This window comes from Nitratireductor sp. XY-223 (assembly GCF_004959855.1).
Taxonomy (GTDB): Bacteria; Pseudomonadota; Alphaproteobacteria; order Rhizobiales; family Rhizobiaceae; genus Hoeflea_A.
This window is the reverse complement of record NZ_SPNT01000002.1, coordinates 452,575-683,260: the sequence shown is the minus strand read 5'-3', so window position 1 is coordinate 683,260 and position 230,686 is coordinate 452,575. Positions and strand designations below refer to the sequence as shown.

209 protein-coding genes, 1 tRNA gene, 1 pseudogene and 1 riboswitch (3 of these 212 only partly in view) are annotated in these 230,686 nt (G+C 63.3%); of the genes and pseudogenes, 93 read left to right on the top strand and 118 right to left on the bottom strand.

The genetic code is table 11. From position 1 onward, the window contains the following. On the top strand, positions 1-9 hold the final stretch of the coding sequence (locus E4M07_RS09770; RefSeq protein WP_136658115.1) for an MFS transporter. It extends 1,248 nt beyond the left edge of the window; 9 of the gene's 1,257 nt are visible here — the last part of the coding sequence; the start codon falls outside the window, past its left edge; its stop codon occupies positions 7-9. Here E4M07_RS09770 and E4M07_RS09765 read toward each other — a convergent pair. From E4M07_RS09765 to hemC, 6 genes are all read right to left on the bottom strand, one after another. Next, positions 1-762, bottom strand: partial view of a glutamine amidotransferase gene (locus tag E4M07_RS09765; RefSeq protein ID WP_136658114.1) — the 5' portion only. The gene continues 6 nt to the left of window position 1, outside the view; only the first 762 of its 768 coding nucleotides appear in the window; its start codon is at positions 760-762; the stop codon falls past the left edge of the window. The genes E4M07_RS09770 and E4M07_RS09765 overlap by 15 nt on opposite strands. Then, entirely contained in the window at positions 762-1,229 is a 468-nt protein-coding gene (locus E4M07_RS09760) for a TerB family tellurite resistance protein (RefSeq protein WP_136658113.1), read from the bottom strand. The genes E4M07_RS09765 and E4M07_RS09760 overlap by 1 nt, the downstream gene beginning before the upstream one ends. A gap of 122 nt (positions 1,230-1,351) precedes the next feature. Beyond that, positions 1,352-3,253 carry a heme biosynthesis protein HemY gene (locus tag E4M07_RS09755; RefSeq protein ID WP_136658112.1) on the bottom strand — a complete coding sequence of 634 codons (1,902 nt, stop codon included), beginning with the start codon at positions 3,251-3,253 and terminating at the stop codon, positions 1,352-1,354. Continuing rightward, positions 3,250-4,797, bottom strand: a complete 1,548-nt coding sequence (locus tag E4M07_RS09750; RefSeq protein ID WP_136658111.1) for a mitofilin family membrane protein — start codon at positions 4,795-4,797, stop codon at positions 3,250-3,252. Before E4M07_RS09750 ends, E4M07_RS09755 begins: the two co-directional genes overlap by 4 nt. A 108-nt stretch (positions 4,798-4,905) precedes the next feature. After that, complete coding sequence (locus tag E4M07_RS09745; protein ID WP_136658110.1) at positions 4,906-5,658, bottom strand: uroporphyrinogen-III synthase; 753 nt, start codon at positions 5,656-5,658, stop codon at positions 4,906-4,908. Positions 5,659-5,661: 3 nt separating this feature from the next. Then, entirely contained in the window at positions 5,662-6,591 is a 930-nt protein-coding gene (gene hemC / locus E4M07_RS09740) for a hydroxymethylbilane synthase (RefSeq protein WP_136658109.1), read from the bottom strand. 71 nt (positions 6,592-6,662) lie between these two features. On the opposite strand from hemC, the gene tsaD reads away from it, so the two are divergent. Genes tsaD through E4M07_RS09710 form a run of 6 tightly spaced genes read left to right on the top strand, consistent with a single transcriptional unit; the run spans position 6,663 to position 10,629 of the window. Beyond that, positions 6,663-7,760 carry a tRNA (adenosine(37)-N6)-threonylcarbamoyltransferase complex transferase subunit TsaD gene (tsaD, locus tag E4M07_RS09735; RefSeq protein ID WP_136658108.1) on the top strand — a complete coding sequence of 366 codons (1,098 nt, stop codon included), beginning with the start codon at positions 6,663-6,665 and terminating at the stop codon, positions 7,758-7,760. After that, the gene (locus E4M07_RS09730; RefSeq protein ID WP_136658107.1) at positions 7,757-8,752 is read left to right on the top strand and encodes an NAD(P)H-dependent glycerol-3-phosphate dehydrogenase; all 996 of its coding nucleotides are present in this window, start codon (positions 7,757-7,759) and stop codon (positions 8,750-8,752) included. Before tsaD ends, E4M07_RS09730 begins: the two co-directional genes overlap by 4 nt. Before the next feature lie 26 nt (positions 8,753-8,778). Continuing rightward, on the top strand, positions 8,779-9,072 hold the full coding sequence (locus E4M07_RS09725) for a YciI-like protein (protein WP_136658106.1): 294 nt from the start codon (positions 8,779-8,781) through the stop codon (positions 9,070-9,072). A 3-nt stretch (positions 9,073-9,075) separates the two neighbouring features. After that, positions 9,076-9,504: an EVE domain-containing protein gene (locus tag E4M07_RS09720; protein ID WP_136658105.1), complete on the top strand. Its 429-nt coding sequence runs from the start codon at positions 9,076-9,078 to the stop codon at positions 9,502-9,504. 27 nt (positions 9,505-9,531) lie between these two features. Continuing rightward, positions 9,532-10,188 (top strand): methyltransferase, encoded by a 657-nt coding sequence (locus tag E4M07_RS09715; RefSeq protein ID WP_136658104.1) that lies wholly within the window; start codon positions 9,532-9,534, stop codon positions 10,186-10,188. A 33-nt stretch (positions 10,189-10,221) separates the two neighbouring features. Then, positions 10,222-10,629 (top strand): DUF1761 domain-containing protein, encoded by a 408-nt coding sequence (locus tag E4M07_RS09710; RefSeq protein ID WP_136658103.1) that lies wholly within the window; start codon positions 10,222-10,224, stop codon positions 10,627-10,629. Here E4M07_RS09710 and E4M07_RS09705 read toward each other — a convergent pair. Then, complete coding sequence (locus tag E4M07_RS09705; protein ID WP_246660400.1) at positions 10,626-11,177, bottom strand: L,D-transpeptidase family protein; 552 nt, start codon at positions 11,175-11,177, stop codon at positions 10,626-10,628. The genes E4M07_RS09710 and E4M07_RS09705 overlap by 4 nt on opposite strands. A 113-nt stretch (positions 11,178-11,290) precedes the next feature. Between E4M07_RS09705 and E4M07_RS09700 the strand changes: the two genes are divergently transcribed. Together E4M07_RS09700 and E4M07_RS09695 are read left to right on the top strand one after the other, a co-directional pair. Beyond that, positions 11,291-11,974 (top strand): response regulator transcription factor, encoded by a 684-nt coding sequence (locus E4M07_RS09700; protein ID WP_136658102.1) that lies wholly within the window; start codon positions 11,291-11,293, stop codon positions 11,972-11,974. Positions 11,975-11,997: 23 nt separating this feature from the next. Further along, positions 11,998-12,468: a cyclic nucleotide-binding domain-containing protein gene (locus E4M07_RS09695; protein WP_136658101.1), complete on the top strand. Its 471-nt coding sequence runs from the start codon at positions 11,998-12,000 to the stop codon at positions 12,466-12,468. 21 nt (positions 12,469-12,489) lie between these two features. Here the strand turns inward: E4M07_RS09695 and E4M07_RS09690 are convergent, their stop codons facing one another. The 8 genes from E4M07_RS09690 to tesB all read right to left on the bottom strand — a co-directional run bounded on the left by E4M07_RS09690 (position 12,490) and on the right by tesB (position 21,365). Continuing rightward, the gene (locus E4M07_RS09690) at positions 12,490-13,302 is read right to left on the bottom strand and encodes an exodeoxyribonuclease III (RefSeq protein ID WP_136658100.1); all 813 of its coding nucleotides are present in this window, start codon (positions 13,300-13,302) and stop codon (positions 12,490-12,492) included. Between the two features lie 135 nt (positions 13,303-13,437). Next, positions 13,438-14,103 carry an outer membrane lipoprotein carrier protein LolA gene (locus E4M07_RS09685; protein ID WP_136658099.1) on the bottom strand — a complete coding sequence of 222 codons (666 nt, stop codon included), beginning with the start codon at positions 14,101-14,103 and terminating at the stop codon, positions 13,438-13,440. Positions 14,104-14,211: 108 nt separating this feature from the next. After that, entirely contained in the window at positions 14,212-16,812 is a 2,601-nt protein-coding gene (locus E4M07_RS09680) for a DNA translocase FtsK (protein ID WP_136658098.1), read from the bottom strand. 169 nt (positions 16,813-16,981) lie between these two features. Next, the gene (locus tag E4M07_RS09675) at positions 16,982-18,205 is read right to left on the bottom strand and encodes an ammonium transporter (RefSeq protein ID WP_136658097.1); all 1,224 of its coding nucleotides are present in this window, start codon (positions 18,203-18,205) and stop codon (positions 16,982-16,984) included. 282 nt (positions 18,206-18,487) lie between these two features. Beyond that, the gene (locus tag E4M07_RS09670; protein ID WP_206057209.1) at positions 18,488-19,840 is read right to left on the bottom strand and encodes an ammonium transporter; all 1,353 of its coding nucleotides are present in this window, start codon (positions 19,838-19,840) and stop codon (positions 18,488-18,490) included. 21 nt (positions 19,841-19,861) lie between these two features. After that, on the bottom strand, positions 19,862-20,200 hold the full coding sequence (locus E4M07_RS09665) for a P-II family nitrogen regulator (RefSeq protein WP_136658096.1): 339 nt from the start codon (positions 20,198-20,200) through the stop codon (positions 19,862-19,864). After that, positions 20,197-20,340 (bottom strand): hypothetical protein, encoded by a 144-nt coding sequence (locus E4M07_RS29055; protein ID WP_169054150.1) that lies wholly within the window; start codon positions 20,338-20,340, stop codon positions 20,197-20,199. The genes E4M07_RS09665 and E4M07_RS29055 overlap by 4 nt, the downstream gene beginning before the upstream one ends. A gap of 152 nt (positions 20,341-20,492) precedes the next feature. Continuing rightward, positions 20,493-21,365, bottom strand: coding sequence for an acyl-CoA thioesterase II (gene tesB / locus E4M07_RS09660; RefSeq protein WP_136658095.1), 873 nt, complete (start codon positions 21,363-21,365; stop codon positions 20,493-20,495). Between the two features lie 137 nt (positions 21,366-21,502). Here tesB and E4M07_RS09655 point away from each other — a divergent pair, with 137 nt between their 5' ends. The 6 genes from E4M07_RS09655 to E4M07_RS09630 all read left to right on the top strand — a co-directional run bounded on the left by E4M07_RS09655 (position 21,503) and on the right by E4M07_RS09630 (position 27,841). Continuing rightward, the gene (locus E4M07_RS09655; protein WP_136658094.1) at positions 21,503-22,729 is read left to right on the top strand and encodes a ubiquinone biosynthesis hydroxylase; all 1,227 of its coding nucleotides are present in this window, start codon (positions 21,503-21,505) and stop codon (positions 22,727-22,729) included. 47 nt (positions 22,730-22,776) lie between these two features. After that, a complete protein-coding gene (locus E4M07_RS29845) occupies positions 22,777-24,000 on the top strand; it encodes an FAD-dependent oxidoreductase (protein WP_136658093.1) in 1,224 nt (407 codons plus the stop codon). Positions 24,001-24,165: 165 nt separating this feature from the next. Beyond that, on the top strand, positions 24,166-24,810 hold the full coding sequence (locus tag E4M07_RS09645; RefSeq protein WP_136658092.1) for a TetR/AcrR family transcriptional regulator: 645 nt from the start codon (positions 24,166-24,168) through the stop codon (positions 24,808-24,810). A gap of 1 nt (position 24,811) precedes the next feature. Continuing rightward, the gene (locus tag E4M07_RS09640; protein WP_136658091.1) at positions 24,812-25,762 is read left to right on the top strand and encodes an HlyD family efflux transporter periplasmic adaptor subunit; all 951 of its coding nucleotides are present in this window, start codon (positions 24,812-24,814) and stop codon (positions 25,760-25,762) included. After that, positions 25,759-26,709: an ABC transporter ATP-binding protein gene (locus E4M07_RS09635; RefSeq protein WP_136658090.1), complete on the top strand. Its 951-nt coding sequence runs from the start codon at positions 25,759-25,761 to the stop codon at positions 26,707-26,709. The genes E4M07_RS09640 and E4M07_RS09635 overlap by 4 nt, the downstream gene beginning before the upstream one ends. 1 nt (position 26,710) lies before the next feature. Next, a complete protein-coding gene (locus E4M07_RS09630; protein ID WP_136658089.1) occupies positions 26,711-27,841 on the top strand; it encodes an ABC transporter permease in 1,131 nt (376 codons plus the stop codon). Positions 27,842-27,845: 4 nt separating this feature from the next. Here E4M07_RS09630 and E4M07_RS09625 read toward each other — a convergent pair whose 3' ends face one another. Then, on the bottom strand, positions 27,846-28,172 hold the full coding sequence (locus tag E4M07_RS09625; RefSeq protein ID WP_136658088.1) for a metalloregulator ArsR/SmtB family transcription factor: 327 nt from the start codon (positions 28,170-28,172) through the stop codon (positions 27,846-27,848). Positions 28,173-28,265: 93 nt separating this feature from the next. On the opposite strand from E4M07_RS09625, the gene E4M07_RS09620 reads away from it, so the two are divergent. From E4M07_RS09620 to E4M07_RS09610, 3 genes are all read left to right on the top strand, one after another. Next, entirely contained in the window at positions 28,266-28,961 is a 696-nt protein-coding gene (locus E4M07_RS09620; protein ID WP_136658087.1) for a glutathione S-transferase family protein, read from the top strand. A 120-nt stretch (positions 28,962-29,081) separates the two neighbouring features. Further along, positions 29,082-29,549: a MarR family transcriptional regulator gene (locus E4M07_RS09615; RefSeq protein ID WP_136658086.1), complete on the top strand. Its 468-nt coding sequence runs from the start codon at positions 29,082-29,084 to the stop codon at positions 29,547-29,549. 97 nt (positions 29,550-29,646) lie between these two features. Next, positions 29,647-30,072, top strand: coding sequence for an organic hydroperoxide resistance protein (locus E4M07_RS09610; protein WP_136658085.1), 426 nt, complete (start codon positions 29,647-29,649; stop codon positions 30,070-30,072). A gap of 27 nt (positions 30,073-30,099) precedes the next feature. On the opposite strand, the gene E4M07_RS09605 is transcribed toward E4M07_RS09610, so the two are convergent. The 5 genes from E4M07_RS09605 to E4M07_RS09585 form a co-directional block, all read right to left on the bottom strand. After that, entirely contained in the window at positions 30,100-30,669 is a 570-nt protein-coding gene (locus tag E4M07_RS09605; RefSeq protein ID WP_136658084.1) for a TetR family transcriptional regulator, read from the bottom strand. A 4-nt stretch (positions 30,670-30,673) separates the two neighbouring features. Beyond that, the gene (locus tag E4M07_RS09600; RefSeq protein WP_136658083.1) at positions 30,674-30,898 is read right to left on the bottom strand and encodes a Trm112 family protein; all 225 of its coding nucleotides are present in this window, start codon (positions 30,896-30,898) and stop codon (positions 30,674-30,676) included. A 24-nt stretch (positions 30,899-30,922) separates the two neighbouring features. Then, positions 30,923-31,603 carry an LON peptidase substrate-binding domain-containing protein gene (locus E4M07_RS09595; protein ID WP_136658485.1) on the bottom strand — a complete coding sequence of 227 codons (681 nt, stop codon included), beginning with the start codon at positions 31,601-31,603 and terminating at the stop codon, positions 30,923-30,925. A gap of 94 nt (positions 31,604-31,697) precedes the next feature. Next, positions 31,698-32,681 carry a thioredoxin gene (gene trxA, locus E4M07_RS09590; RefSeq protein WP_136658082.1) on the bottom strand — a complete coding sequence of 328 codons (984 nt, stop codon included), beginning with the start codon at positions 32,679-32,681 and terminating at the stop codon, positions 31,698-31,700. A gap of 93 nt (positions 32,682-32,774) precedes the next feature. Next, on the bottom strand, positions 32,775-33,302 hold the full coding sequence (locus E4M07_RS09585; RefSeq protein WP_136658081.1) for a prolyl-tRNA synthetase associated domain-containing protein: 528 nt from the start codon (positions 33,300-33,302) through the stop codon (positions 32,775-32,777). Between the two features lie 200 nt (positions 33,303-33,502). On the opposite strand from E4M07_RS09585, the gene E4M07_RS09580 reads away from it, so the two are divergent. From E4M07_RS09580 to E4M07_RS09570, 3 genes are all read left to right on the top strand, one after another. Further along, positions 33,503-33,577: transfer RNA gene (locus E4M07_RS09580), tRNA-Gly, on the top strand. Between the two features lie 307 nt (positions 33,578-33,884). Then, positions 33,885-35,159, top strand: coding sequence for a hypothetical protein (locus E4M07_RS09575; protein ID WP_136658080.1), 1,275 nt, complete (start codon positions 33,885-33,887; stop codon positions 35,157-35,159). Between the two features lie 522 nt (positions 35,160-35,681). Beyond that, the gene (locus E4M07_RS09570) at positions 35,682-36,149 is read left to right on the top strand and encodes a hypothetical protein (protein ID WP_136658079.1); all 468 of its coding nucleotides are present in this window, start codon (positions 35,682-35,684) and stop codon (positions 36,147-36,149) included. Positions 36,150-36,548: 399 nt separating this feature from the next. Here the strand turns inward: E4M07_RS09570 and E4M07_RS09565 are convergent, their stop codons facing one another. Together E4M07_RS09565 and E4M07_RS09560 are read right to left on the bottom strand one after the other, a co-directional pair. Further along, complete coding sequence (locus E4M07_RS09565; RefSeq protein ID WP_136658078.1) at positions 36,549-37,418, bottom strand: methyltransferase domain-containing protein; 870 nt, start codon at positions 37,416-37,418, stop codon at positions 36,549-36,551. Positions 37,419-37,467: 49 nt separating this feature from the next. Then, complete coding sequence (locus E4M07_RS09560) at positions 37,468-37,920, bottom strand: cysteine rich repeat-containing protein (protein ID WP_136658077.1); 453 nt, start codon at positions 37,918-37,920, stop codon at positions 37,468-37,470. 207 nt (positions 37,921-38,127) lie between these two features. Between E4M07_RS09560 and E4M07_RS09555 the strand changes: the two genes are divergently transcribed. After that, the gene (locus tag E4M07_RS09555) at positions 38,128-38,289 is read left to right on the top strand and encodes a DUF3096 domain-containing protein (protein WP_136658076.1); all 162 of its coding nucleotides are present in this window, start codon (positions 38,128-38,130) and stop codon (positions 38,287-38,289) included. 9 nt (positions 38,290-38,298) lie between these two features. Here the strand turns inward: E4M07_RS09555 and E4M07_RS09550 are convergent, their stop codons facing one another. Genes E4M07_RS09550 through E4M07_RS09530 form a run of 5 tightly spaced genes read right to left on the bottom strand, consistent with a single transcriptional unit; the run spans position 38,299 to position 43,875 of the window. Beyond that, positions 38,299-39,828, bottom strand: a complete 1,530-nt coding sequence (locus tag E4M07_RS09550) for a sulfatase-like hydrolase/transferase (protein ID WP_136658075.1) — start codon at positions 39,826-39,828, stop codon at positions 38,299-38,301. Positions 39,829-39,848: 20 nt separating this feature from the next. Further along, entirely contained in the window at positions 39,849-40,679 is an 831-nt protein-coding gene (locus E4M07_RS09545) for a universal stress protein (protein ID WP_136658074.1), read from the bottom strand. A gap of 9 nt (positions 40,680-40,688) precedes the next feature. After that, the gene (locus tag E4M07_RS09540) at positions 40,689-42,296 is read right to left on the bottom strand and encodes a tripartite tricarboxylate transporter permease (RefSeq protein WP_136658073.1); all 1,608 of its coding nucleotides are present in this window, start codon (positions 42,294-42,296) and stop codon (positions 40,689-40,691) included. Then, positions 42,296-42,862, bottom strand: a complete 567-nt coding sequence (locus E4M07_RS09535; protein ID WP_136658072.1) for a hypothetical protein — start codon at positions 42,860-42,862, stop codon at positions 42,296-42,298. The genes E4M07_RS09540 and E4M07_RS09535 overlap by 1 nt, the downstream gene beginning before the upstream one ends. Before the next feature lie 59 nt (positions 42,863-42,921). Continuing rightward, positions 42,922-43,875 (bottom strand): tripartite tricarboxylate transporter substrate-binding protein, encoded by a 954-nt coding sequence (locus E4M07_RS09530; RefSeq protein ID WP_136658071.1) that lies wholly within the window; start codon positions 43,873-43,875, stop codon positions 42,922-42,924. Positions 43,876-43,986: 111 nt separating this feature from the next. Between E4M07_RS09530 and E4M07_RS09525 the strand changes: the two genes are divergently transcribed. The 3 genes from E4M07_RS09525 to E4M07_RS09515 are packed head-to-tail and all read left to right on the top strand — an operon-like array spanning position 43,987 to position 46,747. Continuing rightward, a complete protein-coding gene (locus tag E4M07_RS09525; RefSeq protein WP_136658070.1) occupies positions 43,987-44,463 on the top strand; it encodes a MarR family winged helix-turn-helix transcriptional regulator in 477 nt (158 codons plus the stop codon). Continuing rightward, complete coding sequence (locus E4M07_RS09520; protein WP_206057208.1) at positions 44,463-45,902, top strand: sulfatase-like hydrolase/transferase; 1,440 nt, start codon at positions 44,463-44,465, stop codon at positions 45,900-45,902. The genes E4M07_RS09525 and E4M07_RS09520 overlap by 1 nt, the downstream gene beginning before the upstream one ends. Beyond that, positions 45,899-46,747: an MBL fold metallo-hydrolase gene (locus E4M07_RS09515; RefSeq protein ID WP_136658068.1), complete on the top strand. Its 849-nt coding sequence runs from the start codon at positions 45,899-45,901 to the stop codon at positions 46,745-46,747. The genes E4M07_RS09520 and E4M07_RS09515 overlap by 4 nt, the downstream gene beginning before the upstream one ends. A gap of 341 nt (positions 46,748-47,088) precedes the next feature. Here the strand turns inward: E4M07_RS09515 and E4M07_RS09510 are convergent, their stop codons facing one another. Continuing rightward, a complete protein-coding gene (locus E4M07_RS09510) occupies positions 47,089-48,207 on the bottom strand; it encodes a hypothetical protein (protein WP_136658067.1) in 1,119 nt (372 codons plus the stop codon). A 154-nt stretch (positions 48,208-48,361) separates the two neighbouring features. Next, on the bottom strand, positions 48,362-50,659 hold the full coding sequence (locus E4M07_RS09505) for a methyl-accepting chemotaxis protein (RefSeq protein WP_136658066.1): 2,298 nt from the start codon (positions 50,657-50,659) through the stop codon (positions 48,362-48,364). Positions 50,660-50,905: 246 nt separating this feature from the next. Here E4M07_RS09505 and E4M07_RS09500 point away from each other — a divergent pair, with 246 nt between their 5' ends. Together E4M07_RS09500 and E4M07_RS09495 are read left to right on the top strand one after the other, a co-directional pair. Beyond that, entirely contained in the window at positions 50,906-51,589 is a 684-nt protein-coding gene (locus E4M07_RS09500; RefSeq protein WP_136658065.1) for a DUF2270 domain-containing protein, read from the top strand. A gap of 278 nt (positions 51,590-51,867) precedes the next feature. After that, positions 51,868-54,759, top strand: coding sequence for a tetratricopeptide repeat protein (locus E4M07_RS09495; protein WP_136658064.1), 2,892 nt, complete (start codon positions 51,868-51,870; stop codon positions 54,757-54,759). A gap of 330 nt (positions 54,760-55,089) precedes the next feature. On the opposite strand, the gene E4M07_RS09490 is transcribed toward E4M07_RS09495, so the two are convergent. The 3 genes from E4M07_RS09490 to E4M07_RS09480 form a co-directional block, all read right to left on the bottom strand. Beyond that, the gene (locus tag E4M07_RS09490; protein WP_136658063.1) at positions 55,090-58,887 is read right to left on the bottom strand and encodes a hypothetical protein; all 3,798 of its coding nucleotides are present in this window, start codon (positions 58,885-58,887) and stop codon (positions 55,090-55,092) included. Between the two features lie 2 nt (positions 58,888-58,889). Beyond that, the gene (locus tag E4M07_RS09485; protein ID WP_136658062.1) at positions 58,890-59,723 is read right to left on the bottom strand and encodes a hypothetical protein; all 834 of its coding nucleotides are present in this window, start codon (positions 59,721-59,723) and stop codon (positions 58,890-58,892) included. A gap of 90 nt (positions 59,724-59,813) precedes the next feature. Continuing rightward, positions 59,814-61,472 carry a S8/S53 family peptidase gene (locus E4M07_RS09480; RefSeq protein ID WP_169054149.1) on the bottom strand — a complete coding sequence of 553 codons (1,659 nt, stop codon included), beginning with the start codon at positions 61,470-61,472 and terminating at the stop codon, positions 59,814-59,816. Positions 61,473-61,717: 245 nt separating this feature from the next. Between E4M07_RS09480 and E4M07_RS09475 the strand changes: the two genes are divergently transcribed. Continuing rightward, positions 61,718-62,410 carry a Crp/Fnr family transcriptional regulator gene (locus E4M07_RS09475; RefSeq protein ID WP_169054148.1) on the top strand — a complete coding sequence of 231 codons (693 nt, stop codon included), beginning with the start codon at positions 61,718-61,720 and terminating at the stop codon, positions 62,408-62,410. Positions 62,411-62,802: 392 nt separating this feature from the next. Here the strand turns inward: E4M07_RS09475 and E4M07_RS09470 are convergent, their stop codons facing one another. Genes E4M07_RS09470 through E4M07_RS09455 form a run of 4 tightly spaced genes read right to left on the bottom strand, consistent with a single transcriptional unit; the run spans position 62,803 to position 65,703 of the window. Further along, positions 62,803-63,627 (bottom strand): SDR family NAD(P)-dependent oxidoreductase, encoded by an 825-nt coding sequence (locus tag E4M07_RS09470; RefSeq protein WP_136658059.1) that lies wholly within the window; start codon positions 63,625-63,627, stop codon positions 62,803-62,805. Positions 63,628-63,645: 18 nt separating this feature from the next. After that, positions 63,646-64,065, bottom strand: coding sequence for a MaoC family dehydratase (locus E4M07_RS09465; protein WP_136658058.1), 420 nt, complete (start codon positions 64,063-64,065; stop codon positions 63,646-63,648). Positions 64,066-64,069: 4 nt separating this feature from the next. Then, positions 64,070-64,510: a MaoC family dehydratase N-terminal domain-containing protein gene (locus E4M07_RS09460; protein WP_136658484.1), complete on the bottom strand. Its 441-nt coding sequence runs from the start codon at positions 64,508-64,510 to the stop codon at positions 64,070-64,072. 8 nt (positions 64,511-64,518) lie between these two features. Next, on the bottom strand, positions 64,519-65,703 hold the full coding sequence (locus tag E4M07_RS09455; RefSeq protein ID WP_136658057.1) for a lipid-transfer protein: 1,185 nt from the start codon (positions 65,701-65,703) through the stop codon (positions 64,519-64,521). Between the two features lie 207 nt (positions 65,704-65,910). Between E4M07_RS09455 and E4M07_RS09450 the strand changes: the two genes are divergently transcribed. The 3 genes from E4M07_RS09450 to E4M07_RS09440 all read left to right on the top strand — a co-directional run bounded on the left by E4M07_RS09450 (position 65,911) and on the right by E4M07_RS09440 (position 69,999). Next, complete coding sequence (locus E4M07_RS09450) at positions 65,911-66,525, top strand: TetR/AcrR family transcriptional regulator (RefSeq protein WP_169054147.1); 615 nt, start codon at positions 65,911-65,913, stop codon at positions 66,523-66,525. Between the two features lie 146 nt (positions 66,526-66,671). Next, positions 66,672-68,882, top strand: coding sequence for a hypothetical protein (locus E4M07_RS09445; protein ID WP_136658055.1), 2,211 nt, complete (start codon positions 66,672-66,674; stop codon positions 68,880-68,882). A 172-nt stretch (positions 68,883-69,054) separates the two neighbouring features. Next, positions 69,055-69,999, top strand: a complete 945-nt coding sequence (locus E4M07_RS09440) for an NAD(P)/FAD-dependent oxidoreductase (protein WP_136658054.1) — start codon at positions 69,055-69,057, stop codon at positions 69,997-69,999. 28 nt (positions 70,000-70,027) lie between these two features. Here E4M07_RS09440 and E4M07_RS09435 read toward each other — a convergent pair whose 3' ends face one another. The 3 genes from E4M07_RS09435 to E4M07_RS09425 all read right to left on the bottom strand — a co-directional run bounded on the left by E4M07_RS09435 (position 70,028) and on the right by E4M07_RS09425 (position 72,956). Then, positions 70,028-71,344, bottom strand: a complete 1,317-nt coding sequence (locus E4M07_RS09435) for a TRAP transporter large permease (RefSeq protein WP_136658053.1) — start codon at positions 71,342-71,344, stop codon at positions 70,028-70,030. Next, on the bottom strand, positions 71,337-71,843 hold the full coding sequence (locus E4M07_RS09430; RefSeq protein WP_136658052.1) for a TRAP transporter small permease subunit: 507 nt from the start codon (positions 71,841-71,843) through the stop codon (positions 71,337-71,339). The genes E4M07_RS09435 and E4M07_RS09430 overlap by 8 nt, the downstream gene beginning before the upstream one ends. Positions 71,844-71,939: 96 nt before the next feature. Then, positions 71,940-72,956 carry a TRAP transporter substrate-binding protein gene (locus E4M07_RS09425; protein ID WP_246660399.1) on the bottom strand — a complete coding sequence of 339 codons (1,017 nt, stop codon included), beginning with the start codon at positions 72,954-72,956 and terminating at the stop codon, positions 71,940-71,942. A 462-nt stretch (positions 72,957-73,418) separates the two neighbouring features. On the opposite strand from E4M07_RS09425, the gene E4M07_RS09420 reads away from it, so the two are divergent. Further along, the gene (locus E4M07_RS09420) at positions 73,419-75,659 is read left to right on the top strand and encodes an MMPL family transporter (protein ID WP_136658051.1); all 2,241 of its coding nucleotides are present in this window, start codon (positions 73,419-73,421) and stop codon (positions 75,657-75,659) included. Then, entirely contained in the window at positions 75,656-76,153 is a 498-nt protein-coding gene (locus E4M07_RS09415; protein WP_136658050.1) for a hypothetical protein, read from the top strand. The genes E4M07_RS09420 and E4M07_RS09415 overlap by 4 nt, the downstream gene beginning before the upstream one ends. 339 nt (positions 76,154-76,492) lie before the next feature. Here E4M07_RS09415 and E4M07_RS09410 read toward each other — a convergent pair whose 3' ends face one another. Then, positions 76,493-77,407 carry a LysR family transcriptional regulator gene (locus E4M07_RS09410; RefSeq protein WP_136658049.1) on the bottom strand — a complete coding sequence of 305 codons (915 nt, stop codon included), beginning with the start codon at positions 77,405-77,407 and terminating at the stop codon, positions 76,493-76,495. A gap of 114 nt (positions 77,408-77,521) precedes the next feature. Between E4M07_RS09410 and E4M07_RS09405 the strand changes: the two genes are divergently transcribed. The 4 genes from E4M07_RS09405 (at position 77,522) to E4M07_RS09390 (ending at position 81,053) form a co-directional block, all read left to right on the top strand. Further along, entirely contained in the window at positions 77,522-78,703 is a 1,182-nt protein-coding gene (locus E4M07_RS09405; protein ID WP_136658048.1) for a cytochrome P450, read from the top strand. Positions 78,704-78,705: 2 nt separating this feature from the next. After that, on the top strand, positions 78,706-79,026 hold the full coding sequence (locus E4M07_RS09400) for a 2Fe-2S iron-sulfur cluster-binding protein (protein ID WP_136658047.1): 321 nt from the start codon (positions 78,706-78,708) through the stop codon (positions 79,024-79,026). A 211-nt stretch (positions 79,027-79,237) separates the two neighbouring features. Beyond that, on the top strand, positions 79,238-80,662 hold the full coding sequence (locus tag E4M07_RS09395) for a pyridoxal-dependent decarboxylase (RefSeq protein ID WP_136658046.1): 1,425 nt from the start codon (positions 79,238-79,240) through the stop codon (positions 80,660-80,662). 1 nt (position 80,663) lies between these two features. Beyond that, complete coding sequence (locus E4M07_RS09390) at positions 80,664-81,053, top strand: YbaN family protein (protein ID WP_136658045.1); 390 nt, start codon at positions 80,664-80,666, stop codon at positions 81,051-81,053. Between the two features lie 255 nt (positions 81,054-81,308). Here the strand turns inward: E4M07_RS09390 and E4M07_RS09385 are convergent, their stop codons facing one another. Genes E4M07_RS09385 through E4M07_RS09375 form a run of 3 tightly spaced genes read right to left on the bottom strand, consistent with a single transcriptional unit; the run spans position 81,309 to position 87,002 of the window. Beyond that, positions 81,309-84,662: an error-prone DNA polymerase gene (locus E4M07_RS09385; protein WP_136658044.1), complete on the bottom strand. Its 3,354-nt coding sequence runs from the start codon at positions 84,660-84,662 to the stop codon at positions 81,309-81,311. Continuing rightward, positions 84,659-86,176 (bottom strand): DNA polymerase Y family protein, encoded by a 1,518-nt coding sequence (locus E4M07_RS09380; RefSeq protein ID WP_246660398.1) that lies wholly within the window; start codon positions 86,174-86,176, stop codon positions 84,659-84,661. Before E4M07_RS09380 ends, E4M07_RS09385 begins: the two co-directional genes overlap by 4 nt. Next, a complete protein-coding gene (locus tag E4M07_RS09375) occupies positions 86,160-87,002 on the bottom strand; it encodes a hypothetical protein (protein WP_136658042.1) in 843 nt (280 codons plus the stop codon). The genes E4M07_RS09380 and E4M07_RS09375 overlap by 17 nt, the downstream gene beginning before the upstream one ends. A gap of 239 nt (positions 87,003-87,241) precedes the next feature. Between E4M07_RS09375 and E4M07_RS09370 the strand changes: the two genes are divergently transcribed. From E4M07_RS09370 to E4M07_RS09360, 3 genes are all read left to right on the top strand, one after another. After that, complete coding sequence (locus E4M07_RS09370; RefSeq protein WP_136658041.1) at positions 87,242-88,789, top strand: AbgT family transporter; 1,548 nt, start codon at positions 87,242-87,244, stop codon at positions 88,787-88,789. 335 nt (positions 88,790-89,124) lie between these two features. After that, positions 89,125-90,024, top strand: a complete 900-nt coding sequence (locus tag E4M07_RS09365; RefSeq protein WP_136658040.1) for a hypothetical protein — start codon at positions 89,125-89,127, stop codon at positions 90,022-90,024. Between the two features lie 26 nt (positions 90,025-90,050). Beyond that, positions 90,051-91,481 carry a DUF2272 domain-containing protein gene (locus tag E4M07_RS09360; protein WP_136658039.1) on the top strand — a complete coding sequence of 477 codons (1,431 nt, stop codon included), beginning with the start codon at positions 90,051-90,053 and terminating at the stop codon, positions 91,479-91,481. A gap of 40 nt (positions 91,482-91,521) precedes the next feature. On the opposite strand, the gene E4M07_RS09355 is transcribed toward E4M07_RS09360, so the two are convergent. Beyond that, complete coding sequence (locus tag E4M07_RS09355) at positions 91,522-91,935, bottom strand: hypothetical protein (protein ID WP_136658038.1); 414 nt, start codon at positions 91,933-91,935, stop codon at positions 91,522-91,524. Positions 91,936-92,136: 201 nt separating this feature from the next. Then, positions 92,137-92,844, bottom strand: coding sequence for a DUF1013 domain-containing protein (locus tag E4M07_RS09350; RefSeq protein ID WP_136658037.1), 708 nt, complete (start codon positions 92,842-92,844; stop codon positions 92,137-92,139). A 246-nt stretch (positions 92,845-93,090) separates the two neighbouring features. Between E4M07_RS09350 and acs the strand changes: the two genes are divergently transcribed. Beyond that, positions 93,091-95,040: an acetate--CoA ligase gene (gene acs / locus E4M07_RS09345; protein ID WP_136658036.1), complete on the top strand. Its 1,950-nt coding sequence runs from the start codon at positions 93,091-93,093 to the stop codon at positions 95,038-95,040. 34 nt (positions 95,041-95,074) lie between these two features. Here the strand turns inward: acs and E4M07_RS09340 are convergent, their stop codons facing one another. From E4M07_RS09340 to E4M07_RS09315, 6 genes are all read right to left on the bottom strand, one after another. Continuing rightward, entirely contained in the window at positions 95,075-96,376 is a 1,302-nt protein-coding gene (locus tag E4M07_RS09340) for a cyclopropane-fatty-acyl-phospholipid synthase family protein (protein ID WP_136658035.1), read from the bottom strand. Positions 96,377-96,491: 115 nt separating this feature from the next. After that, entirely contained in the window at positions 96,492-97,793 is a 1,302-nt protein-coding gene (locus E4M07_RS09335) for a cyclopropane-fatty-acyl-phospholipid synthase family protein (RefSeq protein ID WP_136658034.1), read from the bottom strand. A gap of 145 nt (positions 97,794-97,938) precedes the next feature. Continuing rightward, positions 97,939-99,357 carry a pilus assembly protein gene (locus E4M07_RS09330; protein ID WP_136658033.1) on the bottom strand — a complete coding sequence of 473 codons (1,419 nt, stop codon included), beginning with the start codon at positions 99,355-99,357 and terminating at the stop codon, positions 97,939-97,941. 330 nt (positions 99,358-99,687) lie between these two features. Next, complete coding sequence (locus E4M07_RS09325; protein ID WP_169054146.1) at positions 99,688-101,220, bottom strand: pilus assembly protein; 1,533 nt, start codon at positions 101,218-101,220, stop codon at positions 99,688-99,690. A 534-nt stretch (positions 101,221-101,754) separates the two neighbouring features. Beyond that, positions 101,755-103,407, bottom strand: coding sequence for a pilus assembly protein (locus E4M07_RS09320; RefSeq protein WP_136658031.1), 1,653 nt, complete (start codon positions 103,405-103,407; stop codon positions 101,755-101,757). 439 nt (positions 103,408-103,846) lie between these two features. After that, a complete protein-coding gene (locus E4M07_RS09315; RefSeq protein WP_348640519.1) occupies positions 103,847-104,044 on the bottom strand; it encodes a DUF1674 domain-containing protein in 198 nt (65 codons plus the stop codon). A 141-nt stretch (positions 104,045-104,185) separates the two neighbouring features. Between E4M07_RS09315 and htpX the strand changes: the two genes are divergently transcribed. The 3 genes from htpX to E4M07_RS09300 all read left to right on the top strand — a co-directional run bounded on the left by htpX (position 104,186) and on the right by E4M07_RS09300 (position 108,304). Beyond that, a complete protein-coding gene (gene htpX, locus E4M07_RS09310) occupies positions 104,186-105,145 on the top strand; it encodes a zinc metalloprotease HtpX (protein ID WP_136658029.1) in 960 nt (319 codons plus the stop codon). Then, on the top strand, positions 105,142-106,500 hold the full coding sequence (locus E4M07_RS09305; protein ID WP_246660397.1) for a transcription antitermination factor NusB: 1,359 nt from the start codon (positions 105,142-105,144) through the stop codon (positions 106,498-106,500). The genes htpX and E4M07_RS09305 overlap by 4 nt, the downstream gene beginning before the upstream one ends. Before the next feature lie 106 nt (positions 106,501-106,606). Further along, complete coding sequence (locus E4M07_RS09300) at positions 106,607-108,304, top strand: heparinase II/III family protein (RefSeq protein WP_136658482.1); 1,698 nt, start codon at positions 106,607-106,609, stop codon at positions 108,302-108,304. A 41-nt stretch (positions 108,305-108,345) separates the two neighbouring features. On the opposite strand, the gene E4M07_RS09295 is transcribed toward E4M07_RS09300, so the two are convergent. Further along, complete coding sequence (locus tag E4M07_RS09295) at positions 108,346-109,356, bottom strand: NAD(P)-dependent alcohol dehydrogenase (RefSeq protein WP_206057207.1); 1,011 nt, start codon at positions 109,354-109,356, stop codon at positions 108,346-108,348. 101 nt (positions 109,357-109,457) lie between these two features. Between E4M07_RS09295 and E4M07_RS09290 the strand changes: the two genes are divergently transcribed. Both E4M07_RS09290 and purH read left to right on the top strand, forming a co-directional pair. Then, entirely contained in the window at positions 109,458-110,492 is a 1,035-nt protein-coding gene (locus tag E4M07_RS09290; RefSeq protein WP_136658027.1) for an AraC family transcriptional regulator, read from the top strand. A gap of 133 nt (positions 110,493-110,625) precedes the next feature. Further along, positions 110,626-112,242, top strand: coding sequence for a bifunctional phosphoribosylaminoimidazolecarboxamide formyltransferase/IMP cyclohydrolase (gene purH / locus E4M07_RS09285; protein WP_136658026.1), 1,617 nt, complete (start codon positions 110,626-110,628; stop codon positions 112,240-112,242). A gap of 15 nt (positions 112,243-112,257) precedes the next feature. Here the strand turns inward: purH and E4M07_RS09280 are convergent, their stop codons facing one another. From E4M07_RS09280 to E4M07_RS09270, 3 genes are all read right to left on the bottom strand, one after another. Continuing rightward, positions 112,258-112,464 (bottom strand): dodecin, encoded by a 207-nt coding sequence (locus tag E4M07_RS09280; protein WP_136658025.1) that lies wholly within the window; start codon positions 112,462-112,464, stop codon positions 112,258-112,260. Between the two features lie 76 nt (positions 112,465-112,540). After that, positions 112,541-113,908 (bottom strand): MFS transporter, encoded by a 1,368-nt coding sequence (locus E4M07_RS09275; RefSeq protein WP_136658024.1) that lies wholly within the window; start codon positions 113,906-113,908, stop codon positions 112,541-112,543. A 28-nt stretch (positions 113,909-113,936) separates the two neighbouring features. Next, the gene (locus tag E4M07_RS09270; protein WP_136658023.1) at positions 113,937-118,736 is read right to left on the bottom strand and encodes an NAD-glutamate dehydrogenase; all 4,800 of its coding nucleotides are present in this window, start codon (positions 118,734-118,736) and stop codon (positions 113,937-113,939) included. A gap of 121 nt (positions 118,737-118,857) precedes the next feature. Here E4M07_RS09270 and E4M07_RS09265 point away from each other — a divergent pair, with 121 nt between their 5' ends. Beyond that, positions 118,858-119,433, top strand: coding sequence for a peroxidase-related enzyme (locus tag E4M07_RS09265; RefSeq protein ID WP_136658022.1), 576 nt, complete (start codon positions 118,858-118,860; stop codon positions 119,431-119,433). Positions 119,434-119,450: 17 nt separating this feature from the next. Here E4M07_RS09265 and E4M07_RS09260 read toward each other — a convergent pair whose 3' ends face one another. The 8 genes from E4M07_RS09260 to E4M07_RS09225 form a co-directional block, all read right to left on the bottom strand. Continuing rightward, positions 119,451-120,077, bottom strand: a complete 627-nt coding sequence (locus E4M07_RS09260) for a TPM domain-containing protein (protein ID WP_136658021.1) — start codon at positions 120,075-120,077, stop codon at positions 119,451-119,453. Beyond that, positions 120,077-120,892: a TPM domain-containing protein gene (locus E4M07_RS09255; RefSeq protein ID WP_136658020.1), complete on the bottom strand. Its 816-nt coding sequence runs from the start codon at positions 120,890-120,892 to the stop codon at positions 120,077-120,079. Before E4M07_RS09255 ends, E4M07_RS09260 begins: the two co-directional genes overlap by 1 nt. Positions 120,893-120,902: 10 nt before the next feature. Beyond that, positions 120,903-121,520: a LemA family protein gene (locus E4M07_RS09250; protein ID WP_136658019.1), complete on the bottom strand. Its 618-nt coding sequence runs from the start codon at positions 121,518-121,520 to the stop codon at positions 120,903-120,905. A gap of 77 nt (positions 121,521-121,597) precedes the next feature. After that, complete coding sequence (locus E4M07_RS09245) at positions 121,598-122,881, bottom strand: aminotransferase class III-fold pyridoxal phosphate-dependent enzyme (RefSeq protein ID WP_136658018.1); 1,284 nt, start codon at positions 122,879-122,881, stop codon at positions 121,598-121,600. A gap of 13 nt (positions 122,882-122,894) precedes the next feature. Further along, positions 122,895-123,998: an enolase C-terminal domain-like protein gene (locus E4M07_RS09240; RefSeq protein ID WP_136658017.1), complete on the bottom strand. Its 1,104-nt coding sequence runs from the start codon at positions 123,996-123,998 to the stop codon at positions 122,895-122,897. Then, complete coding sequence (locus E4M07_RS09235; RefSeq protein ID WP_136658016.1) at positions 123,995-125,113, bottom strand: mandelate racemase/muconate lactonizing enzyme family protein; 1,119 nt, start codon at positions 125,111-125,113, stop codon at positions 123,995-123,997. Before E4M07_RS09235 ends, E4M07_RS09240 begins: the two co-directional genes overlap by 4 nt. A 7-nt stretch (positions 125,114-125,120) precedes the next feature. Continuing rightward, the gene (locus E4M07_RS09230; RefSeq protein WP_246660396.1) at positions 125,121-126,221 is read right to left on the bottom strand and encodes an alcohol dehydrogenase family protein; all 1,101 of its coding nucleotides are present in this window, start codon (positions 126,219-126,221) and stop codon (positions 125,121-125,123) included. Continuing rightward, positions 126,218-128,695 carry an FAD-dependent oxidoreductase gene (locus tag E4M07_RS09225; protein ID WP_246660395.1) on the bottom strand — a complete coding sequence of 826 codons (2,478 nt, stop codon included), beginning with the start codon at positions 128,693-128,695 and terminating at the stop codon, positions 126,218-126,220. The genes E4M07_RS09230 and E4M07_RS09225 overlap by 4 nt, the downstream gene beginning before the upstream one ends. A 77-nt stretch (positions 128,696-128,772) precedes the next feature. Between E4M07_RS09225 and E4M07_RS09220 the strand changes: the two genes are divergently transcribed. The 7 genes from E4M07_RS09220 to E4M07_RS09190 all read left to right on the top strand — a co-directional run bounded on the left by E4M07_RS09220 (position 128,773) and on the right by E4M07_RS09190 (position 134,501). After that, complete coding sequence (locus tag E4M07_RS09220) at positions 128,773-129,669, top strand: MurR/RpiR family transcriptional regulator (protein WP_136658015.1); 897 nt, start codon at positions 128,773-128,775, stop codon at positions 129,667-129,669. A gap of 10 nt (positions 129,670-129,679) precedes the next feature. Further along, positions 129,680-130,771, top strand: a complete 1,092-nt coding sequence (locus E4M07_RS09215) for an aromatic ring-hydroxylating dioxygenase subunit alpha (RefSeq protein ID WP_136658014.1) — start codon at positions 129,680-129,682, stop codon at positions 130,769-130,771. Further along, positions 130,764-132,221, top strand: a complete 1,458-nt coding sequence (locus E4M07_RS09210; protein ID WP_136658013.1) for an aldehyde dehydrogenase family protein — start codon at positions 130,764-130,766, stop codon at positions 132,219-132,221. Before E4M07_RS09215 ends, E4M07_RS09210 begins: the two co-directional genes overlap by 8 nt. A 3-nt stretch (positions 132,222-132,224) precedes the next feature. After that, positions 132,225-132,605 (top strand): carboxymuconolactone decarboxylase family protein, encoded by a 381-nt coding sequence (locus E4M07_RS09205; protein ID WP_136658012.1) that lies wholly within the window; start codon positions 132,225-132,227, stop codon positions 132,603-132,605. A gap of 85 nt (positions 132,606-132,690) precedes the next feature. After that, complete coding sequence (locus tag E4M07_RS09200) at positions 132,691-132,942, top strand: hypothetical protein (RefSeq protein WP_136658011.1); 252 nt, start codon at positions 132,691-132,693, stop codon at positions 132,940-132,942. A gap of 8 nt (positions 132,943-132,950) precedes the next feature. After that, positions 132,951-133,859, top strand: a complete 909-nt coding sequence (gene pdxY / locus E4M07_RS09195; protein WP_136658010.1) for a pyridoxal kinase PdxY — start codon at positions 132,951-132,953, stop codon at positions 133,857-133,859. Then, positions 133,860-134,501, top strand: a complete 642-nt coding sequence (locus E4M07_RS09190) for a carbonic anhydrase (RefSeq protein WP_136658009.1) — start codon at positions 133,860-133,862, stop codon at positions 134,499-134,501. It begins immediately after the preceding gene. A 14-nt stretch (positions 134,502-134,515) separates the two neighbouring features. Here the strand turns inward: E4M07_RS09190 and E4M07_RS09185 are convergent, their stop codons facing one another. Further along, positions 134,516-135,529 (bottom strand): aldo/keto reductase, encoded by a 1,014-nt coding sequence (locus E4M07_RS09185; RefSeq protein ID WP_206057206.1) that lies wholly within the window; start codon positions 135,527-135,529, stop codon positions 134,516-134,518. 100 nt (positions 135,530-135,629) lie between these two features. On the opposite strand from E4M07_RS09185, the gene E4M07_RS09180 reads away from it, so the two are divergent. Further along, the gene (locus E4M07_RS09180; protein ID WP_136658008.1) at positions 135,630-136,532 is read left to right on the top strand and encodes a LysR family transcriptional regulator; all 903 of its coding nucleotides are present in this window, start codon (positions 135,630-135,632) and stop codon (positions 136,530-136,532) included. 306 nt (positions 136,533-136,838) lie between these two features. Here the strand turns inward: E4M07_RS09180 and E4M07_RS09175 are convergent, their stop codons facing one another. From E4M07_RS09175 to E4M07_RS09145, 7 genes are all read right to left on the bottom strand, one after another. Beyond that, positions 136,839-137,663: a lytic murein transglycosylase gene (locus E4M07_RS09175; protein ID WP_136658007.1), complete on the bottom strand. Its 825-nt coding sequence runs from the start codon at positions 137,661-137,663 to the stop codon at positions 136,839-136,841. 562 nt (positions 137,664-138,225) lie between these two features. Then, entirely contained in the window at positions 138,226-139,260 is a 1,035-nt protein-coding gene (locus E4M07_RS09170) for an aspartate-semialdehyde dehydrogenase (protein ID WP_136658006.1), read from the bottom strand. A gap of 310 nt (positions 139,261-139,570) precedes the next feature. Beyond that, positions 139,571-140,404, bottom strand: a complete 834-nt coding sequence (locus tag E4M07_RS09165) for a phosphatase PAP2 family protein (RefSeq protein ID WP_136658005.1) — start codon at positions 140,402-140,404, stop codon at positions 139,571-139,573. Positions 140,405-140,450: 46 nt separating this feature from the next. Next, entirely contained in the window at positions 140,451-141,563 is a 1,113-nt protein-coding gene (leuB, locus tag E4M07_RS09160) for a 3-isopropylmalate dehydrogenase (protein WP_136658004.1), read from the bottom strand. Positions 141,564-141,609: 46 nt separating this feature from the next. Continuing rightward, positions 141,610-141,990, bottom strand: a complete 381-nt coding sequence (locus tag E4M07_RS09155; RefSeq protein WP_136658003.1) for a RidA family protein — start codon at positions 141,988-141,990, stop codon at positions 141,610-141,612. 33 nt (positions 141,991-142,023) lie between these two features. Further along, on the bottom strand, positions 142,024-142,629 hold the full coding sequence (leuD, locus tag E4M07_RS09150) for a 3-isopropylmalate dehydratase small subunit (RefSeq protein ID WP_136658002.1): 606 nt from the start codon (positions 142,627-142,629) through the stop codon (positions 142,024-142,026). 140 nt (positions 142,630-142,769) lie between these two features. Then, positions 142,770-143,000 carry a hypothetical protein gene (locus tag E4M07_RS09145; RefSeq protein ID WP_136658001.1) on the bottom strand — a complete coding sequence of 77 codons (231 nt, stop codon included), beginning with the start codon at positions 142,998-143,000 and terminating at the stop codon, positions 142,770-142,772. 209 nt (positions 143,001-143,209) lie between these two features. Here E4M07_RS09145 and E4M07_RS09140 point away from each other — a divergent pair, with 209 nt between their 5' ends. Further along, the gene (locus E4M07_RS09140) at positions 143,210-144,133 is read left to right on the top strand and encodes a CoA ester lyase (RefSeq protein WP_136658000.1); all 924 of its coding nucleotides are present in this window, start codon (positions 143,210-143,212) and stop codon (positions 144,131-144,133) included. After that, a complete protein-coding gene (locus E4M07_RS09135) occupies positions 144,130-144,336 on the top strand; it encodes a DUF1737 domain-containing protein (protein WP_136657999.1) in 207 nt (68 codons plus the stop codon). The genes E4M07_RS09140 and E4M07_RS09135 overlap by 4 nt, the downstream gene beginning before the upstream one ends. Positions 144,337-144,350: 14 nt before the next feature. Here the strand turns inward: E4M07_RS09135 and E4M07_RS09130 are convergent, their stop codons facing one another. The 9 genes from E4M07_RS09130 to E4M07_RS09090 form a co-directional block, all read right to left on the bottom strand. Further along, on the bottom strand, positions 144,351-144,674 hold the full coding sequence (locus E4M07_RS09130; RefSeq protein WP_136657998.1) for a hypothetical protein: 324 nt from the start codon (positions 144,672-144,674) through the stop codon (positions 144,351-144,353). A 167-nt stretch (positions 144,675-144,841) separates the two neighbouring features. Next, positions 144,842-145,045, bottom strand: a riboswitch (cobalamin riboswitch). A gap of 48 nt (positions 145,046-145,093) precedes the next feature. Next, the gene (locus tag E4M07_RS09125) at positions 145,094-146,014 is read right to left on the bottom strand and encodes a hypothetical protein (RefSeq protein ID WP_136657997.1); all 921 of its coding nucleotides are present in this window, start codon (positions 146,012-146,014) and stop codon (positions 145,094-145,096) included. Further along, entirely contained in the window at positions 146,011-146,757 is a 747-nt protein-coding gene (locus E4M07_RS09120) for a TSUP family transporter (protein WP_136657996.1), read from the bottom strand. The genes E4M07_RS09125 and E4M07_RS09120 overlap by 4 nt, the downstream gene beginning before the upstream one ends. A 73-nt stretch (positions 146,758-146,830) precedes the next feature. Further along, positions 146,831-147,319, bottom strand: a complete 489-nt coding sequence (locus tag E4M07_RS09115) for a RidA family protein (RefSeq protein ID WP_136657995.1) — start codon at positions 147,317-147,319, stop codon at positions 146,831-146,833. Positions 147,320-147,373: 54 nt separating this feature from the next. Next, positions 147,374-148,084: a YafY family protein gene (locus E4M07_RS09110; RefSeq protein WP_136657994.1), complete on the bottom strand. Its 711-nt coding sequence runs from the start codon at positions 148,082-148,084 to the stop codon at positions 147,374-147,376. A gap of 115 nt (positions 148,085-148,199) precedes the next feature. Continuing rightward, positions 148,200-148,574 carry a VOC family protein gene (locus E4M07_RS09105; protein WP_136657993.1) on the bottom strand — a complete coding sequence of 125 codons (375 nt, stop codon included), beginning with the start codon at positions 148,572-148,574 and terminating at the stop codon, positions 148,200-148,202. Between the two features lie 74 nt (positions 148,575-148,648). Beyond that, positions 148,649-149,434, bottom strand: a complete 786-nt coding sequence (locus E4M07_RS09100) for an SDR family NAD(P)-dependent oxidoreductase (RefSeq protein WP_136658477.1) — start codon at positions 149,432-149,434, stop codon at positions 148,649-148,651. A gap of 138 nt (positions 149,435-149,572) precedes the next feature. Continuing rightward, entirely contained in the window at positions 149,573-151,483 is a 1,911-nt protein-coding gene (locus E4M07_RS09095) for a propionyl-CoA synthetase (protein ID WP_136657992.1), read from the bottom strand. A 237-nt stretch (positions 151,484-151,720) separates the two neighbouring features. Beyond that, complete coding sequence (locus E4M07_RS09090) at positions 151,721-152,395, bottom strand: YggS family pyridoxal phosphate-dependent enzyme (RefSeq protein WP_136657991.1); 675 nt, start codon at positions 152,393-152,395, stop codon at positions 151,721-151,723. 193 nt (positions 152,396-152,588) lie between these two features. On the opposite strand from E4M07_RS09090, the gene leuS reads away from it, so the two are divergent. Genes leuS through holA form a run of 3 tightly spaced genes read left to right on the top strand, consistent with a single transcriptional unit; the run spans position 152,589 to position 156,782 of the window. Beyond that, positions 152,589-155,207 carry a leucine--tRNA ligase gene (leuS, locus tag E4M07_RS09085; protein WP_136657990.1) on the top strand — a complete coding sequence of 873 codons (2,619 nt, stop codon included), beginning with the start codon at positions 152,589-152,591 and terminating at the stop codon, positions 155,205-155,207. 13 nt (positions 155,208-155,220) lie between these two features. Beyond that, positions 155,221-155,718: an LPS assembly lipoprotein LptE gene (gene lptE / locus E4M07_RS09080; protein ID WP_136657989.1), complete on the top strand. Its 498-nt coding sequence runs from the start codon at positions 155,221-155,223 to the stop codon at positions 155,716-155,718. Between the two features lie 20 nt (positions 155,719-155,738). Next, positions 155,739-156,782, top strand: a complete 1,044-nt coding sequence (gene holA, locus E4M07_RS09075) for a DNA polymerase III subunit delta (protein WP_136657988.1) — start codon at positions 155,739-155,741, stop codon at positions 156,780-156,782. A 39-nt stretch (positions 156,783-156,821) separates the two neighbouring features. On the opposite strand, the gene E4M07_RS09070 is transcribed toward holA, so the two are convergent. The 5 genes from E4M07_RS09070 to mnmE all read right to left on the bottom strand — a co-directional run bounded on the left by E4M07_RS09070 (position 156,822) and on the right by mnmE (position 162,632). Beyond that, complete coding sequence (locus E4M07_RS09070; RefSeq protein ID WP_136657987.1) at positions 156,822-157,706, bottom strand: ParB/RepB/Spo0J family partition protein; 885 nt, start codon at positions 157,704-157,706, stop codon at positions 156,822-156,824. Positions 157,707-157,744: 38 nt separating this feature from the next. Next, on the bottom strand, positions 157,745-158,539 hold the full coding sequence (locus E4M07_RS09065) for a ParA family protein (RefSeq protein ID WP_136657986.1): 795 nt from the start codon (positions 158,537-158,539) through the stop codon (positions 157,745-157,747). A 53-nt stretch (positions 158,540-158,592) separates the two neighbouring features. Next, positions 158,593-159,228, bottom strand: coding sequence for a 16S rRNA (guanine(527)-N(7))-methyltransferase RsmG (gene rsmG, locus E4M07_RS09060; RefSeq protein ID WP_136657985.1), 636 nt, complete (start codon positions 159,226-159,228; stop codon positions 158,593-158,595). Positions 159,229-159,263: 35 nt separating this feature from the next. After that, entirely contained in the window at positions 159,264-161,159 is a 1,896-nt protein-coding gene (mnmG, locus tag E4M07_RS09055; RefSeq protein ID WP_136657984.1) for a tRNA uridine-5-carboxymethylaminomethyl(34) synthesis enzyme MnmG, read from the bottom strand. Between the two features lie 138 nt (positions 161,160-161,297). Continuing rightward, on the bottom strand, positions 161,298-162,632 hold the full coding sequence (gene mnmE, locus E4M07_RS09050; protein WP_136657983.1) for a tRNA uridine-5-carboxymethylaminomethyl(34) synthesis GTPase MnmE: 1,335 nt from the start codon (positions 162,630-162,632) through the stop codon (positions 161,298-161,300). Between the two features lie 24 nt (positions 162,633-162,656). On the opposite strand from mnmE, the gene E4M07_RS09045 reads away from it, so the two are divergent. Further along, complete coding sequence (locus tag E4M07_RS09045; RefSeq protein WP_136657982.1) at positions 162,657-164,681, top strand: thioredoxin domain-containing protein; 2,025 nt, start codon at positions 162,657-162,659, stop codon at positions 164,679-164,681. On the opposite strand, the gene rho is transcribed toward E4M07_RS09045, so the two are convergent. From rho to hemE, 3 genes are all read right to left on the bottom strand, one after another. Then, entirely contained in the window at positions 164,678-165,943 is a 1,266-nt protein-coding gene (gene rho, locus E4M07_RS09040) for a transcription termination factor Rho (protein WP_136657981.1), read from the bottom strand. The two genes, E4M07_RS09045 and rho, sit on opposite strands and share 4 nt — an antisense overlap. Positions 165,944-166,123: 180 nt before the next feature. Next, positions 166,124-166,660 (bottom strand): protoporphyrinogen oxidase HemJ, encoded by a 537-nt coding sequence (hemJ, locus tag E4M07_RS09035; protein ID WP_136657980.1) that lies wholly within the window; start codon positions 166,658-166,660, stop codon positions 166,124-166,126. Between the two features lie 36 nt (positions 166,661-166,696). Next, the gene (gene hemE, locus E4M07_RS09030) at positions 166,697-167,722 is read right to left on the bottom strand and encodes a uroporphyrinogen decarboxylase (RefSeq protein WP_136657979.1); all 1,026 of its coding nucleotides are present in this window, start codon (positions 167,720-167,722) and stop codon (positions 166,697-166,699) included. A 405-nt stretch (positions 167,723-168,127) separates the two neighbouring features. Here hemE and E4M07_RS09025 point away from each other — a divergent pair, with 405 nt between their 5' ends. From E4M07_RS09025 to dnaQ, 5 genes are read left to right on the top strand one after another with little or no spacing between them, the layout of a single operon-like run. After that, positions 168,128-168,949, top strand: coding sequence for a pyruvate, water dikinase regulatory protein (locus E4M07_RS09025; protein ID WP_136657978.1), 822 nt, complete (start codon positions 168,128-168,130; stop codon positions 168,947-168,949). A 33-nt stretch (positions 168,950-168,982) separates the two neighbouring features. Then, entirely contained in the window at positions 168,983-169,582 is a 600-nt protein-coding gene (locus tag E4M07_RS09020; protein ID WP_136657977.1) for a Maf-like protein, read from the top strand. Next, entirely contained in the window at positions 169,575-170,420 is an 846-nt protein-coding gene (locus tag E4M07_RS09015; protein ID WP_136657976.1) for a shikimate dehydrogenase, read from the top strand. Before E4M07_RS09020 ends, E4M07_RS09015 begins: the two co-directional genes overlap by 8 nt. Then, on the top strand, positions 170,417-171,016 hold the full coding sequence (coaE, locus tag E4M07_RS09010) for a dephospho-CoA kinase (protein ID WP_136657975.1): 600 nt from the start codon (positions 170,417-170,419) through the stop codon (positions 171,014-171,016). Before E4M07_RS09015 ends, coaE begins: the two co-directional genes overlap by 4 nt. Then, a complete protein-coding gene (gene dnaQ / locus E4M07_RS09005) occupies positions 171,009-171,707 on the top strand; it encodes a DNA polymerase III subunit epsilon (RefSeq protein ID WP_136657974.1) in 699 nt (232 codons plus the stop codon). The genes coaE and dnaQ overlap by 8 nt, the downstream gene beginning before the upstream one ends. Before the next feature lie 29 nt (positions 171,708-171,736). On the opposite strand, the gene secB is transcribed toward dnaQ, so the two are convergent. Together secB and E4M07_RS08995 are read right to left on the bottom strand one after the other, a co-directional pair. Further along, a complete protein-coding gene (gene secB / locus E4M07_RS09000; protein ID WP_136657973.1) occupies positions 171,737-172,243 on the bottom strand; it encodes a protein-export chaperone SecB in 507 nt (168 codons plus the stop codon). A gap of 152 nt (positions 172,244-172,395) precedes the next feature. Beyond that, positions 172,396-172,884, bottom strand: a complete 489-nt coding sequence (locus E4M07_RS08995) for an FxsA family protein (RefSeq protein ID WP_136657972.1) — start codon at positions 172,882-172,884, stop codon at positions 172,396-172,398. Between the two features lie 278 nt (positions 172,885-173,162). Between E4M07_RS08995 and E4M07_RS08990 the strand changes: the two genes are divergently transcribed. From E4M07_RS08990 to E4M07_RS08975, 4 genes are read left to right on the top strand one after another with little or no spacing between them, the layout of a single operon-like run. Beyond that, positions 173,163-173,867, top strand: a complete 705-nt coding sequence (locus tag E4M07_RS08990; RefSeq protein WP_136657971.1) for a Tim44/TimA family putative adaptor protein — start codon at positions 173,163-173,165, stop codon at positions 173,865-173,867. Positions 173,868-173,879: 12 nt separating this feature from the next. Continuing rightward, positions 173,880-174,983 (top strand): murein transglycosylase A, encoded by a 1,104-nt coding sequence (locus E4M07_RS08985; RefSeq protein WP_136657970.1) that lies wholly within the window; start codon positions 173,880-173,882, stop codon positions 174,981-174,983. After that, entirely contained in the window at positions 174,980-175,543 is a 564-nt protein-coding gene (locus tag E4M07_RS08980; protein ID WP_136657969.1) for a Smr/MutS family protein, read from the top strand. Before E4M07_RS08985 ends, E4M07_RS08980 begins: the two co-directional genes overlap by 4 nt. Next, a complete protein-coding gene (locus tag E4M07_RS08975) occupies positions 175,540-175,911 on the top strand; it encodes a helix-turn-helix transcriptional regulator (protein ID WP_136657968.1) in 372 nt (123 codons plus the stop codon). Before E4M07_RS08980 ends, E4M07_RS08975 begins: the two co-directional genes overlap by 4 nt. A gap of 31 nt (positions 175,912-175,942) precedes the next feature. Here E4M07_RS08975 and E4M07_RS08970 read toward each other — a convergent pair whose 3' ends face one another. From E4M07_RS08970 to hslV, 3 genes are all read right to left on the bottom strand, one after another. Beyond that, the gene (locus E4M07_RS08970; protein ID WP_136657967.1) at positions 175,943-176,917 is read right to left on the bottom strand and encodes a DUF1402 family protein; all 975 of its coding nucleotides are present in this window, start codon (positions 176,915-176,917) and stop codon (positions 175,943-175,945) included. A gap of 133 nt (positions 176,918-177,050) precedes the next feature. Then, positions 177,051-178,358: an ATP-dependent protease ATPase subunit HslU gene (gene hslU / locus E4M07_RS08965; RefSeq protein WP_136657966.1), complete on the bottom strand. Its 1,308-nt coding sequence runs from the start codon at positions 178,356-178,358 to the stop codon at positions 177,051-177,053. An 81-nt stretch (positions 178,359-178,439) separates the two neighbouring features. Beyond that, positions 178,440-179,018: an ATP-dependent protease subunit HslV gene (gene hslV / locus E4M07_RS08960; protein WP_136657965.1), complete on the bottom strand. Its 579-nt coding sequence runs from the start codon at positions 179,016-179,018 to the stop codon at positions 178,440-178,442. A 166-nt stretch (positions 179,019-179,184) separates the two neighbouring features. Here hslV and hisB point away from each other — a divergent pair, with 166 nt between their 5' ends. The 8 genes from hisB to E4M07_RS08920 all read left to right on the top strand — a co-directional run bounded on the left by hisB (position 179,185) and on the right by E4M07_RS08920 (position 185,158). Further along, the gene (gene hisB / locus E4M07_RS08955) at positions 179,185-179,793 is read left to right on the top strand and encodes an imidazoleglycerol-phosphate dehydratase HisB (protein ID WP_136657964.1); all 609 of its coding nucleotides are present in this window, start codon (positions 179,185-179,187) and stop codon (positions 179,791-179,793) included. A gap of 12 nt (positions 179,794-179,805) precedes the next feature. Continuing rightward, positions 179,806-180,291, top strand: a complete 486-nt coding sequence (locus tag E4M07_RS08950; RefSeq protein WP_136657963.1) for a DUF2628 domain-containing protein — start codon at positions 179,806-179,808, stop codon at positions 180,289-180,291. 6 nt (positions 180,292-180,297) lie between these two features. Next, positions 180,298-180,948: an imidazole glycerol phosphate synthase subunit HisH gene (gene hisH / locus E4M07_RS08945; protein WP_136657962.1), complete on the top strand. Its 651-nt coding sequence runs from the start codon at positions 180,298-180,300 to the stop codon at positions 180,946-180,948. Then, complete coding sequence (hisA, locus tag E4M07_RS08940) at positions 180,945-181,688, top strand: 1-(5-phosphoribosyl)-5-[(5-phosphoribosylamino)methylideneamino]imidazole-4-carboxamide isomerase (protein ID WP_136657961.1); 744 nt, start codon at positions 180,945-180,947, stop codon at positions 181,686-181,688. Before hisH ends, hisA begins: the two co-directional genes overlap by 4 nt. After that, positions 181,685-182,461 carry an imidazole glycerol phosphate synthase subunit HisF gene (gene hisF / locus E4M07_RS08935; RefSeq protein ID WP_136657960.1) on the top strand — a complete coding sequence of 259 codons (777 nt, stop codon included), beginning with the start codon at positions 181,685-181,687 and terminating at the stop codon, positions 182,459-182,461. The genes hisA and hisF overlap by 4 nt, the downstream gene beginning before the upstream one ends. A 27-nt stretch (positions 182,462-182,488) precedes the next feature. Beyond that, a complete protein-coding gene (locus E4M07_RS08930; RefSeq protein ID WP_136657959.1) occupies positions 182,489-182,812 on the top strand; it encodes a phosphoribosyl-ATP diphosphatase in 324 nt (107 codons plus the stop codon). Then, the gene (gene coaA, locus E4M07_RS08925) at positions 182,809-183,801 is read left to right on the top strand and encodes a type I pantothenate kinase (RefSeq protein WP_136657958.1); all 993 of its coding nucleotides are present in this window, start codon (positions 182,809-182,811) and stop codon (positions 183,799-183,801) included. Before E4M07_RS08930 ends, coaA begins: the two co-directional genes overlap by 4 nt. Positions 183,802-183,940: 139 nt before the next feature. After that, positions 183,941-185,158 carry a glycosyltransferase gene (locus E4M07_RS08920; RefSeq protein ID WP_136657957.1) on the top strand — a complete coding sequence of 406 codons (1,218 nt, stop codon included), beginning with the start codon at positions 183,941-183,943 and terminating at the stop codon, positions 185,156-185,158. A gap of 9 nt (positions 185,159-185,167) precedes the next feature. Here E4M07_RS08920 and E4M07_RS08915 read toward each other — a convergent pair whose 3' ends face one another. Then, positions 185,168-186,286 (bottom strand): polysaccharide pyruvyl transferase family protein, encoded by a 1,119-nt coding sequence (locus tag E4M07_RS08915; protein ID WP_136657956.1) that lies wholly within the window; start codon positions 186,284-186,286, stop codon positions 185,168-185,170. Positions 186,287-186,462: 176 nt separating this feature from the next. On the opposite strand from E4M07_RS08915, the gene E4M07_RS08910 reads away from it, so the two are divergent. Next, entirely contained in the window at positions 186,463-187,386 is a 924-nt protein-coding gene (locus tag E4M07_RS08910; RefSeq protein WP_136657955.1) for a lysylphosphatidylglycerol synthase domain-containing protein, read from the top strand. Positions 187,387-187,388: 2 nt separating this feature from the next. On the opposite strand, the gene E4M07_RS08905 is transcribed toward E4M07_RS08910, so the two are convergent. From E4M07_RS08905 to E4M07_RS08865, 9 genes are all read right to left on the bottom strand, one after another. Continuing rightward, positions 187,389-189,125 carry a hypothetical protein gene (locus E4M07_RS08905; protein WP_136657954.1) on the bottom strand — a complete coding sequence of 579 codons (1,737 nt, stop codon included), beginning with the start codon at positions 189,123-189,125 and terminating at the stop codon, positions 187,389-187,391. 18 nt (positions 189,126-189,143) lie between these two features. Next, positions 189,144-190,163 (bottom strand): glycosyltransferase family 2 protein, encoded by a 1,020-nt coding sequence (locus tag E4M07_RS08900; RefSeq protein WP_136657953.1) that lies wholly within the window; start codon positions 190,161-190,163, stop codon positions 189,144-189,146. 109 nt (positions 190,164-190,272) lie between these two features. Continuing rightward, positions 190,273-191,388 (bottom strand): phosphatase PAP2 family protein, encoded by a 1,116-nt coding sequence (locus E4M07_RS08895; RefSeq protein WP_136657952.1) that lies wholly within the window; start codon positions 191,386-191,388, stop codon positions 190,273-190,275. 122 nt (positions 191,389-191,510) lie between these two features. After that, positions 191,511-193,028 carry a hypothetical protein gene (locus E4M07_RS08890; protein ID WP_136657951.1) on the bottom strand — a complete coding sequence of 506 codons (1,518 nt, stop codon included), beginning with the start codon at positions 193,026-193,028 and terminating at the stop codon, positions 191,511-191,513. Positions 193,029-193,035: 7 nt separating this feature from the next. Beyond that, positions 193,036-193,440, bottom strand: a complete 405-nt coding sequence (locus E4M07_RS08885) for a GtrA family protein (protein WP_169054145.1) — start codon at positions 193,438-193,440, stop codon at positions 193,036-193,038. 19 nt (positions 193,441-193,459) lie between these two features. Continuing rightward, a complete protein-coding gene (locus E4M07_RS08880; RefSeq protein WP_169054144.1) occupies positions 193,460-194,419 on the bottom strand; it encodes a glycosyltransferase family 2 protein in 960 nt (319 codons plus the stop codon). Positions 194,420-194,569: 150 nt separating this feature from the next. Further along, the gene (locus E4M07_RS08875) at positions 194,570-195,190 is read right to left on the bottom strand and encodes an alpha-ketoglutarate-dependent dioxygenase AlkB (protein ID WP_136657948.1); all 621 of its coding nucleotides are present in this window, start codon (positions 195,188-195,190) and stop codon (positions 194,570-194,572) included. After that, positions 195,187-195,621, bottom strand: a complete 435-nt coding sequence (arfB, locus tag E4M07_RS08870) for an alternative ribosome rescue aminoacyl-tRNA hydrolase ArfB (RefSeq protein WP_136657947.1) — start codon at positions 195,619-195,621, stop codon at positions 195,187-195,189. Before arfB ends, E4M07_RS08875 begins: the two co-directional genes overlap by 4 nt. 104 nt (positions 195,622-195,725) lie before the next feature. Continuing rightward, entirely contained in the window at positions 195,726-197,348 is a 1,623-nt protein-coding gene (locus E4M07_RS08865; RefSeq protein WP_136657946.1) for a phosphoenolpyruvate carboxykinase, read from the bottom strand. A 332-nt stretch (positions 197,349-197,680) separates the two neighbouring features. On the opposite strand from E4M07_RS08865, the gene E4M07_RS08860 reads away from it, so the two are divergent. From E4M07_RS08860 to trxA (E4M07_RS08805), 12 genes are all read left to right on the top strand, one after another. Next, entirely contained in the window at positions 197,681-198,388 is a 708-nt protein-coding gene (locus tag E4M07_RS08860; RefSeq protein ID WP_136657945.1) for a response regulator transcription factor, read from the top strand. Between the two features lie 20 nt (positions 198,389-198,408). Then, a complete protein-coding gene (locus E4M07_RS08855) occupies positions 198,409-200,214 on the top strand; it encodes a stimulus-sensing domain-containing protein (protein ID WP_136657944.1) in 1,806 nt (601 codons plus the stop codon). A 7-nt stretch (positions 200,215-200,221) separates the two neighbouring features. Further along, on the top strand, positions 200,222-200,692 hold the full coding sequence (locus E4M07_RS08850) for an HPr kinase/phosphatase C-terminal domain-containing protein (RefSeq protein WP_169054143.1): 471 nt from the start codon (positions 200,222-200,224) through the stop codon (positions 200,690-200,692). Positions 200,693-200,844: 152 nt separating this feature from the next. Beyond that, entirely contained in the window at positions 200,845-201,246 is a 402-nt protein-coding gene (locus tag E4M07_RS08845; protein WP_136657942.1) for a PTS sugar transporter subunit IIA, read from the top strand. A gap of 3 nt (positions 201,247-201,249) precedes the next feature. Then, positions 201,250-201,540 carry an HPr family phosphocarrier protein gene (locus tag E4M07_RS08840; protein WP_136657941.1) on the top strand — a complete coding sequence of 97 codons (291 nt, stop codon included), beginning with the start codon at positions 201,250-201,252 and terminating at the stop codon, positions 201,538-201,540. A gap of 141 nt (positions 201,541-201,681) precedes the next feature. After that, a complete protein-coding gene (ahcY, locus tag E4M07_RS08835; RefSeq protein ID WP_136657940.1) occupies positions 201,682-203,082 on the top strand; it encodes an adenosylhomocysteinase in 1,401 nt (466 codons plus the stop codon). A 255-nt stretch (positions 203,083-203,337) separates the two neighbouring features. Further along, positions 203,338-205,827 (top strand): PAS domain-containing sensor histidine kinase, encoded by a 2,490-nt coding sequence (locus E4M07_RS08830; RefSeq protein ID WP_136657939.1) that lies wholly within the window; start codon positions 203,338-203,340, stop codon positions 205,825-205,827. Between the two features lie 16 nt (positions 205,828-205,843). Further along, on the top strand, positions 205,844-207,355 hold the full coding sequence (tsaE, locus tag E4M07_RS08825; RefSeq protein WP_246660394.1) for a tRNA (adenosine(37)-N6)-threonylcarbamoyltransferase complex ATPase subunit type 1 TsaE: 1,512 nt from the start codon (positions 205,844-205,846) through the stop codon (positions 207,353-207,355). 33 nt (positions 207,356-207,388) lie between these two features. Beyond that, the gene (locus E4M07_RS08820) at positions 207,389-208,138 is read left to right on the top strand and encodes a nucleotidyltransferase family protein (protein ID WP_206057229.1); all 750 of its coding nucleotides are present in this window, start codon (positions 207,389-207,391) and stop codon (positions 208,136-208,138) included. Continuing rightward, positions 208,135-211,299, top strand: coding sequence for a double-strand break repair protein AddB (gene addB / locus E4M07_RS08815; protein WP_136657937.1), 3,165 nt, complete (start codon positions 208,135-208,137; stop codon positions 211,297-211,299). The genes E4M07_RS08820 and addB overlap by 4 nt, the downstream gene beginning before the upstream one ends. Further along, positions 211,299-214,868, top strand: coding sequence for a double-strand break repair helicase AddA (gene addA / locus E4M07_RS08810; protein ID WP_136657936.1), 3,570 nt, complete (start codon positions 211,299-211,301; stop codon positions 214,866-214,868). The genes addB and addA overlap by 1 nt, the downstream gene beginning before the upstream one ends. A 144-nt stretch (positions 214,869-215,012) precedes the next feature. Next, positions 215,013-215,333 carry a thioredoxin gene (trxA, locus tag E4M07_RS08805; protein ID WP_136657935.1) on the top strand — a complete coding sequence of 107 codons (321 nt, stop codon included), beginning with the start codon at positions 215,013-215,015 and terminating at the stop codon, positions 215,331-215,333. Between the two features lie 73 nt (positions 215,334-215,406). On the opposite strand, the gene E4M07_RS08800 is transcribed toward trxA (E4M07_RS08805), so the two are convergent. The 9 genes from E4M07_RS08800 to gyrB form a co-directional block, all read right to left on the bottom strand. Further along, complete coding sequence (locus E4M07_RS08800) at positions 215,407-216,756, bottom strand: folylpolyglutamate synthase/dihydrofolate synthase family protein (RefSeq protein ID WP_136657934.1); 1,350 nt, start codon at positions 216,754-216,756, stop codon at positions 215,407-215,409. Then, positions 216,719-217,729, bottom strand: a complete 1,011-nt coding sequence (gene accD / locus E4M07_RS08795; RefSeq protein WP_136657933.1) for an acetyl-CoA carboxylase, carboxyltransferase subunit beta — start codon at positions 217,727-217,729, stop codon at positions 216,719-216,721. Before accD ends, E4M07_RS08800 begins: the two co-directional genes overlap by 38 nt. A gap of 49 nt (positions 217,730-217,778) precedes the next feature. Further along, positions 217,779-218,618 carry a tryptophan synthase subunit alpha gene (gene trpA / locus E4M07_RS08790; RefSeq protein WP_136657932.1) on the bottom strand — a complete coding sequence of 280 codons (840 nt, stop codon included), beginning with the start codon at positions 218,616-218,618 and terminating at the stop codon, positions 217,779-217,781. Positions 218,619-218,620: 2 nt separating this feature from the next. Then, entirely contained in the window at positions 218,621-219,841 is a 1,221-nt protein-coding gene (trpB, locus tag E4M07_RS08785) for a tryptophan synthase subunit beta (protein ID WP_136657931.1), read from the bottom strand. 10 nt (positions 219,842-219,851) lie between these two features. After that, positions 219,852-220,511, bottom strand: coding sequence for a phosphoribosylanthranilate isomerase (locus E4M07_RS08780; RefSeq protein WP_136657930.1), 660 nt, complete (start codon positions 220,509-220,511; stop codon positions 219,852-219,854). Between the two features lie 130 nt (positions 220,512-220,641). Beyond that, positions 220,642-221,400 carry a M48 family metallopeptidase gene (locus tag E4M07_RS08775; RefSeq protein WP_136657929.1) on the bottom strand — a complete coding sequence of 253 codons (759 nt, stop codon included), beginning with the start codon at positions 221,398-221,400 and terminating at the stop codon, positions 220,642-220,644. An 84-nt stretch (positions 221,401-221,484) separates the two neighbouring features. Then, positions 221,485-221,907: a DUF2852 domain-containing protein gene (locus E4M07_RS08770; protein ID WP_136657928.1), complete on the bottom strand. Its 423-nt coding sequence runs from the start codon at positions 221,905-221,907 to the stop codon at positions 221,485-221,487. A gap of 214 nt (positions 221,908-222,121) precedes the next feature. After that, positions 222,122-223,420, bottom strand: coding sequence for a polyhydroxyalkanoate depolymerase (gene phaZ / locus E4M07_RS08765; protein ID WP_136657927.1), 1,299 nt, complete (start codon positions 223,418-223,420; stop codon positions 222,122-222,124). Between the two features lie 215 nt (positions 223,421-223,635). Continuing rightward, positions 223,636-226,071 carry a DNA topoisomerase (ATP-hydrolyzing) subunit B gene (gene gyrB / locus E4M07_RS08760; RefSeq protein WP_136657926.1) on the bottom strand — a complete coding sequence of 812 codons (2,436 nt, stop codon included), beginning with the start codon at positions 226,069-226,071 and terminating at the stop codon, positions 223,636-223,638. 218 nt (positions 226,072-226,289) lie between these two features. On the opposite strand from gyrB, the gene E4M07_RS08755 reads away from it, so the two are divergent. Both E4M07_RS08755 and E4M07_RS29485 read left to right on the top strand, forming a co-directional pair. Next, positions 226,290-227,669 carry a cytochrome P450 gene (locus E4M07_RS08755; RefSeq protein ID WP_136657925.1) on the top strand — a complete coding sequence of 460 codons (1,380 nt, stop codon included), beginning with the start codon at positions 226,290-226,292 and terminating at the stop codon, positions 227,667-227,669. 26 nt (positions 227,670-227,695) lie between these two features. Beyond that, positions 227,696-227,800 (top strand): annotated as a pseudogene (locus E4M07_RS29485) (3-oxoacyl-ACP reductase); the annotation flags it as partial. A gap of 15 nt (positions 227,801-227,815) precedes the next feature. On the opposite strand, the gene E4M07_RS08745 reads toward E4M07_RS29485, so the two are convergent. The 5 genes from E4M07_RS08745 to E4M07_RS08725 all read right to left on the bottom strand — a co-directional run. After that, positions 227,816-227,995, bottom strand: coding sequence for a hypothetical protein (locus E4M07_RS08745; RefSeq protein ID WP_136657924.1), 180 nt, complete (start codon positions 227,993-227,995; stop codon positions 227,816-227,818). Positions 227,996-228,166: 171 nt separating this feature from the next. Further along, entirely contained in the window at positions 228,167-228,934 is a 768-nt protein-coding gene (locus E4M07_RS08740) for a sulfite exporter TauE/SafE family protein (RefSeq protein WP_136657923.1), read from the bottom strand. A 1-nt stretch (position 228,935) separates the two neighbouring features. Beyond that, the gene (locus E4M07_RS08735) at positions 228,936-229,913 is read right to left on the bottom strand and encodes a complex I NDUFA9 subunit family protein (protein ID WP_136657922.1); all 978 of its coding nucleotides are present in this window, start codon (positions 229,911-229,913) and stop codon (positions 228,936-228,938) included. A gap of 115 nt (positions 229,914-230,028) precedes the next feature. Continuing rightward, positions 230,029-230,583 carry a GNAT family N-acetyltransferase gene (locus tag E4M07_RS08730; protein ID WP_169054142.1) on the bottom strand — a complete coding sequence of 185 codons (555 nt, stop codon included), beginning with the start codon at positions 230,581-230,583 and terminating at the stop codon, positions 230,029-230,031. Beyond that, on the bottom strand, positions 230,573-230,686 hold the 3' portion of the coding sequence (locus E4M07_RS08725; protein WP_136657920.1) for a DUF1330 domain-containing protein. 180 nt of this gene lie beyond the right edge of the window; 114 of the gene's 294 nt are visible here — the last part of the coding sequence; the start codon falls outside the window, past its right edge — the gene reads right to left on this strand; the stop codon is at positions 230,573-230,575. The genes E4M07_RS08730 and E4M07_RS08725 overlap by 11 nt, the downstream gene beginning before the upstream one ends.

Here is a 230,686-nt window from a genome sequence, read left to right as displayed (position 1 = left end):
ACCGCTTAGTGCCGCGACTTCGGGCCGGCTCGTCTCGCCCGGAATCTCCCGTCCGAAGACCAGCTCAAGGAAACCGGCCAGCCAGTATCGCAGCCTCGTGTCGTGGACGAGGCGCCCCTGCAGGTGATCGCGTCCCGTCTGCGCGCCGGGCAGCACGAAACGGTGGGCGCCGCGCACCACCCATCTCTGCATCATCACCTGTGTCAGCTCGGCGTGGAACTGGATGCCCCAGGCGTTTTCGCCGTAGCGGAACGCCTGGTTCTCGTAATGATCGGCTGTCGCCAGCCGTTCGGCGCCTTGCGGCAGGCTGAAGCCCTCGCGATGAAAATGGTAGACCACGTCCGGCCACGCCATCAGCGCTGAACCGGCCGGTGTCGGCCGCAGCGGATACCAGCCGATTTCCGTCAATCCGTCCGGATGACCCCCGACAGTACCGCCGAGATGGCGCACCAGCATCTGGGCACCGAGGCAAATGCCCAGATAGGGCTTGTTCTCGGCCAGCGGAACCGCATGCCAGTCGATCTCGTTGCGCACGAAATCGTCCTCGTCATTGGCGCTCATGGGTCCGCCGAACACCACCGCACCGGCATGTTCGGCCAGGGTTTCCGGCAAGGGCTCGCCAAGCGCATGACGGCGGATGTCCAGCTCGAACCCGGCCATTTGCAGCATCTGTCCGACCCGGCCGGGGCTCGATCCCTCCTGATGCAGGACAATGAGTATGCGGTTCGGGCCTTTTTCCTTGGTTCCCGGGTCGTACAGCATCAGGCGTCGTCCCCGGAGCCGAGACGTGCGGCGACCCGTTGGCGCATCAGGACGCGGTCGCGGTCCGAAACGCCCAGCAATTCGGCGACACGCCACACCACATTGTCCTCGAGCTCGTGGCGCACGCCGTCCGCATAGACGAGCTCCCACAACAGTTCGATGAAATCGACCCGCTGCTCGGCATCGAGCGAACGCTTCAGGACGCTGGTGAAGGCATAGAAATCGACCGACTCGTCCTCGGCCTGCTTGCCTGCGTCGACCAGTTTCTGCAGCTCGTCCTTGTGCACGCCGTATTGCTGCTCGAGGAGCTGCCGCAGCTTCTCCCGCTCGACCGGTTCGGAAACGCCGTCGGCATCGATGACATGGAAGAACAGCGCCGCCGCGGCGACGCGCGGGTCGTCGCGCGCCAGCTCGGGCCGGTCCTCGCCGCCGAGTGACTGAATGAATTTCTGCAGCTGGTCAAACATGCCTTGGTCCTGCTTACGCGGCTAATGTAGATAGCGGCCGCCGCCTTGCAAGCAAATACCATTGCTGCGGTTCGCATGCAAAATGTCCGCTGCAATCGGGTTTTCGCATTTGTGCGGCTTGATCAGAACAGGCGGAAACGGGATTTCGGCTCCTCTTCCGCGGCATCCTCCTTGACACCGGGATCGTCCGGCGGCTTGGCGAGGAATGCCGCCTCGCGGGCCTTGTCCTTGTCCATGCCGACGGCATCCGTGACGATATGGGTTTCGCCCTTGCTTGCCGCCTTTTCGACGGCCGCTTCCTTTTTGACGCTTTCGATTTCCTCGCCCCTGCCGTTTGTCTCGGCGGCGGGCTGCGGCGCCGGTTCCGGCTCGTCCTTAGGCGCTTCCGGTTCGGAAGGCTCGTCCGCAATGTCCGGCGATTTAGCCTCCGTCGTCTCGATCACCTCCGCGTCGATGATTTCAGGTTCGGCTTTCTTCGGCTCTTCCTGAGTATCGGCTGCCGGTTCCTGGGCGGGCGGTTCCGGCGTCTCCGACACCTCGCGGACTTGCGTCCCGCCAACGTCCTTCGCCGGCTCCTCTTGTGACGCCGGCGCCGGTTCGACATCGATGACCGGCTCCGCCACGGCCGGCTCGTCCGGCTGTTCCTTCACGTGTACGGCGACGGGCGGCAGCGACTTCAGCGCCTGCTCCGCATCGTTACGCGACGCATCGCCATCCTCCACCGGGCCGGCGATCTGCTCGACCGGCACCTTCCACTCGAATGCGTCCAGCCTTCCGGTGACCGGCGAGACCGGCGCCCAATGTTCGGCGACGAAGCCGTCCGCGGTCCACGCCGCATCGCGCGGCGCCCGGACTGCCTGGGCGAGCCAGTGGCGCACCCGTCCCTGGTCGCCGGTATCGGCTTCCTCGATATCGGCGAGCAGCAGGAAGATGCCCTCGCTGGCGCGCACCCGCACCGCGGCTTCCGCCTTTTCCCGCGCCAGTTTGAATTCCTGCGCGTCGAGCGCCGCCCGCGCCACCGCATAGAGCGACTCGACGTGATTGCGCTTGAGGCTTTCCAGCTTCTGCGCCCGTTTCAGGCGGTCATGCGTGGAATCGCCCGGCCGCGCCCGGATATAGGTCTCCGCGACATCGGGGTGCGGATCGTTCCGCCAGATCTTCTCAAGGATACGCGAGCCCTTGCGCAGGCTGTTTTCCCGGTAGAGCGCCTGTGCGGCGATGAGGGCCGCGGGCACCAGGTCGGGCGCCAGCCGGTTGGCTTCAACGCCGTCGGTCCGCGCGCCGGCGACATCGCCCTGTTCGAGCTTGTCCATCGCCCTGGCGGTCAGCAGCACCGCCTTTTTCCGGTCGGCGCCGGCCTTGTCGAGGACACGGGCGACCCTCTGTTTCTCCAGAAGCCGGATGGCATCGTCCCAGGCGCCCTCCGCGGAACGGAATCCCAGCGCCGCCTCCGCAGCCCAGGGCAGGTGCGGCGCCTTCTCCGCCGCTTCTTCGGCGTAGTGGCGGGCCGCCTCGTTCGCGCCCAGCCGGCGTGCCTCGAGATAGAGGCCGCGCAGACCGTACTCACGGGTTTCCGGGTCCTCGACCATCGCCTCGAATTTGGTGCGCGCCGCGTCGTTCTTGCCTTCGATCAGCGCCGTCTGCGCGTCGAGGACATGGATGAGCGGTTCCTGGTCGGAACTCAGCAGCCCCATCGTCCGCTGGGTCATCTTGCGGGCCGTCGCCGCGTCGCCGGCGCCGGCGGCGATCAGCCCCGTCGAAAGCGCCTGGTAGCCGCGGTCGCGCTTGCGGGCGCGGAAGTAGCGCGAAACCAGGTGCGGCGACGCGATGATGCTGCGCAGCAGCCACCAGCCGATCATGATGACCGCTACCAGGACGACGATCGCCGTCACCGCGACCATCAGGGACATCTCGATGCGCTGGCCCTGCCAGGTGATGACCAGGTCGCCGGGACGGTCGGCGAGCCACGCGAAGCCGAAGCCGAGCACCAGGACAATGGCGATGTAGATGAACAGGCGGATCATTCGGATTGGCCCCCGGACTGTGTCGCATCGGTGGAATCAGAGGCCGGCGCCGCCGATTCGGTCGGCAGCGCCGCATTCACCGTGCCGGATACAATTTTTTCGACGAGGATGCGCGCCTCGAGGTCTTTCTCATAAGCCGCCGATGCCTGCTGTGATGCCTCCGGCAGCGTCTTCCACTCATCGACCGCTCCCTGCAGGTCGCCGTTGTTGAGCTTGGTTTCCATACGCGCGACGATGGCCTCGACGCTGTCTCCGGTGACATCGCCGACCGGGCGCACGCTGACGATCGACGTGGCGCTGTGCATCAGCCGGTCGACCCAGCCGCTGTCCGAATCGGCCCCCGAGGCGGTGTTGATGATCGTGTTGGCGACCGACGGAAATTCATTCTGCAGCGTTGCGCGCGAGGGGATGCCGCGCGCCGCGAAGGTGCGCAGCTGTTCGATCGCCGGGCTGTCGCCGTCGACGCTGGCAAAAGCCTCGAGCTCGGCCATGAACGAACCGCCTCGGTCGATCGCCGCCTTCAAGTTGGCGGCCGCCAGCGCCCGCGCCACCTTGATGTCCTCGCGTGGCGCGGAGAGCGATTTCTCGATCGATGCCAACCGCGTGTCGAGCGCCTGCATTGCTTCGTTCTGCTTTGCTTCGTCCGAACTGATCCTGCCGGTCAGGCCGGTCAGCGACTGCTGCAGGGTCTGCAGGCCGGTCTGCTGCTGCGACTGAGCGCTTTCGATCGACGCCAACTTCTGCGCGACCTCGGACTGGGCTCCGTCCTGGCCGCCGAGCGATTCGATTTTCGAGGCGAGCGACGAGACCTGCGTCTCCAGCGCCTTCACCGCCGAGCCGTCGCCGCCGCCGGAACCGGACTCCAGCGCGCTGATCCGGTCTTCGATGTCCTTGCCGAGCGACCCGGTGCCGTCCGCGGCCTGTTTTTCCAGCGCCGCGACGGAGGATTTGAGGGCCTCGATCTCACCGGAAAGGCCACTGCCCGACGATCCGCCTCCGCCAGGCGCAGGCAGGATGCCGCCCCATTGCAGACCTGCATAGAGCGCTATGGCAACCACACCGCCTGCAAGGCCGGCGGCAACGGTGCGAAATCCGCCGCCCGCCGATGCCTTCGCCTCTTCCTTGCGTTGTCCGGCGGCTGCTCCGGCCGGCTTGGCCCCCGCGGTCGGCTTCTTGGCCGGTTCCTTCGATGCGTCTGCCTTCTTTGCCGCCTTGGCGGGTTCGGCCTTGGCCGCCTTGCCGGCTGACGCCGTGGCGCCCGACATGGCCTTCGCCGCCCTTTCGGCCTGGGCGGTTACCTTTTCGGCCCTGCCGAATTCGGGGGTCGGCTCGTCCGTCGTCTTTTCGCCTGCGGTCTTGGCGGTCTTCGCGCCGGTCTTCGGTACGGCCCCGGACTTCTTCGCCGCCGCTGACTTGCTTGCGGCCGAAGTTTTCTTGTCGTCGGTCGCCGCGGCATCCTCCTTTTTGACGGCCTCGGGCTCAAGATCGATGGTGACCGGTTTGCGGGTGCTGCGCGAATGACGTGGCTTGCTGCCCTGTGCCATGAAAAAGCCTCTCAGGAAGTCTGACTGTGCGGTTGATGGGACGACGGGCTGTCGCTTCAGAACTTAGTTGCGGTGCATAATGGATGGAAGGGACGCACCGGCGATTTTTTACAACTGAATGTCGCAATCATCGAACAGAGCCATCAGATGCGCCTCGTCCGGCACCGCAGCGACAGCGGCCCTTTCCTCAAATTCAACGGGTATTTCCTCGGCAACATTTTTGCTGAGGCAGAAAAAAGTGCAATTATTCAATACATTAAGATTTAAGGTGGTGTTCAGTACATGAAAGAAACGTCCTGCCGCGACCGCGGAGTAGAACAAAACCACGCGCGGCGGATCGTCCTGGAAAAGCGCCTCAATAAAGTCAGTTGAATAACTTATTTGCACGATTTCATAGGTCTCGACCGTTCTCAACGGTACGCTTTCGCGATCGAGCACGGATTCGAACTGCCCGTGGCGCAGCTTGCCGGCCACGTAGACGAGCGGCGCCCGCTCGGTCACAGACAAGGCCCCGTTTCCGATATCGGACAGGATCTTTTCGGCGAGTTGCGCGCCGTCGCCGTCGCCGGTCCGCACATCCTTGAATCCGGCCTGCGCCGCCATGGCGCCCGTGCGTTCACCCACCGCGTAGACCGGATGGCCGAGACTGTCCTCGTCGATGCCGAGTGACTGCCATGCCCGCACGGCATTGGCGCTGGTCACCGCATAGGCAGCGGACCGTGCGGCCGAGAGGTCGGATTTGCCCGGTGTCAGTTCGACGGTACGGGTCAGCGGCATCAGCATCGGTTCGAGGCCGCGGGCGCGCAGCACGTCCGCCGTATTCGAAGCGCCCGGCTCCGGCCTGGTGACGAGCACGCGCATGGATCAGGACCAGCTTTCGAAAAAGTCCGGCCCGGCATCGGCGCGCACCGCTTCACCGGCATCCCGGCCGAGGTCGGCCGCTTCGGCCGGCGTGCCATTTCGGGAGACCGAAAAACTCGCTGTCCCGTCCGGCGACAGGATCATCCCGGAAAAGGCCAGCGTATCGCCGGTGACCGTCGCCAGCCCGGCGATCGGTGTGCGGCATGACCCGTCCAGCGCCGCAAGGAACGCCCGCTCGCAGTGAAGTGCCGTTCGTGTCGCATCGTCATTGACCGGTGCGAGCAGCCGGTCGGTTTCGGTATCGTCCGTGCGGCTTTCAACGCAGATCGCACCCTGTCCGAGCGCCGGCAAAAAATCGTCCACTGCCATGACGTCGGTCGCATTGTCTTGCAGTCCGAGCCGCTTGAGGCCGGCCATCGCCAGCAGCGTACCGTCGACGATGCCTTCCTCGAGTTTACGCATGCGCGTTTGCACGTTGCCGCGAAACGGCACGACGTTGAGATCGGGCCGCGCCCGGCGCACCAGCGCCTGCCGCCGCAGCGACGACGTGCCCACCGTGGCGCCCTGCGGCAGATCGGCGATCCTGCGCGCTTCGCGGCCGATAAAGGCGTCGCGAACGTCTTCGCGCGGCAGGAAGGCCGAAAGATAAAGGCCCTTCGGAAGCACGGTCGGCATGTCCTTGGAGGAATGCACGGCGATATCGATGCGCCCGTCCGAAAGCTGCGCCTCGATTTCCTCGGTAAAGAGGCCCTTGCCGCCGATTTCGGCAAGCGGCCGGTCGGTGATACGGTCGCCCTTCGTCGAGATCACCGCGATCTCGAAGGCCTCGGGCGGCAACCCGTGCGCTTTGATCAGGCGGTCGCGCGTTTCTTCAGCCTGCGCCAGCGCCAGCGGGCTTCCGCGCGTGCCGATACGGAAAGGTTTTGTTTGCATCCGACGGGTTCCGTTATTACCAGAGGCACAGGTAAACAGGATTTTCGCGTTCCGCAATCACCGATAGGGCCATGGACACTGCAACCTGTATTCTCGGTATCGAGACAAGCTGCGACGAAACCGCCGCGGCCGTGGTGCGCCGCCATGGCGACGGCAGCGGCGAAATCCTGTCGGACATCGTCTTCAGCCAGCTCGACGAACACGCGGCCTATGGCGGCGTGGTTCCGGAAATCGCGGCCCGTGCCCATGTCGAGCGGCTCGACGGCCTTGTCGAAAAGGCGCTGGGCGACGCCGGCGTCGAACTCGGCGACCTTGACGCCATTGCCGCAACCGCCGGCCCCGGGCTGATCGGCGGCCTGATCGTCGGACTGATGACCGCAAAGGCGCTCGCCGCGGCGGGTGCGAAACCGCTTTACGCCATCAACCATCTGGAGGGTCATGCCCTGACCGCACGGCTGACGGACGGGTTGGAGTTTCCATACCTGCTTTTGCTCGTTTCCGGCGGCCACACCCAGATGATCCTCGTGCGCGGCGTCGGCGACTACCAGCGCTGGGGAACGACCATCGACGACGCGCTCGGCGAGGCCTTCGACAAGACGGCGAAACTGCTCGGCCTTCCCTATCCGGGCGGACCGGAAGTGGAACGAGCGGCGGCGCGGGGCGATGCGACCCGGTTTGACCTTCCGACACCGCTGCGCGGCGAGAAGCGCCTGGATTTTTCCTTTTCCGGGCTGAAAACGGCCGTGCGCCAGGCCGCGCAGGAAATCGCGCCGTTGAGCGATAAGGACATCGCCGATATCTGCGCGTCCTTCCAGGGTGCCATCACCGCCACATTGCGGGAACGCGTCGGGCGCAGCCTCGACCGCTTCGCCGGCATCTACGGCGGCGAACGCGCCGACCCGCCGCTTGTCGTCGCCGGCGGCGTCGCCGCCAACAGCGCCATCCGTGCCTGCCTGAAGGATCTGTGCGGCGAACGCGGTTTCCGTTTCGTCGCACCGCCGTTGCAGCTGTGCACCGACAACGGTGCGATGATCGCCTGGGCCGGTGCCGAACGCATGGCGCGGGGGATCGGCGGCGACCGGCTGGATGTCGCGCCGCGTTCGCGCTGGCCGCTCGATGAGAACGCGGTTGCCCGGGTCGGCCACGGCAAGCGGGGGGCCAAGGCATGAGCGACAATATCAAAACCGCCGTCCTCGGCGCCGGCGCATTCGGAACGGCGCTCGCCACGGTCGTCGCCCGGCGCGGCGAGCCGGTTGTCCTTTTCGGCCGCGATCGCGATCGCATGCTGGAGGCGCAGAGCCGGCGGATCAACGCGCCGTCGCTTCCCGGCGTGACACTGCCCGACGGCCTTGTCGCCACCGCCGACGAGGCGCGGCTGAAGACGGCCGATGTCATTCTCATGGCCGTGCCGGCGCAGGCACTGCGGACCGCCGCCAGGACCTATCGCGACAGCATCCCGGAAAGGGCGCATCTCATCATCTGCGCCAAGGGGATCGAGCGCGAGAGCGGCGCCTTCCTTGCCGACGTTCTTGGCGAGGAAACACCGGAAAACCCGGTCGCGGTCCTGTCCGGACCGGGTTTTGCCGCCGATATCGCCAATGCGCTGCCGACGGCCATGACCCTTGCCAGTGCCCGCAAGGCAACCGCCGAGGCCCTGGTGCGGCGGTTGTCCGGCAATATGTTCCGGCTCTATGCCTCCGACGATCTATTCGGCGTGCAGACCGGCGGCGCGCTGAAGAACGTCCTGGCGATTGCCTGCGGCATCGTCGAGGGCAGGGGGCTTGGCGACTCGGCCCGTGCGGCGCTGATCGCCCGCGGCCTTGCGGAACTCATGCGGTTCTCGGCGGCCCATGGCGGCCGTGCCCGCACCGTCTCCGGTCTTTCCGGCCTTGGCGACCTGGTGCTCACGGCGACAAGTCACCAGTCGCGCAACCTGCGCTTCGGTATCGCGCTCGGCAAGGGCCGCCGGGCCGATGAACTGATGGCGCCGGGCGCGCCGCTCTCGGAAGGCGCCTACACGGCCACGGTGGCTGCCGGGATCAGCAGCGAAAGACAGATCGACATGCCGATAACACAGGAGGTCGCCGCCATTTTGCGCGGCGAGATCGGCATCGATGAAGCGGTCGGGAACCTGATGACCCGGCCGTTGAAATCGGAATGAGGACCAGACGCGACAAAGGACCGCCCATGCTTTTTGCACTCATCTGCACAGACAAACCGGACAGCCTCGATCTCAGGATGGAGATCCGGCCCGACCATGTCAGCTATCTGAACGCTTTGAACGAAAGCGGCGTTTTGAAACTCGCCGGCCCCTTTCTCGACGAAAACGAAAAACCCAATGGAAGCCTTGTGGTCGTCGAGGCCGATACGCGGGAAGAGGCGCACAGGATCGCCGCGGACGACCCCTATTCCAAGGCGGGCCTGTTTGCGGCTGTCGACATCCGGCCCTACAACTGGGTCTTCAACAAACCTGGAGCATGAAGCATGGCGTATTGGCTGTTTAAATCGGAGCCCGATAGCTGGTCGTGGGAACAGCAGAAGGCCAAGGGCGAGGCCGGCGAGGAGTGGGACGGAATCCGCAACTACCAGGCCCGCAACAACATGCGTGCCATGAAACTCGGCGACAAGGGCTTCTTCTACCATTCCAACGAGGGAAAGGCCGTCGTCGGCATCGTCGAGGTCTGCAAGGAGATCCACCCCGATTCGACCACCGACGACGAGCGCTGGGAATGCGTCGACGTCAAGGCGGTCTGCGACATGCCGAACCCGGTGACCCTGCAGGATGCTAAGGCCAATCCGGCGCTTTCCAAGATGGTGCTCGTGGTCAACACGCGGCTGTCCGTGCAGCCGGTGGCCGAGGACGAATATCTTGAAATCTGCCGCATGGGGGGCCTCGACAAGCCGCCCCGCTGACCCGGCCGCGTACCGCCGTTCCGATCGATGAAATCCGAAGCACAGGTCTTCATTGCGCAGAACACCAGCCTGACAGTGCCGCCGCACGTGCCTGAACTGAAGCTGCGGCTGGCGACGGAGGCCCATGAGCTCTGGCAAAAGACCGAGGAAGACCTGGAGGCGATCGGCCTGCCGCCGCCCTACTGGGCCTTCGCCTGGGCCGGCGGCCAGGGCCTTGCGCGCCACGTGCTCGACCATCCGCGGCTCGTTGCCGGCAAGTCCGTGCTCGATTTCGCCTGCGGCTCCGGCCTCGTGGCGATCGCGGCCCGCCTGGCCGGCGCCGGCGCGGTGATGGCCTGCGATATCGATCCCTGGTCGGCCATGGCGACCGCCATGAACGCCGCGCACAATGGCGTTCAGATCGCCGCCAGGAGCGACGACATCATCGGCACCGACGACGGCTGGCAGGTGGTGCTCGCCGGCGACGTCTTCTACGACCGCGACCTGGCGGAGGCGGTGACACCCTGGTTTGAAATGCTTGCCCGGCGCGGCGCCGATGTGCTGATCGGCGACCCGGGCCGTGCCTACTGTCCCCGCGACCGGCTGGAGGAACTGGCCGTATACGCGGTTCCGGTCACCCGTGCGCTCGAGGATTCGGAAGTGAAGCGGACAACCGTCTGGCGGTTCGCGCCAGAAAATGACTAGACTGCGCGGACTGATTGTACGGGAGGAGCACAGATGGATTTCGGGGGAATAAGTTACATTGGCGTGCTGGTCGCAACCGTCGCCGCTTTCGTCATCGGCGCTGTCTACTACGGCGCGCTCGGCAAACCCTGGATGAAGGCGGCGCGGATAGATCCGGAAGACGCGAAAATGTCGCCGATGCTGTTCGTCAACTCGGTGATTTGCGAACTGATCATGGCGTTCATTCTCGCCGGCCTGATCGGCCACCTGGGCACCGGCCAGATCACCCCTTACAACGGTCTTGTCTCCGGTTTCTTCGTCTGGCTGGGATTTATCGCGACGACCCTTGCCGTCAATCACCGCTACCAGGATTTCGGCTGGGACCTCACCCTGATCGACGGCCTGCACTGGCTGCTCGTGCTTCTGGCCATGGGCGCCATCATCGGCTGGTTCGGGCCCTAGAGCACCTCGACGACTGTTCTGCGGCTCAGCCTCGGCAGCAGCCACAGCATGGCGCGCCGGTCGACGGCGATACAGCCCTCGGTGGTTCGCCCGGCATGCAGATGCAGGAAGATGGCGCTGCCCCGGTGGCGCCTGCGCTCGCTGATGTTCCAGTCAAGAACCAGGCAGATGTCGTAGAGGCCGTCGCTTCGCATCATCTTTTCATGGGAGCGTGCGAAGGGCAGCCGCACGGGGCGGTTGTAGGCGCCATGCCCCGGGTCGTCGCACCAGCCGTCGTCGGAGCGAATCGCCGTCATGGTGAGGCGCGTCTGCGGCAGCCTCAGCCTGTCGGACCGGTAGAAACCGCCGAGCACCCGCATGCGCGCGCGCGGCGTGGCCCCGTCGCCTTCCCGCTTGAGGAGCCTGCGGCCGGAACGGCCCAGGAATGCTGGAAAAACAACGTTTCCCGCGCTGACCAGCGCCGCGTTTTCGGAACGCGGATGCCGCCTGACAATTACTGACTTCAGTGCTCGGATTTTGACGCAATCCTTATTTACCCTGTTAATCACGAAATGATCTTTGGGATCACAGCTGAGTGTGCTTTGCGTGTACAACACTTTTACATTTAGGCGAACAGGACTATTTAAGGCGCGATGAGCACATTCTCACTTGGAGGGATTGCATGACAGCCAGAACCATCCTTCTCGTCGATGATGACGATGATCTTCGGGAAACCCTCGTCGAGCAGCTCTCGCTCTACGAAGAGTTCTCGATTCTCGAGGAATCGTCCGCGACAAAAGGCATTCAGGCTGCCCGGGGCAACCATATCGACCTTTTGATCATGGATGTGGGTCTGCCGGACATGGATGGCCGCGAGGCCGTGAAACTGCTCCGCAAAGGCGGGTTCAAGGCGCCGATCATCATGCTGACCGGCCACGACACCGATTCCGACACCATTTTGGGGCTGGAGGCGGGCGCCAACGACTACGTGACCAAGCCGTTCCGCTTCGCAGTGCTGCTCGCCCGCGTGCGCGCCCAGCTGCGCCAGCACGAGCAGAGCGAGGACGCAACCTTCACGGTGGGTCCCTACACCTTCAAGCCCAGCCAGAAGCTCCTGGTCGACGAGAAGGGCAGCAAGATCAGGCTGACGGAAAAGGAATCGGCCATCATCCGCTACCTTTACCGCGCCGACGAGAAGGTGGTCACCCGCGACGTGCTGCTCGAGGAGGTCTGGGGCTACAATTCGGGCGTCACGACGCACACGCTCGAAACCCACGTATACCGGCTTCGCCAGAAGATCGAACGCGACCCGTCCAACGCCGAAATCCTGGTCACGGAAAGCGGCGGCTACAAGATCATTCCCTAGAGCAAGTTGAGGCCACCCGCGCCATGGCACTGACCGACGATATAACGCTTTTGTCGAAAGTCCCGCTGTTCAGCGGCTTCAGCGATGAAATGCTGCGCCTGATCGCCTTCGGCGCCGAGCGGAAATCCGTCGCACGGAACCGGCCCCTCTTCCATGAGGGATCGTCCGCCGATTGCGCCTTCGTCATCCTGTCGGGCCGGTTCAAGCTGCTGCAGCGCAACCGCAAGGGCAAGCCGGAGCAGATCGGCGAGGCGGATGCCGGCGATCTCCTCGGCGAACTCGCCATTGTGTCGACGGCCAATCGCAAGATGACGGTCGTGGCGCTCGAGGACAGCGAGGTCATGCGGATTCATCGGCCCATGTTCCGACGCATGATGGAGGAATATCCCGAAATCGCCTCGCTGCTTCAGGAACGCATCAGGCGCAACCTGTCCGCCATGCTCAATGACATCGACCAGCTTGCCTGGCGGTTCGAGGAGGCGGTGGACAAATAGCCGGACCGCCGGCGGCGGGATTCAGAACCTGAAATGGGCAAATACCGGCACGTGGTCCGACGGCCGCTCCCAGCCGCGGGCTTCACGCAGCACGGTGACGTCGCGCAGCGCCGGCGACAGGTCGGCGGATGACCAGATGTGGTCCAGCCTGCGGCCCTTGTCCGCCAGGTCCCAGTCACGGGCGCGGTAGCTCCACCAGGTGAAGAGCTTCTCTTCGGGCGGGACATGCTGGCGCACAAGATCCACCCACGCGCCTCTTTCCTGGACCTCGTTCAGGCCCTCGGTCTCGACCGGCGTGTGGCTGACCACCCTTAAAAGCTGCTTGTGCGACCAGACATCGGTCTCCAGCGGGGCGATATTGAGATCGCCCACCAGGATCGATGATACGCCGTCTTTCCTCTCGGCCTCCGCATGCAGGGCCTTCATTTCATCGAGGAACCCGAGCTTGTGGGCGAATTTCGGATTGACCGCCGGATCGGGCTCGTCGCCGCCGGCCGGAACATAGAAATTGTGGAGCCGGATCGACCGGCCGCCCGAATTCACCACGGCGGAGATGTGGCGCGTATCGCCCTTTTCGCAGAAATCCTTCCGCTGCACGTCCGAAAGCGGCAGTTTGGAGATAATGGCGACGCCGTGATAGCCCTTCTGCCCGTGGATCTCGATGTGGCCGTAGCCGCGCTTGCGCAATTCGGAGCCCGGAAACGATCCGTTCGGGCATTTGGTCTCCTGAAGGCACAGGACGTCCGGCCGGTAGGCCTCCAGGAGATCCAGCACCAGCGGCAGGCGCAGGCGCACCGAGTTGATATTCCACGTCGCAACAGTGAATTCCGTCACCGGCACCCCCGGGATGATTTCGAATGGATCCCGGGACAATAATGCGTCGGCGCGCAATGTCAGCCGACAATCGCGGTGCCGGCTGTAAACACCACAACTATTTGCCGGGACGGGCCGACAGAACGACCTGGAAAACTACCGGTCGTTGCCGCGGTTGCGATGCACCTGGTAATAGGGAATTTCGAAAACGTTATCGGCGAACCGCACATCCGTGCGGACGTTGAAGATCATCACCGTGGTGCCCTTGCCCTGCGCATCGGTAATCGTCCACTGCCGCAGTTCATAGGTCTTGGAATCGAACATCATGGTGATGGTCGAATCGCCGAAGATGGATTTGTTGCCAAGCACAATGGTTGTCAGGTCCGGCTCGACGGTAACGGACTTGACGGTGCTGCCGCCCAGGTTGATGCGCTCGGCAAGGAGCAGCTTCAACGGCGTCTTGCCGAGGGGATAGATATCCCAGGTCTGCAGTTTCCGGTTGCCGATCACGACGGACTTGCCGTCGGCGATCACCCGCACCGGAGACGGGTCCTCGTAGTTGAACCGCAGTTTGCCCGGCCGCTCGATGAAGAACTTGCCGCCGATCTGCTGGCCGCTCGGCCCGAACTGGACAAATTCACCGGTCATGGTTTTGACGGATGAAAAATGATCGGCGATCTTCTGCGCGGTCGGGTCGATCGCATGCGCCTGCGGAGCGCCGAAGCTGACAAGGACGCTGGCAGCCGCTGCGGCGCAGATGCCGCGCAGCACGGAGCGCCTCGTTTTCCGTCCGGTTCCAGCCGGCATTTTCGTCTGGTTCATTTGCATCTCCTGATGACCAGAAACCTATTGTCTGTAACTGCGGCACGAGTGTGGTAAAGCAACCAGAACGGACAAATAAACCGGGCTCTTACCGTTACTTGACAGATACTAAAGCACGTCTTCTTCGGTCGGAACGAGGATTTCCCGCTTGCCGGCATGGTTGGCCGGGCCGATGACCCCCTCTTCCTCCATGCGTTCGATCAGCGAAGCGGCACGATTATAACCGATTCCCAGCCGCCGCTGAATATAGGAGGTCGATGCCTTGCCGTCGCGCAGCACCACGGCGACGGCCTGGTCGTACGGATCGGCCGAATCCGAGAGGTTGCCGGATCCGCCGCCGCCTTCGTCGCCGTCTTCATCATCATCCTCGGTGATGGCGTCGAGATATTCCGGCACACCCTGGGCCTTGAGGAAGGCGACGATCTCCTCGACTTCATTGTCGGCGACGAACGGGCCGTGCACGCGCTGGATACGGCCGCCGCCGGCCATGTAGAGCATGTCGCCCATGCCGAGCAGCTGCTCGGCGCCTTGTTCGCCGAGGATGGTGCGTGAATCGATCTTCGACGTGACCTGGAACGAGATGCGCGTCGGGAAATTCGCCTTGATCGTGCCGGTAATGACATCGACCGACGGGCGCTGTGTGGCCATGATCACGTGGATGCCGGCGGCACGGGCCATCTGCGCGAGTCGCTGGACCGCGCCCTCGATGTCCTTGCCGGCGACCATCATGAGGTCGGCCATCTCGTCGATGATGACGATGATATAGGGCATCGGGCTGAGATCGAATTCCTCGGTCTCGTAGACCGCTTCGCCGGTTTCGCGATCGAATCCGGTCTGCACCGTCCGGGTGATCGCCTCGCCCTTCTTGCGCGCCTGTTCGACGCGGTTGTTGAAGCCGTCGATATTGCGCACGCCGATTTTCGACATCTTCTTGTAGCGGTCTTCCATCTCGCGCACGGTCCATTTGAGCGCGACCACCGCCTTTTTGGGATCCGTCACCACCGGTGTCAGCAGATGCGGAATGCCGTCATAGACCGACAGTTCCAGCATCTTCGGATCGATCATGATCAGCCGGCATTTTTCCGGTGGCAGTCGGTAGACGACCGACAGGATCATCGTGTTGATGGCAACCGACTTACCCGAGCCGGTGGTGCCCGCCACCAGGAGGTGAGGCATCTTCGCGAGGTCCGCGATGACCGATTCGCCGCCGATCGTCTTGCCGAGCGACAGCGCCAGCTTGGCCTTGCTCGATTCGAAATCGCGGCTCGACAGCAGTTCTTTGAGATAGACCGTTTCGCGGCCCTGGTTCGGCAGCTCGATGCCGATGGCATTGCGGCCCGGAACGACGGCGACGCGCGCGGCGATGGCACTCATAGAGCGCGCGATATCGTCGGCAAGGCCGATGACACGGGACGATTTGATGCCCGGAGCCGGCTCGAGCTCGTAGAGCGTGACCACAGGGCCCGGCCGTACCTGGATGATCTCGCCGCGCACGCCGAAATCCTCCAGCACCCCTTCGAGCATGCGGGCGTTCTGCTCCAGTGCCTCCGGCGACAGGCTCGGATCCTTGGCGACGTTCTTCGCGTCGGACAGAAGGTGCAGCGGCGGCAGTTCGAAACCGCTGTTCTTGATCATCGACGTCTGCGCCTCGCGCTGCGCCCGGTTGCCCGGCGCCGGGCGCTTGGCCCGCGGCACCACGCGCTGCTGCATGGCCGCTTCCTCCGCGGTGTGCGCCGGTGCTGCTTGCGGCGCCCAGTCGTCGGCCGGATCGCGCGCCGGATCGTCGTCGATGTCGAAGGGCGGAACGTCATCCTCGAGATCGCGGCGGGCGCTGCCGGCCGGCGCATTGCCGGCGCTGTCGAATTGCGGCTCCACGCGCTCGCCGTTCAGCCCTGCGAATTCGTCCTCGTTGAAATCGTAGGGCTGGTGCGGCTGCGACGACCAGTGCTCCGTCCCCTTGCCCGCGAGGCGGCGGTAATGCGCCCGGATCGTCAGGATCATGTGGGTCAGCGCGCCAAGGATCAGGGCGCCGGCGAAACTGCGCTCGGTTTCCTCGTCCTCGTCATCCTCCTCGACCGTGACGGCCCTACGCACCCTTGCCTTGCCCGCCTTGGTCGGCGCATTGGCATCCGGTGTCGCAATCAGCAGCGCACCGAACAGCATGAGCCAGGTCGCCGGGATCGCCAGCGCGAGGCCGAGTACCGCCGCCAGGATGCCGGACGGATAGTCGCCGGTGAGCATAGCCGGCATTCTCAGGATCATGTCGCCGAATACGCCGCCAATTCCGGTCGGCAGCGGCCAGCGGTCGGGCGCCGGCACACAGGAAAAGACCGATGCGAAAAGCACAGCGCCGCCGAACCAGGCAGCAAGGCGCGTGAATACGCGATCGACCGGGCGGTTGCGGATCAGGAACAGACCCCAGGCGATCATCGGCAGCAGGGCGACAATGCCGGAAAGCCCGAAAAACTGCATGGTAAGGTCCGCAAAGGCCGACCCCGCGAAGCCGAGCACATTGACCGGCTGCTTGCCGGTCGCATAGCTGAAGCTTGGGTCGTGCACGTTCCAGGTCGCCAGCGCGGCGACCGCCAGGAACAGGCCGGCAAGCACCGAGAGGCCCAAAAGCAGCTTGAGCGGCCTTCGCAAAAACCCCGGTACATTCACATTGGGAAGGAACTGGCCGCCAAACGCCAAAGGACCACTCGACTGCATTGCAACGCTCCAACTCGCATACGCATACGGCGGAAGAATCCGCTGAACTCACGGCGATTGTACGGGAAGCGGAGTTAATGGCGCATTAACCATGCGCGGCAATCGAAAAAAGGCGTGAAACTGCCGAACCGCCGCCAACGGGCGGCGGCTCGGCTTGTCCCGTCGTCCGTCAGCGGATCTCCGCTTCCGGATTGGCACCGATCTTGTGGATCGAAAGGTCCGCGCCGCGCATTTCCTCTTCCTCGGCGAGGCGCAGGCCCACGGTCCGGTCCAGCAGGCCGTAGACGATGAAGCCGCCGACCAACGCGTAGATGGCACCGGCGACCGATCCGACGATCTGCGCCAGGAACGAGACGCCGCCGAGCCCGCCGAGCGCCTCGAGGCCGAATATGCCGCAGGCAATGCCGCCCCAAAGGCCGCACAGCCCGTGCAGCGGCCACACGCCGAGCACATCGTCGATGCGCAGCTTTTCCTGGCACCAGGTAAATCCCTTGACGAACAGGAAGCCGGCCGCGCCACCGACAATCAGCGCGCCGATCGGGTGGAACACGTCGGAACCCGCGCAGACAGCGACGAGACCGGCCAGCGCGCCGTTGTGCACGAAGCCAGGGTCGTTGCGGCCGGCAATGAGCGCCATGACGATGCCGCCGACCATGGCCATCAGCGAGTTGATGGCGACAAGGCCGGTGGCGCCGCCGACCGACTGGGCGCTCATCACGTTGAAGCCGAACCAGCCGATGCAAAGCAGCCAGGAGCCGAGCGCCAGCCACGGAATGGAGGAGGGCGGGAAGGGATGCGATCCGCCGGATTTGGTGTAGCGGCCGAGCCGCGCGCCGAGCACGATGACCGCCGGCAGGGCGATCCAGCCGCCGACGGCGTGAACGACGATCGATCCGGCGAAATCGTGGAACGGTGCTCCGAAGGCGTTCTCGAACAGCCCTTGGATCCCGTAATTACCGTTCCAGACCATGCCCTCGAAGAAGGGATAGACCAGCGCGACGATGGCCACGGTCGCGAAGCACTGCGGCTGGAACTTCATACGCTCGGCGATACCGCCGGAGATGATCGCCGGGATCGCCGCCGCGAACGTGGTCAGGAAGAAGAATTTGACCAGGGTGAAGCCCTGCGGCAGGAAAATCTCGCCGCCCTCGGCGCCCGAAAGAACCGTGGCGTTGACGAAGAAGGTCACGCCGTAGGAGATGGCGAAACCGACAAAGAAGTAGGAAATGGTCGAGAGCGCGAAATCGGCCAGGATTTTGACCAGCGCATTCACCTGGCTCTTGTGCCGGACCGTGCCGACCTCGAGAAAGGCGAACCCCCCATGCATGGCGAACACCAGGATCGCGCCCAGAAGCACGAAAAAGACGTCGCCACCGATTTGTGACTGATCCATTGAAATTGACTCCGTCTAGAGTTGAATGACCGTTGATCCAACCCTAGAGGAGTCAATTTTCGTGCCAGTCCGGGCAATTCTGCCAATTTCATGGGCAGGGCCGGTCAAATCGCGTGCATTTGCCTAATATTGAAACAGGGCGGGCGGCAAATGATTAAATATTAGGCAAATCGGCCGACAGGCTACAAACTGTGCGCAGACGCCGATACGCGCGGCAACAAAAAAGGGGCCCGCGAACGGGCCCCAATTCAGCGGATGGGGATCCGCATCGTCCGCGGACGATCAGATCTTGGTGAACTCCGGATAGGCCTCGATGCCGATCTCGGCCTTGTCGAGCCCGATGAGTTCCTCGTCATCGCTGACCCTGAGGCCCATGATGGCGTTGAGAATCACCCAGACCACGCTGGACGTGACCACCATGAATACGCCGACGATGATGATCGAGGCGACCTGCCCGTAGATCGTCGCTTCGGCGTTGGTGAAGATCACCGCGAAGGTGCCCCAGATCCCAGCGAGCAGATGCACGGGGATGGCGCCGACGACATCGTCGATCTTCAGCTTGTCGAGCATCGGCACGGCAAACACGACGATCACGCCGCCGACGGCGCCGATCAGCGTCGCAGCGCCAAGCGTCGGCGTCAGCGGCTCGGCGGTGACCGACACCAGGCCGGCCAGCGCGCCGTTGAGGATCATCGTGATATCGACCTTCTTGTAGATCAGCTGCGTGAGCAGCAGCGCCGCAACCGCCCCGCCGGCGGCGCCGGCATTGGTGTTGGCGAAGATGCGCGACACGTCTGCGACGTCGCCGACCGAACCCATGGCGAGCTGCGAGCCGCCGTTGAAGCCGAACCAGCCGAGCCACAGGATGAACGTGCCGAGCGTTGCCAGCGGCATGTTCGAGCCGGGGATCGGGTGGACCTCGCCATTGGAGCCGTATTTGCCCTTGCGCGCGCCGAGGATGATGGCGCCGGTGAGCGCCGCCCAGCCGCCGACGGAATGCACGACCGTCGAGCCGGCGAAGTCAAGGAAACCGAGTTCGGTGTCGAGGAAGCCGCCGCCCCACTTCCAGGAGGCCTGGATCGGATACAGGATGCCGGTGAGGATGACGGTGAAGACCAGGAACGGCCACAGCTTCATGCGCTCGGCGAGCGTTCCCGACACGATCGACGCGGTCGTTGCGCAGAACATCAGCTGGAAGAAGAAGTCCGATCCGACGGAGGCGTAGGACAGATCGCCCACGGCGTCGGCGGCAACGCCCACCGGTTCCATGACCGCGACCCCGAAGGCGCCGAGGATGCCGGTGATCGACCAGTTGTCGGCCGGGTACATCAGGTTGTAGCCGATCAGGTAGTACATGATCGCCGCGATCGAAAACAGCGAGATGTTCTTGGTCAGCTGCATCGACGTGTTCTTGGAACGCACCAGGCCGGCTTCCAGCATGGCGAAACCGGCCGCCATCCACATGACGAGGAAGCCGGAAACGACGAAGAGCAGCGAATTGAGGATGAAGACCGTGTGGGTGGACACGGCGACCGGTCCTTCCGCGGCCGCCGTTTCCTGCGCCACGGCCGGCAGCGTCATGGCGCCGGCGATTGCCAGGGCCGCGCCCGGCTTCAGTAGTGAAGAGAATTTCATTGCAAATGACTCCTTAGATACTCAAAGCGCGTCGCCGCCGGATTCGCCCGTACGAATGCGCATGACCTGCTCCAGATCGCAGACAAAGATTTTTCCGTCGCCGATCTGGCCGGTCTTGGCGGCGTTGGCGATGGCCTCGATGGCGCGGTCGGCCACATCCGCCGCGACGGCGATTTCGAGTTTGAGTTTCGGCAGAAACGCCACGGCATATTCCGTACCGCGGTAGATTTCCGTGTGCCCCTTCTGGCGGCCGTATCCCTTGACCTCGGTAACGGTCAGCCCTTGGATACCGACCTCGGTCAGGGCTTCGCGCACCTCGTCCAGTTTGAACGGCTTGATGATTGCCATTATGAATTTCATCCGGGTTCCATCCTTTTCTCGGCGGCGGCGGGCGGCTGAAAACGCTGCTGCCCGTCACCGGTTCCGGCTTGTCTGCCGCGCGGCTTCTGCACGAGGCGGTAGCCGGTTCGGCCGAGCACCGACCATTGATCAACGGTCATTCGCTCTGACCGCTGCGATTCAAGGATCGTGCCAGTTTGATGGATTGCCTGATAAGTAATTGACTTAATTATAAATATTCAAACACCCCACGACCCGGACTTGTCCGGAGAAATGCGGAATGCTTAAAATCTATGCAGTTATTCTGCGCTGCCTAATCGTTGGGCTTTCTGCGCTGGCGGATGAGGCCTTCCTGGGCAACCGAGGCGATCAGCACGCCGTCGCGGGTATAAAGGCCGCCCCTGTTGAGGCCCCGCGCGCCGCTGGCGTTGGGGCTGTCCTGGGCATAAAGGAGCCAGTCGTCCAGCGGGCAGCTGCGATGGAACCACATGGAATGGTCGAGGCTGGCTGCCTGGATCTTGCCGCTGAACACGGAAATGCCGTGCGCGAAGAGCGATGTGTCGAGCAACGTCATGTCGGAAAGATAGGCCAGCACCGCCGCCTGGATGCGCCGGTCGTCCGGCACCGTGCCGTTGGCCCGCACCCAGATGTTCTGAACCGGCTCCAGCTTTTCGCGCGAGATGTAATGGGTCAGCGACACCGGCCGCATTTCGATCGGCCGCTCGCGTTCCCAGTAGCGCCGCACGTTTTCGGGGGCGTTCTGCAGGAACTTTTCCCTCAGGTCAGCCTCGCCGATCAGCGATTCCGGGCTGGCAACGTCTGGCATGTCGATCTGGTGATCGTAGCCCGGTTCTTCGCGCTGGAACGATGCGGAAAGCGAGAAGATCGCCTTGCCGTGCTGGATCGCGACCACCCGCCGGGTGTTGAAACTCGAGCCGTCGCGGATGCGGTCCACCTCGTAGATGATCGGAACCGCGGGATCGCCCGGCCGCAGGAAATAGCAGTGCAGGGAGTGCACGAAACGGTCGTCCTCCACCGTTCGCTGTGCCGCCACCAGCGCCTGCGCGATGACCTGGCCGCCGAAGACGCGCTGCCAGCCGGCCTTGGGGCTGTTGCCGCGGAAGAGATCGAGCTCGAGGCGCTCGAGGTCCAGAATGGCCAGAAGGCTTTCCATGGCACGCGACATTTTGAAACTCCGATTGGTCTTTTTGTCGGCTCATCGGACCTGTATGATCCGCTGCGGCCGGTGCTGCCCCGTCTTACAGGGATGGTCCGGCAGACCGCAAGAGCGAAGCAGGAACGGGTCGTGCAAAGGATCGGATCGTGACAGACGAACCACTCGATATTGTCGTCGCCGGTGGCGGCTATGTGGGTATTGCCGCTGCCGTTGCCGTGAAATCGGCGGCGCTGCATCTGAAGGTACGCGTCATCGATGCCGCGCCGCCTGACGTGTGGCGCAAGGACCAGCGCGCCTCGGCGATCGCGGCCGGAGCCGGCCGCATGCTGACCACGATGGGCGTCTGGTCGCAGATATTGCAAGAAGCGCAGCCGATCACCGACATGATCGTCACCGATTCGCGCACGAGCGATCCGGTGCGCCCGGTCTTCCTGACCTTTGACGGCGAGGTGGCGCCGGGCGAGCCCTTCGCCCACATGGTTCCGAATCCAGTTCTCGTCGGCGCCCTGCGCGAAAAGGCGGAAGAGCTGGACATTGTGATCGAGCAGGGTGTCACCGTCGAAGGGTTCGAGACCGGCGACGCCGCCACACGGGTGACGCTCGGCGACGGCCGTGTCCTGACGGCGCGCCTGCTGATCGCCGCCGACGGCGTGCGCTCGCGCCTGCGCGATATGGCCGGCATCAGGACGGTGCACTGGTCCTACGGCCAGTCCGGCATCGTCACCACCGTCAGGCACGAGCGGCCGCACAATGGCCGCGCCGAGGAGCATTTCCTGCCCGCCGGGCCCTTCGCCATCCTGCCGTTGCCCGACAACCGGTCGTCGCTGGTTTGGACCGAACGCACCGAGGACGCCGAGCGCCTCGTCAAGGAAGACGATCTGGTATTCGAGGCGGAACTCGAGCGCCGCTTCGGCCACAAGCTCGGCACGCTGGAGCTGGCCGGCGACCGCCGCGCCTTTCCGCTGGGGTTGACACTCGCCCGCGAATTTGTCCGCCCGCGCATCGCTCTGGCCGGCGACGCGGCGCACGGCATTCACCCGATCGCCGGCCAGGGGCTCAATCTCGGCTTTCGCGATGTTGCGGCGCTTGCCGAGACGGTCGTCGAGGCCGACCGGCTGGGGCTCGATATCGGCTCGCTCTCCGTGCTTGAGCGCTACCAGGTCTGGCGCCGCTTCGACACGTTCCAGATGGGCGTCACCTGCGACGTGCTGAACCGGCTTTTCTCCAACGACATCACGCCGGTCCGCGCAATGCGCGACTTCGGCCTCGGCCTGGTCGACCGCATGCCGACGCTCAAGGGCTTCTTCATCCGCCAAGCATCCGGCCTGCCCGGCCGGCAGGGCCCGCGCCTTCTGCGCGGCGAGGCGATCTGATCGCACACCGACGCGCACGGGACAAAGGAAAGAGCGGCGGGTAATCCATGGACAGGCGGGCCGTACTCTCTCTTCTTGGCGCCGGCATTGCCGCAGGCTTCGTGCCATGGACCCGCGCCGGTGCCGGCGAGCGGCAACTGCGCGGCTACATGCGCACCAACTGGAGCCGCGATCCGTATTCCCTCGGGTCCTATTCATACGTCGCAAAGGGCGGGCGACAAAGGGATCGCCGCCGCATGGAGGAGCCGGTGAATGACCGCATCTTCTTTGCCGGCGAAGCCGTCCACCCGGATTACAACAGCACCGTGCACGCGGCCTACGAATCGGGCCGCCGGACAGCCGGTTTCGTTCTGGATCGAAATTTGCGGCGTGTCGCGGTCGTCGGCGCCGGCATGAGTGGCCTTGCCGCCGCGCACCGCCTTGCCGCCGCCGGCGTCGATGCAACGGTGTTCGAGGCACGCGACCGTATCGGCGGACGCGTGTGGACCGACCGGCGCCTCGGCATGCCGCTGGATCTCGGCGCAAGCTGGATCCACGGAACGACCGACAACCCGCTGACCGGGCTTGCCGACACGCTCGACCTGAAGCGGGTCGAGACCCATGACGACGGGATCATCCGCGGCCATGGCGGCAGGGCCATCAGCGAATGGAACGCGCCGGGCTGGCTCGAGGAGGTCGTGGAGGTGCAGCACGAAGCCGGCGCCGACAAGGACCAGATCAACGTCTCCGCCTATCTGCTCCAGGACGATTATGATGGCGCCGAGGTCATCTTCCCGGATGGCTATCTGGCTATCTTCAAGGCTCTGGACGGAAACTATGGGCTGACGCTGAATACACCCGTTTCGGAGATCAGGCAGGCGGCATCGGGCGTCTCGATTGTCGCGGGCGGCGGCGATCAGATGGATTTTGACGCCGTGATCGTGACGCTGCCGCTCGGCGTTTTGAAAAGAAACTCGGTCCGCTTCGAACCGTCGCTGCCGCCGCGGAAGCGCCGGGCCATCGAGCGGCTCGGCATGGGCACGCTCGACAAGGTGTACCTGCTTTTTGACGAACCGTTCTGGGACACCGACGTTACCTGGATCGCGACGCCCGAAAACGGCCTGCCGCAGGGCCAGTTCAACAGTTGGTTCAATTTCCACATATACACCCGTCAGCCGCTCATTATGGCCTTCAATGGCGGCCCGCCGGCGCTCGATCTCGCTGGCCTGCCCGACGAGGAGGTGGTCGAGCGCGGCCTTCGCACCCTGCGGGGCGCCTATCCGGACCAATAGACCGGCAAAAACGCTCCTTGGTCGTGAATTCACGCGGGCTTTGGATCCCTTCGGAACAGCACCACAACAGCAAGCCGCTGAATACGCTTGCTTTTCTACACACTTGACTCGCGATGCGAATAACCCATATTAGTAAATGACCAGTCATTTACTAAGGACAAGCCCATGGAAGCCGCCGACACGAAGCCGAAATGGCGCCGGCGCGCCGAGGACAGGCCCGACGAGGTGCTCGACGCGGCGTTGAAAATGTTCGCCCGGAACGGATTCGCGGCAACGAAGGTCGAGGACATCGCAAAAGAGGCCGGCCTGTCAAAGGGCGCCATCTACCGCTATTTTCCGAGCAAGGAAGACATCTTCGAATCCCTGGTGAACCGCGCGATCGCACCGGTCGCCGAACGCTCCGAGGAACTTGCCAGGACCTCCCACGAGAATCCGGTGGTGCTGTTGAGGGCGGTCCTGTCCGTGATCGGCGTCAAGCTGTCGGATCCGGACACGCTGGCGCTGCCGCGCATCGTCCTGCAGGAAGCCGGACGGTTTCCGGAACTCGCCGAGACCTACCGGCGGCAGGTTATCGACAAGGGCATCGGCGCCCTCGAATTGATCATCCAGAAGGGCATCGCGGCCGGCCAGTTCCGCCCGGTCGACGTGCACCTCGCCATCCGCAACGTCATGGGGCCGCTGCTCGCGCATCTGATCCTCAGCCAGATTTTCAGGATCGACGAGGACACGCATATCGCGCCGCAGGACTTCATCGAAAGCCATTTCGACATCCTCATGAACGGCCTGCTCAAAGAGCGGGCGGGAGACTGAAATGAACACTATCTACGCCTGGATCATCGCCCTTTACACCGCCGTCTGGCCCGGCGCGGCCGACCCGCCGGACAACCGGTACTTCGGCTATGTCGAGGGCGAATATGTCTATGTCGCGCCGAAGGAAAGCGGCATCCTGGAAACGCTCGACGTCAGCCGCGGCGACACGGTGGAAGCCGGCCAGCTGCTGTATTCGCTCGATGTCGATCAGCACCTGATCGCGCTCGGCCAGGCCGAGGCGAACCTGATGAGCGCCCGCGCCAAGCTGATCGATGAGAGCACCGGCAAGCGACCGGCGGAAATCGCCGTTATCGAGGAACAATTGCGCAATGCGGAGGCGAGCCTCGACCTCGCCCAGGCGGATTACCGCCGCTACAAGGAACTTTCGGTCAACGATTTCATCTCGCCGAGCCAGCTCGACCAGGCAGCCGCCACGCTCGACCAGGCCGCCGCGAATGTGGGCGAGCAGCGCGCCAATCTCGAGGTCGCGCGCCTGCCGGCGCGCAGCGCGCAGCTCGACGAGGCGCGCCAGTCGGTCAAGTCCTCCGAGCTCGCCGTCGACAATGCCCGCATCAAGCTTGAGGACCGCGCACCGGTCGCGCCCGCGGGCGGCTATGTGCAGCAGACCTACTACCTGCCCGGCGAATACGTCCAGGCGGGCATGCCGGTGGTCTCGATCCTGCCGCCGGGCGAGATCAAGTTCCGCTTCTATGTGGGCGAGCCGGACCGGGCGGGCCTTTCCGTCGGCACGAGGGTGCTGATCGGCTGCGACAATTGCGATGCGCCGATCGCCGCGCGGATCACCTATATCTCCTCTTCGGCGGAGTACACGCCGCCGGTCATCTACAGTCTCGAGGAGCGGTCCAAGCTCGTCTTCATGGCCGAAGCGCTTGCCGACGAACCCACGACCCTGCTGCCCGGCCAGCCCATCGACGTGACGGTGGCGAAATGAGCGGCAACGGCACAGCGCCGGTCATCGACGTTACCGGTCTTGTCAAGAAATTCGGCGACAAGACCGTCGTCGACCATTTCGACATATCGGTCCCGAAAGGCGCGATATACGGCTTCCTCGGGCCGAACGGCAGCGGCAAGACGACGACGATCCGCATGCTGTGCGGTCTCCTGACGCCCGACGCCGGCTCGGGTACCTGCCTCGGCTACGACATCTTGCGACAATCCGACAACATCAAGGAGCATGTCGGCTACATGACGCAGAGATTCTCGCTCTACGAGGATCTGACGATCCGCGAGAACCTCGACTTCATGGCCCGCATGTACCGCGTGAAGGACCGCAAGCGGAAGGTGGACGCGGCGCTCGAGGACCTCGGCCTCGCCAACCGCTCGCACCAGCAGGCCGGCGAACTCTCCGGCGGCTGGAAACAGCGCCTGGCGCTCGCCGCCTGCCTTCTGCACAACCCGGACCTGCTGCTGCTCGACGAGCCGACCGCCGGCGTCGATCCCAAGGCGCGGCGCGACTTCTGGGACGAGATCCGCCGCCTCGCCGACGCCGGCGTCACGGTGCTCGTCTCGACCCATTACATGGACGAAGCGATCCAGTGCGACAACATCGCCTATATCGCCTACGGCAAGAAGCTGATCGACGGGCCGGCACGCGAGATCCCCGAGATGGTGGGCCTTGCCACCTGGCGGGTCGAGGGCCCCGACCTTGCCGAACTGTCCGCCGCGCTGGACGGCAAGGAAGGCATCGAGCAGGTGGCGCGCTTCGGCTCGGCGCTGCATGTCTCCGGCATGGATGCGGGCAAGCTCGAAGCGGCGGTCAAGCCGTTCCTGAAAGACAAGCGCTACACGTGGAAGCACCAGCCGGCCGGTCTCGAAGAGGTGTTCATCCACCTCATGAGCGGCTCAACGGATAATTTCGGCGGACAGGAGGCCGCCTGAGATGGCCCTGTCGACCAGCCGTTTCCTGGCGATCCTGATGAAGGAATTCATCCAGATGCGGCGCGACCGCATGACCTTCGCCATGATGATCGTCATCCCGATCGTCCAGCTGATGCTGTTCGGCTTTGCCATCAATTCCGACCCGCGCCACCTGCCGACCCTGGTCGAGGTGCACGACACCGGCCCGTTCACCCGCGGGTTCCTCGCCGCCATGCAGACCTCTACCTATTTCGACATCCGCGGCACCGTCGCCAGCAGCCAGGAGGTCGACCGGGCGCTGAAAACGGGCGAGGCGGCCTTCGTCGTCACAATCCCCGAGAATTTCGAGCGCGATATCGTGCGCGGCGACAAGCCGGCGCTCCTGGTCGCGGCCGACGCATCGGACCCGGCGACCTCCGGCTCGGCGTCGGCGGCGCTTTCGGTGCTTGCCGCAAACACCATCGACACGCTGGCCATCGGGCCGCTGTCCTATCTCGCCGGCTCGCAAGAGGCCTTCTCGGTGATTGCCCACCAGCGCTACAACCCGGCCGCCAGGACCAGCTACAACATTGTCCCGGGGCTGCTGGCGATCATCATCTCCATGACCATGGTGATGATCACGGCCATCGCCATTGTCCGCGAGAGCGAGCGCGGCACCATGGAAACGCTGTTATCGACCCCGGCGCGGGCGCCGGAAGTCATGCTCGGCAAGATCATCCCCTACGTGCTGATCGGCTACGTCCAGACCTGCGTCTTCTTCATCCTGGCCTTCTGGGTGTTCTCCGTTCCCTTTGCCGGACCGGTGGCGCCGTTCCTGCTCGGCCTCAACATCTTCATAATCGTTAACCTGGCGCTCGGCTTCCTGTTCTCCACCATCGCCAGGAACCAGATGCAGGCGATGCAGATGTCGTTCTTCTACCTGCTTCCGTCCATCCTGCTGTCGGGCTTCATGTTTCCCTTCGCCGCCATGCCCGGATGGGCGCAGGTCCTCGGCACGCTTTTGCCCAGCACCCACTTCATGCGCGTCATCAGAAAGATTATGCTCAAGGGCGCGGACCTTTCCGACATCGTGCCGGACCTGCGCGCCCTCCTGATTATCCTCGTCGCCGTTTCCGTGCTGGCCATGCTGCGCTACAAGCGCACGCTCGACTGACGTCTCAGCAGCACTCACCGAGATCGCAACAGGCAACGACAAGCGGGTGCCTGCCGCAGCAGTCGGTGAGAAGGAAGGACACCAGGGCACCGAGCGCCTCGTAGTTGGCGCGGTATACGATCTTCCGCGACTGCCGCTCGGACGTTACGATACCCGCCTGTTCGAGCGCCGCGAGATGGAACGAGGCGCGCGAGGAAATGGCGCCCACCGTCTTTCCGATGTCGCCCGCCGATGCACCCTCCGTGCCGCATTCGACGAGATAGCGCACGATGCGCAGCCGGGTTTCCTGGGAGAGTGCCGCGAACATTTTGAGGGCCGCAGTTTCGATCATATTTCAATATCTCTTGAATTGTTGAAACATTGAGAGTATATCGCCACTAAGCGCGGGCGATCAAGTCCGCCGGCCAAACGATGAGGACCGAAGATGAAGATTGTCAGTTTCAAGATCTGCCCGTTCGTGCAGAGGGTCACGGCGCTGCTTGCGGCAAAGAACATCGAGTACGAGCTCGAATATATCAGCCTCAGCGACAAGCCGCAGTGGTTTCTCGACATATCGCCGAACGGTCAGGTTCCGGTGCTGATCACCGACGACGGCACGGCACTGTTCGAATCCGACGCCATCGTCGAATATCTGGAAGAAGCCTATCCGGCGCTGCAGCCGGATATATCGCTGGAGGAAAAGGCGACCAACCGGGCCTGGAGCTATCTCGCCGCCAAGAACTATCTCGTCCAGTGCGGCGCGCAGCGCAGTCCCGACGCGGATACGCTCAGCCAGCGCTCCGGCAAGCTGGCGGTTGCCTTCGACCGGGTTGAGAAAAAGCTCGGCGACACGCCCTTCTTTGGCGGCGATGCGATCGGCATGGTGGACATCGCCTGGCTCGTGCTGCTCCACCGGGCCGACATTATCGAGCGGCGCTCCGGCTACGATTTCCTGGCTGGCCGTCCGAAGCTCAAGAACTGGCAGAAACGGATCCTGGAAACGGACATCGCAAAACGCTCGGTCGCGGCCGATTTCGAGGACGCTTTTTCCGCATTCTACCTGTCGGACGAAACCTTTCTCGGGCGCGGCGGCGAGGTTGCCGACAAGCGCTTCGCCGGCGCCACGGATTCCTGCTGCTGAACGCTGACCAACGGTGAATATGAGCGGGTGCACGGTCTTCGGGCACCCGGCATCCGCCAACTTTCATCGTGCGACGGTGTAACACTTGATATTATATCGCGCGCGATATAAATACGTCGCATGCAAACGGACCCTGCAAAGACGAATTCGGCAATCGGCGACAAGATGAAGCTCAGCGCCCAGCTTTGCTTCGCCGTCTATTCGACGATGCACGGGGTCAGCAAGGTGTATCGCGGGCTGCTGAAGGATCTCGGCCTGACCTATCCGCAATACCTGGTCATGCTGGTGCTCTGGGAGCACGACCGTATCAACGTTTCCGAGATCTGCAACGCGCTCGGCCTTGAGACCACCACGCTGACGCCGCTGCTCAAGCGCATGGAAAAGCGCGGCCTCATCCGCCGGCAGCGCTCGGCCGAGGACGAGCGCCAGGTGATTGTCAGCCTGACGGACGAGGGCCTAGCCATGCGTGAAAAGGCGCGGGACATCCCGGACTGCATGGCCGCGGCAACGGGCCAGTCGGAAACGGAAATCGCCGAACTGCGGCAACAGCTCAACGGAATTCGGGCGAGCCTTAACAGGCTCGGCTGATGCGGCTTGCGGGTATGTCCGCAGGTCATGTGTTCAACCCAAAATATCGTGCACGATATTAATATGCACGATACTGATTGAAACCAAGGAGAATGCCATGTCCATCGAAAAAGTCCTTTATCGCGCATCGGCAACGGCCACCGGCGGCCGCGACGGCCGCGGGCGGTCCGATGACGGCCGGCTTGATCTCACCCTGGCGACACCCGGGGAACTCGGCGGCGCCGGCGGTGACGGCACCAATCCCGAACAGCTCTTCGCGGTCGGCTACAGCGCCTGCTTCCTCGGCGCCATGAAATTCGTTGCCGCCCGCGACAAGCTGCCGATTCCGGACGACGCCGGCGTGACCGGCACCGTTGGCATTGGACCGATCCCGACCGGTTTCGGCATCGAGGTCGATCTGAAAATCAGCCTGCCGGGAATGGACCGGGCGGATGCCGAGAATCTCATCGAGCGCGCCCACATCGTCTGCCCCTATTCCAACGCCACCCGGGGCAACATCGATGTCCGCCTGTCGCTCGTATAGCGGCGGCGACCGTCCGGCAGGCGGCCACTACGCCTGAATGAGTCGCTGCTCGGCGCGGCGGAAGCTCTCGGCCAGCACCGTCGCGTCGCCCAGCGCATGGGCCAGCGAAATGCCGCCCTGCCATTCGACGACGATCTCCCGCGCCTTGGCGAGCGCGACGGAGGGGCGCGAACCCGTGCGCTGCAGCTCGCGCCCGATGAAGCCGGTCAGCAGTTCGAAGGATTCGGCCGCCCGCGACGAGGCTTTCGGCGCTTCGGACCGGAAGTCGCGCACCGCAAGGGCGATCGGGCAGCCATGGGCGACGCGGCTCTTGCTCGACTGGGACAGCCGGCGCAAGAGGCTCAGCACCCGGCGCCGCGGATCGGCTTCCGCCTCGGCGACCTCATCGAGCATTGCCTGCGTCTCCGCGACGAAGATATCGGCAACGCCCCCGGCGATGTCCTGCTTGGTGCGGAAATAATAGTAGACATTGCCGAGCGGCACTCCGGCATCCTTGGCGATGTCGGCAAGGCTGGTGCTTCCGTAGCCGTAGCGCCAGAACCGGTTGGCCGCGGCCGCCAGCAATTGCTGCCGTTTCTGTTCGCCGCGCCTGGCCAAGGCTTCAGCGTCCCGCCTTGGAAGCCGCCTTCTCGTCGTCGTCGAGCGGCCGCGCTTCCGACGGAAGCATGATCGGAATGCCGTCGCGGATCGGATAGGCAAGCCCGGCGGACCGGGAGACAAGTTCGTTCTTGTCCTCGTCCAGCTCCAGCCGGCCCTTGGTCAGCGGGCACACGAGCAGTTCGAGCAGCTTCCGGTCGATCGTGGCGGATGGGCGGATATCGGGCATGGCAGGATCACCGGCAATACGAATCTATTGCAGCACCGTATCATAGTCGTCGCTGTCGCGCGCCAGCGCGATCTCGGTGATCGCGATCAGCGTCTCGGCGCGCGTCTTCAGGTCCGGCGCCTCCAGCAGCGCCTGTTTCTCCGCCGGACCGTAGGGCGCCATCATCGACATGGTGTTGACGAGCGTCGCGTTGCTCGCCTGGCCGACGCTTTCCCAGTCGGCCTCGAGCTGGTTGGCCTCGAGATAGGCGCGGAAACTCTCCAAGAGCGCCTCCCGGTTGACGCTGTCCTCGCCGTTGTCGGCGGAAAGGTCGTTGAGGAACGGCGCGATGCGGCACTGGCGGTAGCCCTTCTTGATCGGCAGTTCCTCGAGTAGCCGGAAACGGCAGATACCGACCAGCGAGATGATGTAGCGCCCGTCGCCGGTTTCCGACAGCGACGTGATGCGGCCCAGCGTTCCGACCGAGCACAGCGGCGGATTGTCGCCGCTTTCCACATTGCCGGCGAGATCGAAGCGCGGCTGGATGATGGCGACGATGCGCTTCGCCGCCGCCATGACGTCGTCGATCATCGCAAGATAGCGCGGCTCGAAAATGTTGAGCGGCATCTGCCCGCAGGGCAGAAGAAGGGCGCCGGACAGTGGAAACAGGGCAACGTTCGCCGGAACATCCTTTTCGGTCCGGTAATGTACATTTCCTGCTTGCAACGTCACTGACCTTGGTTTTCGCCCGATACTCTAGAGGAATTGGGGCTGGTCGCGCAATTCTCAAGGCCTGTCGTGCCGATATCCGACCGCTAATTTAAGAGAACATTAACGACGAAAGCTTGCGCCGCGCGGCGACGGTAGCCGGATCGGTCGGCCCCCAGGCCTCGAAGAATGTCAGCAACTGCTTGCGCGCGCCGTCGTCCTGCCATTCCCGGTCGGCCTTCATGATCTGCAGGAGGTGCTCGGCCGCCTCCTCGCGCGCACCCTGGACATTGAGGATCTTCGCCATGTCGAAGCGCGCCTCGTGATCGTCCGGATCGGCGGCAAGCCGCGCTCGGAGCTGCTCCGGATCGCCGAGGCTGGCGACCTCTTCCTGAAGCTGGAAGCGGGCCAGGATGCTGGCCACTTCCGGCACCTTCTTCTGTTCTTCGTCGAGGCCATCGATCAGCTCCTTGGCGCGGTCCTCCTGGCCGGCGGCGATCATGCATTCGGCCATGCCGGCCATCGCCTTGGCATTGTCCGGCTGTTCCTGCAGGATCGAGCCGAAGATCTGTGCCGCCAGGTTGACGTCGCCGCCGTCGAGCGCGGCGCGGCCCTCGGCGAGGATCGCCTCGATATCGGGCGCGCCGTTTTCCTTCACCAGCTTTTCGATAAACTGCTTGATCTGGCTTTCCGGCACCGCGCCCATGAAGGCGTCGACCGGCTTACCGTCGGCAAACGCGACCACGGCGGGAATCGACTGGATGCCCATCTGCCCGGGGATCGCGGGGTGTTCGTCGATGTTCAGCTTGACCAGCTTGACGCGGCCGCCCTGCTCGTTGACCACCTTCTCGATGATCGGGCCGAGCTGCTTGCACGGCCCGCACCAGGGCGCCCAGAAATCGACCAGCACCGGCTGGTTGCGCGATTCGTTGATGACGTCGGCGGTGAACGCCGCCGTGGACGTGTCCTTGATCAGCGGTCCGCCCGCCTGCCCGGCCGGCTGGCCGGCATCCGATGGCTGGCCGTCGCCGAAGCTCACGGTTCCGCCCATCTGGTTCCCAAAGGAGCCGCCATAGGGATTGTCGCCGTCCTGCATCAGATCTCTCCGGTGTCTTTTCGGCCCTGCGGCCGCTTCGTCTTTGCTGCCCCCTGAAAATCGGCCAGGGGGCGTCTCATTTCAAGATGCGCGTCAGTCGCGCGCGCTCAGCGCCACTATTAGCGGCTTATGGCCTGTCGCTTCAAGGAAACGTATGAGATCGTCGCGGCCGACGGACGTCGTCGCATCGTTGCGCAGCGGGTGCGCGTTGATGATCTCGTGCTCCAGCAGCGCCGCGTCCAGCACCATCTGGACACGGCCTTGCGTGTCGTTGATCACCCCGAAGGCCGTCACCGCGCCGGGGATGACGCCGAGCAGTTCCATCAGCCTGTCGGGCTTGCCGAAGGAGACGCGGCTCCTGGCGCCGATCAGCGTGTGGATCGCCTTCAGGTCGATCTCGGCATCCTCCTCGACCGTGACCAGGAAGAAATTGTCCTTCTTGTCTTTAAGGAACAGGTTCTTCGTGTGGCCACCGGGGATCTCGTCGCGCAGCGACTGCGATTCGGTGACCGTGAAGACCGCCGGGTGGGTCTTCGTCTTGTGCGTGATGCCCATTTTATCGAGCGCCGCGAACAGCTCCTCGTCGGTTTTCGGCGGCGCCGCCGCGGTACCCTCGCTCATCGTTGTTTCCTGCTTTGAAAAGGCTTTTCGTCGCGGCATGTGATAGGGCGCGCGGCCCGAAATCGCAATCGAAAACCGGGCGGCCGCATCGATTCATTTTCCTGTTGCATTTGTCGCCGGCTTGCGCCATATAGCGCCGGACGCGGGGCGTGCCCCGCTTCGATACCCCGGCCGGATCGTTGCATGACCGGCAAAGCCGAGCGGGCGTAGCTCAGGGGTAGAGCACAACCTTGCCAAGGTTGGGGTCGTGAGTTCGAATCTCATCGCCCGCTCCAGTTTTCTCGTAAAATTTTGAGACTTGTGGAGATTGTTGGCGCCGCATGCACATCGCCTGTGCGGCGAAATAGTCACCATGTAGGCACGGCAGTGGAATTTTTGTGCCTGCGGAGCTTTCCTTTTAGGTGCCGGGCATCATCAAATACCGGGATCGCGATGTGACACGGCTCCATAGCCGGATGAAGGGCAATTCTGATTATCAATTTCACGCGTTGCGTCGAAAGCACGATTTGGGTGACTTCTTTAGCCCGAGAGACCATCGGCAACGCGCTTTGATGTCGACGTACCGCATGGCATATACGGACCATGCATCTGTTTGGTTCGCTTGCCATTCTCTATGCGGGCTTCACTTCGAGCTACTGGGCCCATAGCTTCCTGGCGCGCAGTCTGAATCTCGACCATTTCGGCGACGTGATGGTCGGGATGGGCGTGGCCGCGATCCTGGCCAGCCTGTTGCTGGCGGGAGGGCAGGCGGCCGCCCGCAAGTTTTTGCCGGTCTATCTGCGCGACCGGGAATTTGCACTGATGAACGGCTTTCTGGCCTTCTATTGCGGTGTCAGCCTTTTGGCCGCCGGCCTCACAGCCGGTCTGGTCTTTGCCATCACGGAATTGGCTTTTCCCGACCATCGGACACAAGCCCTGTTCGTCGTCACCATGGCGCCGATGATTGCTGTTTCAACCCTGCTGGGTGCCGGCCTGCAATCGATCGACCGCCCGATCGGTGCGATTTTTCCCTACCAGATCGTTCGTCCGCTGCTGCTGCTGGTGGGCGTCCTGCTGTGGATCGAACTGGCCCCTTTCGAGGGGACACGCAACGCGTTCATGGTCTACGCTCCGGCTTTCGCACTATTGTTGGTGATACAGTTCGCCTGGTACCTGAACGCTCTGCCATTCGCCTGGCGGCGGCAGCAACCGTTGCTGGACTGGGCCTCGTGGAGGGCGGCTGGCCTGCCGCTTCTCCTCAGCGGACTGCTCAACAGCATTCTGATCCGGATCGACATCCTGGCGCTGCATCTGTTCGACGACCAGCCCAAGGCCGTCGGCACGTTCACGCTTCTGGTGCTGGCTGCTTCACTCATCTGGGTGAACTACAACGCCGTCAGCAACATCATCGGTCAGCGCATCTCGCCCCTGGAGGGTGATCGCGCCGCACTGGAGCGCCTGTTGCGGCGCTCCGGTCTCGTCCTCCTGGTCTTCAATGCGGCGACGGCCGCGATCCTGATCATCTTTGCACGGCCCATCCTGGCGACGATCCATCCGGAACTCGAGGTCTACTGGCTCTGGTTCGCCTTTCTGTGCGTCGGGGCGACCATCAATGCCACGCTTGAACTGGCTTCTCCCTTCGTGCGGTTCGGCGGCCTGCATGCGCAGGCGGCCCGGTTGGCCACGCCGCTCCTCGGTATCAACGCCGCGGTCACCACCCTGGCGGTGATTCTGGCCGGGCTGGAAGGCGCCCTTGTTTCCCTGGTGGCGATGCGGTTCGCGCGCGGCCTGATCAATGCGCGCCTGCTGGTCAGGGATCTCGGTTTGCGCCCCTGGCAGGTTTCCGGATCGGCCGGGACGGCGCCGGAACGAGGCTAGTACCAAATAGCGGAAATGGATCGAGCGAACAGCATCTCGCCCGCGGTCCTTGTCAGAAGAAACTGTGGCCGAAACCGAATGCGCCGTCGAAAACGACAGTTCTGTATGAGTGCGAAGTAGCCCGCTGATTTTCACTCTACCCAACAGTCGATGCGCGCTGGTTCACAGATATCAACACCTTTGGGTGGTTGCAAATAGCCAATCAAGCCAAAAGTGTGCTCATCACAACGCAAGCGACGCAATTGTACAAACGCGTTTGATTGCAATACCCTCCAAACTCAACCTACGATCGGCTAAATGTACCAGGGCAGAGAGTCCATATTTGCGATCATCGGGCGCAACTGTCAGTAGGTCGCTCTTGGGAGGTGGATGCTTTAGGGGCGAATAGGCTCGTCGAGCTCAACGCGAACGACCACGCACTTGCAGATCCTTTCTGCCACTGTGCGTGCTACGTCAGCCCCTGCGAGGGCATGTACTGAATTCTACGCTTACTGCTGCATTGATGTATTTGAGGGGTGAGGTATGGCAGATATCATTGACGTATTGCTGGCGAAATACGACCAAGAAAAATCACAAGCGCGGAAACACGAGTTACTTCGTTCCACCAGCACCAACTACATTATCGCCATTTCAGCCGGCATGCTGGCCTTCGCGTCAAAATCAGATCCCATGGTCCAGACCGTGATCGGATTATTCCTGGTCATACTCGGAGTATTTGGGGCGCTTTTATCGCAAAAGCACTATGAGCGTTTCCACTACCACACTCGATTTGCAAAAGCGTATGACGAAAAACTTGCCGAATGGAATGGCTTTAGCAATATCGATGATTATGCGAAAAGGAGGGAGGACCAAAAGAAAAGGTTTCCGTTCCTCCATGATCAGCCGTTGAACTGGCTATGGACCGCAATCCACCTGTTTGTCTCAGTGATTGGCATCTTGCTGTTGCTCTTTGCAGTAGTGCAGTCCTGTCGAGGCGGATTGCTGGAATGATGGACAACAGGAACACCAAGAAACAAGGCGAGGAAACAAAACGACCTCTGAGGCGCGTTATCTGTCCTTGGTGTCCCCGCAAGTGATCACATGGCCCTTGCTGATCAGCCAGTCCTTGAGAATTCTGCAGATTGCCTCAGGCCAATTGCCCAAATGCAGGATGCCACATCGACCCTAATCCAGATTATGATGACTTGAGCCTTCGCAAAGTGTTGCGCTCGATCCATGTCCGCCCCGATGAGAGCAGTTCTTGCAACCGACGTTTTGCTCGGTAAAGTGCGTTAAATCCAATTGACAACCTTGCCAAGATTCGGGTCGTGATCGCTGCTCCGGTTTTCAATAATTTAGCGATGGTATCGGACCACAGCGTGAGTCTGGTCGCTTGTCGCGTCGATTCCGCTAACTGTATGCAAGACACCAGCCGGGCGCGCGAAGCCAGCACTGTTCGGCGGGCACGTCGCCGGTTCTGTACAATCTCTTCACCTGCCTGCAATCTCCGCCGTCAAAGGCGGCGGCCAGCGCCTTTTCCGATTCCGTGTCCCGCATGCCCTCGCAGGGAAAGATCGCGACCGGCGATATCCACCGGGCGCCGAGCTCGGCCCCGTCCCGCTCGATCAGGAACACGGCGCCGCGCAGATGCATGTTGCCCCAGTCGGCATCGGTAAACCCCTTGTCCGTGGTCAGCGGCAGGACCAGCCGCCCGCCGTCTTTCAGCCCGTCCAGCCATGAATCCGCCGGACGCGTGGCGCCGGCATTCACATAAACGACGTCGGCGGGTACGAAGGGCACGACGCTGCCGTCTCCCTGCACGATCGAGACATTGGCATAACCGCTCAGATTGGCTTTCGCCCGTTCGGCAAGTTCGGCGTCGAACTCGATCGCTGTCACCCTACCGGAACGACCGACGAGTTGCGCCATGATCGCCGAGTAGTAACCGACGCCGGCACCGATATGCACAATGTGCTCGCCTTCGCGCGGACTGGCGCGGGAAAGCAGGTATGCATGTAAAGACGGCTGGCCGTTGTTGATGTGGCGTTCCGGCAGGATCCCGACCAGGTCGTCCGTGTAGAGGTAAACGGCATCGTCGTCTGGTGTCGGAACATAACCGCGTCCGAACCGGAAAATCTGCCATGGACCGGAGCCCAGAAACGCTTCCCGGCTTATCTCGGCAAAGGCATCTTCAATACGTGTGTCGGTCACACCGAAAGCGGCGGAGACCTGCTTCGCGTAGGCACGCCGCACAATCCTGAGGTCTTCTTCCGAGGTCATCTTCTGCCGTCCTAGCAAATATCGGGGATGTCGTTTCGACCCGGCACAACTACTGCAAGTGATCGAGAACCGTTTTGGCCTCGGTCCGGCAGGCACCGCTCAGACGGTTGGTCCACCCGTAAAGGCACGCCAGGATCCGGTCCTGACCCGGCTTCACGTCGGCACAATGCGACTTGATGTCCGGGGCACAGGTCTTTCTGAGGGCTTCCTCGTAGGCCGTGTCGTTCTTGCTGCGAACCTCGTGCGGAATCATGCGCTCGAACATGCGGCTGGTCGTCACCTTCGACAGCTCGGGTTGGCACATGGGAGACACCTTGTTGCTGTGGGCGTAAAGACAGGCTGAAATCCTGCCGCGCCCTTCGCGAACGCCCTTGCAGTTGGAGTCGATGTCAGCCTTGCAGGCCTCCATGAGCCCGGCCGCCGGAACGGTGTGCGTCGTGCCCACAATCATGAGAATCATTGAAGCAACGGCAAGCAATGCGATTCTGGAGAAGCTGATCATCGGTATCCACCATCCGGATGCGGAATTCTCACAAACTCAAAAACGACATTATTTTCGCGACAGCCTGCTGACAATCTCCGATGTTCCGGGGGAACCCAAATTCCTGCGCTGTTCCCAAGATAAGTCGACTCAGCTACCATCCGCGCACAATTTCTGCGCGCATAGGGACTTTCATCCGCCCACGCATCGAACCGAGGAGGCACTTCGATGGAAATCAACGTCGTCACCATCCAGCCGCTGATCGCACTGATCGCCGGCATTCTCATCCTGATCATGCCGCGGCTGCTGAACTACGTGATCGCGCTTTACCTTATCCTGTTCGGCATTCTCGGCCTGTGGCCGAACCTTTTTTCCGGCGGCGCGGGTTAGCCTTACACGCTACGCCGATCCGACCGGCTCGCGGTTGGGACCGATATCGTCGGGGCGTTCATCGAGATAGGAAACGAGCCGCTTGCGCGTTTCGCGCGCCGCGGGATCGTCGAAGATATTGTTCATCTCGCCCGGATCGTTGACGAGGTCGTACATCTCGCCGGCGCCGGACCGCAGGTCCATGGTCAGCTTGTGGGTCTTCGTGCGCACGGTGCGCAATGACAGCGCGACGCCGACCCGCGCCGGCAGCAGCTCCCACTCGTTGAGCGCGAAATCGCGCGGCGCGTCCCTGCCTTCCATGAGCGCCCGCAGGCTCTCGCCGTGCTGCGCAAGAAGCGGCTTGGCGCCCGACAGGTCGAACAGGGTCGGCGCGATGTCGAGGGTCGACACCGGCTCGTCGACGACCGCGCCCGCCGCGACACCCGGCCCGCGCACGATCATCGGGACCCGCAGCAGCCCCTCGTAGTGCATCGGGCCCTTGAGCACGAGGCCGTGGTCGCCGAGCCAGTCGCCATGGTCCGAGATGTAGATGACATAGGTGTTGTCATCGAGCCCGGCGTCGGTGAGCGCATTCATCAGCCGGCCGACATTGTCGTCGATGAAGGAGAGCTGGCCGAACGTGTTGGCGATGATCTCGCGCAGCTGTTCGTCGCTCTGTTCCTGGATGCGGCTGTAGGCCTTGCGCATCTTGACGTTCTCGACATCGCCCACCGGCTCGTTCTCCACCGCCGCTTCGTGCCACCAGGGGCGGTTCTCGAAATCGCGGGTGCGGTGCTCGGGCAGGGCAATCTCGGCGGGATCGTGCAGCCGCGACCAGGGCTCCGGGCAGTCGAACGGGTGGTGCGGGTCGGGAAAACTGACCCAGGCGCAGAAGGGCCGGTCCTTCCCGCGGCCGGATTTCAGCCACTCGATCGCCCGGTCCGCCGTCCAGGGCGTGTTGTGGAAGGCGAGCGGTAGCTGCGAGTGCCAGGTCTGCGCCGCGCCTTTCGTGTCGCCGCCGTTCTTCCAGTAGAGCTCCTGCAATTCATCGCCGCGCCCGCCGCGGTGGAAGAAACGCTCGAAATGCTGGCCGCGCGGCGGCTTTTCCGGCGCGAACCAGTTGTGGCCGACGAGCATCAGCTCGACATGCTCGAAACCCATATAGGGGCCGCACCAGTCGTCGCCGAAATCCTCGGAAGACAGAACGCTCTCGGGCGAGCCGGTCTTGTGGCGCGCGTGATAGGTGGCGAAATGCGCCTTGCCGAAAAACGCGGTCTGGTAGCCGTTTGCCGCCAGCGCCCCGGCGAAGCCCTTCTCACCGGTCGCCGGATCGAGGTCGATACCATTGTCGTGCACGCCGTGGGTGCGGCAGAGCTGCCCGGTCAGGATCGACGCCCGCGCCGGCTGGCACACCGCGCAGGACGTGATGCAGGCCGAGAACCGCGTGCCCTCGGCGCAAAGGCGGTCGAGGTTGGGTGTCTTGACGCCGCGGCCCTCGACGCCGATGCAGTCGCCGCGCTGCTGGTCCGCCGATATGATGAGGAAATTCGGTCTGGTCATCTTGGTCGCACCCGGGTTGCCTAGTGGGAAATGAGGATCGGCAGTTTCGCGTTTTCCAGGACGAACCGCGTGACGCCGCCGAGAAGCTCCTCGCGGAACATGCTGTGCTCATAGGCGCCCATCACCAGAAGGCCGGCGCCCTCTTCGTCGCAGAAATCGAGGATCGCCTGCCCGACGCTTTTCTTGCCGAGCGGCGGTTCGGCCATCTCGACGTCGATGCCGTGACGGGCGAGCGCCGTGGCAACGTCGATGCCTTCCAGCGCCCGGCCGCGTTCGCCATCGTCGATGCTCAGCACGGTCACCTTCTGCTTGGTTTCGAGAATCTGCATCGCGTCGTTCATGGCGCGGGTGGCGGTGCGGTGACCGTCCCAGGCGAGCACCGCGTGCTCGTGGATCCGCTCCGGCCGGTAGTCGCGCGGCACGACGAGCACCGGGCGGCCGCTGCGCATGGCGATCCGGTCGGGATGCAGTTCCAGGCGCCTGCTGCCCTGCAGAACGTCGCGGCGGCCGACAATGGTGAGATCGTACATGCGCGCGTAATCGGCGACGGTGGCATCGGATTCGCCGCCGCTTTCGATCCAGTGCAGCCTGTCTTCCGGCACTCGCCCCGCGATGGCCGCGGTGAACCGTTCGCCGATACCCGCATGGGCATCGGCCTCGAGCTCGTCCAGCGTCTGTCGCACGGTATCGGGAACCCAGGTGTAGCGACCCAGCCGCGAGGTGGCGCTGGCATGGGCGAAGAGACCGGTGACATGCGCCCCGTATTTGTCGTGCGCGAGCACCGCGGAATGCACCGCCGCATCGGAGGATTCGGAACCGTTATAGGCAACGAGAATGTTCTTGATGGCCATCGTTCCCCCTCAGGTCGAGGCCCGCGCGGCGCGGGCCCGGTTGTTGCGCGCCGTCAGCAGGATCACGCCGACCGACAGCGCCATGAAGACGGCCGCGATCGGATGGGTGAACAGGAACCAGGGGTCGCCGCCGGTCGAGGCGAACGCCTGCCGGGCGCTTTCTTCCAGCTTGCCGCCGAGGATGAAGGCGATGACGAAGGGCAGCGGCGAGATGGCGACAACGCGCATGGCATAGCCGAGCAGGCCGAACCCGAGAGTGAACCAGATCGCGTCCATGCGGGTTTCCTGCACATAGATGGCCGTCAGTGTCAGCAAAAGCACAGTCGGCAGCAGCACCTGTTTGGGAATGCGCGTCATGACGCCCATGGAACGCATGAAGACGCCGCCGATCGTCCAGTTGAGGACATTGGCAACGACCATGGCGGTGAAAAGACCGAAGGCGATGACGAGCTCGGTATTGACGGCGTCCGCCGTGAACCGGAACACGGAGGGGCCGGGGTTGAAGCCGCCGATGCTGTCGGCGGCGAGGATGAGGAAGACGGCGGCGGCGTTGCCGGGGATGCCGAGCGACAGGACCGGGATGAGATTGGCGCCGGAGACCGACGAATTGGCGGCTTCCGTTGCCGCGATGCCTTCCGGCGCGCCCTTGCCGAATTCGGGTTCCTCGGGCGATTTGGTGCGCTGGTAGCGCGCCTTGCCCACCGTATAGCCGATGGTGGCGGCGAGCGTCGAGCCGATGCCGGGCAGTGCGCCGATGGCGGTGCCGATCACCGCGGAACGCCCGATATGGGGCATGAGCCGGCGGATCTCCGCCATGTGCAGGCGCTGGTCGCCGCTGTCCTTGACGGTGCCGACAAGGGCGCCGCTTTCTCGCTTCTCGCGCCACAGGTCGGTCAGTTCCTTGAACACCGCGCCGACGATCAGCACGCCGAGGATGGCGGTCGCCAGCGGAAAGCCCTGCGCCAGCACCTTGCTGTCGAGCGACAGGCGCGGATAGAAGTCCTCGCCCGTTGCCACATAGGCAAAGAGCAGGCCGAGGCCGGTCGATATCAGGCCCTTGGCGGGCGAGCCGCCGATCACGGCGGCGATGAAGGAGAGCGACAGGATAAGAAGCGCGGTCTTTTCCGGCAGGTCCAGGTAACCCTCGACGAGCAGCGCCAGGAACGGCGCGCAGATGAAGAGGACCATGTCGGAAAAGGTGTCGCCGCTGACCGACGACAGATGGGCGACCCGCAGGGCCTTTTTCGCCTGGCCCTTTCGGGTCATCGGGTATCCGTCCAGCGTCGTCATGTAGGCATCGGGCGTGCCCGGCGTGTTGAACAGGATTGCCGGCACCGCGCCGCCGATGGTCGCGCCTTTCATGACGCCGATCAGGAACCCCATCACCGGCAGGAGTGCGTCCGGTGTGTAGCCGAAAATGGAAATCAGGATCGGCAGCGCGATCGCCATGGCGATCGGTCCGGCAAGGCCCGGCGTCGCACCGACGGCAATGCCCAGAAGGAAGCCGGCAAAAATCATCACGATGGTGACCGGCACCGGCACGCCGAAAATCGAAAACAGCTCCGGCCCGAGGAAGACGGCGAGAACGCCTGCCCAGATATAGTCGAGCGTGCCCATTACACGTCACCGTTCGGCGGCAGCAGAAGATCGTCGAAGGGCAGATCGTAGACCGCGATCATCGCCAGCACGGCGATGACGCCGATCAGCACAGCACGCGGCGTGACGCGGCCCTCGACAAGGCTGATCAGCCCGCCGATCATCAAGGTGCCGCCGAAAAAGAACCCGGTGAACTTCCACGGCGCGCTGTCGCGCAAAAGCCGGTACTCGAGCGGCGTCTCGCGCGTCAGATTGACCAGCGCCACCAGGGCCGGCCCGCCATAGCGCATGACGAGGAAACTCGCCGCCAGAAGCACGAACACCACCGCCATGAAGCCGAGATTGACCGGATCGATTTCCGGCTGGTCCGCCGCCTTGCGCTCGAAGACGATCAGGATGAGGCCGCCGATCAGCAGGAAGATGCCCGCCACCGTCGGCGCCAGTGCGTCGCCGATGGTTACCTGGCGCCGCACCTTCTCGATCAGCCCGGTATCGGTGTCGAGCGGGATCCAGACGAAGATCAGCAGCAGAGCAAAGACGGCAAAGAAGATGCCCAGGACGAGGTTGGATCGGGATTCATTCGACATGGTCTCTTCTCCCGGGCGAGGCGGACGGGCCTGCCCTTTGGCAGGCCCGCGGGAGGACGCTATTCGGATGCCGCGTCCAGCAGCTTTCCGGCGCTCTCGTAGCCGTTCTGCATCAGCACCGTGAGATCATCGCCGGTGACGACCGTCGCACCGCCGAAATTGTTCTTGATAAGGCCGCCGGCCTTGGTGTTTTCGTCGGAAACGACATCGGCGATGGCCTTGGCAAGCGCGTCGCGGGCCTCGGCCGGCATCTCCGCTGGGCCGACAAAGACGAACTGTCCGTCGGAATCGAATTCAACGCCGAGATCGGCGAAGGTCGGCGCCTGCGGCGTCTGCACGAGAGGTGTCGAAAGCGCCGAGGCAAGATTGACCAGGTCGCCGGCCGCAACGCCCTTCGCCTGGATGCCCGCCATGAAACCGAGATCGAGGTCGCCGGCATTGACGCCGTCCATGACGGCCTTTCCGCCCTTGACGGAAACGATGTTGAATTCGACGCCCTGCGCCTTGCCGAGCAGATAGGCAAGATCCGCCAGCCGCGGGCTCATGGCGCCGAAACGCAGCTCCTCGCCGCCCTTGGCGGCCGCCACCACGTCGTCGAACGATTTCCAGCCCTTCGAGGTCAGGGCGACCACGCCCATCTGGAACCCGGCAGTTGTCGAAAGACCGGTGAAGTCGGCGGGCGTCATGCCGGATTTCGGCGCCGCCGCCATGTTGTATCCGAAGGTTTCGGTCACGGCCATGCCGATGACGGTCCCGTCATTGGGCATGTCCTTCAACGCGGCCGCCATGTTCATGCCGCCCTTGCCGGTGACCTGCTCGGGGATGAATTTCCATCCGAGGCGGTTTTCGAGTTCCTCGGCGATCAGCCGGGCCTGGGTATCGGCGCCGCCGCCGGCGCGGAAGGCGATCAGCAGCTTGATCGGCCCGGGCGGCGTCCACTCGGCCGCCAAGGCGCCGGTCGCCGTCGCGGCGGCGACGAGCGTTGCGATCCCTAGTCGAATTAGTCTTTTCATTTGCTCCTCCCATTCAACTGTGCAAAGGCTCTCACAATTTAGTTGATAGGTCAACTAAAAAGTTGACAAGTCAACCAATAGGCCTATGATCGACGCAGAAAAGAGGACCGCATGAGCACCGCGATATACCCACCGGAATTCGGCGAACAAACACCGCTACAGGACGTTCTGACCTGGCGCATCCACCAGGTGCATTCGAGACTCAACGTGCATGCGGCAAAGTTCCTCGAGAAGACGTCGGGAATCGCGCTCGCCCATTGGCGGGTCATGTTGTCGATCGGCGCGGAGGGCGACACGACACACTCGGAAATCCGCCGCAAGATCGCCATGGACAAGGGGCAGCTGAGCCGCTGCCTCAGGGGCATGATCGCGGAAGGCCTGGTTATGGCAACCGGTGACGAGACCGACCAGCGCCAGCAGCGCCTGTCGCTGACGAAAAAGGGCAAACGGATCTTCAAGAAGACGCTGCCCGAGATGCGCAAGCGGCAGTCCTACCTGGTCGGCAGTCTCTCCAAGACCGAGAGCAAGGCCATCTTCTCCGCCCTCGACAAGCTGGAGATGGCGGCGCAGAACCACGAGTTCCTGTGATGCAGGCGCCCAATTGCCTCATCCTGATGTCGGACGAGCACCAGGCCCGCGCCATGGGCTGCGCCGGGCATCCGTTGGTCCGCACGCCGCATCTCGACGCGCTGGCGGCAAGGGGCACGCGCTTTGCAGATGCCTACACGCCGAGTTCCATCTGCGTTCCGGCCCGCGCCAGCTTCGCCACCGGCCGCTACGTGCACCAGACGCGCATGTGGGACAACGCCACGCCCTATGACGGCTCGATTCCCGGATGGGGCCATGCCTTGCAGGACAAGGGCGTTCCGGTGGAGTCCATCGGCAAGCTTCACTACCGCTCGCAGGAGGATCCGGCCGGTTTCGACGTCGAACACATTCCGATGATGGTGGCAGGCGGCGTCGGTATGGTCTGGGCCTCGATCCGCAAGGAGGACGAACGCATCAGCGCCTCCGGCCGCATGCTCGGCGACTATATCGGCCCCGGCGACAGCAAGTACACCGACTACGATGCCGCCGTGACAAGGCGCACGGTCGAATGGCTGGAGGACCGCGCCGAAGCGGCCGACAGGCACCCCTGGTGCCTTTATGTCGGCCTGGTCGCGCCGCATTTTCCGCTCGTCGTACCGCAGGCATTCTATGATCTTTATCCGCTCGATCGTTTGCCGGATGCGAAACTGCATCCGCGCGACGGCCATCCGCGCCACCCCTGGGTGGAAAAGCAGAACGGCCTGAACGATTCCGAGGCAAAGTTCGAGGACGAGGAAGAGCGCCTGCGCGCGATAGCCGCCTATTACGGGCTTTGCACCTGGCTCGACCACAATGTCGGCGAGATCCTCGGCGCCCTGGACGCAACGGGTCAGGCGGAAAACACGGTGGTCGTCTACACCTCCGACCACGGCGACAATGTCGGGGCGCGGGGCCTTTGGGGCAAGTCAAACCTCTATCTTGAGAGCGTTGCCGTGCCGATGATCATGGCCGGCCCCGGCGTTCCGGCCGGAATTTGCCGCACGCCTGTCAGCCTTGTCGATCTCTCGGCGACGATACCCGCCCTGTTCGGCGCCGAAATCGACGGGGCCGGCGGCATCCGGCCGCTCGACGCAATCGCCCGCGAACGGGATGATCCGGAGCGCATCGTTTTCAGCGAGTACCATGCCGCCGGCGCCGTTTCCGGCGCCTTCATGCTGAAAAAGGGGCGCTGGAAATATCATTACTACGTCGGCTTTTCCCCCGAACTGTTCGATCTGGAAACGGACCCTGAAGAAACACGCGATCTTGCGGCAGATCCGGCCTTCCGCGACATCGTCGCAATGATGGATGCCGAACTCCGCAGGATCTGCGACCCCGAGGCAACCGACGCCCGGGCCTTTGCCGACCAGGCCGCCCTGATCGAGCGCATGGGCGGGCGCGAGGCCGCCCTCGGCCTCGGCGCGCCGGGCGCGACACCACCACCGGAGACGACGCCATGAAACTGACAATCCTCGGATCCGGCTCGCCCGAGGCCTATGCCCGCCGGGCCTCGAGCGGCTATCTGCTGGAGATCGGCGACGACCGCATCCTCTTCGACTGCGGCGGCGGTGTGTTCGACAACCTGGTCCGGTCCGGCCGGCTGCCTTCGCACATCACGCACCTTTTCTTCTCGCATCTGCATACCGACCACATGATGGACTATGCCCGGCTCGTGCACGCCGCATGGGACGAGGGCGCCCCGCCGCTGAAGGTCTGGGGCCCGTCTCCGATCGCCAGGATCACCGAAGGCTATTTCGGACGCGACGGTGTCCTGTCGGCGGATCTCTACGCGCGCACCGAGCTGAAACCCAGCCAGGAGGTCTGGCTGTCACGCGGCGGCACCCTGCCGCGCCCGTGGCCGGCGCCCGAAGTTGTTGAAATCAGCCCGGGCTTCTCCTTCGAGGGGAACGGCTGGACGCTCAATTCCTGCGAGGTGCCGCATGCCCAGCCGGCCTTCGACTGCATGGCCTTTTCAGTTGAAAGCGGCGGCAAGAAGTTCGTTTATTCGGGCGATGCGGCGATCTGCGACGACCTCGAACATCTCAGCGCCGGCGCCGACCTGCTGCTGCACTGGTGCTACCGCCTGAGCGGCGAGGAGGTCCACCCGGCGCTGTCCGGAATGAGCCCGACCCCGGCGGACATTGCGAAAATGGCGGCCCGCGCCGATGCCGTGCGCCTGCTGATCAGCCACTTCCGCATCCACATGGACACCGAGGCGGGTCACGAGGGCGCCCGGGCGGATCTGCGCACGCATTTCAGCGGGCCATCCGAGATCGTCGAGGACCTGAACGAATATTCGATCTGATCGGGCACGGTGCCGTCCGCCGGTCGGCCGGCGCGGACCCTAGAGCGTGTCTGGTTTAGTTTGAAGCATTTGATGGCGGAATATCGGTCCAGTCGGCTAGGCGCGTCGCACAGCGCGATGTGGGGCATCGGGCAAGCGGCGCAACAACGCCGATGGACCGATTTTCCCCACCCCGGAAAGGGAGGTGGATATCGAAAACCAACTTCTGAATGGGCCGGGCGATTTTGGCCCCTGGCGTCGTTGGCTCGCGCTTGCGGTGGGGTGGCACCACGGCGCGCAATCCGCCTAGCCAGCGACCAAAATCGCCACGGTCAAATGATTCAAACTAAGCCAGACACGCTCTAGGACAGCCGATTGGTCAATCTGCCAATCAATGCCGCCAGTTCCGGCTGGCGCCGGGTTCCGGTTTTCATGAAAGCGGACTTCACCTGCCTGCGGATCGTGTGCACCGAGACCCGCCGCACGGCGGCGATTTGCGCCGGCGCCACACCGCGGGCGATATCGAGGCAGACCTCCGCCTCGCTTCGCGTCATTCCGAACACGTTCTGCAGAACGTCGGCTTCGATATACGCCTCCTCGTCCGGGTCGACGATGATCATCAAAAGCCTGGCCCGCCGCAGGATGTCGTTCATGGCGCCGTAGACCGGAAAGATCCGAGCCACCAGCGGCCGGCTGTCCTGGCGCATCAGCGTTATGGCCTGAGACTCGGAAAGCGGCACCTGCGACGTCCAAAGGGCGCGCAGGGCACGGTTGCATTCCGCCTTGAAGCGGTCCCGCGCACCCGGATGCTTTGGGACAAGGCGGCCGTCCATCGTCTCGAACGCGTCCCTGACATGACGTTCGCCGGCGGCGTTTGCACGGACCGTTCTTCCCCAGTTGTCGATCAGGAGGGCACCGCAGGACATTTGATCGACAATGTCTCCGGCACCGGCATCCCGCGCCTCCGAGATGCGCTTTCCGATATAGGCCGCGTTCCGCATCGCCGGGATGATCTTCCGGAACTGGGCGACATCCTTTTCGCCGAACGGTCCCTGGGCAATGGTCCTTCCGCAATCGAAACTGATGATCCCGTCGTCGCTGTTGATGATTGTCGCGAGCGAGCCGCAAAACCCGTTCTTCAGCGTCCAGTCATTGTAGACCTCCAGCCGGTTCAGCTCCTCGCGGCTGAACAGCAGCCACTCTGTGACCGCATCCTTGTTCAGCCTTTTGCGCATGATCCGCTGCGGCCACGGATTCCGGTTCACCCAGTTGTGTGAAAAGAACTCCTCCATCATCGCCTTCATGCGGGGCGAGCTGTAATAGCTGCCGCCTTCCGGCGCATGATTGATGATGATTGCGCCCTCGGCGTGCAGGATCTCACTGGCCGATTGCAGAACGCGGGACCACTCGTCCGGCTGCGCCGCCGCGTCCCAGAACCCGGCGACGATATCCGGCAGTTCGGTATCGTTGATCCATTTCATCGTGATCTGGCCCGACTACACGTGGAACCGGCCGGCAGCAAAATGCCGCCGACCGAGCCTACATGAGTGTCGAGAACGTCACAACTTTATCGATAATCCCCAAGGGGCCTCCCCGGTCCGCAACCGGAGGAACCGCTCGCAAAGGCCGGCGTCTTCAGCCGGCCAGCCGGTGATCCTCGACGTCGGTCTCGTGATCCGGAACCGGACCGGTCGCAGCGGCGTCCCCGGCGAGCCGGAACTCGGCCACCGCTTCAGACAGACCGCCGGCGTCGTCGGCGAGCTTGTGGATCACCGCATTGGTCTCCTCGACCATGGCGGCGTTCTGCTGCGTCATGCGGTCCATCTGCGTAACGGCCGAATTGACCTCCTGGATGCCCGTCAGCTGCTCCTTTGCCGCCGACGCGATCGTCGTTATGCGCCCGTTGATGTCGGCGACATGATGAGAGATCTGACCGAGCGCTTCGCCCGTCGCCTTGACGAGGCTGACACCGTTGCTGACTTCGGCGCCGGACTTGGTGATCAGCTCCTTGATCTCGGTCGCCGCGCCCGCCGCCCGCTGGGCAAGCTCCCGCACTTCCAGGGCAACGACGGCAAAGCCCTTGCCGGCGTCGCCGGCCCGCGCCGCCTCGACGCCTGCATTGAGGGCCAGGAGATTGGTCTGGAAGGCGATCTCGTCGATCACGTTGATGATGTTGGAAATTTCCCGCGACGCTTTCTCGATGCCCTCCATCGCCGAAACGGCGTCGGCGACAACGCCGCTCGACCGGTCGGCATCGTCCTTCGCCGCGTTAGCCATCTGCTCCGCCTCGGCCGCGCGCTCCGACGTCTCGCGAACTGTCGAGGTGATTTCCTCAAGTGCCGCGGATGTCTCTTCCAGCGATGCCGCCTGTTGCTCGGTGCGCCGCGAAAGATCGTCCGCCGATGCGCGCATTTCCCTGGCATTGCCGTCGATCGACCCGGAATTGCCCTGGATACGGTTGAGGGTCGAATTGAGCTTTTCGACCGTCGCGTTGAAATCGACACGCAGCCGGTCGAGGCTGTCCATGAACGGCTCGTCCAGCCGCACCGACAGATCGCCCTCCGAGAGGCGCGTCAGGCCGCCGGCCAGCGCCTCGACGGCGGCCTGCATCCGGCCGGTCTCCTCGGCCTTAGCCGCCGACCGTTCCGCGGCCTCGCGCTCCGAGGTTTCGCGTGTCTCTTCGGCTTCGTGTTCGAGCCGTTCCTTCTCGATGGTCGCTTCCTTGAAGACAGCGACCGAACGCACCATGTCGCCGATCTCGTCCCTGCGCTCCGTGTCCCCGATGTCGAAATCCGTCCGGCCTTCGCTGAGCTGGCGCATGTTACTGACCAGCGCATTGATCGGGCGGGTCAGGTTGCGCGAGAACAGGAGCGCGCCGCCGAGCGCCACCGCCAGAAGCACCAGCGAAACGACGATGACAATCTGCCGCATGGAAGCGACCGCCTGCCCGGCTTCGCGGCTGTCGACCAGCGCCGCAACGACCCAGCCGGAATCGAGGAAATCGACCCGTGCAAAGGCGACCGTCGCGTTCATGTCGCGATAGTTGTCGGTCTGCCCGGTCAGGATTTCCCGCGCCTCCAGCGCACGGAACTGCCCTGGATCAAGCTGCGCCTGCGCGACATCGTTGGTCTCAGTCAGCGGCGAGTCGGTGAGCAGAAATCCGTCGGACCGGAGGAGCACGGTTTCGCCCGTCTCGCCCAGTCCCGTCCTGTTGGACATGATGGCTTCGATCTTGCCGGTCGGCAGCGCAACGATGAAGGCGCCCTTGACTTCGTTGGCGACGATCACCGGTTTGGCGACGAAAGCGGTCAGCGGCCGGCTGCCCGTCGCATAGGGGCGATAGTCGAGGAAGGTCACGCCCTCGGCATCGCCCATGGCCAGCGCCTTTTCGAAGATCTGCGCCAGGGCGGTGTCCTTCCACGCTTCGTCATTGATGTTGATGTTGAAATCGGTGTTTTTCAGCAGCGTGTAGACGACGCGCCCGTCGGCATTGATGAGGAAGATATCCTCGAAATCGTTTTCCTGCGAAATCTTCTCGAAGACCGGACCGAACTTGCCCTCATGGTTCAGATAGACGCGCGCGCCGCTCGGCGTGCTTTGGTCCATCTTCTCCTGGAAGCTGAGATCCTGGTCGGTGACCAGCGACAGGAATTCGTCCTCCCTGCCCTCCTTCACCATCGTCAAGGCGATGCCGAACAGGTTCAGTGCCGCGGCAACATTCGGTGTGACCGCGATTTCCTCGATATCCTTCTTCGTCGCCTCGAGATAGGTCTCGATCTGGTTACGCCGTCCGTCGGCGATCGCCGACAGTTTCTCATCGTACTCGCGTGTAAGGGCATTGGAACTGATCATCAGACCGCCAATGCTGGAGGCGGCGATCGAGACAACGGTCAAAACGGCGGCTGCCAGGGGCAGTTTCCTAGAGATGAGCATGAAAACGCGTCCGAAAATGAAACAAAGAAAAATGCCGGAGGGGCGATCCGGTCGGAGGCATCATGCGTGTTCGCGTTGAAGGCGCGAATGACCAGGCAGGGTCAAATTATGGCGCAAATGCAAAGGATCGATTAACAACGCAAGATTGTCGTGCGACCGGGCCTGTGCACCCGGCGGGCGTCTTCCGTTCGCATCGAATTGATCAACAATTGCGCGCTTTTAGTGCAGATTGCGCTATGATGGGGCATGGCCGACGACGTTGACCGCAAGATGTGGCCGAAACAGGACATCGATCCCGGCGTCCTGGGAGCGCTCGCACATTTATACCGTGGTGAGGTCTATCGCAGCACCCATTGGCGCAACCGGCTCGACAATACGACAAATTGGGCGGTGGTAACGACCGGGATCGCCCTTTCGGCCACGTTCAGCAATGTCAACGCCTCGCCCCTGCCGTTGATCCTTGTCGGGTTCCTGGTCACCTTCTTCCTGGCGTTCGAGGCGCGGCGCTACCGCTACTACAATCTGTTCCGGGCGCGGGCGCGCCTGCTGGAATCCGATTTTTATGCCCCCATCCTGAACGGCGAGAAGGTCCGGCTTGACAGCGACTGGGGCGCGATGCTTGCCGACGATTACCGCACGCCCCACTATCATATCAGTTTCATCCGCGCCGCCGGGCGGCGACTGCGCAACAATTATTCCTGGATACTGGCGATCCAGGCCGTCGCCTATTACGGAAAGCTCGCCATCCACCCGGTTCCGCTGTCCAGCGTTTCCGATTTCATCGAGCGCGCCGCGATCGGACCCATTCCCGGGCAATATGTGATCGCCGCGGGAGTCCTTTTCCACGGGAGCTGGTTCGTATTCGCCTTTGTCACGCTGCGGCTCGACCAGCTGTACCGCCGCCGGCGCCAGTCGCCAATGGAACATTAGCCGGCTATACGAAAACCGCCGTCCACCGGTCCGGACAGACACGCATGCGGCAAATTGTGCGTCGGCCGTGGCGATCCGTAAGCAACTGTCACAACTTATAAAAATCTGTTATAGTTGCCGCCTAGGGTCAATAATTGCAAGATTATGATATTGAGCGGAGAGCAGTCTCCGTTTCGCGCGAATTCCGGAATCCCCGACTACCGCACGCGTATTTTCGGGAAGCATCCGAGATTGTGCTTGTGTGAAATGCCGGGGCGGGGGCGTAGGCATTGCATTTGATGGCGTATCCAGAACGCAGCGTCGTCACGGTTTTGGTCGTAGACGCTGTCAGCTCAACGAGCCGCATCGCCTCAGTCGATCCCGATGATGCACAACTCATGGTAGACGATGTGCTGTCGCACATCCGCCAATGCGTCGAACGCGCCGGTGGCCTCCTCGTGAGTTTTGCCGGGGACGGCGGCGTTGCCGTTTTTGGCTGGCCCGACTCCCTGGAAGACCACGCCGACCGCGCCTGCGAGGCCGCCTGGAATATCCAGAATTTCACCGGCAAGGACACACCGATACTCGATCCGGAGAAAAACGAGGTCCTGTTCCGGGTCGGTATCCATTCCGGCCTGGTCGGATTGCGCCATCTGGAACTGGAGCGCGGCTCGCAGATCGATCTCGTCGGTGGCACCGTTCATTTGGCGGCGCGCCTGGAAAAGAGCGCACAGCCCGGCGAGATACTGCTCAGCGCGGAAACACTTGAACTTTGCCGGCTTGATTTCGAATGTCATCCGCGGCCCGATCTGCCGATCCTCGAGGAAATCAATTCAAGTGTTTTTATGCTCAATGCGCCACCCGAACGGCGCAACGCGAACGAGGCACTGCAGAAATACGACTTTCCGATTGTCGGGCGCGACATGGAAAGGGCCATATTGCGGAAATCGATTGCCCGCCGGACCCCCGAGAAAGCGGCCCTGGCCCTCATTGGCGAACCCGGCATCGGCAAGAGCCGCCTTGCCGCAGCCGCCATCGACGAAGCCCTGGCCGGGGACGCGATCGACCATTTGCTGGTCTACCGGGGCGACATACAAAAGCGGACGACGCCGTTCGCAGTCTTTCGGAGCCTGATCCTGGACGCGCTGAAACTGGACGAGCAGGCAGCACAGCCGCAGATCGAAGCTGCGTTTTATGAAGCCGGCTTTGAAACCGGCAGCGCCGGCGCGCTCGACGCGATTCTCATGACCGGCGGACACGGAAAATCGGCGCGGGCCGGTCAGCAGCTTTCCTTGAAACAGACCGCGCAGGGACTTGTCGAGATATTCGGGCGGCTGGCGCTGAAGGACCGTACATTGCTGCTTCTGGAAGATCTGCACCTCGTCGATCCTGAAAGCCAGCTGTGCCTTGAACTGCTGTGCAACAACAACGACGGCCGGCGGCTGTTCGTCCTTTTGACCGGACGTCCGGAGGCGGCTTTCGATGCACAGCAGATTGCCGACACCGTGTTGCGTCTTGAACCGATGTCGCGGGACAAGATGCGGCTGCTTGCCGAGCGCCTGTGGACAAAGAACATTCCCGATCAATTGAACATCGAAAAGGCACTGGACCAGGCCGACGGGATCCCGTTCGTTCTCGAGCAGCTGGTTTGTTCGCTGGATACCGATGAGGCCGAATCACTGCAGTCGATGCCGCAGGGCGTACAGTCCATGATCCACGCCCGGCTCAACCGGCTGCCGCGCGCCGCCAAGCACTGCGCCCAGTCGCTCAGTATTCTGGGCGAAGAGGTGGAGCTTGAATTCGCCCGCAAGGTGCTCGGCATCGGCACCGAAGAGCTGATGACGATACTCGCCCAGCTCAATCACCTTGCCATTACCCGGGTGATACCCGGCCGGTCCGTGCGCTTCTTCCACGCCATCATCGCCGAAGCCTGCCAGAACACGGTTCCGCGCGAGCGGCGCCGGGACATTCACCGGACCGCCATAGACGTGATCTCCGCGACCTATGCCGATCTCGGCGGCCAGTATGAACGGCTGGCTTTTCACGCCGAGGCCGCCGGCGACGACCTTCTGGCACTGGACTATCTTTCGAAGGCCGCTGAGCGAGCCATGAGAAACTACGCCGGCAAATCGCTCCAGCTTCTGTTCGACCGGGCACTCGAATGCATCGATCGAATCGGCGAGCCCGCCGAAGAGGCTTTCGTCGATCTGACGATCATGGTCTGCACGACCATGCTGCAGCTCGGCGAATTCTCCAAGATGCACAGCCATCTGCCGAGGGTCCACGCCCTGGCGGAGAAGCAGAACCGGACCAGCCAGATCTGTGCGGCCAAATGCAACCTCGGCATGGTCGACTGGTTCGAAGGGCGCTACCAGCACGGCGTCGCAATCGTCGGGGAAGCGCTCGAGATGGCGCGTTCGATGGACTCTCTGCCCCACATTTTCGCCGCCCAGCACCTGCTTTCGGTCCTCAACCACGCAATGGGGAACCTGGATACGGCGCTTCGCCTTTCGCGCGACCTGTGCGACCAGCTCTCCGGGGATCTTCAGACCAAGCGGCTCGGAGCGGCGGGCATTCCGGGTGCTATTTCACGCGCCTTTCTGGGCTGGTTCCTCACCGACAAGGGCGACTACGAGGAGAGCCTGAAATACGCCCAGTTGGCACTTGATATCTCGCGTTCGTGCGACGACCCGTACACCGAGGTCATCGCGCTTAACGCACTTGGCCGGAACCTGATCATGATGGGCCGGGCCGATGAGGCGGTCACCTGTCTGGAAACAACGACGGCGTTGATCGAGGCGCATGGCTACGACGCCCCCAAACCGCATATCACCGGTCTCCTCGCGACCGCACTGGCGCGCAGCGGCCGCGCCGACGAGGCGATCGAACTCGTCGATGACTGTTTCGGCCAGGCGCTGCATCTGCGGACCGGAAGGCTAGAAATCTACTATCTTTATGCCGGCTACGCCGAGGCGCTCTTCCGGTCCGGCGCAGTCGAGAGATGCCTTCCCGCCATCGACCAGGCGATCGAGATCGGACGCAGCATCAGCAATCCCGGCCTGATAGCCCAGGGCCTCGCCATCAGGGCCGAGCTCGGCATGGCGATCAAGGCCGACAGCCCGCTGATCCAGCAGGATGTCGAGGAGCACCGGAGCCTGTGCGCGAAGCACGGGTTCAAGGCGCTGGTCTAGACCGTTTCATGGCTAGATTGAATCATTTGACCGTGGCGATTTTGGTCTCTGACTAGGCGGGTTGCGCGCCGTGGTGCCATTCCACCACAAGCGCGAGCCAACGCAGTCAGGGGCCAAAATCGCCCGGCACATTCTACATTTGTTTTCAACATCATCTTCCTTTTCCAGGGTGGCGGCAAATCGGCCCATCGGCGTTGTTGCGCCGCTTGCCCGATGCCCCACATCGCGCTGCGCGACGCGCCTAGCCGACTGGACCGATTTTCCGCCATCAAATGCTTCAAGCTAACCATGAAACGGTCTAGTTCAGGCCAGAACCCTTCCGGCGCGGTCCTATTGCGGCAACAACCGGTTGAAGCGGCTCGACAGGCCGACCGCCGCCTTGGCGATTTCCTGCATCTCGCCGGCCTCTCCCGCGACTTTCCGAAGCCCGTCCAGCCGTCCGGCCGCAAGCAGGCAGCGCTCGAGTATGTAAAGCGCAATCGCATCGCGGCCCCAGCAGTGACGCGCATTGACCCGCCCGTCGACGCCCGTGCCTGTGTTCGCGACGGAACCGAACAGGAGATAGCGGTCGAGCTCGCGGACGGGATGGTCCTGGATGAACGGGTAGAGCGAGAACCGGTAGGGATCGTCGAAGACCGATCCGTCAAGATTGGCGGCGGGAATCAGCGCGGCGACCCATTCGCCGGCATCCACACGCGCACCGCTCTCCAATTGGGTTTCCTCGACGCAGCGACGCATGAGCAGCTTGAAATTGGGCTTCAGCCGCTCCGCCTCGTAGATGAGCTGCGTCGCCAGCGAATATCCGCACTTGTCGGCGCTGTCCGGCTCGAGACCCTGCTTCCTGATCAGCGCGAATAGGCTCGGAAGGCTGATCCTGAATGTCAGCAAGGTGTCCATGATATTGCCGAAGGTCGAGGGTATGGCCGCCATCGTCGACGCGATGAGCTCAAACAGGATCGCCGCCACGTCCGCGTGATACTGCGCCCGCGTGTATCCCTTGTTTTCGCGCAATATTTTGTCCTCGATGGCGATGAAGGCGTCGAGCAGCGTATGCGTCTTGGCGGGCCTGACGGACCAGGCGTCGCTGATCAGCCGGTTGAGATGGTTGAGCAGCTCGGCGCCCGCCTGCTCCGACAGGTTCATCAGTGTCTTGTAGGACAGGACGTTTCCGAAGACGTCGCCGAGCGTCAGGATCGACCAGATCTGCATGGTGGCCTGGCCCGGATTTTGCGGCATCTTGCCCTTCGAGACGCTCAGCCAGTCCGGATGCAGGTGGCCGACATGCTGCCGCGCGAACGGCAGCGAAATACCGAGCTCGGTGATCCAGGCCGGGCCCGGCGTTCCGAAAAGCTCCGACATGACCGCGTAGGACACGTCGCTCGCCAGGTCACGGACCAGGTCGATCCGGTGACTGTCGCCTGTGCGTGCCAATGCCGTCTCGATGTGAGTGGACACGATATCGCCGAGGCGGCCGCGAACGCCGTATTGCGCATGCTCGGTCCTGTGGGCCGCATCGAGCGTCTTCCAGGCATCCATGAGGATCGAATAGAGCAGCGTCCGTCGGTCTTTGCTGGCCGGCGGAAACTGCGCCGTTCCAATCAGCATGTCGTCGCCCCGCAGGACGCGGCGGCCGGCCAGGCTGTAATGGTCAACCGAAAACCGCTCGTTGCCCTCTTTGTCGGCCAGCCGCAGCACGTCGCCGACATCGCGGTGCCTGCCCACGAAACAGACCGGGCTTTCCAGGCCCTCTGGCTCGTGCAGGCTGGCGCCGTCATTATAGGGAGACGTGTCGGGAATATCCGGCAGCTTGGCCCGGATCAGCGACACATTCTTGTTTTTCAGGAAGTGGCCGACAAATCCGCGGATGCGCGTCTCGGTGAACAGTCCCGGCGTTTCCGGATCGCTCATACTGTGGCCCTGGGAAAGCAGGCTGGATGCATCGACGGCGAACCGGTCGTGCCCGGCCATGGCCGCCAGCGCTTCATCGCTGGGCGCGAAGAAATAGTCGCCGCCGCGGGTGATCACGAAGGGCGGGATCCGGGTGATCGGCGCCGCCGCGTCGGACTCGTGGAAGCGGTCTTCGAGATCGCCGGAATTGGCGCCGGCGATCGGACAGCGCCCGAGGCCCGCCTGCCCGAGGAATTCGCCGCTGTTCATCCAGTCGGCCTGAATGACCTCGAACTGGAGATCGATACGGGCGTTGGCCGCAATAAACAGAAGTCCGCGCTTTTTGCCGTCTCCGCGCGAACCGTCCGGCAGAAGCGGTCCGCCATAGCCGATGCCGCGTCTGAGGATCCGGTGGCGGCGCACATCGTTGCGCCCGCTGATATCGCGCGGATTGGTGCGGCGGACATGCGAGCCGAGCGGGCATCTGGCCCCGTCCGGATCGTCCCGGACGAAGAGAAAATCGTTGATCTTGCGATCGCTCTCCGGCCCGATCGAGCGCGGGCTGTCGGGAGACAGGACAAGCGGCGTGCCGTTCGGCCAGCGTCCCATGAACTGCGCCGCCAGCTTCTGCTGGGCACGTGAATCGTCCGGTCGCTGCTTTTCGAGAAAGTCCCGGAACCCGCCGACATCCTGTTCGAGCTTTCTGAAGACCACGAAGGTCGCCCCGTCGCGCAACAGTTTGTTAGCCGGCTGCTGGGCGCAATTTCCGTCCTCATCCGGGTATCCGAGAAAGATCTCTCCGGGTGCGACCGGCGTCCATGTCCCGTTGCGGCCCGGGGTCGCGCCGCCGGGCATCGGCTTGCCCAGCTTCATGTCGACGAAGGGCTGGCTGATGCCGTCCCTGAATCCGAAATGCTCTTTGCGGTATCCCTCGGTCACGGCTTTTCCGTTCTCGACCGAATAGGGATCCTGGCCGAGTTCGATATGCACGATCTCCATGCCGAGAAAACGGAAGAGGCCGCCCAGCATGGTACGCAGCGCCTTTCCGCGATCGCCGTTGTGCCGGTTGAAATCGTCTATGTCCTGACGCAGATTTTCCCAGCTTTCCTCCGGGCCCATGTCCCATTTTCCGCCGCCAATGACATCGCCGACCTGGAATCCGCCGGTGAAATAGCCGTGAACCGTGCCAAGACCCAGCTCGCCGTCCCAGTTTTCGGGCGCGCTCGGACCGGTGTCGCCGAGGCGTTTTGCACGCGCCGCCATGCCCTGCTTGAACACGTCCGGGAACGAGCGAAGCGTGTTCGCATCGACATCCAATTTTTCCAGACCGGGAAACGTGAAAGCGATGTTGACCGGCACCGGATCGTAGCTCTGTTTCTGACCGTCCTTGCCCGATCCGCCCGACACGGCATCCGCCTGGGCACGCTCGTTGCGCACCGGCGACTCTTTGCCGGCCTCTTTCGCCGATTCGCGCGCCAGCTTCGCCTGCCGCAGCAGCTCATAGGCGCAAAGGGCGACAAGCCGATGCGAGACAACGTTGACTCCCGCTTCGCCGGCTTCGCCTCCGAAGGCGCTCAGGTCGAAAATCCGGGCGACGAACCTGCGGATCTGGGGATTTCCAGCCTTCAGCAGGATCGCGAGTGCCAGTATCAGGGCAACGAGGTCTTGCTCGTTTCCGAGGCCGCGGCCGAATTTCTTTTGCGCCAGTTCGATGGCGCCGTATATGCCATTGCCCTTTTTCAGGGCCGCTTCCAGCGCCTTGACCAGTTTCAGGACCTTGGGGCCGGGGGATTTACGGGGATCGATCTGAAGGAAACCGTCCAGCTGTTCCTTGAGGGCGCTGTGATCGCCCGTCGACAGGAGCTTCAGCCAGGCTCTGAATTCGTCGCAGGCCAGATTCTCCGCCAGCGGATTGACCGGTTTCGCATCCTCCGGTGCCGCGTCCGCGTCCGAAGTCGGGCTCCTGGCAATCGGCGGCGACGCGAGCTCGGCCGCGTAGTCCATTGCGCCGCCCGAATTGCGTTTCGGCGGGTTCGCAGACAACACCTCTTTTGCCAGCTTTGCAAACAGCCGGCGAGAGGTCTGCATTTCCGTTTTGCTCAGGATCCTGAAAAAGACGAACAGCGACCAGTTCCGGGTCTTGCCGTTGGCGAATTTCGAAGGCTGGCCGAGATGCGCCTGGATTCCAGCGGCGGCGTCCGTTGCGGCGGTTTCGTGGTTGCGCGTGACTGTGTCGGACATCTTCAGACCCCCTTGCCGCTTTTCATGCGATACGTCCCGCCGGGCGTCGGGAATGCCGAAGCATATTGTGCGGTTTCGCGCAGAAACTCATCGAAGAGCTCTTCCATGTTTTCCACTTTCCGGCCCGTTGGCGAACGCACTTTCTCGACAAAGGCGTCGAAGCACCGTTTGAAGTCCTCGAGCTGCTTGATTTGCACGACCGTAAGGTCGGGATAGGCGCACAGGAAAAGGTCGACCGGAACCTGGTAGCGGCGGATCCAGTGCCAGAACTTCTCGAAGTCCCGCGTCGACGGGAAATCGACACAATTGACAAAGACTTCGTCAAAATCCCGGGCGAGGAACTGTGCGATATCCCTGAAATAGACTTTCAGGTCCCCGTCGAACGAAACGATCGTCAGCAGCCAGGAATGGAAACCGGGTGTCTCGGAATGGGCGGCGTTGCTGCCCGCATGCGTCTCGATCGTCCCGCCGTCGGCGCCATGGACGGTGATCTCGAACTCATCCAGCGGCTTCGGAACACTGAAGTCCCCTTGCGGTCCGCCGGATGTTTCGCCGGATTTGAAGTAATCGACACCCGCCACATTCGAATTTGTCAGGTATTGCTCCGGGCGGATGATCATCATGCGCCCGAAATGAATGCTGGTGATCGTATTGAGCTGGTGCGGAATGCCGCGGTCTGCGCGGGTTTGGATCGAATCGATGACGCGCCGCAATTTTTCTTCGTAGGTCAAGCGTTCGCCGGGCGCGCGCCCGCGGATGATCGGCGCCAAGACGGCGATCTCGGTGACGCCGCCCGAAGTCGCGGACATCGACCAGTTCAAGAGCTCGCGTTGCATAATATTTCCCCACAAATTGAATTAACCGCCCGGTAAACAACCTCTCATTTTAATAATATCCGTCCGGGACATCCCGCAATATCGCGGCCGTTATTCGTTTGAAATACTCTGAAAATTCTCGGTCAGGGCCGCAAGCGCCGGATCGCCCGACAACCTGACCGCCTGCCGCAAAGCGCCGGACACGGCGATCCGCCGACCATTGCCCTGGCCGTTTGCGCCGCTCCACTGCGCCCGGATGTGGGCAAGCCGTAAGGCCAGGTTGGCGATTTCCGCACCGTATCGCGCCCAATCGAAGGTTTCGTCGCTGGGCTTCAACCGGGTCGCCTCGAGGACGAGGCGCTGAACATCCCCGTTTTCGCCCTCGGGATCCCCGTTGTCTTGCGCCGCGACCGGAATATCCGCCGGATCGAGCCGCAAAAGCGCCTCGGCGTCGATGATGCCCGCACCCATGTGGCTGGCGTTCCATCCCTTGGGAACCCTCGCCGTGTGGCACGCGGCTGCTCGGAACAGGTCCTGGAGCGGCACACCGCGCCTGTTTGCCTCCGCAATGAGATTGTCCCTTCCGTGCCGGTTCAGCCACAGGGCGGCTATTCCCGAAACCAGCGCTGCCGAATAGGACGTGCCCTGTCCCTCGGCGATGACAGGCCGGCCGCCATCGCGGACCTCGTGCTTGGCGCGCCAGACCATTTCCGCCGGTGCCGCGAGGTCGACCGTCGGGCCGGCGCAGCTGCCGCGCCACTTGCGGTCGTTGACATTCGTTCCGGCGACGGCGATGACCGCGCTGTATCGGGCGGGATAGACGGCGAGGCCGATGCAGTTGCCGGCTGCCGCGACGACGATGAGATTCGCGTCGACGGCTTTCTGGACCGCCGTCCGCAAGGCCTCGCTTCCCAGTCCGCCAAGGCTCATCGAGATGACGTGACACCCCGACAGCCGCGCGTGGTTCACGGCCCGGGCGATGGGGGCCGGATTGACGACGCGCACATCATGCACGCAGCGGATGGGAACGAGATGCGCGCCGGGTGCCGCGCCGCTTATCTCGCCGCTTCTGCGGCCGACGGCAACACTTGCCGTGCCGCTGCCGTGGCCGGGACAGGCGGTCTCGGGATCGAGGGGATCGGTCGGATCGCTGCCGCCCTCCAGAATGTCGGCTGCGAGATCGAGCCGCAGGCTGTCGGATTCGATCTCGTCGTGCTGCGCTATTCCGGTATCCGGCTGTGCGATGAAAATTCCCTTTCCCAGATCCGGCGAAAGGTTCCAGGCGGACATCACGCGGGTGTTTTCCAGCGCCCACTTCTTGTCCGCCGGAGCGGGCCCGTTGACCCAGCACAGGCTTCCCGCGACCGCGGTCTTGTCGGAGCGGCTCTCTGGCGGCTCCGGAACGCTCATGATGTGCTCGCCGATACAGGGCTCGCACGAAACCAGTTCCAGCTTGTCGCGCAGCTCGTAGGCGATGGCGAACAACGCGTCCGATGCCCGTCCCGTCGGTATGCCGGGAAACCGCAGAACCACGAAATGGGCCAGTTCGTCTGCGCTGCGCGGAAAGAGCGGTTCGAGTGAAAAGTCGAGCGTGTCGAGGATCGCTGCCAATTGCCTGCGTGCCGTGCTGATATCCGGCTGCACTGCATATTGAAGCACGAAACCCAGTTCATCGGCCGGCAGCGCGTTGCGGCCAGGATCTGCAATCTCGATATTGCGGCTGACCTCTGGTCTGACGAGCAGATGATTGAGGGTCCTGATCGGCATCATCGCATGCTTCCGGCTGTCACGTTGCTCATGTTCCTGTCGGTTCGCCCACATTCCGGTCGGTCCCCTGGACGGACCTCACCCTGGCGACCTATTGCACAACGGGCCCGGCTCAAATGTGAGATAACTCACATTGATGCGGATCGGATCCGGTGCGTGGCGTCTGCGCAACGTGCAGAAAAACTTGCTGCAAGCCCTAGGCAATGACGCTACTCTTTGTTTCGGCGGTATGCCCAAGGGTGGGATTGATGAAATCGGGCGCAAGAAATCTGTTGTATCTCGTCGATTTGCTGGCTGATCTTGATATCGGTCAGTTGAACGAAATCGGTGAAACCTGCGAGTGGATCCGGGTTTCGAAGGGCCAGGAGGTGATCAGTCAGAACCAGCTGACCACCGACGTCTATTTCATTGTCGAGGGCAGTGTCGCCGCCAAGGGCTACTCGGTCGACGGCAAGGAGGTCACCTATGCGGAGATTTCGGCCGGCCAGGTGTTCGGCGAATTCTCGGCGATCGATGAGCGGCCCCGGTCCGCCGCCGTTGAGGCCCTGGAGGACAGTTATCTGGCACGCATGGACTCAACCCAGTTTCGCGCACTGATCGCCGACTATCCGGTGATCGGATTGAAACTGGCCGAGCTCCTGGTGCGCAAGAACCGCAGCCTGACGGACCGGATGTTCGAATACAGCACGATGGCGGTCCATCAGCGCATCTGCACCGAGCTGCTGCGCATGGTCGATTCGAGCGATGCCGAGGACAAGCACCTGATCGAGCCGGCACCGTCCCACTACCAGATCGCAACGAAATTGAGCACACATCGCGAGGCGGTCAGCAAGGAACTGGCGCGCCTTTCGAAGCTGGGCATCGTCAATTCCGGCCGCCGCAAGATCGAGGTCCTGGATGTGGAGCGTTTGCGGCAGCTCGCCCAGTCAGGAATTTACTAGGCCGTTTCATATCATTGAGTGACCGCGGTATACGCGGTTATGCACCGGAATCTCGGCGGTTTGTGAGAATTCCCACATCCTGCCGGTCCGCGATCGGCCAATCTCCACAGGCATCGTGATGGGGGGACTTCGGACCGTGGTTTCAGCTTTTCTTGTGGGCCCAAACGCAAGACGGCGCAAACCGGTCTGAGGGCCAGTGTCCGTGCCGGGTTCAGTCGATCTGAACCCGGCCGGCGACCCCGCCTTAGTCGACTCCCAAGCTCCTCTGTCCGCACGATACTCCAGTCTCGTGCGGACCGGGGGCCGCTTGGCGCGCCGGCAACAGCTGATCCGGTGCGCCAAGCGAACCAGGCCGGACAAAGTGCGCCCTTTGAATCCTGCCAAACAATGGTCTAGAGACCCAGCCCGCCGCCGACGATCAGAACCTGGCCGGAGACGTAGTTCGATTCCGGCGCGCAAAAGAGGTAGACGCCGTCCGCGGCCTCTTCCACGGTCCCCGCGCGACCCATCGGTATCATCGCCTTGAAGCCGCTCGCCACCTTTGTCGGAATGCCGATGGCGACCTCATTGCCCTCCACCGTGATGGTCTTTTTCTCATCGGTGGATTCGGTCAGCCGGGTTTCGATATAGCCGAACGCGACACAGTTGACATTGACCTTCGAGCGGCCCCATTCCTTGGCCAGCGTCTTGGTCAGTCCGATGATTCCGGCCTTGGCCGAGGAATAGTTCGCCTGCCCGGCATTGCCGCCTGTTCCGGCGACGGAGGAGATGTTGACGACCTTGCGAAACACCTCCTGGCCCGCCTCGGCCTCGCGCTTTGCCTCGATGCGAATGAATTCGCTGGCGGCACGCAGGATCTGAAACGGCGCCTTGAGGTGCACGTCGATCATCGCGTCGAACTGCTCGTCGCTCATCTTGCCGATCATCGAATCCCACGTATAGCCGGCATTGTTGACGATGATGTCGACGCCGCCGAACGTGTCGATGCCGGTGCCGACAAAACGTTCAGCGAAACCGTCGGCGGTGACGCTGCCGGCGACGGCGACCGCCTCGCCGCCACCAGCCCTGATCTCCTCGACGACGGCATCGGCGGGTGCCTGGTCGAGATCGTTGACCACGACATGAGCGCCCTCGCGCGCCAGTTTGAGCGCCACGGCGCGGCCGATGCCGCGGCCCGATCCGCTCACATAGGCCGTCTTATCCTGCAGTTTTCCCATGCCAGATTCCCTGTAATTCTAAGGCAGCGCGACAACCGCTTCGCCGGCCAGCTTGACTTCGCCGGCTTCGTTGGCGGCCTCGACGGCGAGCCGCACCCTCTTTTCGCCGTCCTCCTCGTATTTTTGCGCCACCGTTCCCGTGCAGACGATGCGCTCGCGCAACTGCGTGATGGCGACGAACCGCGTGTCGAAGCGCCGCAGCGCCGTCTGCGGCACCCATCCGGTCAGGAGCCGGCCGAGATAGGCCATGGACAGCATGCCGTGGGCAAAGACATCCTCCATGCCGGCCGACCTGGCGAAATCGATATCGATGTGGATCGGGTTATGGTCCCCCGATGCGCCGGCGAACAGCGCGAGGGTTGTGCGCGAGATCGGCGCGGTGCGCAGCACCGGCAGCTTGTCGCCGACATTCACGGCTTCGAAACGCAGCCCGTTCATCTTCTCAGTTCCTCACCACGACAACCTGCTGCAGCTCCGCCACGAGCGCGCCCGCCTCGTTTGTGACATCCGTTTTCTGGACAATGAATTCAAGCGCGCCGTCCTTCTTGTCGTAGATGTCGGTGACCGTCGATTTCAGCGTTACCACGTCACCGGCGCAGACCGGCTTGTGGTAGACGAAGGATTGCTCGCCATGCAGCACTCGGGCAAGGTCCACGTCCATGACATGGAGCAGCTCGAACGGGTCGGGCTTTTCGAAACCCAGCGAGAAGAGAAATGTCGGCGGCGCCGGCAGCGACGGGTAGCCGGCTGCCCGTGCCGCCGCCTCATCCGTGTAGACGGGATCGTCCTGCCCGGTCGCCTTGGCGAAGAACCGAAGCCGCCCCTTCTCGACGGTGACCGTCAGCGGCTCGAGGCTGAGCCCGATATGTTTCCTGTCGATCATCGCGGCCGTCACGCCGCCTGCTGGTACATGGTCACGACGCAGGCGCCGCCGAGCCCGAGATTGTGCTGCAATGCCGTTCGTGCACCCTCCACCTGCCGCTCGCCGGCGGTGCCGCGCAACTGGTTGGTGAGTTCAAAACACTGCGCGAGGCCGGTCGCGCCGAGCGGATGGCCTTTCGACAGGAGCCCTCCGGACGGGTTTGTGACCACCTTGCCGCCATAGGTGTTGTCCCCGTCGGCGATGAACCGCTGCGCGGTGCCTTCGGCGCACAGGCCCAGCCCCTCATAGGTGATCAGTTCGTTGTGGGCGAAACAGTCATGTAGCTCGACGACATCGACATCCTCCGGGCCGATGCCGGTCGCCTCGTAGACCGCGGCGCTGGCTGCTGCCGTCATGTCGTAACCGACAAGCCGCATCATGTCGCCGGAGTCGAATGTGCTCGGCGTATCGGTGGTCATCGCCTGGCCGGCGATCGCCACATCCGCGCGCAGGCCGTTCTTGCGGGCGAACGCTTCCGAGACAAGTATGGCCGCGGCGCCGCCGCAGGTCGGCGGGCAGGCCATCAGCCGCGTCATCACGCCCGGCCACATCACCGGCGACTGCAGCACGTCGCCCGGCGTCACCTCGTTTCGGAAAAGCGCCCGCGGGTTGGTCTTCGCGTGACGGCTGGCCTTGGCGCGCACCTTTGCGAAATCCTCGAGCGTCGTGCCGTGCCGCTCCATGTGATGCAGGCCCGCACCGCCGAAATAGCGCAGCGCCAGCGGGATTTCGCCGTGTCCGACAAGCGCGTCGCATTGCGCGTCGAACGGATCGAAAGGGCTGGGCCGGTCCTCGAACACACTGGTCAGCGCACCCGGCCGCATCTGCTCGAAACCGAGGGCCAGGACGCAATCGGCCGCACCGCTTTCGACCGCCTGCCGGGCAAGATAGAGCGCGGTCGAGCCGGTGGAACAGTTGTTGTTGACATTGATCACCGGGATCCCGGTCATGCCGACATCGTAGATGACCCGCTGGCCGCAGGTGCTGTCGCCATAGACATAGCCGGCATAGGCCTGCTCCACGGCGTCATAAGAAAGGCCCGCATCGGCCAGCGCGTCGCGAACCGCCGCGGCGCCCATCTGCGGATAGTCCTCATTGTCCCCGGGCTTGACGAACCGTGTCATGCCCACGCCGGCGACCAGTGCCTTGTTCATATCGTGCTCCCTGCCAAATGGCGGCGCTGCTGATTGACCCGCCGCCTGTCGTTCGCATGCCCCGGGGCGCAGGCCCCTTTGACATTTACACTCATCAGTTACATATTCCACTGCCAAGTTACGGTCAACAGCGGTCGGGTGATTTTCGCCGCGACCGCCGCGCCGTGCCATCTGGCGCCGGCGTCAGAATCGGCTATGAAGGAAGCCATGGAAAGAGCGCTCTGGAACAATGCGGTTACAAGCCGGGACGAGCAGCGCCGGCAAAAACGCCTTGCCGTGCTCGGCACCGGCGCGCGCCTGTTCAACGAGCGCGGTTTCGACCGCACGACGCTCGACGATATCGCCGGCGCCCTCAACGTGTCGAAACGCACGCTCTACTACTATATCGGCAGCAAGGAGGAGATTCTCTTCGAGTGCAGCCGGCTCGGCCTCGAATTCATGCAGGACGTGCTAGCGCGCTGCCGCGATGAGAGCCTTCCGCCCATCGACCGCATCGGTCTCCTGCTGCGCGGTTACGCGGCGCTGCTTGCCGACGACATGGGCGCCTGCCTGGTGCTGTCGAAGGACATTCCCTTGTCGGAACCCAATCGCGACGTCCTGCGCGAGGGCCGCCGTTCGCTGGACAGGCTGCTGCGCGACCTCATCCAGGCCGGCATCGACGATGCCTCGATCGCGCCGAACGATCCGAAGCTGACCGCCGCCGCGATATTCGGCGCCTTCAACTGGATCCCGCACTGGAACCGCAACGACAATCCCGTTTCCCACGACGCGCTTGCGGACCGGTATATCGACCTGTTTATCGAAGGCCTTCGCAGGCGGTGATCTCGACGGCCGGCAATCGGAAGAACTCAAGTATAAAGCCTGTACCGGGCAAATAATAAATCAGCATAAAAGTAACAACGCGCCATAATTGCGCTATAGTCTCTCCAAATGGTGTCGAACGAGGCCCTTTTTCAAGGAGAGTATCGATGAATCGCGTCACCGGATCTTCCTTCCTGCGCATTGCCTTGGCGTCTCTCATGTCCTTCAGCTGGACCGCACACGGCTTTGCCCAATCGGCCTCCGCCGGCAATCAGCAAGAACAGGCACAGCCGGCGCCCGAATGGCCGCGCAGCTTCGAGTCGCCCGACGGCGCGACAATCACCCTGCACCAGCCGCAGGTGAGCGCGTGGAAAGGCTTCTCCGAGCTCACCGCGCTCATCGCCAGCGAATACAGTCCCAAGGGCAGCGACGATCCGGCCTATGGCGTCATCGAGGTCACCGCCGACACGGCGGCGGACCGGGAGACCGACGAGGTGACCCTGTCCAACATCGAGGTCGCCAACATCAACTTCTCGACCCTGGGGCGCGACCAGCTCGCCGACGCGTCGCTTGAGATCGGCAAGGTGCTGCCGACGGCACCGATCACGGTCTCCATGACCCGCCTGACCGCGAGCCTCGACAATTACGAGCGATTGCAGGACGCGTCGGGCTTCGGCGGCGACGCGCCGGCGATCTTCGTCTCGGAACAACCCGCCATCCTGTTGCAGACCAACGGCAAGCCGACCACGGCGCCGGTCAAGGGCGCCGACGGCCTTGAATTCGTCGTCAACACGAACTGGGACCTGCTCGCGACCGGCGATCCGCTGACCTACTACCTGCGCATCGACGATTCCTGGGTGTCTTCCGCCAAGGTCGACGGGCCGTGGACCCCGGTCAGCGAATTGCCGACCATTTTCGGCAAGCTACCGGACGACGACAACTGGAAGGAAGCGCGCGCCGCCATGCCGCCGCAGGCCTTCAAGGACGGGGCGCCCGCCGTCTATTACAGCGACAAGCCGGCCGAGCTCGTCGTCATTGACGGGCAGCCGCAACTGCAGCCGGTCGCAAACACCAGCCTGCGGTGGGTCTCCAACGCCAATTCCGACCTGTTCTTCGACCAGGCGAACAGCACCTGGTATTTCCTCGCGTCGGGCCGCTGGTTCAGCGCCTCGGATCTCAAGGGCCCGTGGGCCTTTGCCTCGGAGAACCTACCGGCCGATTTCCGCAACATCCCGGATGGCGAACCCTATTCGATCGTCCGCGCCTCGGTTCCGGGAACCTCCGAGAGCGAAGAGGCGCGGCTGCTGGCCTCCATCCCGACAACGGCGCGTGTAAACCGCTCGGAAGTCACCGTCGACGTCACCTATTTCGGCGATCCGAAATTCGAGCGCATCGTCGGCACCGATATGGCCTATGCGGTCAACACCAATTTCACCGTCATCCGCGTCGGCGACAAGTATTTCGTGCTCCATAACGGCGTTTGGTTTGTCGGCGATACGCCCACCGGGCCTTTTGTCGTCGCCGATACCGTCCCCGACGACATCTACGCCATTCCCCCGTCCTCGCCGGTCTACAACGTGACCTATGTGCGGGTCTATGAAACGACCCCCGAATATGTCGTCTACGGCTACACATCCGGCTATCTTTGGGCGTTCCTGGCCTGGGGCACACTGATCTACGGCACCGGATGGTATTATCCGCCCTACTGGGTGTACCGTCCGGGCTACCCGCCGATCTACCGCCCGTGGCGGGTCACCTACGGCTCGGGCACCTACTACCTGCCGGGGCGCGGGACGTTCACCGCGCATTACGGACGCGCCTACGGTCCCTATGGCGGCATCGCCGCCGGCGGTATCTACAACCAGAACACCGGCGGCTATATCCGCGGCGGCCGGGCCTGGGGGCCCTACAACCAGGCCGGTTACATTGCCGTGCGCGGTCCGGCGGGCAATCGCTACTGGGTCGCCGACATCAACGGCAACATCTACAAATCCTGGGACCGGGGCGTCACGACCAACAGCAAATGGTCGCGTGACAACGTCAAGACCGACGCGCAGAACCGCTGGCAGAAACGCGACACAGGCGCCGTTTCCAGGGAGCGGAAAAACGACCTCATCGCCAATCGCGACGGCAACGTGTTCCGCAAGGAAAACGGCGAATGGAAGCAGCATACCAAGGGCGAGTGGAAGAACATCCGCCCGCGCGAGGGCGGCACCGGCAGCACGCAGCGCGTCGAGGAACTGCGGCAGTCGCTCGACCGGCAGCGGGCTTCGCGCGAACGCGGCATCCAGCGCATCGAGCAGCGCCGCCAGATCGAAAGGGGCGGCCGCAGCGAACTGCAGCGTCCGACGACCCGGCGATTCCAGCGCCGGCGGTGATTGCAAATCCGGCGGACGACCCGCGGGCCGTTCGCCGGATATTTATGCAAGGGACGCACCAATTAGCCCCGCAATCCCCGTTATCCACAGGCCTGCCGCACTTTGTGCACTGTCGATGCTATCTTAGTTTCGAATCACTCGCACTTGCACAGACGTCAAGGAGGTCCTCGCCATGACGGATTACCAGGTTGCGATCATCGGCGGCGGACCGGCGGGTCTGACAGCCGCATTGACATTGTCGCGGTCGATGATGCGCACCATTGTCTTTGATTCGCCCATTCCTGCACGGAACGCGGCGTCCCCACATGTTGGCGCCTATCCGACCATGGACATGGCAACGCCTGACGAGGTGCGCGAGAGCATCGCCGCCAATATCCGCACCTATGGCTATGCGGACCTGAAATCGGCCGAGATTGCAGAGGTTCACGAGGAAGAGGACGGTTTTGTGCTGTCCACGCAGGGCGGATCCTCCTTCCGTGCCAGGCGGCTGCTGATGACCACCGGAATGGTCGACAAATATCCCAGCATCGAAGACCTGAAGGACTATTGGGGCACGTCCATCATCAACTGCCCCTTCTGCCAGGGATACGAGGTCAGGAACCAGTCCTGGGGCGTCTATGTCCACCGCCCGGAAATCCTCGCCGCCGCGGAAATCTACCGCAACTGGACCGACGATCTCGTCATGTTCGTCGAGCCGGGTATCGATGTTCCTCCGGAGCGCGCCGAAGCCATCGAGGCGCTGGGTATCCGGCTCATTCCGGGGCGGATCGAGGCCGTCGAGGGCAGCGGCGAAAAGCTGACTCATGTCGTCCTGCGTTCCGGCCGCCGCGTTCCGCGCGATATCCTCCTTGTCTGGCCGCACCAGACCCAGAGCGAACTGGTGAAATCGCTCGACCTGCCGCTGAGCGACGACGGATATGTCAAGATCGACGAATGCTACCGGACCGGGCGCCGCGGCATTTTCGCCGCCGGCGACCTGACCTATGGCGGGCACCAGAACACCAACACCGCGATCCACATGGGCAACATGGCGGCCGCCTGGCTGGTGTTCGACCTGTGCCAGTCACGGGCGCGGGAAGAAATTTACCCCGAAGACCGGATCGTAGCGGCGCAGTAGCCGCGATCCACCTCACTTTTCAGCGCGATCAGCCCATCTGGCTCGGCAGATAGAGCGCCAGCGCCGGTATGCCGACCAGCAGCGCCAGCCGGAAGATGTCGGCCACCCAGAACGGCGTGACGCCCCGGAAGATGGTGCTTGTCGGAACGTCCCCGACGACCCCCTTGAGGACGAACACATTCATCCCCACCGGCGGCGTGATCAGGCTGATCTCGGTCACCACCACGACGACGACGCCGAACCAGACCGGGTCGAACCCGAGGTCGCGCACCAGCGGAAAGAAGATCGGCACGGTGAGAAGCAGCATCGACAGGCTCTCGAAGATGCAGCCGAGGCCGATATAGATCAGCAGGATGAAGACCATCACCACCCAGGGCGATACTGAATAGGCGGTGACGGCGCCGAGCAGCGCTTCCGGCAGCCCGGCGATGTTGACGAAATTGGAGAAGATCCACGCGCCGATCAGCACGCTGAACAGCGAAGCGGTGGTGAAGGCGGTTTCCCTCAGCACCTCGAGCGTGTCGCGGACGCTCAGATTGCGGCGCGACAGCGCGATGAGGAAGGCGCCGGCCGCCCCCATGCCGGCGGCCTCGGTCGGCGAGAAGGCAATGTGGATCGGCCAGAAATCGAGCGCGCCGTAGAGCCCGCCGATCACCAGGAAGAACAGGAACAGCACCGCCCACACGCCCTTGAGCGCCGCCAGCCGGTCGCGCCACACGGTGCGCTGGCCGGCGGGCCCGGCGTCCGGGTTGCGGGTCACCGTATAGGCCACCGCGCACAGGTAGAAGATTATGCCGAGCATGCCCGGGATGATGCCGGCGATGAACAGCTTGCCGATCGACGTCTCCGTCAGCAGCCCGTAGATGACCAGGATCACCGATGGCGGGATCAGGATACCGAGCGTCCCGCCGGCCGCGATCGAGGCGGTCGAAAGGCTGTCGGCATAGCCGTATTTGCGCATCTGCGGCATGGCCACCTTGGACATGGTCGCGGCCGTCGCCAGCGACGAGCCGCACACCGCGGCGAAACCGCCGCAGGCGACGATCGTCGCCATGGCCAGCCCGCCGCGCAGGTGCCCGAGAAAGGCGTAGGAAACCTGGTAGAGCTCGCGGCTGATGCCGCCCTTGTTGACGAACAGCCCCATCAGGATGAACAGCGGCACGACGCTGAGGCCGTAGTCCTGGCTCGCATCGATGATCAGCCGGGCAACCATGGAGATGGCGCCGCGGTAGCTCGTCTCCATCATGTAGCCGATCATCCCGACCAGCCCCATGGCGAAGGCGATGGGAATACGCAGCAGCACCAGCACCAGGACGGCGGCAAATCCGATTCCCGCCTCAAGCATCGCTGTCTTCCAGGAGCCTGGGCGCGAACAGCGTCAGCGCGCCGCGCGCAATGAGCACAAAGGCGGTCAGATAGGTCATGATCGCGATGAACCAGCCGATATAGAACTGCGGAATGTTGAGATACTCGGTGAGATCGCCGTAGGACCGCGCCCTTTCGGCGAGCACCAGCACCCGTTCGGCGGGCAGGATCAGCATGGCGCCGCAGGCAAGCGAAATCACGGCATCGCGGAGGCGTTCCACGAGGGCGCTGCGGTAGAACGGGTCCATCAGGTCGACGACGATATGGCCCTCGCGAACGGAAAGCACCGGCAGCACCGAGAACACCACGATCGCCATCAGCATGCGCGTCAGTTCCGTCGCTGCCTCGATGGGGGCGTTGAAGACCGACCGCAGGATGACATCCGCGAAGGTCATCGCCATCAGTATGAAGAGGGCCGCGCTTGCCAACAGCACCGGCAGGTGCGTGAAACGCCTTGCCCAGCGCACGGTAATGCTCATGCTAGAATCCCCGAACGGCCCCTGGCTGATCCTGACCGGCGCGACCGCTGGCCGCGCCGACAATCACCCTCGAAGGTTATTAGCCGGCGAACCGACTTACTCGGCCGACATTTCCTTCTGGATCATCTCATGGGCGGCCTTGGCGTCGACCCCCTTGTCGGAAAGCTCGGTAAGAACGCTCGCCGTCACCTTGTCGATGATCGGTTGATAGGCGGCGACATCCGCATCCGACGCGATCTGGATGGAGTTGTCATCGGCCGCCTTGGTGACCGCGATCCCCTCGCTGTCGATCTGATCCCAGGCAGCGCCGAGCATGCGGCTGGCCACCTCGCCGAAGACTTCGCTCTCAAGCGCCGCCTTGACGTCGTCCGGAAGCTTGTCGAACGCCTCCTCGTTCATGATCACGGCGAAGGAGCCGCGATAAAAACCACCGGGCATCTCGTAGACATTCTTGGCGACCTCGGTCAGCTTGAAGCCCTTGCGCGATTCCATCGGCATGGCGACCGCGTCCGCGGCGCCGGACGCCAGGGTTTCGTAGACCTTCGGCGCGGGAACGCGAATACCGACCAGGCCCAGTTCAGTGCCGACGTCACCGGCAACGCCGCCGCCGATGCGCGTCTTCAGGCCGTCGAGATCGGAGAGCGATCCGACATTCGAATTGGTGTGCATCTGGCCCGGCCCGTGTGTGTGCAGTGCCAGCAGCTTGACGCCCTTGTGTTCGTCGAGCGCTTCAAGGTGTTTCTCGTGGACCCGCCAGTAGGCGACCGAAGCCTGCTCGGCATTGCCTTCATATCCGGGCAGCTCGATCAGCTTGGTGCCGACGAAACGTCCGGGCTGATATCCGTGAAAGATGACGGCCATGTCGGCGGCACCGTCTATGATGAGGTCCATCAGCGCGGGCGGCGGCGCCAGCCCGTACTTGATTTCGGCGGTGACCTGACCGTCGGAGGCTTCCTCCATCATCTTGATCATGTTCGGCCACATGATCGAGTTCAGCCCGTGTGTCGGCGGCGCCCAGCCGGCGATGGTGAAATTGTAGTCCGCGGCCATTGCGCCGGCCGTTGCGCTGACGAAAATTGCCGCGGATGCAGCAAGCTTGAAGAGTCTGTTCACGTGTATCCTCCCTTAAGCGGACCCCGGCACCTCCTGCCTGCCGGTCCGCGCAGAACGCCCTCTTTTCGAGGACCTTGTTGTTACGCTAAACCATAAAAAGCCCCAAGAACAGCCACCATTGCTAACTGCCGTCGCCGGTCGGTGGCAAAGGCCAAACCGGGATTGTCCGCTATGCGGACAGGTTCGCATTGGCCGGGCGCATTGGTGCGTTCCGTTCCCGCCAGTTGTCAATCGGATGGCCTTGATGCGACCTATCGAATTTTTCGATGGACTGTTTGCGTCCGCGATTAACCTGGTAAACCGGTTTTTATTTGACCGGACTTTTCGTCGCGCTCGCAGTGTGCCAATAGTTTCTGCCAGCGGTGTCGGCAATTAGGGGACCGGGCCGGATGACAAGGAAAACAAACAAATGAGCGGCATCGTCGGCTCGATGGCAACCACCCGCATTCGACCGGGAATCGTATGACGGGCGAAATCTCCGGCATACAGCGCAGGGCAATTTCCGGATTCGGCCTGGACTATCCGGGCCTCCTCGCAGTGCGGTGGCCGATCCTGTCCGCCATCTTCCTTTGTATCGTCGTCGCCGTCACATTCGCCTCGATGAATTACATTCGCTTCGACGACGACATCGAGCGCAGCATGTCCTCGGACAGCATTCATGCCAACAATTACAGGCAGTTCGAACGCACGATGGGCGCCAGGACGACGGATTTCATTGTCCTGGTTTCGACCGACACGGACTTTACGCCACAGGACCTGGATCAACTGCGCGAGATGACCCTGGAACTGGCGCTGATGGACGACGTGCTGACCGTGCTGTCGCCCTTTTCGGCGCGGTTTTCGAGAAATCACCCGCAATATCCGGGCGAGCCGGTCTTTCCCGACGAGATTACCTCCAACACGCTGACGGACCGCCTGCAGGCCTACCGCCAGGGCGCGGCCAATCAGCCCTCGATGATCGGCGACGACAATCGGACCATCCTCGTTTCCGTATCGGTGGATCCGGCGGTCGACCGCGACGGCCAGCGGCGGATCTACGCCGATATCCGCGATGTGGTCGACACCTATGTCGATGACCGGTTCACCCGTGCCGTTACCGGCGAGGATGCGATCGCTTTCGAAATCGTTGGCGGAATGAGAAGCGATCTCGTCACGCTGAATGCGATCGGGTGCCTGTTCGCGCTTGTCATCGCGTTCCTGGTTTTCGGCAATCTGGTCACGGCGATGACCGCCATCGTACCGGCGGTGCTGGGGGCGATGTCGTCAATCGCGCTGTTTCCGTTGCTCGGTCTTCCGGTGACGGTGATGAGCAACACCATTCCCGTCCTTGTCCTGGTTCTCGGGCTGGCGGACAGCATCCATCTGGTGATGCACTACCTGAAAACGTCGAACGAGCTGCCGGTCAAGGAGCGGACGGCGATCAGCGTGCGCGATATCGGCCCGGCCTGCGGTCTGACGGCAGTGACTACGGCGATCGCCTTTGCCGCCGTCGCCGCGGTCGACAACGTGCCGCTGCGCGAATTCGCGCTGATTGGCGCCCTGGGTGTCATGGTTTCCTATGTCATCGTCATCATGACATTCGCGGTGCTGGCTCCGGTGGCCATCGGGCACAAAACCCGCAACGGCAGATCCGAATGGCTCAGGGTCCCCCCGGTCTTCCGCCGGCTGGTCTTTTCCCGGGGCCGCATGGTCGTGGCATTGAGCGCGATTATCGCCGTCGCCAGCATCTGGGGGTTCTGGCGCACCGAGCCGTGGTATCACTTCGACGGCTATTTGCCGGCGGACAGCGAAATCCGGCAGGCCAACGCGCATATCAACCGGACCTTCGGAGGCTTTTTCCCGATCTGGCACGAATTGACGCTGGAGGGCGATGAAGAGGAGCAGAACGACTGGGCGCGCCTGACCGCGCTCAACGACGCGGTCGCAAGTGCGGCGCCGGATTACGCGGTTGTCTCGCTTGTTACGATAGCAAGATGGATCGGCGAACCGGAAACCATGCCGCAACGCGACCAGCTTACCGAGCTTCCCGAGAACGTGCTGACCCAGCTTCTGTCACCCGACGGCAGGACGGCGCGGGTCGTCACATTTGCGCCCGAGCCGATGGCGAGCCGCCAGACACTTGAAACCCACGACCGCATCGAGCGCACCGCGCGCGAGGCAGGCGCCGCCCGCACCGTCGGCTTTCCGGTCATTTTGCGCCATGAGCCGGTTGTCGTTATCGGCCAGCTCGGCCTCAGCCTCGTCGCCGCCTGCATCATCGCGATCCTGGTGGTCGCGGCCGCCTTCCGCTGGCCGGCGCTGTTTCTCGTTCTGATCATTCCCAACACGCTTCCGCTGTTCGTGACGGCGTCCGCCCTGCATATTCTCACCGGCGGACTGCTCAATCCGACGGCCATGATGGCGCTGACCATTGCCTTCGGCATCGCCATTGACGACTGTATTCACTTCATCAACCGGTACCGGCTGGAGCGCTCGGACGGACATTCCGTCGATGAGGCGCTGCGTTTCGCCATCGACCGCACGGGACGGGTGATGATCGCCACAACGCTGCTGATTTCCGGCGGATTGCTGGTCACGCTTTTGAGTCCCTTCATCATGGTGCGTTTGTTTGGCATTATGCTGATCCTGACTTTTGTTACGGCGCTATTGGCCGACTTGCTCCTGCTGCCGGTCCTCATGCGCCTGAAATGGGTACGTTCATGAGGTTGCCGATCATCGTGGTGCTTGCTTGCCTGATGCCGCTAACGCCGGCCCGGGCGGTCGATTCGCTTGAGGCGCTGGCCGGCAAGTGGACAGGCTCCGGCTGGGCGCGCGAGGCCGCCGGCTCCGAACGGGAGTCCGTGCGCTGCAAGGTGACCGGCACCTACCGCAAGGACATCGAGCGGCTGACGCTGACGGGGAAATGCGCCTCGCCGGGCAGGACCGGCCGCATCGACGGCTTTGTCGAGCCGCTGGAAAAAGCGGGCCGGTACACGGGTCGCTGGTCCAATCCGTTCGGCGCCGGCAGCACGATGGTCAATGGCGTCAGCCGCGACAACACGATCACCTTCCGCTACCGCGTCCGCGATCCCAAGACAGAGGAAACATCCGACGGCATCATGTTGTGGACCATTTCACCGGATCGCTTCGCCATTGCGTCTGCGGACGCCAATTCGCGCACGCCGGTAACACTCAGCGAGATCGAATTCAGCCGCTAGAGCAACCTGACATCTCCACGGGGCGCCGGGTGCCGGATCTAGACCGTTTCATGGCTAGCTTGAAGCATTTGATGGCGGAAAATCGGTCCAGTCGGCTAGGCGCGTTGCGCAGCGCGATGTGGGGCATCGGGCAAGCGGCGCAACGACGCCGATGGGCCGATTTGCCGCCACCCCTGATAGGATCATCGTGTTGAAACTCTGGGCTGAATGGGCCCGGCGATTTTGCCCCCTGACTGCGTTGGCTTGCGCTTGTGGTGGGGGTGCACCACGGCGCGCAATCCGCCTAGCCAGCGATCAAAATCGCCGCGGTCAAATGATTCAATCTAGCCATGAAACGGTCTAGTGCTGCACGGCCAGGCCATCGGTGGCCGCCTCGGCAACCAGCTCGCGGACCCATTTCTGCATGGCCGAGCGATGGGTGCGCATCGTCCAGAACATGTCGACCTCGAGCGCCACCTTGAAGGGCAGCGCGCGGCGCACGACGCGGTCGGAAAATTTTTCGGCAAGCCGGTTCGGCACGGTGGCAACCAGGTCGGTGCCGGCAACGCAGCTCTCCAGGTCGCCGTATTCGGAAAGTTCGATCACCTTGTCGATCGATCCGCCACGCGCCTCCAGGGCATCGAGGTAAAACGGCCTCCAGTTGCCCATGTAGGTGACGACCGCATGTTTGGCCGACTGGTAGGCCTTGAAGTCGAATGTCCGGGCCGCGAAAGGATTGTCCCGGTCCATGATGCACACATAATGGTCCATGCTGATCTTGCGCTTGTAGAGTTGTTCGCCCGAGATCTGCACCGGGCCCAGCAGGATGTCGCATTCGCCCCGTTTGAGCTGTTCCTCGCCGACCGCCGAGGAGCTGAGCACCCGCAGCTGGATACCCGGCGCCAGATGCCGCATGCGTCCGATCAGCTGCGGCAGGATGATGACCCGTTCCCAGTGGTTGCATGAAACGGTGACCGAACCGGCGGCCGTCGCCGGATCGAAGGTCCGCCGCCGCGCGACGCCCTGGAACTCCTCAAGGAACCGTGCCGCGTGCTCGACGATGACGCGGCACCGGTCGGTCGCCGCCACACCGTTGCCCTCGCGCACGAAGAGCGGATCATCGAACACCTTGCGCAGCCGGGCGATGGTGTAGCTGACCGTCGACTGGTTCTGCCCCAGCCGATGCGCGGCCTTCGAGAAGGATCCGAAATCATGAACATATTGCAGCGTCCTGAGCGCCGCAAAGTCGACCTTGAGGACGTCCTGACCATCCATTGTGTGAAGCCCGTGACACTAGTTATCGAATTTTTCGATAGATTAGATCAGGGTCATTTGATTGACAAGTAACCCACCGCGCACATGCTAGAGCGATTATTGCAGGAGGCATTCATGGCCACGCCCGTCCCAGTCATGGACGACATCTCGATCGCCGCGCTGACGGCCGACCCCTATCCGAGCTTCCGCCGCATGCGCGAGGCGGCCTCCGCGGTCTGGGTGAGCGATGCGCGCATCAACCTCGTCACCCGTTTCGACGACATCATGACGGTCGAGCGCGATCACGGCCGGTTTGCCTCGACCAATCCCGGCTCCCTGATGAACAAGGTCATGGGCCATTCGCTGATGCGCAAGGACGACGAGGCGCACCAGGTCGAGCGCAAGGCCATCGAGCCGTCGTTCCGCCCGGGCGTGGTGAAGAACCACTGGACGCCGGTTTTCGATGCCATCGCGGACCGGCTCATCGATGCCTTTGTCGAAAGCGGCGAGACAGACCTGTTCGGCAGCTTCGCCGCCCCCATGGCCTCGCTGTGCCTGAATGAAATGATCGGTTTCAGGAATGTCGCCTGGCAGGATCTTGCCGCCTGGTCGCAGGCGCTGATGGACGGTGTCAGCAATTACGGCACCGTTCCGGAGACCGCGACGAGGGCCGCCGCGGCCTCGGACGCGATCGACGCCGCCATCGATGCCGTGCTCGACCGGTACCGGGACAGGCCCGATGCCACGATCCTGTCGTCGATGCTGCATGCCGAACACGCCCATTCCATCGAGCAGATCCGCGCCAACATCAAGGTGATCATCGGCGGCGGCCTCAACGAGCCGCGCGATTCGATCCTCACCACGGTCTACGGGCTGCTGCTCAATCCCGACCAGCGGGCCCGCGTCGAGGCCGATCCCAAACTCTACCGGCCCGCCTTCGAGGAAGCGGTGCGCTGGGTCTCGCCGATCGGCATGTATCCGCGGCGCGTCACACGCGACACGGTGCTCGGCGACACCGCGCTGAAGGAAGGCGACCAGCTCGGAATCTGCGTCGGTGCGGCCAATCGCGACCAAAGCCGGTTTTCCGATCCCGATGCCTACGATGTCTTCCGCGACCGCGGCCAGCATCTCGGTTTCGGGGCCGGGCCGCATTTCTGCGCCGGCACCTGGGTCGCGCGCCAGATGGTTGGCGAGATCGCGGTTCCCAAACTGTTCGACCGCCTGCCGAACATGCAACTGGATGACGACAAGCCGGCTCGATTGAGCGGCTGGGTGTTTCGCGGCCCCGTCTCCCTGCCGGTGCGCTGGGAGGTCTGAAATTGGTCAGGATCACGTTCATTCAGCCCGACGGCAGCCGTCGGGAGATCGAGGCTGAGCCGGGCGATTCGGTGATGCAGGCGGCGCTCGCCCACAATGTCGAGGGCATCACCGCGGAATGCAACGGGTCGGCCGCCTGCGCCACCTGCCACGCCTATTTCCAGGAGGACCGTCTCGGCGGCCTCGATGCGATGGCCGAGCATGAGAACGACATGCTCGATTTCGCCGCCTGCGAGCGCAGGTCCGGAAGCCGGCTGAGCTGCCAGGTCAAGGTCACCGATGCGCTGGACGGCATGACCGTAACTCTTCCCGAAATGCAATAGCGCCACCGCGCCAGGCTCTCCGCCCCGGGCGACACAGGCCCGAACGTCTCTGCGGTACTTGCCGGGGCGCGCCGGATTGCTGTTGAATATAATTAACATGTTATCTATATTTGTGTCGCCTGTGGGGAGAATTGCCGCAGGCCATGCAAGCCTATGGATTTGAATCCCCTTTTGCCTATAGGCTCGCCCGGTCCTCAACAGGAACAGATCGATGGACAAATCCGAATTTCGCAAATGGTCGCACAAAGCCAGCGACTGGTCGGCCGATTATCTCGAAACGCTGTCGCAAAGACCGGTGCGCGCGCAGGTGCGGCCCGGCGACATAGGCAGGATGATCGAAGACAGCCCGCCAGACACAGCTGATTCGATGGAGGCGATCTTTGCCGATTTCGAGCGCATCATTCCGCACGGCATGACCCATTGGCAGCACCCGCGGTTCTTCGCCTATTTTCCGAGCAATGCCGCGCCCGCGGCGGTGATTGCCGAACAGCTCGCAACAGCCATCGGCGCCCAGTGCATGCTGTGGCAGACATCGCCGGCGGCGACGGAGCTCGAGGTCCGGATGGTCGACTGGCTGCGCCAGGCGCTCGGCCTGCCCGAGGACTTCAAGGGCACGTTCCAGGACACCGCCTCCTCGGCAACGCTATGCGCCGTCTTGACGATGCGCGAACGGGCGCTCGACTGGACCGGCAACAGGGCCGGCCTGTTCGGCCAGAAACCGTTGCGCGTCTATGCATCCAAGGGAACCCACAGCTCGGTGGACAAGGCGATGTGGGTGTCCGGCATGGGTCAGGACAACCTGGTCCACATTCCCGTCGATAAAAACGGCGCCATGGATATCGGCCTCCTGAAGGCCGCCATCAAGTCCGACCGTGAGGCCGGCTTCCAGCCGGCGGGCCTCGTGGTGTGCGTCGGCGGGACCTCGACCGGGGCGACGGACGACGTCGCCGCCGCCTGCGCCGTCGGGCGCGAGGAAGGACTTTACATCCACGTCGACGCGGCCTGGGCGGGATCTGCGATGATCTGCCCGGAATTCCGCCATCTTTGGGAAGGGGTCGAACAGGCCGACAGCATCGTCTTCAACCCGCACAAATGGCTCGGCGCGCCGATGGAGTGCTCGGCCCATTTCGTGCGCGATCCCGAAACGCTCGTCAAAACGCTCGCCATCCAGCCCGAATATCTCAAGACCTACGGCAAGGAAGGGCTGGTCAATTTCAGCGAATGGTCGGTGCAGCTCGGCCGCCGCTTCCGGGCGCTGAAGATCTGGTTCCTGCTGCGCGCCTACGGCCTCGGCGGCCTGCGCACCATGATCCGCAACCATGTCGCCTGGTCGCAGTCGCTCGCCGAGCGGCTCGGCGGCGAGCCGGATTTCGAGATCACCACGGAGCCGGTCCTGTCGCTGTTTTCCTTCCGCTACGTGCCTGAAGGCCACCGCGGCGATCTCGACGACCTCAACCGCCGCCTGGTCAATGCCATCAACGATGACGGCCGCATTTACCTCACCCAGACGCTGCATGGCGCAAGGCAGGTGATCCGCTTCACCGCCGGGCCGTTCGAGATGGAGGAGCAGGACGCGCAAATCGCCTTCGAGACCATATGCGACATCGCCCGCGGCCTTGACGCCAGGGCCAGCTGAGATGCTCAAACGCAACCGGCTGCATCGCTATTTGTGGCTCGCCGCCGGTTGCGTCAGCCTGGCACTCGGCATCATCGGCATCCCGCTTCCGCTTCTGCCGACAACGCCCTTCCTGCTCCTGGCGGCGTTCTGCTTTGCCCGCGGCTCGGAAAGGCTGCATTCCTGGCTGGTCAACCACCCGCGCCTCGGCCCCCCGATCCGTGACTGGGAGACCCATCGCGCCATCTCGCGGCGCGGCAAGACCATGGCAATGATCGCCATCGCCGCGGTGTTCGCCGCCAGCATCCTTTTCAACGCGCCGATGCGCGTGATCATCATCCAGGTCGTCGTTCTGTCCGCCGTCAGCGTCTTCATCCTGACACGCCCGCGCCCGCCGCATGAGAAGCCATAATTCTGTCCTCACGCCGTACGCGCCTTCGGCGCTGGCGGTTTGTTTTCGCTCACGGCCGCACCGCCGCTGCGCGGCTGGCCTGCGAGGGCGCGCCGCATAAGCGGCGACGGCCGGTCGGCCTTGCGAAGCACTACGTGCTTCGAGTTGATGTGTCCATGACAGGTGGCACCAAACGCACGCGACCGCGTGCCGCCGACCGTTCGGCGCCCCGTCCGGAGGTTAGCGGCGAAGCCGCGCTCAACCGTGAGGACATAATCAGTGAAAATTCCGCCCGCCCGGCAGCACCTTGCGGGTGGAGGAATAATGCTGGTGCCCGCCGGTGCGCATCTGCGGCACCTGCTCGAAGAGGTTCCGAAGCCGCATCGCCGGCCTGCTGCGGTCGCGCTCGCGCGGGTCGGTCGGCTCGCGCTTCACCTCGTCGGCGCGCGCCAGGCCGTCGATCGGCCCCTCCGCGTCGCAAAGCCCGGCCAGCAGCGGAGTCAGGTCGTAGAGCTCGCGGGCAACCACATGGATCACCCCGTCCTCGGACTGCAGCGGCCCGCGCACGCCGATGAAGCGGCTGCCGATCACGATGGTGCGGTAGCGCTCGAACACCTTTGGCCAGACGATCGCATTGGCGACCCCGGTCTCGTCCTCCAGCGTCTCGAACACCACGCCCTTGGCCGAGCCCGGCCGCTGGCGCACCAGCACAAGCCCGGCGACCGACACGAAGCGGCCGGCTCGCAGGTCCGGCAGCCGCGCCGCCGGCACATAGCCGTCGCGGGCAAGCTTGTGGCGCACGAAGGAGACCGGATGCGCCTTCAGCGAGAAGGTCAGGCTGCGATAGTCGTTGATCACCTGTTCGCCGAGCGGCATGGGCGGCAGCACGACATCCGGCTCGCGCTGCAGGTCGCGGCTGCCGGCCGCCGCGAAAAGCGGCAGGCGTTCGGCGGCGCCCAGCGGGTCGAGCGCCCGCACCGCCCAGATCGCGTCGCGGCGTGAAAGCCCGATGGAGGAAAAGGCGTCCGCCTCGGCGAGCTTTTCCATCGCCCGGCGCGACAGGCCCGAACGCATCCACAGGTCGCGCACGCTGTCATAGCCTTCGCCGCGATGCGCAAGGATCAGTTCCGCATCCTCCTCGCCGATACCCTTGATGCGGTGGAAGCCGAGCCGCACCGCATGGGCGTTCCGCATCACCGGCGCCATCTCGGCATGGCGCGCCGCGATTGCCTGCTTGCCGGCATCGGTTGCCTCCAGCGTCGACAGCCATTCGGAATGGTTGATGTCGACCGGCCGCACCTCGACGCCGTGCTCGCGCGCGTCGCGCACCAGCTGCGCCGGCGCATAAAAACCCATCGGCTGCGAATTGAGGATCGCCGCGCAGAAGACGTCCGGATAATAGCATTTGAGCCAGCAGGACACGTAGACGAGCAGCGCGAAGCTGGCCGCGTGGCTCTCGGGGAAGCCGTAATCGCCGAACCCCTCGATCTGGCTGAAGCAGTGCTCGGCGAAGTCCCGCTCGTAGCCGTTGGCGACCATGCCCTCGACCATCTTGATGCGGAAATTGTGGATCGTGCCCACCCGCCGGAAGGTGGCCATTGCCCGGCGCAGCTTGTCGGCCTCGCCGGGTTCGAAATTCGCCGCCACGATGGCGATGTTCATCGCCTGCTCCTGGAACAGCGGCACGCCGAGTGTCTTGGCGAGCACGTCCTTCAGCTCCTGCTTGGGATAGGAGACCGGCTCCTTTCCCTGCCGGCGCCTGAGATAGGGATGCACCATGTCGCCCTGGATCGGCCCCGGCCGCACGATCGCCACCTCGATGACGAGGTCATAATAGCAGCGCGGCTTCAGCCGCGGCAGCATCGACATCTGTGCCCTGCTCTCGATCTGGAAGACACCGATCGTGTCGGCCCGGCAGATCATGTCATAGACATTGCCGTCGCCGTCGGGCAGCGACGACAGGGTTTCGCTGCGGCCGTAATGGGTCTGCAGGAATTCGAACGCCTTGCGGATGCAACTCAGCATGCCAAGGCCGAGCACGTCGATCTTCAGCATGCCGAGACTTTCCAGGTCGTCCTTGTCCCATTCGACGACGGTGCGGTCCTCCATCGCCGCGTTCTCGATCGGGATCACCGAGCTCAGCCGGTCGCGCGTGATCACGAAGCCGCCGACATGCTGCGAGAGATGGCGCGGAAAGCCGATGATCTGGCTCGCCATGTCGAGGATCTGCATGAGGTGCTTGTCGTCCGGGTCGAGCCCGGCGCGGCGGGCGTCCTCCGCGTCGAGCTTCGAGGAAGACGAGCCCCAGCGCGTGCCCGATACGGCGGTGATGACGTCGTCGGAAAGCTCGAATACCTTGCCGACCTCGCGCAGCGCCGAACGGCCGCGATAGGTGATCACCGTGGCGGCGAGCCCGGCGCGGTCGCGGCCGTATTTCCCGTAGATATACTGAATCACTTCCTCGCGCCGCTCGTGCTCGAAATCGACATCGATATCGGGCGGCTCGTTGCGCTCCTCGGAAATGAAGCGTTCGAAAAGCAGGTCGACCTTTTCCGGATCCACTTCCGTTATGCCCAGGCAGTAGCAGACGGCGGAGTTGGCCGCCGACCCGCGCCCCTGGCACAGGATCTTCTCGCTGCGGGCAAAGCGTACGATATCGTAGACGGTCAGGAAATAGGGCGCGTAGTCGAGCTTTCTGATCAGCGCCAGCTCATGCTCGAGCGCCGCCAGCACCTTTTGCGGGGCGCCGTCCGGATAGCGCTCCTGCAGCCCTTCGGCGGTCAGTCGCTCCAGGGTTTCCTGCGGCGGCGTCGCGCTTCCGGTCGGCTCCTCCGGATAGAGGTACCGGAGTTCGTCGAGCGAGAAAGAAAGCCGGCTAAAAAGCCTTTCCGTTTCGGCGACGGCCTGTTCGTAGCCCTTGAAGAGGCGCAGCATCTCCGCCGCGCCGCGCAGGTGCCGCTCGGCATTGGGCTCGAGCTGCCTTCCCGCCTCGCGCAGGCTCAGGTGCTCGCGGATGCAGGTCACCACATCCTGCAGGAAACGCCGCTCGGGCGCGTGGTAGAGCACATCCCCCACCGCCAGCAACGGCAGGCCAGCCTGCCGGGCAAGGCCGGCGACCGCGGCGAGCAGGCGCTGGTCGGCGGCGCCGTAGCGCCAGGCGGCGGCGAGATAGACGGCGCCGGAAAAGCGCTGCCCGAGCGTCTTAAGACAGGCGGGCATGGCAAGCGGCAGGGTCGCTGCCGGCACCACAGCCATGATCAGCCCGTCGCCGTGTTCAACGAGGTCGGCAAGGCCGAGATGGCACTCGCCCTTCGGCGCCCGGCGCTTGCCGAGCGTCAGCAGTTCGCACAGCCGCCCATAGGCGGCCCGGTCCTGCGGCCAGACCAGGATATCGGGCGTGCCGTCGCAAAACACCAGCCGGCAGCCCGGCGCGAAGGCGAGCCTGGCCTCCTTGGCGGCCATATGCGCCCGCACCACGCCGGCCAGCGAATTGCGGTCGGCAACGCTCAGCCCCGCAAGGCCGAGGCGGGCGGCCTCAACAACCAGTTCCTCGGGATGCGACGCCCCGCGCAGGAAAGAAAAATTGCTGGTGGCGGCAAGCTCCACATAGCCGGGGGAAGGTACCGTCATGCGAACAGCCCGTGCATGAACCAGGCGGGCTCGCGCGTCTCGCGCTCGAACAACCCCTGCCGGAAGATCCAGAACCGGAGCCCCGCATCGTCCTCGACGCGGAAATAGTCGCGGCTCTGCCCGCCGCGCCCGTCGCGCCACCATTCGCAGGCAATGCGTTCGGGGCCTTCCGAGCGCACGACGCTGTAGAGTGTCCTGCGCCACCGGAAGCGGATCGGCGGGCCGTCGGGCACCTCCGCGACGGCTTCGACCGGCTCGGGCCGGTCGAACAGGAGCACCGGCCGGGTCAGCACGGCGGCGCCGCCCTGTCCGCCCGCGACCGGCCCGTCCGCGTTCCAAGAATACGTGCCGGCGCTGCCGGCGGCCTGCGCCACAAGGCCGAAGCTGCGTTCGGGAATATGTGTGTCGGCGGCGACGAAGCGCTGCACCCGGTCCGTGCCGAGGCGCGCGCCGAGCTTGTCGACGAGGCCGATGAACGCCTCGCCCCGCGACTGCCCGCCGCCGAGATCGGCCTGCGCCACGGGCCGTTCCTCGCTCTCGGTGACATTGAGGCGGATGAGGTCGAAGCCGAAGCCGGCATCCATATCCTCGTGGAAACCGGCAATGCGCTCGCGGAACAGCATCATGATGCGCTCCGGCTGGTAGACGGGGCTGGCCGCGCGCACGGCGATCGGCGTGACGTGTCCGTCGACACGGAAAAGCTTCAGCTCCAGCGTGCGCGCACCCAGCTGACGCGCATCGAGCCGGGATTTAAGGTTGCCGGCGAGCTGCAGGGCGGTGCGCTCGATGTCCTCCACCAGGGCGATCGGCTCGGCAAAGATGCGTTCCGCCGACAGCTCCGGCACCGGCAGGCGCGGCGAGATCGCCTCCTCCTCGCGCCCCAGCGCCTGGTCGAGCCGCAAAAGCAGGCTGTTGCCGAAGCGGGCGGCGAGCGGCGCCCGCGGCAGGGCGGCAATGCAGCCGACGGTGCGAAGGCCCAGCTTGCGCAGCATGTCGAGCATTTCCGTTTCGAGACGCAGGCCCGCGAGCGGCAGGTCGAGCAGTTCCTTGCTGTGCCGGCCCGGCGCGACGGCCGCGCGGTCGCTGTAGCGGGCAAAGGCCCAGGCGGCGCCGGGCGTGTCGGCGATGGCGGCATGCGCGCGGATGCCCGCGGCGCGCAGCCGGGCGACAAGATCGCCGCGCATCGCCTCCTCGCCGCCGAAGAGATGGGCACAGCCGGAAATGTCCAAGAACAGGCCGGGCGCGCTCCCCGAAACGGTTGCCGCAAGCGTCTCCACCGCCACCAGCGGCGTGTAGCGGTCGCACCAGGCGGCAATCGCCTCAAGCAGCGCCGCATCGGCGTCCGGGTCGTCATCGAAGACATCCAGATCGGGAAACAGCGCCCGCGCATCGCTCAGCGTCTGCCCGACGCGCAGCCCGGCGCGATAGCCGTGGCCGTCCACGGCGACGAGGCGCATGGCGTTCTTGACCTTGGCGGTCGCGGCAAGGGGCGGGGCGTCAGGACGCCCGTTCAAACGCCATGACCTGCCCCATTTGCGGCGCGCTGTCCGGTCGGTGGGGAGTCGCGGCAGGGCAATCGACATAATCCGCTGGGACATGTTCAAAACCGTGTTCGTGCTGGTTCCATGCAACGGTCCACTGCCCCGTCTGACCGTTGCGGTTGCGTTCAAGGACAAGGCCCAGCCGCAAAAGCCCGATGCCCTTTTCAAGATGCGGGTCGGCCGCCGAAGCGCGTGCGCTGACGCACCACCTGGTTGCCGCCGCGTTGGCCTCCTCCTCGCCGCCCTGCCGCAGGATGGAGACGAAGAGCCCGTTCTGCTGCGCCTTCAGCATCAGCCGCCGGCTCGCCGTCATGTCGAAGCGCGGCGGATTGCCTTTCACCTGGAAGACGACGCCCGCCAGTTCCGTGCACTTCGCCGCCTCGTCGCTCGCCCACAGCGCCGATTTCAGGTCCGCCGGGCGCACCATGAGAAGCCGCGCCGGGTCGAGCCCGAACATGGCAAGCCCTGCCGGGAACAGCTGACCGCCGTCGAGCCGGCAGGCCGGATCGCAAACCCAGACGATCCGCCCCGTCCGGTTTTTCATGCAGCCGGCGATCAGCCCGGCGAGAAAGCCGATGGCGGCGCCAATGTCGCGGCTGAGGCCGCAGCGTACCTCGTGCAGCGCAAAGACCGGGAACCCGTCCTCGAAGACCGCGTCGACCGCATCGATGCCGAAGCGGACAAAACCGTTCTTTTCGCGCAGGCGGGCATGGCGCGCGAAGGAGGCGTGACGCCGGTCGACCTTGGCGACGGCGTCCTGCAATGCCTCCATCCTCTGCCGCACATCGGTGCCCTGCATTGTCCTTTGCTTCCCATATGTTCTTGCTTTGTTCTAATATAGATTCCAAAAAATCTCGCCGGAGTCAAGCAAGCCCGCGGCAAGATTCTTCTGTCATTTGTTGTGTTCGCGACGCGCCGCCAACTAAAGTTGTAAGACCAAAGCAGCCGGCTTTTTGCCCCAATCTGGCCCCAAAGCGCGCACAATAGGGCGCGCCGGGGACACCATGCTGAGGGACTGTTGAGCACAGGAACAAAAACATGACGGATACCCCCTCCCAGACAAGCCGAGGCTTAATCGCCGCGATCGAGCGCACCGGCAACCGGCTGCCCGACCCGGTCTTCATCTTCTTCTGGCTGATCGCGATCCTGATGATTGTCAGCGTCTTCGCCTCGTTCATCGGCCTGTCGGCCGTTCATCCGGTCACTGACGAGCCGGTCAGGGCGATGAGTCTTCTGTCGGCGGAGAACCTGCGCCGCCTCGTCACCGACATGCCGTCCACCTTCACCCACTTCCACCCGCTCGGCTATGTGCTGGTCGTCATGCTCGGCGCCGGCGTCGCCGAGCGCACCGGTTTCCTGGGCGCCGCCATGCGCGCCGGCGTCAGCAATGCGCCGACGGCGCTGCTCACGCCGATCGTCGTCGCCGTCGGCATGATCGGCAACCTTGCCGCCGACGCCGCCTACGTTGTGCTGATTCCGCTCGCCGGCGTCATCTTCGCCGCCGCCGGCCGTCATCCGGTCGCCGGCATCGCCGCCGCGTTCGCCGGCGTCTCCGGCGGATTCTCGGCCAATCTCTTCCCCGGCCAGCTCGACGCGCTGCTCTTCGGCATCACCGAGGCCGGCGCCGAGATCCTCGATCCGGCCTGGAATGCCAACATCGCCGGCAACTGGTATCTGATCATGGCGCTGTTCTTCATCTACCTGCCGGTCATCTGGTACATCACCGACCGCCAGGTGGAGCCGCGCCTCGGAAGATGGAGCGGCGGCACCGTGGCCGACACGGACGAGCCGATTTCCGGGCCGCTGACCGCCGACGAGCGCCGCGGCCTCAAATGGGGTGCGCTGACCATCCTCGGCGTCATCGCCGTGTGGGTCGTGCTCACCGTCGGCCCCGGAACGCCGTTGATCGACCAGGACGCGAGGCCGGAAGCCCGCCTCACCCCGTTCTACCAGTCCCTGGTCGCCGGCTTCTTCTTCCTGTTCCTGCTGAGCGGCTGGGTCTACGGCCACGTCACCGGCGTCATCAAGAACCACCGCGACCTGGTCGAACTGATGTCCAAGTCGATGGCCGAGATGGGCTACTACCTGGTGCTCGCCTTCGCCGCCGCCCATTTCGTCATCATGTTCGTCTGGTCCAATCTCGGGCTGATCCTGGCGATCGACGGCGCCGAGTTCCTGCGCTGGACCAACCTGCCCGGGCCGCTGCTGCTCGCGGGCCTGCTCATCCTGTCCGGTTTCATCAATCTTTTCGTCGGCTCGGCCTCGGCGAAATGGGCCCTCCTGGCACCCATCCTGGTGCCGATGCTGATGCTGCTCGGCATCAGCCCGGAAACCGCGACGGCGGCCTACCGCATCGGTGATTCGGCGACCAATATCATCACCCCGCTGATGGTCTATTTCCCGCTCATCCTGATCTTCTGCCAGCGCTGGGACAAGAATTTCGGCATCGGCAGCCTGATGGCGGTGATGATCCCCTATTCGGTCTGGCTGATGATCACCGGCGTCGTCATCATCGTCGTGTGGACCGGCTTCAACATCCCGCTCGGCCCCGGCGCGGTGGTCGATTTCAGTCTCGGCGGCGGTTAGGGACGACCGCCCCGCCCGTCGCGGCGGCAGAATTGGCCGGTCGTGGATCTCGCCGTTCGGCGTCTTCCCGAGGTCCACACCGGCCCCCTCAGGACGAAATCCGGCCGCGCCGCAGCCGGATTTCCTTAGGCCAGCCGCCCCGGCAACAGAGCCATCGCCGCCAATCAATCAACCCGGCGAAACCGACCCGAAACTGAAATTTAGCTGTTGAATACTTAATCATTTTTGGTTGATTTGCTTAAGTATATTGCTATTCTAGGTTTTGGTCGCAAAAGATCACAAAAAATAAGAATATCTTACGAAATTTTACCATCGCGGCCTTGGGGAGGGATGTCGTGGTCCTAGGCGCTCGTCCAACTGCCGGAAAGCCATCCGGCGCAAGCATTTTTCAAGGAAAAGCCGGAGCAGCCATAGCCGCAATCGCCATCGCGCTGGTCGCGACGGCTTGCAGCCCGTCGGTCCAGACCGGCCCCCCGCGCCTCTACACCGTCGACAATGAATTGACCGCGCTGAGAACCACCTACGGCGTGGCCATGGTCGAAAGATACAACAACGCGGCAACACCGGCGCAAAAGCTGGGATACCGGAATTCAATTATTCTGGGACGCATGTATGCCATTGATCTGGCCTACGGACGCTACGAGGCCCGCCTCACGCAGGAACGCCAGCAGGTCCCGTTTGTCGCCACCGTGACGAGCATCGCACTCAGCGGCACCGGCGTCCTGATCGCTGACACGACCACCAAGAGCGTGCTGGCCGCGATCGATACCGGTCTCAAAGGTTCGGTTGAAGCCTACGAGAAGGACATTCTCGTCCAGAAAACGATCGATATTCTGCAGACGGCCATGCAGACGAACCGGGCGAGAATACGTTCGGATATCATCTCCCGGCTCGATCTGAGTGTCGCCCAGTATCCCCTCGAACTCGGCCTGTCGGATGTGGAGCGCTATTACCGGGCCGGAACGCTCACCGGCGGCTTTTTGACGGTTACCGAGGCCTCGGCTTCCGAACTGAAGGCTGCGAAGGAAAACGAACTGTCCACGATCGACCGTTTCGGCGCCGACAACGCGACGACGAAAATCAGGAACTACCTTAGGGCGAACGGGGCCGACGGCAGAACAAAGGTCCGGCTCTGGCTCAAGGCTAAAGGCGTGAACGCCACGACAACCGCCCTGCTGAACAAACAGCAATATGCCACGCTGCGCGCCGAACTGGTTCGCGATTTCGGCCTGTAGACGTTTCAACAACAGGGAGTTCGGATATGCCTATAGGAACCGACAAGATCGAGTGCATTCCCGATGACCAGCTTGATGTCGTCCTGGAAGACATCGCGTTTGAGGGACTGAAGGTCATATCCAAGTTCAAGGCCGATTGCGGCTGGACCGTTGTCTACACGACGCAACCCGGCGCGACACCGCCGGCGGACAACGAGGAAGGCGACACGAACAACACGCCAAGCCCGGGCCCGGCCCCTGGCCCAGGCCCCAGTCCAGGCCCCGTTCCCGGTCCGACCAACGGACTTGTGAGAGTGGTGATCACACCGTCCGATTTCGACGCTCTTTGCCGTGTCGCGCAAAGCGAAGTGGGGCATTTCGGCAAGCACGGCCAGTCGCAACTGGAAGGCGGACTGGCTGCAGTGGTTGACACGGTTATCAACCGGGTCGCCCACAAGGGCTTTCCCGACGCGGTTCAGGAGGTGGTTGATCAACCGTTCCAGTTTTCGGCGATCAACAGCCTGGGAAGCTGGACCGGATTGCCGGCCGCCCGACAGGATGTCACGAAGATCATCGCCGATCACGTGCAGCACCGCATTTCGGGCGGACCCTGCTCGGTAAAGGGCGCAACCCATTTTCTCAACCCGCATCTGTCCTCGCAGAACGCCCTTGCAACCTGGGGAAACCATGTGGTGGCAAACCCGGTTGCGATATTCGGCAATAACGCCAAGAAGGATGTCCATTTTCACGGTTTTGCGCCGGGGACGGTGCTGCCTCGCAACTACATTCTCGAACACGGCAACCAGAAAGCGAAGTTCGCCGGCAACGGTGTAACGCTCGGCAGTTCAGCCACAGGCGCCTCGCTCGCAGACAAAATTGTATCGATCTGCCTTGAGGAATGGGAGTTCTTCGAAAAGGGCACCAGAAAGGAAGCCGACGATCCTCAATTCCTGCGGATCGGTGACTACTGGAGCGGGCTTGGAATCGCCCATAACGGGCGCACCCAGATCGTCAACCAGGCTACCGGTAAATCGCACAACCCGCCCTGGTCGTCCGCGTTCATAAGCCATGTGCTTAAAAAAGCCGGTGCGGGCAGCGGATTTCTATACAGCCAGGCCCACTGTCACTATGTGCAGGACTTTATCTCCGGGCGGGTGAACGCGGTCTATGAAGCGATGCATCCGGAAAGTTATGCGCCGCAGCGCGGTGACATCGTGCACTTCGGGCGGGGCGGGGCAAAGCAGCACGATTTCAGTGCCGCGCGGGGGGATTATCTCGCCGACAGCTTCTATCCGTCCCACTCGGATATTGTCGTGTCGGTGGATGCGGGAGCCAAGAAGATTACGGCGATCGGCGGTAATGTCAGCAATTCCGTCAAGGACAAGAAACTTAAGATCGACGCCAACGGCTTACTGCTTCCAAGACCCGAGGGCGCAAGCACCTTTCCGTGGATTGCGGTGTTGAGGCTGGTGAAATAGTCCACCGGCCGCATCGGCATCGTTGACCCGTCGGAAATGATCAGCCCGCCAGCACGCTGAAGACGGCCCCGTAGTTCAGGATCAGGTAGGGCAGGATCGCCAGGTTGGCAAAAATCAGCACTGGCAGTGCCCAAAGCAGCATGACAAGTAGAGAGCCCTCGACCAGGTAGATCACGGCGAGCGACAGGAAGACGCTGATGTAGAGGTCGAGGCCGATCTGTAGCCCCCACCAGAGCCGGTTCACCTTGGCGACGGAACGGAAGAAGACCTCTTTGCGATGGGCCTGGACCGAATAGGCGAGGAAGGCAAGGAAGATCAGCCAGATTGCCGCTTTGCCTGCCGCGCCCGGCCCGGAAAAGTCGAGCGCGCCCTCGCGCGCGCCGAAGATCGCGGCCAATGTCAGGAATACGATGTAGGCGCCCCACAGCGCGTGACGCTTGATAAATCGCTTCATTCAGTGTCCCGCGCAGTCGCTGTGCGGTCCTTTCCGTTCCCGTTTCCCGGGCTTAGGGAGCAGTCACCGTTATGCCACGCGATCCGGACGGATGAAAGCGGCCTCGCTCCCCGGTTCCGGCGCCTTGGACGCAATACCGAACATAAAAAGGCCGCGCTGCCGTTCTGGCAACGCGGCCCTTCCGTTCCCGGATCGACCGGTCTAATCCGTTGGCTCTTCCGGCTTGTCGGTCTTCAGCGAATTCAGCTTGGCGAAAACGGCATCGGCGTCGATCTCGTCCTCTTCCTTCTTCTTCGGCGGCACGATCGGCTCCTCCAGGGAGAACCCTTCCGTTTCCTGTGCCGGAAGCAACGTCTCGTCCTCGCGCACCACGACCTCCGACGGGCGGTCCTTGGCTGCCTTTTCCACTTCCATGTCGAGGTCGATCTGCGTGCACAGGCCAAGGGTCACCGGATCGAGCGGGGTCAGGTTCGCCGAGTTCCAGTGGGTGCGTTCGCGGATCTGCTCGATGGTCGACTTGGTTGTGCCGACAAGGCGCGAGATCTGCGCATCGCGCAGTTCAGGGTGGTTGCGCACCAGCCACAAGATGGCGTTCGGCCGGTCCTGCCGCTTCGACACGGGCGTGTAGCGCGGGCCCTTCCGCTTCAGTTCGGGCACATGCACCTTCGGGCTCGACAGCTTCAGCTTGTGCGCCGGATCCGCCTCCGCCTTGGCGATTTCATCGCGCGACAGCTGGCCGGTCTGGATCGGGTCGAGGCCCTTGATGCCCTGCGCCGATTCCCCGTCGGCGATGGCTTTGACCTCCAGCGTGTGCAGCTTGCAGAACTGGGCGATCTGATCGAAGGTCAGGGCCGTGTTGTCGACCAGCCACACGGCTGTGGCCTTGGGCATGAGCAATTGTTGAGCCATGGATAAAATTCTCCTGTCCGCCCGCTCCGGGGGCGGGCCGTGGTATCACCACAATTTCCGGGAAGTGGGCGCCTCTATAACGCCAATCGCGACGAAATGCAATCAAAGCGGCGGTCACCAAAGCCTTCGGCCCATAAGTCTAATTGCTTGAACGAAAACAACTGCTATGAAGAACACCACCATCGGGTGCGGACCCGCCTGGCCGGGCGGGAGCCGGCCGCCGGTTCGCGTGTAAAGGAGGAGTGCATGACCGAGAAGACCCACAAGGTGCTGAAGGCCGCCAGGAAACGCGCCCTGATCGACAATGACACCTATCTTGACTGGTACCGCCAGAGCACGAAGAACCCCGAGAAGTTCTGGAAGAAGCACGGCAAGCGGATCGACTGGTTCAAGCCCTACACGAAGGTCAAAAACACCTCGTTCTCCGGCAAGGTCTCGATCAAGTGGTTCGAGGACGGCGTCACCAACGTCTCCTATAACTGCATCGACCGCCACCTGAAGAAGCGCGGCAGCCAGGTGGCGATCATCTGGGAGGGGGACAACCCCTACGACGACAAGAAGGTCACCTACAACGAGCTTTACGAGCGGGTCTGCCGCCTCGCCAATGTGCTGAAGAGCAACGGCGTCAAGAAGGGCGACCGGGTCACCATTTACATGCCGATGATCGTCGAGGCCGCCTACGCGATGCTCGCCTGCGCCCGCGTCGGCGCCATCCACTCGATCGTCTTCGGCGGCTTTTCGCCCGACGCGCTGGCCGGCCGGATCGTCGATTGCGATTCCAGCTTCGTCATCACCGCCGACGAGGGCCTTCGAGGCGGCAGGGCGATCCCGCTGAAGGAAAACACGGACAAGGCCGTCGACATCGCAAAAAAGAACGGCGTCACGGTCAAGAATGTGCTGGTCGTGCGTCGCACCGGCGGCGATGTTGGCTGGGTCGAGGGGCGCGATATCGACTACCAGAAGGCCGTCGAGGCCGCCAAGCCGGACTGTCCGCCCGCCAAGATGAAGGCGGAGGATCCGCTCTTCATCCTCTATACGTCCGGTTCGACCGGCAAGCCGAAAGGGGTCCTGCACACGACGGGCGGCTATCTCGTCTACGCCTCGATGACCCATCAATATGTCTTCGACTACCATGACGGCGACATCTACTGGTGCACGGCCGATGTCGGCTGGGTCACCGGCCACTCCTACATCGTCTACGGGCCGCTCGCCAACGGGGCGACGACGCTGATGTTCGAGGGCGTTCCGAATTATCCGGATGCCGGCCGTTTCTGGGATGTCGTCGACAAGCACCAGGTCAACATATTCTACACCGCGCCGACGGCGATCCGCGCCCTGATGGGAGCCGGCGACGATTTCGTCAAGCGCGCGTCGCGAAAGTCCCTGCGCACGCTTGGCACGGTCGGCGAGCCGATCAACCCGGAAGCCTGGGAATGGTATTACAACGTCGTCGGCGACCGGCAGTGTCCGATCGTCGACACCTGGTGGCAGACCGAGACGGGCGGCATCATGATCACGCCGCTGCCCGGCGCCACCGACCTCAAGGCCGGATCGGCGACACGTCCGTTCTTCGGCATCCAGCCGCAACTCGTCGACGGCGACGGCAATGTCCTGGACGGTGCGACGGAGGGCAATCTTTGCATTGTCGATTCATGGCCGGGCCAGATGCGCACGGTTTATGGCGACCACGAGCGCTTCATCCAGACCTATTTCTCCACTTACAAGGGCAAGTATTTCACCGGGGACGGCTGCCGCCGCGACGAGGACGGTTATTACTGGATCACCGGCCGCGTTGACGATGTCATCAACGTTTCCGGCCACCGCATGGGCACCGCCGAGGTTGAATCCGCGCTCGTGGCGCATGACAAGGTGTCCGAGGCCGCCGTCGTCGGCTATCCGCACGACATCAAGGGCCAGGGGATCTACTGCTACGTCACGCTGATGGCCGGCGAAAAGGGCAGCGAGACGCTGCGCAAGGACCTGGTCAAGCATGTGCGCCAGGAGATCGGCCCGATCGCCTCGCCGGACAAGATCCAGTTCGCGCCGGGTCTTCCCAAGACCCGGTCGGGCAAGATCATGCGCCGCATCCTGCGCAAGATCGCCGAGGACGATTTCGGCACGCTTGGCGACACGTCGACCCTTGCCGAGCCGGCGGTGGTGGACGATCTGATCGAAAACCGCCAGAACAAGAAGTAGCACCGTTGGAAAAGGGGGCGTGCAGCCCCCTTTTTCATGCCGGTCTGTAAAGGTCCGCCCGTGTCGGGGGCAGGCCGCTCGGACCGCGGCGCTTGTGCGATGCCAGGGTCTGGTAGAGCCGCATGCCGTTGCGTTCGAAGGTGATCGAGCAGCCGCCGAGATAAACCAGCCAGAGCCGCGTCTTGACTTCGCCCACTTCCGCGACCGCCGCGTCGTAGTTCGCCAGCAGCCGGTCGTGCCAGCGGCGGCATGTGCGCTGATAATGTTCCCGCCAGTCCTCGACGTCGTGGACCTCGAACCCGTTTCGCTCGAGGTTGGTCACGGTGTTGCCGATATGGTCCAGCTCGCCGCCCGGAAATATGTATTTGGTGATCAGCTTCGTCTCTTCGTTCTTCTTCTTGAAGGCCTTGTCGTCCTTGCGTGCCTGACGCGTTATCGCATGGTGCAGGAACAGCCCATCCGGCTTCAGCACGCGGCGCACCGTTCCATAGTAGGTGGCGTGGTTGGCGATGCCGATGTGCTCCTGGATCCCGATGGCCGCCACCTTGTCGAACTGGCCCTTGACCGTGGCGTAGTCGGCCAGGTCGAACTTCACGCGATCGGACAATCCCAGCCGCTCCGCTTTCGCCTTGGCATATTCGATCTGCTGCGTTGCCAGCGAAACGCCCAGCGTGGTCACGCCGTAATTCTGTGCCGCATGGAATGACAGCGCCCCCCAGCCGCAGCCGATATCGAGCATCGTCTCGCCGGGTTTGAGCCGCAGCTTGCGGCAGATCATCTCCAGCTTGTCGATCTGCATCCGGTCGATGTCGTTGTCCCAGTCGGTGCAGTAGCCGCAGGTGTAGACCATCTCCTCATCCAGCCACAGGGCGTAGAAGGCGTTCGAGACATCGTAGTGGTACTGGATGTTCTTTTCGTTCTCCTCGCGGCTGCCGTCGCTGGGTTTTTCGTCGGACTGGTCCTGCAGCGGCCAGGGCCCGCCGCGCCCGACGAAGAGGAACTTGCGGAGCGCGTTGAAGGCCGTCCACTTGCTGAGTTTGCTGCGGATTTCACGGGTCCGCACCTTCGGCTTCTGCGCCGTCAGGTCGAATATGTCGCCGTTGACGAGATCGATGCGCTTCGACACCCAAAGGTTCAGCAAGGTCTCCATGTTGGGCCTGCGCAACAGGGCCGCGACGATGCCTTCATCGGCGAGCTTGATGGCGAATGCGTCATCCGCCAGCTCTTCCGGCACCGTCGATCCGTCCCAAAGGATGAATCCGACATCGATTTGCATCAGGTCGCGCGCATGCGCGAGAAGTTTGCGAAGGGATTTCAGCCTGCCCCTGGCACCCATGTCCACCGCTCCGGTCCTGTTGAAACCGGGCGAACCTAGAGCGTATCGTCTTCAAATGGAAGCGTGTGATGGCTGAAAACCGGCAGGCGGTCTCCGACGGGCCGAACCGTTCCCCTCAATTCGGACGATAAAGGTCCGCCCGCGTCGGCGGCAGGCCGCTGGGGCCCCGTCTCTTGTGCGTTGCGACCGTCTGGAAGAGCCGCGCCGTGTTGCGCTCGAAAGCGATCGAGCAGCCGCCGAGATAGACCAGCCACATGCGCGTCTTGACCTCACCGACCTCGGCGACGGCGGCATCGTAATTCGCCAGCAGCCGGTCGTGCCACAGCCGGCAGGTGCGCTGGTAATGCTCGCGCCAGGCCTCCACATCGTGCACTTCGAAACCGTACTGTTCCAGCATGAGCTCGGTGTTGCCGATATTGTCGAGTTCGCCGCCGGGAAAGATGAACTTGGTCAGCAGTTGGAAGGCCTGGGTCTTCTTTTTGTAGTCCTTCGGATCAAGCTTCGCCGGCCGCGTGATGGCATGGTGCAGGAACAGCCCGTCCGGTTTGAGGACCCGTTTGACCGTCCTGTAATAGGTCGGGTAGTTGGCGACGCCGATATGTTCCTGGATACCGATCGCCGCGACCTTGTCGTACCGGCCCTCGACGGTCGCGTAGTCGGCCAGCTCGAACGTCACCCGGTCGGACAGTCCGAGGCGTTCGGCCTTCTCCCTGGCGTATTCGACCTGCTGCTTTGACAGGGTGACGCCATGTGCGGTGACGCCGTAGTGTTGCGCGGCGTAGAGCGAAAGGGCACCCCAGCCGCAACCGATATCGAGCATCGTCTCGCCGGGCTTCAGCCGCAGCTTGCGGCAGATCATTTCCAGCTTGTCGATCTGCATCTGGTCGATGTCATTGTCCCAGTCCGTGCAGTAGCCGCAGGTGTAAACCATCTCCTTGTCGAGCCACAATGCATAGAAGGCATTGGACACGTCATAGTGGTATTGGATGTTTCTTTCGTTCGCCTCTCGGCTGCCGTCGCTGGGCTTGTCCTGCTCCTGGTCCTCGAGCGGCCAGGGGCCGCCGCGGTCGACGAGCCAGAACTTCCGGGCGGTGTTGAATGCCAGCCATTTGCTGATCCTCCTGCGCAGCTCGCGCGAGCGAATCTTCGGCTTCTGCGCGACCAGATCGAACATGTCGCCATTGTGCAGGTCGATGCGCCGGGAGACCCAGATATTGAGCAGCGTCTCCATTTTCGGCTTTTTAATCAACGCCGCAACAACGCCCTCGTCGGCAATGCTGACGGCAAAGGCGCTGTCCGAAAGATCTTCCGGGACGGTTGACCCGTCCCACAGCCGGATGCCGACGTCGACCTGCGCGAGTTCGCGTGCATGGGAGAGAAGTTCACGAAGGGAATTCAGCCTAGCTTTGGCGCCCATATCCAATGCTCCGGTTCACCTAGACAAACCGAGGAAAAATTAATGTTACGGCCAAATGCGGTCAACCGCAGCGGGAATGGCATCGAAACAAAAAAGGGCCGATCGCCATCATGGCGACCGGCCCACAGGCCCCGCGATGACGAAACTACTGGATCAGTCGCAGGCTCTGGATCGTGCGTGCGATGTTCTCGTATGTTTCCTTCAGCTCCTCGCCGGTTTCCGGCTCGTAGTGATAGGTGACTTCGCCATCGTCCGGCGTCGCGCAATCCTTGAGCATGGCAAGCGCCGTGGAATCGTAGAGCTGAAAACCGATGGTGAAGATCTTGATCTGGTCGCCCTTGACGTTGTCGCACAGATTTTCCGTATGGGTGCGCGACTTCGATCCCTGGCTGCCGGCGGACCAGTTCTTTTTCTTCACGTCCGCATAGGCCGTGTTGAACTCGCCGTCGGTCATAAGGATCACATATTTCTGCAGATCGTCATCGACGGCCGGGTCGCCCGGTTTCGAACCCGAAGGCATATAGTCGTACCAGTCGTGCGACAGGGTGTACCAGGCCCACTGCAGGCCGATATGCCCGGCGGTCCAGCCGCTTGCATTGAGGCTGTTGATCCGCGTCTTGAGTGCCGATTCGTTGCTGCTGAGCGGCATCAGCGCCGCGCTCGGGCACCAGTCCGTGTGCAGCCGTGAATCGCGCGGCAGCATGCCGTAGGACGGATTGGCATCGGAGTACTGGTAGGACGTGCCGCTGTTCGGCGCCTTCCGGTCCGTCGCGCAATCGTCGATCGGCGTGCCGTCGTCATTGGCATACATGTCATCCATGTTGCCGGTTTCCTGGAAAGCGTCGATGTCATAGCCGACACCGGTGTCGTCGAAGAGCTCGTTGCTGTAGAACGGCGCGTCGCTCTTCTTTTCCTTGAAGTCCGCATAGACATACTGCGCCAACGGTCCGGTATTGACCGCGTAGCTGTAGGGAATGAGGCTGATGCGGACCTTGACGTCGGTCGGCGTGTTGACGCTGAGCAGTTCCTCGACGCCGATTTCCGCGGCGTCTTTCAGCGCCGTGATCTTCGAACCGCCCATGGAACCGGTCGTATCGAGCACCATCGCCACTTCGATATCCGAAATGCCGTAGGTTGCGGCCGAGTTGCTGCCGACCTCCTGATGGTCGACCGCGGCGCCGATGCTGATGAATTTCAGGTCCTGGTCGTAGACGGCCCTGGCGGAAACGGTCTTGTCCACCGGATTGATGGTGATGTTCTCGATGGCGAAATCGCTCGAGCCCAGATCATCGACACCGAGGTTGGCGATGAACACCGCTTCGAGGTAGTCATCGGCCTGATCCTCGGTGATCTCGCCGATCGACAGCGCGCGCGCCGTTGCCAGCGTCGCCGCGTCCAGCGAGTTCGTGACCCGGGTCTTCATGTTGATTGAATGCGAGAATTCGACGGCCAGGCCGACTGTCAGAAATATCGCTGCCGTTGCGAAGGCGAATATCATCATGAAATTGCCGCCTTCGTCGCGCCGGAAATTCGCGAAGAGCGTGTTCAGTTTACCCGTACCCATCACATCTTCCCATCAGATTGATCGTTGTCACATCACACGGCCGGCCGCGCGAACCAGGGCGCACCTCACCGCTATTATCTCACTATTTTTAAGGGTGCAGGATTGAAGTGAACTTAATTTTATTGCCTGCATTTTATTCAAATCGTCAACGCGCTGATCCGAAACGGATTTAAATTTGAATATTGCGGGGATATTCTTGGGGTGCTCTGTAGATATCGGCAAACCGGCGTAATTTCGATTTGGATATTGCTTATTGATACAAACATATAAAGACGGGGCGCCTGCAATTATTTGCGGGCGCCCCGTCGATTCCGGCAAGACCTCCGGTTCTTACTGGGTCAGGCGCAGCGTCCTGATCAGATTGGCGATCTTCTGATAGGTCTCGCGAAGATCTTCCGCCGTTTCCGGCTCGTAGTGGTAGACCAGGGTACCTTCCGTCGGCGAGGCGCAGGCCTGCAGCATTGTGTCGGCGCTGCTCGGCGTCTCGTAGCCGATGGTGAAGATCTTGATGCCCTGGTTCTTGATCTTCGTGCACAGCTGTTTCGCACGGTTTTCGGATTTCGTGGACTGGCTGGTGACATTGCTGGAACTGTTGTTGCCGGCATAGGCGGTATTGAAGATACCGTCGGTCATCAGGATGATGTATTTGGCAAGATCGTCGTCGGTCGCCATGTCGCCGGGATCGGAAGCCGTCCCGTCGAAATAGTCGGCCCACTCATACGAGATCGTGTACCAGGCCCACATCAGGCCGATCTGGCCGGCCGTGTATCCGCCGCTGTTGAGGTTTTCGATGGCCGTATCGAGATCGGACTCGGAACTGGTCAACAGAACAAGGGGTGAAGCGGGGCAGGTTGCGATGCGCGAATCGCGGCTGATCATCCCCTTGCTGGGGTTGGCGCTGGAATACTGGTAGTTCGTTCCGCCGCTGTAGGGCGCCTTCCGGTCGGTCGCGCAATTGTCGACATTGGAGAAATCGTCTTCGATTTCAAAGTCCGACGGAAGATTGTCAACCGACGTATCGGTCGGGCACCAGTAGTCGTCGATATCGGATGCCTTGATCTTGATCCGTACCTTGGCCTTGTTGTTCTTCAGCTTGTAGCAGACATCATAGTCCTTGATGTAGGACGCGACATCAAAACCAAGCCCGTAGCCGCCGGGATCCTGCGTGGCATCGTACTCTGCCGAATCGCTGTCCATCTTCGCGTCGTAGATCGGCGCGTCGCTCTTGCTGTAGCGGTAGTCCGGATAGACATATTTGGCGAGCTGGGAGCCGACATTGACCCCGTAGTTGTACGGCACGAGGCTGATGCGGATGTTCTCATCGGTCGCCGTGTTGGCGGCCAGCAGCTCGGCGACGCCGATTTGCGCGGCATCCTTCAGGTTCTCGAGCTTGCTGTTGTTTCCGGAGCCCATGGAGCCGGTGACGTCGAGCACCATCGCGACCTCGACCGATCCGATGCCGAAACTTGCCGCGGAATAGCTGGCAATCTTCTGTTCGGTCGTTCCGGTTCCCACGCGCAGCAGTTTCAGCGGCTGCTTGATGCTGACCCGGCCCGATACGGTCTGGTTGCTTGTATTCACATCGAACGATTCGAGGGTGTAGGCGGTGGCGTCGAACGAGTCGTCGCCCATATTGGCCGCAAAGATCGCCTTGAAGTAGTTCTCGGCGGCATCACCCGTTTTGCTGATCTCACCGATCGAAAGGGCCCGTCCGGTCGCCAGGGTCGCAGCATCGAGCGCATTGTTGATGCGCGTCTTGTAAAGCAGCGACTGCGAATACTCGACGGCCAGTCCGGCAGCCACGAACAGAACGCCCACGGAGAGGCCGAACATCATCATGAAGTTGCCACTGCGGTCGTTCACGAGCCGACGACAATCGCGGCGAAGTTTGCGGTAAAACATGCTTGCTACCCCCAATAAGGCCGACCGTCGCCCGACGGCTCGGATGCACCGGTCGAAACCGGCCAGAAGCAGCGGCCTTAACCGGTCGTATCCGCTTTGGTGATGCCGGAATTCGGATTGTGCGTCGCCTTGAACTTCGCGGCACCGCAACCTGAATACCGAACCGTCACCAAACGGCCGCCAATGTCGTCCCGCATGAACGCAAGCGGCCGCAGATACCTGCCTCTTTCGCAACAGCGCACGGCCGCTCATCGACCGCGCAACATCTGCACGAGCAAGCATTTTCGCGTTGAAGATTGCACAATGGTTAAATCGCCGGCCAACGGGTCGGTTGGCCGGCAATCTTTGAGCCGTATGCTGAACATAGGCTTTATGGATACACGTAATAGTTGTTATTTTTGGATTGCAACCATTGGGGGTCGGTTGCGATCCGGTTACGTGTATCGGTCGGAAGCGGCAACTTGCGGGACGCCGCGTTCCGAATTCGGGTCGGCCCTAGTGCGTGAGCCGCAGGCTTTGGATCGTGCTGGCGATCTCCTGGAACGTATCCTCCAATTCGTCCGCGCCATCGACGTCGTAAAAATACTGGACGGTGCTGGTGTCGTCCGTCGCGCAGCTGTCAAGGGCGTCCAGCGCATCTGAATCATTAAGCTCGAACCCGATTGTGAAAATCGTGATCTCGTCATTCTTGATGGCCGTGCAAAGTGCCGCGAAATGTGTATAGGAATCATCGTCCTGATCCCCGTAGTCGAAATCTTCATATTCGACATCCGCAAAGGCGGTATTGAAAATACCGTCGGTCATCATGATGATGTACTTGGCGATTTCCTCGTCGGGATCCGTATGGTCGGCCGGTTCCGACCCGGTCGGCATGTAGCCCGCCCAGTCATGGGAAATCGTGTACCAACCCCACTGCAGCCCGATATGTCCGGCCGTGTAGCCGCTCGCGGAAAAGTCGCGGATGGCGGTTGTCAGCGTGCTCTCGCTGCTGGTCAGGGTGATGATCTCGGAATCGGGACAATCGTCCTCTTCGAGCCGGGCGTCGCGGCTGATCATGCCGTTTGACGGGTTGGCGTCGCTGTACTGGTAGGAGGTACCGCCGCTGGCCGGCTCCTTCCGGTCGGAGGCGCAATAGTCGGAGTTTGTGCCGTCGCTTTCGGTGACGAAGTCCCAGGTGTCGTCGTCGTCGTCGCTGCCGCCGCCGCCTCCACCGCCGCCTCCGCCGCCGCCGCCTCCACCGCCGTGGTGTGCCTTGAAGACACGGGCGCCGCCGAAGGTGTAGCCGTCATAGCCGTAGCTGCTTCCAAGTCCGGCAGCGGCGCCGAACAGGAAGCCGCCGGCATACTGGACGGGGAAATCGTTGTTAAGAAATGTCGAACCGCTGTCACAGGACCCGTTATTGTCCTGGAAATCCTCCCAGTCGTAGCCGACGCCGGTGCTTGAGTAGAGTGTCGCGTTGTAAACGGGGGCATCGCTGGTCTCGCAATAGGCATCCGCATAGACGTACCGAACGAGATCCGGGCCGACATTGACGCCGATGGCATAGGGCACAAGGCTGATGCGCACATAGTCCTTGGCGTCGGTGTTTATGCTGAGCAGGTCCTTGACCGCCAGTTCGGCAGCGTCTTCGAGCGCGGTCAGCTTTGAGCCGCGCATCGAGCCGGTCACGTCCAGAACCATTGCCACCTCGATGTCGGAAACCCCGTAACTGACCGCCGAGGAACTGGACACCGTGATCGTGTCCTCGCTGGTGGCGACCTGCAGCAGGTTGAAATCCTGTTCGATGCTTGCCGATGCCGCGACCGACTGATTGGTGGTATTGATGGTAATGCTGTCGAGCGAATAGTCGCTGGTCGTCAGGTCGTCGACGCCGAGATTGGCCATGAAGATGGCCTCCAGGTAGTCCTCGGCCTCGTCCGTAACGGTAGGATCGACCTCACCGGAGGCGATGGCCCGGGCGGTTGCCAGGGTTGCGGCGTCAAGCGCGTTGTTGACCCGCGTCTTGTTCAGGAGTGCCAGCGAATAGTCCACAGCCATGCCGGCGGCCAGGAATATCACGGCAACGCCGAGACCGAACATCGTGGCGAAGTTGCCGCGTCTGTCGCCTGTCAACCGGCGACATTTGCGCATAGCGGATTCAATGTTCATCTTCAGCTAACTCCTTAGCTCTGAAGAACATTCGCCCCGATGCATCCGTCGGACGGCGGCCGCCCGCGGCTGCCACGTCCTGCTGGATACATTTGCTCTTGTGATTGACGGCCGCGATGGGCCTTGAACCGCGGCACCGGTTCCCATCCAACCAGCGGCGATCTGCATCTCACTAAAACTGTATCTGTATGATTTCTAGGCTAGAATATTTTCGCCTGACCGGACCTCAACATCTGTTTCCAAAAGACCTTTAAAAATGCGCAGGCTGCAAGAACCCGCAATTATCGGTACGCAAATATTCGATTGCATCGTGTCTATCGGAGCGATGTTGCCCAAAGGTTAATCAAGGGGCATCAAAGGCGCGGAAGCGGCGAACGCCGCGGCGCTGTCTGCCCGTATGGCTAACGCCGGGTTAACCGGCTGTCGCCGGCACCGGTTTTCAGAAATCGATGGCGCGTCCGTCGATTTCCCAGTCGCCGTAGCGCGCCGGATCCTTGCCGCCGCGCCCGCCGATTTCCTTCGGCGGCTTTTTCTCGCCGCCGCGCGCCTTGCGGCGCGCCTCGGCCTCCGCCAGCGCGCGCTGCGCCGCCGGCGGCAGATCCCGAAGGTGCCCGCCGGGCGCCGGATCGGTATCGATCGCCTCTTTTTCCGATTGTGATTGTGGTTTTTCACCCATGGCGTTACCGGATCGATTGCGCATTGAACTATTGATTGCCACTCCCAACATATAGGGAGTAATGACCGGTATCCCACCGGCCCGGACAATGGAGTACATGGCATGAATGTGGTGCGGACAGCAATGCTGCTGGCCTTTATGACGGCGCTGTTCATGGCGATCGGGTTTCTGATCGGCGGCACCGGCGGCATGCTCATTGCGCTTGCCATCGCCGCGGCCATGAACCTGTTTTCCTACTGGAACGCCGACAAGATGGTCCTGCGCATGCACCACGCCGTCGAGGTCGACGAACGCTCGGCGCCCGAGTTCTACGGCATTGTGCGCCAGCTGGCCGAGCGCGCTGACCTGCCCATGCCCAAGGTCTATCTGATCAAGAACGACCAGCCGAATGCCTTTGCCACCGGCCGCAATCCGGAAAACGCCGCTGTTGCCGCGACCGCGGGCTTGCTGCACCGGCTTTCGCACGAGGAAGTCGCCGGTGTCATGGCGCACGAACTGGCCCATGTGAAGCATCGCGACACGCTGACCATGACGATCACGGCCACGCTGGCCGGTGCCATATCGATGCTCGGAAACTTCGCCTTCTTCTTCCGCGGCGCACGCAACAATCCGCTCGGCATAATCGGCCTGCTCGCAGCCATGATCCTGGCGCCCCTCGCCGCCGCGGTCGTCCAGATGGCCGTCAGCCGGACGCGCGAATACTCCGCCGACCGCGGCGGCGCGGAAATCTGCGGCCACCCGATGTGGCTCGCCTCGGCGCTCGGCAAGATTGCCGGCAGCGCGCCGCGCATCGTCAACGAGGACGCGGAGCGCAATCCTGCCACGGCCCACATGTTCATCATCAATCCGCTGTCGGGCCAGCGCATGGACGGCCTGTTCTCCACACACCCGGCGACGGAGAACCGGATCGCGGCGCTGCGCAAGATGGAAGCCGAGTTCCGCGGCCAGGGCGATGGCCCGGCCATGCCGAGGTCGGACCCGCCCGGCCGGCAGTCGGCAACCCATGGCGGCCCGTGGGGCCGGAACGGCGGCAACCGGGAAATCAAGGGTCCCTGGTCGTGAATCAGGCGAAAGCCGCCGGCGCGAAGGGCGGCCGGGCCGACAAGCCGGGACTTGCGCCGCGCCGGGCTGCCGCAAAGCTGCTCGCCGCGGTCATCGACAGGAAGACGCCGTTGGACGGGCTGCTCGATCCCGCAGGCGGCAATCCCGCCTTCCGCAATCTCGAGGCCGCCGACCAGGCGCTGGTGCGCGCCATTCTGCTCTCGGCCCTGCGCCACCTTCCCGTCATCGAGGCGGCGTTGGCGCACCTGGTCGACCGTCCGCTGCCGGGCGGCGCGCGCGCTCTCTCGCACGTGCTGACGATTGCCGCGGCACAGATCCTCTATCTCGACACGCCCGACCACGCGGCCGTCGATCTTGCGGTCGAGCAGGCGAACCTTGATCCGCGAAACCGCCGCTATGCCGCGCTGGTGAATGCGGTCCTTCGCCGTCTGATCCGCGAGAAGGCGCGGCTTCTGCCGGAAATCGAGGCAAAGACGATCAATGCGCCGCCATGGTTCTACGAGCGGCTGAAGGCCGCCTACGGCCCGGACGCTGAGAGGATTCTCTCAGCCCATGCGGCGTTGCCCCCCATTGACCTGACCGTCAAGAGCGAGCCGCAGGCCTGGGCGGACCGGCTGGGCGGCATTGTTCTGCCGACCGCAACGGTGCGATTGAAGCCGTTTGAGGGATCGGTCACCCAACTGCCCGGCTTTGCAGAAGGCGCGTGGTGGGTGCAGGACGCCGCTGCCGCGATCCCCGCCAGGCTGTTCGGCGACGTCGATGGCGCACGCATCGCCGATCTTTGCGCAGCGCCCGGCGGCAAGACCGCGCAGCTGATCGCCGACGGCGCCCGGGTAACCGCAGTCGACCTTTCGCGCAACCGCCTCAGGCGACTGACGGAGAACCTTGACCGTTTGAAACTGCAGGCCGAGATCGTGCAGGCGGATCTGCTCGAATGGCGGCCGGACACACCCTTCGATGCCGTGCTGCTCGACGCGCCCTGTTCCTCAACGGGAACGGTGCGCCGCCATCCGGATGTTCCGTGGACGAAAGGCCCCGCCGACATCGATAAACTGTCCGCCCTGCAGGAGCGTATGCTGCGGCACGCGCTGACACTCGTGAGACCGGGCGGCACGGTTGTGTTTTCCAACTGCTCCCTCGATCCGCAGGAGGGTGAGGACCTGGTCGAGCGCGTGCTGGAATCGCTGCCGGACATCTCGCGCAGGCCCGTCGAGACGACCGGTCTACCGGGTCTCGAGACGGCCGTAACCGCGCGCGGCGATGTCCGCACCCATCCGGCCATGCTCGAACGCGAAACGCCGCAACTATCGGGAATGGACGGGTTTTTTGCCTCCGTGCTGATCCGCAAGGGATGATTGTTAACTCCCCAATTTTATGTCTGCGGTCATCTGGGTCTTATGTTATAGTCTCGCCAAGGGGCCTCAGTAATGGGGTGTACGGGGACTAGAATTGGCAGCAGTATTGTTGCATTTCCGGCAGTTTTTGCCACTGTATTTCCGTGAAAGCTGGCGCCGGGTTTCCCGCCAGGTTGCTGTCGGTCGCGCCAGTCCCTGGCGTTTTTGGGGCTCGTCACCAGACCGACTGGTCGTCGCGCCGACGGATCTGCGGATCGCCGATCCCTATATCGCCCACGAAATCCACCAGGGTCGTTATCCACTCGCCGGCAGGGTGCTGGAGACCGACAACGACTCGCCTTTCCTGTACACCGGCCCGTCCCTCGGTTTCGACGAAATGCTGCACAGTTTTCGCTGGCTCCGGCACCTGCGCGCGGCAAACACCGAAGAGTCATTTGCCGACGCCCGCACGCTGACAGAGGACTGGATCAACCTTTGGGGACGCCGCTATTCGGGTATCGGCTGGGATGCCAATGTCACCGCGCAGCGGGTCATTGCCTGGCTCTCGCATTCGCCGATTATCCTGAAGAAACAGGACCGCGGATTTTACCGCCGCTTCATCAGGAGCCTGGCGCTGCAGATCCGCTACCTGCGGAAAATCGCGCCGGCCATGCGCGACGGGGAGAAACGCTTCCGCGTGCGCATCGCTCTGGCCATGGCAACGCTCGCCCTTCCGGCAACGCCGGCGGCGATCCGCCATGCCGCCCGGTTTCTCGACCAGGAGATCGACAAGCAGATCCTGCCGGACGGCGGACACATATCGCGCAACCCCCAGGTGGCGATGACGCTTCTTGCCGATCTGCTGCCGTTGCGCCAGACCTATCTCAATCTCGGTCACACCCCGCCGAAGGGGCTGGTCTCCAGCATCGACAGGATGTTCCAGGCGCTGCGGTTCTTCCGTCATGTGGACGGCACGCTTGCCCTGTTCAACGGCTGCACCGCGCAGCCGGCCGACCGTCTCCTGTCGGTGTTGCGCTACGATGAATCGACCGGCGAGCCGCCGCGGTCGACACCGCAGATGAACTATCAGCGCCTTTCCAACCACAATACGGTCATCATCGCCGACACGGGCCCCTATCCGGCCGGCGAACTGTCGGCGACCGCGCATGCCGGATGCCTTTCATTCGAACTGTCGTCCGGCCATCACCGCTTCATCGTCAACGCCGGATCGCCGGCCTTCTACCACGCCGAATACCGCCGGCTCGCCCGCGCCACGGCGGCCCATTCGACGCTGATCATCGACGATACGTCCTCGGCCACCATCTCGGGTTCGAGCTTCCTCGGTCCGATCATGACGAACGGACCACAAAAGGTCGACCTGGAACGCCGCGACGAGGCCGACGGCCGGCAGGGATTCATCGCCCGCCATGACGGCTATGCCGAGCTTTTCGGCCTGATCCACGAACGTTCCATCCAGTTGAGCGCCGACGGCAACATGGTGACCGGCCGCGACCGCATCGCAAAATCCGCAAGCCACAAACTGCTGATCGACGGAGAAACGCCGGGCGTTATCCGCTTTCACATCCACCCGAAGATCGCCATCTCCCGTGACAACAACAACGACATCGTGCTGACCGCACCCGACAGTGAAATCTGGACGTTTTTCTCGCCCGACGCGGCGGCCGAGATCGAGGATGACATATTTTTCGCCGATCTGGCAGGTCCGCGCCGCTCCCAGCAGATTTGCCTGCATTTCATCATCGCCCAGCAGTCCGAGGTAAGCTGGAGCATGGTCCGCACCGTGCCGAAGGCCAAGAAGGGCTAAGGCGCGCTAAGGTCCAAGCACCTGCCGGCCGTGCACGGGTATTAGACGTCGATCACGACATTTCCCCTCTTGCGGCCCGTGTCGACATAGCAGTGCGCCTCGACAATCTGGTCCAGCGTGTAGGTCCTGTCTATGACCGCCCGGAACCGTCCCGATTCCATCAGTTCATTGATTTTGTGTAAGTCTTCAGTGCGGGATTTGAGCATGCCATCATCGACCGACAGGTATTTGCCACTGCGGGTCAGCGCCTTGCGGCAGCTGACTTTCAATTTTGAGCTTTTGTCCTTGCCCACCGCGTCGAATACAAAATCATAACGCTCGCCGGTGTCGATACGATCTTCCCTCGTATAATCGATCACCATATCGGCACCCAGTGATTCGACCAGATCGAGGTTCGCGGTGCTGCATACTCCGGTAACCTCCGCTCCGGTTTGCTTGGCAAGTTGAACAGCGGCTGTTCCGATAGCACCCGAAGCACCATAGATCAGCACTTTCTTCCGCCTGTGAATTTCGCCTTTTTCCAGACAGTAGCCGGCTAAGAGGCCGCCATAGGTAACGGCCGCTGCTTCCTCATAGCTCATGAAAGAAGGTTTCTTTACCAGACAGGCGTTTTCCGGCAGGCATTTGAATTCGGCATAGGTTCCGAAATCCGCACCGGTCATGCCGTAGACCTGATCTCCCGGTTTGAATTTCGTAACGTCCTCGCCGACTGATTCGACTTCACCGGCCAACACGAGACCCAGAATGGGCCGTCTCGGCCCGGTAACGCCGATAATCAGTCTGAACATCAGGATCATCGGGTGCCACATGGGAAACCTGAAGGCACGCACCCTGCAGTCGCTGGCGGTAACCGCCGTTGCGACGATTTTAACGCATACCTGCCCCTTCCCCGGGGCCGGTTTTTCAAGCTCCGCCAGGCTGAGAACCTCCGGCGGCCCGTATTTCCTGCAAACGACCGCCTTCATTGGTCGGCCCGCGATTCTGGTGTGTTTGGTATCCGCATCTGCATTCCTGTCATTATCCTTCTTGATGCCCGTTCCGTCCGGAACCATTGATTTGTGGAAATTTCCGCTTCCACTCAATATTTTACCATCAGATAGCCGGCCATGATCGTTCGTCGCACGAACATGACCGAACGTAACAGGAAACGGATTTGGTTCAGCCGACGGTTTCAGCCGGCCTTGTCGCCGGCCTCATGGCATTTGCCGCGCGCAACGGTGCGGATCCCGCGACCCTTGCCATGCGCGCGGACATCGATCCCGGCGCGCTGCACGACCCCGACAAAAGGCTGCCGCTGCAGCGCTATGTCGGCCTCATGCGGGCAGCCCAGTCCCTGACCGGCGATCCCGCCCTGGCGTTGCACTTCGCCGAACAGGTCGGCATGGCGCAGGTCTCCATCGTCGGGCTCATCATGGAAGCATCCGCCACGATGGGCGAAGCGTTCCTGCAGCTGCAGCGCTACGGGCGCCTGGCGGCGGAAGTCGAGAATGTCGCCGACGGGCCCCGGTTTGAACTCGTGAACAGGGGCGGCAGGCTGTACATGGTCGACCGGCGACGGGATCCCGATACCGTCCCGGAGCTCACGGAAGCGGCTTTCGTCAGCCTGGTCTGCGGGCCGCGGCGTTTTTTGCCGCGACCCCATGTGCTCTCCGTGTATGTAACCCACCCGCGCCCGGCCTATGGGGCGGAATACGAGCGCATATTTCAGTGCCCGGTCCACTTCGGCGCCGAATGGAACGCCCTCGAACTCCATCCCCAAATCGCCGATTGGAAGGTTGCCCAGAACCCGCGCTATGTCTTCGGCCTGCTGACCCGGCACGCCGATGCGCTGCTGCGGGAACTGGACGCCACACGCGACCTCAAGGGGCAGATAGAAAGCCTGCTGCTGCCGGTGCTGCATCGCGGCGAAGTCAACGCCGATGCGATCGCCGCCGAACTGGGCTTCAGCCGTCAGACGCTCTTCCGCAGGCTGAAGGAGGAAGGAACCTCCTTTTCGCAGGTGCTCGACGATCTACGCCAGCGGATCGCAAGACTCTATCTCGAGGGACAGTCGGCCTCCGTCAACGAGACCGCCTATCTGGTCGGTTTTTCCGAGCCTTCCGCTTTTTCCCGTGCGTTCAAGCGCTGGACCGGCCAGTCTCCCAACCAGTACCGCCGGATGTACAAGCAGGGCAAAGCGCTTTCGTGACGCCCATTCGGCGCTTCGCTGTTTTATCTTCAGCGCCGTTGTGCTAGGCGGACGGCAGTTTCCGCACCCCACGACAGGACGCCCGCCCGACGGTGCGCACTGTCGCGTATTTCCGACTGCCCAGGAGCCCGCAATGGCCGTTGCCTCCAAGAAAATCCCCGCGCCCGAACTGGTCACGCCGAAACGTGCTTTGTTGTCGGTCTCCGACAAAACCGGCCTTGTCGAATTCGCCGCGGCACTGGCGGCGCGCGGCATCGAGCTGATCTCGACCGGCGGGACGGCAGCCGCCATAGCGCAGGCCGGGATTGCGGTGCGCGACGTTTCGGAACTCACCGGCTTTCCGGAAATCATGGACGGGCGCGTCAAGACGCTGCACCCGTCGGTGCATGGCGGCCTGCTGGCCATCCGCGACGATGACGACCACGCCGCGGCGATGCGGGAAAACGCCATCGCTGCGATCGATATCGCCGTCATCAACCTCTATCCGTTCGAGGCGGTCCGGGCGGCCGGCGGCGATTACCCGACAACGGTCGAGAATATCGACATCGGCGGCCCGGCCATGATCCGCGCGGCGGCCAAGAACCATGCCTATGTCACGGTGATCACCGACCCGGCGGACTATGACGGGCTGGTCGGTGAACTCGAAGCGCGGAACGGCGCCGTATCCTATGCGTTCCGCCAGCAGCAGGCCGCAAGAGCCTACGCCCGCACCGCCGCTTACGATGCGGCGATCTCGAACTGGTTTGCCGACGAACTATCCGTTGAGCATCCGCGCCACCGCGCCGTCGCGGGCGCCCTCGGGGACGTCATGCGCTACGGCGAGAACCCGCACCAGACGGCGGGTTTCTACGTGACCGGCGAAAACCGGCCGGGTGTCGCCACCGCCACGCTGCACCAGGGCAAGCAGCTCTCCTATAACAACATCAACGACACGGACGCCGCCTTCGAGCTCGTCGCCGAGTTCGCCCCGGACAGGGGCGCCGCCTGCGCCATCATCAAACATGCCAATCCCTGCGGTGTCGGCATCGGCGACGACCTCTCCGGCGCCTATCGGAAGGCGCTCGCCTGCGATCCGGTGTCGGCCTTCGGCGGCATCGTCGCCTTCAACGGCATGCTCGACGCGGCTGCGGCGCATGAGGTCGTCAAGGTTTTCACCGAGGTCATCATCGCGCCGGATGTCACCGACGAGGCGAAGGCGATCATCGGAGCGAAGAAGAACCTGCGGCTTCTGACCACCGGCGGCCTGCCGGACCCGCGCGCCGCGGGGCTGTCGGCCAAGACGGTTTCCGGCGGCCTGCTGGTGCAGTCGCGCGACAACGGCGTCGTCGACGATCTCGACCTGAAGGTGGTGACCGAACGGGCGCCGTCGGCGTCCGAGCTGGATGACCTTAAATTCGCGTTCCGCGTCGCCAAGCACGTCAAGTCAAACGCCATCGTCTATGTCAGGGACGGCGCCACCGTCGGCATCGGCGCCGGCCAGATGAGCCGGGTGGATTCGGCCCGCATCGCCGCCCGCAAGGCGCAGGATGCCGCCGATGCGCAAGGGCTTTCAGAGCCGCTGACAAAAGGCTCCGCCGTCGCGTCCGACGCCTTCTTTCCCTTCGCCGACGGCCTGATGTCGGCGATCGAGGCGGGCGCGACTTCCGTCATCCAGCCGGGCGGCTCGATGCGCGACGACGAGGTCATCAAGGCCGCCAACGAGGCCGGCATCGCCATGGTCCTGACCGGCATGCGCCATTTCAGGCACTAGTGCCGGCGCCGCTGCTCAGTCCAGCCGGAAGCCGAGCTTGACGCCGACCTGGTAGTGCCTGACCTTGCCGTTTTCGATATGGCCGCGAATGTCGACGACCTCGAACCAGCTGATATTCTTGACCGTTTCCGCCGCCTTGGCGACGGCGCCCTCGATCGCGCCCTCGACGCTCTGCGTGGAGGTCCCGACGATGTTGATGTGCTTGTAGACCGCGTCGTCCATGCTGCTCTCCCTTCGATTGGAAGAACAGTCTACGCCCGATTGCCGCGAATGGCACGAAGCGGCGGGCCGGCCCTGTCTAGGCGGGCTTCGAATGCGCGCTGCGCACGAAGGGCAGCAGGACGATACCGGCCACGAACAATGCGATCACCGGTGTCACACCGATACGCTGGCTGTCGAACAGTCCGGTGGCCTGTGCGATCAGCAGCGGACCGACGAAAGTCGTCGCCTTTCCGGACAACGCATAGAGCCCGAACGCTTCGGTCACCCGGTCCGGTTCGACCTGGTCGACAAGGAGCGTCCTCGACGCAGCCTGAAGCGCCGCACCGGCGGCACCGATCAGGCAACCCGCGACGTAAAAGACGATGGTTGGCAGTGATGAGGGAACATCGGTGTCGCCAACGGGTATAAAGAACACCTCGGTCTTGGACGTCGAGACGATCACCAGGCAGCAAAGGGTCAGGATGACAATTCCGGTGGAGACCACCGCCTTGGGCCCGTAGCGGTCATCGGCCTTGCCGCCGAGCCAGCCGCCGAAAACCCCGGTCGCCGCTGCAAGGATGCCGAAGACGCCGATCTGGATGATCGACCAGCCGAGAACCCCCGCCGCATAGATGCCGCCGAAGGCATACAGCGCGTTCAGCCCGTCACGGTAGAGCATGCTGGAAACAAGGTAACTGAAGTAACTCTTCTGCGCCGGCAGCTTGCGTAGCGTATCGCCAAGCTCGCGCAGACCGCGCATGACGGCGCCGCTGTGGGACATTCTGCGGTGGGCGTCCGGCGTGAACAGGAACATCGGCAGGACGAATATCACGTACCACAGCGAGGTCAGCGGCCCGGACGCGCGGTCCCCCTGATAGGTGGCCGGGTCGAGCCCCAAAATGGGTGTCAGGCCGAACAGCGTCATTCCGCTTTCAGGCGTGGCGGACATGAAACCGAGGACCAGGACAAGCGATATTATTCCTCCGATGTAACCCAGCGCCCAGGCCGAACCGGACAGCCGGCCGAGATGCGAGCGCGGCACCAGGTCGGGCATCATCGCGTTGTTGAAGACGGCCGCGAATTCCATGCCGATCAGGCCCAGGACCACGCCGATGACGGCAATCGTCACGGCGTCGGTTTCCGGCACCGCGTACCACAACAGCCAGCAGCCGACGACGCCGACGATCGAGAAGAACACGATCCACGGTTTTCGCGGTCCGGTGCTGTCGGCGATGGCGCCGAGAACCGGTGCCAGCAATGCAATGGCCAGTCCGCCGAGACCGGTGGCGTAGCCCCAGATTTCCTGCCCCTTCACGGGTGTCGATGCGACATGCGAAGTAAAATACGGCGCGAACACGAAGGTGATGATCAGCGTGTGGAAGGGCTGGGTGGCCCAGTCGAACATCATCCAGCCGTAAATGCCCTTGCGGTCGGTTTGTGCCGTCGGCTGCGCAGCCTCGCTCATATCCGCTCCTGTCCGGGACCCCCGGGTGTCAGTTCCTGCCCCGCGCGATGTCGCCCAGCATGCCGGCGGCGACCGTCAGCCGCGCGATGTTGATCTCGCCGCCCTCTATCATCTCGCCGATCCGCGCGTGGCCGCGGTCGATGCGGGTCTGGTCCGCCGCGTGCCAGGCGGCCACCGGCTCCTTGTCCTTGCCGAATTTCTCCAGCGCCGTCGTCGTGATCAGGCGCCGCGCCGCCGAGATCTCGTCGAGGCTGCGGGCGATTGCCAGCGCCTCGTAGTGATCGGAGACGGTCGCCTGGTGGGCCGCCAGGTCCATCCGGCCGATGCGGAACAGTTCGGTGACATCGAAGAAGGTCTTGGCCGTCTTTTTCAGGTCCGCCTTGGCGGCCGACGCGATCTTCATGATTTCCGGGATCAGCGCCAGGCTCGGCATCTGCGACAGTTGCCGGGCGAGTTTCTTCGGCACGCCGTGGCTGACGGCCCGCTCGTACCAGCGCTCCGTTTCCTCCCGCATATTACCGGGCACCAGCGACGGCAGCACGTCTTCGAGCGCCTCGGCGGCGGCCCGCATCGCCTTGATGGTCGGCGCCAGCGGTTCGGAATTGATCCCCGTCTTCAGGGCCCAGCGGGAAACCATCTGGATGACATGGCCGACCCCGGCGTAGAGCTCGTTCTGGATTTCTCCGGGGACCTTGTTGTCCAGCCCGTCGATCGCGTCGTAGAGCGCCGGGAGGTTGAGACCGTCGCGCACCATCACGTAGCATTTGACAATGTCGGAGGGCAGCATGCCCGTCGCATCCACCAGACGGTTGATGAATACCGGGCTGCCGCGGTTGATGGCGTCATTGGCCAGCACCGTGCCGATGATTTCGCGCCGCAGCCGGTGCTCGCGGATGTCGCCGGCATGGGCCTTGTGCATGCGTTCGGGGAAATAGCCGAGCAGTTCGGAATCGAAATAGGGATCGTCCAGCAGGAGGCTCTTTGTCAGATCCTCAAAGAGCACGATCTTCGCGTAGGAAAGCAGCACCCCGATTTCGGCCCGCGTCAGCGGCTTTCCGGCGGCCACGCGCTCGGCCAGCGTCTGGTTGTCGGGCAGCGTCTCCACGTGCCTGTCCAGTTGACCCTCGCTCTCCAGCTTGTTCATCAGCCGCACCAGGTCTCCGGTTGCCCGGGCACTGCGCCGCTCGACGAGGGAAATGGCCAGTGTCTGCAGGTAGTTGTTGCGCAGCACAAGCGACGCCACTTCGTCGGTCATCGAAATCAGCAGCTTGTTGCGATTGGCCAGTGACAACCGCTGCGCGCGCATCGCGGCCGACAGCGCGATCTTGATGTTGACCTCGAGGTCGGAGGAGTTCACGCCGGCCGAATTGTCGATGGCGTCCGAATTGCAGCGCCCGCCATTGAGGTTGAACTCGATGCGGCCGCGCTGCGTCACGCCGAGATTGGCGCCTTCGCCGATGACCTTGGCGCCCACCTCGCTGGCAACGATGCGCACCGGGTCGTTCGTGCGGTCGCCGACTTCCGCATCGCTCTCGCCGGCGGCCTTCACATAGGTTCCGATGCCGCCGAACCAGAGCAGGTCGACATCGGCTTTCAGGATCGCGGTGATGATCTCGAACGGCGTGGCGACGGTGGCTGACAGGCCGATCGCGGCCGCTGCCTGTTTGCTGAGTTTGACCGATTTCTCGGTGCGCGAGATGATCATGCCGCCGGCCGACAGGATCGACTTGTCGTAGTCCTGCCAGCTCGAGCGGCCGAGGGCAAAGAGACGCTTGCGCTCGGCGAAGGATGTTTTGCTGTCAGGGTTCGGATCAATGAAGATGTCGCGGTGGTCGAAGGCCGCAACGAGGCGGATGACCGGCGACAAGAGCATGCCGTTGCCGAAGACGTCGCCCGACATGTCGCCGACGCCGACGACTGTGAACTCGGTCTTCTGGATATCGATATCCATCTCGCGGAAATGCCGCTCCACCGCCTCCCAGGCGCCGCGCGCGGTGATGCCCATCTTCTTGTGGTCGTAGCCGTCGGAGCCGCCGGAGGCGAAGGCGTCGTCGAGCCAGAAATGGTGCTCCTGGCTGATCGCGTTCGCCGTGTCGGAAAAGGTCGCGGTCCCCTTGTCGGCGGCGACCACGAAATAGGGGTCGTCTCCGTCATGGCAAAGCGTGTTTTTCGGCGACACGACCTTGCCGTCGACGATATTGTCGGTCACCGACAGGAGCGTCGAGATGAAGATCTTGTACGCCTCGCGGCCGGCGTTGAAGATGTCGTCGCGTGTGCCGCTGGTCGGCAGGTTCTTCGGATAAAAGCCGCCCTTGGAGCCCACCGGCACGATAACGGCGTTCTTGACCTGCTGCGCCTTAACCAGCCCGAGCACCTCCGTGCGGTAGTCCTGCGCCCGGTCGGACCAGCGCAGGCCGCCGCGGGCGATGGGACCGAAGCGCAGGTGAACGCCTTCCACATCCGAGCCGTAGACGAAGATCTCCCGGTAAGGCCGCGGATCGGGAATGCCGTCGAGTGCCCGCGGATCCAGCTTGAAGGCCAGCGCGTCGTGAACGCCGCCGTCGCGGGTCTTCTGGTAGTAGTTGGTGCGCAGGGTCGACGCGATGACGTTGATGAACCGGCGGAAGATCCGGTCGTCGTCGAGGCTCGGCACCCGCGCCAGCGCGGTTTCGATGCGGTCGATGATCGCCTCGAATTCCTTGGCGGCAGCACGGGCCTTGAGGGAGGGATCGAAACGGGTCCGGAACAGGCCGAAAATCTCGGCGGCGATCTCCGGGTAGCGGTTGAGCGTGCCGGCGATATAGCCCTGCGAATAAGTGATGCCCGCCTGTCGCAGATAGCGCGCATAGGCGCGCAGCACCTTCACCTCGCGCGCCGTCAGCCCCGCATTGATCACCAGCCGGTTGAAACTGTCATTGTCGATGCGTCCGAACCAGGTCGCCAGGAACGCCTCGTCGAGCAGATCGACTAGCCGGGCGAGGTCGACCGGCATGGCGTCGCGATGGACGAGCTCCATATTGTGCAGCACGACCTTGCGCGTCTGCGTCACGTCGACACCGACGGCGACCTCGAATGTCTGTTCGCTGATCACGTTGAAGCCGAGATTCTCCAGGAGCGGCACCCGGCGCGACAGCGCCACCGGCGCGTCCAGGTGAAATATCTTTAGCGACAGGTTTTCGCTGGCCTCGCCGTCGCGCTGATAGAAATCGATGCAGATCGGGATGTCTTCGTCGCATTGCAGGAAGCTCGGCAGGTCCTCGACCGCCTCTTCCGGCGTGAAGTTGTCGCGATAGGCGTCGGATGTGTGCAGCGCCAGCGCATCGACGCCGGCCAGCGTCGAGAACTGGTCTTCCCAGCGCGTGACGATGCGGCGCACGGTATTTTCAAGCACTTCCTGCGACACGCGCGGCGTACGCCCGCCCGAGCGGCCGAGCACGAAATGCACGCGCGCCACCCCGCCTTCGGGAAAGGCGGGGTAGTAGGCCGAAAGCCGGGCGTCGAACACGTCCTTGAGATAGGCGCCGATGCGCCCGCGCGCGTCGGTGTCGTACTGATCCCGCGGAACGTAGACGAGCACGGACACGAACCGGTCGAAACGGTCGATGCGCGGCAGCACGCGCACCCGCGGCCGGTCGCTGAGCTCGATGATCTGTTCGCAAAAGCCGGCAAGCATCGGCACGTCGATCTGGAACAGCTCGTCGCGCGGATAGCTCTCGAGCGCATTGAGCAACACCTTGCCCGAGTGGCTTTCCGAATCGAAACCGAAGCTCTCCACCACGGCGTAGGCCTTGGAGCGCAGCAGCGGGATGCGCTGCACCGATCGCGTATAGGCGGTGGAGGTGAAAAGGCCGACGATGCGCAGTTCGCCGGTCACCCGTCCGCTCTCGTCGTAACGCTTTACGCCGACATAATCCATATAGGTGCGGCGGTGCACGAGCGAGCGCACATTGGCCTTGGTTACGATCAGCGCGTCGGGACCCTGGAGGAACGCGAGCAGTTCGGGCGTCGTGGTCACCGGGTCCCTGCCGCGCCGCAGCACCCGTACATTCGGATCGGACAGAATGCCTAGCCCCGTCGCCTCCGCCCGTTCGACAGTCGCGTCGCGTCCGGTTCCACGGAAATGGTATTCGCGCATGCCGAGGAAGGTGAAATTGTCGTCGCGCAGCCATTCGAGAAAGGCCAGCGCCTCCTCGCGCTCCGCCAGGTGCTGACTGCCGCCGGCGTTCTGCAACTCGACGACGATCTTGTCGAGCCTCTCGAGCATCGATGCCCAATCGGCCACTGCCCGGTGCACCTGGTCGAACACCTTGAGGAGATTGGCCTTTAAAAGCTTGATCGCTTCGGCGGAGAGGCGCGGCAGATGGATCTGCACGACGCTGATTTTCTGCCAGTCATCCTCGGCAGTCCCGCCCGCCGCCGGCGCGATTTCCCTGATCGCGCCGTCCGGAGCCCGCTTGAGCTTCAGGATCGGGTGGGCGGCGAGGCAGATATCGCGGTGCGCGTGCGAAACCTCACCCATGACGGAATCGAATATGAACGGCATGTTCTTGTCGATGAGCGTGATGACGGTGAGGGACCTGCCGGCCAGGTCCACCCCCTCGACTGGACCGACATCGATGCGCGTGTCCTTGCCGTTCCACTCGTCGAGCTGTTTTCGGGCATGCACGCAGGCGGCGGCAAGGGATTCCGGCCGATACAAAAGCACATCGTCGGCGCTGACATGGCCGAACAGGTAGTCGGGCTCGATGTAGTCTTGTTTTTTCTGGCTGAGGATCTCGGCAATTCTTGCGATCTGCTTGTCACGCTTCGGGTGCCGGCGCGTACCCATGTCTTACTCCCCCTATACCCCGCCGGGGCCTCGACCCCCGGCGGCGATGAATGCTAACAAAACAGTTACCGGATAAGCGGCAAAACTGCACCACCAAAAATGAACAGACCGGAGTCTTCGTATGACCAGCAAAGAAAGCCCGATAACCGCTCTCGAAACGGGGCCGATGGCCGAATTGAGCCCGGAGACCAGGGCCTATTTCGACAAGTGCCAGGAAAAGCTGGGCATGATCCCCAACGTGCTTCTCGCCTATGCGTTCGACGAGGCCAAGCTGCAGGCCTTCAGCATGCTCTACAACGACCTGATGCTCGGCGATTCCGGCCTGTCGAAGCTGGAACGGGAAATGATCGCCGTCGCGGTATCCTCGGTAAACCATTGCTATTACTGCCTCAGCGCCCACGGCGCGGCGGTGCGGCAGCTTTCCGGCAATCCGGCCCTCGGCGAGCAGATCGCCATGAATTACCGCGCCGCCGATCTCGATGCGCGCCAGACGGCGATGCTGGACTTCTCTGTCAAGCTGACCGAGCAGCCGGACAAGATCATCGAGGCGGACCGCCAGGCACTGCGCGTTGCCGGCTTCACGGACCGCGACATATGGGACATCGCGGCGACCGCGTCCTTCTTCAATATGTCCAACCGCATGGCATCGGCGACCGACATGCGGCCGAACGACGATTATCACGCCATGGCGCGGTAAAAATTTAGCCGGTTGAATTACAGTTCGACAACACGATCCGGAAGCTCGTTCCGGTCGTCCGGGCCGGGCGGAAAATGCTCGGCCAGAAGCGCGCCGGCATCGCTCACCGCCGCCGTCAGCGCATCCGCGAGTTTGCTGCTTGCGGCACCCTCGGTCACCGTGCGGACAATGGCGTTCCAGCGCTCCTGGTCGACCTTCTCGGATATGCCGCTGTCGGCGATGATTTCGGCGTAGTGCTCGTCGAGCGACACGAAGATCAGGACGCCGGTGCGCCCGTCGGTCGCGTGGATATTGTGGGCGAGGAACTGCTGCACGGCATGGGCGTGCGCCCGGCGGTAGCGCACGGACTTGGTGACGAAACGCAGGCGCAGCGCCGGCACCTGCCATATCAGGACCATGGCAAGCAGCCAGGCGCAAAGCAGCGCCGTGGCGTATGTCGCCGTGCCGACCTCGATCCACAGCCAGTGGAATATCCAGGCGAGCGCCGCCCCGAGCACCAGCGCAGCGGATGACAGGACGAACGCCGCGGCCATGAAATATGGATCCGACCGGCCGCAAACGACACAGTGGATCTCGCCGCTGGTCTTTGCCTCGGCGGCCGTGATCGCCGCCGAGATCCGTTCGTGTTCTGCTTTGCTCAGCATCACCAACTCCCCGATGCGCCGCCGCCACCGGACGAGCCGCCGCCGCCCGAAAAGCCCCCGGAGCTCGAACTGCTCCAGCCGGACGATCTGCTGCCCGATGACCCGCCGGAGCTGCTCACGGAAACCTGCACGCCCAACCATTTGTAGCGGCCGGGCGCGATCTTCTTGCCGAAGATCGTGGCAAGGATCGAAAAGATGATCATGCCCCCGAAAAACAGCCCGAACAGGCTGAAAAACCCGATGGCGATGAGGTCGTCGGGTTCGATCCAGCGTTCGTTGCGCTCGGCGCGCGCCTGCATCTCCGCCGCGTCGCCCTCCAGAACGGCGATGATGTTGTCGACGCCGGCCTGGATACCCGCCGGGAAGTCGCCGGCGCGGAATTCCGGCACGATGGTCTCGTCGATGATCAGTTTCGAAAGCGCGTCGGTCAGGGTGCCTTCGAGACCGTACCCGACCTCGATGCGCAGCTTCCGGTCGTTGACGGCGACCAGCAGCAGGACGCCGTTGTTTTCTTCCGCCTGGCCAAGCCCCCAGCGCCGGAACATCAGGTTGGCGTAGTGCTCGATCGTCCAGTCTCCGGTCGTCGGGATGGTCGCAACGACCAGCTGGTCGGACGATTTGTCCTCAAAGGCGGCAAGCTGCGCGATCAGCCGCGATTTGACCCCGTCCGGCAGGATTCCGGCCGTGTCCATGACCCGTTCCGTGAGCCGGGGAATGTCTTGCGCGCGGGCCCCCGAAAGAGGCGCGGCCGCCAGCAGCAGGGCCAGCAGCAGGCACAGCAGATTGCCGTAGAGGAGTGGAAACCGAGCCATCATCACCGCGGCCTCAATCGAAGTTGACCTTGGGAACCTCGCGGCTCTGCGCGTCGATGGTGAAGGTCTGCATCGGCTTGGCCTCCGGGTAGAACCAGGATGCCCACCAGCGGCCCGGAATGGTTTTCAGCTCGGTGTTATACTTTCGCACCGCCTCGATATAGTCGCGCCGGGCAACGGCAATGCGGTTCTCGGTTCCCTCGAGCTGCGACTGCAGGGCCAGGAAATTCTGGTTGGACTTGAGGTCCGGATAGGCTTCAGAGACGGCCAGAAGCCGGGTGAGCGCCGATGTCAGCGCCGACTGGTTCTGCTGGAAGGTCTCGAAAGCCTGCGGATTGGTTAAAACGTCCGACGGGATCTGTACCGATGTCGCCTTGGCGCGCGCATCGACCACCGAGGTCAGCACGTCCTTTTCCTGAGCCGCATAACCTTTGACGGTTTCGATGAGATTCGGGATGAGATCGGCACGGCGCTGATACTGGTTGAGCACCTGGCTCCAGGCCGCCTTGGCCTGTTCCTCATAGGTCGGAATGGCGTTGATGCCGCAACCGGAGAGTGTCAGGACCGCAAGCAGAAGTGCAACGATGGCGCCCGGCCTGACGGGTTTGGAAAAAATCTCAACGGCAGTCATGAACGGATCCCCTCGAATGATCGGGGCCACCATATCCGAACCGGCCATGGTGCGAAACCGCAATCAGGCCGCGAAATCTATGAAACCGGCTGCCGGCAAAGTTCGTAGGCGGCAAAGTCGATCGCATCGACGGTCTGCGCGATGTCCTCATCGCTCAGCGCCAGCGACGGGTAGAGCTTGCCGGGCGATTTGAAGATTCCCTTGGCCCGCAGCGCCGCGTTGAAGCGGGCATTGAGCCCGGCATCGGCGGCGAAGACGTCCCGGTAGTCGCGTACGTCCCTGGCGGTAAAGACCACGTCGAACAGGGTCGGATCGCCGACGATCCGGTGATCGACCCCGGCCTTTGTCAACGCCCCGGTCATGGCGGTCATCAGCGTCTCGCCACTCCGGCGCAGCCTGTCATAGGCACCGGGACGCCTGAGGATTTCCATCGTCTTCAGGCCGGCGACGGCGGCGACCGGGTTGCCGCTCAGCGTTCCGAGCTGCATCAGGAAACCTTCTTCGCCAACCCTCGACTTGTCGAAATGGGCCATGATGTCGGCATTGCCGGCGATCGCCGCCAGCGGAAAGCCGCCGCCGATCACCTTGCCGAGCGTGCACACGTCCGGCACCACGCCGTAAAGCGCCTGCGCGCCGCCATAGGCAAAGCGGAATCCGGTGACGATCTCGTCGAAGATGAGGACGATGCCATGCCGCGTGCACTCGTCCCTGAGCGCCTCCAGGAAGCCGGGCTGCGGGGGAATGATGCGCTGCAGCGGCTCGACGATGATCGCCGCGATTTCCCCTTCATGTTCCGCGATCAGCGAGCGCACGAAGTCGATGTCGTTGAATGGCGCGATCAGCATCGCGTCGCGCACGCTTGCAGGTATTCCGGCGGAATCGGGCACCGCGGTCGGAAAATTCGCGAGCCGCGTCGGCGCCAGGCTCATCTGCGCCTCCGCCGACATGCCGTGATAGCCGCCCTCGAACTTGATGATCCTGTCACGCCCCGTGAAGGCGCGGGCGAGGCGCATGGCATACATGTCCGCCTCGCCGCCGGACGATACGTAGCGCACCATTTCGGAACACGCCACGGCGCGGCAGATTTCCTCGGCGAGTTCAATGCCGCGCGCGTTGTTGGCGAAGAACGTCATGCCCTTGCCGAGCTGTTCCTCGACCGCGGCCAGCACCTCCGGGTGCCCGTGGCCGAGCAGCATCGGTCCCGAACCGATCAGGTAGTCGACATATTCATTGCCGTCCTCGTCCCAGACACGCGAACCCTTTCCTTCGCGGATAACGATGCCGGGATCGAAATTGCCGAAACCGCCGGCCGGGAGCACCGCCTCCGCGCGTTCGATCCATTCCTGCTGGGAAGTGCTCATGGGCCTTTCCTTTCTAGTCGTATTGCGCGGCGGGTGGGCCGAGCCGGTCCGGATCGGGTGCAACGCCGAGACCCGGACCCTCAGGGGGCGCGATGCGGCCCTCTCGCCGTTCCGGCCCGTCCGGCGCGAGGCGCGGCGCCACATAGCCGGAGAGATCGCAGACATTCATCACCGCCCGCGGGTCGGTCGCTGCGCCGAGGTGAAGCAGGGCTGCGGTCGCAATGTCCGATCCCCAGGTATCCTCAATGCACATCTGCGCGCCGAGGTGCAGGCAGAGATCGCGGGCGCGGCGGCTGGCGCCGATGCCGCCCATCTTGGAAAGCTTGATCGCCACCGCGTCCATGCATTGCAGGCGAGATGCCTTCAAGAGCGATTCCGTGTCATGCGCGCATTCGTCGATCTTCATCGGCAAGCCGGTCGCGGATTTGACCGCCGCACATTCTTCCAGCGTTGCGCAGGGCTGTTCGAGCATGATGTCGAGGTGCGATACGGCCCGCCCGACGCGGATGGCATCGAGCCGGCTGGCGCCGCAGTTCCAGTCTCCGTAGACGAGCGGACCGTCGCCGACGGCGGCGCGCACTTTGGAAAGGCGTTCGACATCCGCCTGCCAGTCGGCGTCGGCACCGAGCTTGACCTGGAACTGCCGGATGCCCTGCGCGTGGACATCCTGTGCGATCCGCGCCATTTCGTCGGGCGCGACACACGTGATCGAATGATAGAGCGGCAGGTCGCGCACCCGCCGGCCGCCGAGCAGCGCGTGAAGCGGCAGGCCGGCAGCTTTTCCGGTAATGTCCCATAGTGCGATATCGATCGGCGATTTGGCGTAAGGGTGACCGATCAGATGCGCGTCGAGCCGATCCATCACCGCTTCCGGTCCGACGGGGTCGCTGCCGATCAGGACGGGAGCCATGTTCTCGATGGCCGGCGCAATGCCGCCCGCATAGGCGGGCAGGTAGTGCGGGATCGGGCAGGCCTCGCCCCAGCCGTCGATGCCGGCATCGGTTTCGACCCGCACGACGACGGTCTCGACCGTTTCGCATTTCTTGCCTGCGGCCATGTTGTAGGCCGTGTGGCTTTCAAGTGGCACGCGCCAGATATTGATCCGGGTAATCCTCACCGCTGCACCTCGTATACGGCAACGGGATCTCCCAGAATCGCTTCGTCCGGATCGCAGCCTAGGCCCGGCGCGTCGCCGATGGTCATCATCCCGTCGATGCAGCGACAGCCCCGGTCCGGCGCAACATCGACCGTGAGCATGTCCTGGCAGGCCCAGCATGCTCGTATGAATTCCTGCGGGATGGATTGGGCGAGGTGCGCCGCCTCGGTGTCCGCGAGGACCGAACCGCCGGTCGCCATGACGAATATCTGAATGCCGTGGGCCAGGGCGACGTCGCGGATGCGCCGCGCCTTGGTCAGCCCGCCGACCCGGTTGAGCTTGATGCCGAAGACATCGGCAATGCCCTCGCGGGCGATTCTGCATGCGTCCTGCAGCGTCACCAGCGTTTCATCGACGCTGATCGGCGCCGTGGTCACCCTCCGGATCGCGGCGATGTCGTCGAGCGTTTCCCCCGGCTGCTCGAAGGTCACGCCGAGTTCAGCGACCGCGTTCATGACGATGGCGGCCTCCCGGCGGGTCCAGGCCCGGTTGACGTCGTAGAGAATGATTTCCTTGGGGCGGCGGCGTTCCTCAAGATACCGAATGCGCTCGATATCCCTTTCCGTATCGCTGCCGCCGACCTTGGCGGAGTGGGCGACATATCCCATCGCGCGGTAGCGCTCGATGATGCCCATCATGGTGTCGGGATCGCCGGAGGAGACCGAGGACGCCGCCGGCGTGCCGGTCTCGCGCCTGCCGCCCAGGAGATCGGCAATCGGCAGGCCGAAGGCCTTGCCCATGATATCCCAGCAGGCAAGGTCGATCGGCGCCTTGGCATAAAGGTGACCGGGAAGGCACAGATCCATGGCCCGCTCGACCAGTTCCACCTTGCGCGGATCGAGCCCGAGCACAGCCTTCGCCATGGTCTCGATGCCGGCGCGGATGCCCGGACCATGGGCCGGTACATAGGTGTGGCCCCACGGCGTGCCTTCACCCCAACCCGTCAGGCCCGCATCGGTTTCCAGTTTGACGAAGGTCGCGTCAAGCACCTCGAATTTCAGCCGTCCGCCGGACAGCCAGTAGGGATCGGCCAGTGGAAGGTCCTTCTGATAGACCGAGATGCGGGTGATCTTCATTGGTTAGTCAATCCATCGTCACGACGATGTTGCCGATGTGTTTCTTGTCGATGAAGGCCTGTTGGGCCTCATGCAGCCTTTCCAGCGGGAACGCTTCCGCGAGCACCGGCTTGACCTCGCCGCGCTCAATATAGCCGACCAGATCGCCAAAGGTGCCGGGCGGAACGACGGTCGCGCCGGTGAATGTCAGGTCGTGCAGGTAGAGCGTGCGCAGGTCGAGATCGACGATCGGGCCGGCGATCGCGCCCGAGCAGGTGTAGCGGCCGCCCCGTTCCAGCGCGTCGATCAGCGTCGGGAAATAGTCGCCGCCGACCACATCAGCGACGACGCTGACCGAGTCGCTGCCGATGACCCGCTTCAATTCGGATTTCAGGTTATCCGGTGCTCGGTCGAGGACAGCAGCGGGGCCAAGCGCCGCCACCTGGTCGTGCTTGGCCTTGCCGGCCATCGCGATCGTCCTTGCGCCGCGGCGGTTGGCAAGCTGGATGAGTGCCGATCCGACACCGCCGGAGGCACCGGGGATGAGAACCGTGTCGCCGGACACGACATTGGCGCGGTTGAGCATGTTTTCCGCCGTCACCCAGGAGGTCGCGAAGGTGGCCAGTTCAGCGTCACTCAAGGCGCAGTCGACCGGAAAGACGGCGCGCTCGACGATTCTAAGATAGTCGGCGAAACCGCCATCCATCTCAGATCCGAGATAGCGGCACTTGTTCATGTCGAGCGGATCGTCGGGATCGCGGATCCAGGTCTCCACCAAGACCCGCCTGCCAATCAGCGAAGCGTCCGCCCCGTCGCCGGCCGCGACCACCGTGCCGGCGACATCGGCGCCCTGGATGCGCGGAAAGACGATGGGCGATCCGCCCCAGGACGGGTCTTCCTCGCCCACTTCATCGAACCCGCCGCCGGTCGTCGCTTCGGTGACCGCTTTCGAGTACCAGCCGGTACGGGTGTTGACGTCGGTGTTGTTGAGGCCGCAGGCATGCACCTTGATCAGCACTTCGCCTGGTCGCGGCTGCGGCACCGGCCAGTCGGTGCGGTATTCGAGCTTGTCCATGTCGCCATGGCCCGTGAGGACAACGGCGCGCATGGTTTCGGGAATCGTCGTCATTCGGCCGCCTCCTCGACGGGTTTGTCGGTTGTGGGGAGCAGGTTCTGCGGATCATAAGCCGGCTCATCAAGCACAGTCGCGTCCCGTGGACTCCCGGCAATCAACACGCTCAACCGGGTGCCCGGCCTTGCGGCGTGGGGTTTGATATAGGCAAAGGCGAGGATCGTTCCGGTCGTGTGCCCATAGGCCACCGACGCGGTCGATCCGACGACGGCACCGTCAAGCAGAACCGCCTCGCCGCCGTGCCCGTCCTCGACGCCGTCCGGTTCGATCGAAAGATAGGCGCAGATCCAGGGCAGTTCGCCGTTCAGGCTCGCTTCCGTCTCCTCTTTGCCGACAAAGGATCCCTTGTCCAGCTTGACGAAGCGCATCACGTCGGCTTCCGGCAGCGTCACCTCGTTGGTGAGTTCGCCGGCGCCCTTGAACATTTTCTCCATCCGCATGGCATTCATCGCGAAGGAGCCGTAATCGGCGATGCCGTAAGCCTCACCCGCCGCCCAGAGCGCATCATAGACGTCGAGCATCGATTCGCGCGGGCCGTGGATTTCCCAACCGAGCTCGCCGCAATAGGACATGCGGAACGCCCACATGGCATGCCCGGCAATGGTGATCTGCCGGCCCGAAAGCCAGCGGAAACCGGCATTGTCGAGGGCCGCATCCGTATTGGCGGAAAGCACCGCCCGCGATTGCGGTCCCTGCAGGGCGATCGCCGCCCAGTCGTCAGAGCGTTTGGTGATGGTGACCGACTCGTTCTCGCGGTGCCGGTCCAGGTGATCGAGAAGCCGCTGCTCGAAAAACGCGGCGCAGACGAGATAGTAGCGATCCTGTTCCAGCCGGACGACCGTCAGCTCGATCTCGATACGGCCCCGCCGGTTGAGTAGGTGCGTCAGGGCAATGCTCCCGACCTTCTGCGGCAGCCGGTTGGCGACCAGGCGGTCGAGAAGGCTTTCCGCATCGGGGCCGCTGACCTCCACCTTCGTGAAGGCGGATATGTCCATGATGCCGACATGATTGCGCACCGCCCGCACCTCGGCGCCGACCATGTCGTGAACGACGTTGCGGCGGAAGGAATAGTGGTCCTCCCGCGCCACGCCGTCTTTCGCGAACCAGCGCGGGCGCTCGTGGCCGTAGACCTCCTCGAATACGGCGCCCTTCTGTTTCAGCCGTTCATAGAGCGGGCTCGGCTTCACCGGGCGCCCGGCCAGCCGGTTGAAATGCGGGAACGGGATTTCGTGGCGCAGGCAGTAATCCTCCCGTGCCTTGACGATCTGCCAGTCCTTGTCGGCATAGGCGCCGAACCGCCGCGGATCGTATTCGCGCATCGATATATCGGCGGCGCCGTGCACCATCCAGCGCGCCAGCTCCCGCGTCAGCCCCGGTCCCCAGCCGATGCCGATCTGCGTGCCGCAGCAGCACCAGTAATTCTTGACGCCGGGCGCCGGCCCGATCAGCGGGTTGCCGTCCGGCGGATGCGAGATCGCCCCGTGCACGACGCGCTTGATGCCGAGCTCCGCAAAGACCGGCATGCGGACCATGGCATTCTCCAGCCATGGCATGATGCGCTCGTAATCGGCATCGAACAGCTCGTTTTCCGCCTCCCAGGGACAATGATCCTCCCAGACCGTGTTGGGATTTGCCTTCTCGTAGATCCCGATCAGCCCGGATTTCTGCTCCATGCGGATATAGCCGGAGACCAGTGCGTCGTCCCTTATCACCGGCAATTCATGGCCGAGGTCTTTGAATTCAGGTACCGTTTCGGTTACGAAATAATGGTGCGTCATGGAAGTCGTCGGTATTTGCAGCTCGCTCCACGCGCCCATCTGGCGCGCATAGGTGCCGCCGGCATTGACCACGTGCTCGCAGGTGATGTCGCCGCGCTCCGTCGAAACCTTCCATTCGCCCGTCGGCAATTGCTTGATGTCGGTCGCCCGGCAGCGGCGGATGATGCGTGCGCCGAGTTGCCGCGCGCCGGCCGCCAGCGCCTGGGTGATGCCGGACGGATCGGCATGGCCGTCATCGGGCGTGTGCAGTGCGCCGATGACGCCGTCGAGATTGTAGAACGGGTGCAGTTCGGCCACGCGGTCCCTGCCGACGATCTCGATATTGAAGCCGAGCGACCGGCCGACGCTCAGCGTGTGGCGCAGCCAGTCCATCTCGTCTTGCGAATAGGCGAGCCGGAACGAGCCGCAGCCGTGCCAGGTGACCGACTGCCCGGTCTCCGCCTCCAGCCCGCCGGAATAAAGGCCGATATTGTAGTCGACGCATTTACCGAGCCCGAAACTCGACGTCGAGTGGGTGATCTGGCCCGCCGCGTGCCACGTCGAGCCGGAGGTCAGCTCGGATTTTTCCAGAAGCACCACATCCGTCCAGCCCTCATGGGCAAGATGATAGGCCAGGCCGCAGCCCATGATGCCGCCGCCGACAATGACGACACGCGCCGCAGACGGCACAGATCCCTTGTTTTCCTCGGTCACCGTATTTTCCCATGCATGGCGAACAAATGTGTGGACAGGCTAATCGTACAAATGTACTTTCGTCAACCATGAATAACATGATTGTACCAAACTGTGCCGTAACGGCGCCCCAGGACGTTCTTGAGGCGCTCGCCGAAACACTCGGCGACATGACGCCGGAGGTCCGCAAGGCGGCGTCCTATGTGCTTGAAAACCCGAACGATGTAAGCGTTTCATCGATCCGCGAGATCGCCGATGCCGCGCGCGTCAAGCCCAACACATTCGTGCGCATGGCCCGGACGGTCGGCTTCGACGGTTACGAAGATTTCCGCGAGCCTTTCCGCCAGGAAATCCGGCGCGGCGGCATCAGCTTTCCGGACCGCGCCCGCTGGCTGCAGTCCCTGGCAAGGGGCGGCAAGCTGTCGAAGCTCTATGCGGACATGGCTTCGAGCGCCATCCGCAACATCGAGGAGACCTTTGCCGCGACAAGTGACGAGGCCATGAAGGCCGCGGCGGATGCCATCGTCGCGGCGCGCCGGACCTTCGTTCTCGGTGTCGGCGTCAACAGCTCGAACGCCCGCAACTTCACCTATCTCGCCGACATGGCGGTTGACACGATCGAGGCGATACCGCGCCCCGGAAGCGTCGCGATCGATGACCTTGCACGCGCCGCTTCCGGCGACGTGCTGATCGCAATTACCTGCAAACCCTACCGCTCGGAGGTGGTCGAGGCCGTGGAACTTGCCCGCGAGCAGGGATTGACCATCATCGCCATCTCCGACAGCCCGGCCTCGCCGATCGTCATAGCGAGCGATCACGCGTTTATCGTCACCGCCGACACGCCGCAGTTCTTTCCGTCCTCCGTATCGACCATCGCATTGCTCGAAGCGCTGATGGCCTTCGTCATCGCCGATGCGGAGCCGGACGTGATTTCCAACATCGAACGGTTCCACGAGCGCCGTCACGCGCTCGGGATATACGCCGCAGAGGAATGAGGGAACGCCGATGACCGCGCCCGTAGACCTGGTCCGCTCGCTGGACGCCCGCTTCTACACCGATCCGGAGATATTCCGGATCGAGCAAAACGGCCTGATCGCGCGGACATGGCAATTTGCCGGCCATGTCGCGCAGCTCAAGGAACCGGGCGCCTATTTCACCTTCGAGATCGCCGGCCAGAGCCTGTTCTGCATCCGCGATAAGGCGGGCGAGATTCGCGCCTTCTATAATGTGTGCCAGCACCGGGCGCACGAACTGGTCAGCGGAACCGGCCATGCCGGGCTGATCGTCTGCCCATACCATGCCTGGACCTATGAGCTGACCGGCAAGCTGCGCTCCGGCCCCAATATCAAGGCGGTTCCCGGTTTCGACAGGAACGCGATATGCCTGACATCCGTCCGGGTCGAGGAGTTCTGCGGCTTTCTCTTCGTCAATCTCGATCCGGACGCGGAGCCGATGGACGTATGGTTTCCGGGCGTCAGGCAGGAATTGGCGGCCTTTGTTCCGGACCATGCGGACCTGGAGCCACTGCAGTGGGTCGAGATTCCGGAGAACTGCAACTGGAAGGTCTCCGTCGAGAACTACTCGGAGTGCTACCACTGCAAGATCAATCACCCGACATTCGCGACCGGGATCATCAAGCCGGAGACCTACGACATCCAGCCGCAGGGCTACTGCCTGCGCCACACCACGGAATGCCAGAACCTGGAAAGCATGAGCTATCCCGTCGACCTCGACGCCAATGCGCACGCCGGCGACTATTCATCCTGGTACCTGTGGCCGATGTTTTCCTTCCAGGTCTATCCCGGGAATGTCCTCAACACCTATCACTGGCGCGCCGTTGACGCAGATCATGTGGTTGTATGGCGGGGCTGGTACAGCATCGGCGGCCTCGACAACGATATTGTCAGCAGGCTTGCCGCCCAGGATCGCGGAACCACCGTCGAGGAGGACATTCATCTCGTCGAATCGGTGCAGCGGGGCATGAAGAGCCGCGGCTATCGCCCGGGGCCGCTCGTGCTCGATCCAACCTGCGGCGTCAATTCCGAGCACTCGGTGCATGTGCTGCAGCAATGGATGAGAGAAGCGGTCGATGGTTGAAGTAGCGCCCTATTGGCAGAACTATATTGACGGGAGCTTTGCAGACGGCGGTGCCGGGCGCCTTGCGGTCGACGATCCGGGCACCGGTGAGGCGCTGGCGGAACAGGCGCTGGCCGACGCGGGCGACGTCGATCGCGCCGTCGCAGCGGCAAGGCGGTGCCACGAGAGCGGCGCGCTGCGCGATCTGCGGCCGGTTGAACGCGGCCGACTGGTTCGGGCAATGGGCGACTACCTCCTTGAAAAAATAGACGAAATTGCGCCGATCCTGACGCTTGAATCCGGCAAGCCCCTGTGGGAAGCTCGGATCGAGATCGAGGGCGCGGCACGCTATTTCGAATATTACGGCAACCAGGCCGAGACGCTTGAAGGCCGGTCGATCCCGCTTGGCGCCGGTTATTTCGACTTCACGGTGCTGGAGCCCTATGGCGTTTCCGCGCAGATCATCCCGTGGAACTATCCGCTGGAAATGACCGCGCGCTCGCTGTCGGCGGCGCTTGCTACCGGCAATGCCTGCGTGATCAAGACGCCGGAGCTCGACCCTCTGACCAACCGCTATTTCGCTTTGGCCGCCGAGGCGGCCGGGCTGCCGCGCGGCGCGGTCAACATCCTTTGCGGCCACGGTCACGAGGCCGGCGCCGCCCTTTCGGCCCATCCCGGCGTCAACCAGATCGTCTTTACCGGATCCGTGCCGACCGGCACCGCGATTGCCGGGGCGGCGGCGAAAAACGTGGTGCCCTGCGTTTTGGAACTCGGCGGCAAATCGGCGGCCATCGTCCATGACGATGCCGATATCGACACCTTCATGGGCGATGTGCGCTGGGGCATCTATTTCAATGCCGGCCAGGTCTGTTCGGCAATGTCCCGCGTCATCGTCCACGAGAGCATCCACGACCGCGTCGTCGAGGGTATCGTCTCGCTGGCAAGGGATCTTTCCGTCGGGCCCGGCATCGAGCGGCCCGACTTCGGCGCCAATATGGGCGCTATGGTCTCCGAACGCCAGCGCGACCGCGCCGCCGAAATGTGCTCTGCCGCGCAGCGCGAGGGCGCCGTCACTGCGACGGGTGGCCGTCCGCTGAACCGGCCCGGCTGGTTCCTCGAGCCGACGGTGCTGACGAATGTGACACCCGACATGGCGATCGCCAATGACGAGGTTTTCGGCCCGGTCCTTTCCGTGTTGAAGTTCTCCCGCGACGACGAGGCGATCGCCATCGCCAATGGCACGCCATACGGGCTGGTCGGCGGCGTCTTTACCGGCGATCTCGACCGAGCGACGCGCGCCGCAAAGCAAATCCGCGCCGGGCAGGTCTTCGTCAACGAATGGTATGCTGGCGGCGTCGAGACCCCTTTCGGCGGCTACGGCAGGTCCGGTTACGGGCGCGAAAAGGGGCGCGAGGCGCTGTTGAACTACGTGCAGACAAAGAATGTCGCGATCAGGCTGGGAGCGAATTAGGCAATGGACAAGGACCGCTTTGAAAGGGGACTGGCGCAGCGCAAGGCAACGCTCGGCCCAGAATATGTGGAGAAGAACCTGGCGGCCGCCGACGATTTCACCCGCCCCTTTCAGGAGGCGATGACCGAATGGTGCTGGGGCTTCGGCTGGGGAGACGAGGTCATCGACCTGAAGACGCGGTCGATGATGAACCTGGCGATGATCGGCGCGCTCGGCAAGATGCAGGAATGGGAGACCCATTGCCGCGGCGCCCGCAACAACGGCGTTTCCGTCGAGGAAATCCGCGCCATCATCCATGTCGTCGGCATCTATTGCGGCGTGCCGCAGGCGCTGGAGTGCTTCCGCGTGGCGCGCAAGGTCCTGGAAGAAGAAGGCGCGCTTTGATCGCCGTGCTTTGCCCGTTTCAATTCCGGCGCTGTTGCTTTGGTGCGTTTCATGGCTAGATTGACCCGGAATAAGGGTTGAGACCATGCCGGACCACGATGACCAGAAGGCCCGCGACGCAAAGCGCGACCTGGACAGGCTGCGCGAAGAAGGCGGCCTTTTGAACGCGCCGAAGATGAAGCCGAAATCCAAGACGGTCAAAGGACATTTCATGGCCGAAGATGTCGACCAGTCGGATCGCATCGAGGTCTGGGGAAGCCGCATCGGTCGCATTCTTTCCTTGATCGCCGTATTCATTCTGATTATCTGGTTGGTGAATTTCCTGCAGCGCAACTGAGAGATCCCATGTCCGACAGTCAATTGCAGACGCCGGACCGTCAGGCTGTTCTGGTGATCTCCAGCCACGTCGTGCGCGGTTCGGTGGGCAACAGGGCGGTGGTTTTCGCGCTGGAAACCCTGGGTCATCCGGTTTGGGCACTGCCGACGATTGTTCTGCCCTGGCACCCCGGGCACGGGCCGGCGACCCGCTCGACGCTGCCGGCGGAGGCGTTTTCCGCGATCATCGACGATCTTTGCCGCGCGCCGTGGCTGGCGGAGGTGGGCGCCGTGCTTTCCGGCTATCTCGGCGACGCCGCACAGGCGGCAGGTATCGCCCGGCTGGTCGCCGCCGTCCGGGAAAAGAACCCCGAAGCGCTCTATCTTTGCGATCCGGTCATCGGCGACAAGGGCGGATTGTACGTGCCCGAGGAAACAGCCCGGGCCGTGCGGGACGAACTCATCCCGGCCGCTTCTGTGGCAACGCCAAACCGTCACGAACTGGAATGGATGGCCGGCACCGCCCTGTCAGACAATGCGGACATAATCAATGCGGCCCGTTCGCTCGGACCGGAGCGGGTCCTCGTCACCACCGCCGTTCCCATGATGGCGAACAGCACCGGTAACCTCCTGGTCACGAACGCAGACGCCCTTTTGGCCGAGCACCAGGAGATCCCCGATCCGCCGAACGGGCCGGGCGATCTTCTGTCGGCGCTGTTCCTTTCCCGTCTCATGGACGGCAGCGGCGACGAGCGGGCGCTTCAGAAGGCGACAGCCTCCGTGTTCGAGATGCTGGCGCGCACGGCGAAACACGGCGCCGACGAACTGACGCTCGAGCGCGAGGCTGCCAGCCTGGTTCGGCCGTTCGCGCTGGTGCAGATGCGCCACCTGGCGAGACCGCCGGGCCGGCCGGAGACAAAGAACAAGGAAAAGACCTAGATGAGCGCGTTTCCCGACCGGCTGCTCGCCGGTTATGACCGATTCATGAACGGCCGGTACGACGAGGAGCGCGAGCGCTACCGCGAACTGGCGGAAAAGGGCCAGAAGCCACAAACGCTGGTGATTGCCTGTTGCGATTCGCGCGCCGCGCCGGAAACGATCTTCAACAGCGGCCCGGGCGAGCTGTTTGTCGTCCGCAATGTCGCCAATCTCGTTCCGCCCTATGCGCCGGACGGTGAGTTCCACTCGACCTCCGCGGCGCTCGAATTCGCCGTCCAGTCCCTGCGCGTCCGCGATATCGTCGTCATGGGACACGGCCGCTGCGGCGGCATATCGGCGGCGCTCGACCCGAATGCCGAACCACTCTCGCCGGGCGACTTCATCGGCCGCTGGATGAGCCTGCTGACGCCCGTCAGCTCCGAAATCCAGCAAAACACGCTTTTGACCCCCGGCGAGCGTCAGACCGCGCTGGAGCGGATTTCCATCCGCAACTCCATCGCAAATCTGCGCACTTTCCCTTGTGTGAAGATTCTCGAAGACAAGGGAAAGCTCAACCTGCACGGCGCCTGGTTCGACATCTCCACGGGCGAATTGTGGGTGATGAATGACGCCACCGGGGACTTTTCCCGACCCGGCCGGTAGCGTCCTGATCCACTTCAAGACCGCTCGAGGATCGTGTCGATCGCCGCCACCTGGTCGGCCGAAAGCGGGCCGAATTCGATCGCGCCGAGGTTCTCCCGCGCCTGCTCTTCGTTGCGGATTCCGGGGATCGGAATCACGCGATCGCCCTGTGCCCAGATCCATGCAAGCGCTCCCTGGACCAGAGTCCGGCCGTCGCTCCTGAGGATCTCCCGGATGGATTCGAGGCGGTCCGTCCAGGTCCGATTCGCACCTCCACTCTTCAGAAAATAGCGCTGCCAGTCCGGCCCGGCCGAGCGGATATCGTTCTCCGGAAGACGGCTTTCAGGTGTGTATTTTCCACTCAGCAGACCCATCGCAAGGGGCAATCTGATGAGCGCCGCGAAGCGGTTTTCACGACAGATTTCGAGCATCTCCGGCGCCGGCTGAAAGACGTTCATATTGAACTGCGCGACGGTTGCGCCGCCATAACCGCTCCAGCTCCCGGCGCGGTCCGGATCGTCGGTGCTCCATCCGAAGGAGCGTATCTTGCCTTCCTCGCGCAGCAATTCCAGGACCTCCGCGACACCCTGTGCGGCGTCGATTTCAAGGTCGGATATATGCAACTGATAGAGGTCTATCACATCGGTTTGCAACCGGCGTAGCGAGGCCTCGCAGGCATCCCTGATGAAGCGCTCGGACCATTGTTGACCAATCAGTTCCTTACGGTCCTCGTCGATGACATTGCCGAATTTCGTCGCCAGGAAAACCCGGTCGCGGCGACCCTTGATCGCCCGCCCGATGACCCTCTCGCAGTGGCCCGCACCGTAGGCATCGGCCGTGTCGATCAGCTTTGCACCGCATTCCATGGCGCAGTGTATGGCGCGAATCGAGACCGAATCCTCGGCATTTCCGTATCCGATGGGCGTTCCCTTCGGGAGCACCCATTTTTCACCACTGAAAAATGGACCGCCGAGCGCCCAGGTTCCGATTCCCATGGTTCCGACCATGGAGTTGCCAATCCCTATCTGTTTGTTTTTTAACGTATTCATGGTATATGCTCCGAAATAGGGTTCAATAAGTCGTATATCGCTATGAGAAATAATCGATATTCTTCCGTCGAAAAACACCCAAGATTGAAAGACGTTTTTCATGAATGAAAGGTGGAAATGGGAGGATCTGAGACTGTTCATCGCTGTTGCCAGGGGCGGCGGATTGTCGGCGGCGGCCCACGCGACGCAGGTCAGCCCGCCGACTCTCGGACGCCGCGTGCTGGCGCTCGAGCGGGCGCTCGGCCTGGAGCTCTTCCACCGCAGCAAGGACGGCTATTCACTGACCACGGCGGGCGTCGAACTGCTCGAATATGCGGAGGGTCTTGAGGCGGAGGCGGCCCGAATCGACCGCTGGCGCGACAAGGCCGAACGCACCCACAAGGTTCGCATCGCGGTCGGATTCTGGACCGGGCTTTTCCTCGCCCACAAGATCTCGGAACTGCGTCCGCAGGACGAGCATGTCGACCTCGCGCTGATCACCGGCGTCGAGGACATCGACCTGCAAAGACGCCAGGCCAATATCGGACTGCGCAACCGCCGGCCGGAAAATCTCGGCCTCGCCGGCCAGCGTCTGAACCGGGTCGAGTTCGCCATCTATGGCGACACGGATTACGTCGCCGGTCATCCCGCGGCAAAGACGCGGCGACGCTACTGGGATTGCGACTGGATCACCATGGTCCACGCCGGCACCAAGCCGCCATCGTCGGCCTGGCTCGAGCGTCACCTGGAACGGGACGCCGTCCTTGCCTGCAACTCGCCGGCGGCGCTGATGGCGGCGGTGACGACCGGGACCGGCCTTGCCGTCCTCCCCTGTTTCATCGGCGACGCCTCGCCGCGGCTCGTGCGCTGCGACGATCCGGTATCGGAACTGTCGCACGACCAGTGGCTGGTCAGCCACGACGACGACCGCCATGAGCCGCACATCGCCAAGGTGATCGAAAACACCGCCCAGCTGATCCGCCGGCACCGGCGTCTTTTCGAGGGACAGGCCGTCACGGGGTAGACCGCAATTCAGATACAGGCAATGTTCGGCCGTTTGTCACGCGACCGAACGCAATTTGTGGTCACACGGCGGACTGCCCCGCGCCTGGCGCCGGTCACCGTGCACCTGCAGCGCCGGACCGCCGCCCGCGGCAGCGCTAGGTGGGGGATGACGGATATTCGCCACCCGGCAGCAGAAACGGACGGAAGGGCTACGCAGTGCCGATTTCAGCATGCGAAAGGGCTCTGAGGCGCCCAAAGCCCGGCCAGACGGCCGCAAACACGGCCGTTGAGACCGATACGGAGCGCGAAAATGCGTGATAAGGGCCTAGCTGTCGATCTGCAGCGCGATGATCGCGATTGCCTGCTGGTAGACGCTGGCGGCGTTCCAGGCCTGAATGGCGCGGAAATTGGACTGGCCCGGCTGATAGCCGCGCCCGCGCTTCCAGCCTTTGGCGCGCAGGTAATTGGCGGTCGACGCAAGCGCGTCCGTGCGCGAGCCCACGAGGTCGCGCCGGCCGTTTCCGTCGCCGTCGACCGCATAGCGGATATAGCTCGTCGGCAGGAACTGCGTATGACCGAGCTCACCGTGGCCTGCGCCGCGCATCTGGCTGCGCGAAAGCTGTCCCTGCTGGATGATGGTCATTGCCGCATAGAGCTCGTTTGTGAAGAATTTCGAGCGTCGGCAGTCGTATGCAAGCGTCGCCAGCGCCGAAATCGTGTCCTGGCTGCCCATATAGCCGCCGAAACCCGTTTCCATGCCCCAGATGGCCAGTATGACGCCTGGCGGCACGCCGTAGCGGCGTTCGAGCGAGTCAAACAGCCGTTTGTGCCGCTTTTTCAGCTGCTTGCCGCGGCTCACAATGGCGTTTGCGCCGCGTTTGCGCATGAACTGGTTCAGCGAGAGCTTGAAACTTGTCTGATTTCGGTCGAGCCGGATGGTTTTCGTCGCGTAGCGGACATTGCCGAGCGTCGCGTTGATGGTGCGCTGGCTGAATCCCTTGCGCGCCGCCTCTTTCTTGGTCGCCTCGACCCATTGGGCGAACCCGGCGGACGTGTTGCCGCACTTCGCGGCCCAGGCGGACGGCACAGCAACCGCCAACGCAATCAGGGCCAGCAAGACACCAATCACGGCATTCACCAAGCGCTGCATCACCAATCGGTCCCCCGTTTCAAATTGATGGTCAGTACCAAAGATCCGTATATTGCCTGTTTTCAGACTATCCAAAGAATAGAACATCTTTGCACAGGTTTGAACTTGTATTTTTCCGGCAGTATCCGATTTTGCCGGCTTCCTGCGAAATTACTCCCCGAAAATACTGGAACATCATCGACGCAAAGTCGTTTCGCTAGCGAAACATGAATAATTGTCACGTTTTGGCACCGGGGCCGCGAACAATGCCTTTTTGAGCAAACGCTATATGAATAGTCGGCTTAGTTACGGAATACACCTAAAAACAAGGGATGATAACGGGTGCGAAACGAAATTTGACTGGCGATGTTTCGGACTCGATCCGATAAATCGGCGCTACAGGGACAGTGGAATTCCGCTATGTGAGACGATTGGAACTCCCCGTTGAAGCAGAATAGGCGCAAGAAAATTGTCCTGGCATAGGGCGTTGATCGCGGGGAATGGAGGGCTGGAACCGGGCACGGCGAATGACGACAGGCCGGAAATCCGGCCTGTCGTGCAGCGTGTTACGGGTTCGGAACGGTCAGGCAGCCTGGCTTTTCGCCTGGATCAGCCCGCGCGCGATCAGCAGTTCGGCGATCTGGATGGCGTTGAGTGCCGCACCCTTCCTCAGATTGTCCGAAACCACCCAGATGTTGAGGCCGTGTTCCACCGTCGCATCCTCGCGGATGCGCGAAATATAGGTGGCGTCCTCGCCGGCGCATTCGTGCGGCGTCACATAACCGCCGTCCTCGGTCTTGTCGACGACGAGGCAACCCGGCGCCTCGCGCAGGATGTCGCGGGCCTGGTCCGCGGTGATTTCCCGCTCGAACTCGATATTGACCGCTTCGGAGTGACCGATGAAGACCGGCACCCGCACAGCCGTGCAGGTCACCTTGATCTTCGGATCGATCATCTTCTTCGTCTCGGCAAGCACCTTCCATTCTTCCTTGGTGTAGCCGTCCTCCATGAAGACGTCGCAATGCGGAATGACATTGAAGGCGATGCGCTTGGTGTAGACGCTTTTCTCCACCGGGTCGTTGACAAAGACGGCGCGCGTCTGGTTGAACAGCTCGTCCATGCCGTCCTTGCCGCTGCCGGAGACCGACTGATAGGTGGAAACCACGATCCGCTTGATGCCGGCGGCATCATGCAGCGGCTTCAGCGCGACGACCAGCTGTGCCGTCGAGCAGTTCGGGTTGGCGATGATGTTCTTCTTGGTGAAATCGGCGACCGCGTCGGCATTGACCTCCGGCACGATCAGCGGAACGTCCGCGTGGTAGCGCCAGGCCGACGAGTTGTCGATGACGACGCAGCCCTGCTCGCCGATTTTCGGCGACCACTTTTCGGAAACGGATCCGCCCGCCGACATCAGGCAGATATCCGTGGTCGAAAAATCGTGGTTCTCCAGGTTCTTCACCGTCAGCGTCCGGTCGCCGTAGGACACTTCCTTGCCCACGGACCGGCTGGATGCGAGCGGAATGATCTCGTCGGCGGGAAAGTCCCGTTCCGACAGGATCTCCAGCATTTCCCGGCCCACATTCCCGGTGGCGCCGGCGATAGCTACACGAAATCCCATTGCGATAGTTCTCCTGTCTCTCTTCCTGTCTGCAACCCGCCGGCCGGTGCGGGTCCTCTCCCCGGCTGGACCGGGAAGAGCGCGGACAAGCCAGAGACGTCAGACCGTTTTGGTCGTCTTCGTGGCCGTGAATTTGGCAAAACGGATGCGCGCGCAAAGGCCGCCGGCAGGGTCTGCCGCGGATATGCCGGTGCGCCGATGGTTCATTGCGTTGTGCATGTTTCTTTCCGTTTCGCTGGGCGTTTTACATTGCCTGCGCGTCAAGTCAATCATCCGCCGCGACAAACGGCACGATTTCATGGCGTGGCCGTCACCGCCGCAGCAGGAACTTCTGCAGCTCGTAGCCCTTGCGGCGCGCCGGAAGACCGTTTTCGTCGATCGTGAATATGAAGCCGTAGCCGGCGAAGAACAGCGCCGTGAAATAGGCATACCACGCACCGAAGGCGAGCCCGGCGACCACGTCGCTCGGATAATGCGCGCCGACCAGGACACGGGTGAAGCCGAGCCAGATGGCCAGCACCAGCGCCGGAAACCGCAGTGCCGGGAAAAAGATGGCGATGGCCGCGAAAAAGGCGCCCGACGTCGTTGAGTGGCCGGACGGGAAACTGGCAAAGCTGGCATTCGAAAAGGGCTGGAAATAGAAGGCGCCAAGCTCCTCGAAATGGACCGGCCGGGCCCGGCCGATCAGCCGTTTCGCGATGGCGACGATGAGGCCCGACATGCCGACGGCGATGAAGACATAGGCGCTCGCCGCCACCCATTTCGCCATTGTCAGCCGTGTCCGCGCGCCGAAGCGGCGCCAGTCCAGGAAGAACCCGGCCAGGACCAAACCGCCGGTCGGAACGAGGATCCAGCCGGATTTGCCGATATCGGTCAGCCGGTGGGCCCATTTGAGCACGTCGGCCGGCCACTGGTTGCGATAGGCGCCGACCGGGTTGTCGAGCACCACGGCGACGAGGAAGACCACCATGACGGTCAAAAAGAAGTAGCGGTAGCCGTGCACCGGCATGCCGCTGCCGTGGCCGGCGCGCCGGCTCTTCAGGAACGCCCGGCTCGCCGCGACATTGGACCGGAACCGGCCCATGAGCTGCCGCCCGGTGCGCCGGATGATCTCGGTCCTGTCGACGGGTTCTTCAGCGTTCATATCGTGTTCCGTCGCCCGGCATGCCCGCACCGAGGGCCGTACGGCGTCAGGCGGTCAGCGCCCTGAACTGTTCGAGCACGGCATCGCCCATTTCCGATGTGGTAACGGTGGGCAGGTGCGGCGCGGCGATATCGGCCGTGCGCTTGCCGCTGTCGAGCACGTTGGCGATCGCCTTTTCCAACAGATCCGCTTCCTCGACCATGTTGAAGGAATAGCGCAGGCACATGGCGAAGGAGGCGATCTTGGCGATCGGATTGGCAAGCCCCTTGCCGGCAATGTCCGGCGCCGAACCGTGGACCGGCTCGTAGAGCGCCTTGCGCACGCCGGTCTTTTCGTCCGGAGCGCCCAGCGAGGCGGAAGGCAGCATGCCGAGCGAACCGGTCAGCATCGCCGCAACATCGGAAAGCATGTCGCCGAAGAGGTTGTCGCACACGATGACATCGAACTGTTTCGGCCAGCGCACCAGCTGCATGCCGCCGGCATCCGCGAGCATGTGATCGAGTTGGACATCCTTGTATTTTGCCTCATGGGTCGCGGTCACCACCTCGTTCCACAGCACGCCGGACTTCATCACGTTGCGCTTTTCCATCGACGTGACCTTGTTGCTGCGGGTGCGCGCCAGCTCGAAAGCGACGCCGGAAATGCGCTCGATTTCGTAAGTGTCGTAGATTTGTGTATCGATGCCGCGTTTCTGGCCGTTCCCGAGGTCGATGATCTCCTTCGGCTCGCCGAAATAGACGCCGCCCGTCAGCTCCCTCACGATGAGGATATCGAGACCCTCGATCACGTCCTTTTTCAGCGACGAGGAGTCGGCGAGGGCCGGATAGCAGATGGCCGGACGCAGATTGGCGAACAGCTCCATTTCCTTGCGCAGGCGCAGCAGCCCGGCTTCCGGGCGCACATCGTAGGGCACGTTGTCCCATTTCGGGCCGCCGACCGCACCGAAGAGCACTGCATCGGCGTCGTGCGCAAGCCGCATGTCGCCGTCCGAGATCGCCTTTCCGTGGGCATCATGCGCCGCGCCGCCCACCAGGCCCTCTTCGATCTCGAAGCCGGCCTGCAGATTGTCGTTCATATAGGCGAGCAGTTTGCGCACCTCCACCATGATCTCGGTTCCGATGCCGTCGCCGGGAAGAAGAAGAAGCTTACGCACTGCCATTTCGCATTCCTTACCTTGGGTTTTTACGCGGCGCCTGTCCGGGCGCTTAGCTGGATCTGAGGGCCGTCGCCTCGATCTCGATACGCATTTCCGGACGGATCAGCCCGGTGACCAGCATGGTCGCCGCCGGCCTGATGTCGGCGAAGAACTCGCCGACCACCGGAAACACCCGTCCGGCATCGGCGGCATCGCAGATGAAATATTGCACCCGCACGATGTCGGATACGGAGAAACCGGCTTCTTCCAGCGTGCGCGCGATGGTCGACAGCGCATTGCGCGTCTGGTCCTCGACGCTGTCTGGCATTTCCATGGTCTCATAATCATAGCCGGTCGTTCCGGCTACGAAACAGAAATCGCCCTGAATGACCGCCCGGGAATACCCGGCCGCCTTTTCCATGGGCGAGCCGGTAGAGATCAGTTTGCGCATTTCGCTCTCCGAAAGTGACCGTTCGTGCGAGGATCAGTGCCACGGACGGTGGTTGGAGATGTGGTCCTCGTGGCGGTCGATGTGATGATCGTTCTCCATGGTCAGGCCGATATCATCGAGACCGTTGAGCAGGCAGTGCTTCTTGAAGGGATCGATGTCGAACTTGATGACACCACCGTCGGGACCGTGGATCTCCTGGGTGACGAGATCGACCGTCAGCGTCGCGTTTGCGCCGCGCGACGCATCGTCCATGAGAAGATCCAGCTCCTCCTGGGTGACGACGATCGGCAGGAGGCCGTTCTTGAAGCTGTTGTTGTAGAAAATGTCGGCGAAACTCGTCGAAATCACGCACTGGATGCCGAAATCCATCAGCGCCCAGGGTGCGTGCTCGCGCGACGAGCCGCAGCCGAAATTGTCGCCCGCGACGAGGATCTGGGCGTTTTGATAGGCCGGCTTGTTGAGCACGAAGTCCTCATTGACCGATCCGTCCTCGTGAAAGCGCATCTCGGCGAAAAGGCCCTTGCCGAGGCCGGTGCGCTTGATGGTCTTGAGGTAATCCTTCGGGATGATCATGTCGGTATCGACATTGACGATCGGCAGGGGCGCCGCAACGCCGCTCAGTCTGGAAAACTTCTTCATCGCGAAAACCTCTGAATTCCGGTGCCGGTGCGGCCGCTCGGGCGCGGGCACGCACCGTCAGCCGCTGGCAAAGCAAACTTTGCCAAGCGTTTATCAAAGCTGACGCGGAAAAAGAAGGGTCTAGCGACGAGAATCGCCGATCACATATCGATAATGGTGCCGTGGCCGTCGTTCCAGACGCGCGGGCCGTGGCGCTTGTCGTGCCGGTTGACGCGGCTGCGCTGGCTGATCTTTGCCGCAATGAGGCCGATGACGCCGGCGACAACGGCAAATCCGATGACCGCCAGTCCGACGGTGGCCATGACAACGATCATCAGGGCTGCGATGCCCAGTCCGACGACGGTAACGATGATTGCGCGAAGATTTTCCATTGTCTCATCCCCCGCTTGTTGAATGCGGACCGGATAACAGCCGGCCGCGAAACAGCGCCCGATGGGGATCGGGCCATGCATCTCAGTTGGTCATTGCTCCCGCCGATTTCAAGCGGCCGAACCTTACAAATCGGACATGTGGCGGGAACGGCTGCCCGGAGCGGGCCGTCCCTCTTGCCTGAATGCAATCCGGCAGGCAAAAAGAGCCCATGGTGAAATCCGAGAACAACAACGGAGCCGGCAACCGCCCGATAAGGGCGCGGCGCTCCGTGCTTTATGTGCCGGCCAACAACAAACGCGCCCTTGAAAAGGCGGCGGATCTGGCCTGCGACAGCGTGATCTTCGATCTCGAGGACGCCGTCGGCCCCGACGACAAGGAACCGGCGCGGCAAGCCCTGCGGGACTGGTTTGCGCAGGCCCGAAGCACCGACAAGGAATATGTGATCCGCGTCAACGCCCTGTCCGGCGCCTGGGGCCGGGACGATATCGGGGCGGCCTGCGCCTGCGAACCCGCCGCCATCCTCCTGCCGAAGGTCTATGGAGCCGGCGATATCGTGGCGGCACAGGCACTCTTGAAAGAACGGAACGCTTCCCCTGACCTGCGCCTTTGGGCCATGATGGAAACCCCGCGCGCCATTGCCGACGCCCTCGCCATCGCCGATACGGGTCTGGGGCCGGAGGCCCGGCTCGACTGCCTCGTTGCCGGGACCAACGACCTTGCCAAGGAGACCGGCGTCGCCGTTCCGGACGGCCGGCGCTTCATGACCTCCTGGCTGATGCAGATCGTGCTCGCGGCGCGCGCCGCCGGCCTTGACGCACTGGACGGCGTCTACAACAATTTCCGCGACACCGAGGGCTTCCGCGCCGAGTGCGACGAGGCAAGGCAGATGGGCTTCGACGGCAAGACACTGATCCATCCGTCGCAAATCGATCCCGCCAATACGGCATTCGGTGTCTCGCCGCGGCTCGTCGAGGACGCGAAGCAAATTGCCGATGCCTTTGCAAGGCCCGAGAACAAGGGCAAGGGCGTCATAAGCCTGAACGGGCGGATGGTGGAAAGGCTGCACCTGGAACAGGCACAAAGGCTGCTGAAAAAGGCAGCCATGCAGCGCAATGAAGGAACCGGACGATGAAACTCTACAGGCTTTTGACCGGCCCCGACGATGCCAGCTTTTGCCACAAGGTCAGCGAGGCGCTTTCCAACGGCTGGGAGCTGCACGGCGATCCGGCCTATGGCTACAACAACGAGACCGGGCACATGCGGTGCGCCCAGGCCGTTATCAAGCACGTGTCGGGCAAGACCTACAGCCCGGACATGAAACTCTCCGAGCAATAGCGTCGAACAGGCTCTCAGGCCCTGCGGCCGCGGCGCGATCGCCGGCGCGGCGGCGGCACCGCGCCGTCGGCCGTTATGGCCTGGCGCAGATAGTCGCAGAACCGCTCCACCTCTGGATTGTCCTCGCTTCCGGCATCGGCGTGGCGCAGCGCATAGCGGGCGGCCCGGCCAATGCCTGCCGCTTCGGGAAGATTGAGCATCCAGTAGATGAGCGCCTGTTCGGCCGAAAGGGGCTCGTAGCGCCGGCCCTTGCGGAAGGCCACCACATTCGTCTCGTCCGGCCTGCCGATGCGCCGCAGGAGCTGTCCCAGATCGCTGTTGTCCTGAATGGGATGCATGGCTAGTTCCCCGCCGGCATCCGGCTGCGGATCGTGCGGCTGGCGCCGGCCTGAACGGTATCGTGGATGGTCATTGTGTCTCTCCTTCAAAGGCAGAGACGGGGCTTGAGAAAGTGCAGTGACCGATCCGGGACCGGTGACGCCGCTCTTCCGGGGCACCCCGCCCGGGTTGCAGTATCCGTGAAGGCAGGTCTCCTGGCTTGCGGGTCGCTGTCCTCTCCCGCCTTCCCGGTCCATGACCAGTGGCGATCGGGAGGGACTCACCGCTTACAGTTGCGGGGGCAGCGCCGGACTTGCACCGGCTTCCCTCTTGGCTTTGCGCGCTCGCTGCGTGCGAATCACGGCAAAGAACCTTCACGCATTCAAAATAACCCATCGTGCGGCCGCATGGGAACACGCATGCGACGTGCCGCGTCGCACTAGCGGTAGAAACGCCGCAGCAAGATGGGCGTCAGGAACATCGGCACCTGGTAGCAGCCGATAAAAAGCAGCAGCGGCTCCATGACACCGGCCGGGAGCGCCGCCAGGAACAGCGCGATATTGCGGTTGCCGGCGGAAACGGCAATGCCGGTGCTCTGTTGCGGAAGCGGACGCTTGAGCACAAGGTACGTTACTGCCTGCAGGCCGAAATTCGCCGCAAAGGCCGCGGCCAAGTTGATTGCCAGACCAACGGGATTTTCGGTGATCGCCGGCCGGATTGCAGACATCAGGCCGACGACAATGACCGCCAGCATCAGCGCCGCGATGCCCTCGATCGCGCCGAGGCCCGCCGGACCCGGATTCTTGAAAACCAGCCCGCGCACCAGGAAGGCCAGACCCGCCGCGATGCCGATCAGTGCGATCAGACGCAGCGTTGCGCCGAATACGCCTTCGCCAGCCACCAGGTCCGGCAGCAGCCAGAACACCGGTATGCTGGTCAATGGCAACAGGGCGGTGCCGGCGATCAGCAGGCGCAGCGACGGCGCGCCGTCCTTGCCGAGCAGGATCGTCAGGCTCGGGCTGCCGGAAACCGGCGATGCCGTCAGCATGAGCGCGAGACCGAATGCCAGCGGGCTCTGCCAGCCGGTCGCGATCAGCATCGCGGCAAAGAGCAGCGGGCAGACAAGCTGCAGCACCAGCACGAAATAGAGCGAGTGGCCGAGATCGCCCGCAGCTCCCACCGCCTGCCGCGGGCCAACGCGAAGCGCCGAGAAGAACAGAAGCAGCGCCACCGCGACGGGCAATTGCCGTTCGATGAACGCCGCCAGGCCCGGAAGCGCCACACCGGCGACCAGCCCGAGCACCAGCAGCCACCGGCCATGCCGCGCCGCGAACAGGAAGGGTGCGAGGAGGGCGTTCATTGTAGAAGCCCCCTGACAACAAGCAGCAGGCCGGCGACGCCGGCGACCGACAGCAGCCAGGGCCGGTACCATCGGGCAAAGCGGAGCCGCAAATGCCGGGAGAGCCAAAGGCCCAGCAGCATCGGCGGCAGCATGGCGACCGCCAGCGCCAGGTCGCGCATCCCGGCCCATCCGGCCGCATAGAGCCCGATCAGCGATCCGGCGCAGCCGATCATGAAGAATGCCGCAAGCGTTGCCCGGGCGGTAGCCGCACCCCTGCCGTGATAGATCAGTGCCAGCGGCGGGGCGCCGACCGAGGTGATCGTGCCCATGGTTCCCGAAACGAACCCCATGACGGCTAGGGACCCGTTATTGAACGCGATGGCGCGGCCGGCGACCGACAACAGGACGGCCGTCAGCACCATGATGCCGAACAGGAGGCTGAAGCCGGCCTCGTCCGACACGAAGAAAAGCAGCAGCAGCCCGGCGGCGACGCCCGTGAAACGGCCCGCCGATCCGATGGCGACCTCGTTCCAGCGAATGAGCGCGCGGTCGCCATAGGCGCCCCAAGCGGCGGTGAACATGCCGAGAAAAAGGGTCGGCGCCGGCACCAGGGCCGGATCGAGCAGCGCAAGCAGCGGCGCGACCATCAATCCGAAGCCCATGCCGAGGCCCGACTGCACGATCGAACCGAGCACGACGATGATCGCGACTGCGGCGATCATCCACGGTGCAAGCTGAAGCGTGAATTCCTGTGCACCCAAGGCGCGCGCCTTCTGACTGATTGACCAGACCACCGCCCTTATCGCCGGAAGCGCGGCAGCGCAAGCCCGCCTGTCAGTCGATCAGCACCTCGGCTTCGATTTCGACAGCGATGCCGTTGCCGAAGGGCAGTGCCGCCATGCCAACGGCGGAGCGCGCGTGCCGGCCGACTTCCGGTCCGAAAACTTCGTAGATGAGGTCCGAGAAACCGTTGATGACCGCCGGCTGCTGTGTGAATTCCGGCGTCGAGTTGACCATCCCGAAAACCCGGCACCATGCCTGGATGCGGTCCAGGTCCATCAGTTCCCGCTTCAGGCTGGCCAGCATCGAAAGCGCCGTCTTGCGGGCAAGCGCGTATCCTTCCTCGACGGTCACGTCCTTGCCCAGATGGCCGAAGGGCCCGCTGATCGAGCCGTCATCGTCCTGCGGACCGTGCCCGGATACAAAGACCCGCCGGTCGCGGACATTCACCAGGGAAAACGGAAGCCGCACGTCAGGCGGCAGTTTCGCCGGTGCCGGCAGGACCAGGCCGAGTTCCGCGAGCTTTGCTTCGATATGCGCCATGATCAGCCTCCCGTTGTCGGTTTGCGGCGATCATAGCACCCGCTCGCCGCGACGCTAGGCGTACCGGCTGCCGTCCGCCGGGGCCCCGTCGCGCTCCATGCGCCTGTAGTAGTCGGCCAGCGTGCGGCCGCGCTCGGGCCGGAACCCTTCGCCGGTCTCGCGGATCTCGTCCATGCGGTCGAGCCGGAACGTCCTGAAATCGGTGCGCAGCTCGCACCAGGCGGCCAGCGTCCAAACCTTGCCCCAGAACCAGAGCCCCAGAGGCCGGATCCTGCGGGCCGTCGCCGCGCCCTCCGCATCGCGATAGGCGATCTCGAGGACCTGCCGCCGGTCCGCCGCCAGTTCGAGCAGATCGAACCGGTGCCGGTCCTCGTCCCGCATCATGAAATCAGGCGCATGGATCCCCGTCTGTTTGATGCGGCCGCGCTCGCCGTCGGGCAGCACCGCCTCGATCTTGATCAATGCTTCCTCGGCGGCGCGCGCCACGGTGGCGCCGCCCCAGGCCCGCGCCAGGCGTGCACCGGTGACCAGCGCGACGATTTCGTCGCGTGAAAACATCAGCGGCGGCAGGTCGAAGCCTTCGCGCATGATGTAGCCGACACCCGCCTCCCCGTCGATGGGAACGCCCGTCGACTGCAGGTCGGCGATGTCGCGATAGATGGTGCGTTCGGATACTTCCAGGCGTTCGGCCAGCGAAGCGGCGGTCACCAGCCGGCCGCCTCTCAGATACTGGACAATCTGGAACAGTCGGTCGGCGCGGCGCATGGTCAGGACTCCGTATCGCTGACAGGGCCGGACGGACGGTACGGCCACATTGTCAGGAGTGCGCCCCGGACCGACAGGCCCGGAGCGCGTTTCATCCCGTTATAGGGCGACATGGTCAGTTGAACAGCCCGATGCTGTTTCCGTCCGGGTCGAGGCAGTAGACGAAACGGCCTGCGGGAATGCTGATAATATCGGAAACCACCTTGCCGCCGTTCTCGACGACACGGTCCATGGCCGATTCGAGCTTTTCGGGAACGGCCAGGTGAATGGTGCTTCCCTTGCCCGCATCTCCGGCATTTCCGCTATACAGATGCCCGGCGACGCCGCTCTGCGGATCCTTGTTGGGAAAGATGCCGACGACGTTCGGACCCATCTCGGTCTCGACGAGCTCGGTCTGCAGCACGGCATTGTAGAAGGCCATTCCGGACTTCAGGTCGCTGACCGGGATTTCAAACCAGACAGCGGCATTCTCGGGTGTAAAAGAGGACATTTGGTCATCTCCGTAATTTCGTTTACGGGATGCTTATCGCACAGCCCTCCTGACAACCTTCTGTCAGGAGCCTGTCAGGGGTCGACCGGAACGGTGTAGTTGAGCGGCAGCCGCCCGCCGTCGGCATAGACGGTCTGGCCGGTCATGTAGCTCGCATCGTCGGACGCGAGGAAAGCCACCACACCGGCGATTTCGGCGGGATCACCGATCCGGCCGAGCGGCGTGCGCGCCAGGATCTTCTCGCGCGCGTCGCGGTCGTTCACCACCGATTTCAGCATGTCGGTCATGATCGAGCCGGGCCCCACCGCATTGACCCGCACACCGTAAGGCGCCAGCGACAGCGCCATGACCCGTGTCAGCTGCGCCACGCCGCCCTTGGACACCGTGTAGGGAACCTGGTCGGTCAGCGCCACGACGGCGTTGATGGACGAAACATTGACGATGCAGCCCGGATCGCCGCCCTTCTCGACCTTCTCGACCATATGCCGAGCCACCGACTGGCCACACAGGAAGACGCCCTTCAGATTGACGCCGAGCACGCGGTCGAAATCCGATTCCTTCAGATCGAGAAACGAGGCCCTGTGGGTTATGCCGGCATTGTTGACGAGGATGTCGATATCGCCGAAGGCATCCAGCGCATTGGCCACCAGGTTGCGCACATCGAGACGCTCGGCGACATTGGCGGCGACAAACCGGACATCGCCGAGATCCGAAAGTTCGTCACGCGCGGCCTCACCGGCCTTCTCGTCGATGTCGGCTATGAGCACGCGGGCGCCGTCGCTCAAAAAGCGTTTGACGATCGCGTAGCCGATGCCATGCGCTCCGCCGGTTACGATGGCGTTTTTACCGTCCATGGCGATCGTCACCCCGCACTGCCTGACCCCTGGGGCCAGACAGTGAACCGAACGGCAGGCCCGGTCAACGGCGAATGCCGCCTGGCCTGGCCGGCAATGGCCGGCGGCCGGGCACTTTAACGAAAAGTGAAGGCGCCGGCGCGGTCAGGCGCGGATGACACCGCGCGCAGAAAGGGCCTCGCCGATCTCGTCAAGGATGGCCGGATCGTCGATGGTGGCCGGCATTTTCCAGCTTTCCCCGTCGGCGATTTTCTGCATGGTGCCGCGCAGGATCTTGCCGGAGCGGGTCTTGGGCAGCCGCGGCACGGTGAGCGCCAGCTTGAAGGCGGCGACCGGGCCGATCTGCTCGCGCACCAGCTTGACGACCTCGCGCTCGACCTCCTCCTCGCTGCGCTCGACGCCGGAATTCAGCACCAGGAAACCCGCCGGGATCTGTCCCTTGAGATCGTCGGCAATGCCGATGACAGCGCATTCGGCGACGTCCGGATGATAGGCGATGGCCTCTTCCATGGCGCCCGTCGACAAACGGTGCCCGGCGACATTGATGATGTCGTCGGTGCGCGCCATGATGAAGAGATAGCCCTCATCGTCCATGTAGCCCGCATCGGCCGTTTTGTAGTAGCCCGGGAACTCCGCCAGGTAGGCATCCTGGAACCGCTGCTCGGCATTCCACAGGGTCGGCAGGCAGCCCGGCGGCATCGGCAGCTTGACGACGATATTGCCAAGTTCGCCGCGTTCGACCGGGTGGCCTTCATCGTCCAGAACCTGGATGTCGTAGCCGGGCATCGCGACGGTGGGCGAGCCGAGCTTGACCGGCAGGATGCCGAGCCCGATCGGGTTGCCGGCGATCGTCCAGCCGGTCTCCGTCTGCCACCAGTGGTCGATCACCGGAACACCGAGTTTGTCGCGCGCCCATTCGATCGTGTCCGGATCGGCGCGTTCGCCGGCGAGGAACAGCGTCTTGAAGCCGGACATGTCATAGCGGCCGATGAATTCGCCTTGCGGATCTTCCTTCTTGATCGCCCGGAAGGCCGTCGGCGCGGTGAACAGCGCCGCCACATTGTGTTCCGAAATTACCCGCCAGAACGTGCCGGCATCGGGCGTGCCCACCGGCTTGCCCTCGAACACGATGGTCGTGTTGCCGTGCAGCAGCGGCGCATAGACGATGTAGGAATGGCCGACGACCCAGCCGACGTCGGACGCCGCCCAGAACACCTCTCCGGGTTCCACCCCGTAGATCGCGTTCATCGACCAGTTGAGCGCCACCATGTGTCCGCCATTGTCGCGCACGACGCCTTTCGGCTGACCGGTCGTTCCGGATGTGTAAAGAATGTAGAGCGGATCGGTTGCCGCCACCGGCGTACAGGGCACGTCGCGTGCTTCCGCGCGCGCCGCTTCCATTGCCGCGCCCAGATCGACATCGCGCCCCTCGGTCAGCTCCGCCGGATGTTGCAGGCGCTGCAGGATCAAGCATTTTTCCGGCTTGTGGGCCGCCTCCGCGATGGCCTCGTCGAGCATCGGCATGTAGGGCACGATGCGGTTCGGTTCGATGCCGCAGGACGCGGCGATGATCAGCTTCGGTTTCGCGTCATCGATGCGCGTCGCCAGTTCGTGGCCGGCAAAGCCGCCGAAAACAACCGAATGGACGGCGCCGAGACGGGCGCAGGCGAGCATTGCCATCGCGGCTTCGGCGATCATCGGCATGTAGATGATGACCCGGTCACCCTTTTCAACGCCGTTGTCCTGAAGCACGGCGGAAAGGGCCTTCACCTCGTCCAGCAGCGCGCCATAGGTGAAGGTGCGCTTCGATCCGGTGATGGGGCTGTCGTAAATGATCGCCGTCTGGTCTGCCCGGCCGCCTTCTACATGCCGGTCGAGACAGTTGTGGCACGTGTTGGTCGTTGCCCCGGCAAACCAGCGCCCGTACGGCCCCTGGCCGGCATCGAAGACCGTTTCGCTCGGCGTGTACCAGTCGATTGCCTGCGCGGCCTTCGCCCAGAAGGCCTCCGGATCGGTCTTCCAGCCGTCATAGACCGCGTGATAGGTGCTGCCCATTCTCAATCCTCCCGTGAACGGATTGCGGCTGCGACCAGCACGAGTGATCGTCTCCAGCAGCATCCGCCAGTCCCGGCGCCCGCCCGGCGCCTCAAGCTCCCGCATGCCCGATTAAATACGAAAATCGGCGCCCGGCAATACGGGGCGGCCCGTTCGGCATGCACCGTCACTCATACAAAAGGTCGGTGCAGCCGGTAAATCCGACGTTAGAGTCATGCGACAATTTGGACAATTGCCCTAAACCGGTGCTTTGCTGCGCGGCCCGAAGATCGCCGAACCAACCCTGATAGACGTCGCACCGAAGGAAATGGCGGATTCGAAATCGGCGGACATGCCCATCGAAAGGCCGGTGACGCCGGCCTCGCGCGCCAGCTTTTCAAGCAGCGCGAAATGCGGCCCGGGGTTTTCATCGATCGGCGGTATGCACATCAGCCCCTCGATGGTCAGCCCGTGGTCGGTCCGGCACGCGTCCACGAAGCGGACCACTTCGGTCGGCTCGATACCCGCCTTTTGCGGCTCCGAACCGGTATTGACCTGCACGTAGAGCCGCGGCCGGCGCTGTTGTTTTTCCATCTCGGCTGCGAGCACCCGGGCGATCTTGTCCCGGTCCACTGTCTCGATGACGTCAAACAGGGCGACGGCGTCGCCCGCCTTGTTGGACTGCAGCGGCCCGATCAGGTGCAGTTCGACATCCGGCGTCCTTTCGCGCAGCGCCGGCCACTTGGCCTGCGCCTCCTGGACCCGATTCTCGCCGAATATCCGCTGGCCCGCATCGATCACAGGGGCGATCGCTTCGGCACCGAATGTCTTGGACACCGCGACAACCGTCACCGAACCCGGCTCCCGTCCGGCATCCTTTTCGGCCCGGGCAACGTCATCCAGCACCTGGTTCAGTCGATCCGTCGCTTTCATTTCAACTCCGCCAATCGGTTCCGGGCGCTCGCCCGCTGGTCAGCCTCATGGCACTTTTTGCCCGCCGTTACAACGTCCGGCAAATTCGCTGCGGCGCCCTTTTGCCGCGATTCGGTGCCGCGACGGTTGACGCTTGCCGGGTTTCGTGTTGAAGCTCCGCGCAAACAACGCATGGAATGACGGACCACTTTTGATGGCCATTGAACGCTACAACCCGCGCGAGGAAGAACCGCGCTGGCGCCGGATCTGGGACGACAAGAAGCTGTTCGAGACGGACAATGACGATCCGAGGCCGAAATACTATGTCCTGGAGATGTTTCCCTATCCGTCCGGGCGCATTCATATCGGCCATGTCCGCAACTACGCCATGGGCGACGTGATCGCCCGCTACAAGCGGGCACGCGGCTTCAATGTCCTGCATCCCATGGGCTGGGATGCCTTCGGCATGCCGGCCGAGAACGCCGCCATGCAGAACAAGGTCCACCCCCGGGACTGGACCTACCAGAATATCGACATGATGCGCGCTCAGCTCAAGTCGATGGGCCTGTCGCTGGACTGGTCGCGGGAATTCGCCACCTGCGACGTCGAATATTATCACCGCCAGCAGCACCTCTTCCTGGATTTCCTCGAACACGGCCTTGCCTACCGCAAGCAGTCCAAGGTCAACTGGGACCCGGTTGACCAGACGGTGCTCGCCAACGAGCAGGTTGTCGACGGGCGCGGCTGGCGCTCCGGCGCGCTGGTCGAGCAGCGCGAACTGACCCAGTGGTTCTTCAAGATCACCGATTTCAGCCAGGAGTTGCTCGAGGCCCTGGACGATCTCGACCAGTGGCCGGAAAAGGTCCGCCTGATGCAGAAGAACTGGATCGGGCGCTCCGAGGGCCTGCACATGGGCTGGCAGATCGCACCGGGCACGGCACCGGCCGGCGAAACCCTGCTGGAGGTCTACACCACCCGTCCGGACACCGTCTTCGGCGCCTCCTTCATGGCCATCGCGCCTGATCATCCGCTGGCGGTCTCCGCCGCCGGGAACGATGCCGAACTGGCCGCGTTCTGCGACAAGTGCCGCCGCATGGGAACCTCCGTCGCGGCATTGGAAACGGCCGAGAAAGAAGGTTACGACACCGGTATCAAGGTGCGCCATCCCTTTGATCCCGAATGGCTTTTACCTGTCTATGTCGCCAATTTCGTGCTCATGGATTACGGAACCGGCGCGATTTTCGGCTGCCCGTCCGGCGACCAGCGCGACCTGGATTTCGCCAACAAATACGGTTTGCCGGTGACCGCCGTCGTGATGCCCGAGGGGGCCGATGCGGCGACCTTCCAGGTGACCGAGGAAGCCTATGTCGACGACGGCATCATGATCAATTCCAGCTTCCTCGACGGCATGACACCGAAACAGGCATTCGACGAAGTCGCCCGCAGGCTCGAGGCAGAGGCGATCGACGGACGGCCGCAGGCGCGCCGCGAGGTCAATTACCGTCTGCGCGACTGGGGCGTTTCGCGCCAGCGTTACTGGGGCTGCCCGATTCCGGTCGTGCATTGCGACAAGTGCGGCGTCGTGCCCTTGCCGAAATCGGAATTGCCGGTTGAGCTGCCGGACGATATCGACTTCGAGAAACCGGGCAATCCGCTCGACCGGCACCCGACCTGGCGCAATGTCGCCTGTCCGCAATGCGGCGGCGACGCGTTGCGCGAGACCGACACGATGGACACCTTCGTTGATTCGTCCTGGTATTTCGCCCGCTTCACGGCGCCTCGCGAAGACGCGCCGACCGATCCGCAGGCCGCCGACGGCTGGCTGCCCGTCGATCAGTATATCGGCGGCATCGAACACGCGATCCTGCACCTGCTTTATTCGCGCTTTTTCACCCGCGCCATGCGCATATCCGGCCATCTCGACCTGAATGAGCCATTCAAGGGCCTTTTCACGCAAGGCATGGTGGTCCACGAGACCTATCGCGGCAAGGACGGGTGGCTGATGCCCGCCGAGGTGCGCGTCGACGAGAAGGACGGCCGCCGCCGCGCCTTTAGCCTCGACACCGGCGAGGAGGTCGAGATCGGCTCCATCGAGAAGATGTCGAAGTCAAAGAAGAACGTCGTCGATCCGGACGACATCATCGAGACCTGCGGCGCCGACACTGCGCGGTTCTTCATGCTCTCCGATTCGCCCCCCGAGCGCGACGTCATCTGGACCGAGGCCGGGGTGGACGGCGCCCACCGCTTCGTGCAGCGGGTCTGGCGCCTGCTGGGCGAGGCGGCGCCGGCGCTGCGCGAGGCAACGCCGGAACCGGCCGTTGACGGTCCGGCAGCGGATATTTCTAGGGCCGCGCACAAGACGCTGAAAGCCGTCGGCGAGGATCTCGACAAGCTCGCCTTCAACAAGGCGATCGCCCGCATGCACGAGCTGGTCAATACGCTGTCCGCGCCGCTGTCGGCAGCCGCGAGCGGTAAGGCCGACGCGGCGACACTGGCGGCTTTGAAGGACGCGGTGAACATATTGATCAGCGTCATGGCGCCGATGACGCCGCACCTCAGCGAGGCCTGCAACGAGGTCGTCGGCGGGACGGCGCTCGTCGCCGAGGCGCCCTGGCCGGACTATGACAACGCGCTGGTCACGGACGAATCGATCACCCTGCCGGTGCAGATCAACGGCAAGAAGCGAGGTGAATTGACAATTGCCCGCGATGCCGATCAAGGTACGGTTGAAAAGGCGGTGCTGGAACTCGCCGTCGTTCAGGCCGCGCTGGGCGGCAATCAGCCGCGCAAGATCATTGTCGTGCCGCAGAGGATTGTGAATGTTGTCGTTTGACCGGAAGGGGCCCATGAGACAGATCCTGCCGACCGCGCTGATTGCACTCGCACTGCTGACCGTGCAGGGCTGCCAGGTCAGGCCGCTCTATTCGAGCCAGACGGGAACCCAGGCGTATCTTGCCTCCGTCGGCATCAAGCCGGCCGATGACCGCGTTGAGCAGGAATTGCGTAACCGGTTGATTTTCCTTTATTCCGGCGGCCAAGGCGAACCCTCGAATCCTGAATACACGCTCGACATGAGCTTCAAGGGAACACCCAGCCGGGCGCTGCGCGAGGAACTCACGGACGGCATTACGGCGCAGCGCTACACGGCACAGGTCACCTACACCCTGCGCGACAACAAGACCAAGGAAGTGATCGGCAGCGGCAAGCGAACCGTCGTCACTTTTTATGACCAGACGACGCAGGAATTCGCCAATATCCGCGCCCTGCGCGATGCCGAGAACCGGGCCGCGCACCAGCTGGCCGAGATTATCCGCGCGGACACGGCTTCGATCCTGACCCGATAACCCTTTCGAAACCTGCGGACATGGCACACCGGAAGGCCCACGAAGTCGAGAATTTTGTCCGGAAGCCGGACCCGCAATACCGCGCATTTCTGATCTACGGCCCGGATCGCGGGCTGGTCTCCGAACGGGCAGCGGCGCTGTCGAAGAAGGTCAATGTCGATCTCGCCGACGATTTCAACGTCGTCAGGCTCGATGCCGCCGATGTCAAGGAGGACCCGGCGCGGCTGCTCGATGAGATCAACGCCATCGCCCTGTTCGGCGGCGACCGCCTGGTCTGGCTGCGCGGGGCCGGCAACGAAAAGGCGGTCGTCGACGCGGTCAAGGCGGTTTCGGAAGACCCTCCGCAAAACACGGTCCTGATCATCGAGGCGGGCGATCTCAAGAAAAGCTCGGCGCTGCGCAAGGCGGCCGAAACGGGCGGCTCCGCCATGGCGCTGCCGTGCTATGGCGACGACAGCCGCGGCATCCACGCGCTCATCGACGAGGAACTTCAGGGCGCCGGGCTCAAGATCACGCCCGGTGCCAGGCGGATCCTGGCCGAGAATCTCGGCGGCGACCGCCTTGCAAGCCGCGGCGAACTGAAAAAACTGGCGCTCTTCTGTCACGGCGAAGGACAGGTGACCGAAGACGACGTTCTCGCCATTTCCGGCGATGCCTCGGCGCTGTCGGTCGACGAGGCGGTCGATTGCATCCTGACCGGCGACCTGTCCGGCCTTGACCAGGCATTGACGCGCATCATTGCATCGAAAATCCAGGTTTTCCTGGTGATGCAGGCCTGTCTCAGGCAATTCCACCTGATCGATCTGATGCGCGGCCAGATCGAAACCGGCGAGAAATCCGTTTCACAGACGGTCTCGGAATACGGCCGCAGAATACACTTCCGGCGCAAACCGGCCCTCGAAAAGGCGGTGCGCGGCTGGAACGGGCGCGCGGTTCGCGACGTTCAGGCGCACTTGCAGAACGCGATCCTGGAATCGCGCCGGCAACCGGCTCTTGGCGACAGCATCGCCCGCCAAGCGCTTCTGGCCGTCGCTCTGCGCTCGTCCCGCCTGTCCAGGCAATAAATATTTAGTCGGTTAATTATATAACAAGCCGGATGATGATCAATGTCCGGCCTGTAGCAGCCTGCACAGCTCGTCAAGCTGCTCCAAGGAGCTGTAATCCACCCGGACCTGGCCGCCGGAGGCCTTGTGGCTGATGGTGACCTTCAGCCCGAGATTGTCGCTGAGCATCTTCTCAAGCGCCAGCGTATCGGCATCCTTTTGCCGCGCCGTCCTGTGTGCCGGCCGTTCCGGCGCATTCTCCTTCTGCGCGATACGCTCGGCGTCGCGGACCGAAAGGCCCTTGGCCGCGATCTGGCGGGCATGCCTGACCGGATCGGCGGTCGACGCGATGGCGCGGGCATGTCCGGCCGTCAGTTCACCCGTGGCAAGCATGTCGCGCACCGGCTCGGGAAGTTTCAAAAGCCGCAGGCTGTTGGCCACGTGGCTGCGGCTCTTGCCGATAATGTCGCCGAGGTCGTTCTGCGTATAGCCGTGTTCGGCGATCAGCTGCTCGTAGCCGAGCGCCTCCTCAAGCGGATTGAGATCGGAACGCTGGACGTTCTCGACAATGGCGATTTCCAGCGCTGTGCGGTCGTCGACATCGCGGATCAGGACCGGGATTTCGACCAGTCCGGCCCGCTGCGCTGCCCGCCAGCGGCGTTCGCCGGCGATGATCTCGTAATGGCCCTGCCCCATCGGCCGCACGACGATCGGCTGGACGATGCCGTGCTGGTTGATCGAGCGCGCCAGGTCCTCAAGATCGGATTCGTCGAACTGCCGCCGCGGATTGTTGGCGTTGCGCCCGACGAACTCGATGGGCACGAACTGGTCCGCCGCCGTGGCTGGCGTTTCCGTCGCCGTCCGCACGTCGTAGGGCTGGTCCATTTCGCCGATCAGCGCCGCCAGCCCCCGCCCCAGCCTCTTCTTGGAATTGTCTTCGCTCATGCCGTTACCGCTATCTGTTTGAATTTACAGACTTTCTTCTAAGCCGCCTTGCGCTCACGCTCGCGCTGGATCACCTCGGATGCGAGCTTCAGATAGGCCTGACTGCCGGAGCAGCGCAGGTCGTACAAAATAGCCGGCTTACCGTAGGACGGCGCTTCCGAGACGCGCACATTGCGCGGGATCAGCGTGCGATACACCTTGTCGCCGAGATAGGAGCGCACATCGTCGACGACCTGCTGCGCCAGATTGTTGCGCGAATCGAACATCGTCATCACGATGCCCTGGATGTCGAGATTCGGGTTGAGGGTCGCGCGCACCTGCCCGACGGTCTCCAGAAGCTGGCTGAGACCCTCGAGCGCAAAGAACTCGCACTGCAGCGGGACCAGCACCGAATGGGCCGCCGCCATGGCGTTGATGGTCAGGAGATTCAGCGAGGGCGGACAGTCGATCAGGATGTAGTCATACGTCCCCGTCCCGAATTCGGCGATCGCCTTCTTCAGCTTGAAAACCCGGTCCTTCTGGTCGGAGATTTCCATCTCGACGCCGAGCAGGTCCATCGTCGAAGGGACGATCGACAGATGCGGCACGTCCGTTTCCATGGCCGCCTCGGCGATGCCCGCCTCGCCGACCATGAGGTGATAGGACGACAAGACCCGTTCGTTCCGCTCGATCCCGAGCCCGGTGCTCGCGTTGCCCTGCGGGTCGAAATCGATGATCAGCACCCGCTCCCCGATCGCCGCAAGCGCGGTCGCCAGATTGATCGCCGTCGTCGTCTTGCCGACGCCGCCCTTCTGGTTGGCGACGGTGATGATTCTGTTTCCCTTGCCCAACATCTGTCAGCGCCCCGTTTGTTTGCGTTTCAGCAGCAAATCCACCAACAATGAGATCATCCGCCGCGTTTCTGCAGATTATAGATCTGCAATATGACGGAATCCGCATCAACCATGCTTTGATGTTCTAACAGATCGAATGACCAGCTTCTACGGGCTTCATCGATCTCGCGCCGGTAATCCCGGCCTTTATGAAAGTAACCGGTTGCGCCCGCCCTCATCCACGGCGCCGCGTAGTCCAGCAGCCCGTTGAGATCGGCGAGGGCCCGGGCGCTAATCGCGGTCTGGCCCTTCAATTGCCGGGCGGCATCCTCGATGCGCAGGGCGTGAACCCGACCGCGGGCGCCCGTTTCCGCGATGGCGCGCTGCAGGAAGGCCGCCTTCTTGCGGTTGCTCTCGACCAGGTCGACAAATCCGCCTTCGCTCTCCAGAAGCAATATCGCCATGACGATGCCCGGAAAACCGCCGCCGCTGCCGAGATCGAGCCAGTTCTGCGGTTTCGGATCGAGCGCGTAAAGCTGGGCACTGTCAAGAACGTGGCGCTCCCAGACCTGCGCCAGGGTCGACGGCGCCACAAGATTGATCGCACCCGACCATTTCCGGAACAGGGCGACGAATCGTTCCAGCCGATCCACTGTTTCACGTGAAACAACGGCCAGTTCCGTTAGACGCTCAATCTCATTTGCCGACAAATCGCACTCCGGGCCGGCCGCGATGCCGGCAAGGCCTAGGATACATGAGCCAGGCCGCCGCGCGGACTGTCATCGGATTTGCGCAGGTGGGCGAGGATCAGCGTGATCGCCGCCGGTGTCATGCCCTCGATCTTCGCGGCGTGGGCGATGGTGCGCGGCCGCGCCGCCTCGAGCTTCTGGCGCAGCTCGTTGGAAAGACCGGCAAGGGTGCCGTAGTCGAACGTTTCGGGTATGAATCGTTGCTCTTCCTTCCGCTGGGCGGCGATATCGCGCATCTGCCGCTCCAGATAGACGGCATAGGCCGATTCCGTTTCGACCGGTTCGCTGACCCTGCGATCGACCCCGGCGAGCTCCGGCCAGATCGCCGCCAGGCGCGCAATGTTGTTTTCCGTGTAGGCGAGCAGGGCATAGGCGGACCGTCTCTGCCCGTCCTGATTGACCTTCAGGCCGTGCCTTTTCGCCTCGGCTGGGGTGACGTGCAATTGCTGCAGCCGCGAGCGGAACCGGTCGACCTCTGCCTTCCAGGCCTCGAATCTCCGGCGCCGGGCGCTGCCGACCAGACCCCGGCGGATCCCCTCCGGCGTCAGGCGCAGGTCCGCATTGTCGGCCCGCAATGTCAGCCGGTACTCGGCCCTGGAGGTAAACATCCGGTAGGGCTCGGTCACGCCGCGGCTGGTCAGGTCGTCGATCATCACGCCGATATAGGAATCCGTCCGGCTGAAGATCCACGGATCGTTTCCGCCCGCCGCCAGCGCGGCATTGCATCCTGCCACCAGGCCCTGGGCTCCCGCTTCCTCATAGCCGGTCGTGCCGTTGATCTGCCCGGCGAGGTACAGCCCGCCGATCCGCTTCGTCTCGAGGCTCGCATGCAGCTCGCGCGGATCGATATGGTCATATTCGATGGCATAGCCCGGCTGCAGTACGGAGACGTTTTCCAGACCGGGTATCGTGCGCACGAACTGCGCCTGAATGTCTTCCGGCAACGACGTGGAAATGCCGTTCGGATAGACCGTGTGATCGTCGAGACCCTCGGGCTCCAGGAACACCTGGTGGTGTTCGCGATCGGCGAAACGCACGACCTTGTCCTCGATCGAAGGGCAGTAGCGCGGGCCGGTGCCTTCGATGCGGCCCGAATACATGGCCGATTGACCGATATTGTCCTCAATGATCCGGTGCGTATCGGGGGTCGTGCGGGTAATGCCGCAATCGACCTGCGGCACATCGATCCGATCCGTCATGAAGGAGAACGGGACCGGATCCGAATCGGCCATTTGCCTGCCGACTGAATCCCAGTCGATCGTGCGCGTGTCGAGCCGGGCAGGGGTGCCGGTCTTCAGCCGCCCGAGGGCAAATCCCGAACGCATCAGGGTCTCAGACAGGCCCGACGCCGGCTTTTCGCCCATGCGCCCGGCCGGGATCTGCTTCTTGCCGATATGGATCAGCCCCCGCAGGAACGTGCCCGTGGTGAGGACCGCCGCCGAACAGTGGATGATTCGGCCGTCGGCCAGGATCACCCCGCCGATGGTCCCTTTGTTGATCTTGAAATCGTCGGCTTCGCCCTCAATGACGGTCAGGCCTTCGACCTGCTCGATCGCATCCAGCATGGCGAGCCGGTAGAGCTTCCGGTCGGCCTGCGTGCGCGGTCCGCGCACCGCCGGGCCCTTGCTGCGGTTGAGCAGCCTGAACTGGATGCCGGACCGGTCGGCGACGCGGCCCATCAGCCCGTCGAGCGCGTCGATCTCGCGCACCAGGTGGCCCTTGCCCAGGCCGCCGATTGCCGGGTTGCAGGACATGGTGCCGATGGTATCGCGGCGATGGGTGACCAGGGCCGTAGCTGCACCCAGACGCGCCGCGGCCGCGGCGGCCTCGCAGCCGGCGTGCCCGCCGCCGATGACGACGACGTCGTATCTCAATTGTTCGCGAGCGCTCATGGCCGGTTCCTGTGTCGTGGTTCAGATCGGCTTCTATGGCCGTTTTGTCAAGGCCGGTGTTTCACGTGAAACAAGCGTTCGATCCGGCGCGGTAATTTTGTCTCACCTGAATCACCACCCGTATTTGGCGCGGCCGCGCTATTTGCCGATACAGAATTCACCGAAGATCAGGTCGAGCAGATCCTCGACATCGATCCGTCCGGTCAATCGCCCGAGCGCATCGCCCGCCTGCCGCAGCCGTTCCGACCGCAATTCTAACGGCTCCGAATCGTTTTCCAGCGCCGCCTGGATCGCCATGAGACAGTCCGACAGGTATTCCCGGTGCCGTTGCCGGTTGGGCAAGGTCGAAACCGTGCCGCCGGCTGCGGCTGTCACCCGATGCTCCAGCAGGTCGATCAGCCCGGCCATCCCGTCGTCCCGCTTGACCGAGATAGCGGTGTCATAGCCGTCCGCGTCCCGTGCCCCGACAAGATCCGCCTTGGTGCCGATCTTCAGGACCGGCACCTCGCCTGCCGGCGGCGCGGCGGCATGACCGCGATCGTTGAGGTCCTCCAGGAGGAGGATGAGATCGGCGCCCTCCGCGGCAGACAGCGCCCGGCGTATGCCCTCGCTCTCCACTGTGCCCGCGTCCTGACGCAGACCGGCGGTGTCGTTGAGGATCACCGGATACCCGGCGACATCGAGATGCACCTCCAGAAGGTCCCGGGTGGTGCCGACTTCATCGGAGACGATGGCGATGTCGCGCTTGGCAAGGGCGTTGAGCAGGCTCGACTTGCCGGCATTCGGCGCCCCGAGAATGACGACCCGGTAGCCGTCCCGTATGATTTCGCCGGCCCGCGCGCCCGCAAGGTGCTGTTCGATTTCCCCTGCCAGCGCTTCCAGCTCCGGCCAGATCTGCTCCGTGACGGATCCAGGCACGTCTTCCTCGTCGGAAAAATCGAATTCCGCCTCGATCATCGCCCGGGCGCGGACGAGCCTGTCCCGCCAGCCCTCATAGCGCTCCGACAGCGCGCCGGAAGACTGCTGCAGCGCCATGCGCCGCTGCACCTCCGTTTCCGCTGCGATCAGGTCTGCCAGCCCCTCCACCGCGGTCAGGTCCATCTTGCCGTTCTCGAATGCCCGCCGGGTGAACTCGCCCGGCTCGGCGCTGCGCAACCCGGCGATTTCCGACAGGCTTCGCAGCACGGCTTCCGTCACCGCCCGGCCGCCATGGATGTGGAATTCCGCGCAATCCTCGCCGGTGAAAGAGTGCGGCGCCGGAAAAAAGAGCACCAGCCCGCGATCGAGTGCCGTGCCGTCCGCGCCGCGGATCGCACGATAGGTCGCGACACGCGGCTCCGGCACGCCGCCGGTCATCGTCGCCAGGGCATCGCGCACCGAGGGGCCGGACATGCGGATCACGGCGACGCCGGCCACGCCCGCGCCACTCGACAAGGCGAAAATAGTGTCCCTATAGTGGTCGCGCTCTACCACGAAAAACTCCTGCGCCGGTGCATCATGACCCCATCGCAATTGACCAACGTGCTCAGCCGGTCGGCGAGCCCCTATCTGCAGCAGCACAAGGACAACCCCGTCCACTGGCAGATATGGGGTGAGGCTGCCTTAAATGAGGCGAAACGCTCCGGCAAGCCCATATTGCTTTCGATCGGTTACGCGGCGTGCCACTGGTGCCATGTCATGGCGCATGAGAGCTTCGAGGATCCGGACACCGCGGCGGTGATGAACGAGCTCTATGTGAACATCAAGGTCGACCGCGAGGAGCGCAGCGATATCGACCAGATCTACATGGCGGCGCTCCATGCCATGGGCGAGCAGGGCGGCTGGCCGTTAACCATATTCCTGAACCCCGAGGGAGAGCCCTTCTGGGGAGGGACCTATTTCCCGAAGACGGCGAGCCACGGCCGGCCCGACTTCGTGACCGTGCTCAAGAGCCTGTCGAAGATCTACCACGAAGAGCCCGACAAGATCGCCCGCAACACCCAGTCCATTCGCGCCCACCTGGCGCAGACACTGGCGGATGCGGGCATCGCCGCCGAACCCGAGGAGGACGTCCTCGGCCGCCATGCCACCGGCATCCTGTCGATCGTCGACCGCAAGAACGGCGGCATCGGCCACGCGCCGAAATTTCCCAGCGCCTCGATGCTGGAGGTGCTCTGGCGGCACTGGCGCAACACCGGATCGCAACGCTCCGGCGACACGGCGATGCAGTGGATCACCGCGCTTATCACCGGCGGCATCTACGACCATCTCGGCGGCGGCCTGGCGCGCTACTGCGTCGATGCGATCTGGCTCGTGCCGCATTTCGAAAAGATGCTCTACGACAACGCCCAGTTGGTCCGTGCGCTTCTATGGGCCCATGGCGAGACCAATCATCCGCTGTTCCGCACCCGGATCGAGGAGACCGCCGGATGGCTGGAAGCCGAGATGCTGATGCCTGGCGGCGGCTTCGCCTCCAGCCTCGACGCCGACAGCGAAGGGGAGGAGGGCCGTTTTTACATCTGGGACAAGGCCGAGATCGATGCGGCGCTAGGCAATGATGCGGACATTTTCTGCCGCCACTACGACGTCAGCGAGGGCGGAAACTGGGAAGGCCGGAATATCCTCAACCGGCTGCGCGCACCGCAGGCCGACGACGAGACGGAGGCGCGCCTCGCCGAAGCGCGCGGGAAACTCCTGGCACTGCGCAACGGTCGCGAGCGTCCCGGCCGCGATGACAAGATCCTTGCCGACTGGAACGGTCTTATGATCCGGGCGCTGGCCGAGGCCGGCGCCAGTCTCGGGCGCGACGACTGGATCGCCATGGCGCAGAAGGCCTTCGCCTTTGTCACCGGATCGATGATGACCGGCGACCGCCTGGCCCATGCCTGGTGCGACGGCGTCACCACCTATCCGGCACTCGCCTCCGATTACGGCGCGATGATCAATGCCGCGGTGGCGCTCTACGAGGCAACGTTGAACGAAACCTACCGCGATACGGCGATGCGGTGGATGGCGGTGCTCGACGAACATTATGCCGACGGGCAGGGCGGCTATTACTACACCGCGGACGACAGCAGCGATGTCCTGCTGCGCACCCGGCACGAGCATGACGATGCCGCGCCGTCGGCCTCGGCACAGATCCTCGAGGCGATCGGCCGGCTGTCGATGATCGCAACGGATTTCGACCTGCCGGCGAAGGCGGCAGCGTTCTCCGCCTCGCTCTGGGGCCGCGTCCGGCAGGTCCCGATGGCCGCCAGCGGCGCGGTCAATGCCATCGACACCGTTCGCCAGTCGAAGAAGCTGGTCCTGGTGAATCCGGCTAAGGATATGATCGAAGCCATCCGCTCCATGCCCGACCCGTCACGGCTGGACCTGATCGCCCGCAACGCAAAAGAGGCACAGGCGCTGCTCCCTGGTTCCGCCGATTACGACTCCGGCAAAACAAAGGGGCCGGCGGCTTATTTGTGCCGCGGCCCCGTCTGTCTCCCGCCGGTCTTCGACGCCGATAGCCTCTCGGGGCTCCTGCGCCAACCGGCCGATTAGGCGTTCATCGAATCGAAGAAATCGGCGTTGTTCTTCGTCTGCTTGAGCTTGTCAATCAGGAACTCGATCGCGTCCGTCGTTCCCATCGGTGCCAGGATCCGGCGCAGTACGAAGATCTTCTGCAGGTCCTGCTTCGGTATGAGCAGGTCTTCCTTGCGGGTACCTGATTTGAGGATGTCCATCGACGGATAGATACGCTTGTCGGCGACCTTGCGGTCGAGCACGATTTCCGAGTTGCCGGTTCCCTTGAACTCCTCGAAGATCACCTCGTCCATGCGGCTGCCCGTATCTATCAGCGCCGTCGCGATGATGGTCAGCGATCCGCCTTCCTCGATATTGCGGGCCGCACCGAAGAAGCGCTTCGGCCGCTGCAGTGCATTGGCGTCGACACCGCCGGTCAGCACCTTGCCGGAGGACGGCACGACCGTGTTGTAGGCGCGCCCGAGCCGGGTGATGGAATCGAGCAGGATGACCACGTCGCGCCCGTGCTCGACGAGCCGCTTGGCCTTCTCGATCACCATCTCGGCCACCTGGACGTGGCGTGCGGCCGGCTCGTCAAAGGTCGATGAAACCACCTCGCCGTTCACCGAGCGCTGCATGTCCGTGACTTCCTCCGGACGCTCGTCGATAAGGAGAACGATGAGATAGCATTCGGGATGATTGGCGGTGATCGAATGGGCGATGTTCTGCAACAGCACCGTCTTACCGGTGCGCGGCGGCGCCACGATCAGTCCGCGCTGACCCTTGCCGAGCGGTGCGACGAGATCGATCACCCGCGCCGAAAGATCCTTCGACGTCGGGTCGTCGAACTCCATGTTGAACCGCTCGTCCGGGTAGAGCGGCGTCAGATTGTCGAAGTGGGTCTTGTGACGAATCTTCTCCGGATCATCGAAATTGATCGTGTTGACCTTGAGCAGAGCGAAATAGCGCTCGCCTTCCTTCGGCCCCCGGATCGGCCCCTCGACCGTGTCGCCGGTTTTCAGCGAAAAGCGCCGGATCTGCGACGGCGAGATATAGATATCGTCCGGACCCGGCAGATAGTTCGCATTGGCCGACCTGAGGAACCCGAAACCGTCCTGCAGGATTTCGACGACACCTTCGCCGATGATCTCGATTTCCTGCGCCGCCAGCTTCTTCAGAATGGCGAACATCAGCTCCTGCTTGCGCATGGTGCTGGCATTCTCCACTTCCAGCGTCTCGGCGAATTCGAGCAGCTCGGTCGGCGTCTTGTTCTTAAGCTCTTGAAGCTTCATTTCCTGCATTGGGTTTCCAGATTTTATTCGGAGGCTTTGATTGTAGTCGATCTTGGGGAAATTCTTTGACAGTCGTCGGACTGTCCACCGCATGCCAGGGAGGGAGTTTCGGCCGGGCGATTCACGTGAAACGCTTCGATATGCATCCGGTGTTCCGCCTGTCGCATATTTTGCGGCAAACGGCAAGTCTCAAAACGGTTTGACGATCACCATAACGACGATGAAGATCATCAGGACCGTCGGGACCTCGTTGATCAGGCGCCAGTGCCGCGTGTCGCGATCGCGATGATCGTCGGCGAACCTGCGCACCGCCCTGCCCAGATAGTCATGCACACCGGAAAGTGCAAGGACCGCGGCGATTTTCAGCCACAGCCACACGGCATTGAAGCCGAAACCGTCCCAGGCAAGCCACAGGCCGAGCACCCAGGCGATCGCCATGGCCGGCGTCATGATCACCCTGTAGAGCCGCGCCTCCATGATCTTGAAGGTCTCCGACTGCTCGGACCCGACCTCGCTGTCGCTGTGATAGACAAAGAGCCGCGGCAGGTAGAGCATGCCGGCCATCCACGAAATGATGGCGATGACATGAACGGCCTTGATCCAGTTATAGAGTTCCGGCGGGTTCCAGACCATCAGCGCGACCACGGCGGCGATAACGACGGCCAGCGCGATGCGCGAGCGCGTAACCGCCTTCTTCCCCGTCCCGGTCCCCGTGCTGCCGTTCATTGCCAAAGTGAGCGCCCCCCGTTCGCCTTTCCCAATCTAGGCGTCCCGCACCCGTTTCACCAGATGCGCGACATGATCCGGATCCGCCTGCGGGGTGATCCCGTGGCCGAGATTGAAGATCAGCGGTCCTTTTCCGAGCGTCTCCAATATCGCGTCGATTCCGTCATCCAGCGCCCGACCTCCGGCAACGACCCGCATCGGATCGAGATTGCCCTGCACCGGCCCGCCGCCCTGCAGTTCCCGGGCGAAACCAAGGGGAACAGACCAGTCGAGGCCGATCGCTTCGGCACCCGTCTTTTCCCGGTACTCGGCAAGCAGGGTTCCGGCACCCTTGGCAAAGGCGATGACAGGCGCCTGGGGATGGCGCTGCCGGACGCGATCGATGATCTTGCGCACCGGCTTGACGCAGAAGCGCTCGAACTCTGTTTCGCCGAGAACACCGGCCCAGGAATCAAATATCTGCACAGCGTCGGCACCGGCCGAGATCTGTGCGCTAAGATAGTCGGCGGAGAGCTCGGCCAGGAGATCGAGCAGCGCCTCGAAGGCCTCCGGCTCGCGATAGGCGAAGAGCCGCGCCGGCGCCTGGTCGGGCGTTCCGTGCCCGGCGATCATGTAGGTCGCGACCGTCCACGGCGCGCCGCAGAAACCGAGCAGCGTCGTTTCCGCCGCAAGTTCACTCCGCAGCCGTGTGACCGTCTCCAGCACGGGAGCCAGGTGGTCGAGCATCTTCGAACCGTCGAGCCGCGCGATACCCGCCGCATCGATCGGTGTCATCAGCGGACCGCGTCCTTCCTCGAAGCGCACATCGCGATCGAGCGCGTCGGGGATCACCAGAATGTCCGAGAACAGGATCGCCGCATCAAAGCCGTATCGGCGGATCGGCTGCAACGTCACTTCCGTGGCCAGCTCAGGCGAATAGCAAAGATCGAGAAAGCTCCCGGCCTGTTTCCTGGTCTCCCGATATTCGGGCAGGTACCGGCCGGCCTGCCGCATCAGCCAGACGGGCGGAGGAAACACCGTCTCGCCCTTCAATACCCTCATGACCTTGCGGTTGTCCGCCATGCGTCGATCCTTCTTACATTAAAAAAGAAAGGAAATTTAAGAGTCTTCTATTTCTTAGAGTCGGTGGGTTTCAAGGATTAAAGATCCTTCCTGAGAACTCCACAGATTGGGTTTGCGGAACAATCCCGCATCCCGCATGCGTCCGCAGCGGACAATATCGGGATAAATTCTAAAAAGCCATTGAAAATCATTACTTTGGCGATTGTGCGTCCTTATGTCCTCCTGTGCATGGCCTGTGGGCGAAGCTGGATAGCCTGTTGATGGCTGCCTATCCACAGGCCCGCCGGAAATTCCTCCCGTTCCATCGCCTGTGTGGACAAACAGGCCCCCTTTCCCTTACCTGTTTTGCAGATGCGCGCACCGGCCCCGCTCGTGCACAGCTATCAACAGAAGCGGACGAATTTTGTGGATCGACCGAAAAACTATTTCCACCTGCATCTCATATCCGATTCGACCGGCGAGACGCTGATCACGGTCGGCCGCGCCGCCGCCGCGCAGTTCACGGGGACGCGAGCGCTCGAACATGTCTACCCGCTGATCCGCAGCATCAAACAGCTCGAACCGGTGCTCGACACGATCGACGGCGCCCCCGGTATCGTGCTCTATACGGTTGTCGATACCGAGCTTTCGCAGATGATCAGCGACCGCTGCCGGGAAATGAACATTCCTTGCGTATCGGTGCTCGATCCGGTGATCTCCACCTTCCAGTCCTATCTCGGTCCGCGGGCAGAGCACCGCGTCGGCGCGCAGCATTCGCTGAATGCGGAATATTTTCGGCGCATGGAGGCGCTGAACTTCACCATGGAGCACGACGACGGCCAGTTGCCCGCCGATATCGAGGAAGCAGACATCGTGCTCGTCGGCATCAGCCGGACATCGAAGACGCCGACCAGCATCTATCTTGCCAACCGCGGCTACAAGACCGCCAACATCCCCATTGTTTTCAATGTTCCGTTGCCGGCCGTTCTCGAGACCGCCGAGCACCCGCTGATCGTCGGCCTCGTCGCGACGGCGGACCGGATCTCGCAGGTGCGCAAGAACCGCGTCCTCGGCACAATGCAGGGCTATACGGGCGACGACTATGTCGACCGCGTGGCCATTGCCGAGGAGCTCAAATACGCGCGCAACCTGTGCGAACGCCACAACTGGCCGACCATCGACGTCAGCCGAAGGTCGATTGAGGAAACCGCTGCCGCGATTCTTGCGCTTGGCGTCAAGGCGCGTTAGGCCGAGGGACCGATTGCCGAAAAGGATTTGCCGATGCGGTCAAAACTGGTCCTGGCCTCCGCCAGCCCATTTCGCAGAGCGTTGCTGAAAAACGCCGGGATCGATTTCGAGGCGCAGGCGGCGGACATAGACGAGCGCGCGGTGGAGGCGCCGCTGCTGAAAAGCGGTGTCAGCCCCGAGGACGCGGCCCTGGTGCTGGCGCTCGCCAAGGCAACGGATGTCGGCGGTGAGAGACCGGGCGCGCTTGTCATCGGCTCCGACCAGACCCTTTCGCTGGGAGACGAGATCTTTCACAAGCCCGCCGACATGGAGGGCGCGCGCCGGCATCTCTTAAAGCTCTCGGGCAAGACCCACCAGCTCAACAGCGCCGTCGTCATCGTGCGTGACGGCGAGACGCTCTGGCAGCATGTGGGCATTGCAAGCCTCACGATGCGGCCGCTGGAGCCCGGTTATATCGGCCGCTACCTTTCGCGGGTCGGCGATGCGGCGCTGACGAGCGTCGGCGCCTACCAGCTGGAAGGCATCGGCGTGCAGCTCTTCGACAAGATCGACGGCGACTATTTCACCATCATCGGCCTGCCGATGCTTCCCCTGCTTGCCGCCCTGCGCGACCTTGGAGCGATCGATGGCTGAAACGATCCGCGCCTTTGTGACCGGCCACCCGATCGGGCACTCGCGCTCACCGATGATCCATGGCCACTGGCTGCGTGAGGCCGGTATCGACGGCAGCTACGAAGCGGTCGATGTGGCCCCGCAGGACTTCGCCGATTTCCTGAAATCCGTTGCCGACGGCAGCAGCGGCTTTACCGGCGGCAATGTCACCATCCCGCACAAGCGCGCCGCCTTTGAGCTTGCCGATCATGCCGATGCCATTGCTACAGAGCTTGGCGCCGCCAATACGCTCTGGCGCGAGGACGGTCGGCTGATGGCGACCAACACCGACGGTTACGGCTTTTGCGCCAATCTCGATCAATGGTCGCCCGGCTGGGTCGATGCCGACACGGCCGTCATCCTCGGCGCCGGCGGCGCCAGCCGCGCGATCATCCAGACCGTCCGCGACCGCGGCGTCAGCAACATACACATCGTCAACCGGACGGTCGAACGGGCCGTCGAACTGGCGGACCGCTTCGGCGCCGGCATCCGCGCGCATGGGCTGGGTGCCCTGAACGAGGTCACGGCCGGGGCCGGTCTTTTCGTCAATACGAGCGCGCTCGGCATGGAGGGCACCCAGGTCCCCGAGATCGACTTCTCCGGAATGTCGAAGGGTGCGGTGGTGACCGATATCGTCTACACGCCGCTTGTCACGCCGATCCTGCGGATGGCCCGGTCGCAAGGCCTGCAGGTGGTGGACGGCCTCGGCATGCTACTGCATCAGGCGGTGCCTGGCTTCGAAAAGTGGTTCGGCGTGCGCCCGCAGGTCACCGGCGAATTGCGGGACCTCGTCGTGCGGGATCTGGAGGATGGCGAATGATTGTCCTTGGCCTGACGGGATCGATCGGAATGGGAAAATCGACAGCCGGCGAAATGTTTTCCGATCGCGGTATTCCGGTCATCAGCGCCGACGAGATTGTGCACGCGCTATACGCCGGCCGGGCCGCGCCGCTGATCGAAGGCGCGTTTCCGGGCACGGTTGTCGACGGCGTTGTCGACCGGGACCGGTTGTCGGGGGCTGTGTTGGGCGATGAGGAGGCCTTCCGCAGGCTGGAGGCCATTGTCCATCCGCTTGTCGAAGAGGAGCGAAAACAGTTTGTCGAGACCCAGCGGCAGGCCGGAATGCCAGCCGTCGTTTTGGACATACCGCTGCTTTTCGAGAGCGGCGGAGAAAAGTCGGTCGACAAGGTCGTCGTCGTCTCCTGTTCGCCGGAATTGCAGAAGGAGCGCGTCCTGCGACGTCCCGGAATGACGGAGGAGAAATTCGAGGCCATACTGGCACGACAGGTGCCTGATTCGGAAAAGCGCGCCCGCGCCGATTTCGTTATCGATACGTCAGGCACCTTTGAAGAGACCAGGCACCAGATCGACGCGCTCGTCGACGCGCTGATCAAAGAGGATAGCGGCCATGCGTGAAATCGTGTTCGATACCGAAACGACGGGGCTGGACAATCAGTCAGACCGGGTCATCGAGATCGGCGGTGTCGAGCTCTCCAACAAGTTTCCGACCGGGCGCACATTCCACGTCTATATCAACGCGCAGGGACAGAAGGTCCATCCCGAGGCGCTGGCGGTCCACGGCATCACCGACGAGTTCCTGCAGGACAAGCCGGTGTTTGCAGAGATCATCGGGGACATGAGCGCGCTATTCGACGGCGCCAAGCTGGTTGCCCACAACGCGAATTTCGATATCGGCTTCATCAACGCCGAATATGCCCGCCTCGGACTGCCGCCCATTGACCCGGGCCGCGTCGTCGACACCCTGGCCCTTGCACGCCGGCGCCATCCGATGGGACCGAACTCGCTGGACGCGCTGTGCAAGCGCTACGGCATCGACAATTCACACCGCACCAAGCACGGTGCGCTGCTCGATGCCGAGCTCCTGGCCGAAGTCTATATCGAGATGAATGGCGGCCGGCAGGCTGCACTCGGCCTCACCGAGGCCGATGCGGGGGCGTCTGTGCAGAGCCGGCGCAACGTCACGGAAAGCACCGGTCCGCGCCCGTCGCCCCTGGCGCCAAGACTGAGCGATGCGGAAATTGTTGCCCACCGCAAACTGAAAGAGGGCCTCGGTGACAAGGCCCTCTGGAACCGGTATGCCGGGTAGAATAACCGTCAGTTGGTGACGGGCGGCGCCTAGACCTTTGCCTTGGCCTGCTCCTCGGCCATGCGCTGCGCGAACATCTGGGCAAAATCGATCGGATCGATCATCAGCGGCGGGAAGCCTCCGTTGCGGGTCGCGTCGGCAACGATCTGCCGCGCGAAGGGGAACAGCAAGCGCGGGCATTCGATGAACAGCAGCGGCAGCATGTGTTCCTGCGGGAAGCCCTGGATGCGGAAGACCCCGCCGTAGATCAGCTCCACATTGAAGACCACCTTTTCGCCGTCCTTGGCTTCGGCGTTGAGCGTGAGGACCACATCGTAGTCGGTCTGTGACAGCGGGTTGGCATTGACGTTGACATTTATGTTGATGGCCGGGCCTTTTTCGCGCTGCGTCAGCGACTGCGGCGCATTCGGATTCTCGAAGGAAAGATCCTTGATGTATTGCGCCAGCACATTCAGTGTCGGCGCCGTGCCGTTGCCGGCTTCCGCCCCTTCCGGAGACGCGCCTTCGGGGATATTCGGATCGGGCTGCTTGGCCATAAAACTGTCCTTGATTACTGCAATGTCGGCCGACCGGCCTTGTGTCGGCCACTGGCTAGCATTTCGGTCCTGCGCTTACAACCAAAATCCTCCGACGGTTCGGCGGGGAGCTGCCTGCTTTCCGCTGCCGCAAACGGCGCCCGCGGGACAGGTCATTCCTTGTTCCAGGGCGAGTCGGAATTCGGATCGCGCGAGAATTCCTCGTCGTCGAGGTCGATGGTGGGCGATCCGTCCTGCCGGGTGTTGTTTCCGAAGCCGCCGCGGGCGAAACCGCGGTCGGATACGATCGTGATGCGGTTCCTGATCAGTGCCCAGCCTGCGTCTCTGATCGCCGGAACGAACAGCAGGAAGCCGATGGCATCGGTGATGAAACCGGGCGTCAGCAGCAGCACGCCGGCAATCAGGATCATCACGCCGTGCACGAGCTCGCGTCCCGGTACCCGGCCGGCCTCCGTCTCCTGCCTGATGCGGTTGATGAGCCCGAAGCCCTGGATACGCAAAAGGATCGAGCCGACAACGGCGGTGGCGAATACCATGGCCAGCGTCCAGAAGACGCCGATCTCCCGGCCGATAATGATGAACGCACCGATTTCCGCCAGCGGGACGATGAGGAGCAGCAGGGGAACGAGGGTAAATGGCATTTGGGCGGCATCCCTTTGACGGCAATCTGAAGCACGAGCATCGCACGGTACGGCGTTGAATACGACCGTTCGAAAACGACGTGTTACGCCCTATATAGTGTCCCGTTAAGCCTGTTTGACGAAAATCAATCGCCGGTGCCCGAGAAGGCCTAGAATTCCCCGCATCGTCCGGTTGCATCGGCCTCGAAACAGGATTTGAATGATCGGTGGCAACAGACTATATGGAAGGTGTTGGGGCGGGTGCTCCAGGACCAGATCTCGTACCGGTACCAGGCAATATGGGCTCCTTTGATTTTGTAACCGTCTTTTTCTTCGTGGCCGCGGTCATTATTTTCCTGCAGCTGCGCAATGTGCTGGGGCGCCGCACCGGCAATGAAAGGCCGCCGTTCGATCCCTATAGCGCCCGCGAGGGCGATCAGGCGGCCGGCGACGGGGACGACAGCAAGGTCATCACACTGCCGCGGCGCGACGGCGACAAACCGTCCGACGAGCGATTTGCGGCGGCCGACGCCTATTGCGAGCCGGGTTCCGATCTGAACAAGGCGCTGCGCACCGTCATACAGTCCGATGCCGGCTTCGATCCCGAGGAGTTCGTCGGCGGCGCCAAGATGGCCTATGAGATGATCGTCAACGCCTATGCGGACGGCGACAAGAAGACCTTGCGCTCGCTGCTTTCGAAGGAGGTCTATGACGGGTTCGTTTCGGCCATCAAGGAGCGCGACGCGCGGTCGGAAACCATCAAGTCTTCCTTTGTCGGTATCGGCAAGGCCGATATCATCCAGGCCGAGATGAAGGGCACCGAAGCCAATATCACGATGCGCATCGCCAGCCAGCTGATCACCGCCACCTATGACAAGGACGGCAATGTCGTCGACGGCGACCCGGACAGTGTCGGCGAGGTCAACGACGTTTGGACCTTTGCGCGCGACACACGCTCGCGCGACCCGAACTGGAAGCTGATCGCGACCGAATCGGAAGACTGATCGGAATTCCGCATGGCCGCCCGTCTCATCCCGGTGTCGTTCGATGACCTGCCGGGCTGGAATTACGACAATCCGTCAGAAATTTTGATCGGCCTTGACGAATGCGTCCGCCACGCTGAAGCGGTCAAACCCTACAAGAGCGGAACCCTTGGTCTGCACTGGCGGGACTTCGCACCCCCGGTCGCGGCGCTGCGGGCCGATCCGCCGGCAAACGCGCAGGATGCCCGCCGATTCTTTGAGGACCATTTCGTGCCGCTGCGGATCCGGCCCGCCGAGGGCGAGTCCGGCTTCGTGACGGCCTATTACGAGCCGGAGATCGATGTCTCCGCTGTCCGCACCGAACGGTTCCGCCACCCCTTCCACGCCCGGCCGGACGATCTCGTCGCCGTCGATGACACCAACCGTCCGCCCGGCATGGACCGCGGGTTCGCCTTCGGGCGCCACGACGCGGGCACCATCGGCGAATATCCGGACCGCCGGCAGATCGAGTGCGGATATCTTGACGGGCGCAGCCTCGAGATCGCCTGGGCGGAAAGCCGCATCGACGTGTTCTTCGCCCATATCCAGGGCGCGGCGCGGCTGCGTCATGCGGACGGCACCGTTGAGCGTATCACCTACGCGGCAAAGTCCGGGCACCCCTTCACGGCGATCGGCCGCGTCCTTGTCGCGCTGGGCGAACAGGATCCGCAAACCGTCTCCATGCAGAGCCTTCGCAAATGGCTGGCCGATCATCCGGCACGGATCGACGAGATTTTGTGGCAGAACCGCTCCTACATCTTCTTCCGGAGGGCCGCAGTCTCCGATCCGCAAAGGGGCCAGATCGCCGCCGCGAAAGTGCCGCTGATACCCGGACGATCGCTGGCCGTCGACCGGTTCATCCACACCTACGGCACGCCCATTCACGTCTGCGCACAAAGCCTGGTCCATCTGGATGACGGCCCGTTCCAGCGGCTGATGATTGCCCAGGACACCGGTTCGGCGATCCTCGGCCCGGCGCGCGGCGATATTTTTGTCGGCACCGGGGCCGAGGCCGGTGAAAAGGCCGGAACGGTCAAGAACCCGGCGGTCTTTCATGTCCTTGCGCCGAAGCAGGCGGCCCGGAGGCTGATCGCGTGAGCGGCCCGAAGAAAAGCCTGTCGAAGGAAGACCGCATATTGTGGGGCCAGGTCGCAAGGACCGTCGATGCCTATCCCGGCCGTCTCGAATCCCTGCAAGCGGAAGAGCCGGAACCCGTTGAAAAAAAGGGAAAAAACACAAAGGACTCGACTGTCCAGTCTAAAACCGGTACGGCGCAGCGGAGTTTGGGCCCCGCATCGAAACCGGGCGGCGGCCAATCCCTCAATCCGATAGACCGTTCGGTCTATCGGAAAATCGCCAAGGGCCGGTTGCCGCTGGAGGCCCGGATCGACCTGCACGGCCTGAAACAGGATGAGGCGCACGACCTGCTGCTCGGTTTCTTGCGCCGCGCCCATGCACGCGGCCTGCGCCACGTCCTGGTCATCACCGGCAAGGGCACGGCGCGCGGCGGCCAGGGCGTGCTGCGCAGCGCGGTGCCGAGATGGCTCGCATTCGCGGCCTTCAGGGAACTCGCCTCCGGCGTCGAGCCGGCGGCCCGCGGCCATGGCGGCGACGGCGCGCTCTATGTCCGGTTGAAACGAAAGGCACGAGAGAAATGACCCCCTTCGGCGAAGAAATCCGAAGGCTGCGCGCCGAGCGCGGTATCACCCAGAAACAGATGGCGCAGGCCATCGGCGTATCTCCCGCCTACCTGTCGGCGCTTGAGCACGGCCATCGCGGCCAGCCGAGCTGGGAAATGCTGCAACGCATAATCGGCTTTTTCAATGTCATCTGGGACGACGCCGAGGAACTGCAGCGCCTGGCGGCGCTCTCACATCCGCGTGTCACGATCGACACAGCCGGCCTTTCCGCAGAGGCGACGGAGTTCGCCAACAGCCTGTCCATGTGGATCGGAAAACTGAAACGCGGGGATATCAGGCAGCTTCAGGAAACGCTGGACAGCGCGACGAAGGACCGCAAGCGGTAGCCGCCGTCGGGGTCCGGCAGCCGAAATTCGCTTAAAAGAGCTCCTTGAGCTCTTCGAGCTTGTCGTTGACCAGCCAGCCGTAATAGTTCTCCTGCGGATAGCGGGGCCGCAGGCCCTTTGCCTTGCGGCTGCGATTGGTCCGCGCCAGCGCCTTGGCGCGGACGTCCGGACTGCCGACATTGTAGAGCGTCGCGGTGATGCCCGGGTTCTCCGAGATGTCGAAGCCGGCGATATCGCCGTAGACGTCGATCGAATTGCGCAGCGCCGCCGCGACATAGGCGAGCGTGATGTCCGGGTTCATGATCGCCTTGTAGACGTCGTCGCCGCGCTGATGCGACAGTTTCTTGTAGCCTGAGACCTCGTTGACGAGATCCGTCAGCTTGAGCGCGGTCAGCGGGTTGAGCTGGCCGAGGCCGAAAGTCTGCCCGGCATAATAGGGCTGGAAGAAGACGGCGCTGAACCGGTCGTCGGGGAACCGCTTGCCGTCGACGGTCCGGTTGCGGAAGGTCTCGTTCCACACGGCCTCGCGGCAGGACCACACTTCGAAGGAGCCGGTCAGTTCGGCGCACTCGGAAAACGCCTCGCGCTGGATGAATTCGTCGACGTCCTCGCCGTCGTAGCGGAAGTCGATGCCGCCTGCGGCATAGGAGACGGCCTTGACGTAATAGGCCTGCAGTCGGTCATAGGCGTCAACGTTGTAGGTGTGCTCGCCGACCAGCGCGCCAACGATATGCAGCGGATCGATCCCATAGGTCTCGGCGACGGCGACGATCTTGCCGCGCAGCTTCTCATCCCGCTTCAGAAGGTCCCGGATTTTCTCGTATTTGCGGTCGAAGGTCGATTTGGTCTGCTTGGTCCGCTTGACCGAGGCGCCCGGTATTTTCGGTTGAACCTTGTTGCGGTTGCCCTCCGGAACCATCAGCGGCTTGGCGCTGGCCGGCGACTCGGCGAGGAGCGTGAGGCTGAGCGCAACGCTGACTGCATATAACAGATGGCGACGCACCATCCAGACGGCTCCCCCGGCAATTTTTGATTGCTCGAACTCTAGAAAAAATACCTGAAATGTCGAGTAATTCTTGCCGCCGCCGGGGACTTATTGGATCGATTGTTGGCTTTCCTTAGTCACCGATGCGCAAAAGTCACAGAATGTAACGTGACAGATCTGCATCCTTGGCGAGGTCGCCGACATGCTTTCGCACATAATCCGCATCGATGACGAATTCGGTGCCTGACTTGTCGGGCGCCTCGTAGGAGATGTCGTCGAGCACCCGTTCCATGACCGTCTGCAGCCGCCGCGCGCCGATGTTTTCGACGCTGCTGTTGAGCTCGACGGCCACGTCCGCCAGCGCGTCGATGGCGTCCTCCGTGTAGCTCAGGGTCACCTCCTCGGTGGCCATCAGCGCCACGTACTGTTTGATCAGGCTTGCCTCGGTTTCGGTCAGGATGCGTCTGAAATCCTCCTTGTTCAGCGCCCTGAGCTCGACCCGGATCGGCAGGCGGCCCTGCAGTTCGGGCAACAGGTCGGAGGGTTTCGAGACGTGGAAGGCACCTGAGGCGATGAACAGGATGTGGTCGGTCTTCACCGGTCCGTATTTGGTCGCGACCGTTGTGCCCTCGACGAGGGGAAGCAAGTCGCGCTGCACGCCCTCGCGCGACACGCCGGCGCCCATGCCGCCGTCCCGCGCCGCGATCTTGTCGATCTCGTCGAGGAAGACGATCCCGTCATTTTGGGCGATGCGCATGGCTTCCTGCGTGATCTGGTCCTGGTCGAGCAGCTTCTCCGATTCGTCGTTGATCAGCTGCGCATAGGAATCCTTGACGGTCGTCCGGATCTTCTTCTGCGGCTGGCCCATTGCCTTGCCCAGCATGTCCGAAAGGTTGAGCACGCCGATATTGGCGCCCGGCATGCCCGGGATTTCGAAATTGGGCATGCCCGATCCCGTGTCGGCCACCTCGATCTCGATCTCCTTGTCATCGAGCTGGCCGTCGCGCAGCTTGGTGCGGAAGGATTCGCGGGTCGACGGCGAAGCGGTCGAGCCGACCAGTGCGTCGAGAACCCGTTCCTCGGCGTTCAGATGCGCCTTGGCCTTGACTTCCTCGCGCTTCTTGTCCTTGACCAGCGCGATGCCGACCTCGACAAGATCGCGGACGATCTGCTCGACGTCGCGGCCGACATAGCCGACCTCGGTGAACTTGGTCGCTTCCACCTTGATGAAGGGGGCGCCCGCCAGCTTGGCGAGCCGGCGCGAGATTTCGGTCTTGCCCACCCCGGTCGGCCCGATCATCAGGATGTTCTTCGGCATGACCTCGTCGCGCAGGTTGCCCTCGAGCTGTTGCCGGCGCCAGCGATTGCGAAGGGCGATGGCGACGGCGCGCTTCGCGTCCTTCTGGCCGATGATGTAGCGGTCGAGTTCGGAAACGATCTCGCGCGGTGAGTAGTTGGTCATGGTCTGGAACCTGTCTTGAACGGGTGGAGCGCCGGGCGCTCCCAAATAGGCATATCGGGTGCCTGCGCGCTATTGCAAGCCCTACGAGCCTTCGGCCTCAAGCGTTTCGATGACGATACTGTCATTGGTGTAGACGCAGATTTCGCCGGCGATTTCCATGGCGCGGCGGGCGATCTCCTCGGCGCTCTTGTCGCTGTCCATCAAGGCCCGCGCCGCCGCGTAGGCGTAGTTGCCGCCCGAGCCGATGGCGATGGCGCCGAATTCCGGCTCCAGAACGTCGCCGGTCCCCGTCAGCGCCAGGGTGGTTGTCGCATCGGCCACCAGCATCATGGCTTCCAACCGGCGCAGATAGCGGTCCGTGCGCCAGTCCTTGGCCAGTTCCACACAGGCGCGCATCAACTGACCCGGATACTGTTCGAGCTTGGCCTCCAGCCGTTCCATGAGCGTGAAGGCATCGGCCGTGGCACCGGCAAATCCGGCGATCACCTCGCCGCCGCCCGATTTTGCCGAGCTGATGCGCCGGACTTTCCGCGCATTGCCCTTCATGATCGTCTGTCCGAGACTGACCTGGCCGTCGCCCGCCATCACCACCTGGTTGCCCTTGCGCACGGTGATAATGGTTGTGGCATGCATGGTGCCCTGGGGATCATGTTCACTCATCGGGTACTTCCTTCGATATTTCGACGGCCGCTCGGGCCGGTCAGGCACTCCTATGTAAGACGCTTGCGCCGCATTGCAAATCCCCCGAACGCCCTGCAGGCTTTTCTGGATATTTTGCCGCCGCCCTGTTATGCAGCCCCCAACTGCAGTCCTTGGAGTATGCCGTATGGCTGACAACCGGCAAAACCGCGTGGCCGAAGTGGCCCGCAAGACGAATGAGACGGATATTTCGGTGAAGATCGACATCGACGGCACGGGCACGTCGAAAATCGACACCGGGATCGGCTTTTTCGACCATATGCTGGAGCAGCTTTCCCGCCATTCGCTGATCGACATGGATATTTCGGCGAAGGGCGACCTTCATATCGACGACCACCACACCGTCGAGGATACCGGCATCGCCATCGGCCTTGCCATTGCCAAGGCACTGGGTGAGCGCCGCGGCATCGTGCGCTACGCGTCGCTGGACCTGGCGATGGACGAGACCTTGACGACGGCCGCGATCGATGTGTCCGGCCGGCCGTACCTGGTCTGGGACGCGGAGTTCGATTCGGCGAAGATCGGCACGTTCGACACCGAGCTTTGCCGGGAGTTCTTCCAGGCGCTGGCGCAGAATGCCGGCATCACGCTGCACGTGACGAACCTTTATGGCGCAAACAACCACCATATCGCGGAGACCTGTTTCAAGGCGGTCGCAAGGGTGCTGCGCACGGCCACCGAGATCGATCCGCGCCAGGCCGGTCGCATTCCGTCGACAAAGGGGACGCTGGCCTGAGGCGCGCTATCCATGGCTAGTTATGTGGTACTCACGCCGCCCGAAAGCGGAGAAATGGATGACCGCGCTGTGCTCATCCGCGACGGCTTTTCGCTGTTCGCGCTGATCGTTCCCGTCATCTGGCTGCTGTGGAACCGGCTGTGGTTTGCCGCGGCGATGCTGTTGCTTATTTCAGTGGGGATCGCGGTTGCCATCGGACAAATGCCGGCCTGGTCGACGGTCCTTACGGTGTCGTCGGTCATGATTTCGCTGTTTGTCGCGCTTGAGGGCAACAACTGGCGCATCGCGAAAAAGGAACGCCAGGGCTGGGAAATGCGTGCCGTCATCGAGGCGCCGGACCACGCCACCGCCGAGGAGATCTATTTCTCCGCCGATGCGCCGGCGCCGCAAGAAACGTCGAGGCCTGCGCCGGTTTTCGGCAAGGCTGCGGCAACCGGATCGGCTTCGGCCGCAACGGGGCCCGCTCTCGGCCTGCTGGACTACGACAACAAGGGTTGAACCTGCATGAAAGTCGCCATTATCGACTACGGGTCCGGCAATCTGCGCTCGGCCACCAAGGCCTTTGAGCGCGCCGCGCGGGAAAGCGGCTTGGATGCCGAGATTATCCTGACCGATGCGCCGCAGATCGTTGCCGATGCGGATCGTGTCGTCCTGCCGGGCGTCGGCGCATTTGCCGACTGCCGCAGCGGCCTTATGGCCGTCGACGGCATGGAGGAGGCGCTCTTCGAGGCGGTCGAGAAAAAGGCACGCCCGTTTCTCGGCATCTGCGTCGGCATGCAGCTGATGGCGACGCGCGGGCTGGAAAAGGTCGAAACGCCCGGCTTCGGCTGGATCCGCGGCGACGTCCGGATCATGGAACCCGAGGATCCGAGCCTCAAGATACCGCAGATCGGCTGGAACACGCTGGACCTGCAGCGCAAGCACCCGCTGTTCGACGGCATCGCCACCGGCCCCGGCGGCTTGCACGCCTATTTCGTGCATTCCTACTATCTGGATACCGAGGACGCGTCGGACGCCGTCGCGGTCACGGACTATGGCGGTCCCGTCACCGCGGCCGTTGCGCACGAAAACCGGGCAGGCACTCAGTTTCACCCCGAAAAGAGCCAGAAGCTCGGCCTCGCGCTGATCGCCAACTTCCTGAAGTGGACCCCATGATACTGTTCCCGGCCATTGATCTTAAAGACGGCGAATGCGTGCGCCTCAAGCTCGGCGAAATGGATTCGGCGACGGTCTACAACGCCGATCCGGCTGCGCAGGCGGCCGCCTTCGAGGCACAGGGTTTCGACTGGCTTCACGTGGTCGACCTGAACGGCGCGTTCGCCGGACGGAGCGTCAACGGCGACGCTGTCGACGCGATCCTGAAAGCGACCGGCAATCCGGTGCAGCTCGGCGGCGGCATCCGCTCGCTGGAGCATATCGAGGCCTGGCTCGCGAAGGGCCTCGCCCGCGTCATATTAGGAACGGTCGCGGTGCGCGATCCGGATCTCGTCCGGGAGGCCTGCCGACGGTTTCCCGGCAGGATCGCGGTCGGCATCGATGCGCGCGGCGGCAAGGTGGCGGTCGAGGGCTGGGCCGAAGCATCCGAGCTCGAGGCCGCGGAGCTGGCCGGACGTTTCGAAGGTGCCGGCGTCGCGGCGATCATCTATACCGATATCGACCGGGACGGGGTTCTGACCGGCATCAACTGGGAATCGACCCTGGCGCTCGCCGACGCGGTGACCATCCCGGTGATCGCCTCCGGCGGCCTTGCTTCCATGGCCGACATCGTGCGCATGACCATGCCCGATGCGGCGCGGCTTGAAGGTGCGATTTCGGGCCGCGCACTCTATGATGGCCGCATCGACCCTGAAGAGGCGCTGGAACTGCTGTCGAAAGCGCGGGAAAACGGCAAATGACCCTGAAGGCGCGCATTATCCCCTGCCTGGACGTCAAGGACGGCCGTGTCGTCAAGGGCGTGAACTTCGTCGACCTGATCGATGCGGGCGATCCGGTCGAGGCGGCGCGGATCTACGATGCGGCGGGCGCCGACGAGCTTTGCTTCCTCGACATCACCGCTTCGTCGGACAACCGCGACACCATTTTCGATGTGGTCGCGCGCACCGCCGAACAGTGCTTCATGCCGCTGACGGTGGGCGGCGGGGTGCGCACGATCGCCGACATACGCAAGCTGCTGCTTGCCGGCGCCGACAAGGTCTCGATCAACACGACCGCGGTCAAGAACCCCGAGTTCGTCGGCGAGGCGGCCGACAAGTTCGGCAATCAGTGCATCGTCGTTTCGATCGATGCCAAGACGGTCTCGCAGCCGGGCGAGCCGGGCCGCTGGGAGATATTCACCCACGGCGGCCGGGTGCCGACCGGCATCGACGCGGTCGATTTCGCCCGCAAGGTCGTCGAACTCGGCGCCGGCGAGATCATGCTCACCTCGATGGACCGCGACGGCACCAAGCTCGGCTACAACATTCCCCTGACGCGCGCCGTGGCGGACGCGGTCAGCGTGCCGGTCATCGCTTCGGGCGGCGTCGGAACGCTCGATCACCTGGTCGAAGGGGTGCGGGACGGCCATGCCACCGCGGTTCTGGCGGCCTCGATTTTTCATTTCGGCACCTATACGATTGAGGAAGCCAAGAAACATATGGCCGGTGCCGGTATTGCCATGCGGCTGGACTGAGCCATTTGAGACAATGCGGAGCTGTTTATGAGCGCATTCACGCTTGCCGATCTGGAAACTGTCATCGCCGCCCGCGCGGGCGCGCCGGTGGATGAGTCCTGGACGGCAAGGCTCGTCGCGAAGGGACAGAACAAGGCGGCGCAGAAACTCGGCGAGGAAGCGGTCGAGGCGGCGATCGCCGCTGTAACCGGCGATCGGGAGGGTCTGACCGGCGAAGCGGCGGACGTTCTCTACCATCTGCTTGTCGTACTCAATATCGCCGGCATTTCCCTCGATGATGTCATGGCCGAGCTTGAAAGCCGCACCGCCCGTTCGGGGCTTGAGGAGAAAGCGAGCCGCGCAGGATCATGAACGACGACGTCAGGGACTGGCCGCAGGAAGAGCTCAATCATTTCGAGCCGGGCGATTATTCGCCCTACCGATTCTTCACGGCCGAGCGCTGGGCGGAGTTCCGCGACGACACGCCGATGACCCTGACGGGGGACGAGGTCGAGCGTCTGCGTTCGCTGAACGACCCGGTGGATCTTGAGGAGGTGCGGCGCATCTATCTGTCGCTGTCGCGGCTGCTCTATGCCCATGTCGAGGCGTCCAAACTGCTGTTTGACCAGCGCCGCAACTTCCTGTCGCTGCCGAATGTCACCAAGACACCGTACATTATTGGCATCGCCGGCTCCGTCGCCGTCGGCAAGTCGACGACGGCGCGTATCCTGAAGGAGCTCCTGACCCGCTGGTCCGGCAGCCCCAAGGTCGATCTGGTGACGACCGACGGGTTCCTGTTGCCCAACGAGGTGCTGCGCCGCGAGAACCTGATGGACCGCAAGGGGTTTCCCGAGAGCTACGACGTCAGCTCGGTTCTGAAGTTCCTGTCCGATATCAAGGCCGGGCGCCCCAACGTCAAGGCGCCCTGCTATTCGCACCTGACCTATGACGTCATGCCGGGCGAGTTCGTCGTCATCGACCGCCCCGATATCCTGATCTTCGAGGGCATCAATGTCCTGCAGGTCCGCGACCTTCCCGAGGACGGCAAGATCATACCCTTCGTGTCGGATTTCTTCGACTTCTCGATCTATATCGACGCCCAGGAGGAGCGCATCCACAATTGGTACGTGGAGCGCTTCATGCGGCTGCGCGAGACGGCGTTCAAGAACCCGCAATCTTTCTTCCACCGCTATTCCACCATCTCGGAGGACGCGGCGCTGGCCATCGCCAACGGCCTTTGGGAGAACATCAACCTGAGGAACCTGCGCGAGAACATCCTGCCCACGCGGCCCCGCGCCGACCTCATCCTGCACAAGGGCGATGACCACCTGGTCGAGCAGGTGGCGCTGCGCAAGCTCTAACAATTCAACGTTAGCCGGCTAAAGAACACCGATTTTGCCGCACACGCAGCGTCCGGCACAGCCGCCGGCAGGTTTCTTCGTTCATTTCAAACAATATTTAGGGATTTGCTCCAAGCTGCGGCGCACGGAGACCCGAAACATGAACGTATTGATGCTCGCCTCGACGCTGCCCCGCCACAAGGGGGACCAGCAGCCCGCCTTTGTTCTGGAACAGGCGCAGGCGCTGCAGCAAAGCACCCGCAGCGATGTCTGCATCATTGCGCCCCATGACAAGGGTTCGCGCACCGCCGAGAACCTCGACGGCGTGGAGGTGCGGCGCTACCGGTATTTCTTCCCAGCCTCCGCCCAGGCGCTGGCCTATCCGGCGATTTTGCCCAATCTGAGGAAAAATCCGCTCCTCGCGGTCCAGATCCCGACGCTGCTGCTGTGCCAGTTGACGGCCGTCCTCAAGCGCATGCGCAAACAACCGCCGGACATGATCTACGCCCACTGGATCATGCCGCAGGGCATTATCGCCGCCGTGATACACGCCATTCGAAAGACGCCCTACGTCATTCACAACCACTCGTCTGACCTGACGGTGTTTTCAAAACTCGGAGCGCCGGGACGGATGGTCGCGCGGCATATCATTCGCAATGCCGAATGCATGTTCTGCGTCAACCGAGATCAGAAGGAATACGCGCTCGGCCTGTTCGATGCGACGGAAAGAAATGAGATCGGGGAGCGAATCCATGTTCTGCCGATGGGCGTCAGCCCCAGCCTGTCCGGCGTCGATGAAACCGGAGCAAATGCCGGGGACGCGCGCTTCGACCTCGCCATGATCTGCCGGCTGTCGCGCAAGAAGGGCGTCGACCTGTTCCTGCGCGCGGCGAATGGCTTGTCGTTCGCCGACAGGCCGGTCAGGGTCGGGATCGCCGGCGACGGTGAATTGCGCCAATCGCTCCAGGACATGCCCTTTGACGGAGACCTCGTCTTTACCGGTTTCCTGGCGGGCGAGGAAAAGCGGCAATTTCTCGATTCGGCGCGGTTCATGGTGTTCTCCTCCGTCGCGGATGCCGGGGATGTCGAGGGTTTGCCGGTTGCGCTCCTTGAAGCGCTCTGCCTTGGGAAAATCGTTGCCGTGAGCCGGGACACCAATATCGAGTTGCTGCCGGAATGGCAGACGATCAGGGAAGACGTCTTTTTCATTGAGGATCCGCGCGACACGGCGGCATTCAGGACCATTTTGAACGAGATGCTGGCCCTGACGCCCGACGAAATCGAGGCCCGGTCGCAGCGGTTGAAGAACACAATGAAGCGCTATGCCTGGCCGAAGCTGATCGGCGAATATGTCGCCGCGCTCGGCTGGTCCGGTTGAGCCGGTCCGTCAGCGCCGCCGGAGGCGCTGCGCCAGTTCGGCGATCATCTGGTCGTACTGGGATTGCAGCGCGGGAGCGGCAGCCCTGACGCGCGACCAGAACGGCTCCGGGTCCGACTGAAGGGCCTGCACCTTCTGAACGACGGTCGGTACGTCAAAGCTGCGTGCATCGTGAACGTAGTCCTGCAGTCCGAGGTCCTCATAGGCGCCCCAGCCTTTCCGCTCATAGGCAAGGTGTATGGCCGGGCGACCGGACAGCAATGCGCCGATTGCCCCGTGCAGTCGCACGGAAACCACGGTGTCGGCGGTTCGGGCCTCGGTCAATTGCGCCAGTGTGCCCGCATCGGAAAGACCCAGCGTGCGGTAGAAGTGCCGGTCACTGCGGGGGCCGGAGACATCCGCCTGCACCGCCCACCGGCTTCCTGGCAGCTGTTGGTGCAGGGCCAGCAGCCTGTCTTCGTAGTCGCCTGCATTCGGCAATTCCCGCCCGACAAGGATGATCCCGCCGCCCTGGTCGGCGAATTCGATCGACGACAGTTCCCGCGCCAGCTTCAGGATGGCAAGATCCGAGCAGCGCGCGACGTTGGGAAAATCCAGTTCCGCAAGGCTTTGATTGTCCCGCACATAGACCCTGTCGATGCGTTTCAGCGCTGACCGTGTCCAATGCCCGACGACCCCTTCCAGGGGACCGATACTTTGCGGCAGATAGACCGTCGGCAATGCGCACCGGGCAGCCGCCCGCAACTGGAGAAGGTGATTGAACATGACGCCGAACTTCCGCGTCGTGGAATCGGCCACCAGGTAGCCGCCGCCGACCGAAATTATGCCTTCCGCCCGTTCGAACAACCGGGCGACGGATCCAAAACCGTGCTTTCTTCCAAGCATCGCGGCTGCCGCATCGGACAACAGCTCGACTGCCGGCCGCAGAAGTCTGAAGCTGGGCCGGCCGCGCGCCTCTCCGGGCGCCTGATAGACCCGTTGCAGATCGCTGAAGGACGGCGCGTCGAGCGCCAGGAGCGCGCATTCGTCCCCTTCGATCCCCGCATCGGCCAGCGCCTCGTAGGTCAGGTCGACAAGCAGGCCGTCTCCCGCGTTTTGCCGGCTGAATGCATGGGTGATCAGAAACATGTCCTTGACGGTCTCCCGCGTTTGTCACCGACCTATGCCCGGATAAGATTAACGACCTGTTTAACAATCTCGCGGAAAGTCAAAGGCGCCAACAGCGACAGGACGACTGGTCGTCGCCTGTCCGGTATTTTCTCACCCGTTCTCCTGGTTACGGAAGCGCGTAGGAAACGGAATAGATGCACTTGTCGACGAACGCGTCGGTGGCCGCGTTGAGGGAACTCCAGCGCGGCGTCGCCGGCCTGACGGAAAAGCTAGCTCAACCGAGGTCCCGCGCGATCATTTTTGCCGGTGCCGCGCTGGTATTCCTGGCGGGTTTGGTCGTGGCGGTGCGCGCCAGGCCCGATGTGTGGTCCGATCTGACGGCCTGGCCCATCGTCTTGAGCCTGGCGCTCGCGATTCCGGCGACAATTCTGGCGAACGCGCTTGAATTCTGGCTGTCGGTACGCCTGCTGGGTCACAGCGTCGCTTTCTCCAAGGCGCTGGAGATCACGATCGCCGGCAGTGCCGCCAACATGCTACCGCTTCCCGGTGCCGTCATGGTGCGTATGGCGGCGCTCAAATCCATGGGATCGAGCTACCTTCACGGCGCCTCGGCAACCGCATATTCCTTTTCGATCTGGCTGTCGGCATCGGCGGTCTTCGCCGGCGGGGCGCTTTATCTGCTGCAAAGCGGGCTGATCGGGCCGGTCATGGTGGCGATGGGATCCGTCGGACTGGCATTCACACTGTATGCCGCGGCCCGCCAGTTCGGCAGGCTGCGCTACGCCATCGGGATGGCCTTGGCGAAAACGCTGATGCTGCTGCTGGATGCGGTGCGGATCTGGCTCTGTTTTGCGGCGATTGGAGAAGCCACACAATTCCTGCAGGCCTCCGTCTTGACCATATCGGCGGTTGTCGGCTCGGCGGTCGCCATCGTTCCGGCGGGACTGGGAATCCGCGAACTTGTCTCGGCCGCCATTGCGCCGATCGTCGCCCTGGCGCCGGCCGCTACGTTGCTGGCCATGTCGCTCAGCCGAATCCTGGGTTTTGTCGTGGTTATTCCCCTGTCGCTGGTCCTGGCCGGAAAGAACGTCACTGCCGCGAGAAAGGGCCGCGCGTAGCCTCAGAACACCGGATAAAGGTCACCGTCAGGCGCTTCTTCGTCCGGCCGATATAGACTGTTGCCCCATCGCAAAACCATGTCGGTCTGGCTTTCGGCCCTCACGCGGTGGCGGCCGCGTGTCAGCAGCACGGTGTCGCCCGCATTCAAGATCCGGTCGTCGATGATCACCGGACCGTCGGCTTCAACCGTGTAGTCGCCGGGTATGCGTATGGTGATGGCCTGTTCCGCCCTGTCCGCCGTCAGCGACCGGCCCGCCACCCAGACGGGGCCCCAGTGGCGGACGTAGTTCAGCTGCAGGGTCTCGGCATCGGGTGGCAACAGCGAGTAGCCGCCCGCATCCAACCGGCCCTTGCCGGGATTGAGCGCCGCATCCAGCGCCGGCCCGTTGGCGATGACCAGCGGCACCACGTCCCGGTGCAGCAGGTCGGGAAACAGCGGATTGCCGTTTTCGAGGTAGCTGCGCATCCCCCAGCTCGACATGAAGAAGCCGCGCTTCTGAAATTTCGCGACCATGGAATTGCGGTCGATATAGGAAACGCCCTGCGGAAACATCCGGTGCACCGTTTCAAGGACGCGGGACTGGTCGTCCTGCCCGTATGGGAGGCGCTTGACCAGCGTATGGGCAAAGGTCGCCATCATCAGCACGGCCAGCGCCATTTTGATGAGCGGCGTGAATTTGACCCTGTCGATAGCGAGGGCCACCAGGACCATGGCCGGCGGAAAAATGAAGGCCATGAAATAGGGATAGGCGTTACGGTAGACAAGAAGGCTCGCGAGCGGACTGGCCAGCAGCAGGAACAGGACGACGTCGCGCCGGTCGCGGTCTTTTTTAAACAGGGCGGCGACCGCCGCCGCGAAACCGCAGCAAAACAGCAGGGTCTGGATCGGCGCGGCAATGATGCCGTTCAAAACGAACGCGCCGGTCGGAAACAGGCCGGCGGAAAGCATCGTCGACTGGTACGCGCCATGCATGGTTGACTGCGCGGCCGACAGGGTGGCTCCGCCGATGGCGTTGGAATGCAACTGGTAGAGTATCGCGGCGATCAGCAGCGCGCCCAGTGCTGTTGCGGTCAGTTTCGCCAGCAGCTTCAGGGGCCGATGGCTCGCCGACACCCGCCATAGCCCGGCACCGGCCAGGGCGGGGGCGAAAAAGGCCACCTTGACCGTTACCAGGAGGGCGATGGACAGGGTGAGCGAAACCACCAGCAACTCGGCGGTCCGCAACGTGCTGCGGATGATGAGCGCCAGTGCCGTCATGACCAGGAAGACGGCGATCGGGTCGGTTCTGAAACTCGTGCCGTGCAGCAGCACGAAACCGGCCGAGATATAGGCGAAGACAGCCATGATCGACGCAAGACGGGAAAAGAACCCGCGGGCAATCCAGTAGATCAGGCCCAGCGTTCCCATCTCCAGCACCCACATCACGACGCGGGCGGCCCTGACCTCAAAGACCTCGCTGGAGAAGGTGTTCGCCAGCCAGCCAAACAGATGGACATGCAGCGTCTGCAGCGGCCGCGTCAGCGCACCCCGCTGGTATTCATAGATCTGCGACAGGTAAAAGAACTCGTCCCAGTTGATCTGCTGGACGAACTGCAGCCAGAGCTGCAACAGCGCGCAAAGGGCGGTGAAGGCGAGCACCGTTGTTTCGGCAGCGCAGAACCGCTGCCCCCGCACCAGGCGCCATGACCTGTTGCCGTCCTTGTCCGGTGCACTGTCCGGAATGTCGATGGTGCTCATGGCTCAAGTCCCGGCAATTCAGCCGTGCGTGCCGTCCAGGGCGGGACCGGTTGTTTCACTGTCGCTCGCGCGCTGTCCGACCGTTTCGCTTTCAGCCGCGTTCTGGTCCTCGAGCCGATGCAGGCGTTCCAGCACGGATTCGAGCAGTTGCCGGTTGCGGCCGATCAGGTCCGCCACCACCCCGAACATGATGGCAATGACGCCCAGCGTCAGCAGGGATCCGCCGACCACCAGGGACTGGATGTGACCGCTGCCGTCACCGGTGAAATAGAGGAAAAGGAACCGCACAATCGGCAGCAGCCCCGTTATTGCGGCCAGCAGGCCGAGCGCAACGAAAACACGCAGCGGGTTGTACATCGCGTAGGCGCGCAGGATCGTCACGCCGGAATTCATGATGAATTGCGGAATGCTCTTGAACAGCCGCGACGGCCGGCTGACCGCGTTGGTGCGAATGGGCACCGATACGACGGCAAGGCGTTTGCGCCCGGCCTGGATGAGCATCTCGGTAGTATAGGAGAAACTCGACACGATATAGGTGCGTTGCGCGGCCTGGCGGCTGATGGCGCGAAATCCGCTGACGGCGTCCGTCACCGGTGTGCTGGAAAGTTTGCGCACCAGCGCGCTGCCGATCACCTGCAGTTTTCGCTTGATCGGCCCGAAATGACGGTTGTCACCGACCTGGCGGTCCCCCACCACGATATCGGCGCGCCCTTCGAGGATGGGCTGTACCAGCAGGGGAATGTCCTGCGCTTCATATTGCCCGTCGGCGTCCGTGTTCACGATGATATCCGCGCCGGCGGACAAAGCCGCATTGATGCCGGTCTGAAATGCGGCGGCCAGCCCCCTGTTCCGGCGGTGCCGGATGATGTGGTGAACGCCGTAACGCCTTGCGACGCCGGACGTGTCATCGGAACTTCCGTCGTCGATGACGAGGTATTCGATGACGTCGATGCCGGGAATGTCCCGCGGCAGAGACAACAGGGTTTTCGGCAGGCTCTCTGCTTCGTTGAAGCACGGAATCTGTATGATCAGTTTCATCGGAGCGCATCCTGAACCAAGCAACGCAATACAAAACGCACGGCCCACCGGTCCTGCGCGACAGGATCATAACCGCACAAGCGTTAAGGATTTGGGTAGTTGAGAGCCCTTACCGCCCGGCCGTGGTCTCCCGCCGCACTGCGCCGGCGTGCGCGTCGGAAGGTTTTCGGGTGGGAAAGACTGGTCTGACCGCGGGCAGATACCGCACCGCGTAGTAGATCACCAGCGTGACCGCGATCGAAGCATATCCGTCGATGGCGTAGTGCCAGGCGAGATAGACGGAGCTGAAGACGATGAAGGCCGTATAGGCAAAGAACGCCCATCCGAGCCGACGGCTGAATTCATAGACGAAGAGCGCATTCAGCATTGTCAGCGCCACATGGACGCTCGGAAACGCTGAAATCCCCGAACCCAGCCCCGTGACGTCGTTTTCGTGAAGGAGCCACAGGTAATTCTGATAGTTGACGGCGGCGTTGAAATGCCCCTCGTTGCGGGCCAGAAGCGCCAATTGCTCGCCGAACCGGGCGAAATCGCCCGTGACGTGGCCGTAATAGACGGGGCCTGCGGAGATATAGGCGCTGGCCAGGAGATTGCCCACGACGATCCACACAAGCATGAAGGACACGATGTAGCGGACCCGGAAACCGCCGGTATTCGGTGAAACGGCCACCCAGTACAGGATGCCGAAGCAAAGCACGAACCAGACGACCATGTAGTTGACCTCTACGATGTAGAGGAACGCCCGGCTGTCCGTCAGCCAGAAGAGCAACTGCCATGGATCGGTGTTGAAGTGTATCAACTTGTCGATGTCCGCCTGCACCCTGTCGTATAGGAACCCGTTGATCGAAAGCGCGTTTTTGATCGACGTGAACGTTGCCTGGAACGGCCAGAGCGCGAATATGAGCAACGTCCCGGCAAAGAAATGCGCCATGCGCCTGGCGGAAAACATGTGGCGGAAGGCCAGCGTCCGCCGTTGATCGAGCCGCAGGACGATGCGCACGGCGCCGGCGCCGAACAGGGCGATCGGAAAAATCAGCAGGTAGTTCTTCAGCCACAGGCTGCCATAGACCTGGTACGCGTCCAGTGAAAACCCGGTCCGGCTTGAGACATAGGCGCCGCCGAGAACCGCATAGATCGCGACGAGTGCGTAGAGCAGCCTGTCCTGGCGGACGGTCGCGAAAAATTCTCCGGCTAGGTCCTTGCGGTAGGCGCGTGTGACGACCATGGCCTGTTCCCCGTTGGTGCCGGGAATATAGGCCGGGAATGATTAAGAAAGCCGTTACGCGGATCGCGGCATTTTCGCTTGTTCACCAGCCGTTGCGGCGCGAATTTCGGCGTAAATCCGGACTACTCGATCCGCTTCCAGACAAGCGTCGTTTCGGATTCCGCCAGAAGGTCGTAGCGCGACATGAAGGCATTGAACGCGGGATTCGACCGCATCAACCCGTTCCACGAGCTCGATTTCAGTTCGAGGATCACATCCGGATTTCCCGACCGTAGCTCCGCCATCTTGATCGGAACGTAGTCGGCGAGATGCTTTTCCAGCCGCTGCCGCTCCCCGTCGCCGAGGCGTCCCCTTTCCGTCTGCAGCCGGTATAGCGCATGGGCGCCGATCCAGTCGCAATTATACACCGATTGCCAGTCTCCGTTGACGAGCCGGGTGAACGGGAAGCCAAGGGCGATGTCCCCGCCGACGCCGGCGACCCGCGGATTTGGGTGATGATCGTGAACGGCGCTGACGAGATCCCGGTCGATCCCCCTGTAGGCATGAAAGTCATTGCCCAGGAGAACGAGAACCAGCACGGCCCATACCGAGGCCATCGGATAAAGCGTGCCCCGCGGTGCTCCGGAACGCAGAGCCGCTTCGAAGGCGACAATCGAGGCGATCAGAAAGGCGGCAATCGCGGGATAGAGGTGATAGATCCAGCCCTTGCCGAGATAAACCATCGCGATCAGGAAGCCGAGGCCGGCGGCCGCGGCGATGTCCGCCAGTTCGGGAACCTTGTTGCGGCTGCGCAGCAACACCCACAGGAAGACGGGCAGCGCGCATTTGGCCAGAAAGAACGGCCATTGGCCGGAAGCGTTGCGGATCGGCAGGTAAAGCAGCTTGAGCATCGGATAGGTGGTGCTCAGGAACTCGGGATAGACAACAAGCACCGATGCCAGGTAACCGACGGCCATCAGGCCGATCACCCAGTATTCAAGCCGGAAAATCTGGCGCAAGGAGCGTCTTTTCCATGCGACGTATAGGGCCGGCAGCAGCACAGCCAGCGCCCAGTGCGGCTTGATCAGCACGATGACCGATCCGGCGAGCCCGGCGATCAGCGCCACAGCGGCCGGAACGGGGTTTTGCGGATTTTCAACGAGCCGCCATGCCTGAAGCGAAAGCAGCGGAAGGAACAGCATCAGGCCGATATGTTCCCGTTGGGCGATCGCGTATCCCGGCAGCACGAAGAAGATGACGGCGATGGCCGGCCACAGCCACCATCCCGTCTGCCGGTCGACCAGCCCGCCGCGTTGCAGGATGAAATGGGAGATTCCGAGCGATGCCAGCCCGACGCCGTAGGTAAAGACGAGGATGGCCGTCTCCGGCGCGATACCGACTGCCTTTGCGAATGTCACGGCCGGGTAATAGAGCCAGATGGTGAAGGGTGGATTGGTTTCCACGACCTCGCCGTAAAGGCTCTGGCCCTCCAGCATGCGCTCGATCACGGTGATCAGCCAGGATACGTCTGTGACAAGGTTGACCCGCAGGTTCAGCACGATCGACAAGAGGGCGACCGCCGCGACGCCGCAGACGGCCAGCGGGTTGAAGCGACGGGCCGGGGCCTGGCGGTCGAAGGTCTGAATTCCGGCGCTCGTCACGTTCGATCTACCCCGACACAGCGCTTCGCTCGCCGAAGACCCAGCGGTCCAGCACGATGTAATTCATGATCGGAATGGCGATCGTGACAACCGTTGCCGTCACGAACATCGGCAGGTTCATCCATGTGCCGGTCACAAACGGCAGACCGAAGGACAGGGTCGCGCCGACGGCGGTCAGAACGACAAACCGCGGTATTTCAAGGCTGTATGCGCTGTCCGATTCGAAAGTGAAAATCCGGTGCGCGCTGTAGGAGAACACGGCTGCCGGACCGTAGGCCAGCAGCGAGAGAAAGCTCTGGCCGAAATGCGCGCCGAACAGGTGTTCCAGGCCGATGGCCGCGGCCACGTAAATGAACGTGGAGACGCATCCGACGAGCGCAAATCTGGTTATCTGAAATCGAACCACATCCATGACCGGCTGTTTCTGGCTATCAGAATCCAATCTTCGACTGGACGATGAAAAGCGGCCGCCGGCGCACCTCGGATGAGATACGCCCGACATATTCGCCAAGGATCCCCAGCGACAGCAGGTTGAGACCGCCCAGGAACAGCATCACGGTGATCAGGGACGCGTAACCGGGTGTATCGACGCCGAAGATCAAAGTCTTGATCACGATATAGGCGGCATAGGCGAAGGACAGCAGCGCGAAAAACCCGCCGACATAGGTCCAGATCCGCAAGGGAACGGTCGTCGATGCCGTAAAGCCGTCGATCGCCAGGTTCCACAGCGACCAGTACTTCCACTTGCCGGTGCCGGCGCTGCGCGCCTCGCGCCTGAATTCCACCGTGTCGGAGGAAAAGCCCACCCAGGAAAACAGGTCCTTGCTGACCCGCGAGCATTCCGGAAATTCATTCAGCGTGTCGACGACTTCGCGGTCCAGCAAACGAAAATCGCCGACATTTTCGGGGATCGGAATTTCGGCGAACCGGTTATAGAGGCGATAGAACCAGCTGGCCGTCGAGCGTTTCAGCCAGTGGTCTGCCGAGCGGTCGTTGCGCACGCCGTTGACCACCTGGGCGCCCGCTAACCATTTGCTAACCATTTCCGGAATGATTTCGGGAGGGTCCTGCAGGTCGGCATCGATCGGGATGACGCAGTCTCCGTTCGCATGCTGGAGGCCGGCGGCAAGCGCCGCTTCCTTTCCGAAGTTGCGTGACAGGTTGATCAGCTTGACCCTGTTGTCGCGCTCCGCGATTGCCGCGACGAGTGATGCGGTGGCGTCCTGGCTGCCGTCGTTGACAAAGACGATTTCATAGTCCGCATCGTCGCCCAGCAGGCATGCCGTCTGCTCCAGAACCGGCTGGACGCGGTTCAAAAAGCGTCCGATGGCCTTTTCCTCGTTGTAGACCGGAACGACGAGTGAAATGGCTTTTGGTTTGGCTTTCAGCATGACGGGCATCCCGGGCAAGACACGTTGTGGCCGTTGCCTCAGCGGTAAACATATTTAGATAAGATCGGGTTAATCGGACCGCCGGTCGACGGGTGGTCGCGTTCACAATTTCCGGCTGTGTTAACAGGCCGTTAGCGGATCTGACACCGTCTATTTTCCGGCAGAGGACACCCGCCTGAGCGTCAGGTTGATGCGTCCGCCATCCTTGAGCAGGGTCGAAGTTCCCGGATAGATCCTGTCGACCCCGTGGAAGCACAGCCGCGCCGCGCCGCCGAGGACGATGACGTCACCGCTGCGCAAACGGATCGACCGGGTCGGCCCGCCCCGCGTCGTTCCGCCGATCCGGAACAGGCAATCGTCGCCGAGGGACACGGACACCACCGGCGCGGAAAACTCCTCCTCGTCGCGGTCCTGGTGAAGGCCCATTTTCGCGGTGTCGCCGTAGAAGTTGATCAGGCAGGCCTCCGGCGGGGCGCCGAACGAGGCGACGTCTTCCCACAACTGCAAGAGCGCGGGCGGGATCGGCGGCCAGTTGCGCCCGGTCTGCGGATGGGTCGGCTGGTACCGATAGCCGTTGTCCTTGTCGGTGACCCAGCCGAGGCTGCCGCAATTGCTCATGCGCACATGCATCGGTTTGCCGGTCCGCGGCATCGTCGGCACGAACAGCGGCGCCGCGCGCACCACGTTACGGACCGCCTCGACCAGCGCCTCCTGCGCCGGGCGGTCGAAATGGTCCGGGTAATGGACGATTCCTTCCGGCAGTCCGGTCATTCGCGCTCCACCGTGCCGCGCAGCTTCTTGATTCCCGATCGCGCCGCCTTCGCCTTCAGCCTGCGTTCGATGGAGCCCTTTGTCGGCCTGGTCTTCCTGCGTTTCGGCGGCGGCGGGGCCGCGGCCTTCTCGATCAGCGCCTTCAGCCGCTCGCGCGCATCGGCGCGGTTGCGCTCCTGCGTGCGGAACCGGTCCGCCTCGATGACGATGACGCCGTCCTTGTTCATGCGCCGACCGGCAAGCGATTCAAGGTTCCGCTTGACCCGGTCGGGAAGCGACGGCGAGGAACGCGCGTCGAACCGAAGCTGCACGGATGTGGCAACCTTGTTGACGTTCTGGCCGCCCGGCCCCGATGCACGGATGAACTGCTCGACCAGTTCCCAGCCGGCCACCGTGATCGTCGCGTTGATGTATAGGGGCTCGCTTGCCATGCTTGCCGGTCCGTTGAATTCGGCGGCATCCTACCCTGCCCTATCGGCACAAAAAACCCGCGGATTGCTCCGCGGGCTGTTCCTCCTCCAGGAAACGTCGAATGTTATTCGGCCGCCTGCGCCATACCCGGTGCCGCGCCCCGGACATCGGTGCCGACATGGTCTTCGAACTTGGCGAAATTGTCGACGAACATGTCGACCAGGCGCCGGGCCTGCGCGTCGTAGGCTTCCGGATCGGCCCAGGTCGAGCGCGGATCGAGAATGGCGCTGTCGACCCCGTCGACCGCGACCGGTACGGCAATGCCAAAATGCGGATCGGTGCGGAAGGCTGCATTGGCGAGCGAACCGTCGAGTGCCGCCGAAAGAAGCGCCCGGGTTGCCTTGATCGGCATGCGGCTGCCGGTCCCGTATGCGCCGCCCGTCCAGCCCGTGTTGACCAGCCAGCAATCGACCCCGTGGCGGGCGATCAGGTCGCGCAAAAGATTGCCGTATTCGGACGGATGGCGCGGCATGAAGGGTGCGCCGAAACAGGTGGAAAATGTCGCCTGCGGCTCGGTAACGCCCTTTTCGGTGCCGGCTACCTTGGCCGTGTAGCCGGAGAGAAAATGATACATGGCCTGTGCCGGCGTCAGCTTGGCGATCGGCGGCAGCACGCCAAAAGCGTCGGCCGTCAGCATGATGATGTTGCGCGGCTGGCCGGCCCGTCCGGTGGCGCTGGCATTGGGGATGAAGTGCAGCGGATAGGCGCAGCGGGTGTTTTCCGTCAGCGAGCCGTCGTCGAAATCCGGCTGCCGCTCGTCGTCGAGGACGACGTTTTCCAGCACTGTGCCGAAACGCTGCGTCGTGGCGTGGATTTCAGGCTCCGCCTCCTTGGACAGCCGAATGGTCTTGGCGTAGCAGCCGCCCTCGAAATTGAAGACGCCGTCCTCGCCCCAGCCGTGCTCGTCGTCGCCGATCAGCGTGCGGTTGGGATCGGCAGAAAGCGTCGTCTTGCCGGTTCCCGACAGGCCGAAGAAGATCGCCGTGTCGCCGTCCGGTCCCAGGTTCGCCGAGCAATGCATCGGCATGACGCCGCGCTCCGGCAGCAGGTAGTTGAGGGCGGTGAAGACCGACTTCTTCATCTCGCCGGCATAGGAGGTGCCGGCGATCAAAACCAGCCGGCGTTCCAGGTCGACGGCGATCACCGTCTCGCTGATGCAGCCGTGGCGCTCGGGGTCGGCCTTGAAGCCGGGGAAGTCGATGATGGTCAGCTCCGCCTCGAAAGCGTCCAGCGACTGGCGCTCCGGGCGGATGAGAAGGTTACGGATGAACAGCGAGTGCCAGGCATATTCCGTCACCACGCGCGAGGCCAGCGCGTGGTTTTCGTCGGCGCCGCCGATCAGGTCCTGTACAAAAAGCTCCTTGCCCTTCGCGTATTCCTGGAAGTCGGCAAGCAGCGTCGCGAAATGCTCCGGCGAGAGCGCCTTGTTATTGTCCCACCAAATCAGCGGCCGGGTCTTGTCGTCGCGGACGACGAACTTGTCCTGAGCGGAACGCCCGGTGTGCTGCCCGGTCAGCGCCCTGAGCGCGCCCTGGGCGGTGAGGACGGCCTCGCCTCGGCACAGCGACTGCTCGTACAGCTCGGCTTCGTTGAGATTGTAATAGACATGCTTCAGGTCGCTCAGTCCGATGGCGTCGATACCGTTGGAAAGATTGCGTTTTCCGGTTTCACGTGCCTGTGCATGCATGGATTTTGCCACCTTCGTTTCGCGGTTGCCCGAATGAAAAGTTTCCGGACCATAGGGGCGAAATTTAAAATCTGCAACAGGAGATGGTTAAAAAGATTAATGATTTCAAGATATTAATCGATTTAAAAAAATCCGTGAATTTTTAAATCGTTTAAAACACGGGACAATAAGGCCTGTCGCAAATCGCGCGACTCACGAAACCGCTCCGTTGTAATGACGTCGAAAGCGGTCTATGCCACAATTTGTTCCACCTTTGGCCTCATGACACGCCAGACTAGCAAAGGGTGCCGGCCCGGCGGTTCGCCCCGGTATCGCTGACGGAGAATATGCACATGCAGACAATCGCGCTCGTCGACGACGACCGCAATATCCTGACTTCCGTTTCCATTGCCCTGGAATCGGAGGGATATCGTGTCGAAACCTATACCGATGGCGCTTCCGCGCTCGAGGGGCTCGTGGCGCGCCCGCCGCAACTGGCCATACTCGATATCAAGATGCCGCGCATGGACGGTATGGAACTGCTGCGCCGCCTGCGCCAGAAACTCGACATTCCGGTCATATTCCTGACCTCCAAGGACGAGGAGATCGATGAGCTGTTCGGGCTCAAGATGGGTGCCGACGATTTCATCACCAAGCCGTTTTCGCAGCGGCTTCTGGTCGAGCGCGTCAAGGCGATCCTGCGCCGCGCCGCCGGCCGTGACGCCACCGCCCCGGCCAAGCCCGGCGCCATGGAAAGCGCCAGCCTGGAGCGCGGGCAACTGGTGATGGACCAGGAACGCCACACCTGCACCTGGAAAGGCCAGCCGGTGACGCTGACCGTCACCGAGTTCCTGATCCTGCATTCGCTGGCCCAGCGGCCGGGTGTCGTCAAGAGCCGCGATTCGCTCATGGATGCGGCCTATGACGAACAGGTTTACGTCGATGACCGCACGATCGACAGCCACATCAAGCGCTTGCGCAAGAAATTCAAGATGGTCGACAATGATTTTGATATGATCGAGACGCTCTACGGGGTCGGTTACCGGTTCCGGGAAGACTGACCGTGAACTGATCCGGGCTCATGACGGCGAATTTTGATCACAGCGAGGTACCGCAGGAGCGCACCGCCGAGGAAGCCGAGGCCAAGACGCAAAGGGCCGTCGAGTCGCGTCCGTGGACCTATCCGTTCGCTCTGATCAGCCGGGCGCTCAGCCGCATCATCTTCTCCAGCCTGACGCGGCGCATCCTGTTCTTGAACCTCGCGGCCCTGCTCGTTCTGCTTTCCGGTATCCTTTATCTTAATCAGTTCCGCGAGGGCCTGATCGACGCCCGCGTCGAAAGCCTGCTGACCCAGGGCGAGATCATCGCCGCCGCGATCGCAGGCTCCGCCAGCGTGGAAACCGACTCCATCACCATCGATCCGGAAAAACTGCTTGAGCTGCAGGCTGGTGAGAGCATTTCCCCGGGCGGCGAAATCGAGGATCTGGAATTCCCGATCAACCCGGAGCGTGTCGCGCCGGTTCTGCGCCGGCTGATTTCGCCGACGCGGACCCGGGCGCGTATCTACGACCGCGACGCCAGCCTCATTCTCGATTCGCAGCACCTTTATTCCGCCGGACAGATCCTGCGATACGATCTGCCGCCGCTCGACGAGGAGATCCTGCCCTTCGCCGAGCGCCTGCTCGATTCCCTCAACCGGCTCATCCAGAGGGCCGACCTGCCGACCTATCAGGAACAGCCGGGCGGCGACGGCACGCTCTACGAGGAAGTCCTCACCGCGCTGACCGGAGGCCGCAGCGCCGTCGTGCGGGCGACGGACAAGGGCGAACTCATCGTCTCAGTGGCCGTGCCGGTCCAGCGTTTCAGGGCGGTGCTCGGCGTGCTGCTTCTGTCGACGCAGGCCGGCGACATCGACAAGATCGTCCGCGCCGAGCGCCTGGCGATCGTGCGCGTCTTCATCGTTGCCGCTGCCGTGACCATCCTTTTGTCGCTGCTGCTCGCCGGAACCATCGCCAATCCGCTGCACCGTCTGGCCGATGCCGCCCAGCGTGTGCGCCGCGGCGTGCGCATCCGCGAGGAGATCCCGGATTTTTCGGCCCGGCAGGACGAGATCGGCAACCTGTCGGTGGCCGTGCGCGACATGACCAATGCGCTCTATGACCGCATCGATGCGATCGAGAGTTTCGCCGCCGATGTCAGCCACGAACTGAAGAACCCGCTGACCTCGCTGCGCAGCGCGGTCGAGACGCTGCCGCTGGCGCGCAACGACGATTCGCGCCGCCGCCTGCTCGACGTGATCCTGCACGATGTCAGCCGCCTCGATCGTCTGATCAGCGATATCTCGGACGCTTCGCGTCTCGACGCGGAACTCGCCCGCCAGGACGCGGAACCGGTCAACCTGCGGCGCTTGCTCGAGGACCTCGTCAGCATTTCCAGCCAGATCCGCAAGGGCGCGAAACTCGTCAGGATCGATTTCGAGATCGACCGGGAAACGGCGCAGAAGACCCGGTACGTCGTGACCGGCCACGATCTGCGCATCGGCCAGGTGGTCACCAACCTGATCGAGAATGCCCGCTCCTTCGTGCCCGATATCGGCGGGCGCATCAGGATCCGCCTGACCAGCACGCGCAACAGCTGCCTCATCCTGGTGGAGGACAACGGACCGGGCATCAGCGCCGAGAACATCGACCACATTTTCCGGCGTTTCTACACCGACCGTCCGGAAGGCGAGGCCTTCGGCCAGAATTCCGGCCTCGGCCTGTCGATCAGCCGCCAGATCATCGAGGCGCACGGCGGCACGCTCACCGCGGAAAACATGGTCGATGAAAAAACCGGCCAGCGCCGCGGCGCGCGGTTCATCGTTCACTTGCCGCTCAAGCGGTCCTGAGCACGGCGTGCCGAAGGCTAATCAAAAGAAGCTTCCGAATATTCATGCGACAGCGCTTGTCGTCGGCGAAACCGGCGTGCTTGTCGTCGGACCGCCGGGCGCCGGCAAGAGCCGCCTCGCCGAGGAGTTCATTCAATCGGCTTTGCTGCGCGGCCGCTTTGCGGCCCTCATCGCCGATGATCAGGTGTTTTTGCGCGCCGCCGGCGGCCGTATTGTCGCCATCGCGCCGGAGCCGATACGCGGCCTGATGGAAATGCGGGGCACCGGCATTGTCCGCACGAAGAGCCTCAGGCAGGCGGTCATGCACATCGCCGTCTCGGTCGAATTCACCGGTGCCGGCGACCGGCTGCCGGACCCGGCGACGCGGCGCGAGTTCCTGCCCGGCCTCTCCCTGCCACTGGTTTATATGCAGCCCGGACGCCTGAGCGACCCGTTTGCGCTCTTTCAGGCCCGGTTGGATGACGGGCTGCTTGTTTAAATAGCCCCTAAACCTGTTGAAATGACGCCTGCACGCAATTAAGCCTTAACGATTGACGCATCAGGACGCGCGGCATTCCACTGGTAATCGCCCCCTGCAGGGTGCAGTATGGCGCGGGTTCTGACCGGTCAAGACCGCAGGAGCAGTTGCAGATGATTGGATTAGTGCTTGTCACCCATGGCAAGCTCGCCGAAGAATTCCGGAACGCGCTGGAGCACGTTGTCGGGCCGCAGAAACTGCTGGAGACGGTTTCGATCGGTCCGGAGGATGACATGGACCAGCGGCGGATGGACATCATAGAAGCTGTCTCCAAGGCCGAAGAGGGAGAAGGTGTCATCATCCTGACCGACATGTTCGGCGGCACCCCGTCCAATCTTTCCATTTCGGTCATGGACGGCGGACGCACCGAAGTCGTCGCCGGCGTCAACCTTCCGATGCTGATCAAGCTGGCAAGTGTTCGAACCGAGAACGACATGGAGAAGGCGCTTGCCGAGGCACAGGAGGCCGGCCGCAAATACATCAATGTCGCGAGCCGCGTCCTGAGTGGAAAATAGCGTATGGATGGAGCGGCGACCGGACAGCATGTCCGCAAATTCGACATCGTCAACAAGCGTGGCCTGCATGCCCGGGCATCGGCGAAATTCGTCCAGCTGGCGGAAAGCTTCAATGCCGAGATCCGCGTCACCAAGGACGGGATGAGCGTCGGCGGCACCTCGATCATGGGCCTGATGATGCTGGCGGCCAGCCCCGGTTGCAGCATCAGCGTGACCGCGTCGGGACCGGAGGCTGAAAAGGCGCTGGACGCGCTCGACGAACTCATCGCCAACCGTTTCGGCGAGGAATGCTGAACGTCGGGCGTTCAAATCACATAAAGACTTCTTTATATCTTGTTGCCCTTTTGGGTCCAGCCTGCTAAAGGCGGCGTGAACGGGACGGCCCGGAGACGGCAATCCGCATTTCGGCCGGCCCCCACCCATTCGGAGAACAAGATGAGCACTGGTACGGATTATATTGTCGCCGACATCGCCCTCGCGGATTTCGGCCGCACGGAAATAGAGATCGCCGAGACGGAAATGCCCGGGCTGATGGCCTGCCGCGAGGAATTCGGCGCCAGCCAACCGCTCAAGGGTGCGCGGATCTCCGGTTCGCTCCATATGACGATCCAGACCGCGGTCCTGATCGAAACGCTTCAGGCCCTCGGCGCCGAGGTCCGTTGGGCGTCGTGCAACATCTTCTCCACCCAGGATCACGCCGCCGCAGCCATTGCAAAGACCGGCACCCCCGTGTTCGCGGTCAAGGGCGAAACGCTTGAGGAATACTGGTCCTACACGGACCAGATCTTCCAGTGGGCCGACGGCGGTGTGTCGAACATGATCCTCGACGATGGCGGCGACGCCACGATGTATATCTTGATCGGTGCCCGCGCCGAAGCCGGCGAGGACGTTTTGAGCGATCCGGGTTCCGAGGAGGAAGAGGTCCTGTTCGCGCAGATCCGCAAGCGCCTGGAGCAGTCCCCCGGCTTCTTCACCAGGCAGCGCGATGCCATCAAGGGCGTGACCGAGGAAACGACGACCGGCGTCAACCGTCTTTACCAGCTTCAGCAGAAGGGCCTGCTGCCGTTCCCGGCCATCAACGTCAACGATTCGGTCACCAAGTCGAAATTCGACAACAAGTACGGCTGCCGCGAGTCGCTGGTCGACGGCATTCGGCGCGGCACCGATGTGATGATGGCCGGCAAGGTGGCCGTCGTCTGCGGTTACGGCGATGTCGGCAAGGGCTCGGCCGCCTCGCTGCGCGGCGCCGGCGCGCGCGTGCAGGTCACCGAGATCGATCCGATCTGCGCCCTGCAGGCGGCGATGGACGGTTTCGAGGTGGTCACGCTCGAGGACGCTGTCGGTTCGGCCGACATCTTCATCACCACCACCGGCAACAAGGATGTCATCCGCATCGATCACATGCGCGAAATGAAGGACATGGCGATCGTCGGCAACATCGGCCATTTCGACAACGAGATCCAGGTCCAGGCGCTGCGCAATTTCAAATGGCACAACGTCAAGCCGCAGGTGGACATGGTGGAGTTTCCCGACGGCAAGCGCATGATCCTGCTGTCCGAGGGGCGGCTCCTCAATCTCGGCAACGCCACCGGCCACCCGTCATTCGTCATGTCGGCCTCCTTCACCAACCAGGTGCTCGCGCAGATGGAACTGTACGGCAAGGGCGAGAATTACGGCAACGAGGTTTACGTGTTGCCGAAGGCGCTCGACGAGAAAGTCGCCAAGCTCCATCTGGACAAGCTCGGTGCGAATCTGAGCGAACTTTCCGAAGAACAGGCCGACTATATCGGCGTCACCCAGCAGGGGCCGTTCAAGCCGGAACACTACAGGTACTGATTTTCTCAGCCTTACCCACAATATATAGTAGTCGCGCCCTTGACACAGGGCGCGATTTCTTTTTTGGGGCCGCATCTTCAACATGATTCGGTAACAAGTTACTATAAAGACACAATGATTCGCGCACTTGCCGGCGACACGGCCGGTGTGTTCGCAGGGCTGTCTTGGCTTAGATGCGGCTAGAAGGAACAAGACATGCCGGGGACTGAATCGTCTTCGACGACGGGCGTCTGCAACTGGACGTACGGGGAAGGCATGACAACTTTGATTCGGCGGATCGGAACGCGCCTTTCCGGTCTCGGACTGTTGACGACCACCTGTCTGAGCTGGCCCGCGCTTGCCCAGACTGCGGCCGATCCGTCGGGATTTGCCGGGCACGGCAGCCGCGTATTCGTGAATTCCTTCGAAGTGATGAATTTCGCGCTGGTCATCGGCGCCGTGTCGGCGGCGATGATATCGGCGATCTGGGTGATCCGCGAGCGCGGCAAGATCGCGATGGACAATGCGCGGCTGCAGACCGCGCTCAGCGAAGCCAACACGGAACTGGCCCGCTTTCAGACGCTGGTCGTGGAAAAGGACCGCTGCTACGTCATCTGGGACGGCCAGTCGCCGGCCCAGTTTCTCGGCAGTCTGCCGCTGCATACGGGTGCGCCGCCCGCGAATGCGGATCTGCTGGCCTTCGGCCGCTGGCTCGAACCGGTCAGCGCGGCACGCATCGACCACGCGATCGATTCGCTCAGGGCCCATGCAAACAGTTTCGATATCGAAGTCGAAACCCAGCGCGGCCATTTGCTGGAAGCGCAGGGCCGCACCTCCGGCGGGCGCGCCTTCGTGCGCGTCGCACCGCTCTCCAACACCCGGGCCGAGCTGGCCGGCCTGAAAATCGAGCGGGACCGGCTCGTCGGCGCGATCGAGACGCTGCAGGGCCTGCTCGACACGATCGACATGCCCGTCTGGCTGCGCGACATCGACGGGCGACTGAACTGGGCCAACCAGGCCTACGGCAATGCCGTCGAGGCCGTCAGCGGCGCCGATGCGGTTGAACGCGGTCTCGAACTGCTCGGCACCCAGGCAAGGGCGCGCATCAAGTCCGAGCGGCTGACCGACCGGCCCTTCATCGATCGCGTCTCGACAGTGGTGCGCGGCAACCGGACCTTCTTCGAGATCACCGACGCCGCCAGCGCGGCGGGATCCGCGGGCCTGGCGCAGGACGTGACCGAGATCGAGACGGTGCGCGAGGAGTTGAAGCGCACCATCGCCAGCCATTCCGAGACGCTCGATCATCTGGCGACTCCGGTGGCCATCTTCGACGGCGCACAACGGCTGCAGTTCTACAACCAGGCCTTCCAGAGCCTGTGGGACCTCGATACGCCCTATCTCGAATCGAAACCCACCAATGGCGAGTTTCTCGAGAAACTGCGGGCTGAAGGCCGCCTGCCGGAACCCGGCTCCTGGCGCGACTGGAAGGAATCGACGCTGGCGGTCTATCAGTCGGTCGATCCGCAGCCCGATCTGTGGCATCTGCCGGACGGCCAGACGCTCAACGTCTTTGCCAATGTGCATCCGCGCGGCGGCGTCACCTGGGTGTTCGAGAACCTGACCGAGAAATACGACCTGGAGACCCGCTACAACACGCTGGTGAAGGTCCAGGGCGAAACCATCGACCATCTCGCCGAGGGCGTCTGCGTGTTCGGGGCCGATGGCCGGCTGCGCCTTTCGAATCCGGCGTTCCGGGCGCTTTGGGCGGTGCCGGAAAAGGCCGCCGCCACCGGCGCCCACATCAACGAGATCAAGGAAATCTGCACGCCGTCCTATGACCGCCCCGACGGCTGGGAGCATTTTTCGTCCGTCATTACCGGGTTCGACGAGGAGCGCCGCACCCACGAGGGCCGGCTGGAACTGAACAGCGGCATTGTTCTCGACTATGCGATCGTGCCGCTGCCCAACGCGCAGGTCATGCTGACCTTCGTGAACGTGACCGACGGCGCCAGGGTCGAAAAGGCCCTGAAAGAAAAGAACGAGGCGCTGCGCAAGGCCGATGTGCTGAAGAACGATTTCGTCCAGCACGTCTCCTACGAGTTGCGCTCGCCATTGACCAACATCATCGGCTTTACCGACCTCTTGAAAACGCCGCAGATCGGCGAGCTGAACCCGCAGCAGGCCGAATATGTGGATCACATTTCCACGTCCTCGGCCCTGCTTCTGACAATCGTCAACGATATCCTGGACCTGGCAACGGTCGATGCCGGCATCATGCAGCTCGACATGCGTCGCCTCGACATGCGTGAACTGGCCGACGAGGTGATCGATCTCATCGATGCGCGGCTGAAGGAAAACGATATCTCCCTTGAGGTCGGGATCGGCAAGGGCGCCGAGGCGATCACCGCCGATGCCCAGCGCCTCAAACAGATCCTGTTCAAGCTTCTCAGCAATGCGGCCAACTACGCACCGGAGGGCAGCGTGATCCGCCTGTCGTGCGAGCGCGACGGCGACGAGATCGTCCTGGCGGTCAGCGACGACGGCCCCGGCATTCCGGGCGATGTCCTGAAAACCGTCTTCAACCGCTTCGAGGCCCATAACGGCACCGGACGCAGAAGCGGCGCGGGCCTTGGCCTGTCCATAGTTGACAGCTTCGTAAGCCTGCATAACGGTACGGTGACCGTCAGCAGCGACGAGGGCAGCGGAACCCGGGTCGTGTGCCGACTGCCGGAAAGCCCGCAGCTGCCTTCGCAGGCCGCGGAGTAGCAGGAAGTTTAGCCGATTGGCTGGTTTGCCGATTGAAATCACACTGAGCGACGAACGGGCCACAGAGAGGCTCGGTCAGGATCTCGCGCTGGCCATCAGACCGGGCGATTGTCTTGCGCTGCGGGGCGATCTCGGCGCCGGCAAATCGACGCTGGCCCGGGCGCTGATCCGCTGCGTTGCGGGCGATCCGGAGCTGGAGGTTCCGAGCCCGACATTTACGCTCGTCCAGAGTTACGATCTGCGCGTCTCCATCGCCCATTTCGATCTTTACCGCATTGCCGACGCGGATGAGCTCGTTGAACTCGGCCTCGACGAGGCGCTCGAGGCCGGTGCCGTCCTGGTCGAGTGGCCGGAAAACGCAGCCGGTGCCTTGCCGCCCGATGCGGTCCGTGTCGAAATCGCGGAAGTGGCAGGCAATGCCCGGCGGATCCGCATCGACGGGCCGGATCCGGCACTGGAGCGCATCGGCCGGTCGCTGGACGTGCGTGCTTTCCTGGAAGCCGCCGGCCATGGCGACGGCAACCGGCAATTTCTTCAGGGCGACGCCTCGACACGGACCTACGAGACGGTGACGACGCCCGGCGGCGGGCACTTTATCCTGATGGATTGGCCGGAGCGGCTGATCGGGCCGGTGTTGCGCGACGGCAAGCGTTACGCCCAGATCGCCCATTCGGCGGAAAATGTCCGCCCGTTTGTCGCGATCGATTTTCTGCTGCGAAGCAACGGTTTCAGGGCGCCGGAAATACTGGCACAGGACCTCGACGCCGGCTTCCTGTTGCTCGAAGATCTCGGCCAGGAAGGCATTCTCGACAAGAATGGCCGGCCCGTCGTTGCGCGATGGGAAGCCGCGATCGATGTCCTTGTCGCCCTGCACCGCACGGCAATCCCGCAGCGCATCACGACGCCGGGAGGGATCGCCCACAACATTCCGCCGTTCGACCGCGAGGCGATGCTGATCGAGGTCGAGCTTTATTTGAGCTGGTATCTTCCGCACAAGCTCGGCGCCGAGCCGTCCGAGGAGCTGAAAGCACGGTTTCATGCGGGCTGGAACGGGCTGATCGACACGGTGGCCGAGGTGCCTTCAAGCCTCGTCTTGCGCGATTTCCATTCGCCGAACATTCTCTGGCAGGTGGGCCGCCGGGGGATCGAAAGGGTCGGCCTCATCGATTTTCAGGACGCCATGATCGGCCCCGCCGCCTATGACGTCGCCTCGCTGGTCCAGGACGCCCGCGTGACGGTCGAGCCGGCGCTGCACGACCGCCTTGTCGCGCGCTACGAGCGGGCGCGCAGCGAGGATCCGGATTTCGACCCGGCCCTCTTCCGCGAGGCGCTGGCGATCATGGAGTGCCAGCGCGCGACCAAGATCCTCGGCCTTTTCGTGCGGCTGAGACAACGGGACGGAAAACCCGGATATATGCGCCATTTGCCCCGTATCGAGACCTATTTGCGGCGCACGCTCGAACATCCGGTTCTCCATCCCTTGCATGACTGCTACACAGAGGCTGGAATTGCACCGAGCGAATCATGAGTGCGGAGCCGCGAGGCTGCCGCGAAATGGACGATCGACATGCCCGAAACAGCCATGATCCTCGCCGCCGGTCTCGGCATGAGGATGCGCCCGATCACCGAAACGGTTCCCAAGCCGCTTGTCACGGTCGCCGGCCGGCCGATGATCGATTACGTCCTCGACAGCCTTCATGCGGCCGGTGTCCGCCGGATCGTCGTCAATGCCCACCATCTCGCCGATCAGCTTGTCGCGCATCTGTCTTCTCGCGCCGGCGATGCCGTCGAGATTTCGGACGAGCGCGACCGGCTGCTTGAATCCGGGGGCGCTGTGGTCAAGGCGCTGCCCGTTCTCGGACCCGATCCGTTCTACATTTTGAACGCCGACACCTTCTGGCTGGAACAGCCGGGCGCTGAATTGCACCTCAAGAAACTTGCTGCGGCCTGGTCTCCCGGCCGCATGGACATGCTATTGACGGCGGCGCCCATGGACCGGGTGGTGGGCTATGGCGGGCGCGGCGATTTTCTCCTGGACGGGGCGGGACGGATAGCGCGCTATGACGGAACGTCGCCAAATCCTTACGTGAACATGGGCGCCGCCATTGCCAGCCCTTCGATCTTCGCCGATGCGCCCGAGGAACCCTTTTCCCTCAACTGGTGCTATGACCGCGCGATATCGGCCGGGCGGCTCCACGGCCTGGTCGGGGAAGGCCTGTGGCTGACCATCGGCACGCCGGAGGCAATCGGTGAGGCGGAACGCGCAATGAAGGCGTTCCCGGCGCAGGCGCAGCCGGCCCTGTCGCCATGAGCGCCGGGCGGCTGTTCACCATAGCGCCCGGCGAGCCTTTCCTGCGCTGCCTGGCGCGGTCCCTTTGTGATGGCGTGCTGATCGGGGGTTTCGGCTACCGGCCGGACGATCCGCTCAGCCTGTCCGGGGCGACGGTCTATGTGCCGACACGGCGTGCGGCGCGCGCCCTTCGCTCCGAATTTGTCGACGTCATCGGCCGCGGCGCGGCCATACTTCCGACCATCCGCACGCTCGGCGAAAACGACGAGGACGGCGGCTTTCTGGATGAGAACCAACCGGCGCTGCTTGACCTTGCGCCGCCGGTCGGCACCACCGAAAGGCTGCTGGAGCTCGCCCAGCTCATCATGGCGTGGAAGCGCAACCTGCCGAAGGCGGTTTCCGATTTTCACCGTGAAAACCGGCTGATCGCACCGGCGAATCCGGCGGATGCCGTGTGGCTGGCGCGCGATCTGGCCGGGCTGCTGGAAGCCATGGAGACGGAAGGCCGGCCATGGGAGGCGCTCGACGACCTGGTCGGAGCCGACTACGCCGTGTGGTGGCAGCTGACGCTGGAATTCCTCAAGATAGCCACCCGTTTCTGGCCCGAGCGGCTGCGGGAGCTGGGTTGTGCCGATCCGGCCGCGCATCGCAACGCGGTGCTCCTGGCGGAGGCCGGGCGGCTCGGCCAGGACCCTCCCCCCGGTCCCGTCATCATCGCCGGCTCGACCGGATCGATCCCGGCGACGGCGGCGCTGATGAAGACGGTCGCCGGGCTCGACAGCGGCGCTATCGTCCTTCCCGGACTCGATCTGCAACTCGACGCACAAGCCTGGGCAATGCTTGGCGGTCCGCCCGGCGATGCGCCTTTCGATCCGGCGATCTGCGCCCATCCGCAATACGGTCTCTTCATGTTGCTGCACGGCCTCGGCGCGACGCGCGAGGACATCGCCGAACTCGGCGCGCCGTCCGGGACCGTTGCCCTTCGCAACGCGCTGGTCTCGAACGCCATGATGCCCGCGCAGGCGACGGATCGATGGGCCGCGCAAACGGATGCCACTGCCGCGATCGACCGGGCATTTGAAAGGGTGGAACTGATCGAGGCGCCGACCGAGCGCGAGGAGGCCCTGGCGATCGCCGTTGCCATGCGCCTTGCGGCGGACGGGTCGCCGGACGGCGCGAATGACGCAGCCGAACCGGCACCGAGACAGGTCGCCCTCGTCACGCCCGACCGCACGCTGGCCCGGCGCGTGACCGCCGAGCTCAGGCGCTTTGGCATCGATGCCGACGATTCCGGCGGCGCCTTTCTTACGCAGAGCCGGCAGGGCACGCTGCTGCAACTCCTCCTGCAGTGTGCCTTCGGGCCGGAAAAGACCGTTGCGCTGGTCGGCCTGATGAAACATCCGCTGGCGCTGCTGGGCGGTGAGGCCGGCGCGGTCCGCAACGCGGCGCGGATTTTCGAGCGGATCGCACTGCGCGGCGGTTCCGGCGACGTCGCCATGGACGCTCTGACGGAACTTTTCGACGCCCGGCTGCGTGAGCGGCGGGAGAATGCCAGGCATGCGCCGCACTGGTTCCGGCGGCTGTCGGAGGCCGATTTCGAACGCGCCCGCGATTTCGCCGCGCGGCTCGAGGATGCCCTTTCGCCGATCGTGCGCACAACGCAGGCGGCTGTCGGCGACTGGGCCGGACTGACCGGGCACCTGTTGGAGGCCGTCGCGCGGGATGTGCACGGTAATCTCGGCGCCCTTTGGGGCGATGAGGCGGGGGAACGCCTTGCCGATCTTCTGGCCGCCGTCATGGAAGACCGGTCGGGTTTCTCCTGCACGGCGTCCGAGTGGATGGAGACCGTTCCGGCATTGCTGGCCGGTGAACTGGTCAAGCCCCGCGCCGGCGGCCATCCGCACATCTTCATCTGGGGCGCGCTGGAGGCACGGCTGCAGCATGTCGATACGCTGATCCTGGCCGGGCTCAACGAGGGCACCTGGCCCGGCAATCCGGGCGGCGATCCGTTCCTGTCTCGCGGCATGAAGGCGGCGGTCGGCCTGGAGCCGCCCGAGCGGCGGATCGGCCTTGCCGCGCATGACTTCCAGATGGGCCTCGGCGCGCCGCACGTGATCCTCAGCCGTTCGACCCGCTCGGCCAATGCGCCGACGATCGCCTCGCGCTGGCTTCAGCGCCTTTCGGCGGTTTTGGGCGGCGACGAGACGGACCGTCTGCGCGCCCGCGGCGCGCAATACCTGCAATGGTCCGACGCACTCGACCGGCGTGACGACGCGCCGCTTGCCAGCCGGCCGGCGCCGAAACCGCCGGCGGACCGGCAGCCGAAACGCTATTCCTTCAGCGAGATCCGCACCCTGCGGCGCGACCCCTACACCGTCTACGCCAAAAGGATCCTCGATCTCGACCCGCCCGACGAGCTGATCAGCGAACCGGGCCCCGCGGAAAGAGGCACGCTCTACCACAGGATCTTTGAGTGCTTCGTCTCCGAAGCAGACCGTCCGGCCGGGGCGGATGCCCTTAGCCGGCTGAAAGCTATTGCGGAAAGGGAATTCAGCCGGCAACAGCTTCCCGATCACGTCGATCTTCTGTGGCGCGCGCATTTCGACAGGATCGCCGAAGCCTATGTCGACTGGGAGCGCGGCCGCGAGACGGGTGTCACCGCGCGTTTCACCGAATGCCGTGCCGCAATGCCGCTCGAGGCGTGTGGCATTACCCTGTCCGGGATTGCCGACCGCATCGATATCCTCAGCGACGGATTTGCCGAAATCTTCGACTACAAGACCGGATCCTCGCCGAGCCGCAAGCAGGCCTGGACACTGCTCGACCCGCAGCTTCCGCTTGAGGCCGCGGCGCTGAGGGCCGGTGCCTTCCAGGACGTCGGGCAGCGCCAGGCGGCGAGCCTCGCCTATGTGCGTCTCAAGCCCGGTCCGATCCTCAAGGTCGAGCGCATCGAGGGCGGAACGCAGGGCAGCGAACAGGAGAAGTCACCACAAGACCTGGCGGAGGAATCCGTCGAGCGGCTGAGCGATCTCGTTACGGCCCTCTCGACCGGCAGGATCGGTTTTGTCTCGCAGGCCATCCCGGAAAGCGCCACCAGTTACGGCCATGATTTCGATCATCTCGCGCGGGTTCGCGAATGGTCGTCGGCGGATGCCGAAGAACCGGGCGCGGGCGAGGGCTGATGGCAAATCCCGCACCGCCCCCTCCCGGTGAATTTGTCGAACGCGATCTTGACTGGACGACGCGCCAGCAGGCACTCGCCTCCGATCCGGTGCGCTCGGCCTGGGTCTCGGCCAATGCCGGATCCGGCAAGACCCATGTCCTGTCGCAGCGCGTCATCCGCCTGCTGCTTTCGGGCTGCCGCCCGTCCGCCATCCTGTGCCTGACCTATACGCGAGCCGCGGCGTCTGAGATGTCCAACCGGGTCTTCGAGCGGCTCGCCGAATGGACCGTCCTTAGCGATGCGGAACTCGGACAACGGCTGTTCGAGCTCGAGGGCCGGCGGCCGGACGCGGAACGTCTCGCCTTCGCCCGCAGGCTGTTCGCCCGCGCGCTGGAAACGCCGGGCGGGCTGAAGATCCAGACGATCCACGCCTTCTGCGAGGCCGTGCTGCACCAGTTTCCGCTTGAGGCCAACGTCGCCGGCCATTTCGAGGTGATGGACGAGGCGGCGTCGGCGCGGCTTCTGTCCGAGGCCCGCAGGACGCTCTCATCAGCGGTCAAAAGCGGTGAAGACGCGGCGCTGACCGCCGCCTTCAACACCGTCCTTGAGCTTGGCGGCGATCGCGGGCTTGAGGATCTGCTGGGTGAATTCGTCCACAGGCGTCAGCCTGTGCGGCAGTTCCTTGCGGCGGCGCAGCGTGCCGGCGGCGTGGATACGGTCCTGCGCCGGGCGCTGCAGCTCGCTCCCGGGGAGACGGAGCCCGATATCTGGTCGCGGGCCTGGCCCCTGCCCTCGCTGTCGCCCGGCGATCTCGACGCCTATCGCACGGCGGCGCTGGGCCAGTCGGCGAAGGTGCCGCGATCGTTTTCCGGCAAGCTCGAACATGCGGTCGCCGAACCGGACGCGGAACGCCGGTTTTTCAACATGGCCGACGTGTTTCTGACGAAGGAGAACATCCCCAGGAAACTGAAGAATGTCGTTTCAACCGCCGTCGCGAACGCGGTTCCGGAGATAGAGGAGAAACTGCACGCCGCCGCTGCGCATCTGGGCGCCCTCGTCGACCGTCTCAAGACGCTGCGCATGGTCCGCGGAACCTGCGCGGCGCTGGAACTCGCGCGGCGCCTCGATCGCGACTACGAGGCGCTCAAGCGCCGCAGCGGCCTGCTCGATTTCGAGGATCTCGTCACCCGCACCGCCGGCCTGCTGCAGCGCGACGGGGCGGGCCCGTGGGTGCATTACAAGCTCGACCGGGGCATCGATCACATCCTTGTCGACGAGGCGCAGGATACCAGCCCCGATCAGTGGGCCGTCATAACCAAGCTGGCGGAGGAGTTCTTTGCCGGCTTATCGTCCCGTGAAGGCATCCGAACCCTGTTCGCCGTCGGCGACGAAAAACAGTCAATCTACTCCTTCCAGGGCGCCCGGCCGGAACTGTTCCGCGAGACCGGGCGGGTGATCGAAAAGCGGGCCTTCGCCGCGGAAAGGCGGTTCGACCCGCTCAACCTTTATCTTTCCTTCCGGTCGACCGCCGATGTGCTGCTGGCCGTCGACACGGTCTTTGGCGACGATGGCAACCGCCGGGGCCTGTCGGCTGCGGACGAGGGTGTCGCGCATGCCGCCTACCGCGCCCGCGAGCCCGGCGCCGTCGATATCTGGTCTTTGATCGGAAAGGCGGCGGCGGACGACCATGATGACTGGAAGGCGCCCTTCGATGCGACGCCCGAGTCGTCTCCGCCCGCGATCCTGGCACGCCGCGTCGCCGGCACCATCCGCGACTGGCTCGATTCCGGCCGCACACGGGTCGAAAAGGGCAGTCAGCGCGCGCTGACAGCCGGCGATATCCTGGTTCTCGTGCGCAAGCGCGACGGGTTCGTGCCCGCCCTCATGCGGGAGCTGAAGCGCCGTCACATACCCGTCGCCGGGGCCGACCGGTTGCGGCTTGTCGAGCACATTGCCGTCGAGGACCTGATGGCGCTGGGCCGCACGGTGCTGCTGCCGGGGGACGACCTGTCCCTGTGCGCGCTTCTGAAAAGCCCGCTTTTCGATTTTTCCGAGGACGACATCTATCGGCTTGCCGCGTTGCGGGCGGAAGGCGAGAGCGTTTTTGCACGGCTTGCGGCCCTTGCCGAGACCGATGGCGGCCGCTGGGACGCGGCGCACGGCTATCTGACCGGTCTCATGGCGCTGGCCGACCGTGTGCCGGTCTTCGACTTCTACGCCCGCGTCCTCGGCCGCGACGGCGGTCGTGCCAGGTTCCTTGCCCGTCTTGGAACCGAGGCCAGCGACGTGCTCGACGAGTTTCTCAATTTCGCCCTGGAGCAGGAAACTGCTGCGTTGCCGGGCCTCCAGGCCTTTCTCGCGACCCTTGAAGCCAACTCGCCGGAAATCAAGCGCGAACTCGAGCAGGGCCGCGACGAGGTCCGTATCATGACCGTGCACGCTTCCAAGGGCCTCGAAGCGCCGGTCGTCTTTCTGGTCGATTCCGGCGGCAGGCCGGCGGAAAACACCCATGTTCCGAAGCTCCGCGAGCTGCCCCTCGAGCAATCCGTCGGCCCGCTGCCGCCGGCTGTTCTGTGGGTGCCCGGAAAGTCGGTCTCGAGCGCCGCGACGGATGCCCTGAAGGACAGGGTCCTTCAGGCAACGGAAGACGAGTATCGGCGGCTTTTGTATGTCGGCATGACGCGTGCCGCCGATCATCTGGTCGTCTGCGGCTATCACGGCCTTCGCATACCCAATTACCGGCACTGGCACAGGATGGTTGCCGAAGCGCTTGAAGGCCATGCGGCCTGCCGGCCGGTGACCTATTCGGCGGCCGGACAGGAATGGGAGGGCGTGCATTTCTCGGTTTCCAAAGGCGGGCGGGAACCCGCCGCCGCGAAACCGGATCCCGTGCCCGAAGCCGCGGCGTCCGTTCCCGACCGGCTGAAGCTGCCGCTGCCGGCGGCCGAGCGCCTGCCGCGGCCGCTGTCCCCGTCGGCCGCCGGCGCCGTGATCGACCCGGACGCGCCCTCGTCCCTGGGCGGCTCGCCGCTCTTTGACCGGACGGGAGCCGACGCCCGGCCGCTGGAGCGGGGCCGCATCGTCCACCGGCTTCTTCAGCTTTTGCCGGATACCGCGCCCGAGACCCGCGCGGCGGCGGCGGAGCGCTATCTGCAGCGGGCGGCCGGGGAGTGGCCTCAGGAGGAACGGTCGCGAATCCGAGAGACGGTTCTCGGTATTTTGGCGGACGAGCGCTTCGCGCCCTGCTTCGCGCCCGGCAGCCAGGCCGAGGTATCGCTCATGGGAACGCTGCGGATCGGCGGTTCGGACCGCGCGGTCTCCGCCCGCCTCGACCGTGTTGCCGTGACCGGCGATCGTGTCCTGATCGTTGATTACAAGACCAACCGCCCGCCGGCGCTGCGGCCGGAGGACGTGCCGCACAATCACCTGCTTCAGATGGCGCTTTACTGTGCGCTGATGCGGCCGCTTTACCCGAACCGGACCGTCGAGGCCGCGTTGCTCTACACGGAAGCGCCGCTATTGGTGCCACTGCCGGCCGAGAGGCTCGGCGAGGCCCTCGCGGGTTTGGAAGCAAAATCGCGGAATTGAGTGTCTTTTGGAAAGAAGTTTGCGTTGATTGACAACAAAGTGACATGCCGGTCCTTGAAATCGGCAGTCGCCTACAAGATATTAGCAATAACTAAAATGTTTGCGCCAGGCCGCGGACAAACCGAATACAAAGGAGCTACAACGATGGCCACCGTCAAGGTCGACACATCAAACTTCAAATCGGAGGTACTCGATTCCTCGGAACCGGTCGTGGTCGATTTCTGGGCTGAATGGTGCGGACCCTGTAAGATGATTGCCCCCAGCCTCGAGGAAATCTCGTCGGAGATGGAAGGCAAGGTGAAGGTCGCCAAGGTCAATATCGACGAAAACCCGGACATCGCGGCGCAATACGGCGTACGCTCCATTCCGACGCTTGCCATGTTCAAGGGCGGCGAGGTGGCCGATATCAAGGTCGGCGCGTCGCCGAAATCGGCCCTGTCGAGTTGGATCAGCGGCTCCGTCTGATCGCGCAGGTTACAAGCGAATTCAAACCGCATCGCCGGACTGGCGGTGCGGTTTTGCCGTTTGAGAGCACACCCTAGGTCGGAACGATGCCGTTGTCGGCGAACACCTCGCCGACGAGATAGAGCGATCCGCCGATCAGGATCCGTGGCGGGGCTTCCATGTCCCCGAAATCCTCGCGCATCAGTTCCAGCGCCTGGCGCACATCGGCCGCCGGCTGCGCCGACAGGCCGCCACTCGCCGCGTCCTCCGCCAGTACGACCGGATCGACACCGGCATCGGAACTGGTGACCGGCACCGTGTAAACATGGCGCGCCATGCCGGAAAAGGCGGCGAAATAGCCGACAGGATCCTTGGTGTTGATCATGCCGCTGATCAGGAACAGCGGCCGCGACTGCTTTTCCTCCAGTTCCGCGATCATCTCCGCGATGGCATGACCGGCGGCCGGATTGTGGCCGCCGTCAATCCAGATCTCGGCGCCGTCCGCGGCCTGCGCGACGATCGGACCGCCGGTGATGCGCTGCATGCGCCCCAGCCACCGCGCGGCCTGCAGCCCGTCCTCGATCGCCCGGTCGGAAACGGAGAATCCCGCAGCCTTCAGGGCCCGGATCGCGGCGGCGGCGTTGGCCAGCTGGTGCCGGCCGGAAAGTTGCGGCAGCGAAAGGTCGGCCAAGCCGGTCTCGTCCTGATAGACGAGGCGACCGTGCTCCTCATGGGCGTGATAGTCCTGGCCGTAGACGCTGATCGCGCAGCCGAGCCGGTCGGCGGTCGACACGATCGTGTCGCGGGCCGCATCCTCCTGCTGGAATCCGACGACCACCGGCACGCCCGGCTTGATGATGCCGGCCTTTTCGGCGGCAATCAGTTCCACCCGGTCGCCCAGGAAGGCCTGATGATCGAGCGAGATCGGCATGATCAGGCTGGCTGCCGGTTCTTTGATCACATTGGTCGCGTCGAAACGCCCGCCGAGCCCCACCTCGATGACGGCAGCATCGGCCGGATGTTCGCTGAAAAGCAGGAACGTGACCGCCGTCAGGATCTCGAACACCGTTATCTGCTCGCCATTGTTGGCGCGCGCCACCCGGCGGATCGCGTCGGCGAGAACGGCATCGTCGACGAGCTGGCCGGGTCGGCCCTTCTCGCCGATCCGGAACCGCTCGTGCCAGTGGACGAGGTGCGGCGAGGTATGGACGTGAACGGCCAGACCCTCGGCCTCGAGGATGGCGCGGCAGAAACTGCCGGCCGAACCCTTGCCGTTGGTGCCGGCGATATGGATCACCGGCGGCAGCCGGTCCTGGGGATTGCCGAGTTTTTCGAGCAGTTGTTCGATGCGGCCCAGCGAAAGGTCGTAACCCTTCGGATGAAGGCCCATCAGGTGATCGATTTCGTCAGCCGCGGTTGTCTGCGTCACGGTTTTCCGTTCCATCGGCGGCAGCCGCCTCGGCCGCCTCGAGGGCCGGTTCGGGTGCGGTTTCGCTTTCGCCCTCGGGCGCGGTCTCGACGGGCGCTGCGGCCTCTTCGGGCGGCGGGGCGGCCTGCGCCGGCGCTGCCGGCTCCTTCATCATGATCTTCAGGAGCCGCGCCAGCGTATCGGGCAGTTCGTGGCGCGTCACCACCATGTCGACCATGCCGTGCTCCATCAAATATTCCGATGTCTGGAAGCCTTCGGGCAGTTTTTCGTGGATCGTCTGCTCGATGACACGCTTGCCGGCGAAACAGATTTCCGCGCCGGGTTCGGCGATGTGAATGTCGCCGAGCATGGCATAGGAGGCCGAGACGCCGCCGGTTGTCGGGTTGGTCAGCACCACGATATAGGGCAGCCCCGCCTCCTTCAGCATCTCGACGGCGACCGTCGTTCGCGGCAGCTGCATCAGCGACAGGATGCCTTCCTGCATGCGTGCGCCGCCGGACGCGGCGAACATGACGAGCGGGCATTTCTGCTCGGTTGCGACCTCGAATGCGTGAATGATCGCTTCGCCCGCAGCGACCCCGAGCGATCCGCCGATAAACGAGAAATCGTGCGCCACCGCGACGGCGCGCACGCCCTTGATCATGCCGATGCCGGCGATGATGGAATCGTCAAGCCCGGTTTTCGCGCGCACATCGCGCAGCCGGTCGGTGTATTTCTTCGAGTCGCGGAACTTCAGCGGGTCCTGAACCGCCTTCGGCCGTTCGATTTCCTCGAACTTCCCGTCATCGAACAGGTAGGTCAGCCGTGCCCCGGCGGAGATCTTCATGTGATAGCCCGAATTGGGCACGACCCACATGTTCTCTTCCAAATCGGTGTGAAAGACCATTTCCCCGGTCTCGGGGCACTTGATCCAAAGATTTTCCGGAACGTCCCGGCGTCCAAGCATCGAATTGATCTTCGGACGCACAAAGCTGGTAATCCAGTTCACGGCGCAATACTCCAGGTCTTAGACAGCACGAACCTACAATGTGGGTGTTTTATTCCGCCGCGGCAAGACGGGCCGAGCGCACGCCGGTGGAAAGCGACCGGACGAGCTCCGCCACCCGTTCGGGGGTCGCCTCCGTTGCCGCGCCGTTTTCGTCGAGCGATCCGGCGATCGCATTGACGATCGCGGTTCCCACGACGACGCCGTCGGCGGACGCGCCGATGGCCTGTGCGTGTTCCTTCGTCTTGACGCCGAAGCCGACGCACACGGGCAGATCCGTGTGGCTCTTGATGCGCGCCACCGCGGCGCCGACCTTGTCGGTGTCCGGCAGCGCCGCGCCGGTAATTCCCGTCATCGACACGTAGTAGACGAAGCCGGACGTGTTGTTGAGGACCGTCGGAAGCCGTTTGTCGTCGGTCGTCGGCGTCGCAAGGCGGATGAAGTTGATGCCCTTCTTGAGAGCCGGAATGCACAGCTCGTCGTCCATCTCCGGCGGCAGGTCGACGATGATCAGCCCGTCGATTCCCGCCGCAAGGGCATCGTCGAGGAACCGGTCGACGCCGTAAATATAGATGGGGTTGTAGTAACCCATCAGCACGATGGGCGTTTCCTCATCGCCGTCGCGGAATTCGCGTGCCATGCGGATCGTCTTGGCCAGCGTCTGTCCGCCTTTCAGCGCGCGCAGTCCCGCCGCCTGGATCGATGGGCCGTCGGCCATCGGATCGGAAAACGGCATGCCGAGTTCGATAACGTCGGCGCCGGCCTCCGGCAGCGCCCGCATGATGGCGAGCGACGTGTCGTAGTCCGGATCGCCGCTCATGAAATAGGTCACCAGGGCGGGGCGCCCTTCCTGCGCCAGAGACGCGAAACGTGCATCCATGCGGGCGGTCATCGTTACAGCTCCACTCCGAGATGTTTGGCTGCGGTAAAGACGTCCTTGTCGCCCCGGCCGCACAGATTCATGACGATAATCTTGTCCTTGCCCATTTGCGGCGCGCGCTTGATCACCTCGGCCAGCGCGTGCGAGGGCTCGAGCGCCGGAATGATCCCTTCAACGCGCGTCAGGCGCTGAAACGCCTCCAGCGCCTCGCCGTCCATGATCGGCACATATTCGACCCGGCCGCTGTCCTTCAGCCACGAGTGCTCCGGCCCGATGCCCGGATAGTCGAGACCGGCGGAAATCGAGTGTCCTTCCTCGATCTGTCCGTCGCCGTCCTGCAGCAGATAGGTGCGGTTGCCGTGCAGCACGCCGGGGCTGCCGGCGGTCAGCGAGGCGCAGTGTTCCTTGCTGTCGAGCCCCTTGCCGCCGGCTTCGACGCCGACGATCTGCACCGATTCATCATCGAGGAAGGGATGGAAAAGCCCGATCGCGTTGGAGCCGCCGCCGACCGCCGCGACGATCATGTCGGGCAGCCGTCCCTCGCGCTCCATCAGCTGTTCCTTGGCTTCCTGGCCGATCACCGACTGGAAGTCGCGGACCATTTCCGGATAGGGATGCGGGCCCGCGGCCGTGCCGATCAGGTAATAGGTGCTTTCGACATTCGTCACCCAGTCGCGCAGCGCCTCGTTCATGGCGTCCTTGAGCGTTCCATTGCCGGCGCTGACGGGTATAACCTCCGCGCCCAGCAGTTTCATGCGGAAGACGTTCGGCGCCTGACGCTCGACATCTGTCGCGCCCATATAGACGACGCAGGGCAGGCCGAACCGCGCGGCGACGGTCGCCGCTGCGACACCGTGCTGCCCGGCGCCCGTTTCGGCGATGATGCGCGTCTTGCCCATGCGCCGCGCCAGCAGGATCTGCCCGAGGCAATTGTTGATCTTGTGGGAGCCCGTGTGGTTGAGCTCGTCGCGCTTGAAGTAGATCTTCGCACCGCCCAGTTCCTCGGTCAGCCGCTCGGCGAAATAGAGCGGGCTCGGGCGGCCGGTATAGTGGGTGTTGAGGCTCTCCAGTTCGGCCTGGTATTCCGGATCGTCCTTGGCCTTCTCCCAGGCGTCCTGCAGGTCGAGGATCAGCGGCATCAGCGTTTCGGCAACGAACCGGCCGCCGAAAATGCCGAAGCGTCCCTCTTCATCGGGTCCGGCGCGGAAGGAATTGGGTTTGACTGGCTGGTTCACGGCATGCTCCTCAGGCGGCGGACTCTTGTTCGGCGGCCCGTACCGCTTCGAAAAATTCTGCAATCAGTTTGGTGTCCTTCTGTCCCGGCGCGCTTTCGACGCCCGATGACAGATCGATGGCTTTGGCCCCGGTCTCGAGGAGCGCATCGCGGACGTTTTCGGCCCTAAGCCCACCGGACAGCATATAGTCGATACCGGGATCGAGATTCGCGAGGATCGTCCAGTCGAACGGCACGCCGTTGCCGCCGGGAAGTTCCGATCCCGCCGGCGGTTCGGCCTCGAACAGAAACCTGTCGGCAACGCCGCGATAGGGCTCGATCAGGCGCAGGTCCCCCTGTTCTTTCAGGGCGACGGCCTTCATGACCGGCAGGCCGTAGCGTGCCTTGACCGCCGCGACCCGCTCCGGGCTTTCGCGTCCGTGCAGCTGCAGCATATCCGGCCGGACGGCGGATACGATCCCGTCCAGCGTGTCGTCATCGGCATTGACCGTGACAGCGACGCTGACGGCGCGCCCCAGCGCCCTTTCGGCAAGCGGTCCGGCAGCCTCCGGCGCGATGTTGCGCGGGCTCTTTTCAAAAAAAATGAAGCCGACATGGGAGGCCCCGCCACCGATGGCTGCCTCCAATGTTTCTTGCGTTTTCAACCCGCAGATTTTCACAGAAACGCTCATGCGGTGCTCGTCGCATGAAATTGTGTCCGAGTCGAGTGCGTAGCGCGTCGATTTGTTCCGATTTTGGATAGGTTCGGCGCTGAATCAGGACCCCGGCTTTCGCGGGCCTCCGGGCCGTTGCGTTCCCCGCCTAGGGCTTGAATTCAATGGCGTGCAGGGCCGATCCGTGCCGCTTCAACCAGCGTTTGGCCTCGTCGGTGCGCGCGCACAACTGCCGGCACAGCGCCCAGAAGCGCGGTCCGTGGTTCATTTCCTTCAAGTGCGCGACCTCGTGCGCGGCCAGGTAGTCGATGACATAGTCGGGCGCCATGACGATGCGCCAGGAAAAGGACAGGTTGCCCCTGGAACTGCATGAACCCCAGCGGCTCTTCGTGTCCTTCAGGCTGATGCCGGCGGCGCTTTGCCCCAGTGCCGCCGTGTGGCGGGCGACGGCCGTTTCCAGATCCGCCCGGGCCTGTTTCTTAAGGAAATCGACGATCCGGCGACCGAGGTGCTCCGGCGCGCCGCCGACCCGCAGCACGGGCTCGCCGTCCATCTCGCCTGTTTCCGTGATGCCGCGGAACTTTCCCGTCCGGGCGATGCGGTGGGCGACGCCGCGGATCGGGATGGAGCTGCCCTCTTCGACGCCGCTTGCCTTGGGCAGTTTGGCGAGCCGGCTCTGCAGCCAGCCGTGATGGCGGTGCAGGAAGCGGTCGATCTCCCGGTCTTCGATGCCGACCGGTACCGACAGCTTCAGTGCCCTGCCGCCCGGTTCGATGCGTAGCGTCAGGCGCGTGGCGCGCTCGTGTTCGCGGATCGTCAGCGGCAGGCGTCGTCCGGCGACCGCGATGTCGCGGCTGCGCTGCGGCCGTTTGCGGGATGTTCCCGAACGCTTCTTCAGTCCGAACATGCGTTTCTGTTTAGGTGATTCTGTGCAGAACGCAAAAAGGGCGCCCCGTCGGGGCGCCAGGTACATGAGGCTAGGACTTGGAGGTCAGTCCGGATCGCTGTCTGCCGGCCAGTCTTTTTTTCGTTTGGCCATGAAGCGATCAAACTCTTCCTGGTCCTTGGCCCGCCGCAATTCGCGCAGATAGGTGTCGAACTCTTCCCGTGCCTCGTCAAGCTTGCGCCGCTCCTCTTCAAGACGCGTAAGCTCTTTCTCGCGCCACTCGTCGAAGGCGACGTTACCGGTACGCGAATGATAGCTCCGGTGGCTGTGACGGCGGGCACGCTTGCAGCCGGCGAACATGTCGTCCGTCGCCTTGTTGACGTCCCGTTTGAAACCGTCGAGCCGGTCACCCCAGATGATGTAGGCAAGCATTGCAAGGCCCAGAGGCCAGAATACGACAAAGCCAAGAACCATCAGAGCGATGGTCAGAGGGGTCCAGGCAGGACGCAGCATTGTGGTATTGGTCATCGATAAGCCCTTTTGGTAGGAAGCAGCAGACATTGCCGCTTACCGTTTTGATGTGGGGGCAATCGGACGGGATTCAAGAAATTGAAATTGATATAAATTCCAACATATTGAAATATCGCTATAAATCAGGAAAATTTTTACCGGAAAGGCAAACTTCGGTGTTGCATCCGGCGCGCATATTTGCGGGCAGGTTCCAACATTTGGAACGAGGAAATTACTTGCCGGCCACGGCGGCCAGGACGCGTTTCCTGCGGCGGGCCGGGGCCTTCTTAGCGACCGCCTTGTCGGTGTCGTGCGTACGCATGAAATCGAGGATGCGCGGCGCGATCTCGGCGCGGAAGCGCGAGCCGTTGAAGACGCCGTAGTGGCCGACCTTGGGCTGCATGTAGTGCTGGCGCATGTTCTCCGGGATATTGACACACAGGTCGTGCGCCGCGCGGGTCTGCCCGAGACCGGAAATGTCGTCGTTCTCCCCTTCCACCGTCAGCAGCGCGACCGACTTGACGGCCGACGGCTCGACCAGTTCGTCGCGGTGCATGAAACTGCCTTTCGGCAGCGCGTGATCGATGAAGACCGTCTTCACGGTCTGCAGGTAGAACTCGGCGGTCAGGTCCATGACCGCCAGATACTCGTCGTAGAAATCGCGGTGTTTTTCCGCCGAGTCGCCGTCGCCCTCGACCAGATGCTGGAAGAAATCCTTCTGGGCGATCATGTGCTTGTCGAGGTTCATCGACATGAAGCCGGACAGCTGCAGGAAGCCGGGATAGACCTCGCGCATGAAGCCGGGCTGCGGCCACGGGACCCGCATGATGACGTTGTCGCGGAACCATTCGAGCGGCTTGGTTTCGGCGAGCGTATTGACCGCGGTCGGGTTGATGCGCGTGTCGATCGGCCCGCCCATCAGCGTCATCGAGCGCGGTGACAGCGGATCGCCGCGCTTCTCCATGACGGAAACGGCCGCGAGCACCGGCACCGACGGCTGGCAGACGGCCAGCACATGGGTGTCGCTGCCCAGGCAGTGGATCATCTCGATGATGTAGTCGATATAGTCGTCGAGATCGAAGAAGCCCTCGCTCACCGGCACCATGCGCGCATCGATCCAGTCGGTGATGTAGACATCGGCGCTCGGAAGCAGGGTTTCGACCGTGCCGCGCAGCAGCGTCGCATAATGGCCCGACATCGGCGCGACGATCAGGACCTTCGGCCCGCGCTTGGCTTCGGGCGGCAGCGCCCGGTGGAAATGGATGAGATTGCAGAACGGCTTCTTCCAGACGATGTCCTCATGCACCGGCACCTTCTGGAAATCGATGGTCGTCTCGTGAATGCCGAACTCCGGCTTGCCGTAGCGCCGCGTGGTGCGTTCGAAGACCTCAAGGCCTGCGGCCAATGTCCGCCCGGCCGGCGTCTGGGAGATCGGATTGAGGGGATTAGTATAGGCCAGCCGCATCGCATCGGCAGCCGCGCGCCAGGGCGACATGGCCGCATGGCTCAGTTCATAGAGCTGGTAAAACATCGATGCGTTCCCCTCTGGCCTTTACAGATCTGCTCCCCGGGTATCACCCCATATGGAATTGCAGCTTGTCCCCACAAGCCGATACATCATCACGAAATTGTGCAACGCAACGTGATGCGGCGACAGCCTAACAGCTTTTTGCTGCAGCGCAACGGTCCCGGCTATTGATTCAACCAAGGGTGCAATCAACTTACAAAACACCCTTAATGCATACATTAGATATCCAGATTCGCCACGTTCAGGGCGTTTTCCTGGATGAAATCGCGTCGCGGCTCGACCTCGTCGCCCATGAGCCGGGCAAACAATCCGTCGGCGTCGGTGGCGTCGTTGATCTTGACCTGGAGCAATGTCCGGGCATTGGGGTCGAGCGTCGTTTCCCAGAGCTGATCGGCATTCATTTCGCCGAGGCCCTTGTAGCGCTGCATGGTCAGGCCCTTGCGGCCGATGGCGAAAATCGTGTCGAGCAGCGTGCTCGGCCCGGTGATATCGGTCGCATCTTCCTTGCGGATCAGCCGCGCCGGTCCCGAGTAGATCTCCTGCAGTCCCTCGGTCATCTGGTCGATGCGCCGGGCATCGGCCGATGCGATTAGGTTTGCATCGATGAGATGCGATTCCTTGACGCCGCGCACCGTGCGCTCCAGCCGCAGGCCCCCATCCTCGGCGATGCTGCCGCTCCAGCCGCGCTCGGTTTCCTCGGAAATCCCGTCAAGCCGCTTGGCGACCGCCTCGGCCTTTTCCCCGGCACTGGTGCTGTCGTTCATCAGCTCCAGGTTGAGGGCGCCAACGATGGCCGCCTGCTCGATAATGGTCCGGTCGTAGCGCGAATGCAGGCCCTCGATGAGCTGCCTAAGCTTCAGCGCATCGCCGATGACGTTGCGCAGGTCCTCGCTGGTGCGCACCTCGCCATTGTCCAGTTCGAGTGCCGAATCCTCTAGGCCCACCCCGATCAGATACTCCTCGAAGGCCTTTTCGTCCTTCAGATACTGGGAGGATTTGCCGCGGGTGACCTTGTAGAGCGGCGGCTGTGCGATGAACAGGTGGCCGCGCTCGAGAAGTTCCGGCATCTGGCGGAAGAAAAAGGTCAGCAAAAGGGTACGGATATGGGCGCCGTCGACATCCGCATCCGTCATGATGATGATCTTGTGGTAGCGCAGCTTTTCCGGGTTGAACTCGTCCTTGCCGATGCCGGTGCCGAGCGCCGTGATCAGCGTGCCGATTTCCTGGCTGGACAGCATCTTGTCGAAGCGCGCGCGTTCGACGTTGAGGATCTTGCCGCGCAGCGGCAGGATCGCCTGGTTCTCGCGCGAACGGCCCTGCTTGGCCGAGCCGCCGGCCGAGTCGCCCTCGACCAGGAAAAGTTCCGATTTCGCCGGATCGCGTTCCGAACAGTCGGCGAGTTTGCCGGGCAGCGACGCGATATCGAGCGCGCCCTTGCGCCGCGTCAGTTCGCGCGCCTTGCGCGCCGCCTCGCGGGCGGCGGCCGCCTCGACGACCTTGCCGACGAGGATCTTGGCCTCCTGCGGATGCTCCTCCAGCCACTGGTTGAGCGCCGTGTTGACGAGGCTTTCGACCACCGGGCGGACCTCCGACGAAACAAGCTTGTCCTTGGTCTGCGACGAGAATTTCGGATCCGGCACCTTGACGGAAAGGACGGCGGTGAGGCCCTCGCGGCAGTCATCGCCGGTCAGCGAGACCTTTTCCTTCTTGGTCAGGCCCGAACTGTCGGCGTAGGAGACGATCTGCCGGGTCAGCGCCCCGCGGAAGCCGGCCATGTGCGTGCCGCCGTCGCGCTGCGGGATGTTGTTGGTGAAGGCCAGCACGTTCTCGTGGTAGCTGTCGTTCCACCACATGGCGACCTCGACGGTGATGCCCTCCTTTTCGCCGGCAATGGCGATGGGCTCGTCGACGAGTGGTTTCTTGTTGCGGTCCAGATACTTGACGAAGGCCTGGATGCCGCCGTCATAGACCATCTCGTCACGGCGAATGTCCGAATGCCGGCTGTCGGTCAGCGTGATGCGCACACCGGAATTGAGAAAAGCGAGCTCGCGCAGCCGGTGCTCAAGCGTGCCGTAGTCGAAATCCGTCATGGTGAAGGTATCGGTCGACGGCAGGAAAGTGACTTCCGTGCCGGTCTGATCGCCCGCATCGCCGGTCACCGTCAGCGGCCCGTCGGCGACACCGTGCGTGAAGCTCATTTCGTGGATCTTGCCCTTGCGGTGGATCTTCAGCTTCAGCGAAACCGAAAGGGCGTTGACCACCGATACGCCGACCCCGTGCAGTCCGCCGGACACCTTGTAGGAGTTCTGGTCGAATTTGCCGCCGGCATGCAGCTGCGTCATGATGACTTCGGCCGCCGACACGCCCTCCTCTGGGTGCATGTCTGTCGGAATGCCGCGGCCGTTGTCGGTAACGGTGCAGGAGCCGTCGGCATTGAGCGTGACGGTCACGTCGGTCGCGTGACCGGCGAGCGCCTCGTCGATGGCGTTGTCGACGACCTCGTAGACCATGTGGTGCAGGCCCGAGCCGTCGTCGGTGTCGCCGATATACATGCCTGGACGCTTGCGCACCGCATCCAGACCCTTCAGAACCTTGATCGATTCGGCGTCGTACTCGGGATTCGCCGATGTCTCGTTCTCGGGGCTGTCGCTCATATTGTGGTGGTCTTTCCTGGATGAATGCCTGCCGGGGCGAAGCGCCGCGAATCACCCGGCATATGTGACATAAATATAATGATTTTAACCGAAAAATCCAATTATTCGGTATAGCCGGCCATCCCCGTGAAGCAAGCGATTTCGCCGCGATTCGGGAGGAAAACCGCTTGGTTGGCGACCATTGGTGCCTATATCCTTGGCAGGAGAGCCTTGACACCATGGATGCTGCCGTTCAGCCCTTCATTCCGCCCGCCCCGCCGCCGAGGTCGAAACCGCCCGGCTGGCTGGAAGTGGTGCGCATCATCTACCGCAATCCGATCGAATTGTGGGGCGAGCCCGCCTACACGAAGCCGTGGATTTCGGCGGCCTTTTTCAACGAGCGCATGGTGCTCGCCAACGACCCCGGTTTCGTCAGGCACGTTCTTGTCGACAATGCCCGCAACTACAAGATGGCGCGGGTGCGCCAGCTTGTCCTGCGGCCGATCCTGCGCGACGGCCTGCTGACCGCGGAGGGCGAGGTCTGGAAGCGTTCGCGCAAGGCGGTGGCACCGGTCTTCACGCCACGCCACGCGCAGGGCTTCGCCGACGCGATGCTGCGCAGGGCCGAGGAATTCAGCGCCCGGTACCCCGGCGATGGCAGCGTCCACGAAATCTCCGGCGACATGACGGACCTGACCTATCAGATCCTCGCCGCGACATTGTTCTCCGACCAGATCTCGACGCCGGACGACGATTTCGGCTATCGCGTCGAACGGCTTTTGGAGACCATGGGCCGCGTCGATCCGCTGGATCTTCTGAAGGCGCCCGACTGGCTGCCGCGCATCACCCGCATACGTGGACGCAAGGTATTGGCCTTCTTCCGCAGCATCGTCGCCGATACCATGCGCGAACGCATGGAACTGCTCGAGCGCGATCCGGCGACCGCCCCGGAGGATTTCCTGACCCTGCTGCTGCGGCAGCACAGGCCCGGCGGTCTTACCCTAGACGAGGTCGAGGACAACATCATCACCTTCATCGGCGCCGGCCACGAGACGACGGCCCGTGCCCTCGGATGGACGCTCTATTGCCTCGCCAATGCGCCGCAGGAGCGCGATCGTGTCGAGGCCGAGATCGACCGGGTGCTTGCCGACGAGCCCAACCCGGTCAACTGGCTCGACGCGATGCCCCACACGCGCGCCGCCTTCGAGGAGGCCATGCGCCTTTATCCGCCGGCGCCCTCGATCAACCGCGCCGCGATCGCCGACGACCGCTGGCAGGACGCGGTCATCGAGGCAGGCACGACCGTCCTCGTCATGCCGTGGATCCTGCACAGGCACCGGCTGTTGTGGGACCAGCCCGACGCCTTTGTGCCCGCCCGTTTCCTGCCGGAAAACCGGGAATCGATCGGGCGCTTCCGGTATCTGCCTTTCGGCGTCGGGCCGCGCGTGTGCATCGGCGCGACCTTCGCGCTGCAGGAGGCGGTGATCGCGCTCGGCGTGCTGATGAGCCGCTTCCGGTTCGATTGCACGGAGGCGTCCGATCCCTGGCCGGTTCAAAAACTGACGGTGCAGCCCGAGGGCGGGCTGCCGATGCGGGTCACATCCCGGTCGTTTCCTTAAGAAAACTGCGCGCGGCGTGACATTTTGAGGTGGAAGAGGCCGCGAAATTGATCGTCTGGGCGGTATCGCCCGACAATTCCTTCACCACCGGAGCGGTGTTCGACCTGTCCGGAGGGCGCGCGACCTATTAGGTGCGGATGTTGAAACTAGCGGCTGACGGCGCCGGTGTTTTCAGCGGTGCAATTGTCGATGCCGTAGGCGGCATTGCATCCACTGTCGCGGCTCATTCCGGCCTGTGGCGCCAGGAATGCGGCAGCCACGATGACGGCGCCGGCGATGATGAACGTTGAAAATACGGCCCTGCCCATCATTTTCTGTTCTGTCATGGTACTGAATTACCCGTCTTATCCCCAATGACGGCCTTGGCCGACGGCTTGTCCCGCGCCGCAAAACAACACCTTCGCCGTGGCGGCGAAGCTGAATCTATCAGCCAATTCCTAATGATTTGCCACATGTAAGCGCAGTCTCATGAGGGTTCAATGGCGAAAATGTTAATTTCAGTAAAATATCCTCACGCCGCGATAAATCATGCCGATCGAGAGCAGGGTCAGGCAGATCCTGAAGGCCAGCCTGAAGCCGTTTTCCGGCATGCTGTGAAGGAGTTTCGAACCGGCGAGCGTGCCGCCGAAGCCGCTGACGATCATCAGCGCGATCAGCGGCAGCCAGGGCGCGAATGCAAACCCGACCGCGGCGAACCCGATCACCTTGAAACCGTGCTGGACGCTCATCAGCGCGGCAAGCGACCCGACAAGCTTCTGCCGCTCGGGAAAGCTGTTTGACAACAGCGCCGCGTTGATCGGCCCGGTTGCCCCGAGAAACATTCCAAGAAATGTCGTTATCGCGCCGATTGCAGCAAAACCGCGGGTCTTCATCGCCGCTATGTGCCGGATCGGGACCCAGGTCGTAACGATGATAAAGACGCCGAGCGCAATCAGGATGATGTCGCTCTGCAGCCGGACCGCGATCGCGGCGCCTATTCCGGCACCGACCAGCGCGCCGACGGAAAACGCGGCGATCCTGACCCAGTCGACATAATCGCGTAGGACTATCGTCCGGCCGCCGTTGGAGCCGAGCTGGACCGCGCCGTGGACCGGGATGAGGGCCGCGGACGGGACGAAATAGGACATCAGTGCGATCATCGTTGCGCCGCCGCCAATGCCGACGGACGCGGTGATGAAGGACGTTGCGAAACTTGCGGCGATGAGCAGGGCGGCAAAATGCGCCGGCACGTCGTCGGGAAGCAGCATGCCCGCCAGGGACGCCAATTCAGGCGATCAGGTCTTTGGTGAACTGCCCGGCCGGCCGGAAGCGCACGAGATAGGACGGCAGGATCGCTTCCAGCGTCGTCGCCTCGATGCCGAGGCCTGCAAGCGTCCGGCCCTCGGCTTCGGCGGCCGCCGAGACCACGTTGTCGGACCGCAAGAGAACAACCTGGTCCTTGGTCAGCACCGGATCGATGAGGGGAACCATCGACATCATCCGGCCCAGCAGCTTGGCCACCCACCAGCGGATCGAGATGAAGGCGCGCTTGCGCCCGATCATCTGCAGCATGAGCGTCAGGCACTGCCTGAAATCGAGAATTTCCGGGCCGCCGAGTTCCCAGGTCCTGCCCGGTTCGATATCGCCGTCGACGCTTTTGGCGATCGCTTCGGCGACATCGCCGACATAGACCGGTTGGAAATTGGTGACACCGCGACCGATCAGCGGCAGAAACGGGGAGAACCGCGCCATCTCCGCGAATTTGTTGAAGAAATCGTCTTCCGGACCGAACACGATGGACGGCCTGACGATCGTTGCGCCGGGAACCGCGCCGCGCACGGCCTCTTCGGCCTGGCCCTTGGTGCGGGCGTAGTCGGAGCGGCTGGCGCTGTCCGCCCCGATGGCCGAGACATGCGTGAGCCCGATGCCGGCGGCGGCACAGGCCTCGGCGACGGCGCGGGCGCCGGACTTCTGCACGTTGTCGAACGTGTTTCGGCCGCGTTCGAACAGGATGCCGACACAATTGACCACATGATCGGAGCCCTGCATGGCCCGGTCGACAGATTCGCGGTTCCGCAGATTGGCCTGGACGGCGGCGATCTGGCCGACATTGCCCATGGGCTGCAGGAAACCGGCGAGGTCGGGCCGGCGCACGGCGACGCGCACATTGTAGCCGCGCTTGGCGAGCGACCGCACTACATGGCGTCCGACAAACCCGGATCCGCCGAAAACCGTGACCAGCTTCGGTGCATTGCTCAGCGTCATGCCCGCCCGCTCCCTGCGTAAATTAGCCTATCAGGCTGTTTCATAGTCAAAACGGTGATGAAGGTGAAGTGCCAATAGGCCGCAGGCCGCAGAAACCTGGCCGCCCGTGACGTGCCTATCGGTTGCCGAGCGGGAACTGCATCAGCAGTCTGAGGTCCGGATCCGTGCCCGCCGGCACTTCGCCGTGGAAGCGCTCGCGCAGCGGTGCGGCTGCCTCACTAAGAGGCAATTCGTCGAATCCCTGATCGCGATAAAAGGGAGCGTTGAAGGCAACGTCCCGGAACGTCGACAGAACACACCGCTCTGCGCCGCGCGCCCCGCCTGCTTCCAGCGCTGATTTCACCAGCTGAGAACCGAGCCCGCGGCGGGTGTGATCGGGATGGACCGACAGCAGCCACACGTAAATGTCCCTTTCCAAGGCCTCAAACGCGATGAAGCCTACCGGTCGGTCGGCGTTGTCGCAGGCGACCTTGACTTCACTGGCCTCGAGGTGGCGCCTGAAATCCTCAAGCGGCGGGCCGCAACTCGTTGCAATCGCTGCTATTTCCGGGTTATCGACTGTTGCGAACAGTGCCGTCGACGCGGTGTCGATATCCAAAAGCAGCGGTGCGTCACCGGCCCGCATGGGCCGGATCGTGTAGCCGGCGGAGGCCGCCCGGTCAGGGTTCATGACCCTCGACCAGCAGCATCGTCGCTTCGGCGCAGCTCTGCCGGATTGCCTTGGCGGCCTGGTATTCCTCGGAGTTGTAGCAGTTCCGCGCATCCTCCATGGA

Coding starts and splice junctions, on each gene's coding strand:
- E4M07_RS09465 (WP_136658058.1), bottom strand. CDS start 64,065: ATGAACGGGCTGCGTTTCGAAGCCGTGAATGTCGGCGACAAGCTGCCG.
- E4M07_RS09525 (WP_136658070.1), top strand. CDS start 43,987: ATGAGCACCGCGATATACCCACCGGAATTCGGCGAACAAACACCGCTA.
- E4M07_RS08875 (WP_136657948.1), bottom strand. CDS start 195,190: ATGACCGGACTGCCGGAAGGAATCGTCCATTACCCGGACCATTTCGAC.
- E4M07_RS09125 (WP_136657997.1), bottom strand. CDS start 146,014: ATGAACGCCCTCCTCGCACCCTTCCTGTTCGCGGCGCGGCATGGCCGG.
- E4M07_RS09045 (WP_136657982.1), top strand. CDS start 162,657: ATGACCCCATCGCAATTGACCAACGTGCTCAGCCGGTCGGCGAGCCCC.
- E4M07_RS09440 (WP_136658054.1), top strand. CDS start 69,055: ATGACGGATTACCAGGTTGCGATCATCGGCGGCGGACCGGCGGGTCTG.
- E4M07_RS08745 (WP_136657924.1), bottom strand. CDS start 227,995: ATGACAGAACAGAAAATGATGGGCAGGGCCGTATTTTCAACGTTCATC.
- E4M07_RS09130 (WP_136657998.1), bottom strand. CDS start 144,674: ATGCATCCCATTCAGGACAACAGCGATCTGGGACAGCTCCTGCGGCGC.
- E4M07_RS09560 (WP_136658077.1), bottom strand. CDS start 37,920: ATGATCAGCTTCTCCAGAATCGCATTGCTTGCCGTTGCTTCAATGATT.
- E4M07_RS09020 (WP_136657977.1), top strand. CDS start 168,983: ATGCGGTCAAAACTGGTCCTGGCCTCCGCCAGCCCATTTCGCAGAGCG.
- E4M07_RS09565 (WP_136658078.1), bottom strand. CDS start 37,418: ATGACCTCGGAAGAAGACCTCAGGATTGTGCGGCGTGCCTACGCGAAG.
- E4M07_RS09190 (WP_136658009.1), top strand. CDS start 133,860: ATGAGCGCGTTTCCCGACCGGCTGCTCGCCGGTTATGACCGATTCATG.
- E4M07_RS09415 (WP_136658050.1), top strand. CDS start 75,656: ATGAGGTTGCCGATCATCGTGGTGCTTGCTTGCCTGATGCCGCTAACG.
- E4M07_RS09270 (WP_136658023.1), bottom strand. CDS start 118,736: ATGGGTACGCGCCGGCACCCGAAGCGTGACAAGCAGATCGCAAGAATT.
- E4M07_RS08895 (WP_136657952.1), bottom strand. CDS start 191,388: ATGGTCGTCACACGCGCCTACCGCAAGGACCTAGCCGGAGAATTTTTC.
- E4M07_RS08885 (WP_169054145.1), bottom strand. CDS start 193,440: ATGGATGTGGTTCGATTTCAGATAACCAGATTTGCGCTCGTCGGATGC.
- E4M07_RS09755 (WP_136658112.1), bottom strand. CDS start 3,253: ATGATCCGCCTGTTCATCTACATCGCCATTGTCCTGGTGCTCGGCTTC.
- E4M07_RS09685 (WP_136658099.1), bottom strand. CDS start 14,103: ATGAACCAGACGAAAATGCCGGCTGGAACCGGACGGAAAACGAGGCGC.
- E4M07_RS09260 (WP_136658021.1), bottom strand. CDS start 120,077: ATGCTGAGCAAAGCAGAACACGAACGGATCTCGGCGGCGATCACGGCC.
- E4M07_RS09385 (WP_136658044.1), bottom strand. CDS start 84,662: ATGACGGTACCTTCCCCCGGCTATGTGGAGCTTGCCGCCACCAGCAAT.
- E4M07_RS09340 (WP_136658035.1), bottom strand. CDS start 96,376: ATGGGTGCCAGGGGCAGGCTGAAATCCCTTCGCAAACTTCTCGCGCAT.
- hisF (WP_136657960.1), top strand. CDS start 181,685: ATGACCCTGAAGGCGCGCATTATCCCCTGCCTGGACGTCAAGGACGGC.
- ahcY (WP_136657940.1), top strand. CDS start 201,682: ATGAGCACTGGTACGGATTATATTGTCGCCGACATCGCCCTCGCGGAT.
- E4M07_RS09575 (WP_136658080.1), top strand. CDS start 33,885: ATGCATCTGTTTGGTTCGCTTGCCATTCTCTATGCGGGCTTCACTTCG.
- leuB (WP_136658004.1), bottom strand. CDS start 141,563: ATGGCAGTGCGTAAGCTTCTTCTTCTTCCCGGCGACGGCATCGGAACC.
- E4M07_RS09355 (WP_136658038.1), bottom strand. CDS start 91,935: ATGAAGCGATTTATCAAGCGTCACGCGCTGTGGGGCGCCTACATCGTA.
- dnaQ (WP_136657974.1), top strand. CDS start 171,009: ATGCGTGAAATCGTGTTCGATACCGAAACGACGGGGCTGGACAATCAG.
- E4M07_RS08930 (WP_136657959.1), top strand. CDS start 182,489: ATGAGCGCATTCACGCTTGCCGATCTGGAAACTGTCATCGCCGCCCGC.
- E4M07_RS09295 (WP_206057207.1), bottom strand. CDS start 109,356: ATGGTTCCGGACGGAACGGGCATCAAGAAGGATAATGACAGGAATGCA.
- E4M07_RS09250 (WP_136658019.1), bottom strand. CDS start 121,520: ATGACTGCCGTTGAGATTTTTTCCAAACCCGTCAGGCCGGGCGCCATC.
- E4M07_RS09510 (WP_136658067.1), bottom strand. CDS start 48,207: ATGAAATGGATCAACGATACCGAACTGCCGGATATCGTCGCCGGGTTC.
- E4M07_RS09145 (WP_136658001.1), bottom strand. CDS start 143,000: ATGGAAAATCTTCGCGCAATCATCGTTACCGTCGTCGGACTGGGCATC.
- E4M07_RS08845 (WP_136657942.1), top strand. CDS start 200,845: ATGATTGGATTAGTGCTTGTCACCCATGGCAAGCTCGCCGAAGAATTC.
- E4M07_RS08975 (WP_136657968.1), top strand. CDS start 175,540: ATGACCCCCTTCGGCGAAGAAATCCGAAGGCTGCGCGCCGAGCGCGGT.
- trxA (WP_136657935.1), top strand. CDS start 215,013: ATGGCCACCGTCAAGGTCGACACATCAAACTTCAAATCGGAGGTACTC.
- E4M07_RS08880 (WP_169054144.1), bottom strand. CDS start 194,419: ATGCTGAAAGCCAAACCAAAAGCCATTTCACTCGTCGTTCCGGTCTAC.
- E4M07_RS09230 (WP_246660396.1), bottom strand. CDS start 126,221: ATGACGACGATTCCCGAAACCATGCGCGCCGTTGTCCTCACGGGCCAT.
- hisB (WP_136657964.1), top strand. CDS start 179,185: ATGGCTGACAACCGGCAAAACCGCGTGGCCGAAGTGGCCCGCAAGACG.
- E4M07_RS09645 (WP_136658092.1), top strand. CDS start 24,166: ATGGAAGCCGCCGACACGAAGCCGAAATGGCGCCGGCGCGCCGAGGAC.
- E4M07_RS09640 (WP_136658091.1), top strand. CDS start 24,812: ATGAACACTATCTACGCCTGGATCATCGCCCTTTACACCGCCGTCTGG.
- E4M07_RS09630 (WP_136658089.1), top strand. CDS start 26,711: ATGGCCCTGTCGACCAGCCGTTTCCTGGCGATCCTGATGAAGGAATTC.
- E4M07_RS09625 (WP_136658088.1), bottom strand. CDS start 28,172: ATGATCGAAACTGCGGCCCTCAAAATGTTCGCGGCACTCTCCCAGGAA.
- arfB (WP_136657947.1), bottom strand. CDS start 195,621: ATGGCAAGCGAGCCCCTATACATCAACGCGACGATCACGGTGGCCGGC.
- purH (WP_136658026.1), top strand. CDS start 110,626: ATGGCCGTTGCCTCCAAGAAAATCCCCGCGCCCGAACTGGTCACGCCG.
- tsaD (WP_136658108.1), top strand. CDS start 6,663: ATGGACACTGCAACCTGTATTCTCGGTATCGAGACAAGCTGCGACGAA.
- E4M07_RS09330 (WP_136658033.1), bottom strand. CDS start 99,357: ATGGGTACGGGTAAACTGAACACGCTCTTCGCGAATTTCCGGCGCGAC.
- E4M07_RS09095 (WP_136657992.1), bottom strand. CDS start 151,483: ATGGGCAGCACCTATCACGCGGTCTATGACGGCTGGAAGACCGATCCG.
- E4M07_RS09135 (WP_136657999.1), top strand. CDS start 144,130: ATGAAACTCTACAGGCTTTTGACCGGCCCCGACGATGCCAGCTTTTGC.
- E4M07_RS09165 (WP_136658005.1), bottom strand. CDS start 140,404: ATGAACGCTGAAGAACCCGTCGACAGGACCGAGATCATCCGGCGCACC.
- E4M07_RS29055 (WP_169054150.1), bottom strand. CDS start 20,340: ATGACCGTTGATCAATGGTCGGTGCTCGGCCGAACCGGCTACCGCCTC.
- E4M07_RS08770 (WP_136657928.1), bottom strand. CDS start 221,907: ATGACCAATACCACAATGCTGCGTCCTGCCTGGACCCCTCTGACCATC.
- E4M07_RS09070 (WP_136657987.1), bottom strand. CDS start 157,706: ATGAGCGAAGACAATTCCAAGAAGAGGCTGGGGCGGGGGCTGGCGGCG.
- E4M07_RS09520 (WP_206057208.1), top strand. CDS start 44,463: ATGCAGGCGCCCAATTGCCTCATCCTGATGTCGGACGAGCACCAGGCC.
- E4M07_RS09255 (WP_136658020.1), bottom strand. CDS start 120,892: ATGATGGCTCGGTTTCCACTCCTCTACGGCAATCTGCTGTGCCTGCTG.
- addB (WP_136657937.1), top strand. CDS start 208,135: ATGAGCGCCGGGCGGCTGTTCACCATAGCGCCCGGCGAGCCTTTCCTG.
- E4M07_RS09675 (WP_136658097.1), bottom strand. CDS start 18,205: ATGGATCAGTCACAAATCGGTGGCGACGTCTTTTTCGTGCTTCTGGGC.
- E4M07_RS09610 (WP_136658085.1), top strand. CDS start 29,647: ATGTCCATCGAAAAAGTCCTTTATCGCGCATCGGCAACGGCCACCGGC.
- E4M07_RS09180 (WP_136658008.1), top strand. CDS start 135,630: ATGAATGAAAGGTGGAAATGGGAGGATCTGAGACTGTTCATCGCTGTT.
- E4M07_RS08920 (WP_136657957.1), top strand. CDS start 183,941: ATGAACGTATTGATGCTCGCCTCGACGCTGCCCCGCCACAAGGGGGAC.
- hisA (WP_136657961.1), top strand. CDS start 180,945: ATGATACTGTTCCCGGCCATTGATCTTAAAGACGGCGAATGCGTGCGC.
- E4M07_RS09235 (WP_136658016.1), bottom strand. CDS start 125,113: ATGAAGATCACCCGCATCTCGGTCTATCAGAAGGACCTTCCACTGGCC.
- E4M07_RS09500 (WP_136658065.1), top strand. CDS start 50,906: ATGGCCGACGACGTTGACCGCAAGATGTGGCCGAAACAGGACATCGAT.
- hemE (WP_136657979.1), bottom strand. CDS start 167,722: ATGGCGGACAACCGCAAGGTCATGAGGGTATTGAAGGGCGAGACGGTG.
- E4M07_RS08915 (WP_136657956.1), bottom strand. CDS start 186,286: ATGTTTCTGATCACCCATGCATTCAGCCGGCAAAACGCGGGAGACGGC.
- E4M07_RS09750 (WP_136658111.1), bottom strand. CDS start 4,797: ATGGCACAGGGCAGCAAGCCACGTCATTCGCGCAGCACCCGCAAACCG.
- E4M07_RS09205 (WP_136658012.1), top strand. CDS start 132,225: ATGGACAAGGACCGCTTTGAAAGGGGACTGGCGCAGCGCAAGGCAACG.
- E4M07_RS09710 (WP_136658103.1), top strand. CDS start 10,222: ATGGATTTCGGGGGAATAAGTTACATTGGCGTGCTGGTCGCAACCGTC.
- E4M07_RS09350 (WP_136658037.1), bottom strand. CDS start 92,844: ATGGCTCAACAATTGCTCATGCCCAAGGCCACAGCCGTGTGGCTGGTC.
- E4M07_RS08900 (WP_136657953.1), bottom strand. CDS start 190,163: ATGAAACTGATCATACAGATTCCGTGCTTCAACGAAGCAGAGAGCCTG.
- E4M07_RS09730 (WP_136658107.1), top strand. CDS start 7,757: ATGAGCGACAATATCAAAACCGCCGTCCTCGGCGCCGGCGCATTCGGA.
- tesB (WP_136658095.1), bottom strand. CDS start 21,365: ATGTCGCGTGCCATGGAAAGCCTTCTGGCCATTCTGGACCTCGAGCGC.
- lptE (WP_136657989.1), top strand. CDS start 155,221: ATGAGACAGATCCTGCCGACCGCGCTGATTGCACTCGCACTGCTGACC.
- E4M07_RS09435 (WP_136658053.1), bottom strand. CDS start 71,344: ATGCTTGAGGCGGGAATCGGATTTGCCGCCGTCCTGGTGCTGGTGCTG.
- E4M07_RS09635 (WP_136658090.1), top strand. CDS start 25,759: ATGAGCGGCAACGGCACAGCGCCGGTCATCGACGTTACCGGTCTTGTC.
- E4M07_RS09450 (WP_169054147.1), top strand. CDS start 65,911: ATGGAAAGAGCGCTCTGGAACAATGCGGTTACAAGCCGGGACGAGCAG.
- E4M07_RS08755 (WP_136657925.1), top strand. CDS start 226,290: ATGGATGCTGCCGTTCAGCCCTTCATTCCGCCCGCCCCGCCGCCGAGG.
- E4M07_RS09615 (WP_136658086.1), top strand. CDS start 29,082: ATGCAAACGGACCCTGCAAAGACGAATTCGGCAATCGGCGACAAGATG.
- gyrB (WP_136657926.1), bottom strand. CDS start 226,071: ATGAGCGACAGCCCCGAGAACGAGACATCGGCGAATCCCGAGTACGAC.
- E4M07_RS09720 (WP_136658105.1), top strand. CDS start 9,076: ATGGCGTATTGGCTGTTTAAATCGGAGCCCGATAGCTGGTCGTGGGAA.
- E4M07_RS09370 (WP_136658041.1), top strand. CDS start 87,242: ATGACGGATACCCCCTCCCAGACAAGCCGAGGCTTAATCGCCGCGATC.
- E4M07_RS09170 (WP_136658006.1), bottom strand. CDS start 139,260: ATGGGATTTCGTGTAGCTATCGCCGGCGCCACCGGGAATGTGGGCCGG.
- trpA (WP_136657932.1), bottom strand. CDS start 218,618: ATGACCGCCCGCATGGATGCACGTTTCGCGTCTCTGGCGCAGGAAGGG.
- E4M07_RS09445 (WP_136658055.1), top strand. CDS start 66,672: ATGAATCGCGTCACCGGATCTTCCTTCCTGCGCATTGCCTTGGCGTCT.
- E4M07_RS08905 (WP_136657954.1), bottom strand. CDS start 189,125: ATGAGCACCATCGACATTCCGGACAGTGCACCGGACAAGGACGGCAAC.
- E4M07_RS09090 (WP_136657991.1), bottom strand. CDS start 152,395: ATGAAAGCGACGGATCGACTGAACCAGGTGCTGGATGACGTTGCCCGG.
- addA (WP_136657936.1), top strand. CDS start 211,299: ATGGCAAATCCCGCACCGCCCCCTCCCGGTGAATTTGTCGAACGCGAT.
- E4M07_RS09105 (WP_136657993.1), bottom strand. CDS start 148,574: ATGTCCTCTTTTACACCCGAGAATGCCGCTGTCTGGTTTGAAATCCCG.
- E4M07_RS09485 (WP_136658062.1), bottom strand. CDS start 59,723: ATGCAACGCGAGCTCTTGAACTGGTCGATGTCCGCGACTTCGGGCGGC.
- E4M07_RS08735 (WP_136657922.1), bottom strand. CDS start 229,913: ATGACGCTGAGCAATGCACCGAAGCTGGTCACGGTTTTCGGCGGATCC.
- E4M07_RS09475 (WP_169054148.1), top strand. CDS start 61,718: ATGAAATCGGGCGCAAGAAATCTGTTGTATCTCGTCGATTTGCTGGCT.
- E4M07_RS08910 (WP_136657955.1), top strand. CDS start 186,463: ATGCACTTGTCGACGAACGCGTCGGTGGCCGCGTTGAGGGAACTCCAG.
- hslV (WP_136657965.1), bottom strand. CDS start 179,018: ATGAGTGAACATGATCCCCAGGGCACCATGCATGCCACAACCATTATC.
- E4M07_RS09585 (WP_136658081.1), bottom strand. CDS start 33,302: ATGAGCGAGGGTACCGCGGCGGCGCCGCCGAAAACCGACGAGGAGCTG.
- E4M07_RS09215 (WP_136658014.1), top strand. CDS start 129,680: ATGACCGCGCCCGTAGACCTGGTCCGCTCGCTGGACGCCCGCTTCTAC.
- rho (WP_136657981.1), bottom strand. CDS start 165,943: ATGCAGGAAATGAAGCTTCAAGAGCTTAAGAACAAGACGCCGACCGAG.
- E4M07_RS09670 (WP_206057209.1), bottom strand. CDS start 19,840: ATGAAATTCTCTTCACTACTGAAGCCGGGCGCGGCCCTGGCAATCGCC.
- trxA (WP_136658082.1), bottom strand. CDS start 32,681: ATGCAGGACGGCGACAATCCCTATGGCGGCTCCTTTGGGAACCAGATG.
- E4M07_RS09480 (WP_169054149.1), bottom strand. CDS start 61,472: ATGATGCCGATCAGGACCCTCAATCATCTGCTCGTCAGACCAGAGGTC.
- E4M07_RS09505 (WP_136658066.1), bottom strand. CDS start 50,659: ATGCTCATCTCTAGGAAACTGCCCCTGGCAGCCGCCGTTTTGACCGTT.
- E4M07_RS09155 (WP_136658003.1), bottom strand. CDS start 141,990: ATGCGCAAACTGATCTCTACCGGCTCGCCCATGGAAAAGGCGGCCGGG.
- E4M07_RS09335 (WP_136658034.1), bottom strand. CDS start 97,793: ATGGGCGCCAAAGCTAGGCTGAATTCCCTTCGTGAACTTCTCTCCCAT.
- hisH (WP_136657962.1), top strand. CDS start 180,298: ATGAAAGTCGCCATTATCGACTACGGGTCCGGCAATCTGCGCTCGGCC.
- secB (WP_136657973.1), bottom strand. CDS start 172,243: ATGGCCAAGCAGCCCGATCCGAATATCCCCGAAGGCGCGTCTCCGGAA.
- E4M07_RS09715 (WP_136658104.1), top strand. CDS start 9,532: ATGAAATCCGAAGCACAGGTCTTCATTGCGCAGAACACCAGCCTGACA.
- leuD (WP_136658002.1), bottom strand. CDS start 142,629: ATGAAGAAGTTTTCCAGACTGAGCGGCGTTGCGGCGCCCCTGCCGATC.
- E4M07_RS09700 (WP_136658102.1), top strand. CDS start 11,291: ATGACAGCCAGAACCATCCTTCTCGTCGATGATGACGATGATCTTCGG.
- E4M07_RS08780 (WP_136657930.1), bottom strand. CDS start 220,511: ATGAGCGTTTCTGTGAAAATCTGCGGGTTGAAAACGCAAGAAACATTG.
- E4M07_RS08775 (WP_136657929.1), bottom strand. CDS start 221,400: ATGTTCGGACTGAAGAAGCGTTCGGGAACATCCCGCAAACGGCCGCAG.
- E4M07_RS29845 (WP_136658093.1), top strand. CDS start 22,777: ATGGACAGGCGGGCCGTACTCTCTCTTCTTGGCGCCGGCATTGCCGCA.
- E4M07_RS08995 (WP_136657972.1), bottom strand. CDS start 172,884: ATGCCATTTACCCTCGTTCCCCTGCTGCTCCTCATCGTCCCGCTGGCG.
- E4M07_RS09760 (WP_136658113.1), bottom strand. CDS start 1,229: ATGTTTGACCAGCTGCAGAAATTCATTCAGTCACTCGGCGGCGAGGAC.
- E4M07_RS09695 (WP_136658101.1), top strand. CDS start 11,998: ATGGCACTGACCGACGATATAACGCTTTTGTCGAAAGTCCCGCTGTTC.
- E4M07_RS09490 (WP_136658063.1), bottom strand. CDS start 58,887: ATGTCCGACACAGTCACGCGCAACCACGAAACCGCCGCAACGGACGCC.
- E4M07_RS09280 (WP_136658025.1), bottom strand. CDS start 112,464: ATGGACGACGCGGTCTACAAGCACATCAACATCGTCGGGACCTCCACG.
- E4M07_RS08840 (WP_136657941.1), top strand. CDS start 201,250: ATGGATGGAGCGGCGACCGGACAGCATGTCCGCAAATTCGACATCGTC.
- E4M07_RS09555 (WP_136658076.1), top strand. CDS start 38,128: ATGGAAATCAACGTCGTCACCATCCAGCCGCTGATCGCACTGATCGCC.
- htpX (WP_136658029.1), top strand. CDS start 104,186: ATGAATGTGGTGCGGACAGCAATGCTGCTGGCCTTTATGACGGCGCTG.
- E4M07_RS09390 (WP_136658045.1), top strand. CDS start 80,664: ATGCTCAAACGCAACCGGCTGCATCGCTATTTGTGGCTCGCCGCCGGT.
- E4M07_RS09620 (WP_136658087.1), top strand. CDS start 28,266: ATGAAGATTGTCAGTTTCAAGATCTGCCCGTTCGTGCAGAGGGTCACG.
- E4M07_RS09680 (WP_136658098.1), bottom strand. CDS start 16,812: ATGCAGTCGAGTGGTCCTTTGGCGTTTGGCGGCCAGTTCCTTCCCAAT.
- E4M07_RS09110 (WP_136657994.1), bottom strand. CDS start 148,084: ATGCGCCGCGCCGACCGACTGTTCCAGATTGTCCAGTATCTGAGAGGC.
- leuS (WP_136657990.1), top strand. CDS start 152,589: ATGGCCATTGAACGCTACAACCCGCGCGAGGAAGAACCGCGCTGGCGC.
- mnmG (WP_136657984.1), bottom strand. CDS start 161,159: ATGAGCGCTCGCGAACAATTGAGATACGACGTCGTCGTCATCGGCGGC.
- hemC (WP_136658109.1), bottom strand. CDS start 6,591: ATGCAAACAAAACCTTTCCGTATCGGCACGCGCGGAAGCCCGCTGGCG.
- holA (WP_136657988.1), top strand. CDS start 155,739: ATGGCACACCGGAAGGCCCACGAAGTCGAGAATTTTGTCCGGAAGCCG.
- pdxY (WP_136658010.1), top strand. CDS start 132,951: ATGTCCGACAGTCAATTGCAGACGCCGGACCGTCAGGCTGTTCTGGTG.
- phaZ (WP_136657927.1), bottom strand. CDS start 223,420: ATGTTTTACCAGCTCTATGAACTGAGCCATGCGGCCATGTCGCCCTGG.
- E4M07_RS09725 (WP_136658106.1), top strand. CDS start 8,779: ATGCTTTTTGCACTCATCTGCACAGACAAACCGGACAGCCTCGATCTC.
- E4M07_RS09395 (WP_136658046.1), top strand. CDS start 79,238: ATGGACAAATCCGAATTTCGCAAATGGTCGCACAAAGCCAGCGACTGG.
- E4M07_RS08865 (WP_136657946.1), bottom strand. CDS start 197,348: ATGCATGCACAGGCACGTGAAACCGGAAAACGCAATCTTTCCAACGGT.
- E4M07_RS09470 (WP_136658059.1), bottom strand. CDS start 63,627: ATGGGAAAACTGCAGGATAAGACGGCCTATGTGAGCGGATCGGGCCGC.
- E4M07_RS09495 (WP_136658064.1), top strand. CDS start 51,868: ATGGCGTATCCAGAACGCAGCGTCGTCACGGTTTTGGTCGTAGACGCT.
- E4M07_RS09570 (WP_136658079.1), top strand. CDS start 35,682: ATGGCAGATATCATTGACGTATTGCTGGCGAAATACGACCAAGAAAAA.
- E4M07_RS09665 (WP_136658096.1), bottom strand. CDS start 20,200: ATGAAATTCATAATGGCAATCATCAAGCCGTTCAAACTGGACGAGGTG.
- E4M07_RS09410 (WP_136658049.1), bottom strand. CDS start 77,407: ATGGATGGTCAGGACGTCCTCAAGGTCGACTTTGCGGCGCTCAGGACG.
- E4M07_RS09065 (WP_136657986.1), bottom strand. CDS start 158,539: ATGTTGGGCAAGGGAAACAGAATCATCACCGTCGCCAACCAGAAGGGC.
- E4M07_RS09375 (WP_136658042.1), bottom strand. CDS start 87,002: ATGCAGGGCACCGATGTGCGGCAGAGGATGGAGGCATTGCAGGACGCC.
- coaE (WP_136657975.1), top strand. CDS start 170,417: ATGATTGTCCTTGGCCTGACGGGATCGATCGGAATGGGAAAATCGACA.
- E4M07_RS09115 (WP_136657995.1), bottom strand. CDS start 147,319: ATGGCGCATATCGAAGCAAAGCTCGCGGAACTCGGCCTGGTCCTGCCG.
- E4M07_RS09200 (WP_136658011.1), top strand. CDS start 132,691: ATGCCGGACCACGATGACCAGAAGGCCCGCGACGCAAAGCGCGACCTG.
- E4M07_RS09140 (WP_136658000.1), top strand. CDS start 143,210: ATGGTGAAATCCGAGAACAACAACGGAGCCGGCAACCGCCCGATAAGG.
- E4M07_RS08730 (WP_169054142.1), bottom strand. CDS start 230,583: ATGAACCCTGACCGGGCGGCCTCCGCCGGCTACACGATCCGGCCCATG.
- E4M07_RS09600 (WP_136658083.1), bottom strand. CDS start 30,898: ATGCCCGATATCCGCCCATCCGCCACGATCGACCGGAAGCTGCTCGAA.
- E4M07_RS09245 (WP_136658018.1), bottom strand. CDS start 122,881: ATGAGCACTTCCCAGCAGGAATGGATCGAACGCGCGGAGGCGGTGCTC.
- E4M07_RS09430 (WP_136658052.1), bottom strand. CDS start 71,843: ATGAGCATTACCGTGCGCTGGGCAAGGCGTTTCACGCACCTGCCGGTG.
- E4M07_RS09210 (WP_136658013.1), top strand. CDS start 130,764: ATGGTTGAAGTAGCGCCCTATTGGCAGAACTATATTGACGGGAGCTTT.
- hslU (WP_136657966.1), bottom strand. CDS start 178,358: ATGACCAACTACTCACCGCGCGAGATCGTTTCCGAACTCGACCGCTAC.
- E4M07_RS09265 (WP_136658022.1), top strand. CDS start 118,858: ATGACCAGCAAAGAAAGCCCGATAACCGCTCTCGAAACGGGGCCGATG.
- E4M07_RS09420 (WP_136658051.1), top strand. CDS start 73,419: ATGACGGGCGAAATCTCCGGCATACAGCGCAGGGCAATTTCCGGATTC.
- E4M07_RS08830 (WP_136657939.1), top strand. CDS start 203,338: ATGACAACTTTGATTCGGCGGATCGGAACGCGCCTTTCCGGTCTCGGA.
- E4M07_RS09530 (WP_136658071.1), bottom strand. CDS start 43,875: ATGAAAAGACTAATTCGACTAGGGATCGCAACGCTCGTCGCCGCCGCG.
- coaA (WP_136657958.1), top strand. CDS start 182,809: ATGAACGACGACGTCAGGGACTGGCCGCAGGAAGAGCTCAATCATTTC.
- E4M07_RS09515 (WP_136658068.1), top strand. CDS start 45,899: ATGAAACTGACAATCCTCGGATCCGGCTCGCCCGAGGCCTATGCCCGC.
- E4M07_RS09550 (WP_136658075.1), bottom strand. CDS start 39,828: ATGACCAGACCGAATTTCCTCATCATATCGGCGGACCAGCAGCGCGGC.
- E4M07_RS08855 (WP_136657944.1), top strand. CDS start 198,409: ATGACGGCGAATTTTGATCACAGCGAGGTACCGCAGGAGCGCACCGCC.
- E4M07_RS09275 (WP_136658024.1), bottom strand. CDS start 113,908: ATGAGCGAGGCTGCGCAGCCGACGGCACAAACCGACCGCAAGGGCATT.
- E4M07_RS09535 (WP_136658072.1), bottom strand. CDS start 42,862: ATGTCGAATGAATCCCGATCCAACCTCGTCCTGGGCATCTTCTTTGCC.
- E4M07_RS09320 (WP_136658031.1), bottom strand. CDS start 103,407: ATGAACATTGAATCCGCTATGCGCAAATGTCGCCGGTTGACAGGCGAC.
- E4M07_RS08800 (WP_136657934.1), bottom strand. CDS start 216,756: ATGGAACGGAAAACCGTGACGCAGACAACCGCGGCTGACGAAATCGAT.
- E4M07_RS09545 (WP_136658074.1), bottom strand. CDS start 40,679: ATGGCCATCAAGAACATTCTCGTTGCCTATAACGGTTCCGAATCCTCC.
- E4M07_RS09360 (WP_136658039.1), top strand. CDS start 90,051: ATGCCTATAGGAACCGACAAGATCGAGTGCATTCCCGATGACCAGCTT.
- E4M07_RS09175 (WP_136658007.1), bottom strand. CDS start 137,663: ATGCAGCGCTTGGTGAATGCCGTGATTGGTGTCTTGCTGGCCCTGATT.
- E4M07_RS09455 (WP_136658057.1), bottom strand. CDS start 65,703: ATGAACAAGGCACTGGTCGCCGGCGTGGGCATGACACGGTTCGTCAAG.
- E4M07_RS09540 (WP_136658073.1), bottom strand. CDS start 42,296: ATGGGCACGCTCGACTATATCTGGGCAGGCGTTCTCGCCGTCTTCCTC.
- E4M07_RS09015 (WP_136657976.1), top strand. CDS start 169,575: ATGGCTGAAACGATCCGCGCCTTTGTGACCGGCCACCCGATCGGGCAC.
- E4M07_RS08860 (WP_136657945.1), top strand. CDS start 197,681: ATGCAGACAATCGCGCTCGTCGACGACGACCGCAATATCCTGACTTCC.
- E4M07_RS09460 (WP_136658484.1), bottom strand. CDS start 64,510: ATGATCGACAGGAAACATATCGGGCTCAGCCTCGAGCCGCTGACGGTC.
- hemJ (WP_136657980.1), bottom strand. CDS start 166,660: ATGAACGGCAGCACGGGGACCGGGACGGGGAAGAAGGCGGTTACGCGC.
- E4M07_RS09745 (WP_136658110.1), bottom strand. CDS start 5,658: ATGCGCGTGCTCGTCACCAGGCCGGAGCCGGGCGCTTCGAATACGGCG.
- E4M07_RS09185 (WP_206057206.1), bottom strand. CDS start 135,529: ATGAATACGTTAAAAAACAAACAGATAGGGATTGGCAACTCCATGGTC.
- E4M07_RS08970 (WP_136657967.1), bottom strand. CDS start 176,917: ATGGTGCGTCGCCATCTGTTATATGCAGTCAGCGTTGCGCTCAGCCTC.
- E4M07_RS09220 (WP_136658015.1), top strand. CDS start 128,773: ATGATTGTACCAAACTGTGCCGTAACGGCGCCCCAGGACGTTCTTGAG.
- E4M07_RS08950 (WP_136657963.1), top strand. CDS start 179,806: ATGGCTAGTTATGTGGTACTCACGCCGCCCGAAAGCGGAGAAATGGAT.
- acs (WP_136658036.1), top strand. CDS start 93,091: ATGACCGAGAAGACCCACAAGGTGCTGAAGGCCGCCAGGAAACGCGCC.
- E4M07_RS08985 (WP_136657970.1), top strand. CDS start 173,880: ATGGCCGCCCGTCTCATCCCGGTGTCGTTCGATGACCTGCCGGGCTGG.
- E4M07_RS08990 (WP_136657971.1), top strand. CDS start 173,163: ATGGGCTCCTTTGATTTTGTAACCGTCTTTTTCTTCGTGGCCGCGGTC.
- E4M07_RS09405 (WP_136658048.1), top strand. CDS start 77,522: ATGGCCACGCCCGTCCCAGTCATGGACGACATCTCGATCGCCGCGCTG.